This window comes from Peribacillus suis (assembly GCF_059384845.1).
Map to the genome: position 1 here is coordinate 2305709 of NZ_CM182019.1, position 230686 is coordinate 2536394.

The 230686-nt window shown below is 39.8% G+C and carries 233 protein-coding genes, 1 other RNA gene, 1 pseudogene, 4 riboswitches and 1 other annotated feature (2 of these 240 cut by a window edge); of the genes and pseudogenes, 37 read left to right on the top strand and 198 right to left on the bottom strand.

The annotated features are described in order from the left end of the window. Positions 1 to 995, top strand: the 3' portion of a protein-coding gene (gene ligD / locus AC503W_RS11155) for a DNA ligase D (RefSeq protein ID WP_494914185.1). It extends 868 nt beyond the left edge of the window; 995 of the gene's 1863 nt are visible here — the last part of the coding sequence; the start codon falls outside the window, past its left edge; it ends in the stop codon at positions 993 to 995. Between the two features lie 84 nt (positions 996 to 1079). Here ligD and dapF read toward each other — a convergent pair whose 3' ends face one another. The 4 genes from dapF to AC503W_RS11175 form a co-directional block, all read right to left on the bottom strand. Further along, positions 1080 to 2066: a diaminopimelate epimerase gene (gene dapF, locus AC503W_RS11160; RefSeq protein WP_494914187.1), complete on the bottom strand. Its 987-nt coding sequence runs from the start codon at positions 2064 to 2066 to the stop codon at positions 1080 to 1082. A 181-nt stretch (positions 2067 to 2247) separates the two neighbouring features. Beyond that, the gene (locus AC503W_RS11165) at positions 2248 to 3540 is read right to left on the bottom strand and encodes an NCS2 family permease (RefSeq protein ID WP_494914189.1); all 1293 of its coding nucleotides are present in this window, start codon (positions 3538 to 3540) and stop codon (positions 2248 to 2250) included. A gap of 158 nt (positions 3541 to 3698) precedes the next feature. Further along, positions 3699 to 4271, bottom strand: a complete 573-nt coding sequence (locus tag AC503W_RS11170; RefSeq protein ID WP_494914191.1) for a beta-class carbonic anhydrase — start codon at positions 4269 to 4271, stop codon at positions 3699 to 3701. Between the two features lie 526 nt (positions 4272 to 4797). Further along, positions 4798 to 5118, bottom strand: a complete 321-nt coding sequence (locus AC503W_RS11175) for a DUF4870 domain-containing protein (RefSeq protein ID WP_402868896.1) — start codon at positions 5116 to 5118, stop codon at positions 4798 to 4800. Between the two features lie 199 nt (positions 5119 to 5317). On the opposite strand from AC503W_RS11175, the gene AC503W_RS11180 reads away from it, so the two are divergent. The 4 genes from AC503W_RS11180 (at position 5318) to AC503W_RS11195 (ending at position 8317) form a co-directional block, all read left to right on the top strand. Beyond that, the gene (locus AC503W_RS11180) at positions 5318 to 6100 is read left to right on the top strand and encodes an undecaprenyl-diphosphate phosphatase (RefSeq protein WP_427688841.1); all 783 of its coding nucleotides are present in this window, start codon (positions 5318 to 5320) and stop codon (positions 6098 to 6100) included. Positions 6101 to 6456: 356 nt separating this feature from the next. Then, entirely contained in the window at positions 6457 to 7011 is a 555-nt protein-coding gene (locus tag AC503W_RS11185; RefSeq protein WP_427688843.1) for a GNAT family N-acetyltransferase, read from the top strand. A gap of 255 nt (positions 7012 to 7266) precedes the next feature. Beyond that, the gene (locus AC503W_RS11190) at positions 7267 to 7659 is read left to right on the top strand and encodes a CidA/LrgA family protein (protein ID WP_402868903.1); all 393 of its coding nucleotides are present in this window, start codon (positions 7267 to 7269) and stop codon (positions 7657 to 7659) included. Continuing rightward, a complete protein-coding gene (locus AC503W_RS11195; RefSeq protein WP_402868905.1) occupies positions 7634 to 8317 on the top strand; it encodes an LrgB family protein in 684 nt (227 codons plus the stop codon). The genes AC503W_RS11190 and AC503W_RS11195 overlap by 26 nt, the downstream gene beginning before the upstream one ends. A gap of 70 nt (positions 8318 to 8387) precedes the next feature. Here AC503W_RS11195 and AC503W_RS11200 read toward each other — a convergent pair whose 3' ends face one another. The 5 genes from AC503W_RS11200 to murG all read right to left on the bottom strand — a co-directional run bounded on the left by AC503W_RS11200 (position 8388) and on the right by murG (position 13590). Beyond that, on the bottom strand, positions 8388 to 9566 hold the full coding sequence (locus tag AC503W_RS11200; protein ID WP_427688845.1) for a Ger(x)C family spore germination protein: 1179 nt from the start codon (positions 9564 to 9566) through the stop codon (positions 8388 to 8390). A gap of 3 nt (positions 9567 to 9569) precedes the next feature. Further along, entirely contained in the window at positions 9570 to 11042 is a 1473-nt protein-coding gene (locus AC503W_RS11205; protein ID WP_427688847.1) for a spore germination protein, read from the bottom strand. After that, positions 11017 to 12126, bottom strand: a complete 1110-nt coding sequence (locus tag AC503W_RS11210) for an endospore germination permease (protein WP_427688849.1) — start codon at positions 12124 to 12126, stop codon at positions 11017 to 11019. Before AC503W_RS11210 ends, AC503W_RS11205 begins: the two co-directional genes overlap by 26 nt. A 171-nt stretch (positions 12127 to 12297) precedes the next feature. Beyond that, positions 12298 to 12447, bottom strand: a complete 150-nt coding sequence (locus AC503W_RS11215; RefSeq protein WP_402956889.1) for a YflJ family protein — start codon at positions 12445 to 12447, stop codon at positions 12298 to 12300. A 54-nt stretch (positions 12448 to 12501) separates the two neighbouring features. Beyond that, a complete protein-coding gene (gene murG, locus AC503W_RS11220) occupies positions 12502 to 13590 on the bottom strand; it encodes an undecaprenyldiphospho-muramoylpentapeptide beta-N-acetylglucosaminyltransferase (protein WP_427688851.1) in 1089 nt (362 codons plus the stop codon). Positions 13591 to 13779: 189 nt separating this feature from the next. On the opposite strand from murG, the gene AC503W_RS11225 reads away from it, so the two are divergent. Further along, positions 13780 to 14892, top strand: a complete 1113-nt coding sequence (locus AC503W_RS11225) for a mechanosensitive ion channel family protein (protein WP_402956885.1) — start codon at positions 13780 to 13782, stop codon at positions 14890 to 14892. Positions 14893 to 15019: 127 nt separating this feature from the next. Beyond that, positions 15020 to 16375, top strand: a complete 1356-nt coding sequence (locus tag AC503W_RS11230) for an MATE family efflux transporter (RefSeq protein WP_494914195.1) — start codon at positions 15020 to 15022, stop codon at positions 16373 to 16375. A 56-nt stretch (positions 16376 to 16431) separates the two neighbouring features. Here AC503W_RS11230 and AC503W_RS11235 read toward each other — a convergent pair whose 3' ends face one another. Beyond that, positions 16432 to 17205, bottom strand: a complete 774-nt coding sequence (locus tag AC503W_RS11235) for an SDR family oxidoreductase (protein ID WP_427591788.1) — start codon at positions 17203 to 17205, stop codon at positions 16432 to 16434. A 161-nt stretch (positions 17206 to 17366) separates the two neighbouring features. Between AC503W_RS11235 and AC503W_RS11240 the strand changes: the two genes are divergently transcribed. After that, positions 17367 to 17834, top strand: coding sequence for an Hsp20/alpha crystallin family protein (locus AC503W_RS11240; protein WP_402956879.1), 468 nt, complete (start codon positions 17367 to 17369; stop codon positions 17832 to 17834). A gap of 97 nt (positions 17835 to 17931) precedes the next feature. Here AC503W_RS11240 and AC503W_RS11245 read toward each other — a convergent pair whose 3' ends face one another. From AC503W_RS11245 to yoyC, 6 genes are all read right to left on the bottom strand, one after another. Beyond that, the gene (locus tag AC503W_RS11245) at positions 17932 to 18777 is read right to left on the bottom strand and encodes a CAP domain-containing protein (protein ID WP_494914201.1); all 846 of its coding nucleotides are present in this window, start codon (positions 18775 to 18777) and stop codon (positions 17932 to 17934) included. A gap of 464 nt (positions 18778 to 19241) precedes the next feature. Then, complete coding sequence (locus AC503W_RS11250) at positions 19242 to 19685, bottom strand: FixH family protein (protein ID WP_427687022.1); 444 nt, start codon at positions 19683 to 19685, stop codon at positions 19242 to 19244. A gap of 18 nt (positions 19686 to 19703) precedes the next feature. Beyond that, positions 19704 to 21116 (bottom strand): sensor histidine kinase, encoded by a 1413-nt coding sequence (locus AC503W_RS11255; protein ID WP_494914202.1) that lies wholly within the window; start codon positions 21114 to 21116, stop codon positions 19704 to 19706. Further along, entirely contained in the window at positions 21106 to 21798 is a 693-nt protein-coding gene (locus AC503W_RS11260; protein WP_494914203.1) for a response regulator transcription factor, read from the bottom strand. The genes AC503W_RS11255 and AC503W_RS11260 overlap by 11 nt, the downstream gene beginning before the upstream one ends. A 5-nt stretch (positions 21799 to 21803) precedes the next feature. Continuing rightward, complete coding sequence (locus AC503W_RS11265; protein ID WP_407406390.1) at positions 21804 to 22766, bottom strand: YncE family protein; 963 nt, start codon at positions 22764 to 22766, stop codon at positions 21804 to 21806. A gap of 103 nt (positions 22767 to 22869) precedes the next feature. Beyond that, the gene (yoyC, locus tag AC503W_RS11270; RefSeq protein ID WP_403079425.1) at positions 22870 to 23154 is read right to left on the bottom strand and encodes a protein YoyC; all 285 of its coding nucleotides are present in this window, start codon (positions 23152 to 23154) and stop codon (positions 22870 to 22872) included. Positions 23155 to 23256: 102 nt separating this feature from the next. Between yoyC and AC503W_RS11275 the strand changes: the two genes are divergently transcribed. Beyond that, on the top strand, positions 23257 to 23499 hold the full coding sequence (locus AC503W_RS11275) for a DNA alkylation repair protein (protein WP_402868932.1): 243 nt from the start codon (positions 23257 to 23259) through the stop codon (positions 23497 to 23499). A gap of 57 nt (positions 23500 to 23556) precedes the next feature. On the opposite strand, the pseudogene AC503W_RS11280 reads toward AC503W_RS11275, so the two are convergent. From AC503W_RS11280 to AC503W_RS11310, 7 genes and pseudogenes are all read right to left on the bottom strand, one after another. Further along, positions 23557 to 23703, bottom strand: a pseudogene (locus AC503W_RS11280) (DUF2188 domain-containing protein); the annotation flags it as partial. A 62-nt stretch (positions 23704 to 23765) separates the two neighbouring features. Continuing rightward, complete coding sequence (locus tag AC503W_RS11285; protein WP_407406386.1) at positions 23766 to 24692, bottom strand: CobW family GTP-binding protein; 927 nt, start codon at positions 24690 to 24692, stop codon at positions 23766 to 23768. 127 nt (positions 24693 to 24819) lie between these two features. Further along, positions 24820 to 25353, bottom strand: a complete 534-nt coding sequence (locus tag AC503W_RS11290) for a cupin domain-containing protein (protein WP_402868936.1) — start codon at positions 25351 to 25353, stop codon at positions 24820 to 24822. Positions 25354 to 25374: 21 nt separating this feature from the next. Further along, positions 25375 to 26001: a methylthioribulose 1-phosphate dehydratase gene (locus AC503W_RS11295; RefSeq protein WP_402868937.1), complete on the bottom strand. Its 627-nt coding sequence runs from the start codon at positions 25999 to 26001 to the stop codon at positions 25375 to 25377. Between the two features lie 2 nt (positions 26002 to 26003). Further along, the gene (locus AC503W_RS11300; protein WP_494914207.1) at positions 26004 to 26660 is read right to left on the bottom strand and encodes a 2-hydroxy-3-keto-5-methylthiopentenyl-1-phosphate phosphatase; all 657 of its coding nucleotides are present in this window, start codon (positions 26658 to 26660) and stop codon (positions 26004 to 26006) included. A 2-nt stretch (positions 26661 to 26662) separates the two neighbouring features. Then, the gene (mtnW, locus tag AC503W_RS11305; RefSeq protein WP_402868941.1) at positions 26663 to 27895 is read right to left on the bottom strand and encodes a 2,3-diketo-5-methylthiopentyl-1-phosphate enolase; all 1233 of its coding nucleotides are present in this window, start codon (positions 27893 to 27895) and stop codon (positions 26663 to 26665) included. 156 nt (positions 27896 to 28051) lie between these two features. After that, positions 28052 to 28208: riboswitch (SAM riboswitch) on the bottom strand. Positions 28209 to 28323: 115 nt separating this feature from the next. Then, a complete protein-coding gene (locus tag AC503W_RS11310; protein ID WP_402868943.1) occupies positions 28324 to 29508 on the bottom strand; it encodes a pyridoxal phosphate-dependent aminotransferase in 1185 nt (394 codons plus the stop codon). 100 nt (positions 29509 to 29608) lie between these two features. Here AC503W_RS11310 and AC503W_RS11315 point away from each other — a divergent pair, with 100 nt between their 5' ends. The 3 genes from AC503W_RS11315 (at position 29609) to mtnA (ending at position 32953) form a co-directional block, all read left to right on the top strand. Then, positions 29609 to 30391, top strand: coding sequence for a carbon-nitrogen family hydrolase (locus tag AC503W_RS11315; protein WP_494917334.1), 783 nt, complete (start codon positions 29609 to 29611; stop codon positions 30389 to 30391). Positions 30392 to 30464: 73 nt separating this feature from the next. After that, positions 30465 to 30617, top strand: a riboswitch (SAM riboswitch). Positions 30618 to 30688: 71 nt separating this feature from the next. After that, positions 30689 to 31894 (top strand): S-methyl-5-thioribose kinase, encoded by a 1206-nt coding sequence (gene mtnK / locus AC503W_RS11320; RefSeq protein ID WP_402869862.1) that lies wholly within the window; start codon positions 30689 to 30691, stop codon positions 31892 to 31894. Positions 31895 to 31906: 12 nt separating this feature from the next. Next, complete coding sequence (gene mtnA / locus AC503W_RS11325; RefSeq protein ID WP_402868945.1) at positions 31907 to 32953, top strand: S-methyl-5-thioribose-1-phosphate isomerase; 1047 nt, start codon at positions 31907 to 31909, stop codon at positions 32951 to 32953. A 525-nt stretch (positions 32954 to 33478) separates the two neighbouring features. Here mtnA and AC503W_RS11330 read toward each other — a convergent pair. The 6 genes from AC503W_RS11330 to AC503W_RS11355 all read right to left on the bottom strand — a co-directional run bounded on the left by AC503W_RS11330 (position 33479) and on the right by AC503W_RS11355 (position 39375). Next, positions 33479 to 34936, bottom strand: a complete 1458-nt coding sequence (locus tag AC503W_RS11330; protein ID WP_483878329.1) for a lmo1851 family serine protease — start codon at positions 34934 to 34936, stop codon at positions 33479 to 33481. Between the two features lie 269 nt (positions 34937 to 35205). Continuing rightward, entirely contained in the window at positions 35206 to 35910 is a 705-nt protein-coding gene (gene deoD, locus AC503W_RS11335) for a purine-nucleoside phosphorylase (RefSeq protein WP_402868949.1), read from the bottom strand. Positions 35911 to 36131: 221 nt separating this feature from the next. Continuing rightward, a complete protein-coding gene (locus tag AC503W_RS11340) occupies positions 36132 to 36302 on the bottom strand; it encodes a YozD family protein (protein ID WP_402868951.1) in 171 nt (56 codons plus the stop codon). A gap of 170 nt (positions 36303 to 36472) precedes the next feature. Beyond that, positions 36473 to 37180 carry a germination protein YodN gene (gene yodN, locus AC503W_RS11345; RefSeq protein ID WP_402868953.1) on the bottom strand — a complete coding sequence of 236 codons (708 nt, stop codon included), beginning with the start codon at positions 37178 to 37180 and terminating at the stop codon, positions 36473 to 36475. Between the two features lie 172 nt (positions 37181 to 37352). After that, positions 37353 to 39122, bottom strand: coding sequence for an ATP-binding protein (locus AC503W_RS11350; RefSeq protein ID WP_494914216.1), 1770 nt, complete (start codon positions 39120 to 39122; stop codon positions 37353 to 37355). A gap of 25 nt (positions 39123 to 39147) precedes the next feature. Further along, on the bottom strand, positions 39148 to 39375 hold the full coding sequence (locus AC503W_RS11355; RefSeq protein ID WP_402868957.1) for a YozE family protein: 228 nt from the start codon (positions 39373 to 39375) through the stop codon (positions 39148 to 39150). Between the two features lie 340 nt (positions 39376 to 39715). Between AC503W_RS11355 and AC503W_RS11360 the strand changes: the two genes are divergently transcribed. The 3 genes from AC503W_RS11360 to AC503W_RS11370 all read left to right on the top strand — a co-directional run bounded on the left by AC503W_RS11360 (position 39716) and on the right by AC503W_RS11370 (position 44007). Next, positions 39716 to 41818 carry an MMPL family transporter gene (locus AC503W_RS11360; RefSeq protein ID WP_494914221.1) on the top strand — a complete coding sequence of 701 codons (2103 nt, stop codon included), beginning with the start codon at positions 39716 to 39718 and terminating at the stop codon, positions 41816 to 41818. 144 nt (positions 41819 to 41962) lie between these two features. Continuing rightward, complete coding sequence (locus tag AC503W_RS11365; protein ID WP_402868959.1) at positions 41963 to 42637, top strand: response regulator transcription factor; 675 nt, start codon at positions 41963 to 41965, stop codon at positions 42635 to 42637. Continuing rightward, the gene (locus tag AC503W_RS11370) at positions 42634 to 44007 is read left to right on the top strand and encodes a HAMP domain-containing sensor histidine kinase (RefSeq protein ID WP_427687005.1); all 1374 of its coding nucleotides are present in this window, start codon (positions 42634 to 42636) and stop codon (positions 44005 to 44007) included. The genes AC503W_RS11365 and AC503W_RS11370 overlap by 4 nt, the downstream gene beginning before the upstream one ends. A gap of 438 nt (positions 44008 to 44445) precedes the next feature. Here AC503W_RS11370 and AC503W_RS11375 read toward each other — a convergent pair whose 3' ends face one another. From AC503W_RS11375 to AC503W_RS11425, 11 genes are all read right to left on the bottom strand, one after another. Then, complete coding sequence (locus tag AC503W_RS11375; RefSeq protein ID WP_402868964.1) at positions 44446 to 44724, bottom strand: YokU family protein; 279 nt, start codon at positions 44722 to 44724, stop codon at positions 44446 to 44448. 1 nt (position 44725) lies between these two features. Then, positions 44726 to 46144 carry a lysine 2,3-aminomutase gene (kamA, locus tag AC503W_RS11380; RefSeq protein ID WP_402956818.1) on the bottom strand — a complete coding sequence of 473 codons (1419 nt, stop codon included), beginning with the start codon at positions 46142 to 46144 and terminating at the stop codon, positions 44726 to 44728. Positions 46145 to 46265: 121 nt separating this feature from the next. Continuing rightward, positions 46266 to 47648, bottom strand: coding sequence for a sigma-54 interaction domain-containing protein (locus AC503W_RS11385; protein ID WP_402956816.1), 1383 nt, complete (start codon positions 47646 to 47648; stop codon positions 46266 to 46268). An 85-nt stretch (positions 47649 to 47733) separates the two neighbouring features. Continuing rightward, on the bottom strand, positions 47734 to 48576 hold the full coding sequence (ablB, locus tag AC503W_RS11390; RefSeq protein ID WP_494914225.1) for a putative beta-lysine N-acetyltransferase: 843 nt from the start codon (positions 48574 to 48576) through the stop codon (positions 47734 to 47736). A gap of 55 nt (positions 48577 to 48631) precedes the next feature. Next, on the bottom strand, positions 48632 to 49921 hold the full coding sequence (locus AC503W_RS11395) for a peptidase (protein WP_494914227.1): 1290 nt from the start codon (positions 49919 to 49921) through the stop codon (positions 48632 to 48634). 17 nt (positions 49922 to 49938) lie between these two features. After that, positions 49939 to 50604: a 3-oxoacid CoA-transferase subunit B gene (locus AC503W_RS11400; RefSeq protein ID WP_402956810.1), complete on the bottom strand. Its 666-nt coding sequence runs from the start codon at positions 50602 to 50604 to the stop codon at positions 49939 to 49941. Continuing rightward, a complete protein-coding gene (locus AC503W_RS11405; RefSeq protein WP_402988805.1) occupies positions 50571 to 51239 on the bottom strand; it encodes a CoA transferase subunit A in 669 nt (222 codons plus the stop codon). The genes AC503W_RS11400 and AC503W_RS11405 overlap by 34 nt, the downstream gene beginning before the upstream one ends. 63 nt (positions 51240 to 51302) lie before the next feature. Beyond that, a complete protein-coding gene (locus AC503W_RS11410) occupies positions 51303 to 52655 on the bottom strand; it encodes an aspartate aminotransferase family protein (RefSeq protein WP_407406364.1) in 1353 nt (450 codons plus the stop codon). Positions 52656 to 52857: 202 nt separating this feature from the next. After that, positions 52858 to 53187 (bottom strand): hypothetical protein, encoded by a 330-nt coding sequence (locus AC503W_RS11415; RefSeq protein ID WP_427686994.1) that lies wholly within the window; start codon positions 53185 to 53187, stop codon positions 52858 to 52860. Between the two features lie 229 nt (positions 53188 to 53416). Further along, positions 53417 to 54391, bottom strand: coding sequence for a S66 family peptidase (locus tag AC503W_RS11420; protein ID WP_402868979.1), 975 nt, complete (start codon positions 54389 to 54391; stop codon positions 53417 to 53419). A gap of 239 nt (positions 54392 to 54630) precedes the next feature. Continuing rightward, positions 54631 to 54792, bottom strand: a complete 162-nt coding sequence (locus AC503W_RS11425) for a YjcZ family sporulation protein (RefSeq protein WP_402868981.1) — start codon at positions 54790 to 54792, stop codon at positions 54631 to 54633. A gap of 290 nt (positions 54793 to 55082) precedes the next feature. On the opposite strand from AC503W_RS11425, the gene AC503W_RS11430 reads away from it, so the two are divergent. After that, positions 55083 to 56180, top strand: a complete 1098-nt coding sequence (locus AC503W_RS11430; RefSeq protein ID WP_402868982.1) for an SGNH/GDSL hydrolase family protein — start codon at positions 55083 to 55085, stop codon at positions 56178 to 56180. Positions 56181 to 56225: 45 nt separating this feature from the next. Here the strand turns inward: AC503W_RS11430 and msrB are convergent, their stop codons facing one another. Beyond that, entirely contained in the window at positions 56226 to 56654 is a 429-nt protein-coding gene (gene msrB / locus AC503W_RS11435) for a peptide-methionine (R)-S-oxide reductase MsrB (protein WP_402868984.1), read from the bottom strand. Beyond that, entirely contained in the window at positions 56651 to 57136 is a 486-nt protein-coding gene (msrA, locus tag AC503W_RS11440; RefSeq protein WP_402869865.1) for a peptide-methionine (S)-S-oxide reductase MsrA, read from the bottom strand. Before msrA ends, msrB begins: the two co-directional genes overlap by 4 nt. Before the next feature lie 261 nt (positions 57137 to 57397). On the opposite strand from msrA, the gene AC503W_RS11445 reads away from it, so the two are divergent. Beyond that, positions 57398 to 58141: a DUF4397 domain-containing protein gene (locus AC503W_RS11445; RefSeq protein WP_402868987.1), complete on the top strand. Its 744-nt coding sequence runs from the start codon at positions 57398 to 57400 to the stop codon at positions 58139 to 58141. Between the two features lie 60 nt (positions 58142 to 58201). On the opposite strand, the gene AC503W_RS11450 is transcribed toward AC503W_RS11445, so the two are convergent. The 12 genes from AC503W_RS11450 to AC503W_RS11505 form a co-directional block, all read right to left on the bottom strand. Next, complete coding sequence (locus AC503W_RS11450; protein ID WP_402956801.1) at positions 58202 to 58786, bottom strand: YpmS family protein; 585 nt, start codon at positions 58784 to 58786, stop codon at positions 58202 to 58204. Continuing rightward, positions 58783 to 59622, bottom strand: coding sequence for an SGNH/GDSL hydrolase family protein (locus AC503W_RS11455; protein WP_494914231.1), 840 nt, complete (start codon positions 59620 to 59622; stop codon positions 58783 to 58785). Before AC503W_RS11455 ends, AC503W_RS11450 begins: the two co-directional genes overlap by 4 nt. A gap of 253 nt (positions 59623 to 59875) precedes the next feature. Next, positions 59876 to 60466 carry an SCO family protein gene (locus AC503W_RS11460; protein WP_494917337.1) on the bottom strand — a complete coding sequence of 197 codons (591 nt, stop codon included), beginning with the start codon at positions 60464 to 60466 and terminating at the stop codon, positions 59876 to 59878. 155 nt (positions 60467 to 60621) lie between these two features. After that, entirely contained in the window at positions 60622 to 61464 is an 843-nt protein-coding gene (locus AC503W_RS11465) for a DegV family protein (RefSeq protein WP_402868993.1), read from the bottom strand. A 248-nt stretch (positions 61465 to 61712) separates the two neighbouring features. Continuing rightward, positions 61713 to 62465: a twin-arginine translocase subunit TatC gene (tatC, locus tag AC503W_RS11470; RefSeq protein WP_403079419.1), complete on the bottom strand. Its 753-nt coding sequence runs from the start codon at positions 62463 to 62465 to the stop codon at positions 61713 to 61715. 85 nt (positions 62466 to 62550) lie between these two features. Continuing rightward, positions 62551 to 62745 (bottom strand): twin-arginine translocase TatA/TatE family subunit, encoded by a 195-nt coding sequence (gene tatA / locus AC503W_RS11475; RefSeq protein WP_402868997.1) that lies wholly within the window; start codon positions 62743 to 62745, stop codon positions 62551 to 62553. A gap of 194 nt (positions 62746 to 62939) precedes the next feature. Next, positions 62940 to 64208, bottom strand: coding sequence for a threonine ammonia-lyase IlvA (gene ilvA / locus AC503W_RS11480; protein ID WP_402868999.1), 1269 nt, complete (start codon positions 64206 to 64208; stop codon positions 62940 to 62942). Between the two features lie 146 nt (positions 64209 to 64354). Then, complete coding sequence (locus tag AC503W_RS11485; RefSeq protein WP_402988173.1) at positions 64355 to 64840, bottom strand: dihydrofolate reductase; 486 nt, start codon at positions 64838 to 64840, stop codon at positions 64355 to 64357. Further along, a complete protein-coding gene (locus AC503W_RS11490; RefSeq protein WP_402869003.1) occupies positions 64837 to 65631 on the bottom strand; it encodes a thymidylate synthase in 795 nt (264 codons plus the stop codon). Before AC503W_RS11490 ends, AC503W_RS11485 begins: the two co-directional genes overlap by 4 nt. Positions 65632 to 65726: 95 nt before the next feature. After that, on the bottom strand, positions 65727 to 66437 hold the full coding sequence (locus AC503W_RS11495) for an anthrax toxin lethal factor-related metalloendopeptidase (RefSeq protein ID WP_403079415.1): 711 nt from the start codon (positions 66435 to 66437) through the stop codon (positions 65727 to 65729). A gap of 490 nt (positions 66438 to 66927) precedes the next feature. Then, positions 66928 to 67704, bottom strand: a complete 777-nt coding sequence (locus tag AC503W_RS11500; protein WP_402869007.1) for a TerC family protein — start codon at positions 67702 to 67704, stop codon at positions 66928 to 66930. Positions 67705 to 67907: 203 nt separating this feature from the next. Then, positions 67908 to 68522: a YpjP family protein gene (locus AC503W_RS11505; RefSeq protein ID WP_402869008.1), complete on the bottom strand. Its 615-nt coding sequence runs from the start codon at positions 68520 to 68522 to the stop codon at positions 67908 to 67910. Between the two features lie 432 nt (positions 68523 to 68954). Here AC503W_RS11505 and ggt point away from each other — a divergent pair, with 432 nt between their 5' ends. Further along, a complete protein-coding gene (ggt, locus tag AC503W_RS11510; protein ID WP_402869010.1) occupies positions 68955 to 70649 on the top strand; it encodes a gamma-glutamyltransferase in 1695 nt (564 codons plus the stop codon). Positions 70650 to 70651: 2 nt separating this feature from the next. On the opposite strand, the gene AC503W_RS11515 is transcribed toward ggt, so the two are convergent. The 9 genes from AC503W_RS11515 to AC503W_RS11555 all read right to left on the bottom strand — a co-directional run bounded on the left by AC503W_RS11515 (position 70652) and on the right by AC503W_RS11555 (position 80033). Next, positions 70652 to 71431, bottom strand: a complete 780-nt coding sequence (locus AC503W_RS11515) for a class I SAM-dependent methyltransferase (protein WP_402988152.1) — start codon at positions 71429 to 71431, stop codon at positions 70652 to 70654. Between the two features lie 79 nt (positions 71432 to 71510). Beyond that, positions 71511 to 71945: a BrxA/BrxB family bacilliredoxin gene (locus tag AC503W_RS11520; protein WP_402956792.1), complete on the bottom strand. Its 435-nt coding sequence runs from the start codon at positions 71943 to 71945 to the stop codon at positions 71511 to 71513. A gap of 195 nt (positions 71946 to 72140) precedes the next feature. After that, positions 72141 to 73826, bottom strand: coding sequence for a dihydroxy-acid dehydratase (ilvD, locus tag AC503W_RS11525; RefSeq protein ID WP_402869016.1), 1686 nt, complete (start codon positions 73824 to 73826; stop codon positions 72141 to 72143). 290 nt (positions 73827 to 74116) lie between these two features. Next, the gene (locus AC503W_RS11530; RefSeq protein ID WP_427686979.1) at positions 74117 to 75241 is read right to left on the bottom strand and encodes a conserved virulence factor C family protein; all 1125 of its coding nucleotides are present in this window, start codon (positions 75239 to 75241) and stop codon (positions 74117 to 74119) included. Positions 75242 to 75374: 133 nt separating this feature from the next. Further along, positions 75375 to 77252, bottom strand: a complete 1878-nt coding sequence (locus AC503W_RS11535; RefSeq protein WP_403121824.1) for an ABC-F family ATP-binding cassette domain-containing protein — start codon at positions 77250 to 77252, stop codon at positions 75375 to 75377. Then, on the bottom strand, positions 77249 to 77893 hold the full coding sequence (locus AC503W_RS11540) for an HD domain-containing protein (RefSeq protein WP_494914238.1): 645 nt from the start codon (positions 77891 to 77893) through the stop codon (positions 77249 to 77251). Before AC503W_RS11540 ends, AC503W_RS11535 begins: the two co-directional genes overlap by 4 nt. Before the next feature lie 61 nt (positions 77894 to 77954). Beyond that, on the bottom strand, positions 77955 to 78800 hold the full coding sequence (locus AC503W_RS11545) for a DegV family protein (protein WP_402956784.1): 846 nt from the start codon (positions 78798 to 78800) through the stop codon (positions 77955 to 77957). 132 nt (positions 78801 to 78932) lie between these two features. Next, positions 78933 to 79412: a glutathione peroxidase gene (locus AC503W_RS11550; protein ID WP_402869026.1), complete on the bottom strand. Its 480-nt coding sequence runs from the start codon at positions 79410 to 79412 to the stop codon at positions 78933 to 78935. A 78-nt stretch (positions 79413 to 79490) separates the two neighbouring features. Then, the gene (locus AC503W_RS11555) at positions 79491 to 80033 is read right to left on the bottom strand and encodes a hypothetical protein (RefSeq protein WP_402956782.1); all 543 of its coding nucleotides are present in this window, start codon (positions 80031 to 80033) and stop codon (positions 79491 to 79493) included. A gap of 182 nt (positions 80034 to 80215) precedes the next feature. On the opposite strand from AC503W_RS11555, the gene metA reads away from it, so the two are divergent. After that, positions 80216 to 81124 (top strand): homoserine O-acetyltransferase MetA, encoded by a 909-nt coding sequence (gene metA / locus AC503W_RS11560; protein WP_402869030.1) that lies wholly within the window; start codon positions 80216 to 80218, stop codon positions 81122 to 81124. A 241-nt stretch (positions 81125 to 81365) separates the two neighbouring features. Here the strand turns inward: metA and AC503W_RS11565 are convergent, their stop codons facing one another. From AC503W_RS11565 to AC503W_RS11590, 6 genes are all read right to left on the bottom strand, one after another. Beyond that, a complete protein-coding gene (locus AC503W_RS11565; RefSeq protein ID WP_494917339.1) occupies positions 81366 to 82061 on the bottom strand; it encodes an AIM24 family protein in 696 nt (231 codons plus the stop codon). Then, positions 82061 to 82756, bottom strand: a complete 696-nt coding sequence (locus AC503W_RS11570; protein WP_494914241.1) for a class I SAM-dependent methyltransferase — start codon at positions 82754 to 82756, stop codon at positions 82061 to 82063. Before AC503W_RS11570 ends, AC503W_RS11565 begins: the two co-directional genes overlap by 1 nt. Before the next feature lie 237 nt (positions 82757 to 82993). Then, positions 82994 to 83422, bottom strand: a complete 429-nt coding sequence (mntR, locus tag AC503W_RS11575; RefSeq protein WP_402869035.1) for a transcriptional regulator MntR — start codon at positions 83420 to 83422, stop codon at positions 82994 to 82996. A 94-nt stretch (positions 83423 to 83516) separates the two neighbouring features. After that, complete coding sequence (locus AC503W_RS11580; RefSeq protein WP_403079411.1) at positions 83517 to 85688, bottom strand: DNA topoisomerase III; 2172 nt, start codon at positions 85686 to 85688, stop codon at positions 83517 to 83519. A 233-nt stretch (positions 85689 to 85921) separates the two neighbouring features. After that, complete coding sequence (locus AC503W_RS11585) at positions 85922 to 86380, bottom strand: hypothetical protein (RefSeq protein WP_402869038.1); 459 nt, start codon at positions 86378 to 86380, stop codon at positions 85922 to 85924. Further along, positions 86370 to 86750 carry a hypothetical protein gene (locus tag AC503W_RS11590; protein WP_402869039.1) on the bottom strand — a complete coding sequence of 127 codons (381 nt, stop codon included), beginning with the start codon at positions 86748 to 86750 and terminating at the stop codon, positions 86370 to 86372. The genes AC503W_RS11585 and AC503W_RS11590 overlap by 11 nt, the downstream gene beginning before the upstream one ends. A gap of 392 nt (positions 86751 to 87142) precedes the next feature. On the opposite strand from AC503W_RS11590, the gene AC503W_RS11595 reads away from it, so the two are divergent. Continuing rightward, a complete protein-coding gene (locus AC503W_RS11595; RefSeq protein ID WP_402869040.1) occupies positions 87143 to 87586 on the top strand; it encodes a DUF5392 family protein in 444 nt (147 codons plus the stop codon). 60 nt (positions 87587 to 87646) lie between these two features. Here AC503W_RS11595 and AC503W_RS11600 read toward each other — a convergent pair whose 3' ends face one another. Together AC503W_RS11600 and AC503W_RS11605 are read right to left on the bottom strand one after the other, a co-directional pair. Continuing rightward, positions 87647 to 89062: an amino acid permease gene (locus AC503W_RS11600; protein WP_402869042.1), complete on the bottom strand. Its 1416-nt coding sequence runs from the start codon at positions 89060 to 89062 to the stop codon at positions 87647 to 87649. 105 nt (positions 89063 to 89167) lie between these two features. Then, the gene (locus tag AC503W_RS11605; protein ID WP_494914244.1) at positions 89168 to 89800 is read right to left on the bottom strand and encodes a LysE family transporter; all 633 of its coding nucleotides are present in this window, start codon (positions 89798 to 89800) and stop codon (positions 89168 to 89170) included. Positions 89801 to 90010: 210 nt separating this feature from the next. Here AC503W_RS11605 and AC503W_RS11610 point away from each other — a divergent pair, with 210 nt between their 5' ends. After that, positions 90011 to 90643, top strand: a complete 633-nt coding sequence (locus AC503W_RS11610; RefSeq protein ID WP_402869045.1) for a LysE family transporter — start codon at positions 90011 to 90013, stop codon at positions 90641 to 90643. Between the two features lie 211 nt (positions 90644 to 90854). Here the strand turns inward: AC503W_RS11610 and AC503W_RS11615 are convergent, their stop codons facing one another. The 4 genes from AC503W_RS11615 to hmpA form a co-directional block, all read right to left on the bottom strand. After that, the gene (locus AC503W_RS11615) at positions 90855 to 91298 is read right to left on the bottom strand and encodes a general stress protein (RefSeq protein WP_402869047.1); all 444 of its coding nucleotides are present in this window, start codon (positions 91296 to 91298) and stop codon (positions 90855 to 90857) included. A gap of 81 nt (positions 91299 to 91379) precedes the next feature. Beyond that, complete coding sequence (locus tag AC503W_RS11620; RefSeq protein ID WP_402869049.1) at positions 91380 to 92627, bottom strand: glutamate-5-semialdehyde dehydrogenase; 1248 nt, start codon at positions 92625 to 92627, stop codon at positions 91380 to 91382. Between the two features lie 28 nt (positions 92628 to 92655). Beyond that, positions 92656 to 93744, bottom strand: coding sequence for a glutamate 5-kinase (gene proB / locus AC503W_RS11625; RefSeq protein ID WP_402869051.1), 1089 nt, complete (start codon positions 93742 to 93744; stop codon positions 92656 to 92658). Between the two features lie 57 nt (positions 93745 to 93801). Next, positions 93802 to 94016 (bottom strand) — a binding site (T-box leader). 64 nt (positions 94017 to 94080) lie between these two features. Continuing rightward, positions 94081 to 95289 carry an NO-inducible flavohemoprotein gene (gene hmpA, locus AC503W_RS11630; protein ID WP_494914247.1) on the bottom strand — a complete coding sequence of 403 codons (1209 nt, stop codon included), beginning with the start codon at positions 95287 to 95289 and terminating at the stop codon, positions 94081 to 94083. Positions 95290 to 95460: 171 nt separating this feature from the next. On the opposite strand from hmpA, the gene AC503W_RS11635 reads away from it, so the two are divergent. Further along, entirely contained in the window at positions 95461 to 95922 is a 462-nt protein-coding gene (locus AC503W_RS11635; protein WP_402869867.1) for an RrF2 family transcriptional regulator, read from the top strand. Positions 95923 to 95940: 18 nt separating this feature from the next. Here AC503W_RS11635 and AC503W_RS11640 read toward each other — a convergent pair whose 3' ends face one another. The 3 genes from AC503W_RS11640 to AC503W_RS11650 form a co-directional block, all read right to left on the bottom strand. Further along, positions 95941 to 96939 carry an HD-GYP domain-containing protein gene (locus AC503W_RS11640; protein ID WP_402988097.1) on the bottom strand — a complete coding sequence of 333 codons (999 nt, stop codon included), beginning with the start codon at positions 96937 to 96939 and terminating at the stop codon, positions 95941 to 95943. A 77-nt stretch (positions 96940 to 97016) separates the two neighbouring features. After that, positions 97017 to 97208 (bottom strand): zinc-finger domain-containing protein, encoded by a 192-nt coding sequence (locus tag AC503W_RS11645; RefSeq protein ID WP_402869055.1) that lies wholly within the window; start codon positions 97206 to 97208, stop codon positions 97017 to 97019. Further along, positions 97186 to 97884, bottom strand: a complete 699-nt coding sequence (locus AC503W_RS11650) for a ribonuclease H family protein (protein WP_402869057.1) — start codon at positions 97882 to 97884, stop codon at positions 97186 to 97188. The genes AC503W_RS11645 and AC503W_RS11650 overlap by 23 nt, the downstream gene beginning before the upstream one ends. A gap of 255 nt (positions 97885 to 98139) precedes the next feature. On the opposite strand from AC503W_RS11650, the gene AC503W_RS11655 reads away from it, so the two are divergent. Further along, positions 98140 to 98547, top strand: a complete 408-nt coding sequence (locus tag AC503W_RS11655) for a reverse transcriptase-like protein (RefSeq protein ID WP_402869059.1) — start codon at positions 98140 to 98142, stop codon at positions 98545 to 98547. Next, positions 98531 to 99433 carry a DMT family transporter gene (locus AC503W_RS11660; RefSeq protein WP_427686958.1) on the top strand — a complete coding sequence of 301 codons (903 nt, stop codon included), beginning with the start codon at positions 98531 to 98533 and terminating at the stop codon, positions 99431 to 99433. Before AC503W_RS11655 ends, AC503W_RS11660 begins: the two co-directional genes overlap by 17 nt. A 31-nt stretch (positions 99434 to 99464) precedes the next feature. Here AC503W_RS11660 and AC503W_RS11665 read toward each other — a convergent pair whose 3' ends face one another. The 8 genes from AC503W_RS11665 to AC503W_RS11700 all read right to left on the bottom strand — a co-directional run bounded on the left by AC503W_RS11665 (position 99465) and on the right by AC503W_RS11700 (position 108282). After that, a complete protein-coding gene (locus AC503W_RS11665) occupies positions 99465 to 99758 on the bottom strand; it encodes a DUF6123 family protein (RefSeq protein ID WP_402988092.1) in 294 nt (97 codons plus the stop codon). A 112-nt stretch (positions 99759 to 99870) separates the two neighbouring features. Next, on the bottom strand, positions 99871 to 100716 hold the full coding sequence (locus AC503W_RS11670; RefSeq protein WP_402988796.1) for a 5'-3' exonuclease: 846 nt from the start codon (positions 100714 to 100716) through the stop codon (positions 99871 to 99873). Positions 100717 to 100833: 117 nt separating this feature from the next. Next, entirely contained in the window at positions 100834 to 101661 is an 828-nt protein-coding gene (locus AC503W_RS11675; RefSeq protein WP_427686956.1) for a sulfurtransferase, read from the bottom strand. 4 nt (positions 101662 to 101665) lie between these two features. Next, entirely contained in the window at positions 101666 to 102433 is a 768-nt protein-coding gene (locus AC503W_RS11680) for a DNA polymerase beta superfamily protein (protein ID WP_402988089.1), read from the bottom strand. A gap of 26 nt (positions 102434 to 102459) precedes the next feature. Then, positions 102460 to 106170: a dynamin family protein gene (locus tag AC503W_RS11685; protein WP_494914252.1), complete on the bottom strand. Its 3711-nt coding sequence runs from the start codon at positions 106168 to 106170 to the stop codon at positions 102460 to 102462. A 182-nt stretch (positions 106171 to 106352) separates the two neighbouring features. Beyond that, positions 106353 to 106511 (bottom strand): hypothetical protein, encoded by a 159-nt coding sequence (locus AC503W_RS11690; protein ID WP_402988084.1) that lies wholly within the window; start codon positions 106509 to 106511, stop codon positions 106353 to 106355. 152 nt (positions 106512 to 106663) lie between these two features. Beyond that, positions 106664 to 107194: an isoprenylcysteine carboxyl methyltransferase family protein gene (locus AC503W_RS11695; RefSeq protein ID WP_402869069.1), complete on the bottom strand. Its 531-nt coding sequence runs from the start codon at positions 107192 to 107194 to the stop codon at positions 106664 to 106666. Continuing rightward, positions 107194 to 108282: a type III polyketide synthase gene (locus AC503W_RS11700; RefSeq protein WP_402869071.1), complete on the bottom strand. Its 1089-nt coding sequence runs from the start codon at positions 108280 to 108282 to the stop codon at positions 107194 to 107196. The genes AC503W_RS11695 and AC503W_RS11700 overlap by 1 nt, the downstream gene beginning before the upstream one ends. 175 nt (positions 108283 to 108457) lie before the next feature. Between AC503W_RS11700 and AC503W_RS11705 the strand changes: the two genes are divergently transcribed. Further along, positions 108458 to 108910, top strand: a complete 453-nt coding sequence (locus AC503W_RS11705; RefSeq protein WP_402988082.1) for a chemotaxis protein CheX — start codon at positions 108458 to 108460, stop codon at positions 108908 to 108910. A gap of 362 nt (positions 108911 to 109272) precedes the next feature. On the opposite strand, the gene AC503W_RS11710 is transcribed toward AC503W_RS11705, so the two are convergent. Together AC503W_RS11710 and AC503W_RS11715 are read right to left on the bottom strand one after the other, a co-directional pair. After that, positions 109273 to 110589, bottom strand: a complete 1317-nt coding sequence (locus AC503W_RS11710) for a nucleobase:cation symporter-2 family protein (RefSeq protein WP_402869074.1) — start codon at positions 110587 to 110589, stop codon at positions 109273 to 109275. After that, a complete protein-coding gene (locus AC503W_RS11715; protein ID WP_402869076.1) occupies positions 110582 to 111181 on the bottom strand; it encodes a xanthine phosphoribosyltransferase in 600 nt (199 codons plus the stop codon). Before AC503W_RS11715 ends, AC503W_RS11710 begins: the two co-directional genes overlap by 8 nt. A 160-nt stretch (positions 111182 to 111341) precedes the next feature. Next, a riboswitch (purine riboswitch) is annotated at positions 111342 to 111443 on the bottom strand. Positions 111444 to 111974: 531 nt separating this feature from the next. Here AC503W_RS11715 and AC503W_RS11720 point away from each other — a divergent pair. Together AC503W_RS11720 and AC503W_RS11725 are read left to right on the top strand one after the other, a co-directional pair. Next, the gene (locus AC503W_RS11720) at positions 111975 to 112454 is read left to right on the top strand and encodes a cytochrome c oxidase subunit II (RefSeq protein WP_402869078.1); all 480 of its coding nucleotides are present in this window, start codon (positions 111975 to 111977) and stop codon (positions 112452 to 112454) included. After that, positions 112451 to 114103, top strand: a complete 1653-nt coding sequence (locus AC503W_RS11725) for a b(o/a)3-type cytochrome-c oxidase subunit 1 (protein ID WP_494914255.1) — start codon at positions 112451 to 112453, stop codon at positions 114101 to 114103. The genes AC503W_RS11720 and AC503W_RS11725 overlap by 4 nt, the downstream gene beginning before the upstream one ends. Positions 114104 to 114148: 45 nt before the next feature. Here the strand turns inward: AC503W_RS11725 and AC503W_RS11730 are convergent, their stop codons facing one another. From AC503W_RS11730 to AC503W_RS11785, 12 genes are all read right to left on the bottom strand, one after another. After that, the gene (locus tag AC503W_RS11730) at positions 114149 to 115678 is read right to left on the bottom strand and encodes a carboxypeptidase M32 (RefSeq protein ID WP_494914257.1); all 1530 of its coding nucleotides are present in this window, start codon (positions 115676 to 115678) and stop codon (positions 114149 to 114151) included. 111 nt (positions 115679 to 115789) lie between these two features. Further along, positions 115790 to 117703 (bottom strand): ATP-dependent DNA helicase, encoded by a 1914-nt coding sequence (locus AC503W_RS11735; protein ID WP_494914259.1) that lies wholly within the window; start codon positions 117701 to 117703, stop codon positions 115790 to 115792. A 219-nt stretch (positions 117704 to 117922) separates the two neighbouring features. Then, complete coding sequence (locus AC503W_RS11740) at positions 117923 to 118123, bottom strand: cold-shock protein (protein ID WP_034307871.1); 201 nt, start codon at positions 118121 to 118123, stop codon at positions 117923 to 117925. A 193-nt stretch (positions 118124 to 118316) separates the two neighbouring features. Further along, positions 118317 to 119465 (bottom strand): THUMP domain-containing class I SAM-dependent RNA methyltransferase, encoded by a 1149-nt coding sequence (locus AC503W_RS11745; protein ID WP_402869085.1) that lies wholly within the window; start codon positions 119463 to 119465, stop codon positions 118317 to 118319. Further along, positions 119462 to 121546 carry a sensor domain-containing protein gene (locus AC503W_RS11750; RefSeq protein WP_494914263.1) on the bottom strand — a complete coding sequence of 695 codons (2085 nt, stop codon included), beginning with the start codon at positions 121544 to 121546 and terminating at the stop codon, positions 119462 to 119464. Before AC503W_RS11750 ends, AC503W_RS11745 begins: the two co-directional genes overlap by 4 nt. Positions 121547 to 121727: 181 nt before the next feature. Continuing rightward, an RNA gene (rnpB, locus tag AC503W_RS11755) (RNase P RNA component class B) lies at positions 121728 to 122116 on the bottom strand. Between the two features lie 77 nt (positions 122117 to 122193). Next, positions 122194 to 122505 carry a cell division regulator GpsB gene (gene gpsB / locus AC503W_RS11760; protein ID WP_402869090.1) on the bottom strand — a complete coding sequence of 104 codons (312 nt, stop codon included), beginning with the start codon at positions 122503 to 122505 and terminating at the stop codon, positions 122194 to 122196. Between the two features lie 206 nt (positions 122506 to 122711). Continuing rightward, positions 122712 to 123263: an SLOG family protein gene (locus AC503W_RS11765; protein ID WP_402869092.1), complete on the bottom strand. Its 552-nt coding sequence runs from the start codon at positions 123261 to 123263 to the stop codon at positions 122712 to 122714. Between the two features lie 67 nt (positions 123264 to 123330). Further along, the gene (locus AC503W_RS11770) at positions 123331 to 123840 is read right to left on the bottom strand and encodes a CotD family spore coat protein (RefSeq protein WP_427686945.1); all 510 of its coding nucleotides are present in this window, start codon (positions 123838 to 123840) and stop codon (positions 123331 to 123333) included. Positions 123841 to 124277: 437 nt separating this feature from the next. After that, a complete protein-coding gene (locus tag AC503W_RS11775) occupies positions 124278 to 125543 on the bottom strand; it encodes a ribonuclease H-like domain-containing protein (RefSeq protein ID WP_403079395.1) in 1266 nt (421 codons plus the stop codon). 103 nt (positions 125544 to 125646) lie between these two features. Continuing rightward, positions 125647 to 127893, bottom strand: coding sequence for a DEAD/DEAH box helicase (locus AC503W_RS11780; protein ID WP_402869871.1), 2247 nt, complete (start codon positions 127891 to 127893; stop codon positions 125647 to 125649). Between the two features lie 155 nt (positions 127894 to 128048). Next, a complete protein-coding gene (locus tag AC503W_RS11785) occupies positions 128049 to 128816 on the bottom strand; it encodes an alpha/beta fold hydrolase (protein WP_402869098.1) in 768 nt (255 codons plus the stop codon). 140 nt (positions 128817 to 128956) lie between these two features. Here AC503W_RS11785 and AC503W_RS11790 point away from each other — a divergent pair, with 140 nt between their 5' ends. After that, the gene (locus tag AC503W_RS11790; RefSeq protein WP_427686944.1) at positions 128957 to 129421 is read left to right on the top strand and encodes an Hsp20/alpha crystallin family protein; all 465 of its coding nucleotides are present in this window, start codon (positions 128957 to 128959) and stop codon (positions 129419 to 129421) included. Between the two features lie 72 nt (positions 129422 to 129493). Here the strand turns inward: AC503W_RS11790 and AC503W_RS11795 are convergent, their stop codons facing one another. From AC503W_RS11795 to AC503W_RS11810, 4 genes are all read right to left on the bottom strand, one after another. Further along, positions 129494 to 130138 carry a YppG family protein gene (locus AC503W_RS11795; protein WP_427686942.1) on the bottom strand — a complete coding sequence of 215 codons (645 nt, stop codon included), beginning with the start codon at positions 130136 to 130138 and terminating at the stop codon, positions 129494 to 129496. A 76-nt stretch (positions 130139 to 130214) separates the two neighbouring features. After that, positions 130215 to 130583 (bottom strand): YppE family protein, encoded by a 369-nt coding sequence (locus tag AC503W_RS11800; RefSeq protein ID WP_402956741.1) that lies wholly within the window; start codon positions 130581 to 130583, stop codon positions 130215 to 130217. An 83-nt stretch (positions 130584 to 130666) separates the two neighbouring features. Continuing rightward, complete coding sequence (locus AC503W_RS11805; protein ID WP_407406283.1) at positions 130667 to 130936, bottom strand: hypothetical protein; 270 nt, start codon at positions 130934 to 130936, stop codon at positions 130667 to 130669. Positions 130937 to 131285: 349 nt separating this feature from the next. Further along, positions 131286 to 132242, bottom strand: coding sequence for a DUF2515 family protein (locus tag AC503W_RS11810; RefSeq protein ID WP_494914267.1), 957 nt, complete (start codon positions 132240 to 132242; stop codon positions 131286 to 131288). 135 nt (positions 132243 to 132377) lie between these two features. Between AC503W_RS11810 and recU the strand changes: the two genes are divergently transcribed. Then, positions 132378 to 132989 carry a Holliday junction resolvase RecU gene (recU, locus tag AC503W_RS11815; protein WP_402869109.1) on the top strand — a complete coding sequence of 204 codons (612 nt, stop codon included), beginning with the start codon at positions 132378 to 132380 and terminating at the stop codon, positions 132987 to 132989. Between the two features lie 28 nt (positions 132990 to 133017). Next, entirely contained in the window at positions 133018 to 135714 is a 2697-nt protein-coding gene (locus AC503W_RS11820; RefSeq protein WP_494914269.1) for a PBP1A family penicillin-binding protein, read from the top strand. 14 nt (positions 135715 to 135728) lie between these two features. Here the strand turns inward: AC503W_RS11820 and AC503W_RS11825 are convergent, their stop codons facing one another. The 18 genes from AC503W_RS11825 to AC503W_RS11910 form a co-directional block, all read right to left on the bottom strand. Further along, complete coding sequence (locus tag AC503W_RS11825; protein WP_427686934.1) at positions 135729 to 136268, bottom strand: YpoC family protein; 540 nt, start codon at positions 136266 to 136268, stop codon at positions 135729 to 135731. Then, on the bottom strand, positions 136265 to 136921 hold the full coding sequence (gene nth, locus AC503W_RS11830) for an endonuclease III (RefSeq protein ID WP_402869114.1): 657 nt from the start codon (positions 136919 to 136921) through the stop codon (positions 136265 to 136267). The genes AC503W_RS11825 and nth overlap by 4 nt, the downstream gene beginning before the upstream one ends. Positions 136922 to 136943: 22 nt before the next feature. Beyond that, a complete protein-coding gene (locus tag AC503W_RS11835) occupies positions 136944 to 137639 on the bottom strand; it encodes a DnaD domain-containing protein (protein WP_427686932.1) in 696 nt (231 codons plus the stop codon). 127 nt (positions 137640 to 137766) lie between these two features. After that, the gene (asnS, locus tag AC503W_RS11840) at positions 137767 to 139059 is read right to left on the bottom strand and encodes an asparagine--tRNA ligase (protein WP_427686930.1); all 1293 of its coding nucleotides are present in this window, start codon (positions 139057 to 139059) and stop codon (positions 137767 to 137769) included. A 210-nt stretch (positions 139060 to 139269) separates the two neighbouring features. Then, the gene (locus AC503W_RS11845) at positions 139270 to 140454 is read right to left on the bottom strand and encodes a pyridoxal phosphate-dependent aminotransferase (protein WP_427686928.1); all 1185 of its coding nucleotides are present in this window, start codon (positions 140452 to 140454) and stop codon (positions 139270 to 139272) included. A gap of 19 nt (positions 140455 to 140473) precedes the next feature. Further along, positions 140474 to 140950 (bottom strand): cell wall elongation regulator TseB-like domain-containing protein, encoded by a 477-nt coding sequence (locus AC503W_RS11850; RefSeq protein WP_427686926.1) that lies wholly within the window; start codon positions 140948 to 140950, stop codon positions 140474 to 140476. 17 nt (positions 140951 to 140967) lie between these two features. Continuing rightward, positions 140968 to 141138, bottom strand: coding sequence for a YpmA family protein (locus AC503W_RS11855; RefSeq protein ID WP_214772022.1), 171 nt, complete (start codon positions 141136 to 141138; stop codon positions 140968 to 140970). Between the two features lie 158 nt (positions 141139 to 141296). Then, positions 141297 to 144077: an ATP-dependent DNA helicase DinG gene (dinG, locus tag AC503W_RS11860; protein WP_427591751.1), complete on the bottom strand. Its 2781-nt coding sequence runs from the start codon at positions 144075 to 144077 to the stop codon at positions 141297 to 141299. 180 nt (positions 144078 to 144257) lie between these two features. Continuing rightward, the gene (panD, locus tag AC503W_RS11865; RefSeq protein WP_402869126.1) at positions 144258 to 144641 is read right to left on the bottom strand and encodes an aspartate 1-decarboxylase; all 384 of its coding nucleotides are present in this window, start codon (positions 144639 to 144641) and stop codon (positions 144258 to 144260) included. A 29-nt stretch (positions 144642 to 144670) separates the two neighbouring features. Further along, positions 144671 to 145516, bottom strand: coding sequence for a pantoate--beta-alanine ligase (gene panC / locus AC503W_RS11870; protein WP_402869128.1), 846 nt, complete (start codon positions 145514 to 145516; stop codon positions 144671 to 144673). Continuing rightward, positions 145513 to 146343 carry a 3-methyl-2-oxobutanoate hydroxymethyltransferase gene (gene panB, locus AC503W_RS11875; protein WP_427687032.1) on the bottom strand — a complete coding sequence of 277 codons (831 nt, stop codon included), beginning with the start codon at positions 146341 to 146343 and terminating at the stop codon, positions 145513 to 145515. Before panB ends, panC begins: the two co-directional genes overlap by 4 nt. Positions 146344 to 146703: 360 nt before the next feature. Continuing rightward, the gene (locus AC503W_RS11880) at positions 146704 to 147684 is read right to left on the bottom strand and encodes a biotin--[acetyl-CoA-carboxylase] ligase (RefSeq protein WP_427650620.1); all 981 of its coding nucleotides are present in this window, start codon (positions 147682 to 147684) and stop codon (positions 146704 to 146706) included. Beyond that, a complete protein-coding gene (locus tag AC503W_RS11885) occupies positions 147669 to 148862 on the bottom strand; it encodes a CCA tRNA nucleotidyltransferase (protein ID WP_427650622.1) in 1194 nt (397 codons plus the stop codon). The genes AC503W_RS11880 and AC503W_RS11885 overlap by 16 nt, the downstream gene beginning before the upstream one ends. 16 nt (positions 148863 to 148878) lie before the next feature. Then, the gene (gene bshA / locus AC503W_RS11890; protein ID WP_494914274.1) at positions 148879 to 150018 is read right to left on the bottom strand and encodes an N-acetyl-alpha-D-glucosaminyl L-malate synthase BshA; all 1140 of its coding nucleotides are present in this window, start codon (positions 150016 to 150018) and stop codon (positions 148879 to 148881) included. 4 nt (positions 150019 to 150022) lie between these two features. Continuing rightward, positions 150023 to 150736, bottom strand: a complete 714-nt coding sequence (gene bshB1 / locus AC503W_RS11895; protein WP_407407133.1) for a bacillithiol biosynthesis deacetylase BshB1 — start codon at positions 150734 to 150736, stop codon at positions 150023 to 150025. Next, positions 150720 to 151145, bottom strand: coding sequence for a methylglyoxal synthase (locus tag AC503W_RS11900; RefSeq protein WP_402869137.1), 426 nt, complete (start codon positions 151143 to 151145; stop codon positions 150720 to 150722). The genes bshB1 and AC503W_RS11900 overlap by 17 nt, the downstream gene beginning before the upstream one ends. An 18-nt stretch (positions 151146 to 151163) precedes the next feature. Further along, positions 151164 to 151964 (bottom strand): 4-hydroxy-tetrahydrodipicolinate reductase, encoded by an 801-nt coding sequence (dapB, locus tag AC503W_RS11905; RefSeq protein ID WP_402869139.1) that lies wholly within the window; start codon positions 151962 to 151964, stop codon positions 151164 to 151166. Next, positions 151957 to 152310, bottom strand: coding sequence for a nucleotide pyrophosphohydrolase (locus AC503W_RS11910; RefSeq protein ID WP_402956708.1), 354 nt, complete (start codon positions 152308 to 152310; stop codon positions 151957 to 151959). The genes dapB and AC503W_RS11910 overlap by 8 nt, the downstream gene beginning before the upstream one ends. A 170-nt stretch (positions 152311 to 152480) precedes the next feature. On the opposite strand from AC503W_RS11910, the gene AC503W_RS11915 reads away from it, so the two are divergent. Then, entirely contained in the window at positions 152481 to 153353 is an 873-nt protein-coding gene (locus AC503W_RS11915) for a YitT family protein (protein WP_427686922.1), read from the top strand. A gap of 93 nt (positions 153354 to 153446) precedes the next feature. On the opposite strand, the gene AC503W_RS11920 is transcribed toward AC503W_RS11915, so the two are convergent. The 29 genes from AC503W_RS11920 to AC503W_RS12060 all read right to left on the bottom strand — a co-directional run bounded on the left by AC503W_RS11920 (position 153447) and on the right by AC503W_RS12060 (position 180334). Then, positions 153447 to 154121, bottom strand: coding sequence for a zinc metallopeptidase (locus tag AC503W_RS11920; RefSeq protein ID WP_402956706.1), 675 nt, complete (start codon positions 154119 to 154121; stop codon positions 153447 to 153449). A gap of 86 nt (positions 154122 to 154207) precedes the next feature. Continuing rightward, positions 154208 to 154993, bottom strand: a complete 786-nt coding sequence (gene ypjB, locus AC503W_RS11925) for a sporulation protein YpjB (RefSeq protein WP_494914277.1) — start codon at positions 154991 to 154993, stop codon at positions 154208 to 154210. 114 nt (positions 154994 to 155107) lie between these two features. Then, entirely contained in the window at positions 155108 to 155704 is a 597-nt protein-coding gene (gene lhaT / locus AC503W_RS11930; RefSeq protein WP_427686918.1) for a lipoprotein heptaprenylglyceryl N-acetyltransferase LhaT, read from the bottom strand. A 158-nt stretch (positions 155705 to 155862) separates the two neighbouring features. Next, positions 155863 to 156630 carry a c-type cytochrome gene (locus AC503W_RS11935; protein ID WP_494914279.1) on the bottom strand — a complete coding sequence of 256 codons (768 nt, stop codon included), beginning with the start codon at positions 156628 to 156630 and terminating at the stop codon, positions 155863 to 155865. Between the two features lie 54 nt (positions 156631 to 156684). After that, entirely contained in the window at positions 156685 to 157359 is a 675-nt protein-coding gene (qcrB, locus tag AC503W_RS11940) for a menaquinol-cytochrome c reductase cytochrome b subunit (RefSeq protein ID WP_034307974.1), read from the bottom strand. 3 nt (positions 157360 to 157362) lie between these two features. Beyond that, positions 157363 to 157869 (bottom strand): QcrA and Rieske domain-containing protein, encoded by a 507-nt coding sequence (locus AC503W_RS11945; protein WP_402869149.1) that lies wholly within the window; start codon positions 157867 to 157869, stop codon positions 157363 to 157365. Positions 157870 to 158038: 169 nt separating this feature from the next. Then, positions 158039 to 158491 (bottom strand): YpiF family protein, encoded by a 453-nt coding sequence (locus tag AC503W_RS11950; protein WP_402869151.1) that lies wholly within the window; start codon positions 158489 to 158491, stop codon positions 158039 to 158041. Positions 158492 to 158660: 169 nt separating this feature from the next. Next, a complete protein-coding gene (locus AC503W_RS11955) occupies positions 158661 to 159212 on the bottom strand; it encodes a ReoY family proteolytic degradation factor (protein ID WP_402869153.1) in 552 nt (183 codons plus the stop codon). A 29-nt stretch (positions 159213 to 159241) separates the two neighbouring features. After that, positions 159242 to 160510: a tetratricopeptide repeat protein gene (locus AC503W_RS11960; protein WP_402956702.1), complete on the bottom strand. Its 1269-nt coding sequence runs from the start codon at positions 160508 to 160510 to the stop codon at positions 159242 to 159244. A gap of 372 nt (positions 160511 to 160882) precedes the next feature. Beyond that, on the bottom strand, positions 160883 to 162169 hold the full coding sequence (gene aroA, locus AC503W_RS11965; protein WP_427686916.1) for a 3-phosphoshikimate 1-carboxyvinyltransferase: 1287 nt from the start codon (positions 162167 to 162169) through the stop codon (positions 160883 to 160885). 27 nt (positions 162170 to 162196) lie between these two features. Then, entirely contained in the window at positions 162197 to 163300 is a 1104-nt protein-coding gene (locus AC503W_RS11970) for a prephenate dehydrogenase (protein ID WP_402869158.1), read from the bottom strand. Between the two features lie 42 nt (positions 163301 to 163342). Continuing rightward, a complete protein-coding gene (gene hisC, locus AC503W_RS11975; RefSeq protein ID WP_427686912.1) occupies positions 163343 to 164455 on the bottom strand; it encodes a histidinol-phosphate transaminase in 1113 nt (370 codons plus the stop codon). 49 nt (positions 164456 to 164504) lie between these two features. After that, positions 164505 to 164897, bottom strand: coding sequence for a chorismate mutase (aroH, locus tag AC503W_RS11980; RefSeq protein ID WP_402869162.1), 393 nt, complete (start codon positions 164895 to 164897; stop codon positions 164505 to 164507). 22 nt (positions 164898 to 164919) lie between these two features. Then, positions 164920 to 165999, bottom strand: a complete 1080-nt coding sequence (gene aroB, locus AC503W_RS11985; protein ID WP_402956694.1) for a 3-dehydroquinate synthase — start codon at positions 165997 to 165999, stop codon at positions 164920 to 164922. A gap of 2 nt (positions 166000 to 166001) precedes the next feature. Continuing rightward, on the bottom strand, positions 166002 to 167174 hold the full coding sequence (aroC, locus tag AC503W_RS11990; RefSeq protein ID WP_427686910.1) for a chorismate synthase: 1173 nt from the start codon (positions 167172 to 167174) through the stop codon (positions 166002 to 166004). A gap of 287 nt (positions 167175 to 167461) precedes the next feature. Further along, positions 167462 to 168235, bottom strand: coding sequence for a CheR family methyltransferase (locus tag AC503W_RS11995; RefSeq protein ID WP_407406976.1), 774 nt, complete (start codon positions 168233 to 168235; stop codon positions 167462 to 167464). A gap of 183 nt (positions 168236 to 168418) precedes the next feature. Then, on the bottom strand, positions 168419 to 168865 hold the full coding sequence (gene ndk / locus AC503W_RS12000; RefSeq protein WP_402869169.1) for a nucleoside-diphosphate kinase: 447 nt from the start codon (positions 168863 to 168865) through the stop codon (positions 168419 to 168421). 96 nt (positions 168866 to 168961) lie between these two features. Beyond that, on the bottom strand, positions 168962 to 169924 hold the full coding sequence (hepT, locus tag AC503W_RS12005; protein ID WP_402956690.1) for a heptaprenyl diphosphate synthase component II: 963 nt from the start codon (positions 169922 to 169924) through the stop codon (positions 168962 to 168964). A 28-nt stretch (positions 169925 to 169952) separates the two neighbouring features. Next, positions 169953 to 170669 carry a demethylmenaquinone methyltransferase gene (locus AC503W_RS12010; protein ID WP_402869172.1) on the bottom strand — a complete coding sequence of 239 codons (717 nt, stop codon included), beginning with the start codon at positions 170667 to 170669 and terminating at the stop codon, positions 169953 to 169955. 3 nt (positions 170670 to 170672) lie between these two features. Next, the gene (locus AC503W_RS12015; protein ID WP_407406973.1) at positions 170673 to 171497 is read right to left on the bottom strand and encodes a heptaprenyl diphosphate synthase component 1; all 825 of its coding nucleotides are present in this window, start codon (positions 171495 to 171497) and stop codon (positions 170673 to 170675) included. A 240-nt stretch (positions 171498 to 171737) separates the two neighbouring features. Beyond that, the gene (mtrB, locus tag AC503W_RS12020; RefSeq protein ID WP_402869175.1) at positions 171738 to 171983 is read right to left on the bottom strand and encodes a trp RNA-binding attenuation protein MtrB; all 246 of its coding nucleotides are present in this window, start codon (positions 171981 to 171983) and stop codon (positions 171738 to 171740) included. Positions 171984 to 172004: 21 nt separating this feature from the next. Next, positions 172005 to 172571, bottom strand: a complete 567-nt coding sequence (folE, locus tag AC503W_RS12025; protein ID WP_402869176.1) for a GTP cyclohydrolase I FolE — start codon at positions 172569 to 172571, stop codon at positions 172005 to 172007. A gap of 286 nt (positions 172572 to 172857) precedes the next feature. Then, positions 172858 to 173130 (bottom strand): HU family DNA-binding protein, encoded by a 273-nt coding sequence (locus AC503W_RS12030; protein WP_318683240.1) that lies wholly within the window; start codon positions 173128 to 173130, stop codon positions 172858 to 172860. 501 nt (positions 173131 to 173631) lie between these two features. Beyond that, entirely contained in the window at positions 173632 to 175110 is a 1479-nt protein-coding gene (gene spoIVA / locus AC503W_RS12035; RefSeq protein WP_402869179.1) for a stage IV sporulation protein A, read from the bottom strand. Between the two features lie 230 nt (positions 175111 to 175340). Further along, positions 175341 to 176063 (bottom strand): YphF family lipoprotein, encoded by a 723-nt coding sequence (locus AC503W_RS12040; protein WP_427686907.1) that lies wholly within the window; start codon positions 176061 to 176063, stop codon positions 175341 to 175343. A gap of 16 nt (positions 176064 to 176079) precedes the next feature. After that, positions 176080 to 176277, bottom strand: coding sequence for a DUF2768 domain-containing protein (locus AC503W_RS12045; protein ID WP_402869182.1), 198 nt, complete (start codon positions 176275 to 176277; stop codon positions 176080 to 176082). 556 nt (positions 176278 to 176833) lie between these two features. Beyond that, on the bottom strand, positions 176834 to 177886 hold the full coding sequence (locus AC503W_RS12050) for an NAD(P)H-dependent glycerol-3-phosphate dehydrogenase (protein WP_402869184.1): 1053 nt from the start codon (positions 177884 to 177886) through the stop codon (positions 176834 to 176836). 16 nt (positions 177887 to 177902) lie between these two features. Further along, positions 177903 to 179213 (bottom strand): ribosome biogenesis GTPase Der, encoded by a 1311-nt coding sequence (gene der, locus AC503W_RS12055; RefSeq protein WP_402869186.1) that lies wholly within the window; start codon positions 179211 to 179213, stop codon positions 177903 to 177905. 500 nt (positions 179214 to 179713) lie between these two features. Beyond that, positions 179714 to 180334, bottom strand: a complete 621-nt coding sequence (locus tag AC503W_RS12060) for a YphA family membrane protein (protein WP_427650631.1) — start codon at positions 180332 to 180334, stop codon at positions 179714 to 179716. 115 nt (positions 180335 to 180449) lie between these two features. On the opposite strand from AC503W_RS12060, the gene AC503W_RS12065 reads away from it, so the two are divergent. After that, entirely contained in the window at positions 180450 to 180581 is a 132-nt protein-coding gene (locus tag AC503W_RS12065) for a YpzI family protein (RefSeq protein ID WP_402869190.1), read from the top strand. 59 nt (positions 180582 to 180640) lie between these two features. Here the strand turns inward: AC503W_RS12065 and fni are convergent, their stop codons facing one another. The 20 genes from fni to AC503W_RS12165 form a co-directional block, all read right to left on the bottom strand. Beyond that, complete coding sequence (gene fni, locus AC503W_RS12070) at positions 180641 to 181687, bottom strand: type 2 isopentenyl-diphosphate Delta-isomerase (protein ID WP_427686905.1); 1047 nt, start codon at positions 181685 to 181687, stop codon at positions 180641 to 180643. Positions 181688 to 181707: 20 nt separating this feature from the next. After that, positions 181708 to 182844, bottom strand: coding sequence for a 30S ribosomal protein S1 (rpsA, locus tag AC503W_RS12075; protein ID WP_402869194.1), 1137 nt, complete (start codon positions 182842 to 182844; stop codon positions 181708 to 181710). Positions 182845 to 183052: 208 nt separating this feature from the next. Further along, positions 183053 to 183640: a lysophospholipid acyltransferase family protein gene (locus AC503W_RS12080; protein WP_402956676.1), complete on the bottom strand. Its 588-nt coding sequence runs from the start codon at positions 183638 to 183640 to the stop codon at positions 183053 to 183055. Then, on the bottom strand, positions 183637 to 184311 hold the full coding sequence (gene cmk, locus AC503W_RS12085) for a (d)CMP kinase (RefSeq protein WP_402869198.1): 675 nt from the start codon (positions 184309 to 184311) through the stop codon (positions 183637 to 183639). The genes AC503W_RS12080 and cmk overlap by 4 nt, the downstream gene beginning before the upstream one ends. Positions 184312 to 184504: 193 nt before the next feature. Then, complete coding sequence (locus AC503W_RS12090) at positions 184505 to 184690, bottom strand: YpfB family protein (protein ID WP_402869200.1); 186 nt, start codon at positions 184688 to 184690, stop codon at positions 184505 to 184507. Positions 184691 to 184758: 68 nt separating this feature from the next. Next, positions 184759 to 185418, bottom strand: a complete 660-nt coding sequence (locus AC503W_RS12095) for a flagellar brake protein (RefSeq protein ID WP_402869203.1) — start codon at positions 185416 to 185418, stop codon at positions 184759 to 184761. Positions 185419 to 185600: 182 nt separating this feature from the next. Continuing rightward, positions 185601 to 186956: a germination protein YpeB gene (ypeB, locus tag AC503W_RS12100; RefSeq protein WP_402986101.1), complete on the bottom strand. Its 1356-nt coding sequence runs from the start codon at positions 186954 to 186956 to the stop codon at positions 185601 to 185603. Between the two features lie 14 nt (positions 186957 to 186970). Then, positions 186971 to 187825 carry a spore cortex-lytic enzyme gene (gene sleB, locus AC503W_RS12105; protein ID WP_402869207.1) on the bottom strand — a complete coding sequence of 285 codons (855 nt, stop codon included), beginning with the start codon at positions 187823 to 187825 and terminating at the stop codon, positions 186971 to 186973. 121 nt (positions 187826 to 187946) lie between these two features. Next, positions 187947 to 188633, bottom strand: a complete 687-nt coding sequence (prsW, locus tag AC503W_RS12110; protein ID WP_402986105.1) for a glutamic-type intramembrane protease PrsW — start codon at positions 188631 to 188633, stop codon at positions 187947 to 187949. A gap of 86 nt (positions 188634 to 188719) precedes the next feature. Next, positions 188720 to 189685, bottom strand: a complete 966-nt coding sequence (locus AC503W_RS12115) for an asparaginase (RefSeq protein ID WP_403079376.1) — start codon at positions 189683 to 189685, stop codon at positions 188720 to 188722. 18 nt (positions 189686 to 189703) lie between these two features. Beyond that, entirely contained in the window at positions 189704 to 190672 is a 969-nt protein-coding gene (locus tag AC503W_RS12120) for a YpdA family putative bacillithiol disulfide reductase (protein ID WP_402869214.1), read from the bottom strand. Between the two features lie 153 nt (positions 190673 to 190825). Beyond that, positions 190826 to 192103 carry a Glu/Leu/Phe/Val family dehydrogenase gene (locus AC503W_RS12125; RefSeq protein ID WP_402869216.1) on the bottom strand — a complete coding sequence of 426 codons (1278 nt, stop codon included), beginning with the start codon at positions 192101 to 192103 and terminating at the stop codon, positions 190826 to 190828. 265 nt (positions 192104 to 192368) lie between these two features. Then, positions 192369 to 192944: a genetic competence negative regulator gene (locus AC503W_RS12130; RefSeq protein WP_402869218.1), complete on the bottom strand. Its 576-nt coding sequence runs from the start codon at positions 192942 to 192944 to the stop codon at positions 192369 to 192371. 85 nt (positions 192945 to 193029) lie between these two features. Beyond that, positions 193030 to 193923, bottom strand: a complete 894-nt coding sequence (locus AC503W_RS12135) for a MerR family transcriptional regulator (protein WP_494914303.1) — start codon at positions 193921 to 193923, stop codon at positions 193030 to 193032. A 97-nt stretch (positions 193924 to 194020) separates the two neighbouring features. Beyond that, complete coding sequence (locus tag AC503W_RS12140) at positions 194021 to 194773, bottom strand: metallophosphoesterase (RefSeq protein ID WP_494914305.1); 753 nt, start codon at positions 194771 to 194773, stop codon at positions 194021 to 194023. Positions 194774 to 194929: 156 nt separating this feature from the next. Further along, a complete protein-coding gene (locus AC503W_RS12145; RefSeq protein ID WP_402869222.1) occupies positions 194930 to 195388 on the bottom strand; it encodes a DUF2663 family protein in 459 nt (152 codons plus the stop codon). A gap of 147 nt (positions 195389 to 195535) precedes the next feature. Further along, positions 195536 to 196294, bottom strand: coding sequence for a LysM peptidoglycan-binding domain-containing protein (locus AC503W_RS12150; RefSeq protein WP_494914307.1), 759 nt, complete (start codon positions 196292 to 196294; stop codon positions 195536 to 195538). Next, positions 196272 to 196901 (bottom strand): CPBP family intramembrane glutamic endopeptidase, encoded by a 630-nt coding sequence (locus AC503W_RS12155; RefSeq protein ID WP_402869226.1) that lies wholly within the window; start codon positions 196899 to 196901, stop codon positions 196272 to 196274. Before AC503W_RS12155 ends, AC503W_RS12150 begins: the two co-directional genes overlap by 23 nt. Beyond that, positions 196891 to 198399, bottom strand: coding sequence for a RecQ family ATP-dependent DNA helicase (locus tag AC503W_RS12160; RefSeq protein WP_494914310.1), 1509 nt, complete (start codon positions 198397 to 198399; stop codon positions 196891 to 196893). The genes AC503W_RS12155 and AC503W_RS12160 overlap by 11 nt, the downstream gene beginning before the upstream one ends. Beyond that, on the bottom strand, positions 198396 to 199463 hold the full coding sequence (locus tag AC503W_RS12165; RefSeq protein ID WP_427686895.1) for a YpbB family protein: 1068 nt from the start codon (positions 199461 to 199463) through the stop codon (positions 198396 to 198398). The genes AC503W_RS12160 and AC503W_RS12165 overlap by 4 nt, the downstream gene beginning before the upstream one ends. A 286-nt stretch (positions 199464 to 199749) precedes the next feature. On the opposite strand from AC503W_RS12165, the gene AC503W_RS12170 reads away from it, so the two are divergent. Beyond that, positions 199750 to 199998 (top strand): ferredoxin, encoded by a 249-nt coding sequence (locus AC503W_RS12170; protein ID WP_402869232.1) that lies wholly within the window; start codon positions 199750 to 199752, stop codon positions 199996 to 199998. Positions 199999 to 200132: 134 nt separating this feature from the next. On the opposite strand, the gene AC503W_RS12175 is transcribed toward AC503W_RS12170, so the two are convergent. After that, the gene (locus AC503W_RS12175; protein WP_402956660.1) at positions 200133 to 200705 is read right to left on the bottom strand and encodes an ECF transporter S component; all 573 of its coding nucleotides are present in this window, start codon (positions 200703 to 200705) and stop codon (positions 200133 to 200135) included. 170 nt (positions 200706 to 200875) lie between these two features. After that, positions 200876 to 201008: riboswitch (FMN riboswitch) on the bottom strand. A gap of 339 nt (positions 201009 to 201347) precedes the next feature. On the opposite strand from AC503W_RS12175, the gene serA reads away from it, so the two are divergent. Beyond that, complete coding sequence (gene serA / locus AC503W_RS12180; protein WP_402956658.1) at positions 201348 to 202922, top strand: phosphoglycerate dehydrogenase; 1575 nt, start codon at positions 201348 to 201350, stop codon at positions 202920 to 202922. A gap of 90 nt (positions 202923 to 203012) precedes the next feature. On the opposite strand, the gene AC503W_RS12185 is transcribed toward serA, so the two are convergent. From AC503W_RS12185 to AC503W_RS12270, 18 genes are all read right to left on the bottom strand, one after another. After that, positions 203013 to 204227 carry an RsiX family anti-sigma factor gene (locus AC503W_RS12185; RefSeq protein WP_427686893.1) on the bottom strand — a complete coding sequence of 405 codons (1215 nt, stop codon included), beginning with the start codon at positions 204225 to 204227 and terminating at the stop codon, positions 203013 to 203015. Further along, a complete protein-coding gene (gene sigX, locus AC503W_RS12190; protein WP_427687030.1) occupies positions 204193 to 204774 on the bottom strand; it encodes an RNA polymerase sigma factor SigX in 582 nt (193 codons plus the stop codon). The genes AC503W_RS12185 and sigX overlap by 35 nt, the downstream gene beginning before the upstream one ends. Before the next feature lie 174 nt (positions 204775 to 204948). Further along, positions 204949 to 206742 (bottom strand): ATP-binding protein, encoded by a 1794-nt coding sequence (locus AC503W_RS12195; protein ID WP_407406986.1) that lies wholly within the window; start codon positions 206740 to 206742, stop codon positions 204949 to 204951. Beyond that, a complete protein-coding gene (locus tag AC503W_RS12200; protein ID WP_402956654.1) occupies positions 206739 to 207455 on the bottom strand; it encodes a response regulator in 717 nt (238 codons plus the stop codon). Before AC503W_RS12200 ends, AC503W_RS12195 begins: the two co-directional genes overlap by 4 nt. Before the next feature lie 283 nt (positions 207456 to 207738). After that, positions 207739 to 208917 carry a c-type cytochrome biogenesis protein CcsB gene (gene ccsB / locus AC503W_RS12205; RefSeq protein ID WP_427686891.1) on the bottom strand — a complete coding sequence of 393 codons (1179 nt, stop codon included), beginning with the start codon at positions 208915 to 208917 and terminating at the stop codon, positions 207739 to 207741. Beyond that, complete coding sequence (gene resB / locus AC503W_RS12210; protein ID WP_427686889.1) at positions 208910 to 210556, bottom strand: cytochrome c biogenesis protein ResB; 1647 nt, start codon at positions 210554 to 210556, stop codon at positions 208910 to 208912. The genes ccsB and resB overlap by 8 nt, the downstream gene beginning before the upstream one ends. An 18-nt stretch (positions 210557 to 210574) precedes the next feature. Then, positions 210575 to 211105, bottom strand: a complete 531-nt coding sequence (gene resA / locus AC503W_RS12215) for a thiol-disulfide oxidoreductase ResA (protein WP_402956650.1) — start codon at positions 211103 to 211105, stop codon at positions 210575 to 210577. Between the two features lie 198 nt (positions 211106 to 211303). Next, positions 211304 to 212044: a pseudouridine synthase gene (locus tag AC503W_RS12220; RefSeq protein ID WP_402869246.1), complete on the bottom strand. Its 741-nt coding sequence runs from the start codon at positions 212042 to 212044 to the stop codon at positions 211304 to 211306. 277 nt (positions 212045 to 212321) lie between these two features. Further along, the gene (locus tag AC503W_RS12225) at positions 212322 to 212861 is read right to left on the bottom strand and encodes a spore maturation protein (protein ID WP_407406941.1); all 540 of its coding nucleotides are present in this window, start codon (positions 212859 to 212861) and stop codon (positions 212322 to 212324) included. Between the two features lie 2 nt (positions 212862 to 212863). Then, positions 212864 to 213457 (bottom strand): nucleoside recognition domain-containing protein, encoded by a 594-nt coding sequence (locus tag AC503W_RS12230; RefSeq protein ID WP_402869248.1) that lies wholly within the window; start codon positions 213455 to 213457, stop codon positions 212864 to 212866. Further along, a complete protein-coding gene (locus AC503W_RS12235) occupies positions 213450 to 214610 on the bottom strand; it encodes a D-alanyl-D-alanine carboxypeptidase family protein (protein ID WP_402869250.1) in 1161 nt (386 codons plus the stop codon). Before AC503W_RS12235 ends, AC503W_RS12230 begins: the two co-directional genes overlap by 8 nt. Before the next feature lie 191 nt (positions 214611 to 214801). Continuing rightward, entirely contained in the window at positions 214802 to 216451 is a 1650-nt protein-coding gene (locus AC503W_RS12240; RefSeq protein ID WP_427686887.1) for an FAD-dependent oxidoreductase, read from the bottom strand. Positions 216452 to 216585: 134 nt separating this feature from the next. Beyond that, positions 216586 to 217149: an alkyl hydroperoxide reductase subunit C gene (ahpC, locus tag AC503W_RS12245; RefSeq protein ID WP_402869253.1), complete on the bottom strand. Its 564-nt coding sequence runs from the start codon at positions 217147 to 217149 to the stop codon at positions 216586 to 216588. A 429-nt stretch (positions 217150 to 217578) separates the two neighbouring features. Continuing rightward, positions 217579 to 218457, bottom strand: coding sequence for a superoxide dismutase (locus AC503W_RS12250; protein WP_427686885.1), 879 nt, complete (start codon positions 218455 to 218457; stop codon positions 217579 to 217581). A gap of 111 nt (positions 218458 to 218568) precedes the next feature. Beyond that, positions 218569 to 219057: a YpuI family protein gene (locus AC503W_RS12255; protein ID WP_402869256.1), complete on the bottom strand. Its 489-nt coding sequence runs from the start codon at positions 219055 to 219057 to the stop codon at positions 218569 to 218571. A gap of 22 nt (positions 219058 to 219079) precedes the next feature. Continuing rightward, the gene (locus AC503W_RS12260) at positions 219080 to 219493 is read right to left on the bottom strand and encodes a hypothetical protein (protein ID WP_427686883.1); all 414 of its coding nucleotides are present in this window, start codon (positions 219491 to 219493) and stop codon (positions 219080 to 219082) included. Between the two features lie 58 nt (positions 219494 to 219551). Continuing rightward, positions 219552 to 220133 carry an SMC-Scp complex subunit ScpB gene (scpB, locus tag AC503W_RS12265; protein ID WP_402869259.1) on the bottom strand — a complete coding sequence of 194 codons (582 nt, stop codon included), beginning with the start codon at positions 220131 to 220133 and terminating at the stop codon, positions 219552 to 219554. Next, positions 220120 to 220887, bottom strand: a complete 768-nt coding sequence (locus AC503W_RS12270; RefSeq protein ID WP_402869261.1) for a segregation/condensation protein A — start codon at positions 220885 to 220887, stop codon at positions 220120 to 220122. Before AC503W_RS12270 ends, scpB begins: the two co-directional genes overlap by 14 nt. Before the next feature lie 217 nt (positions 220888 to 221104). Between AC503W_RS12270 and AC503W_RS12275 the strand changes: the two genes are divergently transcribed. Together AC503W_RS12275 and AC503W_RS12280 are read left to right on the top strand one after the other, a co-directional pair. Continuing rightward, positions 221105 to 221197, top strand: a complete 93-nt coding sequence (locus AC503W_RS12275) for a YjcZ family sporulation protein (protein ID WP_402869262.1) — start codon at positions 221105 to 221107, stop codon at positions 221195 to 221197. A 159-nt stretch (positions 221198 to 221356) separates the two neighbouring features. Further along, positions 221357 to 221893, top strand: coding sequence for a DUF309 domain-containing protein (locus tag AC503W_RS12280; protein ID WP_427686881.1), 537 nt, complete (start codon positions 221357 to 221359; stop codon positions 221891 to 221893). A 32-nt stretch (positions 221894 to 221925) separates the two neighbouring features. On the opposite strand, the gene AC503W_RS12285 is transcribed toward AC503W_RS12280, so the two are convergent. Beyond that, positions 221926 to 222261: a GNAT family N-acetyltransferase gene (locus AC503W_RS12285; protein WP_402869266.1), complete on the bottom strand. Its 336-nt coding sequence runs from the start codon at positions 222259 to 222261 to the stop codon at positions 221926 to 221928. Between the two features lie 560 nt (positions 222262 to 222821). Between AC503W_RS12285 and AC503W_RS12290 the strand changes: the two genes are divergently transcribed. Then, complete coding sequence (locus AC503W_RS12290; protein ID WP_402869268.1) at positions 222822 to 223691, top strand: DUF1002 domain-containing protein; 870 nt, start codon at positions 222822 to 222824, stop codon at positions 223689 to 223691. Between the two features lie 119 nt (positions 223692 to 223810). Here the strand turns inward: AC503W_RS12290 and lysA are convergent, their stop codons facing one another. The 7 genes from lysA to sigF all read right to left on the bottom strand — a co-directional run. After that, entirely contained in the window at positions 223811 to 225139 is a 1329-nt protein-coding gene (lysA, locus tag AC503W_RS12295) for a diaminopimelate decarboxylase (protein ID WP_402869269.1), read from the bottom strand. Positions 225140 to 225413: 274 nt separating this feature from the next. Further along, positions 225414 to 226898, bottom strand: coding sequence for a spore germination protein (locus tag AC503W_RS12300; RefSeq protein ID WP_427686879.1), 1485 nt, complete (start codon positions 226896 to 226898; stop codon positions 225414 to 225416). After that, positions 226882 to 227460 (bottom strand): stage V sporulation protein SpoVABEA, encoded by a 579-nt coding sequence (gene spoVAEA / locus AC503W_RS12305; protein ID WP_427686877.1) that lies wholly within the window; start codon positions 227458 to 227460, stop codon positions 226882 to 226884. The genes AC503W_RS12300 and spoVAEA overlap by 17 nt, the downstream gene beginning before the upstream one ends. Before the next feature lie 39 nt (positions 227461 to 227499). Further along, positions 227500 to 227922 carry a stage V sporulation protein AB gene (locus tag AC503W_RS12310; protein ID WP_402869275.1) on the bottom strand — a complete coding sequence of 141 codons (423 nt, stop codon included), beginning with the start codon at positions 227920 to 227922 and terminating at the stop codon, positions 227500 to 227502. Next, entirely contained in the window at positions 227912 to 228529 is a 618-nt protein-coding gene (locus AC503W_RS12315; protein ID WP_427686875.1) for a stage V sporulation protein AA, read from the bottom strand. Before AC503W_RS12315 ends, AC503W_RS12310 begins: the two co-directional genes overlap by 11 nt. 166 nt (positions 228530 to 228695) lie before the next feature. Then, complete coding sequence (locus AC503W_RS12320) at positions 228696 to 229991, bottom strand: NCS2 family permease (RefSeq protein ID WP_402869279.1); 1296 nt, start codon at positions 229989 to 229991, stop codon at positions 228696 to 228698. A 325-nt stretch (positions 229992 to 230316) separates the two neighbouring features. Continuing rightward, positions 230317 to 230686, bottom strand: partial view of an RNA polymerase sporulation sigma factor SigF gene (gene sigF / locus AC503W_RS12325; protein WP_402869281.1) — the end only. The gene runs 398 nt beyond the window's last position; the window shows 370 of its 768 coding nt (coding positions 399-768); the start codon falls outside the window, past its right edge; it ends in the stop codon at positions 230317 to 230319.

Below are 230686 nucleotides of genomic sequence, written 5' to 3' on the forward strand. Positions count from 1 at the left end.
TACGGGAGCCTCAGTTTTCCCAGTGGCTGTTGCAAACGATACCAAGTGAATGTACTTGGGAGAGGTTCCTTATCAGTCAATTTACTTTTCCGGAGTCGGTCCATATAACATCCCCAGATAAACCGATTTGGGCATTTAAGGATAGAAAGGTGATAAAAGTTGAATACCTCCAATATTTACGGGAGGTGTCATCTCATTTCTTGCCTTTTCTAGCCGACAAACTTCTGACAACCATTCGTTACCCTCATGGCGCAATGAACCCTGAACGTTTTTTTCAAAAAAATAAGCCAGAGTATGCACCCGCATCGATTCAAACGTTCCTGAATGAAGACATTGAGTACATGCTTTGTAATGAACTGGAAACATTGCTTTGGTTTGGCAACCAACTTGCCTTGGAGTTCCATGCACCATTTCAGAAAGCTGGCTCTACTAAACCAGATGAAATTGTATTGGATCTTGACCCTCCCTCGATTGAGTATTTTAACTTGGCGATTCATGCCGCTCTTGAAATAAAGAAAGTCTTGCTTCCATTACATATAGAAGCATTCGTAAAAACTTCAGGAAATAAGGGATTACAGATTCATATTCCACTACCGGAAGATACTTTTACTTATAAAGAGACACATATTTTCACTGATTTTCTTGGTCAATACTTAATAAGCTCCTTTCCAAATGACTTTACCTTAGAGAGAATGAAGAAAAATCGAAAAAATCGACTTTATCTCGATTTTGTCCAACATAGTGAAGGGAAAACCATTATCGTCCCTTATTCCCCTCGTGGAAATCATTTCGCCGGGGTAGCCACCCCCTTATCATGGGAAGAAGTGAATGAAAACCTTAGACTGGAAGATTATACAGTGGAAACTGTACCTAACAGGATCAAAAGGTTGGGCTGCCCCTTCAAGAATTACAGGCAGATTGATAACGGCCCAGCATTTCTAGAGGTTTTATCCTTCCTTAAACAACAAAAGGGGCCTTATAAGTCCAAAAAATAAAACAGGTGAAGAAAAACGAATCGTTTTTCTTCACCTGTTTTTCTTTTTTTATAATAATTTACTGATTTGACTGCCTTTTGTCCCTTACCATTTCGTTTTCAAAAAGCTTTGTACTTCATCCTGCATCTTTGCATATAATTTTGTTTCCTCTTCATATTCATGTTTTTCAAGCACTGTGAAAACCTCTGGCTGATCGATGTCTATTTCAAGCAACGCTTTGAACTCATAGGTTGCATTTCCAATCAGGTCAATGGAATACGCATTACTCTCTTCATCATGGTGAACGATACATTTCACTTTTCCACCGTTGTTATAAACGGAAATTTCCTGTTCAAGCGAATTAAGTCCAATCGAGCAAGTAACCAGACTTGAAGCCGACATCGCGGTTCCACAAGCATTCGTGAAGCCTACACCTCTTTCGAAGGTACGAACATAAATGCTCCCAGGTGTCAGTTCTTTTACAAAACTGACATTGACCCCATCCGGAAACAGGTCATTCGGTTGGTTCACTTTCGTGGCAAGCTCTTCCTGTAAATTACTTTGCAATACATCGCTATCCACTAAGGTGATCAAGTGTGGATTTGGGACAGCCAATGCCGAAAATAGGAGGGAATCATGCAACTCAGGGAGCAATTCATTTAACAACTGATCCTTTTCTATTGCAAGCGGAAGATCCTTGACCTTAAAGCTGACCGGAGAAATTTCCACTTTGAATGTTGGAATTCCCGCATAAATATCATCCGTTTTTTCGACGAGTAAGTTCACTTTCATCGTCTCAACAGTCATTTTATCAAGCCCTAAAACGTCATTCGTATACCTGGCCACACACCGAAGTCCATTACCACACATGGATGCTTCTGATCCATCTGCATTAAATACCCGCATTCTGGCATCTGCATGCTCACTTTTCATGACAAATAGAATGCCATCCGCTCCCAGCTTTTCTCTATTGCAAAGGACCTTCGCTAATTTTTCGCGTTCTGCCTCTGTAAAGGTCAGAGTTGTTGTTAATTCATCAATAATTAAAAAATCATTGCCCGATCCATGAATTTTAAAACCTTCAATTAACATCCTGTCACATCCTCAATGCTGTTCATTTATTTTAAATATTCTTTATCATAGCATTATAAGTTCGAACATGTCATCGGGAAAATTCCAATTAAGCGAATATTCCATCAAGAAAGCCGAGTTGCCATATAATAAAAAGCCTGTGGAGGCAATTCTACCCACTCCACAGACTCTTCAATTCATATTAACCTATTATAAAATAGATAATAAACAATATAGCGCTAACATACATTGGACCTGAAACTTCTTTCGCCTTACCTGTGACCACTTTCAGGAATGGGTATAGAATAAACCCGAAAGCCATTCCATCTGCAATACTGTAGGTAAATGGAATGAAGGTAATGATTAAAAGTGCGGGGATGCTTTCTGTATAATCGCTAAAGTCCATTTTCTTAATATTTTCAAGCATGAGCATGCCGATAATGATTAAAATTGGCGCAATGGCACTATCCGGAATCACCTTAATTACCGGAATAAATAAAAGTGACAGAAGAAACAAGAACCCCGTGATGACTGATGTTAAACCGGTCCTGCCCCCTGAGGCGATGCCTGCAGCGGTCTCAACAGTGGCTACCGTCGGACTGGAACCGATAGGGCCAGAAAGAAGAACGGAGACACTCGTTGCCTGTAGAGACTTCTTATAAGCCTCCGGACGTTCGATGCTGTTCACATGTCCGTGTACAAGACCAATGTTTTCAAAGATCAGTACCATGGTCATCGCAAAAACACTTATCCAAAATTCAATTCGCCCCACCTCGATAAATGTCAGTGAAAAAAAGAGTTCACTATAAGAGGCTGTATCCAAACCGGAAAAGTGGATATTCAAGATTTCAATCGTGCCAAAAAAGTAAGCTATACAGCTACCTATGATGATCGTGATCATAAAGTTTCCTGGGACATTTTTAATAAATAAAGCAATGGCAAGTAAAAATGTCAAAATCGTTGCTAGAACAGATGGGTCACTCAAATGACCAAGTCCAAGAAGCGATGAAGAACCCCTTGTAATAATCCCACCCTTTTCCAAACCGATTAACAGCAAAAATAAACCAAGACCAACAGAAATGGCGTCCTTTATGGAACCTGGAATGGAATCATTAATCAATTTCGAGAACTTTGTAAAAGCCACGATTACAAAAATGAGGCCCGAAACAAAAACAGCTCCAAGAGCCGATTGGAAGGATAAGCCCATTCCTTGAACCATTGTGTACGCGAACAGGGCATTGACGCCCATACCGGGGACGATGATTATTGGTACATTAGCCCACAACCCAATCAAGATACAACTCACTGCGGAAAGGATAATGGTTGCAATCACCGCTCCATTAATAGGTATACCTGCTTCAGATAAAATCAGGGAATTCACGACGAGAATATATACGATTGTGAAATAACCAACCACACCGGCAAGAATTTCACGTTTTCCATTTGTTCCATATTGGGAAAAATGAAAAAACGTTTCTAAATTTGTTTTCTTCATGTAGTATCCTTACTATGTTGTCCCTCGCCCACCCGCTTGTATAAGTGACAAACTGCACTTCGTGATTTTAACAAATATTCATTTAAAAATAAATAGAAACTCTTAAAAATGAAAAAGCTGATGGGATAATTCCATCAGCTTTTGGTACATTGTTTTTATTATTTTACTATGTGGTCATAACCGTTAACGACCAGTTCCAATTTGCCTTTATCCGGAGAAATGATAAGTCCATGGACAGGAACATTCTTTGGAATCAGAGGATGGCTTTTAATAACCTCTACACTATTTTTTAAACTTTCATAAACATCATCAAATCCACGAAGCCAACTCTTGATATCGATGCCTGAAGCTCCGATTGTATCGATTGTTTCCTTTTGAATGCCACGTTCTACCATTTTTTCTACCGTAACATCAGCATTGACAGAAGCCATGCCGCAATCATGATGAGGGATGACGAACACTTCATCCGCCTTCAATTCATATATAGCAATCAAGATACTACGCATGACGCTACCAAACGGATGAGAAACAATCGCTCCGGCCGTTTTCAATATTTTCACATCACCATTTTTGACATTCATTGATTTTGGTAACAGCTCAACAAGGCGAGTGTCCATACAACTGACGATAACCATTTTCTTTTCAGGGAATTTGTCTGTTTTGTACTTAACATATTCCTCTTTTTCAACAAATTGCTCATTATAATCTAGAATTTCATTAAGTAAACTCATACCTTCACCCTTTTTCTATGTATTCTATTATGTATTACTATTTGATTATATCAAATCTTTAGACTATTAGCCAAAAAAATTGCCTAATGCTAACCTGATGCTAAAAGGAACGATGATGATGTACGGCTACACAATCCCCAGATCGCAAGTTTGCAATCCTCCTCCATACGCAAAGGGAAACTAAGAAGAGGTGTATTGGCCTTGAATATCGTTTCCCAATCCTTCGACAGCACCATACTTGATAGCCACCTTCTTTCCGGTGCCACTCATAATTTCAAAAGAATAAGAACCCTGCTGAAGTTTGTATGGATATCCATTCATTCTTGTCATAATTATAAATCATTCTATTGATCTTCACGAGGGACTTTGTACCGTTTTCTTCATAATAACCAATGAGTTCGCCTCTTCGGTTCATGGCCGATACTTTATTGATAACCCCTCCTTTTTATTATACTCGGCTAGTAAATGACCCTTGTTCCATCATAAAAAAAAGGATCCGCCTAAGCAGAATCCCCCGATGTAAAACTTATAAAATCCTAAATATGAAGGGAATGCGATAGTCGACCCCTTCATAAGCTCTGACTGCAGCTATAATTGTAAATACAACTAAAGCTATACCTATGACCGGTAATAGTACTGCACCAATCAATATGATTACAAGTAGACCAGCGACGATGGAATATACCGTATAAGAGATAAAGAAGTTCAAATATTCCCTTCCGTGATAATCTACAAATTGGGATGAATCCTTCTTAACTAACCATATGACTAAAGGACCGACAAAGGCGGTAAAAAAGCTAATTACATATATTAGGGCAGCAAACACTCTTTCATCTTTAGTGGGCATGTGTTCTGTCCCTCCTTTCTTATATGAAATAATACGATTCAAAAAGCAATTAGTTTCATTTCTTACATGTTTTTTTTAAAAAAGTAAGTCTTTTTTCCCCCATCTTAAAACGTTAACGGATAAAAAACCGAATAAGTTGGCCCTTCCCACGCATACAGATTAAATAGTGGATTGTCCACGTAAGAATGGAGGGATATATTTGCTAAATGAATTCCAGGCCTTCATCCTTGGAATCATCCAGGGCTTAACTGAGTTTTTACCGATTTCAAGTACAGGCCATTTATATCTGGGGAGGCATATTTTCCATCTTGACGAAGCGGGCATCTTTCTAGATACTATGCTACACATTGGAACTTTACTTGCTTTATTGGTCGTTTACAAAGAGGAAATCATATTCTTATTGAAAAATCCATTCTCAAAATTGACGCTTCTTCTGGTAGTAGGAACGCTTCCGGCGGTTATTGCCGGTCTCCTTTTAAGTGACTGGTTTGACAGCCTTTCAAAAACAGGGTTGACGATTGGTTGGGAATTCCTCGTAACCGGAATGATTCTATGGTGGGCCGATGGAGTCAATAAAGGGAATAAGAAACTAGATGATATCTCCATAAAAGATTCCTTTATCATCGGTACCTTTCAGGCGGCTGCAATCATGCCTGCCTTATCACGTTCCGGATTGACCATCGCAGCTGGTCTTTTTTGCAGGCTTGACCGGGCAACAGCCGCCTATTTTTCTTTTTTACTTTCCATCCCTGCCATTGCCGGAGGAATCGTCTTTCAGATGAAACCCATTTTCACGGGAGAGGTTGAAAGGATCCCTTTCATGGCTCTTTTGATAGGTACCCTCGCTGCCGCAATCTTTGGATATATAGCCGTAGTCTGGATGATTGATTTCTTAAAGAAACGATCTTTGAAGATGTTTTCCATGTACGTCTGGGCACTCGGTACGATAATTTTATTCATGCAATTCACTGGACGATTTTAACAAAATAAAAAAGCAACTTTTCTTAGTGAAATGCTGACAATCGGGCTCAAAATCAAGTTGAATACCAACCAAAACCTTCCCAATTTCCACCTTCAAAAAAAAGTTGGAAATTGACGAAAAAAAAAGGCAAAAAACCTATTCCCAAACCGTTTATTTTTTAGTATTATACCTTCGTAAGGTTCTTTAGATTTAAATACTTTCTGAAAATAAAAATAGGGAAGGCAAATGGTGCGCCACCGGTTTCCGGTTCTAGTGGGTTCGATTCCCACCCCGAAATTTTTTGATGAACGACTTAAAAAATTTCGAGGGTGGGCAGCGGCTACGCATAAGGACTGCCCTCAAACGGAGGGACGGAAATGTTAAAAAAGAGAGATTTTGCAGATTGTTTTTCTCTTTATGAACACATGACTCATCCAGATGTCTTCCCTTTCGTGCGCCATAAAGTAGATTCATATGAAGAATATGTATTCATTACTAAGCAAACGATTGAGGCTGAAGAAAAAGGTGAGCTCATTTCACGAACAATCTTAGATGAATGGGAAAATCCCGTTGGTTGTATTTCTTTATACGATATTGAAAACGGAGCTGGGTTCCTAGGTACATGGCTTGGAAAACCTTTTCATGGTAAAGGGTATAATGTCGTTGCCAAAGACGCCTTCTTCAAGGAATTATTTTTTGAGCTCGGCATGGAAACGGTTTTTATGAGGATTCGCAAAATAAATATCCGTTCCATTAAAGCAGCCGAAAAGCTTCCTTATGCGGTCAAGGCAAATGAAACCAGAAAAGCTCTCTATAATCAAATAAATCAAGAGGAAGACATTTATGATTTATTTGAAATTCCCAAGGATTTATACACCTTGCATATCCTTAGACAGGATAATGATGAAGACCAGCAATTACTTGAAGCTTAATCTTAATAAAGGCATGCCAACTCTTTCTTACGAAAGAAAAGGTACCCTATCATTTATATACAGAAAACGGAAGCGTCCCGGATTTGGGACGTTTTTTTATGTTTATTTACATTTCCCCCTCTTTTAGCCATATGGAGTACAACTTTTCTGGGCCGAATAAGCATATACCCTATTAATTTACTCAATCTTTTTCTATAATAAATACAATTGACCAATTACTAAATACATTCAAATAGTCATGGAAAGGATCTAATTATGAAAAAAATCATTCTTTTTATCATCCAGCTTTTCCTGTTGGTTATCATTTGTGAACTAGGGATTTATTTATCCAATTTCTTCAGTTTGCCCATTCCAGGAAGCGTAATTGGCATGCTTATATTATTCATTTTATTACAAACTAAAATTTTAAAAGTGGAGTGGGTTGATATTACATCAACCTTTTTAGTCAAACATCTGGCCTTTTTCTTCATTCCGATTTCTGTAAGCTTAATGACCATGGGGTGGCTCTTTCTAAAATACGGACTTCCCTTAGCCCTAACACTGCTAATCAGTTTGATTATCGGGTTCATCGTATCATCCCTGGTCGTCCAAAAGTTCTCCCGTAGAGAAGAGGTTAAACAGCGTGACAACATTCATCACACTTTATAGTATAATGATTACGATCATAGCCTATGCTATCGGTAGGAAAATATACAGTACACATCCTTCACCTTTTACAACGCCTGTTTTTTTTGGAACAGTCACTATTATTCTCGCGTTGCTAATAAGTGGGTTGGATTTCAATGACTATACCCCAGGCAAAGACATCATCACGTATTTCTTAGGACCGGCTACTGTTGCGTTGGCCGTTCCTCTTTATAAAAATAGAGCCATAATCGCAAAATATGCGATACCAGCAATCAGCGGCATGGTTCTGGGTCTTGCCGTGACATTAACCCTTGCCTTAACCATCGCCAAAGCCTTAACACTTCCGCTTTATATCCTTCAGGGATTGGCGGTTAAGTCCATTACAGTTCCTATTGCCGTGGAAATCACCAAAATTTATGGCGGAAACCCTAATATTTCTGCAGCTTTCGTCATTTTGACCGGTGTTTTAGGCACGATGATCGCACCTAAATTGATGGATAAACTGAACGTCACGATGCCTTTCGCCCGTGGCATTGCTTATGGCACAATTGCACACGGACTTGGGACTGCCCAAGCAACACAGGAAAGTGAATTTACAGGAGCGGTCGCAGGTGCGGCAATGGCCCTTTCCGGCATCATCATTTCATGCTTATTTCCACTAATTAATCATTTTCTCTAGCATGATAAAAAATCCACATCGTCATTTGCCGATGTGGATTTTTTATGAAAAGATTCTGACTGAGGACCTCCTATTGCCCATCATTCCCAGGCAATTTTGAACTTTTAAACGGATGGTAATCAAGTGTACCAGCGTTGGTCAGGTTAACTGTTATGTTAATTTGGTCAATTGAATTTCCCTTCAAATAATCATTTGGTTCCTTAAAGCCTTTAGCTTGCCAAAATTTCAATTCTTTACGGTATAGAGTTCTCCCCAGACCCAGTGGATCTCCATTCCGTTTTAAGCCTATTTTATATGTCTTTTCAATTTCTTTTCTTATATAGTCTTGAACTACATTTTCAAAGTTCTTTAAAGGTTCTGTATTTGACATTTCCAAGATACTCCCATTAATATGTATATCCAGGTTGTATTTAGCTTCATTATCTTTAATGAACGGTTTGATTTTCACTTTAGGGTGGGATAATGAGATGTAATTTGTGCCGTCACCTTTTTTAAATTCAAGTGGTGTTCTATTCGTGTCTTCCGTTACCCAGCGCAATCCTTTTAAATCATCAATGGAATACCAATTTAACGATTTTTTATAATACAGGACAAAAGCTCCGTCAATCATGAAAGTCCTGCGCTTTTTCTTGTCCTCGGTCCAATCCTTTTCACTAAAAGAAATCGTCGGAAGGATCGTAGTTATCGAAACGTCCCTGTAAGTGGAAATAAAGGTTCTCAATGAAATCGGTTTAATATAGGAAATGTTTTCATAAACCGCTTTTGGAAAATGCAGCTCTGAATATAAAGGCGTTAAATTGAAAAAACCTTTAATAGCAAACAATTCCTCCAATGGCTTGTTCGTCGCAAAAATATTACTTGAATACCGAATCAAATTATATCTGAATGCGGCATCAATTATATCATTTATATTGTGCTTTAACGCCCTATCCGTCAACACAAAGGTCGAAACTTGACCAAGGTATAATCGTTGTTGTGCCGACTGATACAAATGGTTTATTGCCTCGGCAATGGATTTCCCTGAATGTTTCCCGACATACACCTTTCCCGGTTCTGTACTCTTGTTTTCTTGCTTGGCTACACCAGATAAGTCAACCAACTGTACATATACCTCATACTTGCCATCAAGATAATCCACTCCTAAAGTAGTCACGTAATGGATATCCTGAATATCCTTATAATCCCAACATCCCGTTAAAAGTGTAAAGGCCGATAAGATGAGAAAAAGCTTCGACAATCGTCGTGTCACTGTTTACTCCCCCTTTTCCGTTTGGTCTAGAGCGCCTTTAGTTCTTTTCTTAACATTCCATGGGATTTTTATAAAAGCATCTGAAACTTTCGAAAGACTTGGAGGTGAAAGTTCATTCATATAAGGTACTCCAAACGACTCGAGAGAGGAAACCCAAAAAGTGACGAATATAAATCCAATAAGTAAACCATAAATACCCAGAATAGAACTAAGTATTAAGATTAATAAACGGATGATTGATACGACCCCTGTCAAAGATTGATTAACCAAGGTGTAGGAAGCCACTGACGTGACTGCAGCGATGACAAGCATTGTTGGAGATGTCAATCCGGCACGAATTGCTGCGTCACCGACGATCAAACCACCAACGACTGCAACAGTCTGGCCAACTGCTTGAGGTAACCGTACTCCCGATTCACGGAACAACTCGAATAACCCTAGCATGAGAAACATTTCAAGCGCAACAGAGACAGGTAGTCCCAATCTGGAGATACTGACTGTTGCAAGTAAAGGAAAAGGCAATTGGTCTATGTTATACGCCGATAATGCCACCCAAAAACCTGGAAGCAATATAGAACACACCAATCCAAAGACTCGTAGAAGCCTTTCTAAAGAAACGAATATGAAAGGAAGGCTTGAATCTTCGGCCGCTTTAATCTGAAGCAATAATGTTGTCGGTGCTATGATGACGGTGGGTGAACCATTCATAAGTACAATGAACCTGCCTTGGTTTAATGATCCCACGCAAAAATCGGGTCTACTCGTATAATGAGTCAGTGGGAACAGCCTGAAATTTGCCTTTGAGATCAACTCCTCAAGCTGTTGATTACTAATCAATACATCAATATCAATTTCATTCAGTCTTTTCCTTACCAGCTTAACAAGTTCAGGATTTATTATGTTCTCTATATACATTAGGGCGACTTTTGTTTGGGTGCTCTTCCCAATGGTAAACTCTTCATAGGATAGCGAAGCTGTTCGCATCCTTTTACGTATGAGAGCCACATTCGTTGCAAGATCTTCCACAAACCCATCCCGTGGGCCCCGAAGAGAAATTTCAAATGAAGATTCCTCCGGACTCCTGTTTGGAATGTCTGGTAAAGGTAATGCAAAAAGCTGCTGTGTTACTTGGAAAAAAATAAGGATTTCCCCGCTGAATACCCGTCTACTTATGTCCTCTTTATCAATCGGACCGCAAGAAAGCTCTGTCAAAGTCAAAGAAGGATGAAATGGAGGCTCGAGCTTTTCATGATCATCCTTTTGCTCCAGCATAACGTGAATGTATTGCAATACATTATTATTCAATTCAATTGTATCTACCATTCCAGGGTAATAAAATAAGAGGATGTTCGCTTTTTTATTCTGTTCACTTTCCATTACCCTAAATAAAATATCCGAACTATTCTTGAAAAGTTCTCGAAAAACTTCTTCCGTATAATAGTATGGTTTATCATGGGCGCTTTTGAATCGTTTCATCAGGAACCACCTTTCGTTTAGGTTTCATCTTGGCTGCCACTGTAAATAAAAGAATAAGAATAATGAGCAAAAAGAAAGTACCCAGAAAATAATAGTTCTTTAAGAATGTATAAAAATGAATATCGCTTAAGGGAATTACATTGATAATAATCATCATTATTGCCAGGACTAACAGGATCCCTTTCTTCATATTCGCTGTTTTTACTCTTAATAAATCCGGAAGTAAAAACATCGCCATTGATACCCGAATAAAGGCGCCAGCAATCCATTGATATATGGAAAAAAAGTCTGTATGGGCAATGTACTTCCCGATAGTCAACAAGCGCCATTGTTCATAAGCCGGATATCGCATTTCGCTAGAAAGAATTGGGCCGAACTCAATAATGGCACCGGTAAGCGGGCCAAGGATTAATACCGTGATGATGGCCATCATCCCCAATACCGTTTTCAGTTTAATGGCCTCTCCATTTGAAAGATGATGCTGAAATAATATAACGATAATCAACTCCAGATATCCATTTGCAATGTAGTACATTGATTTAATCCCAAAAAAATAACCCTGCTCAAATAGTGGAAAGAGAAAATCATAGTTTTTTTCGGGTATATTACCAGTAGCTACAAAGAAACCTAAAACAATCACAATGGGTAATAAAATCGCTGAATTAATGGCAATGGTCTTAAGGTTAGAATACGCAAGCACGGCACATATACACGCAAAAGGTATAATAATGGCGATTGAAGGTGTTTCTGGCAAGGACGTGGTACGGACCCAGTCAACCATATCTTTAGCCGTCGTCAAGATGATCGTGATCAAATATACTGAAAGCACAAAACATATTACCTTTGTAAACCGTTTTCCCATTCGATTTGCCAACCAGGGAAAAAGATGCTCCGTTTTTTTCTTCTTTAAAATCCAATACAGAAGGAACGCCCAACCAATAGATAAAACACCTGTGAGAACAGCAAATATCCAAGCATCTCTTCCTGCCACATCCAATACCAAAGGAATGATCATAACGTGGTTCAGCAATCCTACCGAAAGGATGACTATCGGTAGTGAAGAATTAAAATTAATCTTTGTCATATTTTAAACTCCATAAGGGAAAAGTTTTATCCATAACTATAAAGCATTCATTGTTTTGGAATAATAAATAGCATTTGCAGTGTAAAAGGAATATATCCAAAAAGAAAAGTTATAGGGTCTATTTCCAAGAAAAAACATAAGGGAGCCGCAACGTAATACGTTGCGGCCCCTTTATGTTTTTTCTTTTTTAGTGAGTTCATATAAATGTCTTAACTCATAGGTTTTATACAATTCTAACTTTCTTCGTTCAATAGGATGATAACTGATTCCTGCAGTTTTTAACTGCTGAATGAACCATCCTTTCGAGTATTGGTGAGCCATCCTTCCCCCTCCTCTTTTCGAAAAAAGATATGCTTGAGGAAGGGAAATAATAACCTACTTTTTACTTTTCATTACATTCGTCAACAATTCATACATTTCCGCCGCAGTTTTGAACGGACGCTTTTGACGCATTTTCGTTTGGTATGCGTCGGAATTATTGACTAGATCAAGAAGTGCCTGGTTAAAGACTTGATCTGATAATTCCTCTTCCTGAATCACCTTACAGAAGCCTTGCTTTTCAAAGCTTGCAGCATTTAAAATCTGATCCCCACGGGATGCGGCCGCACTAAGCGGAATAAGTAGCATTGGCTTTTGTAGGCCGAGGAATTCAAAAATTGAATTCGAACCTGCTCTTGATACAACAACATCAGCACACGCTAGCAAATCGAATAGTTCTTCATGTACGTATTCAAATGGGGCATACCCTCTTTGCTTAAGTTCCGACTTGACATTACCTTTTCCGCAAATATGAATAATTTGATAATCCTTTAATAATTGATCCAAGTTATCCGTTATCAAGTTATTTATTTTAACCGCTCCAAGACTGCCGCCCATGACCAATAATACGGGCCTGCTATTCGTGAAATCACAAATGGCCTTGCCTTTTGAAGGTTTACCTGTGAATATCCCATCACGTAGTACCGCCCCAAGGTACATGGCCTTATCTTTTGGCAAGTCCTTTTCCGTCTCTTCAAATGTCGTGAATATTTTAGAAGCAAGCGGCATGGCAATTTTATTGGCTAGCCCTGGTGTATAGTCAGATTCATGAATCGCTATGGGGATTTTCAACATCCTTGCTGCCAATACGACCGGAACCGAAACAAATCCACCTTTTGAGAAAATGAAGTCAGGCTTAGTTCGTTTTAAAATCTTTCTTGCGTCAAAAATCCCCTTTATTACACGGAAAGGATCTTTTGCATTTTCTACAGAAAGGTACCGCCGGAATTTACCAACTGAAATCGTTTCATATCGAATTTCAGGAAATTCCTTTTCAATGATATCTTTTTCAATCCCTTTTTTAGAACCGATATAAGTAACATCCCACTCATGTTTTAAAAATTCCGGGATGATTGCTGCATTAACTGACACATGACCGGCTGAACCTCCACCGGTAAACACTACTTTCTTAGTCAAAATTTCCACCTTCCAAACTTAAAAAATCACTTTCCATCCATAGTACCACATTTCAAGGGTATATTTACTCGAAAATGCAAACAATGATATAGAATAACGTAATAAATGCAATGAGCGATTATTTTTTCATTTTCACTCTGAATATATTATAATCTTAGTATTCTACAATTCTACAGAATACATTGGAGGAACATTACATTGCAAGAAGTTTCTGAATCTCTTAATCAATTTGAAGGAATTGATGCATGGACACAACTAGGAATTTCTATCGTCATTTTCCTTCTGGTCCTTTTGTTAAGGAAAGCATTCACTACTTATATTTTCAAATTTTTCCTTAAAATCGCAAAAAAAAGAAAAATTGAATTTGCCGCCAACCTAATGCTAGCCATTGAGCAACCAGTAAGATGGCTCATCGTTTTGATAGGGATCATCATTTCGATGCACTACTTTCCAATTGACATCCCATCAGAAATTATGAGATCGAAGATATACCGTTCGGTCTTTGTCTTCTTGTTCTTTTGGACGATTTTCAATATCAGCTCGATTTTAACCATCTTGTTCCCTAAGTTAGTTAGTAAATTCGGACTGGAAGTCGATCAAATCGTGATGCCGTTCTTAACGAAAATCATTAAATTGATTATCTTGGCACTGGGAGCATCCATCATTGCGGAAGAATGGGGATTTAACGTCAATGGATTTGTTGCAGGTCTTGGACTAGGAGGTCTAGCCTTTGCCCTTGCTGCAAAGGATACTGTCAGTAACTTCTTCGGTGGAATCGTTATCGTTACCGAAAAACCTTTTACTATCGGCGACTGGATTAAAACACCAAGTGTCGAAGGGACGATTGAGGACATTACGTTTCGTAGTACGAAGGTTCGTACATTTGCGCAGGCTCTCGTTACGGTTCCGAATGCCACCCTTTCGAATGAACCAATCATCAACTGGTCGAAGATGGGCAAAAGGCAGATTGCTTTTCATTTAGGCGTGAATGTCACAACGCCAAAGGACAAGTTGGAAAATGTCATTAAGAGAGTTGAAAAAATGCTTACTGACCATCCGGAAGTCCATCCCGAAACCATACTGGTGAAATTTGATGAGTTCAGCCATACGGGTTTCAACATCTATTTGTATTTCTTCTCAAACGAAACCAACTATGGGGAGTATTTAGCCATCAAAGAAGATATCAACTTTAAGATTTTGGATATCCTCGAAGAAGAAGATGTCCAGATTGCCATCCCTTCTCAGGCATTCATCCTACAAACCGATTCGCATACAGCAGACATGAACGATTTTCAATCCATGCATGACTGACAAAAGGGACTGCCTAAATACCGGCAGTCCCTTTTTATATCTTGCCTTAAATAAAATCAAAATGTTAAAGGGATTTTATGATATAATTCTTTCATTGTGAAAAAATTTCATACACCGAGGTACATCGATGAATCAAACTTATAAAAAGTCAGAAAAGATCCGTTTGTTATTTTATATTTTGATACCTATCCTCATCACCCAAATCAGTCTCTATGCCATGACTTTTTTTGATGTGATGATGTCGGGCCAATACAGTACCGAAGATGTTGCCGGCGTCTCGATAGGAAGTTCGCTCTGGACTCCAGTCTATACGGGATTGAGTGGCATTTTGATTGCCTTGACTCCGGTCGTCTCACAGCTAATCGGATCAAGACGTACAAAATTGGTATCCTTTTCAGTGATGCAGGCCATATACTTGGCCATATCCTTAGCCGTCATAGTTTTAGTCGTCGGCTCATTTGTTTTAAACCCTATTTTGAATGCCATGGATTTGGATTCAACTGTCCACCGGGTCGCGCATGACTATCTGGTTGCCCTATCAATCGGGATTGTTCCATTATTCATATACAATGCCTTAAGATCCTTCATTGATGCACTGGGTCAAACAAGAATTTCGATGGTCATTACGTTGATCGCACTTCCGATAAATGTTGTGTTCAATTACCTTCTCATATACGGAAAATTTGGTTTTCCGAAACTTGGAGGGGTCGGTTCTGGTTATGCCACCGCGATTACCTATTGGTTAATCGCTATCATTGCCATCTTAGTCGTGGTGAAAATGAATCCGTTCTCTTCCTATCTCGTTTTCCATGAATTTTTCAGGGTATCTTGGATTGAATGGCGGTCCCTATTAAAGATAGGCGTCCCTATCGGATTGGCCATCTTTTTCGAAACAAGCATTTTCTCAGCCGTTACCCTCTTCATGAGTAAATATGATACGATCACTATTGCTTCACATCAAATTGCGATGAATTTCGCGTCATTGCTTTATATGATGCCGCTTAGTATATCTATGGCCCTAACCATTGTCATTGGATATGAAATTGGTGCTAAACGATATAATGACGCCCGTGAATACAGCAAGATAGGAATAATCATGGCTCTGTCGATGGCCCTCGTCAGTTCAGCTATCCTATTTTTCTTCCGGGAACCTGTAGCTGCTCTCTACACAAAAGATCACGCTGTAGTTGCACTAACTTCCCATTTTTTGATCTATGCCATCTTCTTTCAGATATCCGATGCCCTGCAGGCACCCATTCAGGGAGTATTACGTGGATACAAAGATGTCAATGTCACTTTCGCTATGTCACTTGTCTCCTATTGGGCACTCGGACTGCCTATAGGCTATCTATTTGCTAAGTTTACGGAAATGGGAGCTTTCGGATATTGGGTCGGTTTAATCTCAGGTTTGACACTAGGAGCAATAGGTCTGGCCGCTCGTTTACGATACATTCAGCATATAAAATTCAATAAAACCGCTTAAAAAGGTGAAAAAAGGATTTATCCTTTCTTCACCTTTTCTTATCTTTATCTATCCTATTACTTCTTATTGATTTTACCTAGAATATCACTTCCGCCTGTGATTGGAATGACGCTTCCGGTAATGAAATCAGATTGATTTTCGCACAAAAAGGTAATGACTCGTGCAACGTCTCCTCCTGTTCCGGGTCTTCCTACCGGGACCAACTCATCCTTCTCCCCCTTGGCCATAAAAATCTCGGCTTCCTTCCATGCACCTACGATATCCCCTGGACAGACCATATTGACCGTGATTCCATTGGTTGCTTCTTCTAATGCCAATGTTCTTGTTAAAGAGGTCAACCCGCTTTTTGCAGCAGCAAACGCCGAGCGGTAAATCCAGCCAGGTGCCGTCTCACAACGGTCAAAACCGAGCGTGATGATCCTACCCCATCTTCGCTTTCGCATATGAGGGATGATTTCCTTTGTCATAAAGAAAAAACCATTTAGATTACCGTTCATCATGTAATTCCATTCTTCACTGCTATACTCGGTCATGGATTTTCGTTCATGCAAATAAGGTCCTGCATTATGGATGAAGAAATCGATTCTTCCAAAAGTATCCATAACCACTTCCACCAGGCTCTTGCAATCTTTCTCAACTGAAGCATCGCCTTCAATTGCCAATGCTTTTACTGAGTAAATTTCCCTCAATTCTTGTACCAATGCTTTTGCTTCCTTTTGACTTTTCCGATAGGTGATGACTATTGACGCCCCCATACTTGCTAGGGAATAGGCAGTCCTTCTACCGATTCCCTTTGCTCCTCCCGTAATAACAGCTACTTTTTCATCCACAGGCATCCCTCTTTACCAAATGATTTTTATTTTATATTATACATAGGCACGAGTTATTTTCCTAAAAATTAACATATCGGAAAATGAACCCATAGGTTTGAGCCTGCATAAAATAACAAAAATAACCCTGTCACCAGAAATGCAGGAGAAAGGAATTCAATATGTTTCCTTGGAATTCACTTTTTTCTTTCCAGAAAAACTCAAATCAAAAAGACTTCTTAAAGAATATGCAGCAAAGTGATGTACAGACCTTTATTGAAAAGGTATTTACACAAGTCATACCAGAAAATATGCAAGGAATGACGAACCAAGCTAATAATCCTTTCCAAAAGGATAATAAGCCTTCAGAACACCCCTTACATTCAGAAGTTTTCGAAACGCATTCATTTGTCTTCATAAGAATACCCATCGAGGATGAAGCCTGGCTCAAACAAATGAAACTGAAACATACTTCTAATCAATCAATCGTTGAAGGTATACCCGAAGCATCGGATCGACATGTGATTACATTGCCTGCTCTCGTTAAGAAAAAAGGTGCTGCTGCACAATATAAAGACGGTACATTAGAAATCCGTCTGCCTAAAAGCTTTAATTCGCAGTATTCCGAAATCGATGTTTCAGAATTTTAATTCCTCTAGAACGATTACATGCAATCATTTCTGAACTAACGCAAAAAAGAGTGTACCTCAAATTTCAAGGTACACTCTTTTTATTCTATTAAACTTATTATTTACCGATGAATTGTTGAGTCCAGTAGTTACCTGATTCTACATATCCAACACCGATATGAGTAAAGCTTGCATTCATGATATTTTCACGGTGGCCTTGGCTGTTCATCCAAGCTTCAACCACTTCTTCTGGTGTTTGTTGACCTTGTGCGATGTTTTCTCCAGCTGATGTATAGCTAATTCCGAATTGTTTCATCATATCGAATGGAGAACCGTACGTGGGGCTATTATGATCAAAATAATTATTGTCTTTCATATCTTGAGACTTCGCACGGGCTACCTTGCTCAATTCTGTATCAATTTCAAGAGCTGCTAGACCTTGTTTTGCTCGCTCAGCATTTGTTAGTGTAACTACTTCTTGTTCAAAAGCACTTAATTCTGAGCTTGTCTCTTTTTGTTCCTCATTTGTTTTCTCTGTCGTTACTTCTTCTGTTGTCTCAGGTTTTGCTTCTGGCGCTGTTACTTCTTCTGTTGCTTCAGGTTGTGCTTCTGGTGCTGTTACTTCTTCTGTTGCTTCAGGTTGTGCTTCTGGTGCTGTTACTTCTTCTGTTGCTTCAGGTTGTGCTTCTGGTGCTGCTACTTCTTCCGGTGTTTCAGCTTTTGCTTCCGGTGTTAATTGTACTTGCTGTACTAATTGTTGGAATGCGAAGTGTGAAGTTGGCATTGCAATATTATACTTAGCTAAGTATTGTTCAAGTACTTTTTGTATATCTTCCTGATTGATAGATTTATATGTTACTTGTTTCACAGTTTCACAGCTTGCCGCTTCAGTTTGGCTAGCACCCGCTCCTGTAAAAATTATAGCTGCAGCTGCTGCTGCTGATATGAATATTTTCTTTTTCATTTGTATTTCCTCCCGTTAATTCATTGATGTGTCTTGGCTCTGGAAATATCATATCATGCATTTTTTGTAATAAAGGCACCATCAATTTCCAATGACACATCCAACAACAATTGATCGGAAGGAATATTATCCTAGTTTCATAGTCATAGAGATAAACCTTATTCTATCAATGTTTTGCTATTTCTTACATATTCATATATTTTCCATGATTTTTTTGTCAATGGAAGATACGTATTACCATTACCATGGAATACTAATAACTTTTAGTTGACAACTTGTATAAACCCTTATTGATATGACTTTTTTTACTTTTATATTACAAATATTTCGTATGAAACACATTTATAATGTTCCTTTTTCTTTCTTTTTTTGAAAAATAATGAAGATTCAATAGAATTGAAAAAAGGTTCGAGTTTTACCGAACCTTTTTTCACTACGAGAAATTGTGACAAAAAAAATTATTTTCAATGATCACTTTCGTCATGATCCATCTCATCCATATTTTTGGAACCACCATTTTCCTCGGGTGAGCTTGGAGTTCCGATTATGAATTCCTTCTTAGGCATATTGTGCATATCCCTAGCGGTTACATGGGCATATACATAATAAGTTCCTTCTTCATTAAACGACTTTTCCAATTCATAGATTCCATTTCCTTTATGGGTGGCGGCTATTTTTTCATGATCCTCACTATTTGCCAGCCATATTTCAAAGCTCACATCATCTGCATCCTTCACTTCTTCTTCACCATAGGTCACTTTTGCCTTGAATGTTACAGGCTCGTCCCTTTCCCCTTTAGTAGGTTCGACCGTTAGATCTACATTCAGCAGTTTTGGAATCTCCTCTTCTTTACCACAACCAGCCAGTAGGGCTAAAGCTACACACATTACAATCATCATTTTTTTCATTGCCATTCCCCTTTTTTATTAATTCCATTCATCTACTATAGTCGGTAGCACTATGCTAACTTTTGTACCTATCTGTTCCTCACTTTCTATAGTAATTTTACCTTTTTGCTGCTCCACCAATTTTTTGACGATGGAAAGCCCCAGCCCCGAGCCCCCATCAAATCGGCTTCGTGCTTTGTTCACTCGATAAAAGCGTTCCATCACATGGTGAATATCTGATGCCGGTATTCCTCTTCCAGTATCTCCGATGATTAGCTCACACTCTTCTTTTTGCTGGGTCAATGTTAAGTAGATGGTGCCCCCATTTTCCGTATATGTAATGGCGTTATCCAGGATATTATGAAGAACTTGTTCTACTCTTCCTTCGTCACCCATAATAATCGGGTCAGGATCTAGTTCAACCTCCAACCGGATTTGCCTTTCTTTCATAATAGGCTCATATTTAACCAACACTTCTTCTATGAATTGGGCAAAGGCAATTGGCGTACTATGAAGACCAATTTGTTCACTGTCCAACTTAGCTAAATTCATTAAATCCCTTAAAAGTTTTTGCAGCCTTTGCGTTTCCCTTGAAATGAGTTGAAGGTATTTTTGTTTTTCTTCTTCATCTTTCACAATGCCATCCTTAATGGCCTGTGTATATCCTAAAACGTAGCTCAATGGTGTTCTAAGCTCATGTGCTACATTTTCGAGGAATTCTTTTTTTCTTTCTTCTTCTAAATAAATGGACTGTGCCATCTCATTGAATGCTTGAGCCAAACTCCCTATTTCGTCTTGGCTCTTGACTTGAAGCTTAATATTATAATCACCATCCGAAACGCGATTGGCAGCGTGTTCCATTTCCTTGATCGGCTTGACCAACTTTTTCAACCATTTTGTCATAAGGAAAATCACAACAATTAAAAATAAAAATACGGCCCCCAACCATTTTGCTGCAAACTCTCTAAGTAAATCGGTAATCGAATCAACGGGAATATATGTATAGATGATGCCTTCAAGGCGATCTCCATCGTTTAAAGGAATAATTGCCGCTACAATATTCTTATCGAACCTTTTCTCATACCCTTCTTTTTCTACGGCTTGTCCGGCCAATAGGAGTTGCCTTTCTTCTTCTGAAATGAGGGTGTCATAATCGATTTCAAAGGGCAGGCAAGCACTTAATTCCCTTGGGTTGCTGACAACAAAGACTTCACTATCATTTTTACTATTGAACCATTCTACCTTTTCCACGAAATCTTCAGTGATTTCCCCTCCGGAATAGTCCACACCAAGCAAGCTGGCTTCATTAACTAAATCTGTTTTAATTTTTTTTACATATAAGTTTTTGTAATAATATTGTGATAGCGAGTATGCGAATAGAACCGATAGAATAATTGCGGCAATAATCGTTACCCATATTTTAATAGATAGGGACGGTCGCTTATTCCACATGTTTTTCCTCGATTTTATAGCCAATGCCCCATACCGTATGAATATAGTCGTCAGTCTTCAATTTCATCCTTAACGTTTTGATATGGGTATCTACCGTACGTAAAGAACCCCCATATTCTCCGCCCCAAATGTTCTCGAGGAGCTGCTCGCGGCTCAGCGCTTGATTTTGGTGACGGATGAGGAATACGAGCAATTCAAACTCCTTCAATGTCAATATCACTTGCTTCCCCTCTAGAGACACAGTTCTGGAATCAAGGTTGACGTTAATTTCACCCAGCTGAATGCTATTTGTATCTTCTCGTTTCAATGACATTTTCCCTGCTCTGCGTAGTACAGCTCCAACCCTGGCCACCAGTTCACCTGGATTAAAAGGTTTCACCAAATAATCATCGGCGCCTATCCCTAATCCTTTTACCATATCCCATTCCTCACCTTTTGCACTGACAAAAATGATAGGGACTTCAGATTGTGAGCGGATTTTTTCACATATGGAAAAACCGTCCATTTCCGGCATCATGATATCCATTAAGATCAAATCTACATCATGAACTTCAAGCAGGGATATAGCCATTCTCCCATTATCCGCTTGAAGACATTTATATCCTGAGTTAAGCAAATACATTTCTACCAAGTTACGCATATCTTCTTCATCATCAACGATTAAAATGGTGTAATGATGCATGTTATCTACTCCCTAACCAACATTTGAAATGGACCTTCACCGACTTTTGCCGTTTTCTTGACCTCCATGGTTTCAGTATCCACTATATACACTTCATCACTGTCATACCCTGCCACTATCAAATCCTCCTTGAAGTTTCCCATTTCAAAAGGATTGACACCTACAACAAGGCTCTTGATCACTTCATATTTGTCATTCAATTTATATAAAGAACTTGAACCATGACTCAGAATAAAAATCCCGTCATCATTTTCAATGAATTTTATTGGCATAGTCGCCGCCTTAATCCTTTTCTTCAACTTTCCCGTCTCTGTCGAATAAATATAGAGATTTTCTTCTACCTTTTTTCCCTCACCATGACCGCCTATCCAAATTTCTTCATTTTCCTCCCTTACTAAAGCGCCTGTGGAGGAACTCTTTATCGTAAACTCCCGATCAACTTTTTTTGTTTCAAGATCAATCACCGAACAGATGGTATCCCCAAAGTTAACGACAAACAAATTATGTGATTGCTTCCCTTGAAGTACGGTTAAGGGGCTTTGACCAACCCTGACCCTGTCTTGCTCCTTGCCTTCTTCATCTAAAAAGGAAATGGAATGATTTAATTGGTTGACAGCCACAATCCCCTTGTCTTCTTCTAGCATAAGCATATTGACGATCCCCTTCCCTGAATTCCAGCTGTTTATGTGTTTACCAGCGGATAGGGAAAAGATTTCAATCGTCGACATCTCCTTTCCATACAGAAGGAGCGTATCTTTATCCGCTAAGAGCAAAGCTCCTGTAAAGGGTTCAGAAATATCCCAACTGGCAAAGCGCTGATAGTTTTCATCCAGGAACGTCAAGCTTGTATCTTTAATGTTGACAGTAGCCAAAAAAGATTTATCCAGGTTTATTTTGGTATACGTTTCATTGCTGTCGCATCCACAAAGCAGGGCAACGGCAAGCAAAAGGGGAATGACCCGCATCATGACTTTGACTCCTCATTCGTTTAAAAGCTATTTTCAAATATTCTAACAATAAAATGTGAAAAAAGTATGAAGCAAAAAAGAAAAATGATGAACAACTCCCGCTTCACTTTGAAGCCAACAGTCGTTCCTGTACCGCATGGTAAGCTGAAATGATTGCTGTCTTTTCTGCATCGGTAAGAGAGGATTCCCTCACCCGATTGACACTTAAATGAAATTTATCATGAATTGGCTTCCTTGCCCGAGGATGGGCATTTTCATCCAAGAGTTCACGTCGGATAAGTTCTGACAGAACTTTTGACGGTTCTTCTTCCCCCTTCAATACCCTCCTGTTATTCCATAGGCTTAGATAAGCCTCCAATATTGTCTCATCATTCATTAACTTTTTCATCCATTTCCCTTCCATCCATTACTAATTTATACATATTAAAAATCATCTTCGTAAAGACTATAAGTATATTTTAACTTTATTACTTCTAAAGGAGTGAGTGAATTGTCTCAAGTATATCGTTGTCCGAATTGCAGGACAAATAAATCCCGTTTCAATCTCATTGAACAGGTTCCCACCCCTGTTAAGAAAGATCCACAATCCGGTGAGATTGTCGAACAGTACTCAAATGATGCCCTTCAGCCGTTTCACCTAGCCTATAATGGTCCTGAAGTTCGAGTACAGTGCGCAGCATGTGGGCTTATTGAAGATGAGAAAACATTTGCAGCTTTTGGACTGCAGTCATAAAAAAATCAGGCCCATGCTTTAAGGGGCCTGATTTTTTTATTCTTTTCCGACTGCCATTTTTGCTCGATCAATGGCGATTGGAATAGCTTTCCCGTCCTCATATCCTTCATCAAGTAAAGCGTTCGCTATCTCAATGGCTTTTTCACGGACATCTGCATCAAGATTTTTCATTGAATTAGGATAATCGCTTTTGTTCCACGGCATCCATAACCGCCTCCTCAATAACTAGTCCTCCTCTTTTCCCGGTTTTGATTGGTGGTAAACGCCTATATCGCCGCTTTCACTTCCAAAGCTTTTAACTCATTGATTATCTTTTCTTTATCCAGTTTTTCGCCGATTATGACGATATTCAAAGGCATTTTAATCATTTCATTCATATACAATGGCATCCCATAAGAATATTGGAATAAGTAAGGATGCTGCGAATGCGTGAAGGAAAGATATCCTTTCATCCTGTATACCGTTTCAGGGAGGGCCCTGAGCCAATCCTCAAAGTCCGTTTGATTAATGGCCCCTGTAAAAGTATGCACGATTGCACTTAAATGAAGATGGCTATGTACTTCGAGCTTTTGATGGTTTTTATGTTGGTTCCTATGCATTTGTTGCAGGGAACCTATAGATACGGCTGCATATTCCGTCAATAAACATACGGCTTCTGGATTCAACCCCTGAATGGAATAGATGAGTTGGGATGCTTCCATTTCACTTACCAAATCCGCTTTATTTAATAAGATGAAATCTGCGTGGTGTATTTGCTCGGACAACAACTGTCTAAGCTGTGGCGAGAGCTGTTCGCGGTCACGCCACCTCAATAAATCGACCACCGTGATAATCCCTTTATACTCTAACTTATTAGCAAAAAATGGTGACATGATTCCATCGAGTACTTCTACTGGATGTGCTGCACCTGTTGTTTCAATATAAACGGCATCTAGATCATTTTCGGTCAACAATTCTTGCAGCTGAATTTCAAGCTTGTCCTGAAGGGTACAACAAATGCAACCATCAAACAATTCCTTTAACGGTACGTCATCGCCAATCAAACCACTATCCACCGATACACTGCCAAGTTCATTTAAAAGCACGGCCACTTTTCTACCCGCTTCACTTTCCTGCTTTAATATATTTCGAAGAAGCGTCGTCTTCCCGCTACCGAGAAAGCCGCCTAATATATATACTTCGGTCGTTTTCATTAGTATCTTCTCCTATAATGTACACGATTTTTATTTCCGTTAAAATTTTATCATACTTTTCCCGCTTAAGCACCCTGCGGGGCCACATAAAAAAACCAGCCCGAAAGCTGGTTTTTTCACACTTTTATTATGCCTGAACTTCATCTTTTTCATATATCGGAACCCAGCCGGCCGCTGTAACGAAAATACGGACCGCGACTGTTCTTCTATCTTCCGCTAGCGTGAAGTAGTGACGAGTCGATTCAGGTACGCTGATCAAATCTCCAGGGTTAAGTCGGACATCGAACCATTTTCCCTCGCTACCCTCGATGGCGAAGATACTCGTTCCCCCAGCGATGAACCGTACCTCGTCATCTTCATGATGGTGTTCCTGCTTGAAGTTCTGCAACAATTGGTCCAAATTCGGATTGGAATCGGATAATGTGATAATATCATGCGCTTTATATCCTCTTCTTTCCGAAATTTCTTTAATCTCTGACTGGAAAGCATCAAGAATCTCTTGTTTATCTTCATCCGTAAGATCATATTTTTCCACCAGATGGGCTGGCAATTTTGAAATATCCCATTGTTCGTAAATTACGCCTTGAGTCTCTAAAAAGCTCTGAACCTCTTCATTTGTTTCAATTACTTCATTTGTTTCTTGGAATCTAATTGTAGCCATTATTTTTCCTCCTTTATATTTTTAGCTGAGCGAACCTGTCAATATCTTTTGCTGGTTAAGTAACAGCTGATATTGAAACAGGAATTCACATGCTTCTAAGATTTTTTTTGCTTCCAACCCGCTTTTTCCCCATACGGTTATACCATGATTTCTGATAAGCACCGCCCCCGAGTCTGCATCGACATGGGGACTGAATGTCTCAGCCAACAACGGAATATCTGCATGGTTATGGATGATGGGTATCTTCAATTCTGCATCTTCCTGCCATCGTCCAGTAGCCTTGATAATTTCATGATGACAAAAAGTCACTTCCCCAACTTCACTATATAACTCGGAAATCACGTTATTTTCTACTGTATGGACATGGAGGACGCAATTGGCATCCGTTTTCCGATAAATCTCTGTATGAAGAAGAGTTTCAGCGGAAGGTCTGAGCTCGGTCATTTCGACTGGTTTTCCTGACAAATCCACCAAAATAAAATCGGAATCTGTCTGCTTGCGTTTATCCTTGCCACTTGCGGTTATATAAAAAGAAGGGCTATTAGCCTCACGGATCGATAAATTTCCACTCGTCCCCATGAACCAATCTCTCTCGGCTAGCTCTCCCTTTATTTGCGCTAGTTCCTGCCACTCTTTTGAAGCTGTCACCCTTACACCTCCTGCATTTTTTTTAGAATATCAATCACATCATGGAAAGTTTCAAACTCTTTATGGGGAATGGCTTCTGTGCGGCACTTTTCAAGGAGCCTGTCACGGGCAATAACAAAATCTGCCTGTTTAGCCGCTTCAAAGTCGGTAACGGAATCTCCAATCACCAATTTATACTGATCCTTTGTAGAAAGCTTTCTCATAATCGTAGGTTTACAGCAACCACACCCATGATTACATTGGTCATCACAAGTATGCGGCCACTCAATCATAATTTCTTCCTGACTGAAGTCGGCATGATTACAGTAGACATTCTCTACAGGTAAGAGGTCATTCAAAAGAGGTTCAACGAAAAAGTCCATTCCACCACTGACAATATAGAGAGGAATATCTGTTTTTTTTGTAAATTCCACAAAATCACTGAACCCTTGGCGAATACCCGCTGTCTCCTTCACATATTGAATGATGTCCTCTTTTAAATCGCTATCCAGCAGGGAAAACATTTCCCCTACACCGTGGGAAATGCTGATTTTTTGCTGAAGAACACCATCTTTTAATGCCTCCCAGCCGGGCGGGGCAAACTTCTTCATGATTGAGATGATATTATCCGAGTTGGTGATCGTTCCATCAAAATCACAGAAAATGATCGGTTTGACCATGATTATAGCCCTCCCCATAGGGCCAGTGCTTTTTGAAGTGCCTCATCTTCCTCAGCCGCGATTGACAATGATTTTCCGGAAAGGACAGCTTCTACTGCGGAACGGAAGGCCTTAGCTCCGCCTTTTGCACCATCCGGATGACCATGGACGCCCCCACCAGCATTGATCACACTTTCTATCCCAAAATCCTTGATGAGATCTGGAACCATGCCAGGATGGATACCTGCCGATGGAACCGGGAAAGTCCTTTTCCAAGATGCTTCATTTCTCGTCAATCCTTCAGCAATCGCCAATGTCTCTGCTTTATCGAGTGCCACATTTCCGTATGGAGAGGGAAAGAGGGATAAATCTGCACCTGATATCCTCACCAGTTTTCCAAGGAGAAGCGGATAGCTGAGTCCATAAAATGAAGATGAAGCTAATGCTCCGCTATATGCCGGATGAGCCATGATCGGTAAGTTGATCCGGTCATTTTCGCGTAAAGCCTGTAGAACATCCAATCCATATGTATGAACATTAAATAACAAGGCATCTGCGCCGGCTTCGGCTGCCAGTTCAGCTTTATCCAATAGTTCTAGTGTTTTTCCTGACAGGTTCACAGCATATAAGGTTCGATGTCCCGTTGTCTCATAGATACCTTTCAAAATGGCCTTTCCGGTTTTGACTCTATCGATGAAAGGCGTCTGATCTTGGTCAAAAAGAATCTCATCGTCCTTGACAAGATCGACTCCTCCCAATGCCTGTTGCTCCAATTGTTCATTATGAAAGGCAAGGTCTCGACCTAACACACCTTTAAAAATACTCATCACTAGAGGGCGGTCAAACACATCAATTTTTTCCCTGATCCCACTAATTCCGAATCGAGGACCTGGAAAGGCTTTTTGAATATCGCCGACAAAGTCCAAATCCATCAATTTGATTTCCCCATCCAATGACAATTTACCGAATACTGTCGTCAAGATAGCCGGTAGATCATTAGAAAAATTACCTGCCGGGTAGGCAATCCTGATTGTTGAACGGTACACTTTTTGACCGAAATAGAGATTAACTCGCTCTTCTTCGGGAAGGGGTGTTACGGAAACTACCCTACCTTTATGTTTTTCCAGTTGCTGTTGCACCAAGTGAGGAAGTTCAGTCCATGTCCCTACAGTCAATCCTAACGCAATGCCTTCTGCTTTTTTCTCATGCTCTCCTTTGAAGTCATGAAGTAAATACGTAGCGATTATTTCGCTCATCTGATCACTCCCAATACGTAAAAGTCATTCTTAAAGTTGTCATTGTTGGTCTTTCCTTTAACAAGCTTCTAACCATCTGCGAACAAAGTTGCACTCCAATTCTCTGTTAAACATGTAAAAGCCCCTTCCTAAAGAAGAGGCTTTGAAAAAGCCATCTTCTTATCTCCCAGCTCTATAGCTGCAAGAATTAGCACCGTGCCTTACGGAATCAATAAATGATCCGGCGGTATTATCTCCGCCCCATTTCACAATGGTATTACAGTCGGTTGCTGGGCTTCATCGGGCTAGTCCCTCCACCTGCTCAAAATAAGAAAATGCTATTATATTTTCGTTTATGTATCTTAACTAAAAATTTAGAATTCTTTTTTATATTCTTTCACGCAATTCATACTTTGTCAATAGGTATAATGTTCAAACTATTCAATATCTCACTGATTTTCTTTGAATATATTCAATGTACGAATTCTTTCTACCGCTTCTTGGAGTCTGTCTTCTGAAGTGAGAAGTCCCACCCTGACGTATCCTTCACCAAATTCACCGAAACCATTTCCTGGTGCAACTGCTACATGGGCATGTGCCAGTAAATGATCTGCAAAGCTCGCTGAAGTATATCCTTCAGGGACCTTTAGCCAAGCAAAGAAGGAAGCATCTGGAGCCTGGACATCCCATCCAATGGATCGTAACCCTTCGATAAATACATTTCGTCGTCCTTCGTACATGTTCACGAGTTCCTTCACACACTCTTGTGAATCCAGTAAAGCGCATGCCGTGGCTTCTTGTATTGCGGGAAAAAGGCTGACGTAAAGATGATCCTGCAATAATTCAAGCGATTCGATGACACTCTGGTTGCCAACCGCAAAGCCAACCCTCCACCCCGCCATGTTATATGTTTTAGAAAGGGTGTAAATTTCTATCCCCACTTCTTTTGATCCTTCTGCTTGAAGGAAGCTTACCGGTTTTTTCCCATCGAACCCAATTGCACCATATGCGAAATCATGGACCACACATATTGAGTGTTCTTTTGCCATGGAAACCGTTTCTTCGAAGAATTCTGCTGACGCCGATGCTCCTGTGGGATTATTGGGATAATTCAAGAACATCATCTTCGCTTTGTCAAAAACCTCTTTATCTATTTCCTTATAATCGGGAAGAAAATCATTTTCTTCGGTCAAGGGCATAATTTCCGTTTTAGCTTGGGCTAACGCTACACCTGACAGGTAATCTGGATAGCCCGGATCAGGCACTAAAATTGTATCGCCTGGATTCAACAAGCATTGCGGTAATTCGACTAGACCAGCCTTTCCACCGAAAAGAATCGCCACTTCCGTTTTAGGATCTAGCTTGACGCCATATTCACGTTCATAAAAGAGGGCCGCAGCTTCTTTTAAATAGGGAAGCCCCCTAAAAGGAGAATATTTATGATTCATGGAATTTCCTGCTGCTGTCTGCAGGCTCTTCACGATATGTTCAGGAGTCGGTTGGTCTGGATTTCCCTGCCCAAGATTAATGACATCCTTGCCTTCTGATGTTATGTTATTAACTTTTTCGACTAAAGAAGCAAAAAACTGCTTTGGAAGCTCTTGAAGAAGTCTGGATTTTTCGAATTGCACCATCTTTGCACCTTCTCTGAAATTTCTTGAAATTATAGTCACAAATGATATATGTTTATCTTAATCTTGTAAAGTACTTTTTTACATATGGAGGTTTTAAATGATGAAATGGAAAATCGCCTGTTTACAAATAGACATTGCCTTTGGACAGCCAGATATAAATTTCCAGGTGGCAAAACAATGGATTGAAAAAGCTGTACAGTCTAAACCGGACATCGTCATGCTGCCGGAACTATGGACAACCGGCTATGACTTAACGAGATTACATGAAATTGCAGACGAAGAAGCAGAACAAACCATTACCTTTCTAAAAGCCCTTGCAAAAAAACACCACATTAACATAATCGGTGGCTCGATTGCAAAGAAAACTAAGGAAGGCATCTATAACACAATGCTCATCATCGATAAAGAAGGCAAACTGGTTAAAGAATATGATAAACTCCATCTGTTTCAATTGATGGATGAACACCATTACTTACAACCTGGCAAAAAAGATGGCTTATTCTCCCTCGATGAAAAGATTTGCGCCGGATTCATTTGCTATGATATCCGTTTTCCGGAATGGCAACGGGCCCATACGGTACGAGGTGCGGAGGTTATCTTCGTGACCGCCGAGTGGCCAAAGCCTAGGCTCCACCATTGGAGGGCACTGTTAATCAGCCGGGCAATCGAAAATCAAGCCTTCGTTGTGGCTGTGAATCGTTCCGGTTCTGACCAAAATAATCATTTTGCCGGACATTCCATCATCATCGACCCGTGGGGAGAAATCATTTGTGAGGCTGGTGAAGAAAAAGAACTTCTACTCGGCACCCTTGACTTAGAAAAAGTAGGAGAAGCAAGAAATAAAATACCCGTTTTCGAAGATCGGCGGCCCGAGTTTTATTAATTTACCATTGACAAACTATTTGAAATATTGATATCATTCATTCGAGATTAATTTTCTGAAAATAAATACAATACTCTTATCAAGAGCAGGCTGAGGGATAAAGGCCCTATGAAGCCCAGCAACCGACTGTAATACCATTGTGAAATGGGGCGGGAATTCCGCCGGATTATATCCACAGAGCACGGTGCCAAATCCACCAGAAAGAATTCTTTCTGGGAGATAAGAGGTTCGAAGTGAAGCTTCTGCCTCTTTCTATGGGAAAGGGGCTTTTTCATATTTTTTAATGTACTTGGAGGGATAACAATGACTCAACCATCAAATTTCAAGCTATTGACAAACGAAACGGCAATTGACCTAACGAAGAAACTTGGGTTACTGCATTCAGATGACTCATTACTATGTAATGAAATCGGTGACGGAAATTTAAATTATGTTTTTCACGTTACAAATCCCGTAACAAATAAAGGAGTCATCATCAAACAAGCAGTTCCTTACGCAAAGGTTCTTGGTGAAAGCTGGCCATTGACTTTAAAAAGATCGGCTATCGAAGCGAATGCATTAATTCAATTCAGAAGCTATTGTCCCGAACTTGTCCCACAAGTCTATTATTCTGATGAACAGCTTGCAATCACCGTCATGGAAGATTTATCACACTTGAAAATCGCCCGGACCGGATTAATTGAAGGAGATCATTTCCCTCTATTATCCAAACACATTGGTGAATTTGTTGCAAAGACCGCTTTTTATACGTCTGATTTTCATTTGGAACCGGCAGCGAAAAAAGAGGTTGCCCGGAACTTCACGAATCCAGAACTCTGCAAGATTACTGAGGTTTTCATTTTCACGGATCCTTTTTTGGAGGAACATCCAGGCGAGTTTGAGCTTGAGTTGCTGGAGGCTGCCAAGTCTATATGGAAAGATGCTGATTTAATACTGGAAGTGGCTAAGTTAAAACAAAGCTTCGAATCCGAGCAGGAGGCCCTTCTTCATGGCGATTTACATACGGGAAGTATATTTGCAAGTGATACAGAAACAAAGGTAATTGACCCTGAATTCGCTTTTTATGGTCCTGTTGGATTTGACCTTGGACAATACATGGCGAATCTCCTATTCCAGGCAGTAACACGCGAGGCCACTGGGAAGGAAGAAATCTTTACTCATCTTCAGGAATTTTGGAATACATTTGAAGAAACATATACGAACCTGTGGAATTCTGAAAATAAAAGTCCTTACAGTAAGATCGAAGGTTATCTTCCATATGTACTCAACAAGTTTAAAGGTGATGCATATGGCTTTGCAGGATGTGAACTAATTCGAAGAACCATTGGCCTATCTCATGTTGCTGATTTAAATGGCATTGAGAATAAAGAAACTAGAATTACAGCTAAAACGGCTACCTTGAAAATCGGGGCCCATATAATCAAAAATCGGAAAGAACTGAATATTCCAGCAGTGATAGAAGCCGTAAAGCAATATACATTGCCTTCCTATTCAGCCCTATAAGGAGATATACATATGACAACTACAACGCCACTACCCTATTCCGTCCAATGGAATGATACCCATATTACCTTATTGAATCAACAGGCCTTGCCATCAAAAATAGAATTCATTGAACTTTTTACGGTTAAAGATGTATATGACAGCATCTTGACCTTGAAGGTCCGTGGTGCCCCCGCTATCGGGCTAACTGCAGCATTTGGCGTTGCTCTTGGTGCAATCCAGGAAAATACCACGGATTTATGGCAATTTAAACACAATGTCACGAAACATGTTACTACACTCGCTTCTTCAAGACCAACAGCGGTCAACCTTTTTTGGGCACTGAAAAGAATGGAGAATACTCTACAAGCAGCCAATAGCATCGCTTCAGCCAAAAGCGCTCTTGTTGCTGAAGCAAAAAAGCTATTTTCAGAGGATGTGGAGATGTGCCGAAAAATTGGTGAATACGGATTGTCTTTATTCAACGAGGGTGATTCTATTTTAACCCATTGTAATGCTGGGGGGATAGCCACTGCACGGTACGGAACAGCCCTCGCACCTTTCCACCTGGCCCAGGAAAGAACCTTTCCTATAAAGGTCTATGCCTGTGAAACGAGACCTGTCTTGCAAGGGGCACGACTCACCGCATGGGAACTTATGCAAGCTGGAGTGGACGTTACATTAATCTCGGATAATATGGCAGCCCACACCATTCATCATAAAAAAATCGAAGCCATTATAGTCGGAGCAGACCGTATTGCGGCAAACGGTGATACAGCCAATAAAATTGGTACATTGGGTTTGGCGATATTAGCTAAGCATTACGATATTCCTTTCTATGTAGCAGCACCATCAAGTACATTCGATTTATCTCTCGAGTCGGGTATCTCCATCCCAATCGAAGAAAGGAATGGGGATGAAATCACTTCTATACAAGGAGTCAGGATAGCACCAGAAAACGTGAAGACATTCAATCCTGCTTTTGACGTTACGCCCCATTCTCTTATTACAAGCATCATTACCGAAAATGGCATCATTTCACCTGATTACAGGAGTAATATCCCGCTTTTTGTAAAATGAAATTATTTATAAAGGATTAATCAAGGGGCTGTCCCAAAAGGTGTAATTACACACCGAAATTGAATAAATAGTAAAAGGCAGAAACGTTGATTTAACAACATTTCTGCCTCTTTGTTTTTGCGAAATTCACTGGAATAAGGACTTATTAGACAGCCCCTTCATTCTTTTCACGATTAACCTTGGAAACCCATTCAGTTGCTCCTGTTATATTTATTCTGACGAGGTTCTTTTTGATAGATATAATCGCAGAATTTAGTCAGAGTGGCATCTAGCCTTCTTTGATTTTTCTGCCGCTTTTCGGTAGTAATCATTCTTAGCCTTGTATGAAAGTTCATGTTCCTCAAGCAGGGTTTACCGCTCGTTTTCTTCAAATTCTACTTCATCATGGATACCCTTCCATTCCCCACCCATTGGTACTTCTTCCATGGTCACCTTATGGATTACACACACACCTAAGTCAAGCATACGAAAAACGGCCCATCAGCAATAAATGCTTGCTGATGGGCCGCTTGTTTTTATAAAAGATTATTTGATTTTCTTTTTCAATACTTCCACCGCTTTTTTCACTTGAGTATCATTTTTAAGGATTTTATCCCTAATGACTTCCATCAATTTAACGGTTGTATCGTCTTTAATGACACCTGTTTCTTTGATCTTATGATCCTTTTGGAATTCCTTGACCGCTACCTTTGTTTCTTCATCGAAATACTTATCCACTTTTCCTGGATTATACCCGGCTTCTTTCAGCATTTTCTCCGCTGCTTCTACTTCACTCGAGGAATCCGATACTTTCAATCCTTTATCAGGAGAGATATATGGAAGATTGGCATACTCGGGAAGCTTGACTTTTATATCCGGTTCAATCCCTTTTTTATGGATCCAATTGCCTTTCGGAGTCAGCCATTTTTGTGCTGTATACTTAAAGTTGGAACCATCATCAAAGTCTGCGGCTTTTTGCACGGTCCCTTTCCCGAATGATTTTACCCCTACAAGCTGAATACCCGCAGATTCACTAACAGCGGCGGCAACGATTTCAGATGCACTTGCACTTCCATCATCAATTAATACGACCACTGGTAGCTTCAACTCACCATTATTCTGGGATTTATAGACTTCTCTTTTTCCTTTTCGATCCTCGACCTGAAGGATGACTTCCCCATTCGGGATAAATAAGTTTGCCATCGCGATCGCTTGGTCAAGCAATCCACCCGGATTTCCACGTAAGTCCAATATTAGGCCTTTCATCTTTTCTTTATCCATGTCTTCAAGTGCCGTATTCAGCTCTTCCACCGTATGCTCAGAAAAACTTGTAACCTGCACTTTGGCAATCCCATCATCAAGCATCTCTGAATAAACCGTTTCAATCGGAATGGTATCACGCTTAATGGACAAAGTAATCGGTTCCTTTTCACCCGCCCTTGAAATGGCAAGTTCCACTTTTGTTCCCTTTTTCCCCCTGATTTTCAAGACAGCTTCCGAAGAACTTAAGCCATCAAGGCTTTTGCCATTGACACTTAGTATAATATCATTAGGCCGGACTCCGGCTTTTTCAGCTGGTGATCCTTTAATAGGGGAAACCACCATGATCTGTCCATCCTTCTCTTGGATTTCAGCACCTATTCCTTCAAAGGAAGAAGAGATGCTCTCATGGAAACTGGAGGCTTCTTTCTTATCCATATAAGAGGAATAAGGATCATCCAACGATTCTATCATTCCATTTATAGCTCCATCCACGAGCGTGTTCTCATCGATTTCTTCATAATAATTATCTTTAATCGTATCATATGTAGAATATAACTTTTCAAATTCAGGATGATTACTCGGTGCAAGTGACTCTACTTTTTCATCGCCAAAGGTCAACGCGATTGTAGTTATCCCTGCTGTCAAAAATATGAGTAAGAAAATCCCCATAATAAACGTAAACTTTTTTATTTTCACAATTTTGCCTTCATCTTTGGGCTGTTGTTGATTTTCTTCTTCCACTGAAGCCTCACCACTTTCATTCTTCATGACAATATTAACTAATACATCCTATTTTATCAGCTTTCTAGCAAATCGGAAAACTTTAGTTATCAAATTTTTTGAATGATATGTAAGTGCCTACCATCTTGCTCCAATCCAGCTTTCTTATAGAGACCAATTCTTTATCCACATTCTATTTACGTGCAAAAATACGGACTCCGTGGAATAGAAGAAACTAAATATCTTAGTTTCTTCTATTCCTGGCTACCCGTAAATGATAACGTTTATAGTCAGTCTTGAATCGCTGCCTCTAAAGAAACCTCAATCATCTCATTGAATGTTGTTTGGCGCTCTTCGGAGGTTGTTTCCTCACCTGTTAAAAGATGGTCGGAAATCGTTAAAACGGATAATGCTTTACGACCAAACTTAGCAGCAAGTGTATATAATGCAGCCGATTCCATTTCTATAGCAAGGATTTGGTACTTGGCCCACTTTTCCAATTCACTATTATCATTATAGAATTGATCTGCGGTAAATACGTTTCCGACTTTCAATTGCAACCCTTTGTCCACCCCTGCATCATAAGCTTTTTTCAATAAATCAAAATCAGCAGTAGGAGCAAAATCAACGCCACCGAATGTCATGCGGTTCATTTGTGAATCTGTAGAGGCACTCATAGCCAGGATTACATCTCTGACCTTCACATCTTTTTGAATGGCACCAGCTGTCCCAACCCGGATAAGTTTTTGGACATTATAGCTATTCATCAATTCATTTACATAAATCGAAATCGAAGGGACACCCATTCCTGTACCTTGAACGGAAATGCGTTTTCCTTTATAAGTTCCTGTATACCCAAACATATTACGAACTTCATTGTATAATTTAGCATCCTCTAAAAACGTCTCAGCAATATATTTTGCACGTAACGGATCCCCAGGAAGCAAAACCGTTTCCGCAATTTCATTTTCTTTAGCACCAATATGTACGCTCATTCTTAAAATTCCCTCCTTGAAGTGGTTGAAATGACATTCCCAATTACTATAACATACCAACCCCATATTAGGAAAATAGAACTTCTTTATCTACTGCAGGAAGTAGGATATAACACTCTTTAAGTGATCGGTGGAACGCAGCAAAACGGCGGAAACCCGCCGTCTTTTTGGTTGATTTTAAGGAGTAATGGCAAGAAAACTGCCCATTGATTGATGATACATCATTCATCGACTTCCTCATCAATAATGCATTTTTCAAGAAGGTATTCGAATGTGATGTCAGCAAGATCTTCAACTTCAGATTCTTTTGGAAGATAGCCCCGCTTTAATAATTCTTGGTAAAAGAATTCCGCTATCTCTTCAGTATCAATAAAAACCTCAATTTCTCGCAAATCATCGCCCCCTTAATTAAAGATGTATGAATGTATAGGTATAAATATGCCAGTAGGGCATTTTCTCTCAAAACTTACGCATATCCTACACTTTATTCGTTGATTAAATTTCTTAGAGATGAGTCTTCATCGGCTCGTGCTAAAGTGTATACATCCCTTTTCGAGACCTTTTATTTCGTATGCTCTTTTTTGTGACCTGGGTAAATTTCTTCCGCCGCCTTCTCAATTTTAGCAAGAGCTATTTTCATGATATGTTGATATTCATCATCGCCAAATTGATGAAAAAGCTTACAATAATCATTATATAAATCCAACAGTCCATCAATCATTTCCATTTTTTCATTTTTTGTCATAGTCATATCTCGCTCACCTTTACCAGGGTTGTTTTGTTTAGCAATTATAGTAAGCTCGTTATTCTTATTAGAAAGGAGCAGCCCCAATTTTTGAATGATTGCATCTGCACGTTTGGCATCGGCTACTAAAGTCAATTCTTCTTCATGCGCTTCCAGCCATTCCCCATCGGAGATACGTGATAATTCATATATCACATCTTCCCAGGCATTCTCTTTATAGCGCCAAATCTCCGTTCGATAGCCAATTATCTTAAAATAATCATATTCATATCCATCGACCTGGACTAAATCACCGATAATATATTTATATTCGATATCGATTTGTTCCTGTTGATAAAGGATTTCTCCTTCGTATTCAGTTATAGACTGTAATGTCTTTTCAATATATAGGCCTTCGCTGTAATTTACTTCATACACATAAGAACCATCGAGATATTTTATATCGGTTATATTCCCGACTGTCCCATACATTATAATTACGACTGTATCGCCTAATTTGAATTTTGGCTGATTTTTCTTGCCCATAAGAGACATCCCCCAATATGGTCCTTATCGTTTGATAGTAAATTATATGCATGAACAAACAAGGTGGTTAATGGAAAAGAGGGGGCATTTGACTCATTTAGATAGGTTATGCGAGAAACTTTAATTATGGTAACCTATCAAAAAAATAGGACAAGACAGGAAAACCGCCTCTTTAAATGAGACGGTTTGTTGTCGGAATCGTCAAGATCACTTCTGTACCTTGTCCATATTTACTTTCGATTTGAAATTTCCCTTTGAGTTCATCCATGATTTGGATGCAAGTTGCCACTCCCAAACCATTTCCTTTTAACTTTGTCGTATAAAAGGGCATCCCGATATTTTTTAAATTCTCAGGTTTAATCCCTTTTCCATCGTCTCGGATCTTCAATTGTACATAATGAGGTGAAGTATCGACGGTCATTTCAATCTGCCCTTTTGACTCAAACGATTCGCAGGAATTATTCAGGACATTAAGGATAACCTGACGCAACCGGTTTTTATCGGAATAGGTATGTACGGGTTCTGTCAATGTATTAACGAGTGTGACATCTTTATATAGAGTAGAAGCCGAATAGACAACAACCAGTTCATCAAGGAATTCCTTCAGATCCAATTTCTCCATTTCAAGCTGGTGGGGTTTAGCTAAATCAAGGAGTTGTGTAACAAAAACGTTCACTCGATCTACTTCCCCAAGCATGACATCACTGTACTTTTCAATTAACTCTTTTTCATAATCCTGCTTCTTCAACAGTTGGAGAAAACCCCTGATGGTCGTCAATGGGTTCCTGATTTCATGCGCTACCCCTGCGGCCAGTTGTCCGACATATTTTAACTTTTCGGTACGGACGATTTCTCTTTCCCTATCCTTAATCGTATCCATCATCCTTAGAAACGCATGATTCAACTTCTCCATTTCTACAAAACTTCTTTTATCAGAGACCACGAACTCTTTTCCCTGGATAAAATCTTCCGTCACTTCCACTAGATTATGTACTGGTTTCACCAGAGATTTCGTAAGTAAATAGACGCCTAGAATGATGGACATAAATACAATGGTGTATATAGAAAGATAGCGGGATAAAAGATCATTTAACGGCTGATATACTTGTTTTTTGTCAGCTCCCACAACCACAAACCATTTATTTTCCGTTTGAGCTATCGGTTGAACGTATTGAATGGAATATATCTTTTCTCCATTTTCTGCACTATATAAATTATTGGAATTAGCGGATTCCAATAACTTTTCTTTTGTAAGGCCCATATCTTCCAATGTCGTATTAGAACTCTCATGAATGCCATTCGGGTCTTTTTTTGAAATCATAATGCCATCCTGATTGATCATATAAAAATTCACAGGGTACTTTTCACTAATGTCATTGGCCTTTTTCTCCATCATATCCCAAAGGCCTGATATCCGAAAGGCCGGGGACACAACACCGATCATTTTCCCTTTATTATCATTTACCGGTGCACTTAAGGCTATAATAGGTTCAGCAAATGCTTTCGTTTTATATACATCCGATAGGAATTCATGCCCCTTTAGCCCTTCTTGAAACCATATTCTATTAGCTAAGCTTGTTCCGACCATTTTATTTGAGGTATCAGCCATGACCGTACCTTCCAAATCTAAATATACGGCACCAAAGTATTCACCTTTTGCTTCTGTGAATCTTTTCAATTCATCGGTCTTCTCCTCTTTAGAAGAATCAGGATTGATCAATATCGTATTCGTACTCATTAAGTTAACATCACTAATCCGTTCATTTAAATAACTGTACATTTCATTTACCATATTAAGTGAACCTGAATTCAATGTACTCTTCGCTTCTTTAGCTAGCAAGGAGCGTTGTGATTCATAAGAAATGATTCCCAATATCAAAACGGGTAAGCTCGATATAATTAAAGAATAAAACAAAATTCGGGCTTGAAGGCTTCTAAACATCCTTCGGCTCCCCCTATTCCTGTATCTATAGCAGTCCTTCTTCTATTTGGACATATTGATCCCATAATCGATCGAATATAGTCATACTATCTAAATAGTCTCCATTTAACTCCAAGTAACTGCTCACTTCATGATAATCATCCGATTGCTTTGGAAAACTGTGATCTTCGTATGCATGGTTTGCGAATTTTGTAAATTCATCAATTTCCTTCGGCTGTCGATATTTCATTAAAAATAAGTAAAACGGTCTCATGTCGAGCCCCCTTATCAAAATACTATGATTTAAATCTTAATATATCGGAAACTAACGCTTACGTCTACACCTATACAAGTCTTGATTGTTAATTACCTTTTCAACTATAAATTCCATCTAGATACTTTACCACGAATTTTGTGTATATAGAGTAAATCTTCAGGCGCTGATAAATGTTTTATTATCCAGCTGGTTACCCCTCCAATTTTTCATAATTTAACTAAAAGTTCATTTTCAGTTCATTTAGTTACATTACAATGAAATAGAAAGTGATGACGAGCTTAAATGTGATGTCCGCATTTCACATTGCAGCTCTAAACTATAAGGGGGAAATAATTAAATGAATTCTTTTTTACGCCCAATAACTGATTGGGTTTCAACTAAGAAAGGTATGTGGATTACAATTGTCACATGGCTGGTCTTAATGATTGGGTTAAGTGCCGGTCCGGCAGTAAGTGATTACAAAGTGACAAACTTTCAATCCTTACCCGACGATGCACAATCCATTATTGCAAATGAAAAATTAGAAAAATACTTCCCTAATGATCAAGGGACGCCTGGTATTCTTACCTTTCATAACGAAAATGGTAAGGTGAACTTAGAAGAAGTTACAAGCATTATGAATAAAATCATCGGTGCTAAAATTGAGGGTGTCGATGAAATCGTCAATATCTCTCAATTACCGCCAGAAGCAATCGAAGGGTTCAAGTCAGATGACCAGTCTACGATCATCATTCCAATGACTTTAGACCCTGGTCTTGATAGCCGCCAAATTGGCGAAACCGTAGATGCTATGGCTGAGGTTGGAAATGGCGTTACAGAGGGTATGTCTGAAACTTCCTTCCGTATTACTGGTCCTGCAGGAATTGCTGGAGATACGCTTAAGTTGTTCGAACAAGCAGATTTCGTGTTACTATTTACCACAATAGTGATTATTTTAATCCTGCTCATCGTTATTTACCGTTCTCCATTATTGGCTTTTATCCCACTATTAGCAACAGTAATCGTATACCAAGTAGTGAATCAAACACTCGGATTAATGGGTGCTGGTGGACTTGAAATCAACAATTCAACTACATCGATAATGAGTATTTTGCTGTTCGCGGCCGTGATTGACTATTCATTATTCATATTCTCTCGCTTCCGAGAAGAACTGAACCACCATGAGACCAAATATGAGGCAATGAAACATGCGATGCGTGCTACAGGATTGCCAGTATTCTTAGCAGGCGGAACAGTACTCGCCGCAATGCTAGTATTATTCTTTGCAAACTTCCGTGATTATCAAAACTTTGCGCCAATTTTTGGAACGACAATGTTTGTCATCATGTTAGCATCCATTACACTTGTCCCAGCGCTGTTCACCCTATTCGGGCGTAAAGCCTTCTGGCCGAAAGTACCGAAGTTTGGTGAAACGCAAGAAGTGAAACATCGCTTCTGGGGACCCGTTGCAAAATTTGTTGTAAATAAACCAGGCCTTTCTGGCGGAATTATCGCCATTTTAATGGTTGTGTCAGCGTTAAATGTATTTAACCTTGATTTTGAATTTGATACAGTGAAATCTTTCCCAAAAGATTTACCTTCACGTGAAGGCTACGAAATCGTCGAAGCGAAATACGACAAAGGTGAATTGGCTCCAACATCCATTTTATTCGAAGGAAAAGAAACGTTATCAGAAAAACAGATCGAAGCATTACGGACAACGCTCGAATCTGAAAAAGATGTTACATCAGTTCGACTAACAAATGTATCTGACGACGCGAAAGTAGTAAAATATAGTATGACGCTTGACCTTAACCCTTATTCTGTCGAAGCAATCGATATGATGAAGGAGTTAATTGAAAACGATGATGAAATCCTAAGTAAAGCAGATATATCCGGTGAAGTGTATTTTGGTGGAATTACTCCGAAACTTGTTGACGAGCGTGATGTCAATAATCGTGATATTTGGGTGATCGTCCTACTAGAAACATTATTAATTTTAATCCTCCTATTCGTGTTAACGAAGTCAGTAAAAATGTCGGTTTATATGATGGCCACCATTTTACTTTCATTCTTGGCGGCATTAGGATTAGGTCTGTTCCTCATTGATGTTCTGTTCGGTTATGAAGCGGTAAGTACACGTGTACCTGTTTATGCGTTTATCTTCTTAGTCGCTCTCGGGATAGACTATAACATTATTTTAATATCCCGTTTCTTAGAAGAACGCAAAACAAAAAAAGTGAAACAGGCTTTGGAAATCGCTATTCGGAATACAGGTGGGGTCATTTCATCTGCTGGTTTAATTTTGGCAGCCACCTTTGCGGCATTGACTACGATGCCAATAGCCGATTTATTCGTCTTTGGATTCATCGTTGCCATCGGTATTTTAATGGATACATTCTTAGTGCGTGGAATGCTATTGCCCGCATTAATATTATTCTTTGAGAAAGATAAGAAATAAAAGAAAAAAAAACAAATATACAAGCCATACGCAGAGACTTCCACATGTCTCTGCGTTATTACCTGTTTACATGCATGTAAGTATAGATTTCATGAAAGCGAACCCAGGTACATATAAAGCAAAAAATGGTTTGAGGTGATTGTATTGAAAATAATGGTTTGTGATGACGACAAACATATATTACAGCTGGTAAGTATTCATTTAATGCGGGAAGGATATGATGTCATAAAAGCTAATGATGCGAAAGAGGCGCTTTACTTATTAGAAGAAGTAGTTCCTGACTTAGCCGTAGTTGATGTGATGATGCCCGGGATGGATGGCATTGAGTTGACAAAAATACTCAACCAAGATTATAAAATTCCTGTTCTACTGTTAACGGCAAAAGATCAATTAGAAGATAAAACGAGAGGGTTTCTAGCAGGTTCCGAAGATTATGTAGTAAAGCCCTTTGAACCTAAAGAGTTACTATTTCGGATTGCCGTCATCCTTAGAAGATTTGATAAGGACAGCCAAAATATCATTCGGATCGGTAATGTGACGATTAATCGTAAAATTTTTGAAGTGTCAACCGAATCAGAAACACTGATCATGCCCTTAAAAGAATTTGAATTGCTATCATTACTTGCAAATCGGCCCAATTATGTCATCGAGCGATTTACCATCATGGAACAAATATGGGGACATGATTATGAAGGTGACGGCCTGACCCTTAATACACATATCAAACGCCTGAGAAACCGATTGGATCGTCTAGGGGCTAATATCGAAATAAACACAATCCGTGGTTTAGGATATAAATTAGAGGTTCAACATTCATGAAAACCTTGTATCAACAGTTCATTATCACTACGTTAAGCCTTATGCTATTCAGTACAATTGTCGGCTTTTTTTTAACAAACACGTATTACCATGTGGTTACTAAGGAACAAAATGATGAAAAGAATGTCGCCATAGCACAAAATATTACACGATATATCGAGAGTACGCCTGATTTGGATTTAGAACATTATTTATCGACACTTGGCGATATAGGGTATCAATTTTATGTTGTCGGGGAATCTGGTTATTCTCAGTTCTTTGGAGGGGCATTTAAAACGTCAGAATTACCCCCTTCCGCCAAAGAAACGGTATTTAAAGGAAATATCTTTCATGGTATGGAGAACTATCCAAATCAGTCATTCATGACAGGTTTTTTTACGAATAAAATTATCAATACTGTCGGTGTCCCCTTTATATATAATGGCGAACAGTATGGGGTCTTCCTTCGGCCCAATATTGGCTTATTATTTTCTGAAGTGCATACAATATTGGCTTGTTTGATCATATCCATGGCGATAATCAGCCTGATTGGAATGCTATTTGTTGCGAAACAATTAATACGACCCATTACACAATTAACGGAAGCCACTAAACAAATATCAAAAGAAAATTATGATCTTCTACTGAAGGTTAAACGACGCGATGAAATTGGACAGCTTGCATCAAGTTTCAATCAAATGACGAAGCAATTACAGGAAACAGATCGATCAAGAAAAGAATTCATAAGCAATGTTTCTCATGATTTCCAATCGCCGCTATTAAATATCCAAGGATATTCTGAACTATTGAAGTCACCCAGCATTACAGAAGAAGATCGCCTAACATACACATCGATTATCGAGACAGAGACTAAGCGATTATCTCTCTTAACTAAGCAATTACTACTGCTAACCTTTTTAGACCAGCCTACACGTGCATTAAAACGCTCCTCATTTGCATTGGATGAACAACTTAAGACGCTGATTCAAAAATATTTGTGGCTCATTGAAGATTCGGGCATCGAACTATATTATAAAATTGCACCAATCCGTTTCAATGGTGATGAAGGTCTATTGGAGACTGTCTGGGATAATTTACTTACAAATGCTTTAAAGTACAATAAACCGAACGGTTCCATTAAAATTATCGTTGAAGAAACAAACGATGATGTTTTCATTCAATTTCGAGATACCGGTATGGGGATTAAAGAAGAAGAACTTTCTCATTTGTTCGAACGTTTTTACCGAGCGGACGCTTCTAGGACAAAAGAAGGCACTGGTCTGGGACTGGCAATTGTCAAAGAGGTAGTGGATTTCCATCGTGGCAGCATACGTGTTTCAAGTCAATTCGGAAAAGGAACATGTTTTTTCATCACTTTGCCTAAACTATAAATAGGCTAACTACGCACCTAGATCAACATATACCTAAAGCCACCAGGATTAAGATATGGTGGCTTTAACTATAATAATCCATCCTTTTGAACATTCGTACACCCTCCCTTCCGCGTTACTCAACCAACTAAAAACGAACATGGAAAAGTTTTTCTAAACTTATAAAATAAGGAAAGTAGCTTATTCTAGTCTAAGCCTATTAATTATTACATGGAACTTGCTGCAGAAGAGATCGTCGGACATTAGTGTGAAAGAGTTATAGTGGACAATATTAGGGGCTTTTTCTGCAGAAAACCTCAGCTATCCTTGCACTTATAATCAGTCCGTTTAGCCGATTTTATCTAGGTTCAATTCAAAAAAACATCTATCCAATCCCGAGGATCAGATAAATGTTTTATCAAAAATCATAGTTTGTATTTTTTATAGAATTCGCTCCTCCTAAGAAAAGTCAAAATAATTCCGTTTCAGCATTCGCTTCATCTTTAATAGTTCCTCATACGTAGTCTGCTTATCTAGCTGTTTCGTATCAATTAAAAACAGCTGGTCTTCAATTTCTTTCACGATTTCATCACGTTGAAATAGGGCGTTACAATTTTCACAATAGGATGATGGCGTTTCGGTAATCTCAACAGCCCTCGTTCCATCCGGTAATTCCCAATAAACTGTACCTTTTATGGAAGAGAGTTTTCCTGTTTCACACCACGGACATACTTCCATTTTACTCCCCTTCTTCCTTTTCACTTTGTGGAGCTATATTTTTTATCTGCTGTGCCTGAAATTTTTTTTCTTTTAGCTGGTCACGTTTTTCGCGTTGGTTTTTTAAAGAGGCATGTTCTGGGTTGGTATGGTACTTTTCACGACGGTTCATCCGTTTCAGACCTTCAGGTACTAAATTAAATTGTTTGTCGTTCATAAGACCCGCTATCCCTGAATCTGACTGTTTTGCTTCAACATCGGGATAAATCCCCTTGAAATAATCATCGGCAAGTCCCGGTGTGTACTGCTCCGGTTCCGGATAGGTCGTGATTACACCTTCGAAATTCCGTAGGACTGTCTTCGTCGGGGATTGAGACAGGATGTAATTTGGCTGTAAAGTGATTTTCCCTCCGCCTCCAGGTGCATCAACAACGAATGTAGGTACTGCATAACCGGATGTATGACCCCGTAAGCCTTCGATGATCTCGATTCCTTTAGATATCGGGGCCCGGAAATGACCAATTCCTTCTGACAAATCGCATTGATAAATATAGTAAGGGCGTACACGGATCTTGACAAGGTCATGCATTAGCTTCTTCATGATAGGGACACTATCGTTAATGCCCGCTAAGATTACAGCTTGGTTTCCGACTGGCACACCCGCATCCGCGAGCATCTCACACGCTTTCTTCGACTCTTCCGTAATTTCTATCGACGTATTGAAATGCGTATTTAACCAAACCGGGTGATATTTTTTTAGAATATTACACAGGTTTTCAGTGATACGCTGAGGAAAAACCACTGGAGCCCGTGTACCGATTCTAATTATTTCAACATGGGGAATGTCTCGCAAATTCTTCAAGATATATTCGAGGATGGTATCGTTGATCAATAATCCATCACCACCGGAAATTAGCACATCCCTGACCGCTGGTGTATCCCGAATATAGCCGATTGCTGCATCTAATTGTTTCTTTGGAACGCCCATGCCAATTTGACCTGAAAAACGCCTTCTCGTACAATATCGACAATACATCGAGCACTGGTTCGTCACCAGGAAAAGCACACGGTCGGGATACCGGTGAGTCAATCCCGGTACGGGTGAATCCTCATCTTCATGTAGTGGATCCTCCATATCATACTTAGTTTTATGCATTTCTTCCGATATGGGCACGGATTGCATCCTTATTGGACACCTAGGGTCCTCTTTATTCATAAGTGACGCATAATAGGGGGTAATGTTTAAGGGAATCGTTTTGGTGGAGATTCGCACCCCTTCCTCTTCGTCTGGAGTAAGGTCGATTACTTTCTTCAAATCATCCACAGTTCTTATTGTATTTGTCAATTGCCACAACCAATTGTTCCATTGTTCATCAGTTACATCTTTCCATAACTCTATATCTTTCCAATGACGATCTGGTTTATATAAATCAAATAACATAGCCATACCTCCTAAGTCTTGATAGTAGTATTTAATGCAAGAAGGGTGCCAAAATTGCCCAAAAACTAAATATGAACGCTAAAAAATCCGGTTATATACGATATACCGGATTTTTTAGCGTTCAAGTATGTTTCTTAATTTTATATTGGAGGGTCTGCCTCGGGATGTCCAATAGCTTTGAAGCTTGAAAGACATTTCCTTCGGTTTGCAAAAGTGCCTCTGATATAAGTTTTGTTTCCATTTCCTTCATGGCTTCCCGCAGCGGCAATACCTTCTCTTTAGGAACTGTGCTCTTTTTTAAAAATGGGGGCAAGTCACCCGCTGTCAAGACTTCACTTTCGGCATGTATCATCATGAACTCAATCGTATGCTTGAGTTCCCTTACGTTACCTGGCCAATGATAGGCATGTAGGATTCCCTTGGTCTCTTCATCGATTCCTTTTACGGAGCGATTCATCTTCTCGTTAAAGTTTATAATAAAATGCTCCGTAAGCAATAAAATATCCTCTGGACGATCTCTTAGCGGCGGTAGCTCATAGCTCAAAACATGTAAGCGATAAAATAAATCCTCACGGAGCTTTTTCTCCGTGACAGCCGTCTTCGGGTTTACATTCATCGCAGTCATGATCCTGACATCTACCTGAATGCTTTTTGCCGCCCCTATCCTCCTAACGGCCCCATCCTCAAGTACACGAAGCAGCTTCGCCTGTAAATCAATGGGCATCGATTGCAGTTCATCAAGAAATAGAGTCCCTCCATTCGCCAGCTCAAATAATCCCTGGCGTTCGACAGCTCCCGTGTAACTACCTTTCGAAGTCCCAAATAAAAGCGAGTCCAATAAATTTTCAGGGAGTGCCGCACAATTTTGTGCAATGAAGGGCTTTTTTCGCCTATTGGAGTTGTGATGTATACTTTGGATGAAAAGTTCCTTTCCGACACCACTTTCACCATAAACTAAAACCGAAGACGATGACCGGGCAGCCTTTTTCCCTTGTGCAATCAACTTTTCAAATGGTGGATCTTGGGTTAGAATATCAGCAAAAGTGTATAACGTACCATTCGTGGCTACTTTTTTTTCTTTACTTGTCGTCGTTTTAAGAGAGCTTTCCAAGTCTGCTAAGCGTTCCGATAATTGTTTCAGGCTAGAATAATCTTTCGCAATTTCGATTGCCCCCATTATGAAACCGTCTACATATATAGGCAGGGTTGTATTGAAGGTCTCAATGATTCGACCATGCGCATTTACATAAGATTGTCTATGATGGTAGATGGGCTTTTCGGATTGGATGACACGCAGCAAGGTCGAAGATTTATGATTTAAAGACGGAAACGCTTCAAGCAGTGGTTTTCCAAGCACTTCCTCTACCTTCATTCCATCATGGTTGGCCGCCACTTCATTATAAAAGATCGTTTGACCTTTTAGATCGATTACATGAATTCCCTCATCAATGCTTGCCAGAATCGCTTCTAAGACCTGATTTGTATTAAAACATTCACTGATCAATGTCTTCCCCCTCTCTCACATTCCTTCCATCATATATATGAAGTAGTGCCGAAAACTTGTCATATGCATGCCCGAAAATGGGCATTCATGTATAGTTCTTCACCCATAAGTTCATATCCTCCAATTTATCGAAAATGAAGCAGTTATTGGCTAATCTACCCCTGTAATAATAGCCTTGCTGATGCAATGCTGCATTCATTCCGAATGATAGCGCCCTTGCGATAGAATAGATACAATAAATGTCATGTGAGACGAGGTGACTTTCAAGCTTCTCAATCAAGTGCTTCATTAATCCATACTGCCGATGATCGGGCAGTGTTGCACAATCCGTTATTTCCGCATTACGGTAGAAGTCATTTATTTCAGCGGATGCCGCACTGACGATTACTCCATCATGTTCGTATATGTAAAAGACCGTCCCGCTGTTCATGCATTTCCTCACATATTCTGGTTCATTCATTGGGGTTGGGTAAATTTCAAATACTTTTCCGTACAATTCAGCAAGCTTCACGGCATCTATTTCCTCCGCCTTCCTTCCTATATAGGTTGATGGGGGGGCCTCTAGCTCTACTTTTGTTGGAAGTTTCTGTACATTTTCTAGAATTTCATCCTCCTTGATCCAATGAGAACTGGCCCTTCGCTGATCTTGGGTATATTTAACAAGGAAGTGGCAATCACTTCCTAAAAAGAACTTATCAATACTTCCCTCATATAAAAAACCTTTGCTCAGCAGCTCCAGTACATTTTCCGTTCGTGCCTTGAATATGATTTTCTCCGCTGATATATTATCAGCTGCTTTCAAAGATTCTTCGACGCAATCTTGAAAATGGCCCAAATAGTCTTCGACCCGTACGCGCTTATTAAAACGATCCATCATTATGTGTAGTGTAGAATGGGACAATTGAATTCTTTTTTCAACAATATCCATTCGGCTCTCTCCTTCCTTCTCTATCTAATAGTGTAACAGAAGGCCTGACCCTATTTTAGGAATCAGACCCGGTACCCCTTATATGTCCCTCCACTCCACACCATTCCAAAATTGTTCGTGCAATGATTTCGGCCGATTCCAACATTTTATCCACTTCTATATATTCATTGGCATCATGGGCCAATTTTGTTTCGCCTGGTCCGAAAACCACTACCGGTATGGATCCGACCGAAGATAAATACCCTCCATCCGTTCCCCAAGGGGAAGCTTCCACAGTCGGCTGTTCACCCATGACTTTTTCATAGTGGGTGGACAATGCCTGAATCAACGGATGATCCAATTCCAGGATTCCCGGTATCCATCTAGCTCCGAACCATTGCAATTCAATTGGTTTTTCCTTGAACCAATTATCCTTACGATTCAAATCGTCAATCTTGTTTTTCAAGGAGAGTTGTGCCGCTTCCATGGTTTCCTTAGGGGCAACTCCAAATCTACCTTCTAGAATCGCTGTATCAGGCACAGAAGAAGGCCAATTCCCACTTTGGATGCTCCCGATATTAATGGGAATGGGGATGGGGATATTATGATAAAGTGGATGATCCATCTTTTGGTTACGTTCCTTTTCAAGGTTCTTGATTTCCTCGATTACAAGATAAGCTTTATCTATCGCGCTTTGTCCTTCATACCGGGTTCCCCCGTGTGCTGATTTGCCTTTTATTTTCAGTCGAAACCACATCGATCCTTGTTGAAGGGGGAAAAATTTCATGTTCGTTGGTTCTGGAATGATCGCTCCATCAGCTTTATATCCTCTCAATACAGCTGCGAGTGAACCCGCCCCACCGCTTTCCTCTTCGATTACACTCTGAAATATCACGTCGCCCTTCAATCTTATGCCTGTTTCAACGATGGATTCGAGCGCTAATAATAATGAAACATTCCCGCCTTTCATATCCGTCGTCCCCCGCCCATACACTTTCCCATTCTCTATTTTTCCACTGAATGGATCATCCTTCCATGCTGATCTATCACCTTCAGGAACGACATCGATATGACCGTTCAATATAAGCGACCTGCCGCCGCCACTTCCCTTCCTAACCGCGACAAGGTTTGGATTCCCTTTAAAGTCTTTTCGGTCACAATAAAAATGAGGATGATTTCTTAGTGCGCCATCCCCAATCTCCCATAGGTCGATGTCAAGACCGATCTGCCGGCACTTTTCGACGACGATGGCTTGTGCACTCCCTTCCTGCCCGCGTTTGCTGGGTTCCTGCACTAATTTTTGAAGTAATTTAATGCCATCATTTCGATGCTCTTTCAACCATGCACTGATTTGCTCTTCATACATGCCCTCATACTCCTCTCTCATTCTTTTACTATACAAAGCTTGCTAGACACTTTAACATCGGCTTCCGTTCTTTTCTTGACTTCTTCTATTGTAGTGGAAGCGAATAAATCAGTTAATAGGAGACCTTTTGGAGTAACAGAAAAAACGCCCAGTTCCGTGATAACCTTATGTACACATCGTTTCGCCGTTAATGGCAATGTACAGTTCTTCATTATTTTGGAGATACCGTCTTTGTCGGTGTGCTCCATTAGGACAATGACCTTTTTCGCCTTTGCCGCAAGTTCCATTGCCCCACCCATTCCAGGTACTCGCTTACCGGGAACAATCCAATTTGCCAGATCCCCATATTCACTTACTTGAAGAGCGCCTAAGATCGTAACATCAACACGGCCACGGCGAATCATCCCAAAGGCGAGTGTACTATCGCAATAGGATGCTCCTTCCCGGATGGTTATGGGGAGGCCTCCTGCATTACAAAGATGTGCGTCTTCATGGCCCATGGCTGGAGAGCTTCCCATACCAACAATCCCATTTTCTGCTTGAAACATCACTTGATGATCGGCTCGTAGATGATTCGGCACTAAAGATGGAATGCCGATACCTAAATTGACCAGCATGCCATCCCTAATTTCAGCTGCCGCTCTTTTGGCTAATCGATTTCTCGCCTCGGCTCCCAAACCCATTTCCAATCGACTCCTTTTGAAGGAATGATATAATCTACAAAAGCACCAGGTACAATGATTTTCTCTGGATCCATGCTGCCCAGAGGAACGATTTCCTCGACTTCCACAATCGTGATTTGACCTGCCGTTGCCACGAGTGGGTTTGTATTTCGAGCACTTTTGTCGAAAATGAGATTGCCATAGGGATCTGCTTTTGCTGCATAAACGATAGCGATATCGGCAGTCAATGCAGGTTCCACTAGGTAATTTTTCTCCCCGATTTTGACGGTTTGTTTCCCTTTCCTGACGATATCATTATCCAGACCAATATCGGTTAATATTCCGCCAAGACCCATCCCCCCTGCACGGATTCGTTCAACCAGTGTACCTTGCGGAGAGAACTCCACTTCCAACTCTCCATTATTCATGGATAGTCCGGCATTCGGATTGGAACCGATATGAGAAACAATGATTTTTTTTGCCCTCCTTTGAGTAACCAGCCTACCTATTCCGATATCAGGGAAGCCAGTATCATTTCCGATTAAAGTTAAGTGTTGTATACCCGTCTCCAAGATTAGATTGATGAGGCCCGGAGGAGTGCCAATTCCACCGAACCCGCCAAAAAGAATGGACTGACCGTCTTCAAAGAGGTGCAGGACATCCTCAAAACGGCAAACTTTATGGAATGCATTATCATTCAATTCTGTTCACTTCCTTATTTAAGACGGCAGATATCCAGGGAGGATCTTATCTTTAAATTCACGGAGGGTTGAGTCCAGTCTCCTTAGCAATTCAGCACTTTCTTCCTTTGTAATGATTAAGGGCGGAGAAATGATGATGGCTGCCCCGTTAATGCCATCAAGCCCCGCTGATGCAGGGTATAAAATAATCCCATTGTTCATCCCCGCCTTTATAATTTCAGCAGTCACATCTAAAGTTTTTGGAAAAGGTTCCTTCGTTTCTTTATCCTGGACAAATTCCATCCCGATCAATAAACCCCTACCGCGGAGGTCCCCGATAAACGAGTATTTCTTTGCAAGCTTTTTTAAACCGTTGAATAACTCCTTCCCTCTTTTAGCAGAGTGTTCTACGAGATCGTTATCCTCCATATATTCCAAAACGGCAAGCGCTATGGCACACGACAATGGATTGGCACTAAGTGTATGTCCGCCCATGATTGAACGGGAACCATTCATGATGGGTTCCAACACTTTTTCTGTCATGGCAGCGGCAGCGATAGGCGTGTACCCCCCGCTTATCCCTTTCCCAAACGTAATAATATCCGGTTCTACTCCCCAATGTTCAGAGGCTAGCATCTTACCTGTCCGACCGAATCCAGTCATAACCTCATCAGCAATGAATAGAATGTCATGTTCCTCACAAATTTTCTTTAGTTTCTGAAAATAACCATTAGGCGGAACGATTGCCCCACCTGCTGCACCGATAACTGGCTCACATATAAATGCTGCGATGTTATCTGCGCCAATGCGCCGGATGGATGATTCCAACTCCAAAGCACAGGCCATCCCACATGTTCGGTGATCTAATTGATATGGACAACGGTAACAATAAGGAGGAGCAACAGAAGGGTATGATTCAAGTAGAGCGGTAAATCGCTCTCTGCGTATAGGGTGACCAGACATTGAAAGAGCGCCGATCGTAATGCCATGGTAGCTCATCCATCTGGATATTATCTTTTGTTTCCTGGGTTTCCCTTTTTCCTGCCAATGCTGGATGGCAATCTTTAGTGCAGTTTCGGTCGCTTCTGAACCACTATTAACAAAAAAACTATAGGGGAGCTTCCCATTGGTTAAATCCGCAATTTTTTGGGCAAGCTTCTCTGCTGCCTCGCTCGTGAACTGGGAACGATACACAAATGACACTTGGCTTGCCTGTTGAACCATGGCATCTGCAATTTCTTGCACCCCATGACCAATATTGGAGGTTACAGCACCGGAAGATGCATCCAGATAGTCCTTCCCTTCTTTATCGTATAAATAGACGCCCTTCCCATGACTAATTGTCGGATAGGCGACGCCAAGGAACGGCTTGATCAATGAAGACTGCTCCATGCCCACACTCTCCTTCTACCACCAATTATGGCTTATGCTAAAGTGTATGTCCCTACTAGGGAAATCTTGCTAAGGAATTGTTGCAACTCTTTCAAACTATTTTTATAGGAAGGTTTTAGAAGGATGGGGAATCTATTCACCGTGGGGAAAGTAAGGAAATACGACAAAAAAAAGTGTATCCACGAGAGATACACTTTTTTTCTTATAATGAGCTATTTAGTTTGTCTTGACGAATGGAATCTATGAAGCTTTCATCCTTTAAAATGGCCAGCACACTTTTATAAAAAGCCGCTTTGTCAATGACTGAGGTATGTACGTATTCATACTCTTTTAATGTTGGATGACGCAAGACATGTTTCATGCAAGAAAGACAGACTTTTTTAGTACCTAACTTATAGTAATTCAAGTTGCTTGCATCCCCATTAGAAGTGTCTTCGTTACAAACGAAACAGGTATGGCTTACCCGGCCTTTTTTATTATACTCGGATAAAGCGCCTTCTAAACGAATGGATGCGGGAATTGTTAATAACACATAATCACCTTTTCTATTTTAAATCTCTTAGTATTATATCAGAAAAATAAAGAATTTGAACTATTAGCCTCATATTCCCTAATAATGCTTGTAAAATAGGAAAATGAACAGGGATAAAACCCTATTTTACCCAAAAACAGGGACCGATACAGACAATGACCGATAATCTCGGTTCATCCTCTTAAGTTGCCCTATATATAGGTAGTCTGACGATAAGTCCATCTATTTTTCAAGAGAGGATGGTCACTTTCGCGTTACCGTTCCTCACGGTCATCTTAACACTTTCGCCCATCGGTATAGTAGCAAAAGGATGGACATGACCAAAGTTTGCATTCGCTATGACAGGGATACCATTCAGTTCCCTCTTAGTTGCAATGATTTGCTGAAGGGCGTAAGGTGTCATCCCTGAATCCTTTTGAAATCGACCTATGATAACTCCCTTGATACCATCTGCATCAGGCAACTGTAGCAAGGATTGTAAATCCCGATCGAAACTAAAAGGATGGCTTTCTTCATCATCCTCAATAAAAAGAATGCGGTCCCGTAACGATGGCATATACTCCGTCCCCTGCAAAAGATTTATCGTACAAAGGTTGCCACCTAAGATGGTACCAGCTGCTTCGCCCTCCTGTATGACCATATATCCCGAATTTGGATGGAAGGAACGGTCCTCCTGCTCCAGATGCCATGAATCATCGCTCCAGGTTTCACTTTGTTCTAAATCAAAGCCATCATCCATAAGAACCGCTTTCTTAAAGTAGTCCATTGTATAGTCCAGCCCAGTCTTCATCCCAAAAGTAGAGAAATCAGGACCAGAATATGTAGTCAAACCAGTTTTTTGATAAATGGCCAAACCGATGGCCGTAATATCACTATAGCCCATCAAAACTTTAGGATTCTTTTTTATTAAATCGTAGTCGATATATTGTAGCAATTGATTGGCATTATATCCACCTACGCCAGCAAGGATTGCCTTTACAGACGGATTTCTAAACGCATCATGCAAATCTTCAACCCTGTCCTCAATCGAATTCGAGAAAAAGTCATCATGTACCAAAGCTGTTTTACCGTATGTAACTTTAAAACCGAGGTCCACCAATCTTTCCTCTGCCAGTCTGCGTTGCTCACCTTTTACAATCGCAAGACTTCTCGATGGTGCAATAACCCGGATTTCATCCCCGCGTTTTAAACGAGAAGGTTTCATATCTCTTTCCCCCTAAATATATTACATCTTAAATTATTTTAGCAGATATACAGAACAAAAGAAAATCATGGCTCATTATTGATTATAACACAAAAGAAACATATGTTCTTAATCGAATCCCTTTTAAAACTCCACCCTTGAGCCAGTCCCTAGCCAAGGCTTAATCTTGGGTAATTCTGTTATAAAGAATGGCCTCCATAAGAAAAGACCAGCTGATAGCTGGTCTTTTAGTGTTATATTTAGCAGCAGAATGATGCGCCGATGATAACCAACAGAATGAATAAGACAACGATTAATGCGAAGCCTGAACCAAAACCGCCACCGCATCCGCCACCGTATCCTCCGCCGTAACCATAACCGCCGCCGCAGCCGCCACCATATCCTCCACCATATCCGTACATAAAGTTTCACTCCTTCTTGATTTCTGTTTTCTCTTTACACCCTTACCATATGTCGATATGCCCGCCTTGGTCTGTGTATTTGCCCATTTTTTTTTATTTAAGCAAAAACTCCTCCATTCTTCTATATAAATCCCCCTCAATAAAACGTGTAATCAATTGGTTTTAAAAACGGGAAATGAAACCAAACCTTATTGTATTACCTTAAATTTGCGATATAATAAGGTTAAAATATGCTTTTCGGCCTATACTTACCACACCAACCTACAATAATGTTAATCGGAGGAAATGAATTGAAAAAAGTCTCGAAATCCCTCATTCCATTCGCAGGAATTGTCCTCACACTCCTTCTCATTTACATCCTTCAAAAAGTTCCAAAAACATACGGTTCCGATGAGAACTTAAATGTATACCAAAAATACCAGGATGGTCAGCCGATTGACTATCTGATTATTGGCGATAGCATAGGCAGGGGGTCCGGGGCTGAAAATCCGAGTCAAACTTGGTTTAAACAACTGGAAAATAAAATGAGCAAGCACCATTCAGTTCCCTTTAAAGGGGATTACGTTGTTCAAAGCGGCTCCACTGCTTTTGAAGGTCTTTATAAGCTCTCTCAAATAAAAAGAATGGGCCATAAGGATTTGATTTTCATTGTATTCGGTGAAAATGATCGTAAATACATGAATGTGGACGATTTCAAAATGACGTACGAGGCTCTGATTAGAAAAGCAAAGCACCTATATCCTCATGCTGAATTGTTCACGATTACGGAAAGTTGTTTGGAAAACGAGGAATTTGCGAATGCTATCGGTCTGTTATCTGACTATTATGGGGCCACCAATATTGACATGCGTCCAGTTTTCAATTCTTCAGGGTTCACTGACAAGGAATTGACGAAAGATTTGATTCATCCAAATGGCCTTGGCTATCAATTCTATGCAAATGCGATTTACCAAAAGTTTATTGAAAATGCACAAAAAGAAAAACCTGTCGCTAGTCTTCCTCCTAAATTTCATCAAGGCTCCGAAATAAATTTAAGAGATAATGACAACTATGATTCAATGGTGGGGTTTAGACCAAGAGGCGGTTATTACACAAGTGATGAGACAGGGAGTTATATTGAATACCGATTCGAAGGAAATATACTTGGAGTTAAATTACTCAGAAGCCCAGATGGCGGAGAAGTTGATGTATTCATTGACGGCAAACTGAATACATCCCTTCATACGTGGTGGCCCTTTGCCCGCGAAAGGTATTTATTCATCGCCAATGGCCTTTCTCCCGGTCCTCACACCGTGCGTTTTGTAGTTTCAGGGAGAGAAACCTCCAAGGACCTCCCTACCACACATGTGCGGCTTTCTTCCATCATCACCAATGATTCAAACCACTAAAACAAGTAAGCCCCTATCACAGGATGATAGGGGCTTACTTGTTTATTAAAGAAACAGTTTCTTATATTCACCGTATCCTTCTTTTTCAAGATCTTCGAGTGGGATGAATCTTAACGAAGCAGAATTGATGCAATATCGTAACTTGGTTGGTCCTGGTCCATCATCAAACACATGTCCAAGATGGGAATCGGCCGTTTTTGAACGCACTTCGATCCTTCTCATGCCATAGCTTGTATCCAAATTTTCCACAACTTCACCATCATCCAGTGGCTTGGTAAAGCTTGGCCAGCCACAGGCGGAGTCAAATTTATCTTTGGAAGTGAATAGCGGTGTACCGGAAACAATGTCCACATACAGTCCATCTTCATTCAAATTCCAATATTCATTATGAAAAGCAGGCTCTGTCCCGCTATTTTGTGTGACTTCATATTGAATGGGTGTTAATTTTTTCTTCAAATCATCTTTACTGCTCATTTCTTTTCCCCCCAATGATGTTTTTGAAAAGCCTTGCGCCCGGAGCCAACTGAATATCTCTCGTAGTGCTCTGGTTGCTTTTTATAATAATGCTGGTGATACGTTTCTGCCGGATAAAAGGTTTTGGCCGGTAGAATGGGTGTCGCAATGGGCTTAGAAAAAATGCCGCTCTCCTGTAGGTTTGCCCTGGAAGCTTCCGCTATTTCCCGTTGCTTTTCGTCGTGATAGAAAATGGCCGTTTGATAGGAACTACCACGATCAAAGAACTGGCCTCCAGCGTCTGTTGGATCAATCTGTTGCCAAAATAATTCAACTAAATCTTTATAAGGGTAGATGGAAGGGTCAAAGGTAATCTGAACAGCTTCATAATGTCCCGTCGTTTCCGAGCAAACCTCTTTGTATGTGGGATTCTCCGTTGTCCCCCCTGTATAACCGGAAATGACAGATTCAATACCAGGCTGTTCATCGAAGGGTTTTACCATACACCAAAAACATCCTCCAGCAAATGTTGCTTTGTCTAAATGGTTGGTCAACTGTAATATCCTCCTTTTTTGGAAAAGTTCTATTGAATGCATTTTAAACCTTTTATAAGGTCATGTAAAATCATCTGCTGTCTAAACTTCTTTTGTTGATGAAACTGGACTGATTAAAAAAATCAATCAAATTTGAGTATACGAAAGACACATGCCCAAGCATGCTACCATATGATGTCTTCATAATGATTCAAATGAGAGGTGATAGACATGAACCATAAAGACAAACATTTACAAAAGGCCATGAATTATGATGCATTATCCTGCTACTATAAATATACTAACCCACATTTACATGATTATTATTATCATAAACACTTAAAGAGCATGGAAAAAGCCATGCAACCAATGAGAAGTGAACAAATCAATACGGTAAAACCGGCACAGGTCCGTATTTTACATGCAGCTCCAAAAGCACCTGCGGTCGATGTATATGTAAACGAAATGCGCATCCTTCAGAATTTCGCTTACAAAGACAATAGCAACTATTTATCTTTACCCCCGGGTAAATACCAAATTGATATATATCCTGCCGGACAAACCACGTCCACCTTCCTTAGCCGTAAAGTCGATCTGGAAAGTGAAAAACTGTATACTGTCGTTGCTACAGGATCCAATGAAATGCCAAAACTACTTACTTTCGAAGACAATCCTTATGTCCCCCAAGATGAATCCAAGGTTCGATTTGTCCACTTGTCTTTTGATACGTCACCGGTGGATATCGCTGTAAAGGATGGCGATGTCGTATTTTCAAGACTTCCGTATCGCAAAGCAAGTGAATACCTGAATCTCTACCCCATGCAAGTCGATTTTGAAGTAAGGAAAGCCGATTCGAAAGAAGTAGCCCTCTCCTTACCCAATACAGATATTCAGGCAAATACCCCATTATCCATTTATATAATCGGCACCAGTCAGGGTCAACCTGGCTTAGAAACACTTATCTTAACACCTTAATACAAAAAAAGATGAAAAGCCAGGATGCATTTGACCTGGCTTTTCATCTTTCATTTTCACTTATTGTAAAGAAGAGGGGACAGTTAATAAAAATGAAATATCATCATTCTTTAAATCAAATTCATTAGCCTTGACCCTGACGTCACTTTTTAATTTCATGTCCTGTAAAGACACATATATGTTTTCCTCATTGGGATTTATGGTGACCCAATCCGGCATTTTATACCGTTCATTAATTAAGTTCATCACATATGAAACAGGAAGGTTCATCTGGCCAATCGCAATCGATTTTTGTTTTAAAACCAAATCCCCGTTCTTTTGCGCAATGGGTTCGAATGTTAATTTCATTTCCACTTCACGGTTGAAAAAAGGCATTTTCCCGTATAACTCCACTTCATCTCTTAAATACACTTCATAATGTATCAATCCAGTCAAGCCTTCTTTATCAAGATACTGGTTGATTAATCGGGTCAAATCTTCCCGGTTTGTATGAATCTGAAACTGGATATCTTCTTCCTTAGTTACAACTGGCTTCATATCTGAATCTTTTGCCGGTAAATTAATTAAAACCAGGATTGAAAGGATGACCAGGATGTTAACGGCTAATAAAGTAATAAACAAAGTCTTCCATTTGACTTTTGTCATTCTTGGTCATCATCTCCTTTGGCGCTAGCTTCCATTGTATCCTTTCCGATTGTTAAAACTTCCATGTTATTATAGATTCTTTCTGCAATCAATTCATATCCCCGATCATTGGGATGGAAGTAATCTTCCGTATATAGCAAGTCTTCTTTGGAATTTTGGAAAATATCATCTATTTCGATAAAATATGCAGAATCATATTCGGTGATAATCTTTTTTCCGCTATCATTCCAATCATTCATGATTTCATCTAGTTCATAAAAATCAGCAAACCACTTTGAAAATGGGTTATACACGCCCACTAAATAAATCTGTGCCTGTTGATTTTCAGAGCGCACCTTATCCAATATCTGTCTTAATCTTTTTTCATACCCTATTTTAGCTGAATCGAATTGGTTCAGTTCCAAGTTGGAGAAATTCTGTTTAAATACTCTAATGATATCATTTCCACCAATTGTGACGACAATGGAATCGGCTTGTTCAATATCTTCTTGAACACGGGATTTATCCAACCTTTTTAATAATTGGTCGGTCCGGTTTCCCCGAACTCCGTGATTGATCATCTCAACTGAAGTAATAGATGGCTCTTTCTCAAGATTTTTCTGCAAGTAAGGGAGATATCCCCCATTATCTTTACTATCGCCGACACCTTGAGTTAGGGAATCACCTATTGACACGATTTGAACAGGATCCGGAAAAAAGCTGGCTGGAATGGTTTCCTTTTTGCTTAATTCAACAACATTATGCTGCTGAACGAGTGGCTGTTCTGAAGTAGTCCTCTGAGAGCAACCTGAAATCCAAACTAGGCATATAAAAAGACAGGTGATTTTGTGTCTCATAACCTCACCTTCCCTACCTAAATATTATATCATGGGGAAAATATAAAATTGAATCAATTTGACCTTTACTTGTCGGTTTTATTTGTATTTATCACTGTATAGTATGAAAAAAAGCTGGGAATTAAAGCTTATCCCATGAATTTTAGCATGTACCTGATGAGTAAATTCATTCTTCGTAACAGCTATTTGTTCCATACGTCATTCCGTGATTACTATAGAAACTAAAAAACTATTGAACAGGTCATTCTCCTGTTCAATAGTTCAGTAGTATTTTTATATGCTTAATCATCTCATCAAAAGGAATATCCTGAAGTCCCGTGTAATCCCGGATGACTTTTCCCTCTTGATCCATTAGATAAAACCTTGTCTGGTGAATCACCTGATCTTCATTGTCAGGCTTCAATACAATCGTTTTAAAGTTATCCTTGGCAAATGCCTCGATTTCATCTTGACCATAACCAGTCAAAAAGTGCCAATTTTTGTAATCGACGTTGAACTGGTCGCCAAATGCTGTCAAGACATCAGGCTTGTCCACTTCAGGATCCACGGAAAATGACACGAACTCAACATCTGAAATTCCCTCATCCTTCAGTTTTTGTTGCAACTTCACCATATTGGCAGTCATGGGGAGACAAACATCCTCACAATTTGTGAAAATGAAATCGGCTACCCAGACTTTTCCTTTTAAATCAGTTTTGGAAAAGGGTTCCCCATCCTGGTCCACATAACTAAAATCTTCGATATCCCAATTCTTCGCATCAGGCACCCCAGTTGAACCACATGCTGCCAGCATCAACAATACCCCAATGCCCATAGCTGCCTTCAACAAATGCAGCTTCCTCATCCATACCCCGCCTTTTATGTATAAATATTCTGTCACTTCTTTCATTCTACCAGACCACCAGTAGGAAAACAGCACTATTTTTATCATAAAATGAACATTTGACTACATTACTTAGCTATCATCTCCTGCTCTTTAGGAGGTACTAAAAGCGAACATCAATCCCAGTAATACATGATGGCCATGGCACCTTCGCCAGTATGTGTGCTGACCACAGCCGTTGTAGCTTCTAACTTAATATCCTGGACCCCTGAAATTTCAGTAATCGCTTTGCGAACTTTATCGGCCATTTCATAGCCATTTGCATGGACGAAACCAATGCCTTTGACTTGTTTTCCTTGTGTATCTTCTTTGAATTTTTTTGAAATGAATTTTACAACCTGTGATTGGCTCCTTGCTTTTGAAACGGGATTCAGCACGCCTCCGTCCAGAAGTGCAATCGGTTTAATATGTAAAAGAGATCCGATGAATGCTGATACTTTGCCAATCCTTCCGCCTTTCACAAGATTGTCCAGCGTTTCAATGACAATGATTAGACTCGACTGTTTTCTAATGGTCTCAAGCCTTTGCATTATTTCTTCGGTGGTTTTGCCTTCATTCGCCATCTTGGCAGCCTCTATCACTTGGAATGACATGGCTTTTGAGATGAATTCCGAATCATAAACGGTAACTTTAGCATCGGACATCCCTGCTGCACTTTCAGCCGAACGTACTGTACCACTCATGCCACCAGTCATATGGATTGAAATAATCTCACTGCCATCCTTTCCAAGTTCATTATATACTTCTAAAAAAGTCCCTACTGCCGGTTGGGAGCTTTTAGGGAGTTCTTTTGACTGATTCATTCTTCTTAAAAATTCATCCTGTTCAATTTCCACTTTATCCAAAAAGGTCTCTCCATCAATATAGATCGACAAGGGGACCATTGTAATGCCATAATACTCAAATTCTTCTGGGGTCATATCCACTGTTGAATCCGTTACAATCTTCACTTTATTCATCTTTACACATCCCTAAATTAACGTATCTATTGTATTATACCTATTCAAAGTACGCTTTCAAACTAAAGCTTATATTTTTTTCAGAATAATGATTCTCTTGGACACATATACGTTGAAAATCAGAAGAAAACTTTGTAAAAAGGCATATATCTTATTTGGATCTAATCAACTTTATGGCTGAATGATGCCGATTCAATAACTTCAGCCATAAAAAATGACCCGAAGGAATAAATCCTTTGGGCCATTTTTTATATGCCATCTTCATTATTAAGAGTTTCTTCCAGCAAGCTCTCCCGTTTTACCCTTCGTCGATAGACAATTTTAGAAAGCGAAATACTAACTTCGTAAAGTAACAGTAAGGGAACCGTGACCAAAAAATCAGACATGAAATCTGGCGGTGTGATGGAAACAGCAATGACCACGAGAACAAAGTAAGCATACTTCCTTAATTTTTGAAGCACGTAAGGGTTGATAAGACCGATGGAGGTCAGGAACATCGTAACGACTGGTAGCTCGAATAAAAAGGCAAAAGGAATCGTCATATTGAAGACAAATGAAAAATACTTATCTGCGGTGAAATTGGTTATGAACATGCCTTCACCCAGTTCAATTAAAAATTGAAGGATGGTCGGAAAAATGACAAAATAACCAAAAGCAAGGCCTCCAATAAACAAGATGAAAAGAGCTGGAATATAGGCAAGGGTGGCCCTCACTTCATTGGGCATTAAAGCTGGCTTAACGAACAACCAAATTTGAAGTGCTATAATCGGAATCGTTGCAGCAATGGCAACTACTCCTGAAAGCATGAAGTAAATCCAGATGATATCACTTGGACCTAAGACCATTAATTCGAATTCAAGATCCTTAACAAACCAATAGTAGATTTTTTCCACATAAATAAAACTGACAATAAAAAAGACGAAAAAAGCTACAGTCGTAATGATTAGCCGTTTTCTCAATTCATCGAGATGATCGATGATATTTAATTCTTTATCTTCCAAAATAAATCACGCCTTCATTTGAAAATCCGTTTCTTTGCTACAGAACAAAAGACGTAAGAAGGTCCATCTTACGCCCTGCATTTAATCATTCATGATTTTTTGGTTGTTGTATTTTCTTATCCTCTTCATAGTCGCCTTTTGTCAGTTCACTCGTGGATTTCTTGAATTCTCGAAGCGTTTGTCCAAAAGCACGTCCGATTTCGGGAAGCTTCTTCGGACCAAAAATGATTAAGGCCAATACCAAGATGATAATTAGACCAGGTATTCCAATATTCGACATGAATACATCCCCCTCGATGTTATAATTCAACCTATTCTGCTTTTAATTATAATACCATTTTCAGCCAAATGAAAGGAACCTGGCAAATCGTCATACAACGGTAACAATTATCGACAAAACACGACTGCTGGATAAGTTGAATAATATGTAAAAATATATATATTATTCTAACCTAATTTAAAATTTTGTCTAGTTTAAATTAATAAGTGGAATAAATTGCTGTCTTTATTGACTTCCACGCTTGAGAAACCCTTCTTATTCATTCTCTGAATAAGTCCTGTATAATCAAATTTGTTTTTTAACTCAATACCAACAAGGGCCGGGCCACTCTCTTTATTATTTTTCTTCGTATATTCAAATCGACTAATATCATCATTGGGTCCCAACACTTCATCAAGAAATTCCCTTAATGCTCCAGCACGTTGTGGGAAATTCACGATAAAGTAATATAGCAGGCCTTCATATAATAAGGACTTTTCCTTGATTTCCTGCATACGGCCTATATCATTATTACCCCCACTTACAAGGCACACGACCGTTTTCCCCTTTATTTGGTCTTTGTAAAAATCAAGAGCTGATACGGAAATAGCACCCGCTGGTTCAGCAATAATGGCATGCTGATTATATAAATCGAGAATCGTCGTACAGATATGGCCTTCAGGCACTGCAACGATATCCTCAAGATTCTCTTTACATGTTTGGTAAGTCATTTGCCCTACACACTTCACGGCTGCACCATCTACAAACGTATCGATATTCTCAAGTTCAACGACTTTTCCTTCTTGGAAGGAAGTTTTCATGGACGCGGCTCCGAGCGGTTCTACTCCAATACACTTCGTATCAGGGGACACTGATTTGAAGTAACTTGAAACCCCAGCCATTAATCCGCCGCCACCGATTGCTGCGAACACATAATCAATCTTATCTTCACAATCATTCAGGATTTCAACCGCCGTAGTGCCTTGACCGGCAATCACCTTTTCATCATCAAAAGGATGGATGAAAGAACGCCCTTCCTTCTCGCAACATTCCATTGCACTTGCGAATGCGTCATCAAATGTATCACCAATTAAGACAATTTCAATATTATCCCTACCGAATAACCGGACTTGATCGACCTTCTGCCTTGGCGTCGTAGCAGGCATGTAAATTTTCCCATTGATTCCTAACTCACTGCAGGAAAAAGCCACTCCCTGTGCATGGTTCCCGGCACTTGCACACACGACACCATTCTTTGTTTCTTCCTGAGTCAAACTTTTCATTTTATAGTAAGCTCCCCTTAACTTAAAGGAACGAACATGTTGAAGGTCCTCACGTTTCAAATAGACATTGCATTCATACTTACTGGATAAACGCTGATTCTTTTGTAAAGGTGTATGTAAGACAATATCCTTCAATTCTCTATAGGCAATTAGAATATCCTCCAACTGAATCCCCCTATTCACTGATGCTGTCTGGTTCATAGTTATCCCTCATTTCCTTCCTAATCAATTCTATAATTATAGCACTTTATCATAAGTATGTAACTGATTTTTCTAAAAATTCTATCTCTTTGGTTTTGTACAAAAAAACCGACTATGGCTTATTCACCATAAATCGGTTACTAATATCATTTTTTTCGTAAAACAATAAAATCATGGGCATATAGATTTTTATCATCTGTTACCCCAGGGGTCGTCTCCACGGTTTCCCACTCCGTCTCATTAATGATTGGAAAGAACGTGTCCCCTTCAAAGACTTCATGTATTTCAGTTATATATAACCGATCGGTTACTGGCAGGATTTCTTTGAAGATTTCCGCTCCCCCTATAACGAATACCTCTTGTTTACTATTGTCGGCATACGTCTTAATCTGATCAACATCATGCAAAATGGTGCAGCCTTCCGCTTTAAATTCATGATTCCTGGTCACGATGACGTTTTCCCTTCCAGGCAGAATCCGCCCGATGGATTCAAATGTTTTGCGCCCCATGACGATTGGGTGACCCATCGTTACCTTTTTAAAGTACTGAAGGTCCGCTGGCAAATGCCAAGGCAGCTTGTTATCTTTTCCAATCACACGTTTTTCATCCATGGCTACAATTAAGGAAATCATATACTCACCTTCCCTTTAATGTGGGGATGAGCTTCGTAATTTTCAAGTTCGAAATCTTCAAACCGAAACTCAAAGATATCTTTCACTGCAGGATTGATTTTCATCGTAGGCAGTGGTTTAGGGTCTCGTGTCAACTGTAATTTCACTTGATCCATATGGTTCGAATAGATATGGACATCCCCAAAAGAGTGAACGAATTCACCAGGCTCCAGGTCACATACTTGGGCTATCATCATCGTTAAGAGTGCATAAGAAGCGATATTGAACGGCACACCTAAAAATACGTCCGCAGAACGCTGGTAAAGTTGGCAGGAAAGCTTACCGTCCGCCACATAAAATTGAAAGAATGCATGACAGGGAGGTAAGGCCATCTCTTCAAGCTCTCCGACATTCCAGGCACTTACGATCAATCTCCTTGAATTTGGGTTCGTTTTGATTTGCTCGATCACTTCACTGATTTGATCGATTTGCCTTCCATCCGCTGCACCCCATGAGCGCCATTGATGCCCATAGACGGGACCTAGATTTCCTGCTTCATCAGCCCACTCATTCCAAATGCGCACATTATTTTCCTGAAGGTATTGTACGTTTGTATCGCCTTTTAGAAACCATAAGAGTTCATGGATGATTGCTTTTAAACTGACTTTTTTCGTAGTCAAAACAGGGAATCCCTCACGCAGATTGAACCTCATTTGATATCCGAAGGTGCTGATTGTTCCTGTTCCGGTACGATCGCCTTTTTGAGTTCCATTTTCAAGTACATGCTTACATAAATCCAAATATTGCTTCATGGTAAACCACCTTTTCAACATTCATTCTTCTTATTTTAACTTTTTACTGTTACCAGTTCAATGTGTCAATGTGAATTACGATTGAATTAAATCATTCAATCTAGTTGTTTAATAAAATGGTAGGTCTCTGGAGCTTTCCATCTTAGCAATTGATTTTGTTCCGGATTTACATAAAACATCGCAAACGCTTCCGCAAAGTATTCTTCGGGATATGTAGAAAAATAAGGTTGACCAGGAAACAGTGCATCTACTTCTTTTCCCCATACGCTTAAATACTTTATATCCTCACGAATGCCGCCATACACGATTTTATCGAGGGAATGGGCAATTTCATGGAGTTCGAGATTTATAGAACTATGGCCGTTACCTTTATCGCTCGCGCCGATTTTAACCAAGACCATATGCGAGCCCCCCATACCCGGAACATCATCCCATGTAGTGCTGGGATTAACATACCCTCTTGGTGTCTGCCCCTTTAAATGAGCTGCAGAACGATTGTCTGTCAGGCTCCCACTGAAAAGCTTTATTTTCACACCCCGATCAATAATTTTCACTTGAAGGGAATGCGGGAGTTTATTGATTGTTTCAACTATGTTTAAGGCTTCCTCTTCATCAAATTCATCTACAGGATATATAAACAAGTTCTGTAATGTCTCTTGATCCTGAAAAATGGCTGCCTGCCTTAGTAGGCTATCTTTTTTCAAGTCCCTCCACTTTAAACCATCTTCCTTAGCAAAAGAGATGGAAAGCATGGAAAGGAAACAGCCTGCCAAAATGAATAATCCAATCCACTTTTTATTTGTCACCTTCTACATCCTTTCCATGGTTTAATAGGATTTTTCAAAGAAATATGTATACTTCAATCCCAATTTATTATTCTAGTATAACATGAAACTCCTCTATAATTGATTGATGTATTTTTGGTAAAAATAAGTGGAATATTCTTTTCTCACGAGGCACGGATCACCCAGTATTTTCATATAAAATAATATAATCAAAAAAGGTTCAAGGTGATACCATGAAACCAGTTAACAGAAGTCTCATCCTGCCAGAACCACATGAACTAGCCGAGGAAGTACTGGAAATTTACAGTTTAAAAGTGTTCATCATTCTAGACTTATTGCTATTTTCGATTTTCTTTGGCATCTTGCTGCATCCATTCCTCACATCACTATGGCTAAACCTGTTATACCCTTTGCTCTTTTTTACATTTTTCACTCTCCTTTTTCATCTATTTGAGTTTTATTTCCAAAGAAAGAGCTGACACCATTTTGGTGTCAGCTCTTTTCCGTAAGATTATTTACTGTGTTCTTTAAGCTTTTTTTCCCTCTGAAAATGAAGCAAGATGGTCGTTCCAAAAATAACAAGAATGGTCAAAAAGAAGATGACATGTGGAACTTCGATTTTCGCCACCGAAAGAAGCATTTTAATCGATATGAACCCTATCAAGACATAGGCAGCCGTTTCCAATTCGGGAATCTTATCAATCAGTTTCAAAAAGACTCCGGCAACGCCCCGCATCATCAGGACACCGATCATTCCGCCCAACAGGAGGACCCAAATCTTTTCACTCACCCCAAAGGCAGCCAAGACACTGTCAACGGAAAAAGCAATATCCATCATCTCAACAGCGACAACCGTTCCCCATAAATTACCGAACATACGGATTAATAAACTATTTTTACTCATTCCCTGTAACTCTTCATCCTGGTTAGCCTGTTTATTTCTCTTATCTCGGAAATACTTGAATGAAAGCCAGGCAAGATAAACAGCTCCGAGGATTTTTACCCAAGAAATCTTGATGAGATAGACACCTATTCCAATGGCTAAGAAACGGAATGCATATGCACCCAATAATCCATAGAAAAGGGCCTTTTTCCTTTGTTTTTCCGGAAGATGCCGAACCATAACGGCCAATACCAAAGCGTTATCAGCCGATAAAAGGCCTTCCATTAAGACAAGGGTCCCAATTAATCCCCAGCTAACAGGGTCTGTTAGTACTTCCCCCCACATGTCCCAATCAAAAAACTGGGAATAGGTATGGAAGATTTTATTTAGCAATTCTACTGACATGATTAAAGCACCTCTGCAAAACTATAAAATTCACTGCAAGTGCTCTCTAGAGGCACAGCGCAGTTTTCTTGCTATGTATTATTTCACACAAAATAAATACGTTGCAGAACAACGTATCCAAAAAGAACATTATGAACTTACCTTTATGTATGTTCATTATCATCATACTCTTCCCTTTAGATAAAATCAATGAACGAAGAGATTTAGGATATTCTATCTTGATTCGTCCATTTGGGAGGAGTGTTTTTATCCCAATATATTTTCCCGATGTCATAATGCGTGGCAAAAGAATCGTGGTACGTGTGATAATGAAAATTAAACCAATATCCTTCTAACGGTGGATTTTCCTGCCTAACATGGAATCGGATGACATCATTTCCACTTATCGAGTCATAAATATGAAAAATTTTTTCGGATCTACCTGCACTTGGCCGCTCCGTGATAGTTAGCTGTTGCAGTTTTTCATCAGGAAATTGGTTCGCCATATCGTTTACCGTCTCTTCTATTTTCGGCAAAATGATCATTTTGAACTCATCACCTATTTTAGGGTTTATTTTTTCACCAAATTTCACATAAGCGCTTTCTTCTGCTTTATCAAGAATATCCGATAAAAAGTTATCACGGTCGAAATGATTGAAGCCACTAGATTCCTGTGCAGAAGGAAATGGTGTATGGTCTTCTTGCACTACCCCTTTTTTCGAATCTTTTAAAGAGTCAGCATCAGCTAACCATGCCAAATCTGTAGGTGTGACAAGGCCAAACGTTAAAACGGAAACTAAAATGACAAGACTTTTCCTAAACCATGTTGCCGTTTTCAAACCATTATCCCCCCCTCCTGTTGTTCCTTTTTTTTAGTATACTGCGATTTTCCAGGTAATACGAATATATAATACCCCATGTTTCAAAAATCGCCAAAAAGGATAAATACCTATATGCAACATACGTGTTGCATCTTTTATACCATTTTTCACTATAAATATATAAATTAAAGGATTATTAGGTAATTTGTAGAACTTAAATAGATTCAGGTATCTTTTTAAGGAGGGCTTATAAATGGCTTTGACTACAACCGCCATGGTGGCTTTATGTCTTGTTACATTAGCATTTTTCGTATATTTATCATTTGCTGATTAAGACTAAAATACTTATGAAAGAGTCCTTGTCATTCTATTAATGGCAAGGTTTTCTTTTCAATGAAGTTCGTCTCTAGCTCAAGAAAGAACTTAAGACGATATACTGGAGGAATTTTGATGGAAAACATCGATGAAAAAACCAAAGAAGAAAACTATAAAAGAGAAACGGCAACAGGAAAAGCTGGTATGGTCGTCACGGCTCATCCAGTTGCGACTAAAATCGGGGAAAAGATCTTACGCGATGGCGGAAATGCCGTTGATGCAGCAGTAGCCATCCAATTTGCATTAAATATCGTGGAACCTATGATGACAGGAATAGGCGGCAGTGGATTCCTTATGGTTTATAATGAAAAAAGTAAAAAAACGAAGATATTCGATGGACATGTCAGGGCACCTAAAGCGGCATATCCTGAATTGTTCCTGGATGAAAATGGGGAGGTTATTCCCTTTAAAGAGCGTTCGACAAAAGGGACGGCAGTTGGCATTCCAGGAATTCTAAAGGCGATGGATGAAGCGCTCAATGAATATGGCAGCAAGCCATTAGCCGAACTCATTGAACCCTCTATAGAATTTGCTGAAAATGGGGTCCCGGTCAACTGGGTACTTTGTGATGCCCTTAAAAACTTTGAATATCGATTGGGTGATGAAGCGCGAAACTTCTTCATGCCCGAAGGAAAACCATACCAGGTGGGAGATATATTAGTTAAGGAAAAGCTGGCAAACACTTATAGGATTTTACAACGCGAAGGGGTATCTGCTTTTTATGAGGGCGAGATCGGCGAAGGAATCATTTCCTGTATCAAGGAACAAGGCGGATTCATGGAAATGGCCGATTTAAGAGATTACAAAGCAACCGTTGATGAACCCATGGTCGGCACCTATAAAGATTATAAAATTGTCTCTTCGATGGCTCCTAGCGCGGGAGGGTTTACCGTCATTCAAATATTAAAGATATTAGAATCATTCCATCTAGAGCAATATGATGTACGTTCCTGGGAGAAATATTATCTGATAGCGGAAGCGATGCGTCTGGCCTTTACAGATAAAAAGGCATTTCTGGCTGATCCCGAATTTGCCGAATTACCGCTTACGGGTCTTATGCATGACGAATATATAGCTGAACGACGGAAGTTCATTAATTTCAAGTCACGGAACAATGCCATTGATTTCGGAAATCCATGGAAGTATGATTCCGTGAAGCAAAGGGAAGTGATTCAACAGCCAAATGATGAAGAACGCAGTGAAACCACCCACTTCACGGTGCGCGACAGATGGGGCAACATCGCGGCTTGCACCTCGACTGTTGAGCACCCTTTCGGTTCTGGCATCATGGTTTCCGACTATGGTTTCATGTTGAATAATGAATTGACCGACTTTGATTCCGTTCCAGGCGGCATGAATGAAGTACAGCCTAATAAACGACCAGTAAGCTGTAAGAGTCCGACCATCATTTTTAAAGACAATCAACCCATTTTAACACTTGGTTCCCCTGGGGGACCGACAATCATTAGCTCAGTTGTCCAAACCATCATTAATGTGCTCGATTTCAAAATGGACTTAAAGGCGGCAATCGAAGAACCAAGAATTTTCACGCCGATGGGCCCACATATTGAATGGGAAGCCGGGATTGATATGAACAGCAAGGGACACCTCGAAGGAATGGGATTTGCCTTCAATGAAGTCCCCCACTCAATCGGTAATGTCCAGGCCATACAAATCAACCCATTGGACGGTTCGAATTATGGCGCTGCTGATTCCAGCCGTGAAGGCTGTGCAATGGGTCTTGATGAAGGGGATTATCAGACCGAATGAATTCATAAAATGGAAATGAAGCCATAATGGAATTTTGAGGTTTTTCGTTCCAACACGTCAAATCCAAATCTCTGGAAGCGGGTACTGCGAAAATGATCTTTCAACACAACTCTTTTTCGTGCGACCCGCTTGGCTTCATTTATTATTTCCATGGTGAAATCATGATTTGCAGCAAAATGGGTCAGGCCTTTAATGCCATTAGATTCTTCAATGGTCTCCTCAAACATCGGATCAAAATAGACGACATCGAAATGATTATCCGGTAAAGTTTTCAATAACTCATTATGATTAGCCTCCATAACTTCTATCCTCCTCATTACCGATAACATCCACTCTTCTGCATCACTCCAAGTCTTTAAACCATGGTCCACAAGTAATGCCAAGTATTTATTTTCCTCCAGCGCTAACACACGCCCTTTACTACCGACTGCAAAACTAGCGACAATGGAGTCAGCACCTAATCCCAATGTACAATCAAGCACGGAGTCCCCTTCTTTAATATCCCCTGCAATAAGAAAGGGATCAGCCTCCCCATTCAGTAATCGCTTCAATCGAATCATCGCTAAGTTAGGATGGAAAAAGAAAGGCTCCCTCTCTCCGTACCGGTATATTTCCATTCTATTTCTCCCGAAAACGAGACAATCATCCTTGTCGTTTTCCCTTTGGATATCCTGAATCGAACGTTTTCTCCTCGATACAAAAGGAATCTTTTGATCCATCGCGAACTCTTTTGCCAACTCTATAACATCTTGGTCAGCTCGTCCAGCTGTAGTCACAAACATGTACCTGCTCCTTTAATAATCTGAATTTGAAAAAGAATGCCCTTTTACAGGACATTCTTTTTTTTTTACTTATTTTATTTTACTTTACATTATCGAATGCTACCAAGAGATTTTCCATGATAGCTTCCATAGGCTGGCCTTCAATATCATGGCGAGGAATGAAATGAACGACCTCTTTCCCTTTTAATAGAGCCATGGATGGAGAAGAAGGTTCAATCCCATTAAAGTACTCACGCATTTTAGCTGTCGCTTCTTTATCTTGCCCTGCAAATACAGTGACTAGATTATTTGGCTTCTTCTCTGCTTGGAGTACAGCTTGAGTCGCTGCTGGACGAGCTAAACCTGCAGCACAGCCACAAACTGAATTGACGACAACAAGTGTAGTCCCTTCGGCTGCCTCCATGAATTCCTCAACCTTTTCAGCTGTTTCCAATTCCTTAAAACCCGCTTGCACCAATTCAGCACGCATTGGCTTCACCATTTGTTTCATGTATTCATCATAAGCCATAGACATAATAATTCCCCCTTGAAATAACTAGATGACTATAAGGATACTATAATTTATGTTCATAATGCAAAGTTGACGCTTAAACCTTCTACGAAAGGCGAACCTTAACCTTGAATCCACACAATTTAGGTTTACCAACATCCAAGCCCTGCATAGAAAATAGGCAGCAGAATTATCTGCTGCCACCCTTTCATTTGTGAATTAAATCTTCATGACGCCGCCAGTGCTTGCATTGGTGACAAGCTTGGAATAACGACCCAGATACCCTCTTGTTACCTTTGGTTCGAAGCCTTTCCAATTCGCTTTGCGTTTTTCAAATTCTTCGTCAGAAATTTCCAATTGGATGATACGGTTATTCAAATCCAGCTCAATGATATCTCCATTTTCTACAAAGGCTATTGGTCCTCCTTCGGCTGCTTCAGGAGATATATGACCGATACTGATCCCTCTAGAAGCACCTGAGAAACGCCCATCGGTAATTAAACCTACCTTGGCCCCAAGACCCCTGCCGACGATTTGCGAAGTTGGTGCCAGCATTTCCGGCATACCCGGTCCGCCTTTAGGTCCTTCATATCGAATGACCACGACATCCCCTTCTTTTACTTTACCAGTAATAATTCCTGACAACGCATCTTCTTGGGAATCAAAGCAGATTGCGGGACCTCGGTGATACCCGCCGACAGACTCGTCTACGGCACCAACTTTAATGATCGATCCTAGAGGAGCCAGATTCCCGAATAATACCGCAAGTCCTCCACGTTCGGAATGTGGGTTATCTAGGGTATGGATGACATCCGTATTCAAGATTTCGCAGCCTTCCACATTTTCACGTAGCGTTTTACCGGATACAGACAAACAATCACCATTGAAAGCTCCTGGCTTTTTCAGTAACTCATGAATAATAGCACTGACCCCACCCGCATTATGGACATCTTCAATATGATAATCCGATGCCGGTGCAATCTTTGCAAGATGTGGTACCCTTCCGGCTATTTCATTGATTCTCTCCATTGGATACTCAAAACCTGCTTCATGGGCCAAAGCAAGGGTATGAAGTACGGTATTGGTCGATCCACCCATGGCCATATCCAAAGCAAATGCATTATCAATCGCTTCCATCGTAACGATATCGCGCGGTTTACGATCCATTTTGATTAGTTCCATCAGTTGTTTAGCTGATTTCTTTACGAATTCCTTTCGTTCTTCAGCTACGGCTAAAATAGTACCATTACCTGGAAGGGCAAGACCTAATCCTTCAGCTAAACAGTTCATCGAATTGGCAGTAAACATCCCTGAACAAGAACCGCACGTAGGACATGCCACTTGTTCGATTTCTTCTAAGTCTTCTGCTTCAATATTACCTGCTTGATAGGCTCCAACACCCTCAAAGACCGATGTTAAGGATAGAGACTTACCATTCTTATCTTTTCCAGCCTTCATAGGTCCTCCGCTGACGAACATCGTCGGGATATTGACACGAAGTGCCCCCATCATCATACCTGGTGTAATCTTGTCACAGTTTGGAATGCAAACCATCCCATCAAACCAATGTGCAGAAACAACCGTTTCTACGGAGTCAGCAATGATTTCACGACTTGGTAAAGAATAACGCATACCAATATGTCCCATGGCGATTCCATCGTCTACTCCGATTGTATTAAATTCAAATGGAACCCCGCCAGCTTCCCTGATTGCTTCCTTCACGATCTTACCGAACTCCTGAAGATGGACGTGCCCAGGAACGATATCAATATATGAATTACAAACCGCAATGAACGGTTTGCCGAAATCTTCTTCTTTAACACCCGCTGCACGCAATAGACTTCTATGTGGAGCACGGTCAACCCCTTTTGTAATCATGTCGCTTCTCATTTTTGCTGTAGACATTTATGTAGCCCCCTCATTTTAGCAAATTAACATTGAATATATTAACTTTTTATAATACTCTAAAAATTCTAACATAAATGTGGTCAAATGTAACCATTCTAGCTCAAAGTTTTCTACATAAACATTTTTCTAAAATAGTAGAAAAGGGATTTATTCATATAAATGGATGATTTTATCCATTTTTCACCTAATCTTTCATCCCTTTTTTATAAAAAAAAGAGGATGACCAACAAACACGTCCTTACACGGTCTGTGATTATCCTCTTTCGGTCTTTAAACTTACTTATTTTTTACTTTCTTGATTCCGTCATTTGTTTCCATACAGAACCTTTCGCTTCTTCCCCATTCTCGATTCTATCAAGGGCCATTTTCACTTGGAGTGCGACTTCAAATTCGGGGTCTTGTTCAGCTTTCTTTAAAAAAGGTAGGATGGATTCATCACCTACTTCGTATAAAAACATGGCTGCCCTCCATCTCACTAGTTTATTTTTATCCGATAGAGATAATGCCATTTCACCCATTGCTTCCTCAAACCCAAGATCAGATAAACAGTCCCCGGCCGTCCTTCTTACAGCGGCACTTGAATCCCTCAATGCTTTATATAAGCTAGGAAGGACTTTTGGGTCTTCAATCATCCCTAAATATACAGCAGCAAGTCGACGAATGGAAACTTTGCTATCGGCAAGGGCTTTTTCCAGTACCGGAATATCTTCAACCGTCGGATCGCTCATCTGATCCAATAATTGATATCTCTTTTCCCAACTTTCATCGTCTAACATGTCAACGGTCAATTTTATTTTGGGGCGATTGATGACCGGTTCTTTTTTATCCACGGTTTCTTGGGCGGCATCAACTAATTTATTAATTCTTTCCTCCGGATAAGCTGCAACCAATTCTGCCGCTACTTCCTTGACGATGTCTTCCATTTCTCCGTAGCGAATGCCGTAATCCTTCCATTTACGAAGTAGGACGACATTATCATCTTCTTTTTGCGCAGCTGATATGCCCTTAATGAAATACTCCGGTAACGCAAAACGTTTTTCGTGTGTGCTATCATTTGCTTTAATCTGCATGGGAATACCTTTAAATTGTTGGATGGAAACGGAAACTTCTCCATAATGCTCATTTATTTGCGCTTGTTGATTTTGTTTTCCAGTATCCTCACCGAAAACTTGGCGAACTTGGACCAAAATATCTTTCCAATCAAATTTCGCATTACGTTCGACTGCTAAAAAGTCAGCCACATGGTATACACCCTTGACACCGTCAATTTGTAACATGTCTTTTATCATTTTCGGCGCAAGTTCCGCTTGATCTTTTTTATAATTATTGCTCTTTCCTGCTGGCAATTCTTCCGTAAGATTAATTTTCATTGTATTTGGACTTGGCGTAGGTTCTATCGATTTAATATTCAATGCTTTTCTCTCCTTTATCAATACGTTTCCTCGTGTCCTAGATTTTATCACACTGGCAAGAGATTCTCATGCAATTGAGATTCACCGAAAAAAAGACCGGGCCAAGCTAACGCATCCTGGCCCAGTCTTCAGCTTATTCCCCTTCAAGTTTTTCAGCAAGATATGTCCATCTTTCCATTGTATACTCTAACTTTTCGTTAAGCTCTTTTTCTTCTTCTAGAAGCAGGCGGACCTTTTCAAAATCACTGCCGGCTGCTGACATTTCGGCTGTGATATCCTTCAGGCGACCTTCGACTTGCTCCATTTTCCCTTCGATTTCTTCCCATTCCTTACTTTCCGCATAAGTAAGCTTTTTCTTCTTCTTTTCCGTCCGATTAGGCTGTGGCTCGATAGTTTTTTGAGGAACCGTTTCTTCTGTCTTTTCCTCTAAAAACTCAGAGTAGTTTCCGTAATAAAAATCTATTTTACCTTTATCTTTGAAGACGAGTAGTTGGTGACAAGTTTTATCAAGAAAGTACCGATCATGCGAAACGGTGATGACGACTCCCGAAAACGTTTCTAAATAGTCTTCAAGGACTGTCAAGGTTTGTGTATCCAGGTCATTTGTCGGTTCATCCAATAAAAGGACATTGGGTGAACCCATCAAGATGTTCAATAAATAAAGTCGTCTTTTTTCTCCTCCTGAAAGTTTCCGTATCGGAGTGCCATGCGAACCCATGGGGAACAAGAACCTCTCAAGCATTTGTGCAGCGGATATGAAGCTACCATCTTTAAGAGCAATTGAATCAGCCGTTTGCCGGATATATTCGATCATTCGGAGATTTTCATCCATATCGATGCTTTCTTGTGTATAGTAGCCGATTTTGACGGTTTGCCCGATTTCAAGATTTCCACCATCCAACGGTTCGCGTCCGGCCAAGATATTCAATAGTGTGGATTTTCCACTTCCGTTATTACCGACAATCCCAATACGATCGCCTGGCTTGAAAAGGAAAGATAAATCTTTGATAATTGTCTGATTACCGAATGATTTGGAGACGCCTTGCAGTTCCAACACTTTTTTCCCTAGACGGGCGCCGCTTAATTCCATTTCAAGGCTTTCGTTTTTCTGCTTATCCTTAACACCGGTTTCTAACGTTTCAAAACGTTGAATCCTAGCCTTTTGCTTCGTTGAGCGCGCCTTGGCCCCTTTGCGGATCCAGGCCAATTCTTTTTTGAAGAGACTCTCTTTTTTTGAACGTTCAGTTGATTCATTTTCTTCCCTTATGGCTTTTGATTCAAGGTAGTCTGCATAATTCCCCTTGTATTCAAAAAGCTGAGCTTGAGCTATTTCCCATATTTTATTGGACACACGATCAAGAAAATATCGATCATGGGTCACAAATAAGACGGATTTCTGATACTTTGATAAGTATTCTTCCAACCAGGTGATACTTTCAAAATCCAGATGGTTGGTTGGCTCATCCAAAATGAGCAAATCAGGAGTTTCTATCAATGTCTTTGCCAATGCTGCCCGTTTCTTTTGTCCACCTGAAAGCTCACCCAATTTCCGAGAATGATCAGGAAGGCCTAGCTTAGTCAAGATTGTCCGGGCATTGGCGCTAGTATCCCAGGCATTAAGAGCATCCATAGATTGCTGTTGCTTCAATAATCGATTTTGCACTTCACTATTTTGGGGATCGATTTGCAATTGCACCAATGTTTTTTCATATTCTTTTATCAAGGAGAATACGGGTGTCGAACTTTCATACATATACTCCATAATGGTCAATTGTTCATCAAAGTCAGGATCTTGTGATAAATAAGAAATTGTATAGTCATTCGGATGATCCTTCGTACCCAGGTCACTTTCTTCCAATCCAGCTATAATATTCAACAGCGTGGATTTACCGGTCCCATTTATACCGACGATCCCGATCTTTTCACCTTCACTGATGGATAAAGAAACATCTTTAAAAAGAAGCTTCTCTCCTTGGGTTTTCATTACATGTTCCATGCTAAAAACTTTCATAAACGTACATCCCATTCTTTATAGAATTCTTCTAGAAAACGAACCATGTATTCATGGCGTTCACTCGCGATATTCTTCGCTGTATCTGTGTTAAGCAAGTCTTGTAAACGTAATAATTTTTCATAAAAATGGTGGACGGAAGAGCTTTTACCCATTCGATATTCCTGCTTGGTCATCTCTTCACGGACCGAGAGAGATGGATCATACATAGGTTGTCCCTTTTTACCCCCATACGCAAATGTTCTTGCAATTCCAATCGCCCCGAGAGCATCCAAACGATCGGCATCCTGAACAATTTCAGCTTCGACGGACGTCAGATTCACTTCTCCAGCACTGTAGGAAATGGTAGAAATAATCTCCTTTATCTCCCTAACCGTATTCAGGTCCACCCCGGTCATCTTCAACCAATCATCGAGCTTATTCCAACCTGCTTCCATATCATCATTCAATTTATCATCTGGAATATCATGAAGGAGGGCTGCCATCTCGATTATGAATTCATTACCCTTTTTTTCTTCACGTGCAATATGTAAGGCCAGCTTCCGAACCCGATTGATATGATACCAATCATGACCACTGACATCAGATTTTAATTGTTCGTAGACAAATGATTCCGTTTGTTCAATTATTGTTTTTTGCATTTCACCACTCCATGTCCTTTCTATTTTACCATGGTTCTAATTTTTAGAAAGGGAAATTGCCCTAAACTTCCTTGAACCAACTGATGCCGATTGTCTGTTCACCTGTATGCACCCCTATTGCACTACCTAGTGGTGATATATGTATTTTCACTTCTGGAAACTCTTCTGTAATCCTCTTTTCCCATGGTTCGGCCTGAACAGGTGAACCTCCGTACAAGATACTGCATTCTTTTACCTTGCCCAATGAAATGGATTTGCGTAATTCATGGAATATTTGATTTTCCGCTTTCTTAAGATTTCGAGTTTTCGTTTTGGTTTGCAGCAACCCATTCTCTATGGTTATGATCGGTTTTAAGCTCAATAGACTTCCAAGGTAATACTGAGTCCCCGTTAACCGCCCACTCCGGTGTAGTTGATCTAATGAGCCAATCAAGACATATGTCTCATGGCTATCTGCATACTTCCTTGTAAGGGTGAAAGCTTCTTCCATTGAGAACCCGCTGTTTATATAGTGCATGAGCCTTTTTAATAACAGAATCATCGGATACGATATAAGCAAGGTGTCAAAAACATCCACAGGTATCGTGACAAGTTGTGCTGCCTGACGGCTTGAGGAGACCGTCCCACTCAATTTACTTGAGAGATGGATGGAAACCACCCGATCATAGTCTTTTTCAAGTTTTCTATACAACTCGTAAAAGGTGCCCACGGATGGCTGGGAGGTGGTCGGGACCTTATTTTCCTCCTTCATTTTGCGATACAGTTCTTCAGGTAGTAGGTCGACACCATCTTCGTATTCCTCACCATCCATGATGACAATCATAGGAACGACATATACATGTTCATTTTGAGATAGTTCCTCGTCCAATAAAGCCGTACTGTCCGTAACCCATGCAATCCGTTCCATTGTTTCCCTCCTGGGTAAAATAGTTGTTACCTATTATATTCCACTTCATCCCCATTTTTCCCCCTTTAAATTACGGACCCTTTTATTCCTTAAATAAAAAGCCCACCGATAAGAACACGGTGGGCCATTGAATCATGATAGCAATTTTTTTATATCTTCTTCCATTTCAAGCGGTTTTGTTTTGGGAGCATAGCGGTTCACAATATTCCCTTCACGGTCGATCAAGAATTTGGTGAAGTTCCATTTTATTGACTTCGATCCCATCATTCCTGGTGCATTCTCCGTTATATAGCTAAATAGCGGGTGAGCGTCCTTTCCATTCACATTCACTTTCGCAAACATTGGAAAGGTTACACCGTGATTGAGCTTACAATAGGAATCGATTTCAAGCTCGTCGCCAGGCTCTTGGTTGAGGAACTGATTGCAAGGAAACCCTAGAACTTCCAGACCGTCCTCTTTGTATTGCACATATAGGCTCTGCAGGTCATCATACTGTGGTGAAAATCCACATTTACTAGCCGTGTTAACTATAATCAATACTTTTCCCTTGTATTCCTCAAGCGAAATGACATCACCATTGATCTTTTTCACTTCAAATTCATAAATGGACATATATGATCTCTCCCTTTAGCCCTGATGAGGTCATTTTACCTTAAGTGAAGGAAACTTTTCCAGTTTGAGTGTTCTTGATTAGTTATTTAAAGAACCTTCAACAATTTGTATGGATTGTATCAGATACTCTACCATATCTTCTAAATCTTCCATTTGCTCTTCCTTTATAAGTCTTCCGAAAGAAATACCAAATGTTGAATGGCATGATGAGGATGGTTCTTTTTCACTAACCGTTTCAGAAGTAGTCAATTTAATGATTCTCTCACTCCCCCAAAGGGTCTCGAGTTCAATTAATATATTTCTAACTTCCAAGCTGTTGAGCTTTCTCGGTATGGAAATGAATAAATTCACGGCACAACCGGAATGCGTTTCATTCAGGTTCGACTGCAGCAGCTCGGAACTTAAATTCTCCAGTGAAGCGTATACCTCAAAGCCGCCGGTCACAGAATCAGTATGCTCTGATTCTTTCATTTCTAACTCAATTTTATATTTCCTTGCAAGTGTTGAGAGATTGACGATATCATCACGACCAATAACCAATATATCCCCAATGAGGTCGCGATCATATACCGCTCCTTCCAATACCACTTTCATATTCTCATATGCTGTAGGATCAAACAATATCCATATACCCCTCTTCTAGATTCTTAACTGTCATAAACAAGTTTTATATAACTCATCATCATTTTACCATTCTCCAAAATTCTTATGAGGATCTAAAAAAATAAAAAAATTGCTTTTCTATTTTTAAATTTTCTATATAATTGAAATATTATGATTTCACAAAGGAGGCAAAGCTAACTATGCCAATCAAAATACCAAGACACCTGCCAGCTAAAGAGATTTTAGAAGAAGAGAACATCTTTGTAATGGATGAGGAACGGGCAATCAGCCAGGAAATCCGGCCATTAAATATATTGATTTTAAACCTTATGCCTGAAAAAGAAAAAACAGAGGCACAGTTACTGCGTTTTCTTGGCAACACGCCTATTCAAGTAAATATATCATTTCTGGGTTTGAGTACCCATGAATCCAAAAACACAAGTAAATTTCATTTAAATCAATTTTATAATTCTTTTGAAGACATTCGTTCAAAAAAATACGATGGGATGATCATCACGGGAGCACCTGTCGAAAAAATGGACTTTCAAGAAGTTAATTATTGGGAAGAATTAAAAGATATCATGAACTGGTCGAGCAAAAATGTCACATCCACCCTACATATTTGTTGGGGGGCTCAAGCAGCCCTATACCACCATTATGGTATAGGTAAATATGAGCTTCCGGAAAAATGCTTTGGCATCTATAAACATGAGGTTCTCGAACCGAATGAAGACCTCGTCCGTGGCTTCGACGATTATTTCTTGGCTCCACATTCACGCTATACTGATATAGATTATCAAAAGTTAGTGAATCATCCTGAACTGAAAATCTTAGCACAATCAGATCAAGCCGGTGTGTTAATAGCCGCTTCCACCGACTCGAAGAGAATAATGGTGACTGGTCATTTCGAGTATGATGCAGGAACGCTCGGTGACGAATATAAACGCGATATTGAACGCGGAATCGAAACCCAGCTCCCCGAAAACTACTTTCCAGATAATGATCCATCTAAGACTCCGCTGCATCGTTGGAAAAGTCACTGTAGCCTCATGTTTTCCAACTGGCTCAATTATTACGTCTATCAATCCACACCATATGATTGGGATTGAAAGCGAAAGAAAAAAAGGGTCTTTGTCCGTTGATTACCCTTTTTGGGGGAACCTGCCACACATGTGTCTAATGAAAAATCCTGATGAGATACTCAGGATTTTTTTATTTCGTACTAGAACGAAATTATATTGAATACCTAAGCTTGTTAAATGCAAACGTTACTCATCCTTTTTCTTCATTCTCAAATAATTCATTTAATACTCTTCTATTATCATAAAAAAAGGAATCTAGTTTTCCTTTTTACGACTCTTTATCGCCAAAATATACTTCTTCATAGGGCTGGACAACAATAAACCCCTGTCCTTCGAATTTCATCTGAACTGATTCTCCGCTTCCTCTCCCAAAAAATGATTTCAAGGATACATCTGTTACGAAGTCTGGCTGTAGGTTCCCAGACCAGGCGACGGTCGCATTTGGATCTGTATAGACTGGCTTCCCCTCTTCAACAAGTAAAGTGAGCGGTTCGTAGTGTGATGTGAACGCAACCATCCCATTTCCTTCAAGCCTGACATTGAACAATCCACCAGCCAACAATCCGGCAATGCGTCTCATCATTTTAATGTCCCATTTCACACTTGATTCAAAGGCAAGTAAATCATTACCGTTTATACAAATGGACTCCCCGTTCAATTGTATAATCGAAATCTTCTTTCCTTGGTCGGCCACATATAGCTTCCCTTTTCCTGTCGCTTTCATTAAAGAGGTACCTTCACCAGTAAAGGCTTTCTTAAATAATTTTCCAATCCCGTGCTCCAACATGCCTTCTCGTTCGAACTTAATACTGCCCCGGTATGAAATCATCGTCCCCATTTTGGCCCAGATTTGTTGTTCGAGATTGATTTCAAGAATTCGTTCCGTCTCCAGTTCAAATAATCCCTGGCCCTTATCCTGCTGTTTCGTTTTTTCGACAAATTGATTGATATGGTATTTTTCCATCATTGAACACCTTCTTTTTGAAAGAGGAACAGCCACATAAATGAAATGGACTGTTTCAATTCTTTTGAAAAGTGACCTAGCTTGGAGTAGTCCACCCCTCTTTTTTCAACCCCAGTCTCAGCGACTAGCTTCCAACCAGTAGATAGTGCAAGCTTTTCAAACTCCCAGGCCTGCATCGTATTCATGATGACATCTTCACCTAATAACCGTTGGTAACTAAATTTTTTACGTGGCTCCGCCGTAGGTCCAAGTATCCCAAAACATACATATCCCCCGGGCTTTATAATTCGATGTATTTCCTTCATCACCGTCAGTGGCTCACCAGTATATTCAAGTGAATTGATCACCAAAGCGGCATCCATTTCAACATCCTTAAATGGGAGACTGTAAAAATCCCCTTGTGTAAAAGAAAGGCCGGGTTGTTGGTCGGCATTTTCCTTAGCCAATTCAACCATGACGTTTGAAAGGTCCACACCTGTAACAGTGTAACCGGCTTGGGCAAGTTTTGAAGAACCGACTCCGTCTCCGCAACCTATATCCACAACCTTCGATCCCGCCTCCACATACTCAGAAAAGAAAGGGATGATCTTTTTACGACTACCGGTATCCCACATTTCCTGTGAATTCTTCGCCCATGTAGGGGCAAAAACATCCCATTTCTTTTCTGCTTCTTTATGCCAAGTTTTTAAATTCAAATGTCATTCCCCCATTTCACATAGTTTTTCACCAATGAACCTCGAAAAAGGTAATGAAAAGATTTACTGATCGCACCTTTTTCATGATTTAAATGGATATATTTTATTGTCTTTGAAAATATTCCCCTTATAAGCTATTCTGTTTTAAGACTAAAAATCCTCTTTTCCCCGTCATGTGGTTGCTTATTTAAGAAACGAATGATGGTTTTAGAGCAAAAAAAAACTGCCCATGGCAGCTTATTTTGCATTCTCTTCATTTTTCTTTTGTATATTTCTTAAATCCTCAACCCGGCTAGGTGATTCCTCAAAGAATTCTACAAGGTCACCAATTCGGTCTATCGCATTCCAGCTCAGGTGATGCTCGATTCCTTCAACATCATGGTAGATATTTTCTTCCTTGACCCCTATCAATCGTAGCATCTGCTCCAATAATTCATGACGGTAAACAAGTCGTTTACCCACTTTTTTACCATTTGCTGTCAAAACCAAACCACGATACTTCTCATAGATTAAATACTTTTCGTGGTCTAACTTTTGTACCATCTTCGTCACTGAAGAAGGATGTACAGATAGGTTTTCAGCAATATCCGAAACCCTTGCATATCCTTTTTCTTCTATAAGTAAATATATCTGTTCTATGTAATCCTCCATGCTCGGTGTAGGCATCAGGAATCCTCCCATTCAAACGCATATCTAAAAATCTTACTATAAAAACGACCCTGAAACAAGATTATATCGTCTCAGGGCATGGTAGAAACGCTTAATTTTGCTTAACTGGTTGATCCGATATAAATTTAAAAATTACCTTCTTCTCGGTATCAGACCAAATTAAAGCAGCATCAAACGTCTTGTCCCCTTTTTTGAAACCACTGATCACATCGGTTTCTCCATGGGATAAAAGCTTTTTAACATTGACCTGACTGATTTTTTTATTAAGGATTTTTTTTGAGACGGTAAAGTTACATTTGGTTTTCTGATAACTTGCACATCCATAGAATTCCCCTTTATCGACAACTTTAGCACCACATTTCTTGCAACTTCCTACTGATGTCACACTTTTTTTCTTAAAACCCGGTCTTTGAATCGAATCGATATCTAAACCTTGAAAGTCCCAGGTTTCACAAGACTCAACGGCATCGCTAATAATCTTTGTGGACATCTTTTTAACGGCTTCCATGAAAGCACCCGCGGAAGCCTTACCTTCCCCGATTTCCCTTAGGCGCTGCTCCCATTTAGCCGTCATTTCTGGAGAAGCAAGGATTTTCTCGCCAATTGCTGTAATGAGAACCTTCCCTTTATCGGTTGCAAATACCTGGTTTTTCTTAACATCAATATATTTTCGATCTTTCAGCATGGTAATGATCCCCGCACGTGTCGCTTCGGTTCCTAAGCCTTCTGTTTTCATCAGGACCTTTTCAAGCTCTTCATTTTCCAGATGCTTTCCCGCCGTTTTCATCAAGGTTATTAGCTGACCCTCTGTATAACGCTTCGGTGGCTGGGTTTTTCCTTCTTTCACTTTTACCTTGGACACTAGCCCAGAATCGCCTTGTTTAAGGAGGGGTAAAAGAACATCATCATCTTTCTCATCTTGAAAAATGACCTTACGCCACCCTTCTTGAATCTGTTGTTTACCCTTTGAAATGAACTCGGCCCTCTTCTCGACCTTTGTCTTGATCGTCGTGTAATCAAAAATGGCTTTTTCATAATGTGCCGCAATCAGTCTTCGTACCACTAAATCATATATATTACGTTCCTCACCGGAAAGTCGTTTTGGATCTACAACCTGTTCTGTCGGAATGATGGCATAGTGATCCGTAACTTTTTTTTCGTTAACAAATCGTTTATTGTCGCTGATACTGGAGATAGGTAACGGGAAAAAGGGTTGATATTCTGAAAATCCACTTAATTTTTGCATAATGTCCGGAAATGTTTCAGCTTCGCCTTTAGTGACATAGTTGGAATCCGACCGTGGATAGGATACAATTCCTTTTTGGTATAAACTTTGAACGATATCCAGGGTTTTTTTAGGTGAGTACTTATAGAGCTTATTCACAGTTGCTTGCAATGACGACAGATTAAATAAGAGCGGAGGCTGAAACTCTTTTCTTTCCGTTGTCATATCGGCAATTTCAGCTTCTTTTCCCTTACAAAATGCAGCTATTTTCTCTGCCATCTCTTTAGTCTGGATTCTCGAATCATTATTTTGTTGCCATTTTCCCTGATACTTCTTTCCATCCATCTTGAAGTCTGCAAATACTTCCCAAAACGGTTCTGATTTGAACCGTTCGATTTCCAATTCCCTTTTGACTATCAAAGCAAGGGTTGGGGTCTGAACGCGACCTGCTGAAAATACATCCGATACACCCTTTTTTTTCAAGAGAATGCTATATACCCTTGATGCATTCATGCCTACTACCCAATCCGCACAAGCACGCGTATACGCTTCATGATAAAGTGGCCTGGTTTTCTCTTCACTGATTAGATTTTGAAACCCTTCATATATGGCCTTTGGAGTCAGTGAGGAAATCCACAAACGTTTCATCGGCTTTTTGACATGACATAGTGAAATGATATTACGTACAATCAATTCCCCTTCGCGACCAGCATCCCCAGCATGAATGATTTCATCAACATTCGGTTTACTCAGCAAAGTCTTGACCACATTGAACTGTTTGGCCTTTTGGCGGGTCACTTCGTATTGAAATTTTTCCGGTATCATCGGCAGGGTATCAATCGACCATTTTTTCCAGTTAGAATGATAGGTTTCCGGTGATACTAGTTGACATAAATGACCGACTGCCCACGTTACATAAGCGCCATCGGGGAAAAGCTCGTTTGGCATGATTTCTATATATCCTTGCTGTTTCTTCGATTTAAATTGAGCTGCCAATGTTGAACCTTGATCAGGTTTCTCGGCAATGATCAGCTTCATATTCTCTTCACCTAATCCGTTACAAAATACTTTCACACTTATATTATACCTTAATTATGAAAATCGGAAAGATAGGGGGTCGCTTTTGTCCCAGGTCCCCATTTGAAAACATTGAACTATCCTGCTGCAGTCAGGTAGTCAGTTCGAAAATGATATGGCGTTTGTAGACGACATAAAAGGCCGACTATCCATTTGATAGTCGGCTTTTCATATGAGTTGCTACATTAATATGCTTACTTAAAGATAATAGAGATTATTTCCTCAGTCTCCATTTCACTATCTATCACATAAGAACCCGGACGTAAATTGTTCGCCTTGCCCTTCTTTTCGACTTCATTAAAGAAATCTTGGGCATTCAGGATGATTTTCGACCGTTTAAGATGTTTACCAACATCAATGCTGGTCATGCCTTTGGTAACTTTCAGGACCGTCCGATAAATAATCTTTTCGCTCGTCCCTTTTTCAGCTACCTCCTGGTTGGCTTTCAATTCATCAAGTTGCTCTTGATATTCTTTTTCGGTATGAATGACATACCCTTCAGAAGTTAACTTGTTTTTCATCTCATCATCAGATAATTTTTCTACTGTTTTTGTGCTAGCCGTTTCTTCAGAATCGAAGAAATATACTGCTCCGCATATACCTGCTGCAACAAGAATGCCACCGGCAAAGCTGCGCATCGATTTAGATGTCATTGACAACTTTTCTCCTTTCGTTCTTTGCTTTTATGTAAGGAGCAAGTAGGTTTTCTATGTCTTCAATAGATCGTTCTTTTTTTGCTGCTATGCTATCGATTGAATATCCACGTTTATATAAATCTAGTACATCGTGCAACAAAATCCACTTCTCAGGGGGTCCAGACAGTAAACCTGCTTCTTGTGCCATTATTTCAGCATCTATCTCAAGACTTCTTATTTGCATTTGTAATTGGCTTACTTCGTCTCCAAAGGTACTTGTAACCTGTTCAATTTGCTGTTCTACTTTCATCGAATCCGTCTTTATAAACGAAAAAATGAAGAGTAAAACTGCCACACCAAACAAAATGGCTAACGTCCATGACATCATTCTATTTCCTCCTTAACCTTATAAATCCTTCTAGCTTACTCATTATAGCTGGATTTAGTCGAAAACTCGATTTTAATTAGCCGAACCTTGATAAAACAGAACAAAAGTCATGTATTTATGACAAAAAAATACGTGATTACTAAATTATTAAAGATTTTCATGTATAATCCCCCATTTTCCAATCCCTAAGATTCTTCTACTCTTTCTCACTCTTACTAGCCATTTCTCGTGTCCCCCCTTTAACGTATAATAAATGACAAATAATTTTTTACACGTTAGAATGTATGTAATCACGAATTACTATGAAAGATTTTTTAAAATGATTATATTAATGGATGATCTTTTTATATAGAAGGAAAAACTAGCAGCAGCGATTACTAAAGGAGGATACGATGAATATAAAGGTCAAGAATATTCCACACTCTATGCAAAGTGAATTGAAGAAAATCCAAATGAAATTAAATCCCTTATTGAAGAAAAATATGAAGTATGGTTTCTTCTCCACCGTAATGATAGGATTTTCCGTTATAAACCTTTTTTTCCTCTTGTTTATGAATGATTCTTATCCTATTTCTAAAATAGCACTATGTATTTATGCACTAATAGGTGCAATAGGATTTGCTTTAATGAAAGAAAATAAACACAACCAAAAAGAAATAGTGAAAATGAGCCAAAAGTTTGTCCTTGAGAGAATGAAAAAAAGTACCTATCTAACGGATGCAAGGAAAAATAATTATTATCAAAAAGTGAATGAGCACCCTTTTTTAGCGATGAATGTTTTCATTGAGTTTCTGGCCGAAGAAGAACAAAGAAAGAACAACTCCTCCCATAGTTAAATCCGTTAACAAAATCTAAACAAAAAATGGAACCCGACACGATAAGTCGGGTTCCATTTTTTAATCTAGTTCCGATCTTTTGGCCCTCGCCGTCATCGCCTTGTCCTTATTCCAAACCTTTAACTTCATATAAATGGTAGCAAGCCCGATGATTATGATGAATAATAAACTGATGAAGAATCCAGGACGTATCTCCTTTTCAAGAAGGGTTCCACTAACTGTTATAAGTATTAAAACAATCCCGAAAATAGCAATGACTTTACTCCACAATTTATGTTCGAGAATTTTAAGCGAAGAAAGTATGATGAAACCCCAATTATACAAAAGTAAGATACCAGCTGATGTTGTAATGTATTCATAAATCTTTCCTGGCAGTAGTAAAGCTGTAATAATGGACCCCAGGAGCCCTATGGCTGCCAGAACGAGAGAAGGTAACGGAAGGTCTTTAAACTTCTTTATCTTCTTCATGAAAAATGAAGGGGCATTTCCATCATCCGCAAGTGTCACCAACAAATTGGTTACCCCAAATAATGAAGCGGTCATCGTTGAAAAGCCCGCTATGATGATGGCTCCATTAAAAACATGTGGAAAGAATGTAAGATGATAACTATCAATGGCTGTTACAAAGGGACTTTCCTTTTCACTGAATGCTTCCATCGAAACCATTGTCACGGCTAATCCTAAAGATATTACATAGATGATGGTCAGAACTAAAAGCATGATGGTTCCTGCCTTTTGCGCATCTTCTTTCTTTTTCAATTGCATTGCCATCAGCCCTATCACTTCAATGCCGCCAAATGCATAAAAAGCATAAATGAGCGATGTCCAAAAACCTTTCATCCTTTTTGGAAATAATTCATGGTACGTATTCGGAAATGAAGGCGGCTTTCCACCATCTAATCCAAACCAACCAACTACCGCACATATGGCAATGATGATAAACATGAAGATAGCCGCTGTCTTGATAACTGCAAGGATGTTTTCAACTCTGTCAAAACCCTTTGTTCCCAGCAAAACGACCACTATTGAAACAAGCGCGAATCCAGAGGCAAATAGCCATAATGGCACCTTTGGAAACCAAAATTGAGAGAGGAGAGAAAGTGCTGTTAGCTGGCTACCCATTATCAAAATATTAGAGGACCAATAATTCCAGCCACTGCTAAAGCCAGCCCATCTTCCGAATGCTTTATTAGCATAATAACAAAATGAACCCTTTTGAGGGTCTGCAGCTGTCATTTTAGCAAGTAGATTATATACGATATATGTACCTAACGCAGCCAATACAAAGGAAAACACAATGGATGGCCCAGTTGTTTTAATTCCTATTGTCGAACCTAGAAAATACCCTGTCCCAATCGTGCATCCGACACCGACTAAGGATAGCTGCCACCATTTCATGTCACCTTGTTGTTCACTTGAAACAGAGTTTTTAGCGGCATTCCCTTTTGCTGAGCTGCAATTGGCTTCTGTTTTCATAAGAATTTCCCCTTCCATCATCCATAGTATGAATAAACCTACAATGAATTATGTTAGAAAGAAGTTCCATAATGAAATAGAAACGCGGTAAAGAGATTTAGAACCTTATGAAACGATGGCTTTAATGCCTTGATAAGCAAAATAACCACCAAAGCCTAAAAGTGATGCACCCGAAGTGATGGATATGACCCTTAAGCTTCTTTCTGTTAAAAATCTCCTAAACCCATTCGTCAATAAGGCTACAAAAAAACCCCAGCAAGTGAGGCCCAGAAATATCATCCCGCTATAAATGAATACCTGCGACGTACCATAACTGGATGCGGTTTTAGCTAAAATCGACCCGTATATCCCTAACCAAAACAAAATAGATAATGGACTGGTCACCGACATAATGAACCCGGTTAAAAAACAGGAAAATAAGGAATCCCTATTTCTATATTGATTTAAGGTTATTTTGTTGGACTGTACAACGCTTTCGACCCCCGTATAAATGAGAATGAATCCACCAAAGAGCCAAAGGAAAATTTGAACGACTGGTATCTCTAAGAACCTTACCATGCCAATATAAACTAAAATCATGAAAATGGCATCTGCTATCATGGATCCTGCCCCAACAATCCACGCATGCCAAAATCCATTCTTGATTCCTTTATCTATTCGAGCGGAATTTACCGGGCCAATTGGGGCAGCAAGGGTTATTCCTAAAAAGAAGTAACTTAAAAGTAAATGTACACTCAAAAGCATCCCTCCATTCGTTTAGGTAATAACTTGTACATTCTATGAGAAAATCCCCAACCTATTACCTTTACCTGGAATATATTGCTCACATGGATCCAAAGGTTTTCCATCCCTTCTGACCAAGCTTTTTAGGATTATAAAAAAGTTGGTTTGAGAGTCCGCTCGTTTGAATACATTCAAATTAAGAGATATCAATGAAGGGGTGATACTTTGGATTTAGTTGTTTTTTTAAGCTACGTATTCTTAGGCTTGTCAATAGCGGTTCCTATCGGTCCTATTAATGCTGCTCAATTGGACATTGGAATTAAGAAAGGGTTTTTCCATGCCTGGATTTTCGGCTGGGGCGCCATTTTAGCGGATACTGTCTTTATAGCCCTTGTCTTTTTTGGTTTTATCCATTTTATGGACAACTCCTTCCTGAAGACGTTTTTATGGATTTTTGGATTTTTCGTTCTGACTTATACAGGGATTGAAAGCCTCCTAAGCGCTGGAAAGATTGAAGTGAATAATCAAAAGTCCAATGACCGACTTGCTTCTTCATTCTTATCTGGGTTCATTATGTCGCTTTCGAACCCTTTATCCATTTTGTTTTGGTTAGGTATTTATGGTTCGGTACTTGCAAACTCCGTTTTAAAATATGATATGTCTCATTTACTCATTTATAGCTTGGGAATTCTTCTTGGACTTTTATTATGGGATTTCACGATGGCTATCGTCTCCAGTTCCCTTAGACGATTTTTATCGAAACCTATACTCACAGGCATTTCGATAATATCGGGAGTTTCTTTAATAGGAATCGGTATATACTTTTCCATTCAAGCAGCAAAGCTTTTATTTACATAAGAGTCATTACCTTTCGTAAACAATGATAATAAGAGTGCCTCTTCTTCCATGTCAGGTGTAGGTATAGCCTGACATTTTGTTTCACTCAAGTGCCCGAAACAACCTGTACGCACAAAAAAAAGAGAATGCCTAAGCATCCTCTAAGTACTAACATTCCTAACATAGAAACAGAAACGTTCTGGTATGTATTTCTCAATAGTTAATCTATCTGTCATTTATCTAAATGAGTATCTGCAACGACCAAGATTTTCCCAGCCTTGATATCCTCTACATACTGTTTTGCTTCAGCCTTATCCAATCCAAAATCCATTAATGGTTTTTCCAATCCACCTGCACCTGATGCTGCACCTGCAGCAGCTCCACCAAATGTGGCAAATAACGGGCCTGCGGCCAAAATTGGTCCGATGCCAGGTACTGCAAGTGCACTCATTCCAATAAGTAGACCAGTTAAACCAACTGCCCCTCCCGCCGTTGCACCCGCTATAAATCCATCCGTTTTAGTAGGACTCACTTCTTCAATTTCATTAGACAAATTCTTACTATCTTTTGCCACAACTGAAATCTGATCGGATGTATATCCTTCTTTCTTTAACTGTTCAACTGCTACCATTGCTTCATTTTCATTATTAAAAATTTCTATAAATCTCTTGTCCATGGTATCTGCTCCTTTAAAAAGTAATGTACTATACCATTACCCGTTAAAATGCTTTACTAATCATCATGAACTAGAATGCTTCTACTCTCTTATTTGACCTTGACCATATATAAAATACTTGCTTGAGGTCAAGGCAGGTAACCCCATAGGTCCACGAGCATGAAGTTTTTGCGTGGAAATGCCAATTTCGGCACCGTATCCGAATTCGAAACCGTCTGTAAAGCGTGTCGAAGCATTATGATAAACAGCGGCTGCATCTACCTTTTTCAAGAAGGTCGCCGCATTTGAATCGTCGTTGGTAAGGATCGCTTCGGAATGCTTCGTACCATAACGATTAATATGTTCGATGGCATCAGATACATCCTTGATAATTTTCACACTGATTTTCAGTGCTAAATATTCAGCGGACCAATCTTCTTCCGTCGCCATTTTGGCTGGTGAAAAAGCGGCACAGACCGTATCATCCCCAAATATCTCTATACCTCTTTCATCCAAGGCTTCTAATAAACGATGTCCATGGCTTTCAAACCAATTTTCATGAACTAGCAAACTTTCAATGGCATTGCACACGGAAGGGCGCTGAGTTTTTCCGTTCAAGACTACCTTCTCCGCCATAGCCGGATCAGCCGTTTCATCAATGAAAATATGACAATTGCCTGCCCCGGTTTCAAGAACCGGAACACTTGACTCTTTCATGACGGTTTCAATTAAATTCTTTCCTCCCCGAGGAATCAAGACATCTAAATAATCGTTAAGATGGAATAGCTCTTTAGCCGTTTCACGACTGGTGTCTTCAATTAGTTGAACGGCATCCACGGGGATGGCTGTACCCTCTAATGCCTTGTGGATAGACGAAACCAAGGCCTTATTAGAAGATTTGGCAGATGAACTACCACGTAAGATGACTGCATTACCCGTTTTCAAAGATAAAGTCGCAGCATCTATGGTCACATTCGGCCTTGCTTCATAAATCATGCCAATGACCCCAATCGGAACTCGTAGCTTTTTAATCAATAAGCCATTATCCTTTTCAATCGTTTCTAGTTCTTCGCCAACTGGATCTTTTAAGTCAACTAAAAGGCGAATGGCCGCCGCCATATCTTCAATCCGTTTTCCATTCAGCATGATGCGGTCCAATACCGATTCATTCATTCCTTTTTGGCGGCCCATATCTAGATCCTTTTTGTTTTCGGCCAAAATGTATTCCTTATCTAAGACCAGGCGTTGAGCTACTTTTTCAAGTGCCTCATTTTTCACTTCAGTAGACAGGCCGATCAGCTGATAACTTGCGCTCTTGGCCGCTTTTCCTTTTGCTAACACTTCACTCATATCCATAAACCCCCTTGAATTTTTTTGATTAAGCTTTCACCCATTTATCACGATGGATGACTTCTATCGAAGAAAGGACAAGCTCAGTCGTGCGCTTTCCCATCGCCTGCTTCAATTCGGAGGATGAGTATAGAACCTCTCCACGTCCCAAAACACCGCTGGCACCGAACACTTCGACGACATCCCCCTTAGTGAAGTTCCCTTTGATCTCATATATCCCTGCAGGTAATAAGCTGCACCCTTTCGAAACTAAAGCCTTTTCAGCACCTTCATCGATGTAAATCGCCCCTGACACTTTTGAATGAAGGGAAATCCACTGCTTATTTTTGGTAACAGTCGTTAGGACCTCATTGCCGATATATGTGCCATCACCGTTTCCTTCTAGGATGGTAAGGAGTTTCTCTCTCCCCTCTCCGGATCCAATAAACACCTTAACTCCCAGGGAAAGGGCTGTCTGAGCTGCAATCAGCTTAGATTTCATACCACCCGTACCCACACTTGACCCCGCACCTTCAGCCATTTGCAGCAATTCTTCGGTAATTTCAGAAAGCTGGCCGAATCTGCTAGCCATGGGATTAGTCTGCGGATTAGAATCATAAAGCCCGTTTATATCGGTTAGGATGATTAACTGGTTCGCATGGACAAGGCCGCTAACAAGGGCAGATAACATATCATTATCCCCGAATGTCAGTTCCGCAATGGATACGGTATCATTTTCATTAATTATCGGAAGAATCCCCCGCTCAAGCAATTCCATCAATGTAGCATAGGCATTTTGATAGCGTTCTTTATTCGAAAAATCATTTCTTGTTAACAAAATTTGCGCCGGGACGATCCCGAATTGGCCCAGTTGCTCCATATAGGACTGAATCAATAGACTTTGACCGACCGCGGCTGCCGCTTGTTTTCCTTTTAATGTAACAGGCCTTGTCGGATAACCTAATTTACGAAAGCCAGTTGCTACCGCTCCGGATGAAACTAAAACCACTTCATGCCCAGCTGAACGTAAGGCCGCTACTGCGTGAATATGATCGGAAAATTTCTTTTGGTCGATTTCACCTTGGTTGTTTGTTAAAGAACTACTTCCTATCTTTACAACGATGCGCTTCTTTTCCATCGATTTTTTCCTCCAATAAATATCTTAAAAATGAAAAAAAGCCCTTTTCATCCTCGAAATAAGGACGAAAAGAGCTCTCTCCGTGGTACCACCTTCATTGGATGCACATGTATACATCCCACTTTACCTAATAACGCCAGGGTTCGCGCCTATGTTTTGCATAGGACTCAAGAAGCAGGTTCTGCGCTTTTCTGTCGCGGGTCTTCCAGCTATAAACTCCGCTCTCTGTCACAGTAATATTTCGCATACTAATCTTCTCTCAACGTTCATTGTTTTAATATAGTATGCAAAATTATCGTCGTGATGTCAACAACATTCCAGGTGCCTTACTAAATCTTAAAGGGGCATTGCCGGACCGAAAAACTCATAATGAATTTTTTCGGAATCGACCCCTAGCTCCTTCAAGTGAGTGATGATCGTTTTCATAAATGGTACAGGACCACATACATAATAATCTGCATCCGCTTTAATATGATTGCTTAAAAGCTCAACATCCATGTATCCTTGTTTTTCATAGTAAAGAAGATCTTGATCTTCTTTACTAGGGTTCTTGAAAACATACGATAATTGATAGTTTACTAGCTTTTGTGAAAGTCCTGCCAATTCTTCTCTAAACGGCTGAACTGCCCCATTCTCACAAGCATGGACCAATTGTACATCACGTTCAGACTGTAGGTCAGCAAGGGAATGCATCATACTCATGAAAGGCGTGATTCCAACACCTCCGCTAAGAAAGACAATTGGTGATTGTTTTTTTAAGTCCAGGGTAAAGTCTCCTGCAGGAACCGTCGCCTCAATACTATCCCCAACTTGAATGGCATCGTGCAGGTGGTTCGAGACCCTTCCATCAGGAGAGACTTGTGTTTTTTCTTTTTTGACGGAGATACGGAAATATTCTTTTCCTGGTGCATCCGATAAACTATATTGACGGTTGAATAAATACTGTTCACCCTGGATTTCGATGCGTACTGTTAAATATTGCCCAGGTAAATATGATGGGACAGCTTCTCCATCGGCAGATTTTAAATAGAAAGAAGTTATGACTTCACTTTCCCGTACCTTCTTAATAACAGTAAACGGTTTGAAATCAGTCCATCCCCCATTCTGGTTAGATGCCTGGTCATACATTTCCTTCTCCATGTTAATGAAAACATCAGCTATGACACCGTATGCATCTCCCCATGCTTGAAGGATCTCCTCGGTAGCTGCATCACCCAACACTTCCTTGATAGCAGCCAATAAGTATTCTCCGACAATAGGATAATGCTCAGGTTTCACAATAAGGCTCCTATGTTTTTGAGCAATTTGTTTAACTGCCGGTAAAATCGTTTCAAGCTGGTCGATATATTTAGCGGCAGCTAGCACCGTGTTCGCTAATGCGTTTTGTTGACGCCCCTTTTTCTGGTTAGTGTGATTAAAAATATTCAATAGCTCTGGATGGGCTTCAAAAAGATTTTTATAAAAAACAGTTGTAATGGTAGTACCATGCACTTCTAATACAGGCACGGTGGATTTTATGATATCAATGGTTTTTTGAGATAACATGTTTAGGCTCCTCTTTTTAAAAAAACAAGTATTTTAAATACATGTTTATCTTAAAACCAAATATCGATAAAAGCAATATCTAGAATACTTCTTTTTAGCACTTTAGCATTGATGTTAAAAAATGTTCACATTTATGATATAGTCAAAGGGATAGAATGTGAGGCGAAAAACATGAGGCTAACGAGTTATTCAGATTATTCACTAAGAGTTTTGATTTACCTAGCTTCCCAGGAACAAAGCACGTTGACAAATATAAAAGAGATTTCTGAAGTCTATCATATATCGAAAAACCACCTGATGAAAATTGTCTATAACCTTGGTAAATTGGGTTATATTGAGACAGTACGCGGACGAAATGGTGGGTTACGGCTGGCAAAAAAACCTGATGAGATAAATGTTGGAGAATTGGTCCGTAAAACGGAGGAAGATTTTTACTTAGTAGAATGCTTCAAAGATGATGATAACTGTGTGATTTCTCCCGTATGTTCTTTAAAATTTGTACTTAATAATGCCTTAGACGCTTTTCTTAAGGTTCTTGATCAATATACAATTGCCGATTTCGTTGAAAATAGAGTAATGTTAAAAGCCTATTTCGATTCGGTAAAGCCAAAGGACAAAGAGCCCGATATTTAAATCCGGCTCTTTTTCTCATTAACTCATGATCCGCTCAATTTGTAATTCCTTTTCCATTCTTAAATCCACGAAACCTGCATCGGTTTTCATCAGTACTTTAAGAGGGTCATATGGGTTTATCATGATAATCGTCCCAATCTGCTGATTCGTCAGCATGACTTCTTTTCCCACTAGCGTTTCCATCAAGGAATTAATGAATACCAACAAAATTTCAGGATTGAATTTTCCGAATACATCTCGGTTCATTTGTTCGATGACCATATAAAATGGCATGGCCTGATGATAAACCCGATTTGAGGACATGGCATGAAACACATCAGCTATTGCTACGATTTTGGAAAGATAGTAAATATTATTCCCGTTCAGGTTTAATGGATATCCATGCCCATCCTCACGCTCATGGTGCTGAAGTGCCGTCAATGCTATAGAAGGATGGAGCCCTGGTATGTTCTTAAGTAGCTCGTATCCATAAATCGTATGCCGTTTCATTTCTTCATATTCTGCTAAGGTTAGTTTCCCCGGCTTGTCTAATAAACTCTCAGGTATCCTAGTTTTACCAACATCATGAAGGGTTGCCGCTAATGTAAGATTGGAGAGACTTTCACTCGACAATCCGAGCTTCTTCCCTAAATAGGTCGCTATGATCCCGACCCCTATATTATGCTTATACGTATATTCGTTTTTGGACTGCATTTCTTCGAATAAGTAGTAAATATCCGGAATCCTGGCTGCCTCTTGAATGACTGGGACAATTTCCGCTTGAATTCCGTCAATTGTCCTGCGTTGAATTTTCTCTTCTTTGCGTATGTCATCAAATATATTCTTTATTTGTACCGTAATATCGTTTATTTGGTGGTGTAGGTGATCCCCCATTTTTTGTTTATCATAAAGGTCACTAACTGACGACTCTTGGTTTTCTTTTGTCTTTTTATTCAGTTCTTCCAACAAAGAATCGATTTCGGGAATGGTAAGCGGTACTTTCCACTCTTTATTTAACTTTCCTTTTCTTTTATTCATAGCTCCACACTTTTCCTTCTTTTTCCCCATAATACCATATTATTCTATGTTATTGTGAAAAAAGTAGGATCCACTTCTTATACCTGTGTATCATCAACCAGTTTGTTTCCCAGCTCTCTTAATTTTTCTCCCACAGTACACTGTGATATACAGAACTTATGAGCATATGAACGACCTTTATCTTTTCGGAATTGTTTTTGCAGAAAGCAATCCTGGCAGTAAGATACAATCACCTCTTCTACTTCTTCATATATTTTTTTCCGATTCATCGCTATTACGACTCCTTTGATCAATAATTTCCAAATTACTAAAAATGGATTCACCTTGAAGAGCGAGTGTTGCCAAACGATCCGCTTCCTGATTCTCCTTCCGCGAAATTGGCTTATAGACCGGAATGATTTTCATCTTTTCCAGTTTCGCTTCTATGCGATCCAACCATTTATTTAGGGTCTCTTCCATGCATGGCCAATCTCCCGACAATTGATTCAATACAACAAGGGAATCTCCTTTAAAGGAACAGCTTTGATGATGCACACCCAAGTCTTCCATCCGATTCAACGCCTCATAAAATGCAGCATACTCCGCTTCATTGTTGGATTCCAATTGTTCAAGCTTTACATTCGAGCGATTGCGGAAGTGTTTTTTTCCCTGCCGATAATAAATGGCTACGCCTATTCCAGCAGTTTTTTGATCTTTTTGGTAGCCCCCATCAAAAAAGACCGTCACATCCTGCGGCTCCTCTTCAACCACTGTCAAAAGTTTCTTTAATTCTTTCTTCGTCCATGTTGTATCGAAATCATCCTTGAATTCTACGTCCTTCAGTCGGCCCGTTTTTTCAAGGTCGTCAGCTATGATTAAAGCACTTCCGGCATCAAGCCAATCTGAAGTGAAATCCGCTGAAGGTTTCCTGGAGGTTTTATATTTCCAATGCATGATTACTTTCAATGATTTTCAGCTCCTTAAAATCGCTCTATTTCATACGATTAAGTTCGACAATTTTCATACCTATTTTCCGTAATACCATCTATAATATAAAATATACTAATAAATATTCTTATAATATTCCTTTATAGTAGTTCCCTAAACAACACGAATTTCTCACTTTGGAAATGAAATATTTTTCGTTTCCAAAGTGAGAATGATATAGGAAACAAGTTTTAATCATATCATATTAATATTGTGTACTCGAGGAGGAACATCATGATTGAAGTGTATATAGATGGTGCAAGTGCCGGAAACCCTGGACCAAGTGGCGCAGGCATTTTCATAAATAATAACGGTGTGGTAGAGCGTCATTCAATTCCACTTGGCTGTATGGAAAACCACGAGGCGGAATACCATGCATTAATTAAGGCTTTAGAGATTTGTGTTGCCAGTAATTATCAAGTCGTCTCATTCCGTACGGATTCCCAGGCAATTAACCAGGCTATTGAAAAGAAATTTGCTAAAAAGAAATACGGGCCCTTACTTTATGAAGCACTTAAACTAACCGACCAACTAGAGTTGTTTTTCGTGAAATGGATACCAAGTATAGAGAATAAATCGGCGGATGAGTTAGCTCGACGGGCCATACGTCTGAATAAGGATCAACATGAAAAAGACTGCTGATGCAACTTTACTATTCGTGGTATTTATTTGGGGTGTCACATTCGTAATGGTTCAAAATGCGATCTCTTTTCTTGAACCCTTTAGCTTTAATGCTATCCGCTTTTTCATTGCCTTTCTGTTTTTGCTTGTACCATATTTTTTGACTTTACATAAAAAAGGGAATAGATACCATAATGAAACAATGTTGGCAGGACTTCATATCGGGGTTTGGCTTTTCTTGGGTTATGCCTTTCAAACAAAAGGGCTAGAGTTAACGACTCCTGCAAAGACAGGCTTCATTACGGGATTAAGTGTGGTGATGGTCCCCGTTTTTTCGTTGGTGCTCCTAAAATTGAAGCTGTCACGCAATATGGTTCTAGGAGTCGTTGCTGCAACTTTTGGCCTTTACTTAATGGCATTCGTTGACCATTCATCTGTGAATGTCGGGGATTTCTTAGTGTTTCTGTGTGCCATCAGCTTTGCCATGCAAATCATCACGACCGCAAAATATGCAAAAACCCTTCCGGCGCTTCCATTGACGCTAATACAAATAGGGACGGTATCCCTTTTATCCTTTCTCTCCGCCTTGATTTTTGGTGAGAATTATTCAGTAGTCTTCAAGGCTGAGGTCATGCTACAGACAGAGGTTTGGACGGCCTTATTAGTAACTTCAGTCATGGCCACCTCATTTGCTTTTTTTGTACAAACCTATTTTCAGGCCTATACGACGCCCACTAGGGTTGCCTTGATTTTTTCCATGGAACCTGTATTTGCAGCATTGACCTCATACATATGGATTGATGAAAAATTGACAGTTGCTTCTTTAACCGGTTGTGGATTCATTTTTGCCGGCATGATTCTTGCTGAACTTCCACAAAGAAAATCTATACCAAGGGAAGTCACGTAAATAGGCTGGACTTCTACTTACGAAGTCCAGCCTATTTAAGTAAACCTTGTTCTTTAGCGAACGCTACCGCTGCAAAGCGCGTTTCAATGTCATTTTGCTTTAGGTTTTCAAGGAAGGAGATATAAAAACTGCCATCGAACTTTTTTTGGATTTTCAAGGTCAATTCGATTGCCGTATTGACTAAAGTATCACTCGCTTCCGTATACCGTTTGCCAAAATAAATAAAGCCTATGGCATCATCTCCGAAAGAGAAACCTTTTCCTTCAAGAAATCTCACATATTCTTCAGTTGATTGCCCCACTACTGCATCCACTCCAACATTCATACTTTTTTACATCTTACCGTAAATTAGGGATTTTGCCTATCCATTTTTCGACAAAAACCCCTATTTAAATAAAAAGCGAATTCCCTATCATAAGGAATTCGCTCATTTCATTTTATATCATCCGCAATAGTGTTTTATATTCATGATCCCTGGCAAGATTTTGGACTTTCTCGCGGTCGAATCGATAGATTGCCTGATCTAAGGTACATGATATCGGAACATCACATTTGATTTCCGCCAGCTGCCTTGATAAATGAAGCATATCAAGAGCTGATTCAATCTTTGTCCGCTGTCCCTTCGTCAATGAAGCAACATTTTCCAAGATACCCTCAATACTTTGATATTGTATCAATAACTTCAACGCTGTTTTTTCCCCGATCCCTTTTACACCTGGATAATTGTCTGCAGTATCACCCATCAATGCTTTAAGGTCGATCATTTGTCTAGGGGTAATCCCTTTCCATTCAAAGAAACTAGTGGGGTTATGCACTTCATAATTGCCGTAACCCTTTTTTAGTAAGAGAACGGAAATGTTATCTTCAATCAGCTGAAGCATGTCTTGGTCACCCGTTAGGATTCCGACGCGACTATGATTGGCTGAAGCTTTTGCAATGGTACCGATACAGTCATCGGCCTCATACCCTGGAAGCCCTATATTAGGAATATCAAAAGCCTCGACCGCTTGTTTCGCTAATTCGAATTGTGGAATCATTTCCACTGGGGCAGACGTTCTGTTCGCCTTATACCCATCAAATAATTCATTACGGAATGTTTTACTACCCATATCCCAGCAAACTGCAATATGACTAGGGGAGAAATGATTTACCGCTGTGAGCATATGCTTTAAGAAACCCTGTACAGCATTTGTGGGGGCCCCTTTAGAATTAATCATAAACTGGCCTGTGACAGCCGTTGCATAAAAGGCTCTAAATAAAAGTGCCATTCCATCGACAAGCATAAAGGAAGGCTGCTGTTCTTTTTCATTCGTTAACACTTTATCACCTCTATCATGATGTATATCTATTTTACCATAGCTGTACACCTTTTTGAGGATTGTTAATTGGAAATAACTTAATCATCCTATAGGATTATCCGGGTAGGAAATCCAGTCACTGAAGCTTCCTACATATACCTTGACATTAGTGAAACCGGCTTCCTTCAGTGCAATATAATTGGGAGAAGCCGTCACACCTGAACCACAATAAACGATGATTTCCTTATCACCGCTAATACCCTCGAATGTTTTCTTCAGTTCATCCCTTTTCAAGAAATATCCCCCATCAAGAACATTCGTCCATACCTTATTGATTGCCCCCGGTATGTGCCCTGCCTTTTTATCGATAAGCTCTACAATTCCTAAGAACCGTTTAGTTTCCCTTGAGTCTATCAACACCACGTCATCCGGTCTCTTTTCGCTAAACTCCTTCACCTTTTCGTAAGAAGCCAAAATGGGTTCATGTATGTGTAGTCGATATTCTGCCTGTTTATATTCTGGTATATTGGAATCCGAAGGGTACCATCCATCCTTCCATGCCTGATATCCACCATTCAGGATGTAGACATTCTGGTGCCCAATATAGGAAAGCAGCCAAACGAATCTTGAAGCGAAGCTACCCTCCCCACCATCATAGGCAACTAAAATTGTATCGTTGGTTATTCCATATGATTCTAGCTTATTTTTAAACTGAACCAAATTCGGAAGCGGATGTCTCCCTCCATGTTCTTCAACCTGTCCAGATAAGTCTTTTTCTAAATCAAAATATACGGCACCTGTAATATGTTCTTTTTCGTATTCTTTACCGCCCACTTCTGGTGACCCAAGCTTATATCGGCAATCACAAATTCTGACATCCTCTAATTTGCTCATGGATATTAACTCTTCTACCTCTATTATATATCCCATTTTACTATCTCTCCCCCTTTAGAATGGACCAATTTATATGATTGAGTTCCTTCTCCATGTCCCTTCCCACCGGAAGCTTTGTTACATTCTCTTCCAAGAAGGGGAATGTTCCTTTCAAGACCTTAAGATTTTCTTCACTTGCAAGTTTCGGAAAATCTTCGTTTTTTTTAGCCATGAATATTGTAGTCATCCTCTTTTTCATATCTTCTTCAAGCACCACGGACTCCAGCAATTCCCACACATCTATGGGTGGTAGCGATTTTTTTTGGATTAGATAGTGTAACGTCAAATACGATCGATAAACTTGTACCCAAGTTTTAAACGTTTTAATTTCCGTATCCTTTTCTTCAGCCAATCGTTGAATATTGCTCATAATCATGCGGAGGTAATGATGCCCTAAAACCTTTTTGGAATAAGCTACATTCATTAAACTTAGCATATTTCTGCGATAGGTTGGCTCGTCGATAAGTTGAATGGGAGACGTAACTAACTCATAAACAGAAGGGTTACTCTTTAACATGAGCCGGGAGGCCTTGAACAAATCCCATCCTACGAGGTCTAAAGAGCCCTCAACCAACTGGATGGAGTCGACAGGCTTGCTTATCGATAAATAGGTTTTGACTTCATTTTGGACATAAATAAATCTGACATCGAAATCCGAACTTGATGATGATAGACCAAAAGAATGGCTGCCTGTTACAGCAGCCATCATGATTTTAATATGTTCACGCTTTTCAAGTTCGGACAAAAGTGAAATAAGGTTTTCTTTCATAAAGTAACCTCGTTTTCATTATTATTCTAAGAATTCATTTTTACCAATTTTTCTACAGCAGCCTCATAGTAAGGTAAATCTACCTTTTCCTCTAAAGCAGCACGTAACCCAGCAAACACATCGGCTATTTCCGCTTGGAATTTCTTTTGAATCGATAGCAATTCCTGATCCAGAATCGTTGTATATAATTCAAAAAGACGGGCACCCTGTTCTTTCACGTAAATTAAGGCAGGCTCATCCAAGCGCAATTGGATATCCTCACTCATTTTTACCTTTTCATTTTTTTCGAAGAAGCTTTTTGGATTCTTGAACTGAGCTAACTCTTTTTTGAATTCACCCGCATCCATTTGGTTAAAAGCACTTGTGAACTCAAGGGACTCTTTCTCACTTGGTTCATATGGTTGTAACGAAATTGTTTTTCGGACATTCTGGATCTGTTGGAGCAAACCGACTTGTTTTTCATTCAACAATTTATTGACAAACATCTCAGTCCTCAATGCTGTGGCACGCATTTCCTGTGATAGGTCGAATCCTAATGATTCGAGTAGGTCCTTTAAGGCTAACTTAAGGACCTGTTTCAAGTCCTGTCCGTCGTCCTTTATGACAGCAGGGTTGAATGATTCCTTGAAAAAGTCATTGAACCGGAAAAACACCCGTTGTTTACTATAGAAAGTCAATTCATCAATCTCTTTTTTCAACCGTAGTTTTTCGGCATCCCCTTTAATGACTTCCAAAATGCCTGTTATGGTCTGAGCCTCTTGCGCCAATGTCTCAAGGGCCTTTTGCTTGGCTTTCTCATCTTGCTTAGAGGCCGTAATAACATCACGCATTAATTCTTCGGTCCTTCGTACAGCCGCCTGCGCCGATTCGATTGCAAGCCCCGTTAAGTCATGTTCGATGAACGAATCGAATTGCAATTGAAATTCCGTTATTCCACTATCCTGAAGGAAAGAGTGCTTGAATGAACCAGGAAGTTTCTTTTCTGCCAAAGCACCTTTACTAGTAAGCGGGAATAGCTTTGGAAAACGGATACCGAAGCCATTCAATTGATCCGTAACATACTCCATCACTTCTTCCAACTCGTCAGTATTCTGGGCAAGATCGACTGCATTGACGATAAAGAACATTTTATCCATTGCAAAAGAATCCTTAACGCGACCAAGTTGGATCAGGAATTCTCGGTCAGCCTTTGAAAAGGGATGGTTGTAATAGGTCACGAAGAGAATCGCATCCGAGTTTTTAATATACTCGAAGGCAGCTCCAGTATGCCTGGCATTAATGGAATCCGCTCCAGGGGTATCGACAAGCACCATGCCCTGCTTTGTCATTTCACAGTCGTAACGTAATTCAATCAAATCCACGAGACATGACTTCGATTCCTCTGCTGCAAAACTCTTGAATCCTTCCAAATCCACCGTTATGACTGACCCTAAATCTTTTTGGTATGGCGGCATTCCTTGATGGAACGCACGAAGGAAGGATAGATGAGTTTTCCCTTTATCCACTTCACCCGCTTTTTCGATAATCTCCAAAGCTAGTTGATGTGCCTCACTCAGTGACTTGGCAGTTTGGCCAAACGCACTTAAAGCCAATTTCACATCCTCTAGGAGCATTTCTTCGGTTTTTAATTTAACAGTCGCTGTACCATGTGGATGTTCACTGTCCGAAGCCAAGATTTTATTGATTGCGGCAGTGGTAGGGTTCGGTGATACCGGTAAAACGGTTTCCCCCATCAATGCATTGGCGAAAGATGACTTGCCGGCACTGAAAGCACCGAATAATGCAACAGTGAATGTCTGCTTTTCGAGTCTACTCGCCTTCTCTGTTAATTCTTTATAGAGCGATTGGAAACCTTTCAAAGGTTGAATCAGTTTGGCTGCACTTTGTAAGTTTCTTGCCGTATCCATCAATTTTTCCTTACCACGTAAGTCCCCTTTACTCATAGAAGGGGTGACCGATTCGATTTGCACCTTTTTTTCTTCCATGGACGTTTGGGATGGCTTCTGTTTCTTTTCCTGATTTACCGCTTCGGTTTCACTCGTATTCATTATTTTAACCTTGATATTTTTATCTTCTTCATCCCATTGAGTCAGAAGTGCCTCAATATCACTTTCCTTGGCTGACTGTACAGTCTGATTAGCAATGGCATCCAACTGTTCCTTATGAGCGGCTATTTCACCGTGCATTGCTGCTGTAACCTTAAGGGCTTCTGCAAAATCAGCAAAACCTTCCAGCTCTTTATCAATGGATTCTGATTGTAAACCAATTCTTTCTTCCAGGGCGACAATCACTTTATTGAAAAATACATCCGCTTCATCACGGGACTTCTTTTTAATCGTGGAAGCTAGGTCATTGGTATAGTTCAATACATATTCCCCTGTAACATTGACCTGTGGTTTCAGAGATTTCCGGATATACTCTTCTGTAATCTCGATATGTAATGTCTGGGCATCACTTTCTAGCGTTGCATCATGTACTTCTGCCTCAGTAAGAGTCTTTACCGCCAACTCTTTAAGGTGCCATTCAAGTTGAGTCTTAACCTTTTCTTGCAAATCAGCTAAGAAGGATTGAAGGCGCTCCGCACGTTCAGCTTCCGTTTTTTTCTTTGCAAATAATAATCCCATTTTAAAATCGGGCTGGACGGATTCCAAGAATGATTTTCCCAAATCGCGAGTAGTTGCCGGCATGATATACGCGCTTTTCAAAATGACTTCCAAATCCTCGGCAAACTGGGCTTTTATCTTCTCCAAGCGATCCGTTAAAGATCCCTTTTCCTTGATTAGTTTATCCACTTGGCCTGTCAACTTTATCCGCTCTTCATTAGGAAGCTCCGACAGGACTTCAAATTCACTGGCGTGTTCTTCTTCATACTGCTCTTTTAACCAGATAAGATGTCTTTCAACAAGAGCATTCGCAGATTGCATAATGGCGTCCTTGCCATTCGACAAACCATTTTCCGCCATTTCATACAGAAAATTCCGCACAGTTTCAATTTCATTCTCGCTATTGTCCAAATCTCTAACAGACGTAAAAAAGATTCCATCAGGATATACATTCCAATTCGCAAAAGCTTCTGAAACCGATAATTTAAAATTCTGGAAGCTCAGCTCATTTTCATCATGCTTATCAATCATATTGATAATTAAGTACGTCGGTTTTTCCGCTTCTACTAATTCTTTCGTGAAAAGGAAATTCACTTCAGATTGGACATGGTTATAATCCATAACATAAAAAACGACATCTGCTAGATGCAAGGCTGATTCAGTCGATACCCTGTGAGCATCATCGGTCGAGTCAATTCCCGGCGTATCCATGATTGCACAAGAATCTGGCAATTGAAACTGATTGGAGCTAATGGTAATGGCCGATACGGAATCGCCGTCCTTGGCGAATTTCTTTACCTCTTTAAAATCATATGGTGCAGGAAATACTACCGGTGGCTGATGATGATAAAAGACCTTGGCATAGTCATCTCCTTTTTGAACTTTAACTGTATTGGCACTCGTAGGAATCGGACTCGAAGGCAATACTTGATCACCCAAAAAGTAATTGATCATGCTTGATTTCCCTGCGGAAAAATGACCACAAAAAGCAATGATAAATTCTTCTTTATTCACTTTCATGATTAACTGTTTCAGTTTATCGGCATTACCCGTATCGCCTGCCAATTGGAATTTTTCATACATGGCAGTCAAAATCCCCAATTTAGACTGTTGCTTGGTTACTTCAGAAATCATCTTTCCATACCCCTTATTCTATCGTCATTTTGATACTCCTATTGTAAACGATTTCGTTTGTTATTCATACCGTTTGCTTGATGTTTTACTAGTAAAAGACGCCGTAATGCATTGGAAAACTCAAAAAAGCCCACAATTTTGTGGGCTTTCATAAGGCTTATTGCTTTACTGAATGCAGATTCTTACCGAGGTGAGGGTGTTGGGTGGTAACTAGCTTGATTTTCGTTATTTGACTGGGTTAAAGAACGATTCACCTTAGCCGGTTTTTGGATATTATTCAACACATGTTTCATCACAAATGTATATGTAGCGACTGTCAATAAAATGAATAACCAAATCATTACAAAACACCATCCTCTTTTATATTCGTACATTTTTAGTTTTAAATGTCATAGTTTTTCTTTTCAATACAACCATTGAGAATAATTTTCATCTTCATTTAGAATCTTATCACGAACGATAATCATTTTCAATAAGAAAACCAAACTTTTTATTATTTTTGCTTAAAAGCTGTAGAATATTCCGTATGTTCTTTTAAAGCCCTTTCTTCTAGTGGTATCCTCACTGACATCATCCAGACATTTAAAAGGCTGAATATCATTGCTGTATAATAAGCATTGAATAACAGTGAAATAACGATTATTTCAGTGGCCACGATGAGGTAATTCGGATGTTTAACATACCTATAGGGGCCTTTGATGATTACTTCCGCGTCAGGAACGACTATGATTTTTGTATTCCAATGCTTACCAAGAGACATGATCACCCAAACCCGGCCTACTTGGGCCAATAAAAACAACGATAACCAAATCGGCCAAAGGGGAGAAAAAGCTCTAGTAAATCCAACTACCTCAAATATGAGTGCTAAAAAGAAACTCAAGTGCAAGAGGACCATCCACCGATAATGGTCCACTCCATACTCGACTCCCCCAATTCTCTTCATCTGCTTTTCATTTTGCTTGGCGATGTATAATTCAGCAAGGCGCTGTAAGGCAATCAAGCCTATAAAAATCCCAAATAGCATCAGTTCCACCTCATTAATACTAATTCAGATGAAAATCCTGGCCCCAATGCAGCGGCAAGACCATATTGACCAGTTTGACCACTACGCTTCATGAATCTCTCCAGTACATACAAAATCGTAGCCGATGACATATTACCAAACTCTCTTAAAACCGCCATTGATTCCGCCGTCATCCCTTCGTTGAAACCTAACGATTCATGATAGGCATCAATAACCTTCTTTCCGCCAGGGTGGGCTATAAAATCCTTAATATCCCCAAGTCTAAGTCCTTCCTCCTTTAAAAAGTCTTCCACGTTCGGTTTAAGCCATTCCTTGATGATAGTAGGTATGTCTTTTGAGAAGATGACATGGAGGCCCTGGTCTTTCAAATCCCACCCCATCACATCCAATGAATTGGGCATAAGGGTGGATTGTGAATTCAAGAAATGCAGATGGTGGTCTTTATTTGATTTTCCTTCAACCTTAGCATCATCACCGCAGATCAAGACACAGCTAATTCCATCGGAAAATAAAGAGGTCCCAATTAAATTACTTTTGGAAATATCATTTTTCTGAAAGGTTAAGCTACACAGTTCTACACACAATACGATAACCTTTGCTTTCGGAAACGCTTTACAATATTCAAATGCGCGTGATAGGCCACTTGCCCCCCCGGCACAACCCAGCCCCCATATCGGTATCCTTTTCATATGAGAATTAAAAGGAAGTTCATTCATGATCCTCGCATCTATGGTTGGGGTGGCTATTCCAGTACTTGAAATATAAAAAAAGGCGTCAATTTCATTAGGATGAATCCCATTTTTCAAGAAATCAGTATTAGCCAAACACTTTTCTACGGCCTCTTTTCCGAATTCGACAGCCTGTTTAACATATACTTCATTTTTTTCTTGAAAAGTATGATCTTCCCTAAACCAATCCAGGTCATTGGAAAAATACCTATTTTCAACTTGGCCGTTTTTGAACGCCTGCAATAATCGTTCTATATTCTTAAAAGATGCACCGAAAATTTCGCGGGAAAACTCCATGATTTTTTCCTGTGAAAGTTGATAAGGGAGTTTTATGTGGGAAGCAGATAAAAGATATGACATGAATTCACTCCTTATTAAGCAATATATGGTTAAGCTTCCCATTCCCTTTGAATTTGATTCTAAAAAACCACGTAGTCTTAAATACGTATTTTTTCATTATTTTTTTCAATAAAATAGGTATTTCACCCTATAAATTTGATATTATAGGATTAACCATACAATCGGAGGAATTTAAATGGAAATCAGCGCTAGCATTACGAAAGTTTTAAACGGTACGATTTCAGCAGTGAAGTCCGTCCTTCCTTTTTCTTCGGATGTCCAGAAGCCTTCCCTCATTATGCAACCTTTTGAACAGGAATCCATCTCTGTACTTATTGGAATGACGGGTGCCGTTCGGGGTAGATTAATTATCGAAGGAACAAGTGACTGTGTAAGTAAAATAGGTGAAGTCATGTTTGGAATGCCTCTAGAAGGCGAAATGCTAGAGTCATTCGCCGCAGAGCTTGGTAATATGCTTGCAGGTAATCTCGCATCTTCCTTAGCAAATGATGATACCTTAATGGATATAACACCACCAACCGTCCTTGTCGGTCAAACGAAAATGTATGGCTTCAATCAAGCCATCAATTTGCCTGTCGTCCTCGAAGGGGCTGGAACCCTTCATATTATTCTGATGATTGAAAGCTAGTTTCAACATGAAAGAACCCCCTTACCTTCATATCTGGTAAGGGGGTTCTTTCATTCTTCTTTCTCCACGGAAGATTGATTTTGTACTTGTATGATGATGTTCTGAAATTCCTCTTTCCCACAGACAAAACATCTACATTCCTGATTCAAAATGGTCCGACAATGCATACAATATTTTTTTTCCATTCCTATCACTTTCTTTCTTAAACAGATACTAATAATATATTCAGAAAGTGAAGAGAGTTTCCTTTTTATTTTTTAAACCAACCATTTTAATTCAGTTATCTAGGGGACAAATAAAAACTGCCTCCCCACCGAACCGGATAAGGAAGACAGTCTCATTTTTTGATCATGTGAAAATAATCAGGCTACTTTTTGTCCTTCGATACGCACTTTCTTTACTCTCCCTTTTGTCGGGATAACATTGAAAATGATATTCAAGAAGATCGCAGTTAAACTTCCAGCAACGATACCATTTTCGGTTAGAATCTGGATGCCGCCAGGAATATTTGCGAACACCTCGGGAACAACCGTCACCCCTATTCCCATACCTACTGAACAGGCAATGATCAATAAATTTTCCTGGGAGGAAAAATCCACCCTGCTCAGCATTTTAATTCCCGCTGCAATCACCATCCCGAACATGGCTACCATCGCGCCTCCTAAAACGGATGGAGGAATGATCGTTGTGAACGCACCTATTTTAGGTACGAAACCAATTAATATGAGCATGCTCGCAGCTACATAAATGACATTTCTTGTTTTGATGCCCGATAATTGAATCAGGCCCACATTTTGCGAAAAAGCCGTATATGGAAATGCATTAAACAGACCACCGATTATACTGGCCAATCCTTCCGAACGATACCCCCGCGCCAAGTCATCTTCAGAAATTTCTTTATCTGTGATTTCCCCCAAAGCATAGTAAACACCTGTTGATTCCACTAAACTTACTACAGCAACCAGGGTCATGGTTATGATGGCCGTGATATTAAACTCAGGAAAACCGAAATAGAAAAAATGTGGCATATGAAGCCATGAAGCGCCCTCTACGGCACTGAATTCTACTTTACCCATGAAGAAAGCCACAAATGTCCCAAAGAATAATCCAAGTAAAATAGCAATGGACCTGGCAAAGCCCGTTGAGAACTTATACATCAAAATGATGAATAGCAACGTTCCAAAACCAAGGGCTACATTATTCAAGGAACCAAAATCAACCGCTCCTTGTCCGCCCCCCAGATTATTAATGGCCACTGGAATGAGCGTAATTCCAATGATTGTAACTACCGATCCTGTTACAACAGGCGGGAAGAACCTCGATAGCTTCCCAAAAAACTTACTGATCAAAACCACAATCAAACCTGAAACCAGAATGGCCCCATAAATGCTATTCATCCCATACTGAGTACCAATTGCAATCATCGGACTTACTGCGGTGAAAGTACAACCAAGTACTACAGGAAGGCCAATCCCAAAATATTTCATTTTTACGACTTGCAATAAAGTCGCAATACCACACATTAAAATGTCGATTGAAACTAAATAGGTCAGCTGTGTCGAGTTCAATCCCATAGCACCACCAACAATAAGGGGGATAACAATGGCACCAGCATACATTGCAAGAACGTGTTGTAACCCTAACGATGCAACTTTCAATGGGGATTGATTTTCAGACATGAACGATAGCTCCTTCCCGCTCCTCAATGAATGTTATTTGGCCTACGTTCAACTCCTTGATCCTTGCTAAGGATTCAACTTGGAAACCTTGATCCCTAAGATCTTTGCCACCACTTTGGAAAGCTTTCTCTATAACGATTCCTATACCGACCACTTCAGCGCCTACCTGTTTACAAATATCCGCCAACCCCCGGGCAGCCTGTCCAACAGCTAAAAAGTCATCGATTATTAAGACTTTATCACCGGCTTTAATATACTTATCCGATACGGAAATAGTATTGGTTTCTTTTTTAGTAAAGGAATGAACCGATGCCGTCACTAGCCCCTCAGTCAATGTAAGGGATTTACGTTTACGAGCAAAAATTAATGGAACATCCAATTCCAAAGCTGCCATAAGACCTGGTCCAATCCCCGAAGATTCAATCGTAAGCACCTTTGTTATCTCTTTATGTGCAAATCGTTTTACAAATTCTTTACCGATTTCTTTCATTAGCACAGGATCCATTTGGTGGTTCAAGAATGAATCCACTTTTAAAATGTCTTTAGATAACGCTTGCCCCTCTGACAATATTTTTTCTTTTAATAGTTGCATGAAGATTCCTCCCAATCTAAGATGATTGATTATTTTAAGTCATGTCATTGTTTCCTGGTAAATGAAAAATGCCCAAGAAACATTGCATCACATAGTAGAGTGAAGCAATATTTCTTGGGCATTCATGAAAAAGGATATATAAAGTCCCTTCAAGTCGCGACAAGATCTATTACTCACTCATAGTCAGATTATTTACGGTAATCCGGTAGAAACTTGCAGGCCATATTCCTGCGATTATACGAGTGAAAAAAATTTATTTTTAATAATACAAGAATTATAACAATGCCTTCACAATTTGAAAAGAAAAACTTGATAAAAAAACGAACTTTAAATTAAAATGATAGTTTATCATTCGTGTTATTTGAAAATTCAAAAATATATATCTTGGAGATATCCTTTCGTATGGAATATAAATGGAAAGTTCATAAACTTCACAATACTTTCACAATACACCTTCCTTTCAAACCAACACTTTCCTTAACGTTTCAATATTCCCCTATTTCCAACTTGTTAAGACAATGATTGAACAATTTGTGAAATGAGAAAAAACAGCTACTATTCATCTGGTACTTTTGTATGATTAAGTAGCTTAGTTACTCTATTTTTTTCTAATGGGAAAGGTGTGAAAAAATGTCCGAACCTACTGGCAAGAACAAAACACAAATAAAACAAGATTCTGATTTGAAAGGCACACTCGCTTCGGTTTTACTACTTGGAATTTTTCTAATAGTGATTTGGGTCAGCATTTATTTTTTATTTACGGGTCGTTTAGGTTAAGTGAGGAGGATAAATGATGCATATGCATAAGTTTGAAAAGATTTGGCTCATTTTAGGAACGGTCGCCCTACTCATTTTCTTAACAGTTCTAGGGGTAAGTGCTTTCTATTTAGGGAACCAGCCACCAAGCTGTTTAGTAACCATCGACCCTGAAAAGGTTGATACCACTGCCCCCTTCAATGACCCCGGATTACATAAAGTAGACGGAAAGGATTGGGATTATGAATTAGTATTTGTGGCTTCGGCTTTTTCGTACAGCCCAGCAAAGGTGGAGATTCCAAAGGGGGCGACTGTCAAAATCATTGCGACAACCAAGGATGTCATCCACGGATTTGAAGTAGCCGGGACAAATGTCAATATGATGCTTGAACCTGGTTATGTCAGTGAATATACCGCTACTTTCAATAAAGTGGGGGAAAACCTAATTATATGCAATGAATACTGCGGAGTTGGTCACCATATGATGAGCTCTCAAATTGAGGTGGTTTCAAAATGACAAAAGCTATTGATAACGAAAAAATTCACCCACTTGATGCGAAGCTTTCCATGGCACATTTCTATGTTGCCATCATTGCCTTGGGACTAGGGGGCTTTGCGGGACTCCTTCAAACACTTGTACGTTCAGGCAAAGTCGAATTGCCTGCAGGAATAACCTATTATCAACTACTTACTGTCCATGGCGTTTTACTCGCACTAATTCTTACGACCTTCTTCATTTTGGGGTTTCATCTTTCAGCAGTCAGTATAACCATAGGACCTTTAACCAAATGGGCAAGATTCTCAGGCTGGGTTGGTTTTTGGACAATGACAGTTGGAACGGCAATGGCGGCTCTTATGGTGTTATTAAACGAAGCTTCCGTCCTTTATACTTTTTATGCCCCTCTTCAAGCCCATCCTATTTTCTATGGGGGATTGACACTTGTCATCGTTGGCAGTTGGTTTAGCGGTGGCTCCCTATTGGTGACATACCATAAATGGCGGAAAAATAACAAGGGAAAATCCAGCCCCTTATTATGTTTCATGGCTGTGGTCAATACTTTATTATGGTTCGTAGCCACGTTAGGGGTCGCTATCACCGTCTTGTTCCAGCTTCTTCCTTGGTCTTTAGGATGGGTTGATTCGATTAACATTTTAGCAAGCAGGACTTTGTTCTGGTATTTTGGTCATCCACTTGTTTATTTCTGGTTGCTACCAGCCTATATGTGCTGGTATGTAGTGATTCCTAAGATCATTGGCGGTAAAATATTTTCGGATTCATTAGCGAGGATGTCTTTTATTTTATTTCTGTTGTTCTCCATTCCTGTCGGGCTTCATCATCAATTGCTTGAGCCAGGAATAGACCCTGTTTGGAAATATATACAAGTTGTATTAACTTTCTTGGTCGTAATCCCTTCTTTAATGACTGCTTTTTCTTTATTCGGCACTTTTGAAAAATACGGACGTTCACAAAATGCTACAGGTTTATTCGGATGGTTCCTAAAACTCCCTTGGGGCGATGCCCGTTTTACCGTTCCTTTTATCGGGATGGTGGCTTTTGTCCCAGCTGGAGCCGGGGGACTTGTCAATGCATCGAACCAATTGAACCAGGTTGTTCATAATACCATATGGGTAACGGGACATTTTCATTTAACATTGGCCACTTCAGTAATTCTAACTTTTTTCGGCATTTCTTATTGGCTGGTTCCTCATTTGACTGGACGGATATTGACTAAAAAACTTAATAAATTAGCCATCATTCAAGGTATCTTTTGGGCAATCGGAATGTCCATCATGTCTGGGGCTATGCATATTGCCGGACTACTGGGTGCACCTCGTCGCTCATCTTTTTCTACTTATGGGGAGTCAACACAGGCACTTGAGTGGATTCCTTATCAAATCGCCCAGGCAATCGGTGGAACCATACTATTTATTGGAATCGTTTTATATATTATTATTTTCATCCAATTGGCCTTCTTTGCTCCAAAGGGAAATGAAGAATTCCCAGTAGGTGAATCAAATGAGGATGCAACGATTTCTCTCGTTTTTGAAAACTGGAAATTATGGCTTGGAATAACCGCAGCACTTATTCTTTTCGCCTATACCATTCCATTTATTGATATCATTCAAAATGCCCCACCAGGTTCAAAGGGTTTTAAATTATGGTGATTAAAGAAAGCCTTGGCAAGTTGCCAAGGCTTCACTTTATCCATGTTATTTAACTTTATAAACCGCTTTATACTTTTCTTCTAGATACTCGATTAAATATTGCACATTCAAACCTTCCCCCGTTGTTTCTTTCAAAATCTCTAAGGGTTTTTTCAACTTACCGAATTTATGGACCTTTTCGTTAAGCCAATTCCTGATAGGTTCAATGTTACCTGCTTCCAAAAGTTCATTAAATTGTGGTAAATCCTGCAGCATCGCATGTTTAAATTGAGCGGCATACATATAGCCAAGTGCATAGGATGGAAAATACCCAAAACTTCCGTCAGACCAATGGACGTCTTGCAAAACACCCACTGCATCATCTTCAGGTATGATACCCAGATACTCCTCGTATTTTTTGTTCCATGCACTTGGTAAGTCCTTCACTTCAAGCTCACCATTAAAGAGAGCCTTTTCCAATTCATAGCGAATCATGATATGTAGTGGGTATGTTAACTCATCGGCTTCAATACGGATAAAAGAAGGCTTCGATTCATTAATTCCACGATAGAAATCTTCAAGTGCAACATCCGCGAACTGCTCGGGAGCAAACTCCTTTAAAAGCGAATATTGGTTTTTCCAGAAACTTAAGCTTCGGCCAATGAAGTTTTCAAAAAATAAAGATTGAGATTCATGGATTCCCATCGAAGTCCCACTATCGAGAAGTGTACCCGTTAACTCCTCAGCAATATTCTGCTCGTAAATAGCGTGGCCACACTCATGGATGGTGCCAAAAATTGCGCCTCTAAAATCACGTTCGTCATACCGGGTCGTAACACGAACGTCGCCTCTATTGATTCCAGTTGCAAATGGATGGACGGTTTCATCAAGCCTACCAGTCTTAAAATCGTACCCGATTTGTTTTAAAACTTCGTGGTTGAATTGCTGTTGTTTTTCCTTAGGAAATTCCTTATAAAGGAAATCTGTCCCAGGTTGATGCTTACTATCGGCAATTTGCTTGACCAAGGGAACGATGCTCGCCTGAAGCTCACCAAATACTCGATCTAGGATCTCAACGGTCATACCCGGTTCATACATATCTAACAAAGTATCGTATGGCTGGTCCTTGTATCCCCAATATTCAACAAATTTACGAGTATAGGCGACAACTCTCTCAAGGTAAGGTTCAAATATAGAAAAGTCCGCTTTTTCCCTTGCTTCTTCCCACGCACTTTCCGAACGGGATTGTAATATCACGAATTCCTTATATTCATCTGCTGGAATCTTATTATTTCTCTCAAAGGTTTTCTTACATTCCTGTACCATTTTCATCGTTACTTCACTAAGTTTTCGTTCTGCTTTCTCTGTTGTGAGCTCATCAATAAACCGCTTCATTTCGGAACTTGTGGTCATATTGAAAACTTCAGAGGAGAGCACCCCAATCACTTCAGATCGTTGCTCCACACCCTTTTTGGGAGCTCCCGTACGCAAGTCCCAGAATATGAGTGCAAGCGCCTCGTTATATGCCGATATTTTCTTGACGTATTCTTTAAATTCTCTTTCTACTTGCTCCACGCTACCTGTCAAATAAAACATCCCCTTTCACATTACACTTTACCATATTATACAAGGGAAAATCACATCAGAACGAATTGAATTCATAAAAGGTCCAAGGGGATTTCCCTTGGACCTTAACATGTTTTTTTATTAAAGAGATACCGGAAGGACAGAAATGATTTTTTCTTTAACTTGATTTGATAAATCATTGTCAATCAGTATTTGTACAGTTCCAGAGTCGTTGCTGGTCCGGATTAAACGTCCAATACCCTGACGTAAACGAAGAAGCATATACGGGAGGTCAACGGCTTCAAATGGATCGGTGACCGAGTTCCTCTTAGCTTCGAATACAGGATCATGTGGCGGGAATGGGAGGGAGTGTATAACTACATTCTGCAATGAATCTCCCGGTACATCCAGGCCTTCCCATAAATGATAGGAGAACAGAACGGAATGCTCTTCTTCCTGAAACTTTTTAACAAGGTCGCTAATCTCCGATTCACCTTCAAAATAGAAAGGATAATCACCCTTCCTGCAGTTCTCCTTGAACCAAAGCAACTCTTCTTTTGATTGAAACAATACGAGTGTCCGTCCTTTGTTCTCCTCAATTGTTCCCATTGTATAATTGAGTTTAGCTAACCGATCTCCTTTTTCAAAGGTCGGCATGTTCATCTTCATCACTTCTTCATAATCAAATGGAGATTCAACCGAGAAGCTATCGAACTTTTTAATCCCCAAGCTATCCGCAATATATTGGAATGATTTATTATCGGATAAGGTCGCTGATGAAAAAATGTATGGAATTTTTTTCGAGAATACTTGTTCAGATAAAATATCCTGGACAAGTCTAGGCATGATGACCAACGTTTTAGTCATTTCATTTTCTTCAAACCACGAAACGGCTTGTTCATCTTTCACGAAGAGAGAAAGTGAGTATCCCAACTGTTCTAAATACTCTTCAGTGACTTTCAAATCATAGTCGTTAATCGTATACATTTCCGATTCAAAAACAAGGCTTTCTTCTAGTTCTTCCACCTTTTCATGAAGTCTTTTAGCAAAATTGGTGATTTCTTTCGACATCGGTATTTCATATCGGTTTGAACCACTTACATGAATTGCCTTTTCGTTGAGCAAATCAAAAAACTCTTCGTTTATATCAATTAAATCTTCTATGATGTACAGCGTTTCCTCACGCACTTGATTAGCTGTTAACAACTCCAAAACTGAAGCGAGGGTTTGTTCACCCACTTTATATGTTAGAGCCTTTTGTGCAGAGAATTCGAGTAAATGACCTTCGTCGAAGATTACACAACTATGTTCTGGCAATAACGGTAGTTGTCCTTCACGCTTGCGCTTATCTTTCGTCCAAACATGTTCCATGAAGAAATCATGTGAACAAATGATTAAGTCACTTGATTTCCGGTAATGATCACGGGAAAGTGTTTGTCCACAACGCTGACGTTTATCACAGGTAAAGCAATTTTGTAACTGGTCCCAGCCTACTTTAGACCAATCTTCATCATTAAGGTATGGATATTGTTTACGATCCCCATAAGGCGTATAAGCATTCATGGATGAATTGTTATGCACAAATTTAGGGAGTTCATCAAATAGCTGATCGATGCCCTCAGAATCCTCATGATTCACAGCATGATCCAGCTTCTTTAGGCATACATATTGATCGTGGTATTTCGCAAGCCTAACATCCACTTCAATACCTAAGGCGCTCTTTATTTTTTGTATGTCGCCTTCTTCTTTAACGAGTTGTTCAATCAAAGTCTCATCAGCGCAGGAAATGATTGCCGGTTTATTGGTGTATCTGGCATAACAGATTGCATATAACAGATAAACCAATGTTTTACCCGTCCCTACACCAGCTTCTGCGAAACTTATATTTTTTTCCTTAAAGGCCTTTTCTAGTTGAAAAGCCATGAATATTTGTTCGTCGCGTAGCTCGAATCCTTTTTCGGGAAGAATATCGTAAAAAACATCACCCATCCATTCTGAAAGCTTATCATAAAAAGAATCTTCCTTTGTTACCGAAAAAGGCAGTGTTTTTAGCATCCTGGTCTCCCCTTTTATCTATCTTAAGTATATGAATTCAGGTTTTAAAATATATCTAGGCAAAAGTATATTATCCTTCAATTCCTTCACATAGTCAAGGTATTTTGTCATGGCTATTAAAAAGTTTTATGTACTATGGTGTTTATATTGCTAGGGATTGCCAAAAAACAAAAAGACAGACTCCCTAGAGAGCCTGTCTGTAAATACTATAAGGTTGAATTAAGCTTTGTTTACGTTTGATGCTTGCGGTCCGCGTTGACCTTGTTCTACATCAAATGTAACATCTTGGCCTTCTTCAAGTGTTTTGAAACCTTCTCCTTGGATAGCTGAGAAATGTACGAATACATCGTCTCCACCTTCGCGTTCGATGAATCCAAAACCTTTTTCTGCGTTAAACCATTTTACTTTACCTTGTTCCATTTTTGTTGCCTCCTAGTGTGTTTGCCACACATTATATTACTATCCTTGCTCACTGATTAATAAGGTATTCCTTAAATCTGAACAAAAATAATTCACTATCAGAATAACAGAAATGGAAGGGATAATCAAGAATAGAACCCACTTTAGATAAAATGTCCTGACTTTTCAAAATCTTATATTATATTATACCTACTTATTCGCCTCTAGGTTGTCTTGCCGGCCTTTTTCCCCAATATTGATAAAAGTCCGTCCTAATGAATCCATTGAACAGCTTCCTTTTTTTCGTAGCTGGTTTCCCATAAAACTGTTCAAAGTCCGGGTTTGAGGTAATCATGTAAATAGACCATGTATCAAGCTTTTTAAATGCCTCTCCCATCTCTTTATACATCTGCTCAACGGCTTTCTTTTCACCAAGACGTTCCCCATATGGTGGGTTCCCCACAATGACGCCATATTCCTTCCTCGTCGAGATATCCCTCACCTGCATTTGTTTGAAATCAATCAAATCTCCAAGACCTGCTTCGAAACTATTGGCTTTTGAGATTTCGACCATGCGGTGATCAATATCACATCCTGAAATATCCAAATACTGATCGTAATCAGCCAAATCCTCAGCTTCGGTTCTCGCTTCATCCCAAACCTTGCTATCCATCCAAGACCAGGTTTCGGAAATGAAGTCACGGTTAAATCCAGGAGCAATATTCTGTCCAATCAATGCCGCTTCAATAGGAATCGTCCCGGAACCACAGAATGGGTCGATGAATGGTTTATCTGGTTTCCAGTTCGTGAGCATTACCAACGCTGCCGCTAAGGTTTCTTTAAGAGGTGCTTCACCTTGCCCAGTGCGGTAGCCACGTTTATGTAATCCAGCTCCTGATGTATCTATCGTAAGTGTTACTAAATCTTTTAAAATCGATACTTCAATTTTAAATAATGGGCCTGTCTCTTCAAACCAGGAAACTTGCTTATACTTACTTTTCAATCGATCGACAATCGCTTTTTTCACGATGGCCTGACAATCAGGAACACTATACAACTGGGATTTAACTGATTTACCGCTGACTGGAAACTCAACATCTACAGATAGGTAATCTTCCCAATTCAAGGCTTTGGTTTTTTCAAACAGCTCATCAAAGGAATACGCCTTGAATTCAGCGACCTTAATTTTCACACGATCGGCACTGCGTAACCATAAATTAGAGCGGGCTATGGCCATTTGGTCCCCTTTGTACATAATTTTTCCGTTTTCAACTTCACAGTCGTAACCCAAGTCACGGACTTCCTTTGCAACAATAGATTCCAATCCCATTGCTGATGTTGCAATAATATCGAATTGTTTCATTCGTCATGCACCTTCTTTCCTATAATCAAAATCGGTTTCCACATTTCCAAAAAGTCATGCAATTCAGTAACGGGTAACGGTTTTGACAAGTAAAACCCTTGAATGATATCACACTTTTGCGTTTTCAAAAAGTCTACTTGCTTTTTAAGTTCCACGCCTTCTGCTATGATTTCCAGATTAAGCGTCTTAGCCATAGTAATAATCGCTATCACTATTGCCGAGTCATCTTTGTCATTATCTACGTTTTTAATAAAACTTTGATCGATTTTAAGAGTATCAATAGGGAATTTTCGCAAGTAACTCAATGATGAATAACCAGTCCCAAAATCATCAATGGACAATTTAAATCCCTGTTGCTTGAGTGCGACTAATTTTTTTATCGAATTCTGGGCATTAGGCATGATTATGCTTTCGGTCAATTCCAACTCCACACGATGGGGATTGATGTTAGTGTCTTGTATGAGGCCAATGACTTCTTTCGCAAAGTTTTCCTGGGTGAAATGCAATCCTGATATATTGATACTTACCTTTAAATCAGGATACCCAGAAATATGGAATTTTCTAATTTCCTCACATGCCTGTTTAATGACCCAATGGCTGATTGGGATGATCAGTCCCGTTTCTTCCGCAATAGGAATGAACTCGGCAGGAGAAACCTGTCCTAATTCAGGAACACTCCAACGCAGGAGTGCTTCCACACCCACCACTTTCCCTGTTTCAAGATGGACCTGCGGATGATAGTGAACCTGAAGCTCGTTGTTTTCGATTGCTGTATGTAGCCTATTTTCTATTGTTCTTCTCCGGGTATCATTCCCCGTTTGTAAATCTTCATGATATAATTCAAAGCTATTAACCCCATTGGCCTTCGCTTTTTGTAACGATTTTTCAGCATTTATTAATAATGTTTCAACCTGTGAGCCATCAAAGGGATATAAACTAATTCCTACACTAACTGATGTATATACCTCTTCGTCATATAAATAAAAAGGCTGTTTGAGTGTTGAAATGACATCCTCAGAGACGTGGACAGCTTCTTTTACATGCTTTAAATGGGGCAAGACAATGATAAACTCGTCGCCGCCAATTCGTGCAAGCACATTTTCGTTTTTCAACATTCTCTTTATTCTTGCTGCAACTTTTTTCAGCAATAAATCCCCATATCCATGACCTAGTGTTTCATTAATCGCTTTAAATCGTGCAAGGTCTAAGTGTAACACAGCGAGTGTTTGATTGTATTTTTCAGACGTTTCGATTAAGCGGCACAGCTCTTCATTCAATAAAGAACGGTTAGCCATTCCCGTCAAAGCATCATACCGAATCAATTTTTGCAGTTGATTTTCCTGATGCTTCCTATCGGTGATATCAGAAAACAACGCAACATAGTGTGTGACTTCTCCAGATTCATTCGTAATGGCAAGAATCGTTAACCACTCAAGGAAAACCTCACCATTTTTTCGTCTATTCCAGATTTCTCCGCTCCATCTTCCACATTCCCCTATCTCTTTCCACATGGCATCATAAAAATCTTTTTTATGATATCCGGATTGAAGAATATTTGGCTTTTTTCCAATTGCCTCTTCTTCTGTATATCCTGTCACGATTTGAAAGGCTGGGTTCACGGATAGAATGACACCATGCTTGTCCGTATATAAGACACTCTCTTCAATATTCATGTAAATTTTTTCAGCAAGGATCCTTTCTGTTTCTTCCCTTACCTGAAAATCATGATGATCAAAAATAACAGAGTAAAACATTTGTCCCTTTAATGAGATTCCACTAATTTTCATTTTACTTTTAAATCGCTCTCCATTTTTACGGATCATAATTGGAGAGCCAGTATAGGATTGACTACTTCGTAATTCCTTACTCATCATTTCAACCTCATGCTCACTGGCAAATAAAGAAGGAAATAAATGGCCAAATTGATTAAAATCAGAGTATCCGATAATTTTCTCCGCCGCCTTATTCCATTGGATAATTAATCCTTCTTCAGTATATACCAAAGCCCCCTCCTGCATTTGCTGCAGCATGGTATCAGCCAATGAAAACACTTCCGGAAAACCAACCTGCATATCCCTCATGTTGAAAACCTCCGATAGTACACTAGTTTATACTTCCATGATAAAGTATTTTACACACGTAGTGTTAAGAAGGGGAAATCCGACATTGTATTGACATATTTAGATTAGATAAAATTTCATAAACAAAACAAAAACTCTCCTTTCACAAGGAGAGTTGTTCTTTAATTGTTATATGGTAACGTTCTGTAAGCCATGTTTTGTTCCTCAGTACTGCAAGCGACTTGCGTCTCGTACTTCGGCGGTAATCATCTATCTACAGAAGCGATGCTTCTGTCCTTCTCCTCGTTCAATTCCAAGGAAGAAAGCGCCCCTACCATTAATTTGGGTTTCTCGCTCGTGGGGTTTACCTCGTTCCACCCTTTGCATTTCTGCAAAGGCTCCGTCACTGTGGCACTTTTATAGGTATTCATGCCATATCCAAAAGGACTTAGGCATTTTCCCGGCCGTCAACAGTCAAAGACTGCTGCCCAAGCTTATTTTTTCGCCAGGCACGAACACTACGGGCATCTCAGCCCGTGCGAGCATGGACTTTCCTCAACTGCATAAATGCAGCAGCAATTACCCAAACGTTAACATAACATTAATGATTATAACCCATAAACAAATAAAACACAATACAATTTCAAAAAAGAAATAAAACCAAGCAATTAATCGAACAGTTTATTTCCAAAGACATGCTTTTCTAAGTTGGATAACCGTTTTAAAATATCAAAGTTTGTAGTTCCAGGAGTTGCTCCTGGAGCAGGTTGACTCGGACGTTTCGGATTCTCTTCGGTTTGTTTTTTCAATTTAAGATTTTCTTGTTTAAGATCTTCAATTTCCTGATGAAACACTTCATAATCCTTGATGATAAGATCTAGAAACTGGTCTACATCTTCAGGTTTATAACCTCGCATAGCCGTTTTAAAATCTTTTTCAAGAATATCTTTAGCCGTTAATTTTATCTTATCGGATAGCATAAGACTTCACCTCAATACTTTCGCCAATACAATCGACTTTTTATTATTTTTTCAAATCTGCTTGGATTTGTCAAACAAACACATTTTTATTTAAAATAAGGACAAATTTTTTTCGACTTGCAGGACTACCTTTTGTTTCTAATTTTCATCATAATATGATTATGCTCTGGAAACAACATTTAGTCCATGATTTATTGCTTTATGGTTTAATCGTTAGCCCAGTTATCCTCTTCCGCTACTTGCTGCAAATCGTCAAAGCTAATCTGGTAAATGGGATAGGCTAGGGATTCCGCTTTTTTCATGGCTTCATAATATGGATATTTTGCAGATCCTTCCTTTTCAGGATCGAAAACAATCAACATGGCATCACTTTTCTTGACCATGTAACGATTTTTAACTTTCAACTGCTGTGGTCCTTCATAAGGCTTCTTGAAAATTGATTCGACAAAGTCGGCACGTGTCAAAATGGAACGGTAGAAATCCTGATTCGTCTCATTCCATGACTCTTCCTGATTCAAAAAAGGAGTAAGTACACCCAATTTTAAGGAAGGGTACTCCTCTTTCACCTCGAATACCACCTCAGCCCCCCATAGCTCCGATCCTAACTGACCGGAAATGATCACCCATTCAAGTCCATCCTCGACTAAGGGAATGAGCCGTTGCCTAATCGCTTTTTTTATGTATTGTACGCCTTCATGATCATTTTTAAATATCCCTAATTCGAATGCTTTATAACCAGTTAGATACAAAACCTTCATCTAAAGACCACTCCCCCTTTCAGACATTATGTAAGAAAAATAAGGGCTTATTAGGCCCTTAATTTTTTCAGTATCCAAATTGCCTAGGTGGGCAGCAAGGATTGACTGGCGGCATACCACAAATCAAGTTTTGAGTGTAACACTCGTTCACTACAGATTGAGTATGCGGGAAATAGTGTTTATATGTGTTGCAATGTTTATTAACCGTTGTTGTATGAGATGGGTGAATAACAGGAATCACTGTATTAGATACATTTGTGTTTACGTATTGCTGAGTAGGAGATACTTGTGCCGGTGCCGTTTGCGTAGGAAGAGCCTGGGTTTGACCATGTACTGGAGAAACAGCAGTCGGATAGTGTTGCGCTCCCATCACATTGGATTGTGCCCCCATTACATTGGATTTTGCTCCCATCACATTGGATTGTGCCCCCATTACATTGGAGTGTGCTCCCATTACATTGGATTGTGCCCCCATTACATTGGAGTGTGCTCCCATTACATTGGATTGTGCCCCCATTACATTGGAGTGTGCTCCCATTACATTTGAGTGATATCCCCCACAATTACGAAAATACATATATAATTCGTCCCCTTTCATCAAGATAAGTTTTGCCTTACCATTACAGACTATGAAAAAAAGGGTAGACGTGTACTGATGAAATAACCTATTTATATCAATTAATCCAATAATCAAGGAAAATTCAAACTACCTTTCATCTTATGTGGGCAGCTTTACCTCGTGCTTTTTATAAAAAAGAATAAAAACTATCTTTTAATGATGTAAATAAAACAATCGTCAAACATAGGACAACAAAAAATAGAAATAATGTGGTTTTATACATTTCTTCGCTCCGCTTTCACTATTAAATTTATTGAACGGATGGATGTTTCTACATTCATCCTCGACGACTATCATTTTACACATTATGACTTGAGGCTACAATACTTGTTTACTACATTTTTATCACAAGAAGAATTTGGCAATTGGTAGTTACTTATTAATCATTAGAGCTTTTATTGTAGGAGTCTATTTTTTCTTTCAAGCCGCAACATCCTTTTTTCTAATTCCAAAAGTTTTTTCTCCAAGTTCAGCCTATTCCCATTGCCCATTTCCAGCATTTCTTGATATGCCTTCTTGGTGCAAGTAAGGGCAGCAGCGGGATTCTTGGATTGGTGCTCCAAAATTTTTGCGCATTCAATCTGAGCCTGAATCCTCAACCGAGGTATCCCATTTAACGCTACTTCCTTCCAGATTGTAAGTGCCTCGTCAAATTTCCCTTGTTTCTTTTTCTGAAAAGCTATTGCATGACCTGCCGAGATCCGGTCTTCCTCATTTCCGACTTCCCTTATTTTTTCATACGCCTCCACAGAGTCTTCCTTTTTCCCTAAGTAGGCGAACCAACGGGCAATCTCCAATGATTCTTCCGTATATCCGTCCATTTGTAGGATTTTTCGGGACAAGTGAATATACAAGGTGATTAGCGATAAAATATCCAATTCATTATGTTTCATGATCCCAAAAAGAATGTCCGGATTCTTCCGTTCAACAAAATCGAAATAAATCATTGGTGCCAAGTACCCTGGGATATCATCTTCGCGTTCAAACCCTAAAATGTCCGTTTCCACTGCAGATAATTTCACTCGTTCTAATTTATCTTTCCAGAGCCGTCTTGAAGCATGATATAAATCAAAGTGACCGAATTCCGGAAGCTTCGGGACATGTTCCTTTATCAAGGTATGCCTTGTTTTTAACTGTGGCCAGTCAAATGCCTTTCCATTATACGTAACAAGTGTTTCATAATTGATGTTCTCAAGAAAGCTTTGGTAAAGCGGGACCTCACTACCAGGCTGGGGCAGGATATGCTGTTTGACGACGACTTCATCCCCTTCAAAATAAGCGTAACCCAGTAAAAAGATGGTGTTGCCTGCCCCACCACCTAGTCCTGTCGTTTCCGTATCAAAGAAAAAGAGATCTTCGCCCTTAATCCCTTTAGCAGACAAGGGGTGCTCTACAGAAGATTGATTCCATGCCTTTACTATCCCCTTCAACTCCAGGAACGAATACAAACCATGTTTATGTTCCAAGGGATAACGAACTTCACGGACGAAGCAATAATCTCCATCAAAATGGTAGGCACTCGTGTCATTTCCAAGCCACTTTTCAAGAAATGGAATGTCAGTTTTCACCATGTCGTCGCATTCCTTTATCAGTGGTTGTCTATCTTGTGTTTCATGGTTCATATGGGTCTTCAGGCGATTCAGTTTATTTTTCAATGACAAAAAGCTACACCTCTATTCATGTAATCCGGCCATTGAATGGTTTTACCGAAAATACAGGTTCAACATCCGGAGAGCTTTAAAATTAACTCGTTCTTTCTTTCAACTAAAATTGGTCTAGCAACTCCACACTTCTCTTTTTGGCACGTACCCCTTCTATTTCAGTCCCTATACATGAAGGGCACCCATCTTTGCATGGGCATTTTCTTATAAGATTCTTCGCTGCCTCTTTCACCTGGTCAAAACGCTTATAAACATCTTCAGCTAGCCCTATTCCACCTGGATAATGATCGTACATAAATATAGTGGGTAGCTGGGTATGTGCTGCTTTTATTTGGGCAACGACATGGATATCATTCCTATCGCACATAACAAGAATGGGAACTACGTGTCCCAAAACATTAGCAACCCCTTGTAGGAGCTGCTCCAGTGTTTTTTCGCCAAGTGTGGAATCAACTTCTTTTATTTCCAACCAAGTTGCGCTAGTATGCAGTTCTTCCTCTGGTAAGTAAATGGGACCTGACCCTATGTTTTCAAATGTCGTTAGTTTTATCTTTTTAAAGATGCTTGGTAAGATATTGATGGTAACATCGCCATAATTGATGGACGATTCCCTCGTATTGACCGTTTTATCTATTTCCAGTACTTTTAGCTGTACGGCTAAGTTTGCATCTGTGTAATATTCCACGTCCACTTCCCGCACATATGCCTTTTTATGTTCCCAATCTAGTTTTTCAACTTGATATTGGACTCCTTCATGTAAATAAATTGCCTCATCATGTAGGAGTGTCATAGCGCTAAACCTATCCATTTCCCCGATTATTTTTACATTTGCCGTTTCTGATTGATCGACTATAACGACATTTTCTTGGGACGCAGACCGTAAACTGATATTTCCAGCCGGGAAAGATTGATTGGCCCAGTAGAATGTATCACCATTTTGGTGAATAACCCTTTCTTCCACTAGATACTCCAAAATTTCTTTCACATCCAAGGGACCAAATTCTTCATTTTCCTTAAAAGGGAGTTCGTAAGCGGCACACTTTAAATGGTCAACCAGAATAATTAAGTTTTCCGGATTAATCCGGGCCGACTCAGGAGAACGGTCAAAAAAGTATTCTGGATTTTGTACAATGTACTGATCTATGGGGGTAGAACTTGCCACCATCAGTATCAAAGCTTCCCCATGCCTTCTCCCTGCTCTCCCAGCCTGTTGCCATGTACTCGCCACACTTCCCGGGTATCCTGTCATGACACATACCTGTAACTGCCCTATATCCACTCCCAATTCTAAAGCGTTCGTACTGACAACACCTAGAATATCGCCTTCCCTTAAGCCCCGCTCTATTTCCCTTCTTTGTTTTGGGAGATATCCTCCGCGATAGCCCCTAATGGATTTCGACCCGATTTGACCTTTCACGAGGTCCTGCAAATGACTTAATATGATTTCCACTCTAACTCGGCTACGAGCAAAAACGATGGTCTGGATTTTATTCTTCAAGAATTCCTTTGCTAGGTTGTTAACCTCTACAGTTGCACTTTTCCTGATGTTCAAGGGCTTATTAACAATTGGCGGATTATAAAAAACGAAGTGTTTTCTACCGCTAGGCGCTCCGTTATCATCTATTAAGCGCATGGGATTACCAGTTAGCTGCTCCGCCAATTCCTTCGGGTTGGCGATTGTAGCGGATGTACATATAAAGATCGGATTACTTCCATAAAATTTACAGATTCGTTTCAACCTTCTAATGACATTGGCAACATGGCTTCCAAACACGCCCCTATATGTATGGAGTTCATCAATGACGACATACTTGAGATTTTCAAAGAGACTCACCCACTTTGTATGATGCGGTAAAATGGCCGAATGCAACATATCCGGGTTTGTAATCACGATATGACCAGCCTTTCTCACCACCTGGCGAATGGCAGGCGAAGTATCCCCATCGTAGGTGTAGCTTTTGATGTCTATCCCCATTTCACTGATTATCTCGTTCAGTTCGCTTTTCTGATCTTGGGCTAGAGCTTTAGTCGGGAAAATATACAACGCACGGTTTTCCCCATTTTCTGCAATGGATTGTAACACTGGAAGGTTATAACATAGTGTTTTTCCCGAAGCCGTAGGGGTTACGGCTACAATATTTTCTCCTTTCCTCAATGTTTCATATGCTGTGTATTGATGGCTATACAGGTCACCAATCCCTCTTTTTTGCAAAGCATTTTTAATTCTATCGTCAACGCTGGAAGGCAACGGTCTCGTCTTCGCTTCCCGCGGTTCAATTTCATGCCAATTAATGATATTTTCATTTTCCCTTAATTCTTTTATTAATTCCGAAAGTGATTTCTTTCCAATCATACTAGTCACCTCTTTGTACATAATAGTTTACCGAATAAACGTTTGGTTGACCAGTTGGGATATACTGCCAAACAAAAAAAGACCTAAAACTGCTTAGGTCCATAGTTAGTGTAATTTTAGCTTTCACCAATTGATAAAATTTTCACCTTCTACTATTTGACTTCTTCAATGAAATGTTCAATTTCACTCGCAAGCCTTTCAGGGTCTTCAAGCATTCCCATATGGCCGCATCCTTCTAGGACTACCTCTTTTATATTCTTACCCTTTATGGAAAAGGTCTTTTCCGGGGCGATGACTTTATCCTTTTCACCTGCGACCAAAAGGACTGGTAGCTTGGTATCCTGTAAGACGTAATTTTTATCTTTTCTATTTCTCATAGCATGTAACGATCCAATTGCCGCTGTTTCCCTCGTTTGATATCCAATCCTCTTAACCTGCTCGATTTGAGGGTCATTGGAATCCGCAAATAACTTAGGGATGAGTCCATCAATGAAAGGCGGCATACCATCAGCCTCAATTTTTTCAACTGCCTTCATGCGCCCTTCCTTCCCTCCCTCATCATCCGGAAAAGCAGTAGAATGAATAAGTGAGAATCCGTTCAATTTTTCCGGGAACTTCTCAGCAAAGGCCAAAGTTATATAGCCTCCTAGAGAATGCCCGAATAAATATACCTGCTCGATATCCTGGTCTTCTAAAAAGAGTGCAATATCCTCAGCCATATCTTCAATAGAAAAAGATGTTACATTCGATTCGCTTGCTCCATGGCCACGCAGGTCGACCGCAATGACTCTATACTTTTTCTGCAAGTTTGGAATTAGCTTCTGCCAATATTCATGGCTCCCGCAAAATCCATGAATAAACAATAGTGTATCTTTTCCTTCGCCTCGATCTATGTATGATAAATTACTGCTTCCAGTCATCTTCAATCCCCCATCCCCAAGATTATGTTTAATATTGTTATTCCCCGTGGGTCTATATCTAAACCACTTATGTCCATTCACACATCTTTAGCCTCTACATAGCCTATAGGCAAAGGAGTTTTTTAGATAGGAGGACCGTGATGACCCCTTTTGAAAAGAATGATCAACCCCAAGAAAGAAAAGAACCTTTTACCCACTTCATTAACAAAATGGATCGTTTGTTCTCTGAAAGGCCCGCCAGAGGCATGCTACAGTCCCTGGACGGATTCTTTGGCTCAGCTAAAGAACAAACTTTCCCCATCTACCTTGATGAAACAAATTCGGAATATATCCTTACCGCAAGCTTGCCCGGTATTCCCAGGAGCCAAATTTCCATCGATTTATTGCCACAATCCGTGACCATCTCCACGAAGTCCAAAGTAGGGGAAAAGTTTCGCCAACCCCCAGGCTTCATTCAAAATTCGCAATCATCTAGTCAGTTAACAAAAACCATTTCCTTTTTAAAACCAATCGATGAACAAAATGTAAGGGCTAGGCATCGCGATGGCATCCTAACGCTTAATCTGCCTAAAGTGAAAGGGAATCGAATTGAGATCAACGGTTGAATTAGGGGCAAACTTAAGTAGACGTAAAAAGTGGCTGGGTCACTTTTACGTCTACTTTTTTATTTTACCCATCTAAACTTTGAAGAACCCCCCTACTCCCTTGACCATCGAAGAAACTTGAGAGACCGTATTCATCATTTGTCCAGCCGTATTCATCATTTTTGTAATATCCATCGATCCGTCCTGTGTTTTAAATTGGTTCATGACAGACTTAATTCCCGAAGGCTGCTGCTTTTGCATGAATTGTTGTTTTGGATATGGGTTATAAACTTGTTGTTGCATTTGCGGAGGTCGTTTCGTCGGCTGTAGCGGGTTATCAAAAGGGTTGATGCCTTGAGTTTGTTTTGGCATGTATTGATTGACAGGCATTTGTTGATTGGGGTACATAGGTTGAATAGGTGGCATTGGTGACATGGGTGGCATTGTCTGATTCGGTGGCATCGGCTGCATTACACTACTGCCCGGGGCCGCCCCTGTATTCATGGCCTGTTGTGGCACCGGTTGGTAGGATGGAAAGGCAGGTTGCTGGTATGGGTCTTGATAGGGTGGCACCAAGCCTCCATTATACTGGGGAGAGTAATGGTGCATATTCGGGTCCTGAATGGGTGACTGCTGAGGGTACGGCATTGGTTGCTGATATCCCCCCCAGTATTCAGGCATGGATTGCGGGTACTGCTCTTGATTAGGGAAGACAGGATTATAATCCGATCTCATCATGTTCTATGCGTCTCCTCTTTTTTCCTGACATGGTTCCATTATTATATGAAAAAAGAGGATTTTAGTGTTTGGAAGATCATGATAGTAATCTATCCACTTCTGATTTCACATTGTGAAGGATATACTCAATGGATTGAACATGGCTTTTAAACCGTTTATAGCTGGTCTTCGGAAAGAATGCCTGAACCGCGACATCCGAAAGATTATTGGCCGTTTGTTCGATTTGCTCAGGAAATAGATGTTTGAATGGCGTTTCTTTCATCCACTCTTTTATACCATGCTCCCATTCCGCACAATTTGCTTGGACTTGATCGGCAAACGGCTTGACCTCCGTAAAGAAGTCTTTTTCTATTCCTTCCTTTCGAACACTTTCATAAATTTCATTCGCTTGACTTACGTAATGTATTAATTGTTCGGTTAATTTTTGAAGTTTCTCTTTTTGCACGATGAATTCCTCCGTAGCATGTTTCCAACAGTATAATCGAATTGACGAAAAAATGAAATTCTAGCGACTCATACTTATACACTTTATACTTCCGCTAAAATTTTGGGTACCACCATTGATTTTATTGATTTAACGGGATAAGGTCGGCTTATTTCTTCTGTCTCAACCAAGAAATCCCCGGCTTTCTCCATCGCTTCCTGTGCGTCATCCACTAAATTGTGCTGCTCCGCCCATAGCTTACAACGAGCCGTATTCATGGTCTCACCATAAGCATTTTCCAATTGATCCAGACTGGTACTGATTTCAGCTATCATACTTAAAATTTCTTCTGTTGCTACACTTTTATTGATCATGCTGACCCCTCCCATTCTATACCTGTTACTATTCTTTTTTTAAATAAAAAGCCCTTCTAGGTTGACAAAACTAGAAGGGAATCGGCAAAGAAAGTGTAATTTTCTTAATTTATAGGGGCCTTCGACAATATGGAGCGAATGAAGCTGGCCATTTTAAACAAGAATACAAGCAGGAGGTGATTTATTTGCAGTCGAATGAAAGCAGACAGCAAAAAAACGAAAAACGACAAAAGCCGCCGGCAGAAAAGGCAGGAAAAGGTAATCCAAAACTTAGTGGTGAAAACAAACCCTCTACCTAAACGAATAGGGGTATGACCACACATCAGGGAAGGCGGAAACATCGCCTTCCCTACTTCTTTTTCAAGACCAGCTTTTTGAGCAAGATGACCGTATGCAATTGTTTTTGTTTACGATCGAACCAATCGGTCAAAAGAGGATTTTCTTTCCACTGCGGTTCGAAAAACCATTCTTTTTTTAATCTTTTCTTTATACACCATTTCTCCGGGAGAATGGGATGATGATCGATGATTGGATAAACCATACGCAGCATCGGCGTTTCATGTAGCCTGGGTATTTTTCTGTACTGTTCATAATCAAACCTCGATCCGGTCGGCTCCGTTCGACTGGCGAATTCCAAAAATAATGGAAAAAGCTCTTTCCTAAAAAGAAGATCAGCCAATCTTTTCCCCAATTCGATTCTTTCATCTAGATTCCGAAAATGAGAAACGGATGCGCCATATAACACCCCTTTACATGTGGGAAATAATACGGTGCTAAAATGCATACAATCCTGTAGAAAAAATAAGATGGAATGAAATACGAGAGATCGCTTTTTTATGATGGGTTCAATGATATTCTGTTCATTTATAATAAGGGCGGTGATTAATCTTTCCCGATTTCCATCCTCCCAAAAAGAGTACCACTCATTTATGATGAAATCAGTAATAAAAAAATATGGACATAAGTGAAACAAAGGGCGCTTAAATTTCGTCGAATAATGATAGATGAGTAACTGCGGATAGGCATCCTCAAAAATCCGCCAATTCGCTTCTTCGTAAGCAAGGAATAACTGACGTTTATATTTAGAACCTAATAATTGCGAATACCAGACCCCTTTAAGATCACACATATTCCAACCTGCATTACGGGAAACCATCCCTGCTAGAAAGGACCATTTTATTTCAGGATGAAGCAGGAAGAATTTTTCATAAGCTTGGGTTCTGGATATATTATCTTTGTTCCATTTAGCAGTTTGACCTTTTATAATAGATAACAATTGCTTTTCCATGCTTGTAATCTGATACATAAGAACCACCATTTCCAGGAATTATGACATTTTTCAATTGTTAAATCCTATCGTTCTAAGAAACAATTCTTTTTATTCACATTTCGGATTCTTTTTTTGCTAATATAGATAGGTGAAAAAAAAGGAGGGGTAAAAGTGGCATTCAATTATCCCAACGGACGAAAGTTCGTACCGCAGCCCATGAAAGAAAGGAAAAGTCCACTAAAGAAGTTCAGTTACAGTAATCGTGGAAAAACATTAGAGGATGATTTGAATGAAACCAATCAGTATTATTTAGCGCACGGGATTGCTGTCATACATAAAAAGCCGACACCCGTACAAATTGTGGATGTCCACTATCCTAAAAGAAGTGCTGCCGTTATTAAAGAAGCTTACTTCAAGCAAGCATCGACCACGGATTACAATGGGGTCTATAAAGGTAGATATATTGATTTTGAGGCCAAGGAAACAAAAAATAGGAACTCTTTCCCTCTCAAGAATTTTCACGAACACCAAGTTGAACATATGAAGCAAATCGTTCAGCATGATGGAATTGCATTTGTTATTATCCGCTTTTCTGCGACGGATAGTATATACTTAATGAGCTCCGAACAACTGGTGTTGTATTGGAATCGGATGAAAGACGGTGGACGCAAATCCATTACCCTTGAAGAGGTCAAGACCAGTTCAAAGAAGATTGCGCTTGGCTTTCAACCGAGAATTGACTATATTAAAGTAGTAGATTTACTTATCGCAGAAAATTTTTAGTTTTTTCTAGAAAGGCAGGTTAGCTGTAATGGCTGAAAAATATAATACAAGAGAAGAACGTAGAAAGCAGGGTCAGGCACAGAAGAAGGCACCAAAAAAAGGGCCGAAAAAACCCACGAACATGCTTAAGCGAGTTTTTCTCATTCTCGTTACAATCGGAATTATTTGTTTAGTTGCTGGAGGAGCTACATTAGCTTACTTTATCAGTGATGCTCCCAAGCTCGACGAAAGCCTTTTAAAAGACCCCGTTACCTCGAAGATCCTTGATGAAGAAGGTAAATTACTTGGAGAGGTCGGCACTGAGAATCGTGACTTTGTCAATTATGAAGATATACCTGAACTAGTCGAAGACGCATTCCTGGCAACAGAAGATTCCCGTTTTTATTCCCACCATGGGGTTGACTTCCTTCGTTTAGGCAGCGCAGTCCTCGCCAATGTCAAAAATGGCTTTGGTTCAGAAGGTGCTAGTACTTTAACCCAACAGGTTATCAAACGCTCTTATTTAACACCTGATAAAACGATTAAAAGGAAAGTCCAAGAAATGTGGCTGGCCATACAGCTAGAAAGAAAATACACAAAACAAGAAATACTGGAAATGTATGTGAACAAAATTTTCTTTGCCAATCGTGCAAACGGGATTCTGACGGCTTCGCAAACATATTACGGGAAAGACTTGGATAAATTGGACCTTAACGAAGTGGCCATGCTTGTCGGGTTACCGCAAAGCCCAAGTCGCTATGATCCATATAAATATCCAGAACGGGCAAAAGAACGTCGCGATATTGTACTTCATCTCATGAATAAACATGGATACATTAGCGAACAGGAAATGAAAAAGGCACAAAACGTTAAAATAACAGCCGGACTTCAAGAGGTCGATAAAAACCAAATCGATACGACTGCTTATGATGCCTTCATAGATTTGGTAATAGAAGAAGTCGGAAATATGGGTGACTATAATGTGTTTACAGATGGTCTGGAAATCCAAACGACCATTGATAAAGACGCCCAAGAATACGTTTATAAAATGTTGAATAGTAATGATATCGTTAGTTATCCAAGTGAAGATCTACAAGCCGGTGTTACTTTGCTTGATACGCAAACAGGCGAAATTAAAGCCGTTGGCGGTGGCAGGAACACGAACGTCAAACGCGGGTGGAACTATGCAACAGATGCTAAGCGTTCACCAGGGTCGACAATCAAACCTATCTTAGATTATGGTCCAGCTGTCGAATATTTAAACTGGTCAACCTATCAACCTATTAAAGATGAGGAGTATACATACTTTGATGGAACTCCCCTCAAAAATGCATCAGGCACTCATTATGGAACGGTTCCTATTCGAGAAGCTCTCGCGAGATCATTGAACATACCAGCCTTGAAAGCGTTCCAAGAAGTCGGGAAAGAACGTGCACGTGATTTTGCAATTGACCTTGGCGTTCCTTTTGATAAAGATAAGGAAATCAACGAATCCGCTTCAATTGGCGGTGGCACAGATGTTTCCACTCTAGAACTTGCCGGTGCATATGGGGCCTTTGGTAATGGTGGGATTTATAACGAACCACATACCGTCAAGAAAATTGTATTACGTGATAAAACAACCATCAAGAACAAAACAGAAACAAAACCTGTCATGAAAGATTCCACGGCTTTCATCGTCACGGATATGCTGAAAAGCGTCATGACAGAAAGTTACGGAACAGGGAGATTGGCCAACATACCTGGGCTTCCAGTCGCTGGTAAGACTGGATCCACTAACTTCACTCCCGAGCAACGTGCAGCAAACAACATACCTGCTTCAGGGGTAAAGGACAGCTGGATGGCTGGTTACACGACTAACTATACCGTTGCCATATGGGCGGGTTATGATAATAGTGCAGGCAAAAAGATGGAATACCTAGGTGATTCTTCTCAAAGAATACCAAAATTCATCTTTAAGAATTTGATGGAACACATGGCCCAATCAAAAACAACGAAAGACTTTGAACAGCCGAGCAGTGTTGCAAAAGTTGGTGTCATTAAAGGGTCGAATCCTGTAGTGAAAGCCAATCAATACACTCCAAGTGATAGAATCAGTTATGAATACTATGTTAAAGGCCACGAGCCAACACAAGTTACCACAGAATATGAGAAAATAGATACACCTAGCGTCAGTGCGTCTTATAATCAGGAAAGCAATGAAATTCAGCTTTCATGGTCTCATAGTGATGGAAATCCACAATTTGAAGTCCAAATGTCTGTTGACGGCGGCTCAAAAAGTGTTCTCAAAAAATCGAAGGATACTAGTTTAACCATTCCAAACCCTACACCGGGAAGTAAATATACTTTTTCTGTCGTAGCCATCGTTGATAATCAACGAAGCGACCCTGCTGGTGCTACAGTAGAGATTCCTAGCGTTATTGAAGAAGAGCCTGAGGAAGAGGAAGATATTGAAGAGCCAGCCGAAGATGAGGATCTGGAACAAGATACTCCTACTGAAGACGAGGGTAATGAAGACGAAGAGAAAGATAAAAACCCAGACCAGGGCAACACAGATAACAACGGGAACAATGGAAACGGTAATGGTAATGGCAATGATGATGCCACCAAAGACGATGAGGATGTCGAAGATGAGGATCCAGGAAAAGTTGATGAGGATAAACCCGCGGATACTCCTGAGCCCGCTCCCGCTCCTGACCCAGAAAAAGACAAAAATAAAAACAAAGATAAAGAAAATGGCAATTAAAAAAAGGTCTAAGCTTAACCGCTTAGACCTTTTTTCGCTTTTCTTAGCTTGCTTCTTACAAAGAGCTTTTCCAATTCGATGAATAATTCGCTGAGCTGTCTGAATGAATGGTAAAACGCCGGTCTTTCCATGATGAAAGATAATCTTTCAACCAAGTTTATCGGTTTAACCGGACAGGCTTCCATCTGTTTCTTCCATGCACTTAGCTGCACAGGTTTTTCATTCATCCAATAGACTGCCGAAAGGAATAATCCAATTCCTTCTTTCATAGGCTCCAAAGCCAGTCCCGCTTTTCTATTTGAAAATAACAATTCGCAATCCTTTTTAATGAGCCTCCATTTTTCAAACAGTTCAGGTATATGCATTTCCCCACTCTTCCAAGGTGAATAAACTTCTTCCCCCCTGTAAAAAAGCAGCTCATATGAAAACACTTCAACTTCATTGGGATTTCTCCACTCTTGATAGTCTTCCTTTTTTAAAGCTTTTATTTCTTTAGGGAAGAAGAATGGATCGTCTAATTCGACCGGCACATTTATTGAATTTAAATCGTTCATTTGGCTTCTATCCTTTTTAGCCGCTTTTTCCCTTCACGACACAAATCAAGAAGCGGACAGGTTTCACATTTTGGAGACTGGGCTTTACAATGATAGCGACCAAAGAAAATGAGTCTATGATGTGTAACGGACCATTCATCCATTGGCACTTTGGTCATTAAGGTTTTTTCCACCTCAAGGACATTGTCTTTCCAACGGCATATACCCAGCCGCTTGGACACACGCTCTACATGGGTATCCACTGCTATCGCCGGCACGCCAAAAGCCACTGAGACGACCACATTGGCCGTTTTCCGACCGACACCCGGTAACTTGGTAAGCTCATCACGGTCCCTAGGAACTCTTCTATCATATTCGTCTATCAGCATTCTAGACAACTTTTGAATGTTCTTTGCTTTATTACGGTACAGACCGATTGAACGAATATCATTTTCCAATTCTTCAATCGGTACACTAAGATAATCTTCAGGCGTTTTATATTTTTGAAATAAATTTTGAGTAACTTTATTAACCAATACATCTGTACATTGAGCCGAAAGAGCAACAGCAATCACCAATTCAAATGGATTGGAGTGATTCAGCTCACAATGGGCATCAGGAAACATCTCGCCCATCGTATCCAGACAATAACGAATTTGAGCCTTATTCAGCATGTTTGTTCTCCTTTAATTCACATTACTGTTCGAGCCAATTATAAAAGGGTACATCTTTCAGTGGTTGTGTCGGTTCTATTTTACGGTCCCTTTTTTGATGGACTCTAAATTTTTGTCCTTGCTCCCTTGCTTGTTCCAAGGTTTTAATCCCATTCTTTTTCCAATCGAATAAAATTCGGTCTATATAACGGAAATTCAATTTCCCTGAAATGACAGCCTCCCTTAAAGCCGCCTTGATGATATCTGGTTGATGGTCATCCTCCATCCACATTGCCAGGGTTTCACATTCAAAAGGAGATAATGGACGCCCGAACTCCTGTTCAAATATTGTATACAGGCTCTCCCCTGCCTTCTGTACCTCGGCAGATTCAGCCTGTTTCAAAGACTTCAAGAAACAGTCCATCATTTTCTCATATAGTGGATCGAGCGAATACTTTTCCTGACCAATTTCCTGATTATTTTCAACGACCATCTGGACGAATCCTCTTTGAACCAAACGTTGTATTAAAAATAGGCATTCGGATTCCTGTAATGTCATTCGGTCGGAAAGTTGAGACGGTGCTGGAAATGGATTATCTCCATCGATAAAATTCTGCAATTGGAGTAGTAGAACCATCTCTTGCTCATTCAACCCCATTGTCTTATAGTGAGTCAACAAAAAGGATGGAATCGTTATCGTTCCTTCCTTAAACCAAGCATATAAATGTTCTTTATTCATGTTTTGGACACCTCTAAATTAGTATAACATGAAAAATGTGATACGAATAAGCTTATAATTTTAACAGAATTAATAGAAAAAAACGGTTATTCGCCCAGTATGGCTAAATAACCGTTTTTTTTACAAATCAAGGATATAAGCGATTTAAAAGACGTGGGAAAGGAATAGTTTCACGGACATGTTCAACACCGCTAATCCATGCCACTGTCCGTTCTAAGCCAAGGCCAAATCCAGAATGTGGGACAGATCCATATTTCCTTAATTCCATATACCATTTATAAGCATCTTCACTCAAACCATGTTCAGCAATGCGCTGTTCAAGAAGCTCCTGATCATGGATTCTTTCCGATCCACCGATAATCTCACCATAACCCTCTGGTGCGATCAAGTCGGCACATAAGACGACTTCTTCCCGGTTTGGATCTGGTTGCATATAGAACGGTTTAATTTTAGTAGGATAGTGTGTAATGAAGACCGGCTTATCATAGCTTTCAGCAATTGCCGTTTCATGTGGTGAGCCGAAATCGTCTCCCCATTGAATATCTTCAAACCCTTGTTCATGAAGGAACTTGATAGCTTCATCGTAAGTGATCCGCGGGAACGGAGCCTTGATTTGTTCAAGCTTTGTCGTGTCACGGCCAAGTATATTCAATTCTAGCTGACAATTCTTCAGAACAGACTGAATGACGGCTGTGACAAATTGTTCCTGGACTTCTAGGTTTTCTTTGAATTCCACGAAAGCCATTTCCGGTTCAATCATCCAGAATTCGATTAAATGCCTTCTTGTCTTAGATTTCTCTGCCCGGAAAGTCGGACCGAAAGAAAATACTTTTCCTAACGCCATGGCTGCAGCTTCCATATAAAGCTGACCGCTTTGTGATAGATAGGCATCCTCATCAAAATATTTTGTCGCAAACAACTCACTCGTTCCCTCTGGTGCGCTACCAGTTAAAATCGGCGGGTCCACTTTGACAAAACCTTCATCATTGAAGAATTCATATGTAGCACGAATGATTTCGTTACGGATTTTCATAACCGCATGTTGACGCTTCGAACGAAGCCATAGATGACGATTATCCATTAAGAATTCTGGTCCATGAGCTTTCGGAGTGATTGGGTAATCAACTGAATCATGAATGATTTCAATATTGTTCACCTGTAGCTCATAACCAAAAGGTGAACGCTCATCCTTCTGAATGACTCCCGTAACATACATGGAAGATTCTTGTGATACCGACTTTGCAGTAGAGAAAAGGTCTTCTCCTACATCAGCCTTCACGACTACCCCTTGGATGAAACCAGAGCCATCGCGGATTTGAAGGAAAGCAATTTTACCACTAGAACGCTTATTAGCAAGCCAGCCTCCAATTGTCACTTCTTGATCGACAAATTTGCTAGCATCTTTTATTGTAATTTTCACCGAATTTCCCTCCAAATATAACTTAACTACTAAGAAATTTACTCTATTTATTATACCTATAGGGCTCATTACAAGCAAATTATTCAGCTAATCTACTATAAATGTCTACTTTACTGCTCATAATCTTTTATCCATATAAAAAATAGGGAAGATATAAAAAAGCCTACAAACCCCCTAAACGAAATAGGGGACCTGTAGGCTTTTCAAATACTACGCCATTTTCGCTTTAACGAATGTATGAATTCTTTCAACGGCTGCTTCAAGTAGGTCCAAAGATGTTGCGTAGGATAATCTGATGTTATCCGGAGCCCCGAATCCTGAACCTGGGATGACCGCCACTTGAGCTTCTTCTAATAAAGCGGTAGTAAACTCTTCGACATTACTGAACCCTGTTAATTCAATTGCACGTTTCACATTCGGGAACAAATAAAATGCCCCCTGCGGTTTAATGCAGCTTACTCCCGGTATATCTACTAATTTTGCATAAATCGTATCCAATCTACTTTCAAATGCTTGACGCATTTCCTCTACCGGTTCCTGTGGGCCATCATATGCTGCAATTGCACCATATTGAGCCGTGGTAGTAGGATTGGATGTACTATGGCTAGCTAGGTTTGTCATGGCCTTGATGATGGCCTCATCACCTGCTGCATAACCAATTCTCCATCCTGTCATGGAATGTGATTTAGAAACCCCGTTGATGATGATCGTTTGCTTTTTCAATTCAAGAGAAATTTCTGCAATCGATATATGTTTTGCAGTTCCATATACCAATTTTTCATAGATTTCGTCCGAGATGATTAAAATATCATGATCTATGCAAACTTTACCGATGGCTTCTAACTCATCTTTAGAATAGAGCATGCCAGTCGGGTTGCTTGGAGAGTTGATGATGACCGCTTTCGTTTTATCAGTGATGGATTCTTCGAGTTGTTCCTTTGTGATCTTATACTGGTTTTCTTCAGAGCCAACAACATACACGGGTTTTCCGCCAGCAAGCTTAATCTGCTCTGGGTAACTTACCCAATATGGTATAGGAACAATTACTTCATCTTCTTCGTCCAAAATTGCTTGGAACAATGTATAAAGCGCATGTTTTGCACCGGATCCGACAATAATTTCAGAAGGCTTATACTCTAGGCCTTGATCACGTTTTAACTTTGCTGCAATCGCGGCTTTCAGTTTTGGAAGCCCAGCAGAAGGCGTGTATTTGGTTTGTCCTTCATTCATGGATTGCATGGCTGCATCGATAATATGTTGAGGAGTATTATAGTCAGGTTCGCCGGCCCCTAAGCCAATAATATCAAGACCTTGTGCTTTGAGTTCTTTTGCTTTTGCTGTGATTGCCAGTGTTGTTGAGGGTGTTAATGACTGAACCCGATTAGCTAATTTCATAGTAGTAAAATCCTCCATTCTATATACTTCGATAATACTTAAGCCATTCCCCTGTTTTGAAATCGTAATAATCATAATTATACCGTTCAGAATCGTCGAGATATGTTACCTCCCAAAGAGGAACATCCTTTTCCATACCAAGCTTAACAGATATGATTTCTTCAGGTTTTAGCTTATCATTCACTATGTTTAAAATTTCTTTTTTTGTCTTACCGTCTTTAAAATTCCTCACAACTATTTTTTTCTTCTCGTCCTCAGGAATCCAGACGATTTTTTTACTTCCATTTTTCGTCTTGCCAATGATAACAGAATATAAGGTTTGACCATTATAAAGGTAAAACTCATCCTTGGTATCAATTCCGCCTGCTTTCTTTGCCTTTTCAAAAGCCTCATTACCAGCTTCTTTTTTATGCTGTAATGCTTTAATGTATGCTCCGCTGACAAAACCGATAAAACAAAGGACTAGGATAGAAGCAATAACCAACCATTTTTTCAAAGCCGCTTTCCCTCTTTCTATGTACGATAAATAGTAAATATCGCTTTTTCTTGATCTTGTGAATCCAATGCCAGCCCGAACATCAAATCGTCCTTTTTCAACGTTCGATTCAAAGAATCCACAATCTTATACAAATCAGGTGAATTTTGCAGCCTGACTGTCGAGATCACTTCAATTTTGCTCTCCATGAAAATGCTCCTCCATTTTAACTAAAAATTGTCAACAACCACTGGTATGTATGGAATTTGAAGGCATAACTACCTTTCACATTATACCAGTTCATAGGTTATTTTTCTTCATTATTTCGCAAAATTCCACCTATAATAGGAAAAGAATAGAAGAGTCATTAAATCCACTCTTCTATCAAATCCGCCATTTCTCTGATGGAGACATTTTTCCAATCGATAGGGGGAATCGATTTTTTAAACTCATGCCCATATTTAGCCGTGATAACACGTCGATCCAATACGATCAGCAAACCCCGATCCTCTGGCGTACGGATTAACCTACCGAATCCCTGACGGAACCTTAACAGTGCTTCAGGTAAGGAATATGCCGAAAAGGCGTTCTTCCCCTGTTTTTCGAGTAGCTGACATTTTGCAGCCGTAACCGGCTCATCGGGAGGTGAAAAAGGAAGCCTGACAATGACCAGACATGATAGATCTTCTCCTGGTATATCGACACCTTCCCATAGGCTCGTCGTCCCGAAGAGCACTGCTTTCTCGAAATTTTGGAAATTCCTTAACAACCTCATCCTGCTTCCACCAGAAATCCCCTGTGCAAACAAAGTGAAATCATCCAAGACCTCGGAATCTTTTATGGCATAATATGTGGCACGCAACATCTCATGTGAAGTAAATAAAACCATCATCCTGCCCTTGGCAGCCTGGGCAGCAACAATTATATGGTTAGCTGCATTCTCGGAAAACTCATCCACTGTTAAACAGTTTATATCGGGGATATCATTCGGCACCAACACTTTTACCAAGTCCTTATAAGGGAATGGTGAAGGGTAGATGGCCGTCTGTATCAATTCTTTTTCCAAACCAAGCTGTGCCTTGAAATACTGGAAGGAATGTTTCACGGCTAACGTAGCAGATGTCATGACTACACTCTTCTGACGTCCAAAGTAAGAGTCCCACAACCATTTGCTTCCTGATATCGGTTGAACCGTCAACGTAACACCGTGCTGTGGCGCCGCTTTTGTATAATCAAGCCAATAAATATTTTCTTCATGAGGCTTAATGAAACATTCATGTAAGGAATCTCTTGTATCCTGAAGATGTCCAAGCAACACTTCGATATCATTCAGGTAAAACAAGGCATTTTTCCCTAAAGATGATTCATTATCCATTAAACGATGCAATCGCCTCTCAAGTTCCATGATCATTGAACCTGATAGATCCACTAACCGTTCCGCTATAAGTATCGCCTGTTTCCAGGAAGGGTCTTCTATTTTAAAAGCAATTCGCTTCGGACCTATAGACCGTGAGAGTTTTTCTGCTTGATTGGACAAGAAATAAAAAAGTTGATCGAATTCATATGAAAAGTCACTTAGCTTTTGATCAAATGTATAGGTTGGACTGCCATCCGACCATCCATTGTTCGAAAGCAATTTTTCAAGTCTATAAAATAACTGCTTTTGATCGAAGGTCCCTAGCCTGTTTAGCATGGTCTTTACTGAAATATAATGGAGCCTCCTACCAAGTTGTGTGGAAGCCGCCTGTTCCAAGTGATGGGCCTCATCCAAGACTAAATACCCTTCTTTGGGAATAAGGGCGTCTTCTGTAAGGAGGTCACTCATTAAAAAGGAATGGTTTGTAATGATAATATCTGCTTTTGCGGCTGTTTTCTTGGCCCGTTCAAAGAAGTCCAGTTCAATCCAGGGTTTTTTCAAACCTACATATGTAAGACCATCACTTTGAAGCCTGTTCCAAAACAATTGTCCACCACTAGTAAGATTCAATTCATCTTTATCCCCTGTTGCCGTTTCCGTCAACCAGACCAATATCTGCATTTTTGTTAAAGCAGTTTCATAATTATCTTCCTTTTCTCGCAATGCCCGCTCAAACTTTGCCAGGCTCAGGTAATTGCTTCTTCCTTTTAGCAAAACGGCTTGAAAGGAAAAAGGAAGGATCTTCTTCAGTTTAGGTACTTCATTTTGAAGGAGCTGATCCTGCAACTGAAGAGTATATGTCGAAACGACGACAGGTTCATGATGTTTCTTGGCAAAATATACGGCCGGCAGTAAATAACCCAATGATTTTCCAATTCCCGTGCCAGCTTCAATTATCGCATGCTGTCGGGATTCGAAGGAATCATGAATTAAGTTCATCATGCTAAGCTGTCCATCTCTTGCTTCAAAAGCGGGGTATGCATTTTGAAGCATGGCTATTTTCCCCTCGTCATCGAGTGGGAATTCTGTTTCTTGTTCAATATGCTCACTATCATCGGTTACTTTTTTAAATGCCAGTCCTCTAAATGTCGTAATACCTGGTAAACGGACCTCGGCTTTTGTAAGTTTGCTCGCAATGCAAGCATCTATTAATTCGGAAACCTCGCTCTGTAAGGAAAAAGATAGCCGGTATAATTGCTTAAGTGTCATCAATGGTAGGTCCAACAGCTTTTTTTTCAATTCTAACAATAATAAAGCGGTAGCATATGCATCGCTATCCGCTTGATGTGGCCTCGAATGGTCTAAATTTTCCTCTTTGGCCAGCTGATGCAATTTATATCCATCGGAAGTCGGTTTCATGATTTTCGCCAATTCTACCGTATCAAGCGTAGAACCATAAAAGGGCTCAAATCCGCACCTTACCAATTCTTCCTGTAGAAAAGATAAATCAAATAATACATTATGGGCAACAAAGCAAGCCCCTTCTATAAGATGGGCAATTTTTTCCGCGACATCTTCAAAATCTGGCGCATCCTTTACTGTCTCATTACTTATCCCTGTCAATTCTTCAATGAAAAGGGATATTTCCTGCCCAGGATGGATGAATGTTGAATAGGTATCAACAATCTGATCATTTTCAATGACCACACCAGCAAACTGAATGATCCTATCCCCTTTTTTGGGTGAATTCCCTGTTGTTTCTAAGTCAACCACTACATATCGTTGTGTCATGAATTGTACACCTCAAACTTCACTTTCTCCACTAGCTGATGGAATTCTTTATACCTTTTTTATACCATACTACACAGAATAAAGGAAACACTCCGATTGCCAGATGGACATAGGTTCAGGAGTCTGGTTGCATAAAAAAGGGGCATGCTCAACATATAGATGTTGAGCCGCCCTCTTTGCTTACAAGATTGTCGCTGCAGGTTCGTGTGAAATCAATTCAATGATTTGGTTCCTTTCATTCATGATTGCCACTTTAGGTTGGTGATCACTCACCCTTTCTTCAGCCACCATCACATAAGAAATGATAATGACAATATCATCAGGCTGGACTAATCTTGCTGCTGCTCCATTTAAGCAGACAACCCCACTTCCACGTTCTCCCGCTATCACATATGTTTCCAGTCGAGCACCATTATTATTGTTGACAATCGCCACTTTCTCATTGGGCACGATGCCCACTGCATCAATAATATCTTCATCTATCGTGATGCTTCCCACATAATTCAAATTGGCTTCAGTCACCCTTGCCCGATGGATTTTCCCATTCATCATTGTCCGAAACATGATCGTTCCCCCTACTATTCGAATTCGTTTTATAGCGTTACTATAATATTATCAATGAGTCTTGCATGTCTGAACTTAACGGCCACAGCAATGATAATATTTCCATTCAGGACATCAAGTAGCTTCAGTTCCGGATATTGATAAATTTCAACATAGTCAATTTTGCCTTTTGTCCGGGCTTTGATATGCTCCTCGACGAGAGCTATCACCTTTTGAGGGTTTCTTTCCCCAGAAATAATAGCATCTTTCGCCTTCAATAAACTTTGGTACAGTTCTTTTGCTTCATGACGCTCATCCTCAAGCAGGAAGACATTCCGTGAGCTCCTTGCCAAACCATCTTCCTCACGTACTATATCAACGGCCACTAGCTCAATGGGGAAATTGAGGTCCTGTATCAACCCGTCGATTATTGCGACCTGCTGGGCATCCTTCATCCCGAAATACGCCCTATCAGGGAGGATGATATTAAAAAACTTCGTCACGACAGTTGCTACGCCATCAAAATGGCCGGGTCGCTTTCTACCACATAAACAATCGGTGCGGTTTTGAACAACTACTTTGACTGATGGATTTTCACCATACATTTCATCCACGGTCGGATAGAAAAGATAATCGACGCCCGCATTGACTGCCAGATTTTCATCCCGGTCCAAATCACGGGGATAAGACGCAAAATCCTCATTGGGTCCAAACTGCAACGGGTTGACGAAAATACTTAAAACTACGATATCATTCTCTCTACGGGCATTTTCTATAAGGGAGGCATGCCCTTCGTGTAAGTACCCCATCGTTGCAACATAGCCTACACTTTTTTTATTGGTTCTGTCATGACGGAGTACTTTCTGCAATTCTATTGCTGATGTAAAAGTTTTCATTTTTCTCCTCCGTAAAGCGCATGAAGTTGTTCTTCCTTCATCGTAAATGAATGATCTCTCGTCGGAAAATCGCTTGATTTTACTTCTTTCACATAACTTTCAATTGAGTTTCCAATTAATTCATTGGCATTTCCATATACCTTGACAAATTTTGCAACCCGTTCAACCCCATACGTAATGAGATCATGGAAAACCAATACTTGTCCATCCGTTTCGGCTCCAGCTCCAATTCCAATCGTCGGGATTGTAAGGTCTTTAGTAATACGCTCTCCCACTTGATAAGGTACACACTCAAAAACAATGGCCAGAGCCCCAGCCGCTTCGCATTTCCTTGCATCTTCCATTAGCTTTTGGGCAGCTTCGGCATCTTTTCCTTGAACCTTATATCCTCCGAGCACGCCTACAGATTGGGGTGTCAATCCTAGGTGTGCGACTACCGGAATTCCTGCCTTCGTCAAAGCCGAAATCTTTTCGACCACATCGTCCGCCCCTTCAACCTTCACAGCATCGGCATGGCCTTCCTGCATAATGAGAGCTGCATTCTTGAGCGTTTCATCCAAAGATAGATGATAGCTCATGAAAGGCATATCCGTTACGACAAATGTATCAGGAGCCCCTCGTTTCACCGCTTTTGTATGGTGAATCATGTCTTCAACAGTCACAGGAATGGTGGAGTCGTAACCTAGAACCACCATTCCTAACGAATCCCCGACCAAAATCATATCAACCCCTGATTGCTCGGCTAACTTTGCCGATGGATAATCATAGGCGGTCAGCATGACAATTTTTTCACCTTTTTGTTTCATTTTCAAAAAATCACCGGACATCAACTTCATTACGTTTCCTCCTTTATTAGAGGAGATGAAAACATCAGTGTTTTAAAAAACTGGTGTCTAAACATTCGCTGCACAAAAAAGACCGACTAAATAGAGTCCCTAGTTCGTGAAGATAAAAATGGCCAAACAAATGGCCTTTATCATCAACGTTCAAAGTACTTTCCTTTTAGTCGATCTCTTTGGTATCTTTAGAAGTTTCATCCCTCCGTCCCCGTCCAATCATTTGGATCAAGGCAGATTTTCAAATATTTTTGTGTTATTGGGGTGCAGTTCTTTCACGATACTGCCCACTTGAATTATATCAAGCCACATTCGATTATTCTATTTATTTTTCTTATATTCTACAAAAATCTACTGAATTTCTATATCTGCAGAATAAATAGAATGGATGGTCCCTTGATCATCTTCGAGAAGAAGAACGCCAGCATCCGTGATTCCAAGTGCCTTGCCGACAATGGTATCATTAACGGTACTTGCTTTAAGAATTTGCCCTAAACTGATTGCATAACTCTCCCACAGGAGCTTAATTGGCATGAAACCTTCTTGTAAATAAAGTGTATACAGATCTTCTAGACGAAGCAGGACTCTTTGGATGACCTTGGCCCTTGAAATCTTCACTCCACTTTCTATTGAAAGAGAAGAAGCTTTCTCCTGAAGGTCCTCTGGAAAGTCTTCTTTTTGTTGGTTGATATTCATTCCGATCCCGATGATGACGGAATGTATTCTATCCGACTCAGCCTGCATTTCCGTTAAGATTCCCGTAACTTTTTTACGATTAATAAGTAGGTCATTTGGCCATTTGATCTGAGGTTGAAGTTCTGTAACATCCTCGATTGCCTGTGCTACAGCAACTGCAGCCAACAAGGTTAACTGCGGCGCCTGATGAAGAGGGATTTTTGGACGTAAGATCAGACTCATCCAAATTCCGCTGAATTTTGGAGAATGCCAAGATCTCATGAGCCTTCCTTTTCCTGAAACTTGTTCCTCGGCTATCACAAGGGTGCCTTCCTCCGCCCCTTCGTTAGCCAGCTGGTGGGCAATTTTTTGTGTCGATTCAACGGATTCCTGATATTGGATCATCTTTCCAAGGGCTTTCGTCTCCAGCCCGAATTGAATTTCACTTTTCGATACTTTTTCTGGAGCCGATACAATGCGGTACCCTTTCTTCCGGACTGCTTCAACCATATATCCTTCACCGCGCAAATCCTCTATATGTTTCCAAACGGCGGTACGGGAACAGCCAATATACTCAGCAATTTCCTGTCCTGAAATAAATGTTCCATTCGCTTTAGAGAGGGCTTGCATCAGTTTAGTCCTTAAATCAGATTGCATGTCATAAGCCACTCCTTAATTTCAGCTTTTTCATTTGTTATTTCCGAATTCAATACAGCTGCCAAAATCAGTTCCAAGTATTTTCTAACCCAAGGACCCGGTTTTTCTATATGCCATGACAATAAGTCCTCTCCAGTTACATCAAGATCTGACATACTCTTTAGAAGAAGGTTTTCGTACTTGATAGACATGGACTTTTCCGCTTCTAATACGTTTCTGCCTTCGAGAATTGCCTTAACTTTGGCTGCCTGAACCGCTTCGATATGACCTGCCTGGAATACATCAAAAGTGGAATCTTCAAATCCAGGTTCCTTTTCGACCAATTGTATAATACGTTGGACATTCCTGATTGATTTTAAAGGAAGCTTCCATGCTCTCAATACTTCCTCAATATCCTCCATATCTGCCTGGATGAGGACGACCGCCCATAACTCAGGCACTGTCAATTGATGAAGGGGGAGAAGCAATACCCTTTCCAACTTTTCCTTTTGACCAGCAAATTGGGGAAGAAACTGATATAATCCACTATCCAGTAAAAGACTTAGTGCCTTTATCCGATTGTCGCCGGCTAATAGCTTTTCAAATTCTACAAGAATTCTTTCAACGGCAATCTCCCGTAAAATAGGCCCGTTCTCCTTTAAGGATTGGAATGTTTCTTCATCAAGTTGAAAATTCAGCTGACTGACGAACCTTAATGCTCGCATCATCCTAAGACCATCTTCAGCAAAACGATCATGTGGGTTACCAACAGTCGTTATCTTTTTTTGAAAAAGGTCAAGTTGGCCCTTGTATGGGTCGAAGATGACCCCCGATTTGTCCATAGCGATTGCATTTATCGTAAAATCTCTTCTTTGTAGATCCTCAGTCAAAGAACGGACGAATTTTACTGAATCAGGCCTACGATAATCCGTGTATCCACTCTCTGTTCGAAAAGTAGTAATTTCATATGTCCCTGACTCCAGTATCACTAATACAGTTCCATGTTCGATTCCCACATCCGCCGTTTTTGGGAATATCCCTTTAACTTCCAAAGGTGTAGCGGAGGTTGCGATATCCACGTCATTAATGGGCCTGCCGAGAATATAGTCCCTGACCGATCCACCAACAAAATAAGCTTCGAACCCCGCTTCTTCAATTCTTTCAAGAATGGGTACCGCTTCTATAAATAACCGATCCAACTATGTCTCCTCCTCACTACTCCAATGAATTGGTCCCAAGCACCTGCATATAGATTTCTTCATATTCTTTCATGATCGTATCTGAGTGGAACTCAGTATTGGCACGATCCAAAGCAGCTTTTGAGAACTGTTCATGTAAGGTGGGATCACTTAATAGTTTGATCGCTTTTTGAGAGATCATTTCGACGTTTCCTAATTCACATATGTAACCCGTTTCTCCGTCAACAATGACTTCAGGTATCCCGCCGACATTCGTTCCGATGCAAGGAACTCCACAGGCCATCGCTTCTAACAGTACAAGCCCAAAGCTTTCTTTTTGGGACAACAATAAAATTAAATCACTGATTGAATATAATTCTGCCAGGTTATCCTGCTTGCCCAAGAATAGAACCTTATCGCTGATGCCCAGATCTTCCGCCAACTTCAATACAGTAGTCACTTCAGGTCCATCCCCGACAAGTAAAAGCTTGGCTGGCACCTTTTTTTGCGTTAAATAGAAGGCACGGACCACATCTTGTACTCGTTTAACTGTCCGGAAATTAGAAACGTGGATGATGACTTTTTCATTCTTCTCAAATCCGTATTCGTCCCGTAAATATCCTGAGTCGGTTTTATGATAATCGCGTTCATCAATAAAGTTATAAATGGTTTGAATTTCCTTATCCGGAGCAATCAACTCATGTGTTTGCTTGACGAGTGAATGAGAGACGCCTGTGACGACATCCGAATTTTCTATACCGAATTTGATTAAATTAGATAATGATGGGTCATGACCCAATACCGTGATGTCCGTTCCATGAAGCGTTGTGACGATTTTCACTTTATTACCTGACATCTGCTTAGCCAGAATTGCACAAACCGCGTGAGGTATCGCATAATGAACATGTAAAATATCAAGTTCTTCCCGTTTAACAACCTCGGCTATCTTGCTTGCAAGTGCCAAATCATAAGGAGGATATTGAAAAACGGAATACGAATTCACTTCCACTTGATGATAATAAATATTATGGTACATCTTATTTAACCGAAACGGGAGACTTGAAGAAATAAAATGAATCTCATGCCCCTTTTCAGCAAACATTTTGCCCAACTCGGTAGCCACGACACCTGACCCACCTACAGTCGGGTAGCAGGTAATTCCGATTTTTAATTTCATATGATTAATTTTCCCCTAACAAATCGATTTCGACCAAAAATGGTTTTTTTGACATGAACCCTTCCGCATAATCGACACCGACTTCTTTACCGAACATCCGCTCACGTGCTTCGACTGTTTCGATATAACCATTAACAAGCGGAGTATCCACTGTGGTATCCTTCTGTTCAAACTGACTTTCGTAAGCTCTAAGGCTGTCAAGTTTCTTTGATATCGTAGAGGAAATGTCAATGACAAAATCAGGCTTATGAAAACCATTTATCATGTAATAATACATATTTTTGACACGGTGGGCTTCCAATCCAGCATTCTCCATATATTTTCTCACACCAGCAGAAAAAACTGCTTCTTCAACTAACTTTGCACAGTTTCCATGGTCAGGATGGCGATCTTCAAGAAAAGGTGCAAAGACAAGTTTGGGCTTATACTGACGGATGACCGCTATTACTTTCTGTATGTATTCTTCTTTCATATAAAGCCCACGGTCAGGAAGGTCTAGGGAGATTCTATCGACCCCGAGGATTTCCGCCGCCTTTGATGCTTCCTTAATCCTTAATGGGACAGTCCCATTGGATGACATTTCAGCCTTGGTCAAATCACAAATAACAATTTTTTTACCTTGCTGTGCATATTTAGCTATCGTGCCCCCCATCCCGATTTCTACATCGTCTGCGTGGGCCCCGAATGCGAGGATATCTATATTATTTTTGTTTGTCATTTATCTCACCTTGTTTTTCTCTAAGTTTGAGCCAGTCCATATATCCATGTTTAAGTCCTTGAATAAGGACCTCCGCTGTTCCCATATTCGTTGCCAGCGGGATTTCATAGACATCAGATAGGCGGATAAGTGCTGATACATCCGGTTCATGGGGTTGGGAAGTTAAAGGATCACGAAAGAATAGCACCATATCCATTTCCCCTCTAGCTATCATCGCCCCGATTTCTTGGTCTCCTCCAAGTGGTCCAGAATGGAAACGATGGATTGGCAAAGATACTTCATCTATAATCCTTTGCCCCGTTGTACCAGTCGCAAATAGTTCATGTTGTTGAAACACATCTTTATAGGCCATTACGAATTGAATGATATCTTCCTTTTTCTTATCATGAGCAATTAAAGCAATCTTCATCATACGCCTCCTTAATCCCTACTCGATAATATTTTCCAAGCCATAAACAAGTACATCGAGTTTCATGACTGTTTCCACAGCAAGCTTTACTCCTGTCATGAATGATGCACGGTTAAATGAATCATGGCGTACCGTCAAGAGTTCCCCATCGCTCCCGAATAGTACCTGTTGATGGGCAACAAGTCCTGGAAGGCGTACACTGTGGATATGCATGCCATCGATCTTGGCTCCTCGAGCCCCTTGAATCGTCTCTTTCTCGTTTGGATGCCCTTGTTCTTTTGTTTCGCGGACTGCCGCTATCATATCTGCCGTTTTTGAGGCAGTTCCGGAAGGTGCATCCAATTTTTGATCATGATGCATTTCAATAATTTCAACATCCGGAAAGTATTTGGCTGCCATTTGTGAAAACTTCATCATCAAGATTGCGCCAATCGCAAAATTGGGTGCGATGATACAACCAATGCCTTTTTCCTTAGTCAAAGAATCCAGTTTCTCTAAATCCGATTTAGAAAAACCTGTCGTACCTACAACAGGGCGAATACCATGGTTCAAGGCTGTTTCTGTATGGTACATCCCAACTTCCGGTGTTGTTAAATCAATCAATACATCTGCTTCCACCTTGGAAAAGCATTCATTAATATCTGAATACACTGGTGCCTCAATGCCATTGAACCCCTCGATAGTAGATAAGTTCTCTCCATTAAACTTACGATCTATTACAGCGGCTAATTGAAATCCATCTGTGCGATGTACCAATTTCACCGCTTCATTTCCCATTCTGCCACGCGGCCCCGCAACAATCACTCTCACTTCACTCATCCTTCATTCCCCCTACGTTCTCATCTTTTTTTGTCCATCTGTCTTTATCCCGGGTTGTAAATTTATGCATGACCATATCATGCGATTTTTGTAGATCAATGCCAAGGGAATTAGCAAAACAGATCATCACGAACAACATATCCCCCAATTCCTCTTCAACTGTATTTTCTTTTTCAGTCAATTTTTTAGGTTTTTCGCCATAGTAATGATTGACTTCTCTTGCAAGTTCCCCGAGCTCCTCTGACATGCGTGCAAGCATGGCCAATGGGCTAAAATATCCTTCTTTAAATTGTCCTATGTATTGATCGACCTCTGCTTGCATTTGTTGAATCGTTTTCTGTTCCATTTTGTCACCCATTCTTGATATTCGATTACAAATATTTATTTCTACTCCATGTTAGCTAAAAGTGCAAGAGATGACAACCGATACGCCCACCGTAATTAATTGCTCACAAATGGTTAATTGGTTATAATAAGTAAATTACTTGAATACATACGTTTTGGGGGTCTCTAGACATGCTAAACGGTTTAAAAGTGAAAAACATCCTGTTCATCCTAATTGGAGCTGGAATTTTTGCATTCGGCCTTGTCCATTTCAATATGCAAAATAACTTGGCAGAAGGCGGGTTCACTGGTCTTACCTTGATTATATATCAACTCATTGGTTTAAATCCGTCATATTCCAATTTGATATTAAATATTCCCCTTTTCTTCGTTGGTTGGAAATACTTGGGCCGAACTTCTTTTTTTTATACAATCGTTGGTACTGTCGGTTTATCGGCTTGGCTTTGGATTTTTGAAAGGTATCAGTTTGAAATAAATCTTGGCCAAGATTTAATGCTGGTTGCCTTGTTTGCAGGGGTCTTTGTCGGTGTTGGCCTGGGCATCATATTCCGGTATGGCGGAACGACGGGCGGAGTTGATATTATTGCCCAATTTGCTCATCGTTATTTAGGGATGGGGATGGGGCGAACCATGTTTATATTCGATGCGGTCGTCATTGGTCTTTCCATTTTAACTTATTTGGATTATCGAGAAGCGATGTATACCCTCGTAGCCGTATTCATAGGGGCGCGCGTCATCGACTTTATGCAAGAAGGTGCCTACGCTGCAAGAGGAGCCATGATTATCAGTGAGAAAAATGAAGAAATTGCACAAAGGATCATGCATGACATGGATCGGGGGGTAACCGTCTTGAAAGGCTATGGTTCATTCACAAAAAACAATCGTGAAATTCTATATTGCGTCGTTGCAAAAAATGAACTTGTCCGATTAAAAAGTGCTATAACGTCAGTCGACCCCCATGCTTTTGTGTCTGTCAGTGAAGTACATGACGTTCTAGGAGAAGGTTTTACGTTAGATGAAAACAAAAATCCGATAATCCGATAACGCTTTCGGATGATCCTTGAAATATCCCTGTAGCTCATACGTGAATGTAGAGATTGAAAAAGGCATGATTTCAAAATGAAATCATGCCTTTTCTTAATCTTCTTCCCTCATACCGGTGTACATAAGGAGAAGGCGAACTAATTCGAGTACAGCTACAAGAGCAGCAGCTACATAGGTCATCGCGGCAGCACTTAACACTTTTTTCGTTTCTCTCTCTTCATCATTTCGGATGACTCCAACGGAAACAAGTTGATCCATTGCCCGTGAGGAAGCATTAAACTCAACTGGCAGAGTGACTACCTGAAATAATACAGCTGCAGCCATGAATACGATACCCGCTAATAATAAAGCTGGTATGTTCGCAAACATACCGACTAAAATTAAAATCCAGGAAATATTCGAACCAAAGTTTGCGACTGGGACTAACGCATGACGAATCCGCAAGAATGCATAAGCTTCCTTATCTTGTATCGCATGTCCAACTTCATGGGCTGCAACAGCTACACCAGCAACTGAATGTCCATGATAGTTATCTGTGGATAAGCGTACTGTCTTATCTCTTGGATCGTAATGATCGGATAGCATGCCTGGTGTTTCTTCGACTCTTACATTGTAGAGACCATTTTGGTCGAGAATGGCCCTAGCAGTCTCTGCACCATTCATACCTGATGAAGCAGGCACTTGAGAGTACTTTTTATACGTACTCTTCACTTTCATTTGTGCGTAAATCGGGATTAAGATGATAATCGCCAAATAAATGAAATACATGGTTTCCTCCTAAGAACTATAATTACTTTTATTCTATGGATACGGGACGGTCATGTCAAATATAGTGTTCTTCAGGGTAGCGCCTTTCAATCATTACGTTCCTTGGTTGGCTTTTCACGATCTCCCTTATATTTTCTCCAACCTACATAGGATAGCGTCATAATTATTATACTGCCCGTTGAAATGATCACCCACCATAAGGAGGGGTCTGAATCGTCTTCTCCCATTTCCTCAAAGACAGCCGTCAATTCATCCTGCAGGTCTTCCATTTCTTTTTGATTTCCACCTTTCCTAATCACTTCAGGACGATATTGATCCATATACTGAATTCGGGTATCCAACTGTTGAATTGTTTCCCTGGAAAGGTCCACTTTTAAACTGGGATAAATCATTTCATATTGCGAGAGGAATAAGTTCAATTGATCATTAAAAGTGATGGCATCTTGATTGGTTGCCGCGTCTTTCGTTTGTCTAAAAGAATTCATCATTTGATCTTCCATTTCAGTCCAGAGGGGTTGATGCGTAGACTGAACTGCATCCATTACAAGTCTAAACTTAGTGACGGAATTAATCTTTTCGGAATCTCCCTTACTACTATCCTTTATCGTCATCAATGCTTCATTATGAGCAACGGTAATGATTCGAAGTTCGTCCATATCAAGAATTTGCTCTATTGCAGTCTTTTTTATAAACTGATCAGAAAAAAATGTCAGCATCTTTTCTGAATCATCATATCGCTTCAACTTGGCCATTTCAAGAGCTTTATCCGAAATGTTGTCCAACTTCTCCAAATTTGAAGAGGATTGTGCATAAACAGGGAAATTCAAGACGGAAAATAAAAGGGCAGTGGTTAAGATGAATTTTTTCAACATGATACTCGTCCCTCCTCATATCTCTACTAAAACGATATGAGCAAAAAAACATGAGTAGACCATGTTCATGATAAAAAAATAACCTTGCCCATTTAATTATGAACAAGGTCATTTTTACTTTATGAAAGAAAGCGTAAATCTCCCTTTTCTGTATCCGAAATACCAAGCAACGAAAATGGACAATATACTGAGCCAAAACGTGAAATAACCGATCATATCCATATACTCAAATAAATCACGATAGCTGGGCATCATCTTAAAAACGTAATCGATTATATCATTATGTATGGTCCAGATTCCGGCCAAAATTAAATGCCAAGGTTTTATTCTGTAAAATGGTGCGTATAATATCCCCTGAATTGCCATCCCTAAATGGGATGCCATTAACATATAGCCTTCTATTGGCAATGTGCCGGTCGTCAATAAAGTAAGTACGTTCATCACAACGGCCCAAATACCATATTTGAATAAAGTCATGATTGCCAAGGCTTCCATGAAACCAAAGTTTTTCTTGAGTAGAAATCCTACTAATACAAGTGAAAAAAACAAAGAAGCCGTTGGGCTATCAGGTACAAATGGTAAAAAGATAGCAGGTGTTTCAGCTAATTGATAACCATACCAATAATATCCATATGCCGTTCCGAATACATTCACTATTAACAATAAAACAAGTACTTGCCGATGCGCAAACCAACTATAAATCACATTCATCCACTTTTCCCTCGCATTCTCTATATATTCATATTACAGATTCTATCCTCCAAATCCAAGTTTTTCTTTTAAATTGCCATTCAATAAAAATGACTGACAACGGAGTTGTCAGCCATTTTATTCAACAGTAGCGAAAAACAAATGCTACCTGAATTCATTTATTTTGCTGATAAACCAGAAACGAATTCAGCTAATGTCTTCAATTCTTCATCAGAACCTTTGAACATACCAGCTGGCATTGCCCCTTGACCTTTGACAGCAATTTTAGAAACTTCTTCTGGAGTTAAACCGGTGTCAATCAAGCTTGGTGCTCCTGCACCACCTGTCAACTCTGCTCCATGACAGCTTATACATCCGCTTGAATCCATAAGCTTATAACCATCGCTCTCTTTATCGATGTCAGCACCTTCTACGATGGCTCCTTGCTTTTTAGAAGCTTCCCAATCGTGATGGGCCGCCGATTCCCATGTTAAATAAAACACTCCAGCAATGGCTAATAACATAAACCCAACAGCAAATGGGCGTTTAGCTGGACTACGCTCAGGACCACGGTCTAAAAACGGTGCCAGAAGCAATGCTCCAAAAGCTAAACCTGGTATAACCATGGCTCCAATTGCATTGTACGGACCTGAAGCATAGGTATACTTAAGTAATTGGTAAAGGAATAGAAAATACCAGTCAGGCAGCGGAATGTACGCTGTATCTGTCGGATCGGCTATCCTTTCCAATGGGGACGGATGTGCAACTGTCAAGCATAAATAGCCAACTAAAAATACTGCTCCGACCATCCATTCCTTTAAAAGGAAATTCGGCCAAAATGCTTCAGTTTTCCCAGGATATTCAGAATAATCTTTCGGAATATTCGGTTTACGGTTCGCAGAAATACGCGAGTCGCCTACGAATTTCATACCTTTCCCACGATGCATTGAATGATCCCCTCCTTTATGAAAAGGTTTTTATGATTCTTGTTCCATATTCTTTTATAGTGGACCTGAAATACCTTGCTTACGAATCATTAAGAAATGAGCCGCCAATAATGCAAATAATGCCGCAGGAAGGAAGAATACATGAATCGCGAAGAATCGAGTCAATGTCTGTGCACCAACGATTGTTGGGTCTCCTGCTATCAATGTCTTAAGTGCCGGTCCCATTAAAGGTACCGATTCGACAATGGTCAGTGTAACTTTTGTTGCAAATAGCGCTTTCATATCCCATGGTAATAAGTATCCTGTTAAACCCAATGCCAGCATAATAAAGAAGATTAATACGCCAACCATCCAGTTCAATTCGCGCGGTTTTTTGTAAGCTCCCTGGAAGAAGACACGAAGAGTATGTAAGAACATCATAACGATAACTAGACTTGCTCCCCAGTGATGCATGCCACGGACAATTTGACCGAAGGCCACTTCGTTTTGTAAATAATAAACCGATTCCCAAGCATTCTTGATATCGGGTACATAATACATCGTCAAGAACATACCTGACAAAATTTGAATGACCGTGATAAAGAAAGTTAACCCACCAAAACAATATACGAATGCAGAAAAATGATGCGCAGGGTTAACATGTTCCGGAACCTCATGGTCAGCAATATCCCGCCATAACGGCGTAATGTCTAAACGCTCGTCCACCCAGTCATATAACTTTGTTAGCAATGTTTACGCCTCCCCGTGCGGTTTTAGTTGACCTAAATAAAGAATTCCGTCTTTTTCTTTCGTGTCAAAGACATCCAAAGGTGAAATCGGTGGTGTCCCTTTCACGTTCATGCCATCTTTCGTGTACCTGCCATAATGACAAGGACAGAAGAACTGGTTTGGATTAGATTTATCCGTATTCCACGCTACCGTACAACCTAAATGCTTACAAATTGGAGATAGTGCAACTAACTTCCCATCATCCGTTTTATAAACCCAAGCTGTGTTTGTTTCTTCAGACTCATACCACCCGTCGACCTGCTTAAAGCTAAAATCAACTCGGACTGGTTCTGTAGTCAGTTCGCTTACCTTCTGCTTAGTTGCAATGTAATCCCCGCCTTTATCAGCTGATAGTACTGGATCAATTGCAAACCTAACCATAGGCATCAACATACCGGCCGCCATAAATCCACCAACGCCAGTAAGTGTGTAATTAAGGAATTGACGTCGTGAAACATTATGTTTGCTCATGCGTTTTCCCCCCCTCTATTACTATATTGAGAGCCCATTGGACCACTAAATAGCAACACTATAAAACTAGGACATTTCCATGATATATCAATAATTTCCCAAGGTCAATATTTGTAAAACCCAAAAGGTGGCAACTATGTGTCAAAAAATGAAAAAAACCCTTATTTTATTAGCTTTTCCAGTAATGAGTAAATATGTCTAGAATTTGATTTACTTGTTGGCTAATCATAGCCCTAGCTTGGGCATTTTCTAAATTTTCAAGCGGGATGGCAGGAATCCAAACCAAATGATGCTCCAATTCCAATTCATTCTTTTTCCACTCGATATCCGATGTAAGGAAAAATACATGCTTAAAGTTGTTTGCTTCCAGTTTTTCAGACCAACGCTTTAGAATGGAAAGCTTGTCCTCCTCATCACTTAGGTAGTGAAATGTTGGCATTAAAAGCATTCTGCCCTTCATTTGCTTTTCGATTTCCATACTCAAAATAGTAATGAATTCGTTATTCGAACCGGACTGTTTCATTTGTTCTCCAAAAGAGAGGGGAACCAATGGTATTAGTGCCGTATCCACAAACTCTTTTGCATGGATATACATATCCAATTCTTTTGCTGACCACTTCATATTCTTTACTCCACTCCCACTTTATCGAATCAACTCCTTTTCATTGTACCATTTATCGTAATATCTTTACCATATACCCCTAGTATTCATAAAAATGTAGTTTTTAACCATATTTTTTAAAAAAATAAAAATAAAAAACCTTTCCTGCTTCAGGAAAGGTCTTTGCAATTTATCCCAGTACTTTTAGTTGATTGAGTTGTTCCGTTAAATCCTTAAAAGCTTGTTCATCATGTTTATCCAACGCTTCATCGATTGCCTTGAGTATTCGGTCTCTCTCGAAATGAAGCATACTCTTCTCTAAAAACTGCTCAGCAAGTAGCTGATCTTTTTCATTAGCGGCTGTTGATTTTGGCATGAACGGGTTATTTTCCAATACTGCGGCGTATTGATAAGACGAATAAGCTGATTTAAAATTTAGCTGGATATAGATATCCTCATCCCGATTCAATCGAATATCATGAAAAGATTTCTCTGCATCGGTTGTCATGATATTGGATTTATAAAATCTGAAAGGCACTTCCTCCACACAATGGGTAGACATGATAAGACCACGGGGACAATATTGTGCATTCTCTACAAAATGGACCTTTTTCATTAATTGGTCGTGACTCATTAGATAATTTAAAATCCAAACACATTCTCTTCTTTTAAGTTGATAATGATTTAAAAACCACCGAATAAAATCCTTTTTCTCATTTACAGAAACAGGGGTAGCCACCATGAATTCCCTCCTCTGTCTTACTATTTTTTTTACAACCCTGAACTTTCACCTAAACGTTCCAAAATCATCGCATATTCATCATTTGCCGGATTTATTACGAGCAGCTTGTTAAATACTTCTCTAGCAGTAGCGCTGTCTCCTTCTTCAATTAAAAAGAAACCGTAATCCTCCAGAAAATCCGGATTGTCTCTGAAAGAATTATATGCTTTACCATAGCTGGTTAATGACTCTTTATATTGCTCTGTTTTTTGATAACAGACAGCAGCTATCCATTCAAACTGTGGATCATCCTCGCCATATCTCCTTACCTCACCAATGCATTCTAAAATATCTTCATACCTTTCATTATGCATATAGAGCTTCAGTAGGGTAAGGGCAGCTTCTAAGTAGCCGGGATCGATTGCCAAAGCCTCTTTGAATAGGTTTTCCGCTTCATCCTCCAAACCGCTTTTCAAGGCGATTTTACCACCGAAGAAATATAGTTCCTTATTGAACTCATCTGCCTTGATGCCTTCCTTAACCGTATTCAAAGCCTTATCAAGATCCTCTAGATGTTCATAGCTTTTTGCTAAGTATAAGTAGAGGGAATGGTACTCATGGTCTATTTCCTTCAGTTCGATAAACTTGCGCACGGCAGTTTCATATAGACCAGCTTGGAAGGCAGTAAAGGCGTATTCAAATAGCGTATTGATTTCGACGCTACCATCTAAGGCCTTCTCGAAGTAAGGAAGGGCCTCCTCGAATTTCCCCGAACTACTCAACGCTTCCGCAAGACGCTGATTGACGTTCACCCCTGCAATTTCATGTTCCCGTTCTAATACCTTTATGTAATTTGCAATGGCATCCTGGTCTCTTCCTTGATGATAAAATAGTTCAGCTAGTGCAAAATCAATGATGATCTCATCCGGCAATAATTCCTTAGCCTGCAACAATTTCCTTTCACTGACCTCGCTCATCCCCTGTAATTGATAAAGGTCTGCTTCTAGTAATAGGGCACTTGGATAGACCTCATCTTCCGGGCTGACTTTTTCAAGCATCAGCATGGCTTCATCTTCTTGATCCATATCGATAAGGATTTCTGCTAAAGAAACAATCAACTCGCCCTCGTCTGGATACAGTGCCAGTAGATGCTCAAAAAGATCCTTAGCTTCCTCGACAAACCCAAGTTGGAACATTTCCTCAGCCAACAATAAGATGTCCTCTGCCGACTCTGATGATTTAATTCGATTTATATGTTTAAGAGCTTCTGTTAATTCCCCTTTTTTTAAATACTGAATAACTTGTTCTACTATATTCATAGCTGCTTCCTTCCTTTTGCATAAACTTAGTCTCTAGACAAACAACATCACGCAAAACGTCAACTTTCCTATCATAAAAAGGATGAAACGAATCGTGAAGATGTTTAGTAAAAACAGTAATATTTAGTTTACCATACTGCAGCCCGGTAATTCCATTGATGTAGTTCCCCCCATTCTTCATAAAAAAAGGTTACTATCTAATTCTCCATGGAAAGGAGAATCTCCTTTTTGATTAATCGGACCTTTATCATCAGTCCCCACCGTTATATTTCATAAAACGTTATTTTGACAACGCTTACAAAGGGATAGGAGCAAAAAACAAAAAAATAAAAAAAGTTTGCAGCACCAAAATATCTGCAAACTTTTTTCAATTCACTTAATCAAGTATGTTAAATGGTCAAAAAATTCCGGATACGAAACATCAATGGCTCCTGGGTCTTCCAGTTGAACATCCCCATTAGTAATTAATGCCGCTATCGCAAGCATCATTCCAATGCGGTGATCTCCATGGCTCGTGACCGTCCCTCCCTGAAGGGATTTACGCCCACTAATAATCAATCCATCTGCAGTCGGCGTTATATCCGCTCCCAGGATTTTAAGCTCATTGGCCACCGTGTCTATCCGGTTCGTCTCTTTTACCTTTAACTCACTAGCATCCTTGATTGTGGTAATACCTTCCGCTTGAGTGGCTAGGAGAGCAATGACCGGAATCTCGTCAATTAAACGAGGAATCAAATCACCACTGATCGTCGTCCCTTTTAATTGGGAACTCCGTACAGTAACGTCTCCTGCGGGTTCACCTTTTCCAGAATGTAAATCGACCGTTATATCTGCTCCCATTGCCTTCATCACTTCAATAATGCCTGTTCTTGTGGGATTAAGGCCTACGTTTTTCAAAACAACTTCACTATTTTTTGTAATCGCTGCAGCTACCATAAAGAATGCAGCCGAAGAAATATCGCCAGGCACATGTATAGTAGTTCCTTTGAACAACTGATTGCCACTTACTTTAATCGTTTGACCGTCTTTTTCAATTTTTCCACCAAATTGTTGGATCATCCGTTCAGTATGGTCTCGTGTCGCTTCCGGCTCCACGATGATCGTTTCTCCTTCAGCTTGTAGCCCCGCAAGGATAATAGCAGATTTGACCTGGGCACTAGCTACAGGCAATTGATAGCGAACCCCTTGTAATTGCCCTCCCCTTATGGAAAGGGGCGTGTATTCGCCGTCTTTACGTCCGTCTATGAGCGCTCCCATCTCACGGAGGGGATTCACCACTCTTGTCATCGGCCGTTTAGCAATGGAGGAATCACCAGCGAGGACTGCAGAAAAGTCTTGTCCAGCCAAGATACCTAGCATCAATCGAATCGTAGTTCCAGAATTTCCGACATCCAGGACTTCACGAGGCTCAGTCAACCCATTGAATCCTTTCCCCTCTATACGGACTAGCTGACCCTCTTGTTCTATGCTCACGCCAAGCTGCTTGAAACAGGAGATTGTACTTAAGCAATCCGCACCAGGTAAAAAATTAGTAACCTCCGTAACCCCTTCAGCTAGCGCTCCAAACATAATAGATCGATGGGAGATAGACTTATCCCCCGGTACAGCGATCGTTCCACGCAAAGATTGAATGTTCGTTGGCAACCTTTTTGTCTTCATACAACCATCCTTCATCCATGTATTATTTTATGCCAGAATCGTTTCATAATCAGTATGCCTCGCCACACAATCAGCAGCTTTAATACGGTCTTCCTCTGTCTGGAAGCTGATTACTAGTACGCCATATATTTCTTCCCTTGTTTCGATGATTCGTATATTCGTTATACTGATTCCTTCCTGTGCCAAATAACCAGTAATCTCTGAAATGACCCCTGAGTAATCTGGTATATCAACATATAAATCATAAAACGCCGGAATGGCACCTTTCATATTGCTCGGTAAGTCATCCCTATATACCTTGGCATCAGTAAAGAAACGAAAAATTTCTTCGCTATCTTCATTGGCTACAAGTTCTTTGATATATTCCATTTCCCTTAACCAATCATTCATCAACACTAATAGCACTTCACGGTTATGTAATAAAATATCACGCCACATTTCGGGATTACTGGAAGCTATTCTAGTAATATCACGAAAGCCTCCTGCAGCAAGCCTTGAAATCAGCTCATTCTCCTGACTGTATGCTTCCGCCTGTTTGACAAGGCCTGAGGCGATGATATGTGGAAAATGACTGATCACTCCTGTAATTCTATCGTGGGTATCAGGTGAGACTACCAAAAAATTAGCTCTTGTGCCACTTAACCATTGTTTTAACTGCTCTATTCTTTCTTCCTCGACATGTTCCTCTGGAGTAAGTAAATAGAACGCGTGCTCAAATAAGTGCAATTTGGCTGCCCCCGCTCCACTCTTGTGGGAACCAGCCATTGGATGGCCCCCTATGAAGGTGTAACCTCTATTGATCAAGCTGCTGGCCGCATTCACAACGGTTGTTTTCGTACTTGCAGCATCCGATATGATGACATCCCTTTTTAAGTCCAGATGAGCTAATTCCGCTAAAGTCCGGACCGTTTCATTGACGGGGACCGCCATTAAGATTAAATCGGCATCACAGGCGCCAGCTTCAAGAGAAGATACGGAATCATCAATGATTCCTAATAAGGTGGCTAGTTGTAAATTCTTTTCGTTTAAATCATAACCAACAATTACAGCGTCAGGATGAGCATGGCGGATAGCCATGGCCAACGATCCACCAATTAGTCCGAGGCCAATTACGAAAACCTTTCCTTTCACTCTTCTCTCCCCCGCTCCTTTAGTCCTCTAACCTAGATGAAATTAATGTATTGAATTAGAAGGCAAACTTACTTCAGTCAAGAATGATTTAATAGCACGGATCATTCCTTCATTTTCCTCCGTCGACCCAATCGTCACACGGACGCTATTTGGGAAACCGAATGACTTACCTGATCTTGCGATATATCCCCGCTCCAATAAAAACTGAAATACTGCATCAGCGTCATGATTGAAATGAATGAAAATAAAATTACCCTGAGATGGATAATATGAGAGATTTTCCGATTCACAAAACTCATAATACTGTTGTAGACCTTTTTGGTTTTCCGTCCTACATTTTTCTATGAAGGCCTGGTCCTCTAATGCCACGACGGCAATCTTTTGTCCGAATGTATTCACATTGAATGGTTCACGCGATGGATCAAGCTTCTGGATAATGTCTTCATCAGCCAATCCGTATCCAACTCTAAAGCTGGCAAGACCGTATATTTTTGAAAATGTTCGAAGTATAATCAGATTCTTATATTTATTGATCCATTGATTGGTTCTCGGATAATCCTCAGCCACTGCATATTCACTATAGGCTTCATCTAAAACAACAAGTACATCTTCCGGAACTTTTTCAAGGAATGCAATTAAATCAGGTTCGGGAATGTATTTTCCTGTCGGATTATTAGGTGTACAGATCCAAATAACAGATGTGTTTTCATCAATAGCATTAAGCATACCTTCTAGGTCATGACCTCCGTCAATGTGCGGCACTTCTCTAATTTCCGCCCCTTCAAGGGTGGCATTATGTCGATACTGTGAAAAAGTCCCCGTAGCCATAACAGTGTTTTTTCCCGCTCCAAGCAAACTCCTTGATATTATTTGAATATTCTCATCTGATCCATTCCCAAAAATAAGTTGTGTCTCTTTAACACCTGTATGTATAGCAACGGCCTCTCTAAGCGAGGTTGCATATCCGTCAGGGTAAATAGCGAAAGAATGGCTTGCATTTTTTATGCTATCTTTAACTTTTTCGGAACACCCAAACGGATTTTCATTTGAAGCAAGTTTCACTATTTTTTCAAGACCATACATTTTCTTCACTTCATCGGTTGATTTTCCCGGTTGATAAGATTTCAAGGAAAGGACCGCTTCATTCCATTTCATATCATTCACCCCTATTTTTACTACTTTAAAGCAACAAAGTATACAAATATTATACCATATCTTTTTTCTTGAATTCTAATTTTTTAGTTAAATCCGGCCTCAAAACAGTGGCACCCGCTTGATATACATGCTCAATATCTCTCTGCGATTTCGTCGTCTCTACATGAAGCATCACTCTTATACAGGAAGGCAAAGAATTTATCACAGGAATTTCTTGCATACAAGTGACCGGTACATATGTCCACCCTTCAAATTTCCTGAGGGCTTTGGCAGGGAAGACGGAGCGTATATCATCCGTTGCAGAAAAAAATACGGAGGCAACCATTTCAGGTTCAATATCGTTTTTTCGAATAATTTCTTCCAACAGTAGTTCAACAGCAGAAATCACTTCTGATTCTGTGTCATTTTCTACGGTTGTTGCGCCCCTTATTCCTCTAATCACACACGATTCCCCCATTCTTCAATCACATTAAATCAGTCATTTCTTCTAACAGTAGCGAATCTTCCATATCCATTAACACAGGAGAACCCAATTGTTTTAGCAAGACAAATGTAGCACCGCCATGGACGGACTTTTTATCAGTTTTCATCAAATGGAGCAATACTTCTTTTTCAAGCTGCTGAGGTATAGTTGTTTGATAACCTAAAGAGGAAACCCATTGTATGAACTCGTTAAGGTTAAAATCCAGATCCTGTTTCTTCTGACTTAATTTCAGGGCGTAGACCATTCCTATTAAAATGGATTCGCCATGAGTAAAGTTACCATATCCCATAGAGCCTTCAATAGCATGACCAAGTGTATGACCAAAATTTAAATAGGCACGGATACCCGTTTCTTTTTCGTCCTTTTCTACGATGGATGCTTTTATGCTTATCCCTTTTGTAATCATGATTAGAAATTGCTCATCCGTTACATTGGTGAGATCCACAATATTCAACCTTAACCATCGGTAAAAGTCTTCATCAGCAATCAAGGAATGCTTAATTACTTCGGCAAAACCCGAACGTAACTCTTGTAATGGAAGCGTATGTAAAAATTCAAGGTCATAAAAGACCGCTTCAGGCTGGTGAAAGGCACCAACCATATTTTTTCCTAGTGGATGGTTGATGGCAACCTTGCCACCAACAGCACTATCATGCGCAAGTAAAGTCGTCGGGATCTGGATAAACGGGATTCCCCTCATAAAAGTGGCCGCAACAAATCCAGCTAGGTCGCCGACTGCACCACCGCCAAGAGCAATAATCATTGACTTCCGATTAAGTCGTTGGGATAAGGCGTAGCTTTGGCACTCATAAAATACGTCAAATGTCTTAGCATGCTCCCCTTCCGGAACAACATGGTGCAACACCGGTTTTCCCGTCTTAATTAAAGCGCTTTTGACTGTCTGTAAATGCAATTCTGCTACTTTTTCATCCGTAATGATTAAAATCTTGCTTACATGACTATATTCATTGGAAATGAAATCGGATAATTCATGAATCGCATTCTTCCCTATTACAACCGGGTATTGCTTGGAAGCCGTTTTAATTTGTATGGATTCCATCGTTAAAACTCCTTTACTTCTTCCCGATAAGAATTTATGTATTCTTCCAATCGATCAAAGCGGTCTGAAGGAAATTGTTCCACGATTGCCGTCGCAAGTTCCCAGGCCACTACTGCCTCGGCAACCACGGCTGCAGCTGGCACAGCACAGCTATCAGAGCGCTCCACACTTGCTTCAAATACTTCCTTAGTATCGATATCAACGCTTTTCAACGGTTTATATAATGTCGGAATTGGCTTCATGACACCACGTACAACAATCGGCATACCAGTCGTCATCCCGCCTTCAAAACCACCCAGGTGATTCGTTTTCCGATAGTAGCCCTTATCCTTGTCCCAAGCTATCTCATCATGAACATCACTACCGAATCGATGAGCCGCTTCGAATCCTATACCTATCTCGACACCTTTAAAAGCGTTAATGCTCATAATTGCCGCTGCAAGCTTAGCATCGAGTTTGCGGTCATAATGAACATAGCTTCCAACGCCCACTGGCATTCCTTCAACAATGACTTCCACAACGCCGCCGATTGAATCTCCCTTTTGTTTAGCATCATCAATGGCATCCTTCATTTGTTGCTCGACATTCTTATCAAAACATCTGACTGAAGATTCTTCCGTCACATGCTGTAACTGCTGAATCGACTCATATTGAGGAGGATCAGCCTTTATACCACCGATTTCAAGTACATGTGATGCCACTTCAATTCCTAACAAAGCCAGTAATTTTTTAGCTACTGCACCTGCTGCCACACGCACGGTCGTTTCGCGGGCCGATGAGCGCTCCAAAACGTTCCGTAAATCACGATGACCGTATTTAATGCCACCATTCAAGTCTGCATGACCTGGACGTGGACGCGTAATTTTGCGTTTGATCTCTTCAGCTTCTTCCTCTGATAGACCTTCACTTCCCATGATCTTGGTCCAATGCTTCCAATCGTCATTCTCGACTACCAATGCGATCGGTGATCCCAACGTGTAACCATGTCTGATTCCAGAAGATATGAAGGCTTGATCCTTTTCAATCTGCATTCTTCTTCCTCGGCCATGCCCTTTTTGCCGGCGACCCAAATCTTTGTTAATATCCTCATTTGTAATTGGCATACCCGCTGGTAAACCTTCAATAATAGTAGTTAGCTGCGGACCATGTGATTCTCCCGCTGTTAAATATCTCATTTTCCTGCCCCCTTTTAGCACTTTAAAGGATTTATGTATCAATATAACACAATTTTATGAAAAGTGGGAATACAGTTAAAGCAAAATCAATATTTCTTTATATTTCAACACTTTTCTTTTATTATTTTACATGTTCTCAAACAATTTCGATATAGTTTAATCTTTCCCAAGCTAACATTTCACCCCCATCTTCTCTCTCAGCTTACCAAAAATGGCCCTTTAGTCCAATAACGTATATAGAAAAGAGAACTGAATGTTCCATTCAGCCCTCTATACCGTAAATCTATTTACTTTTTCTTATAAAAGAATGTGTCTATGGTTTCAAATTCATATTTTCCCGGATTAAAAATCTGTTCTGTACTCCCCACAAAAAAGACACCACCACTTTTCAAAGATGCACTGAATTTATCATATAAAAGACACTTTGCGTCTTCAGTAAAATAAATCAAGACATTTCGACAGACGACTAAGTCAAAACCCTGTTCAAATCGATCTGCAAGTAGATTATGTTTCTTAAAGGTGACTGTTCGCTTAATTTCATCTTCAACACGATAAAAATCATCTTCTTTTTTAAAGTGCTTGTTCTTTATATCATCTGGCACTTCATTCAAAGAACGCTCAGGATACACCCCCATTTTGGCCCGGGCAATTACGTTTTCATCTAAATCCGTTGCCAATATTTCAATTTGGCTTAATGGAACAAGCTTCGATAAAATCATCGCAATTGTATATGGCTCTTCACCGGTTGAACAGGCAGCACTCCATATTTTTAATTTTTTTTTGCTGGCTAAGAGGGAAGGCAGGACTTTTTTCTCTAAAACTTCCCATCTCTTCGCATTCCGATAAAATTCCGAAACATTAATCGTCATTCTGTCTAAAAACTCATTTAATACTTTAGAATTGGACTGAATGTCTTTAAAATATTCCCGGAATGATCGATACCCTCTTTTCTCATACAGAGAGGTGAGACGACGTTTCATTTGCCCTTCCTTGTACAATGACAAATCAATGCCTGTCAACACTTTAATATTGCGAATAAACTCTTCATATTCTTGAGGCATTGCTGTGACTCCCCCGAACTTATTGATTTATGTCGTTCTTCTCTTTATATCGGAGTGGGCTTGGGATTCTTTAAATAATAATGCCGCTTTACGCCTTTAATTTCAATAACTGCAAAGATACAAAAAAAGCGGGTTCTGTCGAATCATTCGACAAAACCCGCTTTTATATTCTTACCTACCTAATTAGTAAACCCATTCGTTAGCGATTTTTGAATACTCAACTAGTTCTTCTTCTTTGAAGAATAAACCAATTTCACGTGCAGCGCTTTCAGCTGAGTCTGATCCGTGAATGATGTTTTTGCCTACAGTAACTGCGAAGTCGCCACGAATTGTAGCTGCTGCAGCATCTTTAGGATTAGTAGCACCCATCATTTGACGAGCAGTTGCAATTACGTTTTCACCTTCCCAAACCATTGCGAAAACAGGGCCTGAAGTGATGAAGTCCACTAATTCGCCGAAGAAAGGACGTTCTTTATGCTCTCCGTAATGTTGCTCAGCTAATTCCTGAGAGATAACCATTAATTTTGCTCCAGCTAATAGGAAGCCTTTCTTTTCGAAACGAGAAACGATTTCACCGATTAAATTACGTTGAACGCCGTCAGGCTTTACCATTAAAAATGTTTTTTCCATAATTGTCACTCCTAATATGTATCATAGTTATTTGCCTTTATAAGGCAATCCTTTTAGAATACTACCATGGTTTGTCCAGTTTCGCAACTGCAAGCTTTAAAACTTCCTTTTTCCGATGTTTTTTGCTATGTCAGATAATGTCTTCCTCGCCTTTATGGCGGGAAGTCCTTTCAATTCCGAGAAAGCCTTTTCTAAATAAAGGTCACTTATCTTAGCCGCTTGTTCAATGGCACCTGAAGACTTGATAGCTGTAATGATTTTCGATAAATCTTCTTTGGACATATCTTCCCTAACCGTTTCGATTAGCTTTTTAAGCATTGGGTCTTCCATTGCAATCAAAACGGGTAAGGTGATGTTTCCCTGTATCAAATCACTGCCTGCCGGCTTACCCAATTCTTCTTCAGATGCAGTGAAGTCCAGGATATCATCTGTTATTTGATAAGACATGCCAACATAATAACCAAATCTAAATAACTTTTGATGGATTTTTTCATCAACACCGGCAGCAATCGCCCCGAGCTGGCAGCTTGAAGCTATGAGTAACGCTGTTTTTCTCTTTATCCTTCGAAGATAAATTCGCCAGTTTTGATTGAAATTGTATTTATCCTTAATTTGCTCTATTTCCCCGAGGCACAATTCGACCATGGTATCCGCGAGAATCTTATGTGCAAGCGGGGTCTCAATCACTGCCATCATTTCCAGTGCTCTTGCAAAAATGAAGTCGCCGGTATACATGGCAACACGATTGTCCCATTTCGATTTAATAGTGGCAGACCCTCTGCGTAAATCCGCATCATCTACAACATCATCATGTACGAGTGAAGCCGTGTGTATCAGTTCCAATGTCGCTGCAACATGCTTGACTACATGGATATCATAATCGCCAAACTTCGCCCCTAAAAGGACGAATACCGGGCGAATACGTTTTCCACCTGATTGCAGTAAATGTAGTGAAGCTTCCCGCAAAACCGTGGAATCCGCTATAATTGCCGCTTCTAATTCTTTTTCAATTAATTGCAAATCTGTATTCAAGAAGGAATACATCATTCTATATTTCATAAATTCCACCCAGCTTTGTCCATTGCTTTTATGCTTTATTTAAAGGCTTATATCCGAAATGTGTTGCAGCAACGCCACCAAAATGCGCTTTATAACTCACTTTTTCCATGCCTGCCTGCTTAAACATACTTTCAAGTTTTTTCATACCCGGGAAATCGCGTGCAGATTCCTGAAGCCAAGAATATTCGTTATAGCTTTTAGCGAACAACTTGCCGAAAACCGGCATGATAAAACGAAAATAAAAGTAATAGCCCTGTTTAAAACCTAGCATCGTTGGCTGCGAGGTATCGAGACAAACGACCATTCCCCCAGGCTTTACCACTCGGTTTAATTCTTTAAGGACTTGCATGTAATCTGGCACATTCCGAAGGCCAAAGCCAATCGTTACGTAATCAAAGCTATTATCATCAAAAGGGAGTTCCATTGCATTACCATGCATAAGAGAAACATGATCCAATTTAAGATCTTTCACTTTTTGTTCGCCAATTTTCAGCATGTTCTTACTGAAATCCAACCCTATTACTTTTCCTTCCGGTCCGACTTCATTAGCGAGCGCAATGGTCCAATCCGCCGTTCCACAGCATACATCGAGTGCATGGGCGCCCTTTGGGACTTTCATGATATCCATGGTCGCCTTTCGCCATTTTAGATGCTGCTTAAAGCTGATGAGGGAATTCATCTTGTCATAATTTCCGTATATCTTTTCAAAAACATGATGAACTTTTTGCTCTTTAGACTGTTCCATGGCTCAACCTTCTTTCACACATGAATTCGCTTGATTCTTTGTTTGCTTAAGTATCTCGCTCACTCTTTGTAAGATTTCTTCATTTTTTTTTGTTACATTCCGAGAGGAAAGTTCTACAGCTTTACTTACATCTCTTAGACATCTATCTATTTCAATCTTTACTCGTTCTTCTTTTTCTGATGAATGGACGTCATTACGCTTACCTTCATCGATGATATTTCTCATGTTATCAAAGACAATCGATTGGCCAGTAAGCAAATAGTTTGTCTTTTCAGTCTGCAGTCGATTTAAAAGAAGCAGGTCTTCCGAAATCTCCATCCAATCAGGTCGTTTATAATATTCGGCCATTTTATAAACAAGTGAGGATTCGATTGCCTTTAACGTTTTTAGAAGTGTAGGAAGATCGCTTATGCATTTTTGATAAAGAATAATTTTATTATCGTTGATTTTCTTTATCGCACTTGAAAGTACGCGGATCATCTCAATGTTTCCGATACTCGCGAGCCCCTGATAATACAGGCCGCTATAGTAATCACCTGCAAGGACTTGTAATTGCCGATTTTTCAAAACCTGAGGCGTTTCCGGCCCATCGAATGAATTAGAGACGATTTCATGGGTATCAAGAGCAATTTGAACGAGCATGGTTGATTCAATGTATTGATCCCGTTCTTCGTTTAAAACGTCCAGATCATTAAACAAGCCCCAAAGCAATGTTAGTTTATTTTCATCAACTAATGGCTTTTGGATATATTTAAGTAAATAAGGATGTTGAGCCTTTTTTTCTATCGTTTGTTTTAATTGTCTTAAGTCATTCGTTATGTTTAACAATTGAGATCACCTTTGCATCCCCGAAAGATAATTTTTTCATACATATTCGTTTCTTTTCTGTGTAAAATACACATTATTATACCATAAAAACAATCAGTTGAAATGAACAACGTTTATAAAATGATACATCCCTGAATGGGAAGGAGCCCATCTTTTATTCTTTCTAACCAACTGGATGCAGAAGTTTTCTTAATTAAATGTGTGAACCAGGTGAGGAATAACCTTTTAGGTGAGAATCATTTACTTCACGGTTGGATTCTTTTTTGACTCACTTTCCATTTCACCGTAGGGAGTGTAAATCTTTGCATGTCCTCTTATTTTTATGGCCGATGTATGCTCCGTGAATTGAGCTATCATCACTTCCCCTGAGTCAAGCTTCTCAGAATGATGAAACTTGGTATCGGTCCCTCTTGTCAACCCAATCACGTTTACGCTATCTTCAATGGCTTTAATGACTACAAAATCACTTGAGAATTTTTCGTCCATTTCTATTCTCCCCCTATATCCTTAGTCTTTAATGAATGCCAATACTTCGGCCCGAGTACGATGGTCCTTTGCAAAAGACCCTCTCACCGCTGAGGTCACTGTTTTAGACCCTGGTTTTTTCACGCCCCGCATGGTCATACACATATGTTCAGCCTCCACTACAACCATCACACCATGTGGCTCCAGCTTCTCCATAATCGCATTTGCGACGGTCGATGTTATGCGTTCTTGCAATTGTGGTCGTTTTGAAACCGCCTCGACAGCTCTGGCTAACTTACTCAAGCCTGTCACTTTTCCGTTTTTAGGGATGTAAGCGACATGGGCTTTCCCGTAAAAAGGCACTAAATGATGCTCACAAACCGAGTAAAAAGGAATATCCTTCACAAGAACAAGCTCTTCATGATCTTCACCAAAAACCGTATCGAAATATTCTTTTGGATCCTGATTCAGCCCTGAAAATATTTCTTCATACATTCTAGCCACGCGCGCTGGAGTATCTAGTAACCCTTCTCTCCCAGGATCTTCCCCAACTGCCTCAAGAAGCATCTTCACCGCTTCTTCTATTTTTGCATGGTCGACATTTGCCATTCCCTTACCCCCTATTTAAATTGAACTAATATGTATTAGAAAAAAACACAAGACAAAACGCCTGGCATTTAATGTTCTTTCACCAAAAAGCTTTTTAACCCAGTATAAAGATCAATAAATAATTCATGTACCATTCATTGCATTCATTGATACTTATTATTATATTATCTTTTCTTCAGTATTCACTGCCTTTTATAATAGCATAGATAGAAATTAAGAAGCAAAAAAAGACCGCGTATGCACGCGGCCCTTTTTGTCGGTTAAGCACCCGTATGTAATGGTAAAATTACTTCACTGCATCTTTCAGTGCTTTACCAGGTTTGAAAGCTGGCACTTTGCTAGCTGCAATTTCGATTTCGTCACCAGTTTGTGGGTTACGACCTTTACGAGCCGCACGTTCACGAACTTCAAAGTTACCAAAACCGATCAATTGTACTTTATCTCCAGATTTTAGAGCTTCTAAGATTGTATCAAAAACAGCATCAACAGCTTTTGTAGCGTCTTTCTTAGAAATTTCAGTTGCTGTAACAACTTCATTAATTAATTCTGTTTTGTTCATGCCATTCACCTCCTCCCAAAAGGATCTTTATAAAAAATCATTATTACAACACGATAATAGTGATTTGATATTTAATTCAATGGGAACTTTTCCTACTGCTAACCATGTGTAACCTATCTTGAATAATTTTTCAAAAGGACACATCAGCTAAGTTAAAAATAGGTTGAAACCGCTGTTATAACGCGTTTTCTGTATGTAGATTATCACAAATCCTATTCGCTTAGCAAGGGAATTCAAAAAATAATGGGAATCTTTTCATAAAAAATTGTATAATTTATAAATTTTGTCTCCCGCTAATCATCATTTCCCTTTTTTATAGAAAGTAAACTCCTAATCCCACTGAAAATCGCATAACACTAGGGTTTTTAGAGATTCCATTAAAAACTTACTAAAAAATCGTATCGGTCAGATTCTTTTTACCCTTATAAGGACTGATGGAATCCTAACAATAAAAAGACCAATCCGACGAACGGAATTGGTCCCATTTAATAATACGGTTCCTTATAAAATGATCGCTATTAAACCACCACTACCTTCATTGATGATTCTTTCAAGCGTCTCCTTCAACTTATACCGAGCATTATCTGGCATCATGGCTAGTTTCACCTGAATTCCTTCTCTAACATATGAGCTTAGGCTTCGGCCAAAGATATCGGAATTCCAAATGGAGAGTGGATTATCTTCGAAATCCTGCATTAAATACCTGACTAATTCTTCACTTTGCTTCTCCGTACCAATGATCGGTGAAAACTCTGATTCGACATCTACCTTTATCATATGAATAGATGGGGCAACCGCCTTTAACCTGACCCCGAACCTGGCTCCCTGACGAATGATTTCCGGCTCATCCAAGCTCATATCGTTCAAAGATGGAGCCGCTACACCATATCCGGTTTGCTTAACCATCCTTAAAGCATCTGCTACTTGATCATATTCGGCCTTGGCATATGCAAAGTCCTGCATAAGGGATAGGAGGTGATCCTTGCCACGTATCTCGACACCGACAATTTCCTTCAGGATATCGTCGTAGAGTTCATCTGGGGCATATAAGTCGATTTCAGCCACACCCTGCCCCATTTCTATCCCCGCGAGTGCAGCATGGTCAATAAATTCAAACTCATTGAAATGCCCGACTACCCGGTCAACATCCCGTAGACGTTTGATGTCTTTTACAGTCTCTTTGACCGCTTCCTGATAGCTTTCCCTTAACCAATGGTCTTCTCGGAGGACCATTACCCAACTCGGAAGGTTGACGTTGACTTCAAGAACCGGAAACTCATAGAGAGCTTCACGAAGCACACTGTATACATCCGATTCGCGCATCCCTTCCACACTCATCGCCAATACAGGGATATCGTACTTTTCCTGTAAAGAATCCCTCAGTGCCACCGTATTTGGATGATGGGGTTGCACTGAATTAATGACGATAATAAACGGCTTTCCAACCTCTTTCAATTCTTCGATGACCCTTTCCTCGGCCTCTAAATAATCACTGCGGGGAATTTCACCAATTGTCCCGTCTGTTGTAACCACAATCCCTAAAGTCGAGTGATCCTGGATTACCTTCCGTGTACCAATTTCTGCTGCTTCATTGAAAGGGATCGGTTCTTCGTACCATGGAGTATGAATCATACGGGGCCCATTTTCATCTTCATACCCTTTGGCCCCAGGTATTGTATACCCTACACAATCGACTAATCGAATGTTCACTTCTAGACCTTCCGCTACCTGAATGGAGGCTGCCTGGTTAGGCACGAACTTAGGTTCAGTCGTCATGATTGTTCTTCCCGCTGCACTTTGCGGCAGTTCATCTTGAGCTCTTGCTCGGTCTGCTTCTGACGGTATATTCGGAATAACAACAAGCTCCATGAATTTTTTTATAAATGTGGATTTCCCTGTCCTGACAGCTCCAACTACACCTAAATATATGTCTCCACCGGTTCTTTCAGCAATATCTTTAAAAATATCTACCTTTTCCAAGGTATCCCCTCCCGAATTAGCGTTTTGGGATCACGATTATCCATTTACTCATGTTTAGGACACTATATGTCTATGATGTTGTCCGAAAAATTTATTCCGATTATTCCCGTACCCATACCTTCCTCCACCAACAGATTTTATATAAGGGTTTTTATTTTAAAAGTAAGATAAAATGAAGATAAAGAAATAACCCTTCCCCTACAATATATTTTGTAGAAGAAGGGTTATGACTATTTTGTGAGAAATATTGGGCTTTTACTTTTTTCATCGATGGTATATGGCAGTGAATAAGCTGGAACGAATTCCGAACTATCCACAAGAAGTTCCCGAATATCTTCTCCCGTCTTGATTCTTCCATCATGCTGCTGCAGTACATCATATAAATCCGGTGTGTAATCAACATAAAGATTTCCATCCCCATCCACCACTAAATAAAGATCCTTTTGTGAATAGGGGCTCGTAACAGTTGGTGCTTCCTTTAGACCCATCTTTTTATAATCAAGCGTAAAGACATTTTCCGATATCCTCTCTTTATAAGGGGGATACCCGTTACTTTGCTGATATGCCTGCAACCGTAAAGAAATATCTTGAATTTTCTGGGCCATCCGGACATCCAAAAGTTTCACCGTCGGATCGTTCTCTACGTTCACTAGGACATATTGAAAAACCCCTCCCGATTCATAAGCATTATCAGGCGGTTCCGCCATATACCTTGGTGAGATTTTCGTGAACTTGATTACATACTTTTGATAAATCGGAGTGTCCGCTTCTTTCGTCACAATGGGAAGAATCCCGCCTTCGTCTTCCTTAAATTGATCAACAGCGCTTTGAACGGATTGAATTTGTTCTTTATATGGTAATTGATTTTGAACTTTTTGCTTCTGAGGATACAAACAGCCTGTCAATAATCCAGAGATGCATAATAAACATAATATTTTGAAAGAATTTCTCATCATATCTCCTCACCTATTAAGTGGTTGGGCCGCTCAGAACAACGATAAGGATGATCAAGCCGGCTAGAAGCATAAGTATGTATGCAATAATTGCTGTTAAGCCTTTCCAGATTCCTTTTAGTTTATAACGACTTCCATAAATAAGTAGGATAGAGATAACCATAAAGCCCATCGCTATAAAGGATATCCACATTTTTTGCAGAGCTGGTGTCATATCATCTTCACTCCTTTTTCCAGAAATTATTATAACATACCAAATTACGTTAAAGGTATTAAATCGTTGTCCAAACTGTTTAAATTATTGCTCAATTAGCTTTTTCGTTTAAAAATAATGTTTAAAAAGTTAAGAAAAGAATAACCAGTTTGACAAAATAACAGCCCAGCAAAAACTTTTTTCATGAAGGATGCTATAGTCATTCACTTAGCCGAAAAGAAGCCAACACATGGTTTTGAATTGTTTCATAGCCCAATAGAAACAATGGCACTTCCACGCGTCCAAAACCCTCTTGTGGAGTCACGATTCGAGTGATGATGAGTTCCCTTGGTTAACATTTACTGCTGACAGGGGAAAAACTTGAACATATGAAGGATATTTCTCCATAAAAAAAAGCAGAAGATAATAAGATATCTTCTGCCATTTGACTAAATCCCCCGTGCCGAGGTCAAATTACTAGTTTACTTTCGTTGCATTGTATGCTGATACCTTGTAACTCGCATCCTCAAATGCCCATTTTAATGAAATTCTTTTAACAGATTTACAGTCCATGGAATTATTTTTCCTGTCTATTATCCAATATGTTAAAAAGTTCTTCCATTTCATTGGTTTTTGAACGGTTCATCAAGAGATCAACAGCCTTCTTCACTTCTTCCCCATTAAATAACACACGATATAGGGCTTCAGTGATTGGCATGTTCACATCATACTTATGAGCTAGCTGATAGGCTGCTTTAGTCGTTCTGACACCTTCAACGACCATACCCATATTTTCTAATACTTCTTCTAGGTTTTGCCCTTTACCAAGCAAATTTCCGGCTCTCCAGTTCCGAGAGTGCACGCTTGTACATGTCACAATCAAATCGCCGATGCCAGCTAAACCTGAAAATGTAAGGGGATTGGCACCCATTGCAACTCCTAGTCGAGAAATTTCCGCCAGTCCACGCGTAATCAAGGCAGCCTTTGCATTATCCCCATAACCCAAACCATCCGTTATTCCGGCAGCCAAAGCTATGATGTTCTTCAAGGCTCCTCCGATTTCAACACCAACCAAATCCGGGTTCGTATAGACACGGAAAGAATGATTGATAAAAAGGTCTTGAACCTTTTCTGCGGCTTTCATATTTTTAGATGATACGGCAACCGTTGTTGGATGGCGCTTACTTACCTCTTCAGCATGGCTTGGCCCAGAAAGGACCACTATATCTTTAAGCCATTCCGGCGAAGAGACTTCTTCAATCATCTCGGAAATACGAAGTAGAGAATCTGGCTCGATACCTTTACTCACATGTACAATCGTTAACGGAATATCGTGAACCGCTTCAATTTGCCCAAGCACTTCACGATAGGCTTTAGTCGGAACAGCCAAAATAACGATTTCAATGCCACTTAAAGCCTTCTCCATGGAGGAATAGCCCTTAATCCCCAATGGCAGCTCAATGCCTGGCAAATATTTATTATTGGTATGTTCTACATTTATTTCATCAATCTGCTTCGGGTTATGTCCCCATAATCTCACTTCATGCTGGTTATCGGCTAACACCATGGCTAGAGCGGTTCCCCAGCTACCGGCACCAATAACAGCGATGCTTTCTTTTTCATTCACCATTGTACATACCGCCTTTCTATTTTCTTTGGCGTCCAAAAATCCGTATCGGCGTTCCTTCGAATCCAAAGGCATCCCGAATACGATTTTCTAAAAATCTCTCATATGAGAAATGCATTAACTCTGGATCATTAACGAATACAACGAAAGTAGGCGGCTTGATTGCCACTTGTGTCGCATAGTAAATTTTCAAACGGTTACCATTATGTGTAGGTGTTGGATTCATGGCCACTGCATCCATAACCACTTCATTCAGGATATTTGTTTGAACGCGTATAGCATGGTTTTCGCTAGCTCGATCAATGACCGGCAACAATGTATGCGTGCGTTTCTTAGTTAGGGCAGATAGATAAATAATCGGAGCGTAATCAAGGAATTGGAAATTATCCCGGATTTTTTCTTCAAATTCCTTCATCGTCTTTTCGTCTTTCTCGATGGCATCCCATTTATTGACCACGATGATAACCGCTCTACCCGCTTCATCAGCATATCCAGCAATTTTCTTGTCCTGTTCGCGGATGCCTTCCTCCGCATTCAGAACGACAAGAACAACATCAGAGCGTTCAATTGCTCTTAAAGCACGAAGAACACTATATTTCTCTGTGCTTTCATACACTTTCCCTTTTTTCCTCATACCTGCCGTATCAATGATGACATACTCTTTGCCATTGAATTTGTACGGTGAATCAATTGCATCACGTGTCGTACCTTCGATATCACTTACGATAACACGTTCTTCCCCCAATAAAGCATTCACTAGGGATGATTTACCGACATTTGGGCGTCCGATCAGACTGAATTTGATTACGTCGTCAGCATAATCCTGGCCACCGTATTTAGGGAAATGTTTAGCGGCTTCATCCAACAGATCACCAAGCCCCAGTCCATGTGAACCTGAAATTGGGAATGGATCGCCAAAACCTAGAGCATAGAAATCATAAATTTGATCTCTCATTTCTGGGTTGTCCACTTTATTGACAGCAAGAACGACTGGCTTTTTCGATCTATAGAGGATTTTAGCAACCTCTTCATCTGCTGGAGTTACACCTTCACGTCCATTCGTCATGAAGATGATAACATCTGCTTCATCAATGGCGATTTCAGCCTGCGAACGAATTTGTTCCAGGAATGGCTCATCACCGATGTCGATTCCACCTGTATCAATGATATTAAAGTCATGAGTTAACCATTCACCTGAACTATAAATCCTGTCTCTTGTTACTCCTGGAACGTCCTCAACGATTGAAACACGTTCTCCCACTATTCTATTAAAGATTGTTGATTTACCAACGTTTGGCCGACCAACTATCGCAATTACCGGTTTTGGCATTGCTATTCACCCTTTCTGCTACTATATCTCTGTCAAAGTCACGAAATTCATGAATGCATTCTTTTAATATTTCATCTGCACTGTGATTTTCATTAATTCCTTTTTAAGGAAAAGGCTGTATGGATCATCATATAAAGGAAACTTCCATCAGTACAAGAAAATACCTATACTGTTGGCAAGTTAAACGTATCAAGTATATACAGGCATGAGTCCGCCTATCCCCTTGTTCCTAAGAGAACATATGGCAAATCCGCTGCTTGCTAAACATGATTAAAAACAGCCAAGAAAAAATGAAGACAGCCAAAAAACACCTTCGGCAACAGCTTCCATTTAATATAATTAGAGCACTTTACGATTTATCTACAGACCTCTAACTATCCTATAGTACCAAATTTCTCACTAATCAACAATGATTGTATGCATAAAAGCCCATTCTCCTACAATATTCCCCGCAAAAACTCCTTATGAAAAGTATTATATTAAACAAATTTTCATCCTATCTATTGGGTAAAGTTCTCCTTCCTTTCCTCCGACAATACCCTTGCTTGTGATGATGCAAAAATATATCCACATAAGACCTCGAGCAATCGCCAAAGAGCATTGGTCGTCAATACCATGACTACATTATCATGCCATGCATAAGATAGCGCCACGTAAGTCATCGAATGGAAATGAAGGAGGCCTGAATACACAAGATCGCCCAGCGTCATTCCTAACAACAGTACCGACATGCGCGATTTCCAGTCTTTAAACAGTAAGAGAATCAAATAATTCAGGAAAATGCAAAGAAGATAGGGCGCCTTGATAAATAGCCAAATGGGATCTAGTAAAGAGAACAACTGAAAACTTGCATAGGCCAGAGTGACAATCAAACTTCCTATAACAAGCTCTATTGTTTTCAAGGGAGATCGCTTTCTTATGTATACACACAGAATAAGAAAAAGATATAGCCCACTAATATGCATAGTAAAGGAGGATACCTCAAGGGTATATCCCACAAGGACCATGATAGCTAACAGATGGAAAAGGAAATCGAATCGATAGGCAACGGTTTTAGGAATAAAAAACATGACACATACCCACACTATCCATGAAACCCAATAAAAAAATATTCCATCCATAATAGCTTCTCCCCTTTTTAAGAAACATTATGGGTTATTTATGGTAAGAATAAACATGGCGATTTTTTTGATAAGTTACTAAATGCATGCCTGACAATAAAGGAGGTGTAATCTCGTGGGCAAAGACCGCCAAGAAAAGAAATTAAGGGAAAGCAAACGTTTGGAATCGGATCGGGACCAGTCCCTCGATAAAAAAGGGGCAACCAAGCTGGAAAGTCCTGAAGATGCAAGAAATAGAAACCATTGACCACTAAAAAAAGAGCACCTCTATTGTCATGATAACAATAGATGGTGCTTCTTTTATTGTCATTTTGCATAGGAAGTGCAGTCTATCCCTCTTTGAGTCAACCAGTGATAGGTATCACCGGAGATCACGACCTTTGCCTTTCTAAGCTCGGAAATATTAATAGCACCAAGTGCCGTCATAATAATCTTAAAATCGTCATGTATGTAATTTATTTCCCTAATTAGCTGCTCTAAACCGCTTTCTTTGTGCACCTTCAAGAAATGGCCAGCTATCCCTATTCCTCTTGCTCCTAAAGCTAAGCTTTTGGCAATCTCTAAAGGATTCTGAATACCGCCTGAACCCACGACTGACAATGCGGGTGAAACATTTACCGCTTCTACTATGGAAGCAGCAGTGGGAATACCCCATTCATTAAAATATCCGAGTATTTTGGAGCGTCTTTCATTTTCAATCCTAGCAAAATTCGTTCCACCGAAACCGCCCACATCTATTATGGAAACTCCAACAGAATGCAATTGCTCTACGGTTTCCTTACTCATGCCAAACCCTACTTCTTTTATTATGAGTGGAACTCCTAAATTTTTATTGATTTCTTCTATCCTAGACAGTATACCTGCAAAATCCCTATCTCCTTCAGGCATGGTCAACTCTTGAATGGCATTGATATGAATCTGGAATGCATCAGCCTCAATCATATCGCTCGCTCGCTTTGCTTGTTCAACAGTGGCTTCACCACCAAGATTTCCAATGAGGATTCCATTAGGATTCTCTTGTCTTACCACTTTATATGAAGCTTCCTGACTTGGATCTTTAATGGCTCCCATTTGTGAACCGACTGCCATTGCCATTCCAGTTTCCCTGGCAGCAATGGCCAGTTCCCTATTGATTTTTTCAGTTTCCAGTCCACCGCCGCCGGTCATGGCATTTATGGAAATTGGCGAACTTAATGTAAGTCCGCCAATTTCCACCGTAATATCCACATTATCCAATGAAATCCCAGGTAAGCTTTGGTGAACAAACGAAACATCTTCAAACCCGGATTTACGTTGCTGGCCTGTTTTCAATGCAATGTTTATATGGTCTAATTTTCGTTGTGCTCTCTCCAAGGCTCTCTCCAATTATTATCTTATTTTAGTTTTTTTAATTGATCGCCAATCATTTCACCAAGCTGGAACCCTTTTGTTTCAGCTGGAATTTCATAATCCGACGAGTAATTAGATTGTGGATCTTCCAGTTCTTTAATGCTTAATGATAACCGTTGATCCGCTTCATTGACGTCCAAAATCTTCACTTTGACCGACTGACCCTCTTGCAGGACTTCCTGCGGTGTTGCTATATGTTTGTGAGATATTTGTGAAATATGGACCAATCCTTCCACTCCGGGAAAGATTTCAACAAAGGCACCGAAGGAAACAAGACGTTTAACTACACCTTCTTGTATCGATCCTTTTGCTGCTTTATCAGCGATATCCACCCATGGTCCAGGAAGGGTATCCTTTATGGATAAAGAAATTCTCTCGTTATCACGGTCAATCGAAAGAACTTTCACCTGTACTTTATCGCCTTCAGTCACGACATCTGACGCTTTATCGACATGTTGGTGAGACAGTTGAGAAATATGAACAAGTCCGTCTACGCCACCAATATCAACAAAAGCTCCGAAATCGGTTATTCTTTGTACAGTTCCCTCAATCACTTGGCCACTTTCAATTCCATCAAGAACACTAGCTTTCTGCTTTTCCTTTTGCTCCTGTACAACTGCCCGATGGGAAAGAATCAAACGGTTCTTATCCTTCTCTAGTTCGACAATCTTGAATGTTAAAGTTCGGTTTTTGTAATCAGAAAAGTCCTCAACAAAGTAGTCTTCTACTAAAGAAGCTGGAACAAAACCACGTACGCCTAGATCTACAACAAGTCCGCCTTTGACAACATCTTTGATTTCTGCTTCAAATACGACTCCATTTTCAAATTTTTCTTCTAGGTCATCCCACGCTTTAAGAGCATCAATTTTACGTTTTGATAGAATAAGAGCTTCTTCTTCCACTTTGATAACTTCAAGCTCTAAGATGTCTCCTTCTGAAACGGCATCAGATGCTTTTTCGACATGCAGGCTTGACAACTCACTGATAGGAATGATTCCACCGGACTTGCTGTTTTCCACATCGACAATGACCTGTTTTTCTTCTACCTTTGAAACGGTTGCTTTAACTTGATCCCCAACATTGTAATTGTTCACTTCTACTTGATTCATATCTTCTGTCATTACTAACTCCTCCTTAACCCATGACTGATCAGCAAATTCATCGGCCATATATTTTATTTAAAGTGATTGGATAAATACACTTTTTATAAAGATAAACCAGCCTCTTTTTAGAGTAAAAAGGTCAAATTACCTTTTTTATTCCTATAAAGGAATATTACCCCTAATTTATAAATTCTAACAAAATCAGTGAATTGTCAAGCGGAAAGGATTATTTATGTTCAGAAATCAATTTTCCGATATGCGCCATAACGATCTTGGTCGCTTCATCAGCTGAAATCCTTTTCTCCCGATATTCTGTAAAGTCAATTGGTGGGCCGTAAACGACCTTTAGAGGGCGCAATAATTTATATGGTCCAATTATCGCACAAGGAATTATCACAGCTTCGGATCGCAATGCGAAAAAACCGGCTCCTGCCAATCCTTCTTGCAATTCACCCGTTTTGCTTCTGGTACCTTCGGGAAATAGCCCAAGTACTTTGCCTTCTTTTAAAAGCTTCAGCCCTTTTCTAAGTGATTCCCGATCGCTATTTCCCCGCTTTACGGGAAAAGCGTTTACCCTAGGTAATATACCCTTTAATATAGGTGCATGAAACAACTCTTCCTTCGCCATGAAGTGAATATCCCTAGGAGACGTCATTCCGACGACGGGCGGGTCCAAATTATCAATGTGATTGGCACAAATCAGCACCCCTCCCTCTTCAGGTATATTTTCCTTCCCTAACGTTTTAACCCTATAAGCAGGCATTAAAACGCCTTTTACGACGTTTTTACCAAAAGTATAAAAATCCAAGGTCATCTTTTCCTTTCTTCTATCAATGACATGATACTTTCTGCCACTTCTTGGATGGATAGCGAAGTCGTGTCAATCTCGACAGCATCCTCTGCCTTTTTCAAAGGGGAAACTTCTCTCTCGGAGTCGAGCTTGTCCCTAGTTGCAATTTCTTCTTTTAAGATCTCAATATCAGAAGGGAATCCTTTTAGTAGATTTTCCTGATGTCTTCGCTGAGCCCTTTCATCCACAGAAGCAATTAGGAATACCTTAACCTCGGCATTCGGCAGTACATGGGTACCTATATCTCTGCCGTCCATGACCACTCCGCCATTTTCACCAAACATTTGCTGCCTTCTAACCATTTCTTCCCGAATGCTTCTGTGCTTTGCCACTTCTGAGACAGACCCAGTCACTTCATTGTTTCTAATTTGAGCGGTAACATCCTCATTATCCACAAACACCAATTGTCCCGCTTCACTCGGTCTTAAAGATATATCGGTATCAATCAACATATTGAATAAAGCGTTCTCATCATTCAGGGCAACCCCGTGATTCAACGCTTTATAAGTTAATGACCGGTACATCGCACCTGTATCTACATATATGTAATTGAACTTTTCTGCAACAATTTTTGCAACCGTACTTTTTCCAGCAGCAGCTGGTCCATCGATTGCAACTGATAATTTTTTTGTCATAAATCCTCCCAAGAATCCTACGATCATGATGATAGTTTACTACCCCTTCATTTTATCACAATTAGCGAGAAAAAGATTAATAAAAGGGCGTGTCAATTGAAAATCACGTCTGTTTAAAACACCTTATCGGTATTTATCCGAGATTCCTTGCTAAAGGCGTGTTCATCTAGAAAAAGGCGGGAATCCCGCGCTTTTATTTTGATGTCCCATTAAAGGTTTCAATAATTTTAGTATAGTTATTTGTATTGACCCCTTCATACTTTGAAAGCTTTGTCAGCTCAAAGATGCGATCTTCCTTACTTAGAAGAAGTTGAAAAAAAAGCAAACAGATTAGTTGGATGATTATCACTTTAATTAAAAGCCTTTCAATTGTTTTCATGAACTGTCCCTTCCAAACTAGGTAATACAATCAGTATGGAAAGAAATCCGACTTCTCATTCACCTCAATTACATATACAGACCTTTTTTCTTCAAGTCCACTTGCTTTTCAAAAATGAACCTCATCAATGTTTGAACCTCATTTCTTGGAGGGTCTATAAATTGAATATGAAGTAACCTATTGCCATGGTCCTTCTCCGTCACCCTTATCACTTTACTTTTCAACCGCAAGTATTGAATTTCCCCTGACTTTAATGTAAGGGCCATCCATAGATATAGTTCTGAGACAGATCCGATATCCACCCCTTTTAAAAGCCTGATTGAAGCCCCACCCGCACTGATGTCCTCGGTCAGGGCTCGGAATGGGGAAAACTCATACTGTATGGGATGCAATGCGATATCCACCGTTACATCAAGACGGACATACTGTCTCCTCTGAATTTTCACAAACGTCTCTACTTCGGGTACCATTAGTTGAATCATCGGGATTTGCCCTTTCACTTTGCCCAATACCTCGGAATCAAAAATATAAACGGCTTGTTCCTCATCCGTAAAGGAAATGTTCAGTTGAGTTCCATCCACTAGAAATACAACTTTTCCCGTCTCGATATTTATGGGGTAGTCTACGTAAACGCAACCAGATTCCATTTCTACGACCATACATTTAAACTTTTCCTTTTGGGAAGAGTATTTTTGCTCTAGCGTCAGCATATCGCCTATTTTAAACATTGTGTCTACACGTCCTTCGTTATTCTTAAAAAGGATCACCACTGAAGGAATTAATGAAATTAAACCCTTAATTTATTCCACATAATCCATAAAAAGTTTATTTGTATTATGTCATGGAAATGGAAAAAGGAAAAGTACCTAGGCACTTTTCCCTATATTTATTTTAGATATTAGTGTGGATGTTAGATTAACTTTTCATAAACAGGTTCTGCATTTTTCAATTTTTCTACCTTTTCTTCCCTGCCGTTGTCAGCATTAATGAAAATTCGGTAGGTATCTTCCTTAATCGTTCCAAGAAACTCGTAACAAAGTACCTCTTCACCTATGTCATTTATAATTAAAGCCTTTCCCTGCTCCATGATTTTGACGTTCGGATTAATTTTTTCTTTCGCTTCTTTTTCTGTAATTGTGGCATCACCAATATCCCTAATCTTATTTGCTTTTAAATATTCTTCTGCAGAAAATCCGATGATGGATCCATCGTCCAAAGCCACTTTTACCTTGACCGAGTCTGGGTAAACCCTTATTCCATTGACAGTAGAAACAAAATTAAACAGACCTATGTGACCATATTGCACACTTTCAAACAACTCAAGCGATCTAAAGTCATGTTTCTTAAGAAAAGCGGATGCTTTACCGTAAGCTTGATTTAAATCAATATTCGTTTTTTGCACCTCCCGATTATTGATATACCAGATGGGATAACCACCCTTTTTGGTCATATCCATATTCACCTCGGTATCCTTTTCCTTATCCAGGATACTTATGCTATAAAATCCATAATCAGAGCCTTTTCCGTTTTCTTCAACATTTACTTTTACATTTTCACTTTGATTATTTGAATACGCTCGCGCGGCCGTGACAGCCTCTTTTTTCGTCAATGCTTTCCCGTTTAAATTTTGATAATTTTTGTCCTTCTGCTCTGCAGAGATATATGTTGGATTCATTTCATTCGTTTCACCATATCCTGCGACTTTTTTCTCTACCGTTTTAAACCCATCAATGATTGTATTATCATTATTCTCTTTTCCCGTCGCTAGTGCTAACTCGACATCCATCCATCTTAAATTATTTTTAAGTACAAGATATTGCACTTTTCTTAACTCACCTTGAATATCTCCAGCTTGAGTATACAAAGAATTTAAATTCGCGTATTCTTTATCGCTCAGCGGCTGCTTTTCCAAATCACGAACCGCAGTTCGGTAACTGAAGTCTGCGATTTTCGATAAAAATTCTTCTGTCTTATTAAAAGGAAGTAAGGTCAGTGGCAGCTGCCCAACATCACTCTGTGCCTCAGAAGTGATTCGCCAAACGTCGGTAAGGGCTGGACTTAAAGAATGTTGTGAATTCATGGCGAGCGTACTCCCAATTTTGTCATGTAATAGGTCCACCTGATAGCTTAAATCATGAAAGGCCCGCTGATACGTGTTTTCGGCATTAATTAATACAGCATTTTTTTCTTTATGTTCTTGGTATCCCCAAAAGGCAGTTCCTCCAACGACTAAAACAAGCAGGACAATTACTATATTCCTAACCATAATTCATCACCTCTTTACTTACAGAAAATATGCTTTCCGATTTTTTTAATTTGTGGTCTGGACCAAATCCACTTGCTTGTTGCTGTTTCAGGATTGAAATAATATTCCGCATTACCGCTTGGGTCCCAACCGTTAATCGCATCCAAGACCGCTTCTTTCGCCCTTTCGTTCGGAGTCAACCAAATTTGCCCATCCGCAACTGCCGTGAACGCACGAGGCTCAAAAATCACGCCTGAAACGGTATTTGGGAACGAAGCGCTCTCCACCCTATTGAGGATCACTGCTGCCACTGCAACCTGCCCTGTATATGGTTCGCCTCTGGATTCCCCATATACGGCATTTGCCATCAGTTGGATATCATTCTGTGAATATCCTCCTGGAAGGTTCGCAGATGTAGCGGTACCTGTAGACTTATTATCCGATGTAGAGTCATTCGCCTTACTTGTTGAGGCATTCTCTTTATCTTTAACTTTTACTTGCTTATCAATGTCGACTCCCCCGTAATAGGTAAACTCATTTCCTTTATTGATCTGGTCATGGACAAATTCCTTATTGAAATTAGATGCATCTGAAAGTTTCTTTTTTGTCGTTGACCCTGCAAGACCGTCGATTGGCAGGCCGAAGTCTTCTTGGAAATTACGTAGTGCCCAATAAGTTCCCCAGCCATATGCCCCATCGATTTTCCCTTGATAATAACCAATGTTTTGTAAGCGTGCCTGTAATTCAATTACATCATCGCCAACAGCGCCCCTTTGAATAACTTGACTCGAAAAGGCATTTGTTCTTGTTTCCGGGAAAATTCCGAAACAAATCGTTATGCATGAAAGTAGCAAGAGCCATTTCCACGTTGACGAAATTCCTTTCATCAAAAACACTCCTCTTTACTTGAATTAACGTTATTCTATTTTCTTCTTAACCCGCGCTTTTATTCCAAGGCAATAAAAAACGGAGTGGGCAAATTATGCCAACACTCCGAAATAAGAAATAATATTATTTACTTAGATAATGATTTTGAGAAATCTTTTCTGCATGAAACTTTGACAATAAGCGGGCTTTTTTCACTTTTTTCATTCCCAGCCACCATAGGTAAACCATAAAGGGCATGATTAAATGTATCCAGAACTTCTGGGAAATTAAAATATAATCATAGATGCCATGTAACAAAATCGGGATAATCAATGCCAGGAATACGTACAACCTATTATTATCAGCGGAAAATTTTGCTTTACCCAAATAATACCCCATGATTACGCCGAACAAGGCATGGCTCGATACCGGCAGGATCGCTCTACTGAAAGCATGTTCCACACCATTCGCTAGCAGGTACAAAATGTTTTCCATTGTTGCGAAGCCAAGGGAAACCCCTGCCCCATAAACGATCCCATCATATGGTTCATCGAAGGCAATATGCTGATAAATGACGTAGATAAGTATGAACCACTTAAAAAATTCTTCAAGCAAGGCTGCCCATAAAAATGCATTGGCGAGATTAGTATCTAAAATGTGTTCCGTTTCGAGCACATATTGTATAAACATAATTGGTAGAACAAGGAATACACCGAATAGAAAAGTTTTGATGACCACCGAAATGGGTTCGGTATCATATTGATCTTTCAAATAAAAGTAGCTGAGTAACGCCAACCCTGGCGCAATAGCCGCTGACAAAATGACCAGCATGGCCGACCTCTTTTCTTTTCCTTAATCGTACCATGGAATGGAGAAAAATAAAATCCTGTAATTAGTCTTCCTGTTTTTTTACTTGGTCAATATTTAAAGTGCTTTCCGTCTATAGCTGCTTCACTCGCCAGAAGGATTGCTAATTTAATACGCGCTTTTTTACTGTCATAATCCGCGCCTAGAATCACTCCTCTATGCTTTAAGTCTGCAGCACTACCTACATAGTCATATGCGGGGTATACCTTCCCCTCCTCGGCAGCTGTAGTCATGACGATGGTAACCCCTTTATCGATTGCATCTTGGATGGCAGGCACCATGTGCGGGGTTACTTGACCTCTACCAACCCCCTCGAGTACGATTCCTTTGGCATCATGTTCGACAGAAGCCTTAATATAAATACCATCGACGCCGGTGTGGCATTTGATGATATCAACTCTCGGTAAATTACGTTGAATCTCAAAGCTCTCCCTGTATAATGGTTTTTGATAGATGCTAACGACTTCGTTATCAATAATCCCCAAGTACCCATACCCATAGGATTCGAATCCTTGTAAATTGGAAGCATGTACTTTCTTAACATACTTTGCCGAATATATCCTTTCGTTAAAAACTACGACTACCCCTACATTTTCAAGAAGAGGGCTCGCAGCAGTTAAGATAGAGTTTCTTAAATTGGAATACACATCTGTTCCAACTTCTTGCGGAGACCGTTGCGAACCCGTCACCACAATCGGGCGATTGTCATTAATTGTGAGATCCAAGAAGAAAGCCGTTTCCTCTAATGTATCCGTACCATGGGTCACAACTATTCCAGCCACATCCGGATCTTTCAATTCTTCTTGAATTGCTTGTTTAAGTTCATCCATTCTATCTAAATCCATGGACATGCTCGGTATTTGAAAAAGATCAACCAGTTTAACTTCAATTTCCTTTGGTAGCTCGCAAAGGGATGCCAACTCTTTTCCACTCAAAGCGCCTGATGATAACATGCCGCCCGTGGTTTCTTTACTTGCAATCGTTCCACCTGTCGTGATTAATGATATTTTCTGCATTGTTACCCAGCTCCTTATTTACATATCCTTTGAAGCTAAATGTTGAGCAATTAATCCGCCGTGGAACCTGCCATTTTCAATGAAAATTTCATTGGCATTATTTCCTGCTGCCAGGACACCCGCGATATAAAGGCCTTCAACATTTGTCTCCATCGTCTTCTCATCATAAGTAGGTCTTCCTGTTTCTTGATCGATCGAAATGCCCATTGCTGCTAAAAATGAATGATCGGGGTGGTAACCCGTCATGGCAAATACAAAATCGTTTTTAATTACCTTTTGCACGTCACCAACATGATAAGCCACACTATCTTCAGTAATCTTATCTACAGTGGCGTTAAATTCCATCACGACTTTACCATTACGGACCAATGACTCGAACTCAGGAAGAATCCATGGTTTAATACTTGTAGAAAATTCGGATCCTCTATAAAGGACTGTAACCCTTGCCCCGGCCTTGACCAATTCCAGTGCTGCATCCACACTTGAGTTTTTACCACCAATGACAGTAACGTCACAGTTAAAGTAAGGATGTCCCTCCTTGAAATAATGGAACACTTTAGGAAGCTCTTCGCCCGGAATGCACATATAATTAGGATGATCATAATAACCTGTAGCTACGATGACACGTGACGCCGTATAATTACCTTTAGATGTTTTAACGAAAAAGCGTCCGTCATCCTGTTTTCTCACTTCTTCAACCTTCTCGAACTTATGTACCCGTAATTCTTTTCTCCTGACAACTTCCCTATAGTAGGCCAGTGCCTGATTTCGCACGGGTTTCCGATTTTCGGTAATGAATGCCGTATCCCCTATTTCTAACTTTTCACTGGAACTGAAAAAGGTCTGATGGGTAGGATATCGATAAATGGAATCGACTACGTTTCCTTTTTCTATAACAAGGGCCTGAATTCCCTCTTCTTTTAGAGCAATAGCAGCTGACAGTCCACATGGGCCCCCACCGATTATAATTACTTCTTCTTCATTCATTTTACACGCACTGCCTTTCCAACAATAATATTAAGTTATATTCTTCTCCTATTAAAAAATCCTATCATTAAATGATAGGATTTTTTACATATCTTTTCAATGATAATGCTCGTACGCTCTAGCAATACAAGTTAATCATACATCATTAAATTATTAAATCCATCCACGGAAGCGAGATGCTTCTGCCATTTTCCTAACACCGACCATATATGCTGCCAATCGCATGTCAACACGTCTGGATTGGGAAAGATCATAAATGTTATTGAATGATTTCACTAGTATTTTTTCGAGCTTTTCGTCAACTTCTTCTTCAGACCAATAATATCCCTGATTGTTTTGGACCCATTCGAAGTAAGATACGGTAACGCCCCCAGCCGAAGCCAAGACATCAGGAACCAATAAGATTCCACGATCCGTTAGAATTTGCGTAGCTTCTATAGTAGTCGGGCCATTGGCTGCTTCAACCACGATGGAAGCTTTAATGTTTGAAGCATTCTCTTCCGTGATTTGGTTTTCAATGGCGGCTGGAACCAAAATATCGCAATCCAATTCTAGAAGTTCTTGATTAGTGATTGTCGTTTTGAACAGTTTTGTAACCGTACCGAAACTGTCTCGACGGTCAAGTAAATAATCAATATCCAAACCATCTGGGTCATGAAGTGCACCATAGGCATCGGATATACCGATCACTTTAGCACCGGCATCATGCATGAATTTCGCTAAGAAACTACCTGCATTCCCAAATCCTTGTATGACGACTCGTGCCCCTTTAATATCAATGCCGCGTTTCTTAGCCGCTTCATTAATGCAGATGGTCACACCTTTAGCTGTTGCAGATTCACGTCCATGAGATCCACCTAGTACAAGAGGTTTACCAGTAATGAAACCAGGCGAGTTGTATTCATCTATACGGCTATATTCGTCCATCATCCACGCCATGATTTGTGAATTAGTAAATACATCTGGTGCAGGAATATCCTTTGTGGGTCCTACGATTTGGCTGATTGCACGGACATAACCCCGGCTAAGTCTCTCCAATTCCCGGAAGGACATATTACGTGGATCACATACAATTCCACCCTTCCCACCACCATAAGGAAGATCAACAATGCCACATTTCAAGCTCATCCAAATGGACAGTGCTTTTACTTCACGTTCCGTCACATTCGGATGAAAACGAATGCCACCTTTTGTAGGACCAACAGAATCATTATGCTGTGCCCTATATCCTGTGAAAATTTTGACGGAACCATCATCCATACGAATTGGCATTTTCACCGTCAATAATCGTAAAGGCTCTTTTAAAAGCTCAAATACTTCTTCAGGATACCCCAGTTTGTCCAGTGCTTTATGTATTACTGTCTGGGTAGACTTTAGCACGTCATGTTTTTCTTCCTCATTCACATGGCTATTCCCTTTTGCCGATTCCATTATAGTACCCCCTATATAATCTAGATCCATTATTATTAGTGATAAGTGCTCTTCAGTGCTAGTATACACCTTCGCAATATTAAAGCAAAGAGTAAAAATGGGAATTTAAAAGTTAGAAATATTCAAAAAATGAAAACGGTAACATTTACGTTTATATACTTGATACTTCCCCTAATCTTAGAGGTTAAACCGAAAAGGAACGAGGTTATCCAGGCAAACCGTTTTCGGCTATATTTGAAGTGTCTGCCCTGTCTCCTCTTTTCTACTAAATGAAATGCGTGATTAAAACATGTATGGCTTCCTTTTCAATTAGGCGGGTTCCGTATTCATTTATGCGGGATAATGTCAGCGTCGAAGCATGGCCATATTCGGCTGCAAGGGAGATGACCGTTTCATAAGTTGCATCCCTAACACCCTCAATCAATAAATAGTATTTTCCTTCATAAAAATAAAGGGCACTATTGAGCATCCCTTGGAGGGTCAGACGATGACACAACTGAATTACATCTTCAAAATCGTGGAAAACATAAAGAATATGGGGAGATTCATCAACTTTAACCTGCAAATCCAGAAATTCTTCTTCCTCAGTAAATAATTCTTCTTCATCCTTCGTTACTATAATGATCAACCCTTGAGCAGGTAGGGAAAATATTTCAATGGCAATCGAACCACTCATTTTAAAACTGAGCTCTTCACACGCTTCTTCCACCATATCTTGAAACAATTTGTGCACTTTCAAGGAATTCCCTAAGATATCTTCTTTTGTGATGCCTCTATCAATTAAATCATCGAGGGTCAAAAAAATCTTAATCTTATTGTTCGTTAATCGTTCCAGTTTCATAAAAAAATGCCCCCTGGTTTCCATCTTCATACATCATATGAAGACTTGGTCTCAAGGTGCATATCCATTATTTATGAGGAAAACATTAAAATTTCAACCACTTATCCCAATCCGATTGGAGACCGCCAATGAATACATGCTTGAATTTATTACGGTCATCGTCAGAAAGATGATTCAGCGCTTCTCCCCCAAGACCTATTTTCAGGTCAGGGAACTCCTGCCATAGCTCATCTATCAACTTTAAAGTTCCCGGGAGATTCTCAGAAAGCGAACATGACATAAAGAGGTAAGATGGTTTGATTATATTCAATACAGTAAAGAGGTCTTCATTAGCTATCGATTCACCTAAATAAACCGTTTCATACCCTTTTCTTTTTAAGAAGATTGTGAAAATCAGCAAACCGAATTCATGCTTTTCCCCTGGCGCACAAACGGTTAGTGCTTTTGGCAATAAACCACTTGTCGGGATAGTATGCATAATCGAACTGATTCTAGCTTTGATAATGGATGAAGCAAAATGTTCATGGGCTGAAGTAATTTCACCTTTTTCCCATTTATTTCCTATTTGAACCAAGATACCTCCAAGTACTTCAACTACCGTTTGCTCGATACTGTACATACTGAATGCCTGACTAATAATCAGCTGGGCCTTATTTTCATTGAAGCTTAACAGTGCATCAAGGAGTTCATTCGCTAATTTGAGCGTTTGTTCATTATTTTGCTTGGTTTCGTGGACATCTTCCGCTATCCTTTCAGATCCTTCAAGCAACGAAACGGCTTGACTAATCGTGAACCCTTGGTCTGTTTTATTGATTAACCACTTTAGGATTTGCAGATGCTTTTCCGTATACAATCTGTGACCTGAATCATTCCTGATAGGTTCAATAAAGTGATAACGTCTTTCCCACGCCCGTAAAGTACCTGGCTGGATACCTAGCAGTTTAGAAACTGCCTTAATATTATATTTACCTTCTTGCATAAGTTTACAAGGCCTCCAATAACAGAACATCATTGATGAAATTATAGTGGATTAATTCCACTCTGTAAAATTCAAATATGCTCATTGAGTTAACGGCCTAATAGATTTTCTCCAAAACCTCTCCATATTCTGTAGATTTCCCTTTTTTCAATGTGAACAGATGGGTTTCCGGCTTTGCCTCAAGCCTTAATGGCACAGTACTTGTCCCATATCCATTACTAGTTATGTACATGCATTCCGTTTCGTTCCTTATGCCTCCCAAACGATATGGGCCAAATCCAAATATGCGTATCTGCCCACCATGGGTATGCCCCGAAAGAACGAGACTGATACGATTTTCTGACTTTAGTTGTTCTTTAACAAGTGGATTGTGACTGATCAAAATCCGAAAATGCTCATCCCCGCAGTCCGAAAGAGCAAGGTCGAGTCTGTCTCTTTCAACGGAAATATCATCTATGCCTAAGAGAGCAACCTTTTCTCCTGACTCCGACTCAAAAGAAACGGAAGTGTTATCCAATATCTTGACCCCGAGATTCAGAAGTGAGGCATCCAATTCATGAAAGTCCCCTTCGTAATCATTATTCCCCCATACAAAATATATAGGACCAATCTCTTTCAGTTTCAAGATATTTTTTTCTACCCGCTCTAAAGGGACTCCACTTTCCCTGATATCCCCTCCAATAATGACTAAATCCGCTTTACCAACGACATCTTCGATTAAACGATCCGATATGATTCTCCGATGTAGATCGGAAATAAAAAAAATCCGAATTTCCCCAAATCCTTCCGGAAAGTTGCTGAAATATAAATCCTGGATAAGTAGCCTATCTTGTTTAGCTGTACGCCACATGTAAAAAACCATCACACATATAAGCAGTAGCAAACCCAAAAACACATAAACCAAAAACATCTTTCATTAAACCTTCTTTCTTTTCATTACCGAAATCCTTCCGAAACTTACTCATAAAACCATAATACCCGCTATTCAATATTCCTAACTAGGAGTTTATTTATTTTCATGAAATAAGTTAATATCATAGTTCTTCTTCATCATGTCAAATACCTTGTGCCGATTTTTCCATTCATCCTCTTTTTCCCACAACTGTTTGCTTTTGTTGATAATTTCACATCGAAGCAATTGAAATTCCTTTTCTGCTTTATCCATTTTCTTTTTGATCATCATCATATAACCATAGATTCCGGTCGTCGCAGCCAAAAATAAAAAATGGCTAAAATGGTCAACAAAGACACTGAACATCTTAAAGAACGAATAGGAATAAGGAACAACTATATATAAATAAAGATATATCAAGAAAAGAGCAGCGATAATCATTGTTGCCCATAAACTATGAAGATGCTTCTTTTTGAGCGTCTCGAATTTTTTTTTGCGGACCACAACATTCTGTAACATTTGTTTTGCCGCCTGATCGGTTTTATCATCCAATAAAATGATTGCCGGTTCCATTTATCTTCCCCCTCTTTCCTAATCCTTCAAATCATGATATGAGGTTGTCTTGGAAAAAATGATAATGGGGCGGATCTTTACTATAAATAACCCAACCTTAGGAAAAAAAGCACCCTGTCGTTCTTAAGAGACAGAGTGCTTTTGCTTTTACTTTTTCAGTGGTATCTTCAAGACTTGTCCCTTCGAAATCTCATTGCCATTCAGCCCGTTCCATTTCTGAATTAGCGCAATGCCTTCCTGCGATTTGTAGTAGTTCATCGCAATCCTGAACAATGTCTCTTCTGCCTGAACCGTATGGTAAACAACTTTATATCCGTCAGCCTCCGATTTGGTAGCTGCGGCATCCCCAGAAGCTACTTTATTATCTGCTTCTTGTTTGGCTTTCGCTTCCGCTTCTGCTTTAGCCTTTGCTTCTGCCTCTTGTTTGGCTTCCGCTTCTTGTTTGGCTTTTACTTCCGCCTCTGCTTTAGCCTTTGCTTCCGCTTCTTGTTTGGCTTTTTTCTTTGCTCTTTCTTCTGCAGCCTTATCTTCCTCTTGCTTTTTTTCTTTAAGCTTAGCAGTATCTTTTTCTTCTTTTTCCTTAATATCCCCGGCCGTTGCCGTTGTCGGCACAGCCTCTTCTATAGTTTCTTCGTCATCACTAAAATTCACCACTTCACTACTTTTGGTATCCTTTTCAGGCCTATCCTGAAGGTATGTATAAAGACTATAAAATCCTATAGGAAGCAAAATGAAAAATAGCGATAATAATTTAATCATTGGGAACTTTATCTTCACTTTGCTTTTTTTCTTTTTACTCTGATGAACCTCACTTCTTTTTGGTAAAGATGACTTCACCTTATGACGATCGGATCGCGTACGAAGTTCTCCAGCTTGATCGTTTTCATTCTCTTTTACACGACTCATCTAAGTCACCACCCTCTTCACATACTGCCAGCTTTACATACTTATGTCTTATTAATATACCGAGGATAAAATCTATTAAAAAATGGGCTGTGATCGTCACTAAAATATTTTGGGTCCATTCAAACAAAAATCCGATGAGAAAGCTTAAAAGCGTCACATTCAAAAATAAAAACCAATTAAATAAGTAACGATAATGAACCGCCGCAAAGATAATGCTCGTCCACAATAAGCCTATATGTGTCTGCATAACACCACGAAATAATAATTCCTCGCTAACCGCTACTAACAAAGAGACGATAAAGATCATGGGATATGGTAGGCTACTGAAAATGCGTTCATTGACTCCACCATCATCCTGATAGGAAACAGGGGTCACTTTCATCATAACCACATCAAAAATGACCACTAAGATTCCAGCAGGGACACCTATCAACAAAATATCCATATCTTTAATGTCAAATAAAGAACGAAAGGTAGAAAAATCTTCAAATAAGATAATACCTAAAAAAAAGCCAATCGTTAAGAGAATAATTTGGGTCAGGAACAAATTATATAGTAACTGTTTGTCTGTCAGCTGTTTAATTAATTGCGCCTGCTTATTTTTCATGCCCATTATCCTTATCCAATAAGATAAAAGCTAATTCCTGTTTCCATGTAGAATATGAATTACCCTGCTGTTCCTTTACTGCCGGCCATACATCCAAGATATTTTTTGCATCTATTCCACAACGATCGCAACATACGTCATTCCCTTTTTGCTGCTCTTCTTCAAAATAATGCAAAATGCCCAAACGCCTACATATTTTAGTATGAATCCAATTCAAAAAAACGTTCAGCTTTGCCTGATTTTGCATCTTTCTTGTATGACAATAGTCTTTCATCCTTGTTCTATGCAATGGTGAGTCATCATCCGTCAGAAATTGTGTAAAAAAACGGAATTGAATATCATTCAAGGAAAAGCTCTGAAGAAGATGCTCTTTTTCAGAAAGACTTAAATCAGCCATACTTCTATTCGCTTCATTTAAATACGAACAAACGGCCTCAATTTGATGGTCAGTTGGTAGCTGTTGTTCCATCAAATGCAACGGAAGTCCTTCATCTCCTTCGCTATATAGTAAAATGGCTACACTTTGTTTTTGGTCACGGCCTGCCCTCCCTATTTCTTGAAGGTATGATTCCATTGTGGATGGCATATGAAAATGGATGACAAATCTAACATCAGCTTTATTGACTCCCATTCCAAACGCACTCGTTGCACAAATGATTTTTAACTGGCCCAAGATGAATTGCTGCTGAATGAGCATTCTTTGCTCCTGTTCCATACCTCCATGATAATAATTGACACTACCGACTCCATTTTCCTGTAAAAAACCCGAGACCGCTTCAGCCACTTTTTTCGAAGAAAAATAAATAATTCCACTACCTGGAAATTCCCTGACAAGCGAGAGGACACGGGCAAGCTTTTCTTCGTAGCTATATATATTTTCCACAAGTATCGCGATATTTTCCCGATCAACGGATGAAACGATTTCCTTGGGTTGGGAGATATTCAAGTTCCTGATTATATCTTGCCGTACTTCTTTTGTTGCTGTTGCCGTCAAGGCAAGCGTTAATGGGTTACTTAACTTACGCCTCACTTCTCCCAAGTTCAAGTAATCCGGCCTGAAATCATATCCCCATTGAGAAATGCAATGCGCCTCGTCAATGACAAATAAGCCTATGTCAATTTTCCTTAAAGACTGGATTACACTTTCTAGCCCAAGCATTTCGGGAGACAGAAAAATAAACCGATACGTTTGCAATCGTTCAAATGCCTGTTTTTTTTGATACGCGGTCAAAAAAGAATTGAGGGTCAGAACACTTTTTTCCCCTCTCATCTTAAGCTGATCCGCCTGATCCTGCATCAAGGATAATAACGGTGAAACAATTATAGCCGTCTTATTGATAAGGTAAGCAGGGAGCTGATAACATAATGATTTACCAGACCCTGTGGGAAGCATTGCCAATGTGTCGGTCCCTTCTAGCAAGGATTCGATTACCTCATGCTGTCCAGGACGAAAATTGTCAAATCCAAATTTATCTTTCAGGACTGTATTCAAGTTCATCCTCTATCACCTATTTTCGCAAGTACAAGCCTTATTTGAAAAAAACTAATTTGCTCATTATCGACAGCTTCCTTGATTGCCTTGAGTTTTCTCGTATTCAACCGTTTAATGACCGTAATGATTTTGTCTTCATCCTCTATTGGAACATAGTCATTTATCGAAAAACTTTTGTCCGATAGCACGATTTCTACGAGATGATCCTCAATCGTATTTCCTTTTAAGCGACGAATCTCTGCAATTTCCTGTATCGTTTTCCCTGCCTGAATATATTGCAGAGTCGTATGTGTCGATTGTGTTAGATGAGGATGCCCACCATTTTTCCAATCATGGATTAAAGAAGCCAACAGAGGGTAATCGCGTACTGTTGATATCTCTGCGAGCATTTGATGCAATGAATCGAGAAAAACGTAGTGCACAAACCACTCATCAATTTCTTTCCTTTTTCCAATCTGCTCAAACGTAAGTCCGATTCGATTGACTCCCGTAATTTTCAAAACAAAAATGTCACGGTTCAACTCACTTTGCATCTCTAAGAGGGTGACCAATTCATCAAAAAGATGCTGAGCAAGTAACTCTCGATTTTGTTGGTTGGCATATAAAAAACCCTTTACGAATTCCTGTACTCGTTGATTCTGTTGTATCGGATAAAAAGGCCTTTCATTGTGGACAATATGGGATATAGTTTGGATAAGAAGATTGAGTCTTCTCCAAAAATCCGGGGTGATGTTTTGGTATTTCCACCCATTTAGTGATAAAGGAAGAGGCCACTTTTTGAAATAAGAGGCCAACGCCCCTCCTCCTTGTTCACTAATCAAATACACATCATTTTTTTCCGTTGGTTCGATTAGTTTCAGTTCAAGAAACAATTTTATGTTTTGAGATAACTCCTCCCGGGTAAAACGAGGCATAGTCCCAAATATGTTCGTCAGACCAAATAAATGCGCATCCTGAATAGTCTGGGACGATTTTTTACCCTGAAGCATATGATAAATTGCGTAGATGGAACGCTCACCTTGGAACTTTTGTATCGCATATAAAATGATTGCTTGAAGATAATTGTTCATGAAACTCACATCCTTGTTCCATTTATCCAATTATATTGTAACAAAAATCTGCAAATACCGCCTTTTTTTATGTCATATATGCAACGATATTTGTGAATAAACAACTAAATACGTACTCGTTATAAAGAAATTTTCCCAATAATTTGTGTTGACTTTTCATATACTGCCGTATTATCGTTACATTTTCTATTGATAAGTTCGGCATTCGGTCTTACAATAAGAAAGAGATGTTAATCTATAATAAAAAGGTTTTGAGTTGTAAATCAACTTAGGAGGGGTTTTATTCATGGCTAAATTTACTATTGTTGATAAAGAAACATGTATCGCTTGTGGAGCTTGTGGAGCTGCAGCACCAGATATCTATGATTATGATGATGAAGGAATTGCTTTTGTTACGCTAGATGATAACGAAGGAATCGTTGAAATCCCCGATGTTCTTATAGATGACATGATGGATGCATTTGAAGGATGCCCCACAGACTCTATCAAAGTCGCAGACGAATCATTCGAGGGCGACGCTTTAAAATTCGAATAAGAATAAAAGCCATTTTCATTTTGAGAATGGCTTTTTTTATGTATTTTTTAAAACTTCTCCCCATACATTAAAGAGGCAGAAACAACCCAGTTATCATCTGGTTGTTTCTGCCTCTTTTTATATATTAAGCATGTTTATATAACACTTGTTTTATTGATCCATGTTTGGAGTTTAACAAATAATAGCATGAAAACGGAAGTAATGAGCACTCCTTTAATGATGTTAAAAGGGAGTATTGCCGCAGTTACGAATTGTCTTGACTCTGGTGCGGTCATGGCATCCCATCCCATAAAGAAAGTATATGCCGGTAAAAAGACATAATAGTTCAAGACACTCATAATTAGCGCCATGGAAACTGTTCCGGCTAGCAAGGCAAATGTCATTCCTTTTTTCGAACTTATTTTTTTATATACATAATATGTTGGCAGTATGAATAATACCCCCGCTATAAAGTTAGAGATATGTCCAACCGGTACACCCGTATCGCTTCCAGTCATGACCATATCCAATAAGTTTTTCAGGAATTCAACTAAAACTCCTGCAAGCGGTCCGAAAATCAATGCCGCCATCAGTGCTGGGATGTCACTAAAATCAATGTTCAGAAAAGGCGGAAATCCCGGAAATGGAAAATTCAAAAGCATTAGTAGGTAGGAAAGACTTCCTAGCATTGCAAGTGTGACCATCTTTTTAACTTTGTTCGATTTCATAGTTCTCTCTCCTTCTTTTTCTTGATCTACCTTGAAAAAGAGGTTAGGGATCCTTCATGAATGTTGATGTTCAATAAAAAACCCCTTAATTCCGACAGAATTAAAGGGATAAATTAAAGGTTTCATCAAACAAACGTTCAGCACTTGACTGTTTGAACGCATTCAGGAACCTCCATCTTCTCCCATCCAGACTATACTGTCGGCTTTGGAATCTCACCAAATCCTGCCCTAAGGCTCGCGGGCTTAGAAGAATTTTTCTTCATCACCGCCGGTGGGGAGTTACACCCCGCCCCGAAGATAGACCTATAAAATTAATTTACAATTTTCATTATAAATGATTTTTCTTTTTTTGAATAGTATTTTCATCGCAACTATGAATTTACGACAATCGAATATTACACTTTTATTCATTTTAAACAAAATATGTATTTATAATCACGACATTTTACTCGGTCTAAAATAATTTTTATTTTTAGAAAATTACGACTCAAACCCTTTGCCCTTGCGGTTTTGGACGAGTGAATTTCAAAGCAACTTTAATTAAAGCGCTTACATATAGGTATGCCAAATTGACAGTTTTCCCATTTCAATTGTAAAATTAACTGAAATTTAAGAGAATTTTACCTAGGAAGGTGTTTACACGTGTATCAGATTTTAGTAGCAGATGCCATCAAACCAGAAGGACTCGGACCGCTTTCAGAGGCATCCAATATTCTTCTTATTCAGAAGACTGTAGAAGAAGCAGCAAACGAACTTGATCAGATCGATGCAATACTGGTTAGAAGTGCAACAAAAGTTACAGAAGATTTAATGAACCGCATGCCAAAACTAAAGATCATTGCTCGCGCAGGTGTCGGCGTTGATAACATTGACATTCCTGCTGCAACAAAACGAGGAATCGTTGTTGTGAATGCTCCTGACGGAAATACAATTTCAACAGCTGAACATACATTTGCCATGATGGCTTCCTTGATGCGCCATATTCCGCAAGCTTATGCTTCCCTGAAAAATGGAGAATGGAAACGATCTTCTTATACAGGAACGGAACTTCGCGGAAAAACTTTAGGCATTGTTGGTTTCGGACGAATTGGTGGAGAGATTGCCAAACGCGCAAAAGTTTTCGGCATGGAAGTCATAGTTTATGACCCATTCTTAACAGCCGATCGTGCAAAAAAAATGTCCGTAACTTCCCTGACTTTAGATGAATTGCTCCCTAAAGCAGATATAATCACTGTACATACACCTCTAACGGACGAAACTAGAGGGTTAATCAATAAAGAAAAGTTACTCACCTGTAAAAAAGGCGTGTACGTATTAAACTGTGCGCGTGGCGGAATCCTTGATGAAGATGATTTATATGAAATGATTGTCGAGGGACATGTAGCTGGAGCCGCATTGGATGTTTTTGTTGAAGAACCACCGCTTGGCCATAAATTACTTGAACTTGATAACGTCATCGCTACTCCTCATTTAGGAGCTTCCACTAAAGAAGCCCAATTGAATGTTGCCGTTCAAGTCGCCCAAGAAGTATTAACCTATTTTGAAGGTAATCCTGTATCAAGTTCAATTAACCTTCCAGCCATTTCTAAAGAGGTGTTTGAAAAGGTTCAGCCATTCTATCAACTAGTCCAACAAATGGGCTCCATTGCCTCACAATGCATGAAAGAAGGCATTCAGGAGATTTCCGTAACTTATGCAGGTGAATCATTGGACTTCGACACCGCTATTCTAACAAAAAGCCTAATAGCAGGCTTCTTCAAATCAAGAGTAGATGCTTCAGTTAATGAAGTGAATGCGCTATTGGTTGCTAAAGAGCGTGGCATTACCATTGGCGAAAAGGTTTCTACTGACTCTCTAGGTTATTCTAACCTGATCAGTCTAAAAGTAAAAGGCGACACTCGCGAATTAACCATTAGTGGTACTCATATCGAGAACTATGGTTCCCGGATTGTCAATCTGAATGGTTTCAAAATTGATTTCCATCCAGAAGCTAATTTACTTTATATCCAACACACTGATAAACCTGGAGTAATCGGTAACGTCGGTAAAATTCTTGGTGATCATGCCGTAAATATCGCGACTATGCAAGTTGGTCGTAAAGAAGCTGGCGGGGAAGCTATCATGGTATTGAGTTTCGATAAACCATTAGAAGATAATATGAAGCAATTCTTAGAGGAAACACAAGAAATTACTTTCATGGCCCGAATAGCTTTATAATTTCCACTTAAGGATGCCCCACTAGCGGGCATCCTTTTTTTGTTGAACGACCCTCATCTGCCTCTCACATCGCAAGCATGCACTTGACCTTTAATTAACTAAGTTAGGAGCAACGGGTACTGTAATCTCTTCCGATAAATTCAGAGAACCTACCATTTCTACAGGGGAGTTTTCAAACTTCACCTTTGCATAGCCAAAGTCTTTAGCTGTAAATAGAATGACTTCCAAACCTTGAAGCGACTCTGAATCATTCTTCAAGCGGCCTTCTTGTGCCAGTTCTACAGTTACTAAACCCCCATCATATGTTAGGTTCTCCCACTTCAAACTCTCCGGTAGAGCAGAAGAAATCCCTTCTATGCCAGGTTCCTCCTTTGCCGCTTGTAGGGCCTCTTCCATGTTCTGATAATCGATATTGCTAGGCACAAGGAAACTTGAAGATGATTTATCCGTGTGATAAAGAAAGAATGTGCGATTCTTGTGCTGGGGAATTTCTTCTTCTATTACTGTTCCGGCATGAGCAAAACTGGCACCAGATTTTCCGTCCGTTGTAAATGTCACTTTATCAATATTTAGATAGGATAAGGTTTCTTCCATGGTTCTAAGAAACACGATATCCTCATCCAACAGATTACTGCCTGCCCGTAATTCGATATTTGCTGTGTTGTTGGTGGGAACATGGGATACCTTAATATCTAGAGGGAAATAATCGGACAGGCCATATTTTTTCTCATTAATGGTCGACATCTTTTTTACCACCTGATCCAAGGCTTCCGTTTCTTCGATAGTATCGACTACAAAAGATAGAGGTACGATAAAATTCTGTTGGTGATCAGGCACGCCTAGAGTTATTGTCGACTTCCCCCGCAAATCTTCTGAGTAGATCGCACGAATGGGTGTTTTTTCTTTTTCCACTTGTTGAGATTTACTTTTCAATTCATTTTTTTCTATTGGTTCGCCCTCAATATCTTCCTTTACATCCTGCTTTTCATGTGATTCAATATCATGCTTTTCTTGCTTATCCAAAATGATCTTACTTTCTGAAATGGCCAATTTTCCATTGCCGTGGCTATTAACCTCCTGCTCTTGAGATTCATCTTTTCCAATCATCAGTGAAGATCCAATGATCATCATTAAGAATAAGGAGGCAATGCCCACAATACGAGGAATCCAAAGTTTTTTACGGTTTCTTCTTTGCTTACCTTCTATCCTCGAAAACACTTCTTTCTTCGAGCGTTTATCTTTTACCTCCGGAAGTTGGCGAAGCAAGTCCTCAATTTCTCTTTCTTTCCAACGGGATTTCTTCAAAGGAATTCCTCCCCTCTTCTGATGAATCATCCATCATTTTTTTAATCGCTTTTAAAGCGCGGTGTTGCGTTGTTTTTACCTTACTTTCACTCCAATTCAGTACACCCGCGGTTTCTGAAATGGACATGCCTTGTATGTACCGTAAAATAATGACTGCTTTTTGATTAACAGTACATCGATTCAAGCAACGATATATCTCTCTGACATTATCATTCATAATGGCCACTTCTTCGGGAATCGGCTGATTATCTTTAATCATCTGACCATCCCAATCAATATTGGGAATGATTTTATTCTTCCATCCTTTTTGTTTCCGAAAATAATCAATGGTCACATTTCTCGCAATGGAATACATCCAGGTTTTTTCACTACTATTGCCTTCAAAACGATTATAGGCCTTCATTATCCTTATATAAACTTCTTGAACCAGGTCCTCTGCCGTTTCACGGTCTTTGGTCATATAATAAATGAATTGATAAATTTCCTGGTGATATTTTTCATAAAGATCGTGGAAAATGGAATTCATTATTTCTCCACATCCGTTCATAATTATAGTCGATATTTTCATATGAAAGTTACATACTTATTTTATACTAATTACCCAATTCACTCCATATACTGCCCGCAAATAAAATATGGGCAAAGGCAATTAGGAGAATCCAATTGCCTTTGCCCACTCTGTTTCTCATGTATCAAGATTATTTGCCAAGCAATCTGACATTTATTCAGCATTTTCCAATATTCGAGGTAGAATAAAGCTGAATGTTGTTCCCTTTTCTGGTAAACTGTTCACCGAAATATATCCATCATGTGCATCAATGATATTTTTAACAATGGCCAGACCTAGGCCCGTACCAGACCGTCCACGGGTACGTGCTTTATCCGCTTTATAAAATCTCTCGAATACGAATGGTAAGTCTTCTTCCGGAATACCTGAACCAGAGTCCTTCACATCTATAATCAAGCCTCTGCGATCACTCATTTTTTGAATGACATCGATTTTTCCGCCTGCAGGAGTATGACGGATTGCATTATCAATTAAATTCGTCAATACCTGCTCAATTCTATCAGGGTCAAAACTCCAGTTGATCCCATCGTCTTGAAGATGCGTCGTAATCGTGATCCCTTTATCTCTAGCCAGTCCATAGAACTTACTTGTAATCCTCTTTAAATAGGGGGAGACGGAAACCAGGTCATAAGTAAGGTTCATTTTCCCTGATTCCAATCTGGCTAGATCCAATAAATCATTAACTAAACGTCCCATCCTCAACGATTCATCATAAATGATCTGAGCCATTTCCATTTTTTCAGCTTCACTGCCTGCTATATCATCTACAATGGCTTCACTATACCCTTGTAGCATCGATATCGGGGTCCTTAACTCATGGGACACATTGGCAATGAAGTCCGTCCTTAGTTTATCCATGCGACGTTCATCACTCATATCACGGATGATGGCGACAGCACCGCGGATATTATCTGCAGTTGAATATAAAGGACTGACAATCAGTCCCCAATTTCTACCCTGTAAAGTAATTTCTCCAACTTGTTCCTTATCATAGGACTCTGATTCGTCAAATAGATTCATGAGTACTGATGGTACATTCATATTGTCTTCCCGATTGTATCCTTTTTCAAAGTACCATGCTTGCAAGAACCGGTCAGCTGGAGGATTCGTCTCAAGGATAGTACCATCTTTATTAAAGGTAATAACCCCGTCTGCCATACTGCTGAGAATGCTTGCAAGGTGTTCCTTTTCTTGACTGAGGGCATTCATGTTGAATTTCAGCTGTTTTCTCATCTGATTAAATGCAATGGCCAACTCACCTATTTCATCCTGGGTGAGGATGGGAACCTTGGTATCAAATTTACCACGAGCTATGGCCAAGGCAGCTTCCCTCATTTTTACTAGTGGAGCATTGATTCTCGTAGATAAAAAGAAAGCGAAAATCGTTGTCAATATTATAGCGATCCCTGCAGCTAAGAGGATGAACTGCGTTGTGGATTTCGTTGTTTCTTCCATCGATTCCAATGACTGAATCAAGAAAACCTCATCCTGCTGACCATTTAATTCAAGAGGAACCCCCACTACAATTGCTGACAATGTATCTTCATCTGTCCCCTCAGTCGAAAGCATCATCTCTTTTTTTACAGTTTTTCTCTCTGTAAATACCTTTAATAATTCGGGATCATCTTTAATGAATTCAGGCGTTATCTTAAACCCATTCTCATCAACAGATGAAAAGACCATTTTATTGTCATTCAAGATGATCACTTTCGTTTCATCACCTATCAATTCAGAAGCTATTTGGAGAACTTCGTCTCCAGTGCCCCCATGTTCATTCGTGACCGTAATGATTTGCTGTGCCATTTTGGTTAAATCATTTTCGACATTCTCTATCTGAAAATTATCAAAGAATTCAACCAGAAGTACAGTCAAAACGATCAGAACAAAGGATACCAGCAAAAGAATCGTTGCCCAAAGCTTACCAACAACACTGCCCCATAGCATCAGTCGTTAATAACTTCGAACTTGTAACCTACGCCCCAAACAGTGACAATCATTTTGGCAGCATTTTCGGATATACGGTTTAACTTTTCACGCAAGCGTTTGACATGCGTGTCCACAGTTCGAAGGTCTCCAAAGAATTCATAATGCCACACTTCTTTTAGCAACTGCTCACGATCAAAAACTTTATCGGGGGATTTCGCCAAGAAATATAATAATTCATATTCTTTTGGCGTGAGAGATACTTCCTTGCCATCCGCGAGCACACGATGGGCATCATTATCAATCGTTAGGTGGGAAAATACGATTACATCTTTTGCTGATGCTTCGGTTTGCATGTAATTTGCATTGGAAGAACGGCGCAATAACGCCTTGACCCTTAATACAACCTCACGTGGACTGAAGGGTTTGACAATATAATCATCTGTCCCCACTTCGAATCCTTGGACTCTATTCACTTCTTCACCTTTAGCGGTAAGCATGATGATAGGTGTCGTTTTTTTCTCTCTCAACTCCCGACAGACTTCAATACCATCTTTGCCAGGCATCATAATATCCAATAAAATTAAATCATAATCATTTTCTAGAGCTTTCACTAAAGCCTCATCACCATTTTCAGCTTCATCAATTATGTATTCTTCTCTTTCTAAATACATTTTTAGCAAGCGGCGGATTCTTTCTTCATCATCCACCACAAGAATTTTAATAGCATTATACATTTCGTAACCAGCCTCCTATCATTTATTTTACAAAATGAAAGCTTTAATGCCTAATATTATTTCTTAACAAATCCAGATAAACAGCCAATTCTATAGGCTCTTCCTTAACTTTTCACTATATTGTCACAATAATTACCACAAGCTTTCTAAAAGCCCTCTAGGATTTATTTCCCTAGCAATAACGCTTTAATCATAAAAAAGGGATCGTTTGGTAGGAATATCGATAAAATTAACGACATTACTATCAAAAGACCCCCTTCATCTAATGATAAGGTTCCCTTAATTAGGCATATGAATGCAAACCAGCGATAACCAAATTCACAAATATCAAATTGAATATCATGATGGCAAAACCAATGACCGCAAGCCAGGCTGATTTTTCTCCCTGCCATCCCTTAGACATACGCAGATGTAAAAAGGCTGCATAAAACAACCAGGTGATAAGGGCCCATACTTCCTTCGGGTCCCATCCCCAGAATCGTGTCCAAGCAATCTGGGCCCAAATCATGGCAAAAATAAGTGCCCCGAGTGTGAAGACCGGAAATCCAATTAGAACGGAACGGTAACTGATTTCATCCAGCAAGTTCAAATTAACATTTTTAACAAGCGGTTTTATTAGAGCAGCGACTCTTTTCCGAGAAATCAACCTTATCAAGCCATACAGGACGAGTCCTGCACCAATCGACCATATGACTGTGTTCAGTTTTTTCGCATTGATTATTGCAGGCATCTCCACCAATGGTTGAAATTGTCCCTTTTCAATCATAACCCCTTCATGAGGACCAACCAAGGCAGGAAGTGTATATTCCTGTTTGGCTGCCATATCTTTTTTATCAACCCAATCAAAACTAGCTTTATAATCCATCATGGAGAAAGTGGAGGATACTATTACAAGTGCAAGTGTACTGACTAACGTATACATGATGATTTCAAGAAAAAATGTCCGTTTACTTGCTTTTGTCTGTTCCACCGATTTAACCAGATAAATGATAGCGGCGATAAAGCTAATGGCAAGAATGGACTGCCCTGCCGCTGCAGTTGTTACATGGATATGTAGCCAATCACTCTGCAAGGCTGGTATGAGCGGCGATATTTCCGTCGGAAACAGACTTGCATACGCAATGATCAATAATGCAATGGGGAGGGCAAACAACCCAAGGACGGGCGTTTTATAAAGAAAGTAAATCAAGATGAATGCCCCTACCATCATCATGCCGAAAAATGTTGTAAATTCAAACAGGTTACTAACAGGTGCATGGCCCGCAGCAATCCATCTTGTAATAAAATAACCCACCTGCGCTGCAAATCCTAAAATGGTCAAGGTGATTCCTAATTTTGCCCAGTTATTTTGTTTTTTCTCCTCTGCTCCTTTTTTATCCTTTATCGAGCCTCCAAAAATAAAGGTCGCAATTAGATATAAAAAGAAGGCCGCATATAATAAATTACCGCTCAAATCAGCCATTTAAAACTTCCCCCTTATTAGAAGATTTCTCCTCTTCTAGTAAATCTGTTGGTTCACAAAGTGGTGTTGATTCAATCGCATTTTTTATATCTTTCTTAATGCCATGCCAGTTTTTATTGGTATGGCCGGCTATCAAAATCTCACTCTCATTTCTTTTAATCCATATACGGCGATGATTCCAATACGAACCTTGGATAACACCTATCATGAAGATAATTCCCCCGGTGAAAAGAATCCACAATGTAAGATCTTTCCTGACAGTCAAAGCTGTAACGTCTTTCGTTTCAACTCCAGCAAAAGCCAGTTTATATGTATTTTCTCCTAATGGTTCCACCGTCTCTTTTATAGCTACGAAACTCACTTCTCCATCTGGTTTATCTGGGGTCTTCATATTAAAGATAAATGCCGGATTATTCGGAACCTTTGATATCGTCGTCGGTTCTCCTTTTTCATCAAATTCGAAATCGGGGAAATAACTCATTAACTCGACAGAATACCCTTTATTCAATTCATACATCTTCTGCGGATTATTCAAATCCACCGTGATATTTCCAAATTTCTCTTCTGTCTCTTTATTGATGAGATTAAAAGACATGGTACTAAGCTCGTCCAATTTATAATCCACCTGATAATAAGCAAAGTGATCGTGTTTCAAGGGTTCATTCACTTTTATTTTAAAATCCTTAACTTTATCAAGTTCTGCTTTTTCACCTGGCAACGCTTCATTTTGACGCTCGAACAATGTCACATCTGCTTCATAAGTCTTAGCTATCGTACCAGTTTTATCAATGGCGGCACTGAATTGCTCGTCTTCTTCATTCTCTTTATCATAGACTTCCAGTGTGAATTCATTATTCTTAAGATAATACTCACCATTTGTACCAGGAATCTCTTTTGTCTCGCCTTCCCTTAGCCAAAGCACTTTATCAATATACATTCCAGGTACTGAGCGTAGTAAAGCCCCAATTAAAAAAATGATAAGTCCGATATGGTTGACGTAAGGGCCCCAACGTGAAAAACGGCTTTTTTCTGCAAGAATGTTCCCATTTTCCTCACGTATATGATAGCGCTGCTTTTTCAACCGCTCTTTTACTTCTTCCAAATCTACTCCCTGGCCATCAAGCTTCGTCACTCCCGATACCCTTTGTCGCTTCATGAAACCATCATGGCGAGTAATTCCTTGTTTCTTTAAAGACCGATATAATGGGAAAAAGCGGTCGATACTTGCAATCAGAAGGGATATGCCCAACATCGCTATAATGATTAGATACCACCATGAACTGTATAAATTATGAAATCCGAATTCATAATACAACTTCCCTAACGTTCCATACTCCGATTGGTAATGTTCGGCGGGTGTTACAGAAGAAGGGATATACATTTCCTGTGGAAATATTGTTCCGATTGCAGAAGCAACCAAGGCCAGGACTATAAGGGTAACCCCAACCTTAACGGAAGAGAAGAAATTCCAGACTTTATCAATGATCGTTTTGTTATAAGTCTGTGAACGTCTGGCACTTCCCTCATAGCGCATATCAATTAATTTTTTATCTTCTTTATCCAGGATACTCCCGCAAACTTCACAAATTTTTGTACCATATGGATTTACATGGCCACAATCGCATTTTACTTCTTTCATGTCAAAAACTCCCCAGTATTATGGTTTAATTCTCTCCATATGCTTTTGGATGCTCTCTTCTGTCAAGGCTCCGGTAATGATATCTATTACCTTTCCTTCTTTATCTATCAAGAAGGTGACCGGTAAAATATCAACGCGATACGCATTCTCCACTTCCCTGCCTTTATCAATCATGATTGGGAAGGTAAGATTATGTTTTGCAGCATAATTATTGACCGAATATTCAGACTCCCCTACATTGACTGCTAATATCTCAACACCCTGGTCCTTGTATGTTTGATATTGACTTTCCATATAAGGCATTTCGTATTCACAAGGCTTACAATATGTACCCCAAAAGTTCAGGAAAACACCCTGTCCTTTATAATCCGACAACTTATGTTCTTTGCCTGCCATGTCAGTCAAAACAAAATTAGGAGCTTCCTTTCCTTTTTGAAGACTGTCATTCTTATCTTTAGTGAAGTTCGTATAAAGGGCAAACACTAAAGCTGCACCTAATAACAGTAGAATGATGGTCCTGCTCACTAGGCGTCGCTTTTTTCTATCCATAGAAATCCTCCTAAGGCAGCTCTATATTTCACCATACCAATATAACATGTTACACGATGACCATATTTTGAAGATTCGTCGACACCTTTTTCGTATCATGAAAGAAAAGGAATTTACAGGCTGTTTTCCACCACCCCATTCAACCGCTTGGATGAATGGGGTAACGGTTTCAACCTGTTAATAAAGAGAAAAAACGTATTACATTCTCCGCTGTTTAGGGTCAGTCGATGCCATCGTCCGCATTAATTTAACTTCATGGGGAGTTAACTCTCTTGAATCTCCCGCAGTCAGTCCATCTAATGTTAAGAAACCATATTGCTCCCGTTTTAATTTAATTACAGGATGGCCTATCGCTTCAAACATCCGACGGACCTGGCGGTTTCTCCCTTCATGGATAGTGATTTCTATAATGGCCGTTTCCTTTTTCTTATCAGTCGTCAGTACTCTGGTCTTAGCTGGAGCTGTTTTTCCATCTTCAAGCATGATTCCTTTTTCTAATTTCCTTAGGCTCTCACGTAAAGGAATGCCCTTCACTTTAGCTACATACACTTTGTCGACTTCATGTTTTGGATGCATGAGTGTATTCGCAAAATCCCCGTCATTCGTTAAAACCAATAAACCGGAAGTATCATAATCGAGACGACCTACAGGATAAATCCGTTCTTGGACGAATGGGAAGTAATCCGTTACGACTTTTCTATTTTTATCATCCGAAACAGCTGAAATGACTCCGCGTGGTTTGTAGAATACGAAATATACAGGTGGTTCTTTCTCGAGTGGGATTTCATTGACCTGTACTTTGTCATTAGGACCTACCTTCACACCTAATTCTTTCACTACTTTACCGTTCACTTTTACCTTGCCTTCTAATATTAGCTCTTCGGCCTTACGACGCGATGCTAATCCTGCATGTGCTATTACCTTTTGTAATCTTTCCATCTATCTTCACCTCATAGTATAATCATTCGTTTGTTATTGTCTGTACATACACAATCATACAATTATTACATATAGCGAGGCAAAAACAAAAGGTTTTTCGTGAATATGGCCGTTTCTTTTATTATTTCATCCATTTAAGATCTGTTATATAGGCTGGTTTCCATAATGAGTGTAACATAGCTTAATTTTCCATGGCAAAAAAATGTATCCTTTTCTTAAAATCGTAAAATATAGGATATCAATAAAAAAAGGAAATGGATACATCCATTTCCTCGGCTTACTTTGTACCAAAAACAAGCGTGACCACAACCACTGCTGCTATAACCCCGACTAAATCCGCCAATAAGCCAACCTTGAGTGCATCACCCATTTTTTTAATTCCCACTGCTCCGAAATATACAGTCAACACATACAGGGTCGTATCTGTACTTCCCTGGATTGTAGCCGCCAAGCGACCAACAAAGGAATCCGGACCATATACGGAAATCAAGTCACTCGTCATCCCTAATGCAGCCGTTCCCGATATAGGACGGATGATCGCCAGGGGGAAAACCTCAGCCGGGAAGTGAAGAAAGGCCAGAATCGGTTTTAATGCCTGTACGAAGGAATCAAGAGCCCCTGAGGCTCTAAACACCGAAATGGCGACGAGCATTCCCACCAAGAAAGGGATAAGGGAGAAAGACATACTGATTCCTTCCTTCCCCCCCTCTACGAAGGTCTCATAGGTGGGAACCTTCTTATACGTACCGTATAATAAAATCGAGAGAATCAAAAGTGGTATCAACCAAATCGAAATGGCGGTCATCCATTGTAGCATTCCTATTCCCTCCCATTCCGCTTTCTCCTGTAATAAAAGTATCGATCTATCGCTATTCCCCCTACCGCCGAAATGGCTGTAGCCACGATAGTTGGAAACACTATGTCAGTCGGGGAGACGGCATCGTAATTCATCCTTATAGCAATGACGGTCGTTGGGATCAATGTCACACTTGAAGTATTCACCGCTAAAAAGGTAACCATCGAACGGCTTACGGTCGCTTTATTACCATTTAATTTCTTTAACTGCTCCATGGCTTTAATCCCTAATGGTGTCGCTGCATTTCCCAATCCAAACGTATTCGCCATCATATTGGATAAAATATAGCCCATTGCAGGATGATTGGGAGGGACTTCAGGGAATAACCATTTCATTAAAGGCTTGAACAAAACGGATAGTTTTTCGAGCAGCCCCGATTCTTCCGCGATTTTCATTAACCCCAGCCAAAAAACCAGAATGCTCATCAAGCCTATCGAAAGGGTGACAGCTTCCTTGGCGCTAACAAAAAGTGCTTCATTCACCTGATTCATGGTCCCATTAATCATGGCGAATACTATACCGATTACCGTCATTCCAACCCAGATATAATTAACCATTTCTATCTATTCCCAATACTGCTTCGAATAGAGCAGCCCACGAGGACTGAAAAGATTGCTGGTTGAAACTTTCTACAGTTTCACCATAAAAGATGGAACGCGAACCGACCTGTTTTCCATCCAGATAGATATAAGCCTTGCCCACTACTTCCGGAATATTTCGTTTGTCTTCCCAACTCTTCTTCGGCTTCAGGAATTTCATTTTAACCTTTATTGAATTCCTTTCGTCCTTAGTAAGAGGATAGGAAAAATCATTTTTGAAATAAACATGCCCTCTATACGTTTTATTCTTTATGTCCTTTATGGCGCCTTCAGGAAGAATTTCAGTCAAACTGTAATTCTTGAAAGCAGATTCATACATATTGATGTGGTCATTCCAATCATCCGGCCCATTCAACGTGACAGCGATAAGATTATGATTATTTTTAGTCGCTGTAGTGACCAATGTCCGCTTTGCAAGTTTAGTATAGCCCGTTTTCCCGCCGGTACAATACTCATATAATTGCGTGAGTAGCCGATTCTTATTTTTCCATACATAATCCCAATTCTCGGTCGAGTTAGGGGCCCGATGTACTTTAGTGCCGGCTATCTTGGCATATGTCTTGTTTTGCATAGCATAACGGGTGAGTAAAGCCATATCATATGCCGTTGAATAATGATTCTTGGTATTATCCAATCCATGAGGGTTCGTAAAGTGGGAGTTCTTCATACCGATTTCTTCCGCTTTTTGATTCATCATCCAAATGAAACCATCAAGGCTCCCTCCCACCTTTTCGCTGATCGCAACAGCCGCGTCATTCCCCGAACGTAACATCAAGCCATAAACCAAATCTTCAAGCTTGATCTTTTCACCTTCTTTCAAATAAAGGGAAGACCCTTCAGTACCAAAAGCATTACTACTGATTGTTACGGTCTCATCCATTTCTCCCGATTCGATAGCTAAGATAGCAGTCATGATTTTCGTGATACTTGCAATTCGGTTCTTTTCGTGAGCATTCACTTCATAAATGACCCTTCCACTTTCTTCGTCCATTAAAATGGCACTATGGGCACTGACGGCTACGTTGGCTTGAACGCTCTGTAATGGTGCTAGAAAAGAAAACATGAGAATGACCATACACAATTTGGGTATTTCTTTATATAGAAAACGCATGAGTGCCCTCCCGTTTCTTTACTTGTTTTTGTACAAGTTTATGCAAATGGACAAGGGTTATGATTAAATAATCGAAGGTCTTTAAAGATAATAGGAAGGTTACAAGCATAATTCAATTAGGTTAAGGTACAAAAAAACGAAAAAAAACCGATGAACAGACATGTTATGTCCATCCATCGGTTTTTCATCTATTAAACTAATAAAGCAGCAATTTCATCGATCTTCTTCGCTCCGAACACTACTTCCTCATCATTGATGATCATAGCCGGAACACTCATAACTTTATACTTTTTCTTAATGTCTTGGAAATTACTGATGTCGACCATCTCAGCTTCAACATTAGGATTTTCAATGGCGATTCTTTGTGCTCCAACTACAACGTCAGGGCAGAAGTGGCACGCTAAAGATACCATGACTTTAATATTTGTCTTCTTGCTAATTGATTTGATTGAATCCCGAACAGCAGCATCCATCGCTTGACCCGGACCAGCAAGATTGTAGATAGCTAAAATGAAGGAGTTCAGTTCATGTCCGCCTGGTACACCGTGATATTTGACCCCACTGTATTCCCCATTCGAATTTAACAGGGAGACTACAGGGAATTTATCGGCATTCACTTTTTCTTCCATATCTTTATTTTCACCTTTATTATATAGCTCAAGATGAAGCTTGTCCCCTAATTCTGCAACATCTAATAAGAAATCACGTAATTCTACCGATTTGGGTAGGCTTTCATCCACGATTGATACTAAGGTCACGTCATTCTCCATCTTATCGAAGATTCCTTTTAGTTGGCCTCTTAACGTATCGCTCAGTAAGGAGCTCTTACCTGCTGGTGCAGCAGCTTTTTTCTTTTCCTCTTTCTTTTCTTCCACTACCGGCTCATCTTTAATGCCTAAGCGGTCTTTTTCTTCTGCAACATATTTACCCGCATCCGTAGCGGCTATCGCTCCATCAGATACTGCTGTAATGATCTGACGCAAGGACTTCGGTCTCAAGTCACCTGCTGCGTAAACACCCTTTACATTTGTGTTCATATCATCGTCAGTTAGGATATAGCCAGCACGGTCCATTTCAATATGGCCTTGGAAAATGGCCGTTTGAGGTTGATAACCAATGAACACGAAAATGCCAAATGTACTATCTTCTTCCTTCGCTTCATATTCCCACTCTTCTTTTGTTACGTTATTGATGAAGCGGGCACGTTGAATCATGCCGTCGCCATAAGCACCAAGAATCTCTGTATTGAATTTGACCTCGATTTTCTCATTGGCCATTACTTTATCGACAATGGAAGGGGCACATGAGAAGGCTGATTCGCGGGCGATAATGGTTACTTTTGTTGCAAAGCGAGTAAGGAAAATGGCTTCTTCAGCCGCTGCATATCCTGCTCCAATGACGAAAACTTCCAAGCCTTCAAAGAACTCTCCATCACAGGTTGAACAATACGCTACGCCTCGGCCAGTGAATTCTTCTTCTCCTGGAAACCCAAGTTTTCTTGGGGTGGCGCCCGTTGCAATGATTACAGCGCGTGCATGATAGTCCCCACTAAGCGTTTTTACGGTTTTTACTTCCCCAGAGAAATCTACGCCGGTTACATCTGATTTAGCGAACTCCACACCAAAATCTTCGTTTTGAAGTTTCATTTCCTCCACTAGCTTTGGACCTGAGATGTTGTGAATACCAGGATAGTTAGCTATTTCTGAAGTGGTGGCTGCTTGCCCACCGCCAGTTCCTTTTTCAAGGATGATCGTTTTTAATTTTGCTCGACCTGCATAAACTCCCGCAGAAAGACCTGCTGGCCCTCCCCCGATAATCAATAAATCATATATTTTTTCCATAGTTGATCTCCTTGCTGTTTAAAAAATTTTATTTTTAAAGGACAAAAGGCACTTATTGAAGTAAGTGCCTTTTGTCAATCATAGCTGTTTTATATATCAACTAGTTGATATATGTATAGGGAAATATCCTAAAATTAAAGTTTTCCTACTAGGTCAAAGCTTGGCTCTAATGTATCTTCACCTGGAGTCCATTTAGCAGGGCAAACTTTATCTCCATGTTCTGCTACGAATTGTGCAGCTTGAACTTTTCTAATAAGTTCTTCAGCATTACGGCCGATTCCCATGTCATTCACTTCATATGATTTGATTTGGCCTTCTGGATTTACGATGAAAGTACCACGTAAAGCTACGCCATCTTCTTCGACTAATACTCCAAATTGACGAGATAGAGCTAGTGCTGGATCTGCTAGCATTGGGTATTCGATTTTACCGATTGTATCAGTAGCATCTGCCCATCCTTTATGGCTGAAATGAGAATCAGTTGAAACCGAGTAAACTTCACAACCGATTTCTTTGAATGTTTCATAGTTATCTTGAAGATCAGCTAATTCTGTTGGACATACGAATGAAAAGTCAGCTGGATAGAAGAAGAATACAGCCCATTTTCCTTTTACATCTTCTAGTGTCACTTCTTTGAACTCTCCTGATTGGTATGCTTGAACTTTAAAATCTTCAACTTGTTTATTAATTAATGACATATTATTATTCCTCCAGAAAAAATATTTTTTGCTTCCTGTTTATAATAATTATTATTTAGTAACTAGTCAATAAATATAACTTAATAATTGTCATGTTCACATTTTCGACACAACTTTATACTAATATACATAAAAACAAGTTATAATCCCTATGAATGGTCTATTTAACATACCCACATTACTATATCAAGAACTAATATGAAAAATATAAAATTATTTTAGAAGAAATATCACGCCCTAATTCTAATAACAATAATTTACAATTGAGAATATTCACCTGAAGTATTCACTCCCTTTCGGTCCCTGATTTCCTCTTCCTGTCATTTTTCCATACTTTTCATACCCCCGAAAATGATCTAAACGAAAAAGATGGAACCACTATGGCCCCATCCATCCCTTCCTATCTTTTCGCGAGAACTCATTTACTATTCATTGTTGTTTCCAAATCAGTTTTTTTGCTTTATTGAACCGTAATGTGGTTTGCGGCCAATTTATGACATTCCACCATTTTTTTACATAGGCTGCCCTATTGTTCTTATATTGAAGATAATAAGCATGTTCCCAGACATCCAGAACAAGGACAGGGATGGTATCCCATTGTGTCAAAATCATATGTCGCTCAGATTGAAGGATCTCTAACCTACGTGATCGGGGAACCCAGACCAAAATGGCCCAGCCAACGCCTTCCACCTGTTTGGCCGCTTCGCTAAAGTGACTTTTAAAAGCCTCGAAACTTCCAAAGTCTCTCTCAATCTGTTTAAGGAGATCTCCCTTCGGCTGACCTCCACCTCCTGGCATCATGCCTTCCCAAAATAATGTATGCAGATAATGTCCGGAACCATGGAATGCTGCCTCTCTTTCCCAATGTTTCAAAAGTGAAAAGTCATTGGATTCTCTTGCCTTTTTCATCATTAACTCCGCTTTATTCAAACCATCCACATATGTTTGGTGATGCTTATCATGATGCAAGCGCATAATTTCTGCCGAGATGATTGGTTCTAGTGCATCGTATGAATATGGCAAGGGGGGCAGCGTATGTTTCCCGATAGCTACAGATCCCTCTGTTTCGTTCTGAGATTGGAAACCAGTTGCCCTTTCTTTGATTTCTCTATAAATCCTGTTTATTTCTTCTTCAATCTTTTGTAGTTCTTCATTATCTATATCTCCGGTTTCCAATGTCTTTGTCCATCGTGAAAGCTGTTCCATATTTGCTATCATTCGTCGATCCTTAATATCAATACTCTCCATGTACCCCATCATTTGTTCGATCCATTCACTGACATCCATCACATACTGTCTTATATCCAATAAGCACACCCTCCAAAAATCTCAAATAAGACATCAACCCATTTTATGCTCCAAATAAAAGAAAAGACCCTTAACAAAAAAACAGCAAGGCTATTAGGCCCTGCTGTTTCCTTATCGAGATTGCAACATCTTAGTTCGATAATCGGTTTCGTAAAACTCCAATTCTTCACGCATGTTTTGGAATCCACTCTCTACGGTCTTAAGAATGGTGATGATACTATCCGGTACCGTTTGATGGAACTTGATGGAGTTTTTCCCTGTATAAGCTGAACGACTGTCTTCAAACCATCGGTCCGATTTTGGTGAAAAGTACTCTTCGATACATTGATGATACACTCTATATAGCGTCTTTTCCGCAGCAGCTTTATTAAAAACCTCATTTTTAAGAACGATTTGACATGCTTCCAAACCCTCTTCACAACTTACAAGCATTCTTCTTAAACTAGAGAGAATCCCTTTATAATAGCTTTCTTCACCATTTTTTTCCTGTTGCAACTTAGAATAAGTCGTTTCATTCAGAAACTCCTCTAGCTGAGCCACTGTCGTTTCTAAAAAGCTTTTTACATCCTCAAGCTGTGATTTTACCAATGTATTCCCCAACCGTGAACCCTCCTCATAATGATTATGATTGATAAAAGTCTAAATATGTTTTAATATCATATGGTTTAGCTTGTTCAATAGATCTAAACACTTCCTCTAGTTTTGGAAAGTTTATATTTAGAAGGTAACTTGCTAACTCTTTTTCTGAATTTATATATATTCGCTTTCGGCTGGACAAACTTGGTTCTTTGATGAGACAAATCAAAGCGATAATATCAGCCATATAGATATCTCTATTCAGGCTTTTGAAAACGGGATTTTGGGGATATGGAGTCCAACGGGCGATCATCTCATCGAAGTAACGAAGATACAATACGTTCAATACCTTTTCTTCACCGGCCTGTATGTATTTGACAGTGGATCGGTTAAAGAATTCCTCGGGAGAATTTGATTTTTCTTTTTCAAGTGCATACCCATTGCACGCTACAATGCGCACCTGCAACCCCTCCAAACATCCATTTTTTTCTATATTATCACAAAATCATGAAGATTTGTTATTCGATTGTTTTTTGGAAGTTCTCGAAAAACAGATCAGCTTCTCCGTTTTCGAAGCTTTCTTCCGTATTATCGGCAAGTGGCGGCAACTCGTTTATGGATTTTAGTCCGAAGTAATCTAAAAACTCTTTCGTTGTGCCGTATAAATAAGCGCGACCAGACCCTTCAGCTCTACCTACCTCTTTAATTAAAACTTTCGTAACAAGCGTATGAATCGGACGGTCTGTTTTCACTCCGCGTATCTCATCTATTTCCGCTCTCGTAATCGGCTGTTTATAGGCGATTATGGCCAACGTTTCCAAAGCTGCCTGTGTCAACCCTTGTGAACTGGATGTTTCCACAAGTTTCTTTAAATAATCGGAGTGTTCTTTCTTAGTTGCCAGCTGGAACACACCGGCTATTTCAATAATTTGAATCCCCCGTGTATCCGTGAGATAGTCTTCCTTTAAACTTTCAATGATGTCCGTTGCTTGATATTCTGTGATTTCAAGGACTGAGGCAATTTGCTTGATGGAAAGACCTTCATCTCCGGATGCAAACAAAAGGGCCTCGAGTATCCCTTTCCAATTAATAACTTCCAACTGGTTCTACACCTTCCTTAGCTACAATCATGATTTCCGAAAAATTATCTTCTTGTTCAACTTTAATTTCATTTAATTTCATCAGTTCCAATACCGCTAAAAATGTAATCACTATATGCTCCTTGACTGGCTCTGGAAACAAATCAAAAAAGCTCTTCTTACCTTTAAACGTTTGGAGGTCTGCCATGATTTCTTCCATGCGTTTTTCAATGGAAATCTCTTGTTTCGTCACTTTTGTATAAAGGGGCTTTTGAATCTTTTGCCGGCGAAGCAACTTTTGCAAGGCACCCAACATATCGTAAAGGCTAACATTTAACTCCTGCAATTCACTTTCCGTTTCTTTTACATATTCAGAAAGATCACTTGGCGGTTTAGTGAATATCAAGTTCCGTTCTTCTTCCAGTTCTTTGAATTCTTCTGCTGCAGATTTATACTTTTTATATTCCAATAGTTTCTCTACAAGTTCGTCACGAGGATCTTCTTCGAATAATTCCCCATCTTCATCCATCAATAGCTCATCTTCATGCTTAGGCAGCAACATTTTACTTTTGATGGCGAGTAAAGTAGCGGCCATGACTAAATATTCGCTCGCAATATCTAATTCAAGATGCTGCATCGTATGGATATAGCCTAAATATTGCTCTGTGATATCAGCCATAGGGATATCATAAATATCTATTTCTAGACGGTTTATCAAATGAAGGAGTAAATCCATCGGTCCTTCGAATGCATCAATTTTAATATTATAACCCATCAAAATACCCCATTTAAATCTAATTGGCCTTTAATTGGCCTATTTCTTCATTAATCAAGTATAGAGGATTACCGGCCCTTTATCCATTACAAATAAAGCTCTGCTTGATTTAAAGTTTTTTCATGCGGATTTTTTAAATTGGGTCGTTGCCCAATCATATTTATAAAATGAACATAGTCTAAGAATGTAAGATAAGCAGAATAAAGGAGGTACTTATATGGGTGGCAATGCAGGAGGTTTTGGTGGCGGATTTGCGTTTATCGTAGTATTATTCATTTTATTAGTTATCGTCGGTGCTTCTTGGTTATAATTGAAAACTGACGACACAAGCTGATTGCATAGCAATCAGCTTTCCTTATTTTTCTGGACATTTTTTTATGGTACTATGGTATTTATACTTAAAAAGCGGTAATCGTCTAAAAAAGCTTTCTTAACCTAAGGGAAAATAAGGCACAAGGAGGGGTTATTATTGCATTTACCTGAAGACTATCTCTCTTTCCTCATCCATTTTCACGGAACTCGAGATTACTTTGAGTGTCACGAAATACTTGAAGAGTATTGGAAAGAAACAGCTCCTAAAGAACGTGATTCACATTGGGTCGGCCTGATTCAAATCGCCGTTGCCCTATACCATGATCGCAGGGGCAATAATGCAGGGGCTACAAGAACTCTTGCAAAGGCCATATCCAACCTTCATTTAAAAAAAGCCGAGCTGCGACAATTGGGTCTTGATCCCGAAGCCCTGCTCGATTTGCTTCAACTGACACATGAACGAATGTTGCTTAAAAAACCCTATAGAAGCATTAACCTTCCCATTAATGACCCGGAATTACTTGCACATTGCCAAACCTTATGCAAACAGAACGGATACACGTGGTGCATGGACAGTGATTGTACGAATGTAGGGTTGGTCGATAAACATTTAACACGCGATCGTTCTGACGTTATCTTGGAAAGGGCCAAACAACTTTCCTTAAGGAAATTAAAAATAGAGGACCGCTCATGAGAGCATCCTCTATTTTTGATTAGATAAGTTTTTCAACACTTTTCAATAAAACTTTCCGTATGCTCGTTTGCCTTTAATTCTTTGTCAGGGTATTGTTCCTTCACTGACCTAACCATTTCTTTGCCTATCCCTTGCTTACGGAAAGAAGGATTTACAGATATATGTTGAATCTCGATGAAATTGGAACTTGTCTCTATTCCAATCAAGCCGACGATTTCTTCATCTTTCCATAAGAATAACTGCAAATTTTCATCTGTTTCATAATTCTTCATGGTATTCCGAAGCACTTTTATCTCTTTTTCATTTGGCATGAAAGATAATAACCCCATGGCAAACTTTTCATAACTTTTCTTATACTTAATCAACATAATATCCCTCGTTACTAAATAACGTTTTTTATTATTTACCTGTTTATCTAGTTTATACACTTTGATGATTACTCTCACTTATGACATTTACATCATACATAAAAACTTTATTCGTTTCAACATCACTTTCAGCACTTGAATTATAGATTCCCTAGTGCTACGCGATAAATGTCCAGTAGATAATTCCCCATATCAAAGCCACAACAAGCATCATAAGTAAAAGTGTTTTATTACTCCTTCTCATCCCATACTCCCTTTATTTTTATGAATAACTATTTAAATATCGAATTCATTCTACTATAACTTAGCACATTTTGACAAATCCCCTTGCAATCTCGCTCTGTTTTTACTACATTGATAAAGGATATAATGGTTTCATGGCCTGTATCTTCATTACGAATGATGGAAGATCGTTCAGCTACTTTAATAGGGACTAATTTTTGGTGAAAAAAATTAATAAAAACTGTATCTTTTTTTCGCTTCGATTCGTCCAATCTAATGTAACCCTATCAGTAGGTTATAATCTATTAAGAACAGAGGAAAAGTTAAGGAGGAAAATCATGAAAAGTCCAAAAAAATGGGTCATTGTGACCATTTTATTATGTCTGTTATTGCCTTATAAGGCCTTTGCGGATGCCGCAGTTGGCGATATGATCGTTACACTAGGAGAAAATTTGTCTAAAGAACAAAAAAGCATGCTCCTTTCAGAAATGAAAGCACCTGACGATGTGGAGGTCCTGACAGTCACCAATGCGGAAGAACATGAATATTTGGGAGATTATATAGCTAGCAGATTAATAGGTACAAAAGCTATATCCTCTTCTGCCATTACGCTTGAGGAAAAAGGCACAGGCCTAAAATTGGAATCCAAGAACATTAATTGGGTAACTGATGAAATGTATATCAATGCCCTTGCGACTGCTGGGGTTAAAGATGCTACCGTTTATGTCACAGCACCTATTCCAGTTTCCGGTACAGCTGCCTTAACAGGTGTCATTAAAGCCTATGAATTATCTTCTGATAAAGCAATCTCCGAAGATGTAAAACAGGCTGCCAATGAAGAAATGGTCACCACTGCTGAATTGGGAGATGAAATCGGTACGGAAGAGGCTTCTGCACTCGTAACGAAAATCAAAGAGAAAATGGCAGACAACCCTCCTGCCACTACAGAGGATGTTCGTAAGATCGTAGAATCCGCTGCAAATGATCTTGGCCTAGTCTTAAATGAAGGGCAAATTCAAAGCCTGATCGATCTATTCAATAAATTAAAAGAATTGAATATTGATTGGAACGCCGTTGGTGACCAATTGACAGAAGCTAAAGATAAATTGTCCAACTTCCTTGAATCTGAAGAAGGACAATCATTTCTAGATAAATTAAAGGATGTCTTCAATAGTCTTATAGATGCTATCAAATCTTTTTTTAGCTGATTCACAATAAAATGGCGGTACCTAGAAGTACGACCGGTAAATAAATAGCAAAAGGCAGATACGTTCATCACGTTTCTGCCTTTTACTATTTTAAAAAAGGAGTTACATCCTCTTTTTGATTATTCTTTATTCAAACCAACCGCTTCGTGAAAAGCTAAATCATGACGGATAAGATCATCGAAGGTTTCACGCCTGATGACTAAACGCGCTTCCCCGTTTTCAACGAAAACCACCGCAGGTCTCGGAATCCGGTTATAATTGTTAGACATGGAATACCCATAAGCCCCTGTACAGAAAACAGCTAAAATATCTCCTCGTCCAGCTTTTGGCAAGGGTAAATCCCAAATCAGCATATCTCCGCTTTCACAACATTTCCCGGCAATAGCAACCGTCTCCTCCACTGGATCAAGTGGGCGATTGGCTAGTACCGCATCGTACTTCGCTTCGTATAAGGCTGGACGAATATTATCGCTCATGCCCCCATCGACAGCTAGGTATTTGCGGACGTCCGGCACTTCCTTTTCTGAACCCACTTTATATAAGGTGATACCTGCATCTCCGACCAAGGAGCGACCAGGTTCAATCCAAATCTCCGGCATTTCTAAATCAGATTGGGCAATCTGTATTTGCACTTCCCTCACGATTTCTTCTACATATTGAGATGCTGGAAGCGGATCGTCTTCTTCTGTATAACGGATTCCGAAGCCTCCGCCTAAATTTAGCACCTTTGGCTGAAAACCAATTGCTTTATGCCACTCTCTTAGCTTGCCAATGATTTTTTGGGCGGCCAAAAGAAAGCCAGTGGTTTGAAAGATTTGGGAACCTATATGGCAGTGCAACCCGAGCACTTCAAGCCACTTGCTTTTTAACGCCTGTTTAAGGGCGCCTTCCGCCTGACCATTAATTAGATCGAAACCAAATTTCGAATCTTCCTGCCCTGTTAAAATATAATCATGTGTATGCGCTTCAATGCCAGGTGTCACACGTAAAAGAATTCTGACCTTTTCTTCTCGGTTTGAACAGATTTCTTCAAGTAGTGTCAATTCAGAAAAGTTGTCCACCACAATACACCCTATTTGGTAATCTAGTGCCATATGTAACTCTTCGACACTTTTATTATTCCCATGGAAATGGATACGTTCGGTTGGGAAATTAGCCTTGATGGCTGTATATAATTCCCCCGCTGAGACCACGTCGAGTGACAAGCCCTCCTGTTCGGCCAATTGAATCATGGCAATGGATGAAAATGCTTTACTTGCGTACGCCACCTGAGCCGGTATTCCCAATTCTTCAAATGTCCGCTTAAATCCTCTTGCCCGTTCGCGTATTAACTCTACATCATAGACATATAACGGCGTACCATATTTTTCTGTTAACTTAACAGTGTCCACTCCGCCAATTTGTAGATGTCCACGGTCATTTACATGACTAGTCCCAAACAAATGCATAATAGTCTCACCTTCCTGATCCAAACTTACGGTTAAATGAAGTGAGGGGATCGTAAGAGGTTCCTCGAAAAGGATGATATCCCATTAAATCTCCTCATCCAAATTCCTCGTTTACTATTCTTATTTACCTGTTTCTACACGTTCCCATTAAATATAATTGCGTAGTTCGAAATCAGATTGGTTTAACTCCAAAGAGCCCAAACTCTTTGTGAAGCCACTTTACTGCTTTATTCGAATAAAATTAAATTAACACAACTTTTCGACAACATCAACCTTAAGATTTCCTTGGCTGCCTGTATTTGTCCTGTGGATGGACGATACTCGGCCGTTCTCTGGAACCTGGAAAAGGTCTTCTTAATATAATATGTGACAAGGCTCTTGGTTGAAACGGGATTAACGGCCATAAATAGGGTGTATTCAATGCTTTTATGCTCGTTAATAAAATGATATATAGCGTTATTCCTATGATTAACCCAGGCAGCTTGAACAAGGCAACCAAAACGATCAAAGCTAATCGAGACAGTTTATTGGCAACCCCTAATTCCAAACTTGGGGTGACAAATGTCCCAATGGTCGCAACCGATGCATAAAGAACGACTTCCGGCACAAATAACCCTACATCAATAGCAATCTGTCCGATCAAGACCGCAGCAATTAATCCCATTGCAGTTGAAAGTGGGGTCGGGGTATGGATGGCGGCCATACGTAAAAATTCGATCCCGATATCCGAAATGAAAATTTGGACAACAATCGGAATATGCGTTTTTTCATTTGGCCCGATAAATTCTAGTTTATCTGGAAGGAAGTCAGGCTCTAAACAAAACAGCAACCACAATGGAAGCAAAAATAACGAAGCGGCTATCCCGAGAAATCTCGTCCACCGTACCATTGTTCCAACAGCTGGGGATTGTCTGTACTCTTCTGCATGCTGCATATGATGGAAGAGGGGAGCAGGGGTGATGATGACACTAGGTGAGGTATCCACATAGACTAGTACATGGCCTTCCAGTAAGTGTGTTGCGGCTACATCAGCACGCTCTGTATATCGGACAAGAGGGTATGGATTATATCCTTGCTTAACGATAAATTCTTCTACCGTTTTATCCGCCATCGTTAGCCCATCTATTTTTATATCTTCCAATTTTGTACGAACGATTTCAATTAAACCCGGGTCCGCTATATCTTTAATATACCCTATCGCAATATCCGTTTTAGAGCGTTCGCCGACCTTCATGATTTCGAAACGTAATCTCTCATCCCTGATTCTCCGTCTAGTGATGGCTGTATTTACAATGATATTTTCTACAAATCCATCCCTAGAACCACGGACAACTTTTTCTGTATCGGGTTCTTCAGGCTGTCGTCCAGGGTAACTCCTGACATCGACAACCAACCCTATATCGTATCCATCCATCACAATGACGATTAAACCGGAAAGGACTTGGTCAACCAACTCATCCATCGTACGTATTTCTTCCACAGATTGGTGAACGAGTAAATTTTTCATGAAATCAAATACTTTTGTCGTTTTTATTTCCGTATTTTGAGAATGGACCATCGAGTTAAGAAGTTCAATGATGAATTCCGTATCCGTAAGTCCATTCACATAATAAAGGTGAACTTCTTTTCTTAAAACTTTTATTTTCCTTACGCCTAAATCAAAACTGACACCCAGACCGACCCTCTTTTCCATGAAAGTATCGACTTCCACCACGTTAGTCGGAATGGGCTTCATATTTTGTTTATCCTCTGATGCCATCAAAACCGCTCCTTTCCAATATAATTTGCACAGCAAGTTTTGTGATTGGTGCTCCTTTTTTAAAGTCGTCCTGGTGTGACATTTTTCCAATGTCTCCAATGCCTACAACGATCGGAGCTTTTAACTCATCAATGCAATACACCGTATCCCCGGTTATCTTCCCTATCTCAAATTCCTGGGCTCCGAATTTGTCCACCCCATTTTCCGTCAACTGCCCATCCCTATCGATACAGACATCCACCTTAGTCCACTCTTCCCTTCTACTTTTCGAAGCAACGGCTATGATGCCCAGGACATGGATGTCAGGATGGCTTGCAACCACCTTCATCGCCGTTTCACCGAATCCCTCACCCATGAAGCCACTATCATCGAACATGACCAACACGGGGTCATTCTTCGCTTTCTTTATAAGGTCTACCAGCTCCAAACCTGTATAACGGGACGGATTCCCTTGTGACATTGAAATGCAGCGCCCTCCGATTTCTCTTGCAACTAGCTCAACAGCACGATTTGCATATACATCTCCATCTGTTATCAATATCACTTTTCGTTTGGTCACCATCAGGAGCCTTCCTTTCATCAGGTATGCGTATGGTCGTTCTTATAAATCGACAAAATAAATCCATTGAAATAAGGATCCAACTATTTTACCTAACACTAGTGCCATTAACAGATAAATGATTTTATCTTGTATGCCTACTCGTTTGGACAAGATCGGGAAAACATTCAACACCTCAGTCAGTGCAGCTGCAAGCATTCCATTAAAAATACCGTCCGCAAGTCCGATTGGAATTAATAAGAAAGAAGGAAGAGCAAAGGTCGTCCCCTGTAGGCCAAACCATGTTCCTCCGACCACTCCTGAAATTATGGCCACTTCATAATACCGAACCATTTTTAACGTTTTTGTCAGCTGTGTCAGCCTTGGTATGACACCAAGTACAGTCAGAAAAGCTACAAAACCAGCACCTGTAGCGACACCGCCGGCTAGCCCAACAAAAATCCCGAAAATGATATTACCTGTCATCGAGATGACGCACGCTCTCATTATTCTCATTCATAATGACGTACCGATCTAAATCCTGCTGGTAATTGAACATTTCAACCTCGAGTGGGCTAGGTTCTTCATTAAAGCGTTTTTTAAAGAAGTGATTAAAAAACAAAATCATTCCAATCCCAATACCGAAACTATAGGGTATTTGGATCAACAAAGGCTTTTCATCAACCCTTCCTGTTATTAGCGTAAAGAGTTTTTGATGAACTTCTCCCATACTTACATCCACATGGAAATTCATGATGGTAATTCCCCCTCCAATGAACATAAGCAACCAGATAACGGAGAAAGTAACGAAAGACATTTTCTTTTTGGGATAAATGACTTCGATGATTGTCTGGGAGGGACCAAATGTCTCCACTTCGATATGTGGATCGATTGCCTGTATGGCCATGATGAGTTGGGCCAAATCGATGATAATGATATTCTTATCTTCACTATTCACCGTTAATAAAAGGGCCCCTTCAATGCTAGAAACCAATTCTTCAGGACCAATAATTTTTGCAATATCTTTTATTCTTACCTTTTGGTTTACATTTACATGCACCCGGTTCCTCATTCTGGTGTAAATGACTGCCATCACTTTTCACATCCCGACCTTTTATTTCCTTATAATAGTAGTATGGATTGGAAACAGAGTGAAAATGCAGAAAGAAAATGATGTCCAAATATTACTAATTCAAAGAAATGAAATAAAAAAAAGACATGCCGGATATCAGCATGTCTTTTTGTAAAATATTTATAAATTAATGAGTTGGGAAGAAGATCATTTGAATCAAGAAAACCACGCCAAAAATATAAATGAGCGGGTGAACGGATTTACCTTTTCCACTGAAGAATTTCATCAAAGGATAGGTAATGAACCCCATTGCAATCCCTGTCGATATGCTTGAAGTAAGCGGCATCGTTAATATGATTGCAAATGCCGGAAAAGCTTCATCAAATGTTTTCCAATCCACTTTCGCAAGACCTTCCATCATCAAGCAACCTACAATTATCAATACAGGTGCCGTGATGGCAGAAACGGAGGAAATGGCCGCTATTAATGGAGAAAAGAAAATGGAAAGAGCGAATAAGATGGCAACGACCGTGGCAGTTAAGCCCGTACGTCCTCCAGCTGCTACTCCAGTACTCGATTCAACATAAGCGGTTGATGGGCTTGTTCCAAACAACGAGCCAACCGTCGTGGCAATAGCGTCTCCCAAGAAGGCCTTTTTAGCACGAGGGATCTTTCCATCCTTCGTTAATCCCGCTTGTTCCGTCACTCCAATTAATGTACCTGTCGTGTCAAATATCGTTACAAGTAAAAAGGCAAATACGACTGTATATAAAGAATTGCTAAATACTCCAGCAATATCAATATCGAAAAAGACCGGTGAAGGTGGTGTTGATAGAATTCCATCAAATTTCAGCATCCCCATAAAGTAACCAATGATTGCTGTAACAATCATGCCAATGAAGATAGCTCCTTTAACATTCCGAGACATCAAGATTAGAGTGAATAATAAACCTATAAGGGCCAAAACGGTGCCTGGTTGGTGTAAATCCCCGAGTGAAACCATGGTTCCTTCATTCGGTACGACAATCCCCGCATTTTTCAAACCCATAAATGCGATGAATAGACCAATACCAGATGTGATTCCAAATTTCAACGAATTTGGGATGGCATCAATAATCATTTTGCGCAAGCTCGTAACACTTACCAGAATAAATAATAGACCTGCTATGAAAACTGTACCAAAAACTGTTTGATAAGAAAGACCGTGTGCACCTACCACACTGGCAAAATAAGCATTCAGCCCCATACCTGGTGCAACGGCAATCGGATACTTCGCTAATAATCCCATAATTAAGGTACCTAGGACTGCAGAAATGACGGTCGCCATAAAGACCTGTTCAAATGGTATTCCTATTGAAGATAATAAAGCAGGATTGACAATAATAATATAAACCATGGTGAAGAATGTCGTAACACCTGCCATAATTTCAGTGCGAACATTCGTCCCATTTGCTTTTAAGGAAAAAAACTTTTCTAAAAACATATTTTTCTGACCTCCATATATTAAGGAAACACCATTCAATCGCTTGCACAAAGGTGACCTTGCATTAATACTTCATCTTTCAAATTTCAACGAGATAAAAACCTTATGAAAATAGTTTTAAATCCGAATGAAACCAGCGACCTTTACTATAATATTCGTTTTTAACTTCAAATTCAACTAAAAAATTCGTTTTTTCTTCTTTTTTCACAAATATATATTTCCTTTTCAACATTCCTACCAAATGTTGTGTGGCACACTTCCCCTTCACTTCCTTACTATTTCCAAAATCCCACTTTTTCTCCCAGCAAATGAAAGACCACATGAATCAACGATTCATGTGGTCTTTCATTTGCTGAAGGATTTTTTTCTCCAACCGTGATACTTGAACTTGTGATATTCCTAGCCTAACGGCGACCTCCGACTGAGTCTGGTCTTTATAATATCTCAAAAAAACAATTAACCTTTCCCGTTCATTCAATTCTTGGATGGCTTCTTTTAAAGCGATTTGGTCGAACCACGATGAATCATTATGGTCGGCAATCTGGTCGAGAAGAGTAATTGGGTCTCCATCATTTTCATAAACCGTTTCATGAATGGAAGAAGGGCTACGGCTAGCTTCTTGGGCCATGATAATTTCTTCAGGTGATAATTCAAGATGTTCTGCCAATTCATTGACAGTCGGAACACGACCGTGC

Excerpts from the sequence above, each read along its gene's own strand:
- AC503W_RS11410 (WP_407406364.1), bottom strand. The coding sequence starts at position 52,655 with ATGGAGCAGTCTTCATTGATCAAGCCGTTCCTTGGCGTCGCCTATCCG.
- AC503W_RS11580 (WP_403079411.1), bottom strand. The coding sequence starts at position 85,688 with ATGAAGCTGATCATTGCCGAGAAACCTGATCAAGGTTCAACATTGGCA.
- AC503W_RS11210 (WP_427688849.1), bottom strand. The coding sequence starts at position 12,126 with ATGACAAAGATTAATTTTAATTCTTCACTACCGATAGTCATCCTTTCG.
- AC503W_RS12160 (WP_494914310.1), bottom strand. The coding sequence starts at position 198,399 with ATGAACTTGAATACAGTCCTGAAAGATAAATTTGGATTTGACAATTTT.
- der (WP_402869186.1), bottom strand. The coding sequence starts at position 179,213 with ATGCCAAAACCGGTAATTGCGATAGTTGGTCGGCCAAACGTTGGTAAA.
- prsW (WP_402986105.1), bottom strand. The coding sequence starts at position 188,633 with ATGCTGGTCATTTTGTCAGCGGCTATTGCGCCAGGGTTGGCGTTACTC.
- AC503W_RS11805 (WP_407406283.1), bottom strand. The coding sequence starts at position 130,936 with ATGATCAATAAAAGTGTAGCAACAGAAGAAATTTTAAGTATGATAGCT.
- AC503W_RS12115 (WP_403079376.1), bottom strand. The coding sequence starts at position 189,685 with ATGCAGAAAATATCATTAATCACGACAGGTGGAACGATTGCAAGTAAA.
- AC503W_RS11745 (WP_402869085.1), bottom strand. The coding sequence starts at position 119,465 with ATGAAACAATTCGATATTATTGCAACATCAGCAATGGGATTGGAATCT.
- AC503W_RS11695 (WP_402869069.1), bottom strand. The coding sequence starts at position 107,194 with ATGCTATTTGGGATTTTTATAGGCTTGATTGCCTTACAGCGCCTTGCT.
- ccsB (WP_427686891.1), bottom strand. The coding sequence starts at position 208,917 with ATGGCTGATTTGAGCGGTAATTTATTATATGCGGCCTTCTTTTTATAT.
- AC503W_RS11640 (WP_402988097.1), bottom strand. The coding sequence starts at position 96,939 with ATGAATAAAAGAAAAGGAAAGTTAAATAAAGAGTGGAAAGTACCGCTT.
- AC503W_RS11565 (WP_494917339.1), bottom strand. The coding sequence starts at position 82,061 with ATGGAAAAATACCATATCAATCAATTTGTCGAAAAAACGAAACAGCAG.
- AC503W_RS11670 (WP_402988796.1), bottom strand. The coding sequence starts at position 100,716 with ATGCTTGTCGATGGAATGGCACTTTTATTTAGAGCCTTTTATGCAACG.
- AC503W_RS12120 (WP_402869214.1), bottom strand. The coding sequence starts at position 190,672 with ATGAATGAAGAAGAAGTAATTATAATCGGTGGGGGCCCATGTGGACTG.
- ndk (WP_402869169.1), bottom strand. The coding sequence starts at position 168,865 with ATGGAAAAAACATTTTTAATGGTAAAGCCTGACGGCGTTCAACGTAAT.
- AC503W_RS12285 (WP_402869266.1), bottom strand. The coding sequence starts at position 222,261 with ATGTTGATTAAGTATAAGAAAAGTTATGAAAAGTTTGCCATGGGGTTA.
- rpsA (WP_402869194.1), bottom strand. The coding sequence starts at position 182,844 with ATGACAGAAGATATGAATCAAGTAGAAGTGAACAATTACAATGTTGGG.
- AC503W_RS12275 (WP_402869262.1), top strand. The coding sequence starts at position 221,105 with ATGGGTGGCAATGCAGGAGGTTTTGGTGGCGGATTTGCGTTTATCGTA.
- AC503W_RS11290 (WP_402868936.1), bottom strand. The coding sequence starts at position 25,353 with ATGGCTACAATTAGATTCCAAGAAACAAATGAAGTAATTGAAACAAAT.
- AC503W_RS11250 (WP_427687022.1), bottom strand. The coding sequence starts at position 19,685 with ATGAAAAAAATGATGATTGTAATGTGTGTAGCTTTAGCCCTACTGGCT.
- mtrB (WP_402869175.1), bottom strand. The coding sequence starts at position 171,983 with ATGGACGAAAAATTCTCAAGTGATTTTGTAGTCATTAAAGCCATTGAA.
- mtnA (WP_402868945.1), top strand. The coding sequence starts at position 31,907 with ATGACAACTACAACGCCACTACCCTATTCCGTCCAATGGAATGATACC.
- dapB (WP_402869139.1), bottom strand. The coding sequence starts at position 151,964 with ATGAGTGAAGTGAGAGTGATTGTTGCGGGGCCGCGTGGCAGAATGGGA.
- proB (WP_402869051.1), bottom strand. The coding sequence starts at position 93,744 with ATGGAAAAGAAGCGCATCGTTGTAAAGATAGGAAGTAGTTCTTTAACA.
- yoyC (WP_403079425.1), bottom strand. The coding sequence starts at position 23,154 with ATGAAAAAGTTAATGAATGATGAGACAATATTGGAGGCTTATCTAAGC.
- AC503W_RS12165 (WP_427686895.1), bottom strand. The coding sequence starts at position 199,463 with ATGAACAATTATCTTCAAGCAATCATTTTATATGCGATACAAAAGTTC.
- AC503W_RS11460 (WP_494917337.1), bottom strand. The coding sequence starts at position 60,466 with ATGAGGAAGCTGCATTTGTTGAAGGCAGCTATGGGCATTGGGGTATTG.
- spoVAEA (WP_427686877.1), bottom strand. The coding sequence starts at position 227,460 with ATGGTGACCAAACGAAAAGTGATATTGATAACAGATGGAGATGTATAT.
- AC503W_RS12045 (WP_402869182.1), bottom strand. The coding sequence starts at position 176,277 with ATGACACCAGCTCTGCAAAAAATGTGGATATCCTTTATAGCGATGGGC.
- lysA (WP_402869269.1), bottom strand. The coding sequence starts at position 225,139 with ATGCATTTGTTTGGGACTAGTCATGTAAATGACCGTGGACATCTACAA.
- AC503W_RS11655 (WP_402869059.1), top strand. The coding sequence starts at position 98,140 with ATGATTGAAGTGTATATAGATGGTGCAAGTGCCGGAAACCCTGGACCA.
- kamA (WP_402956818.1), bottom strand. The coding sequence starts at position 46,144 with ATGTTATTTGATTTATATAAACCAGATCGTCATTGGAAAGATATAGAG.
- AC503W_RS11300 (WP_494914207.1), bottom strand. The coding sequence starts at position 26,660 with ATGGTCAAACCGATCATTTTCTGTGATTTTGATGGAACGATCACCAAC.
- AC503W_RS12315 (WP_427686875.1), bottom strand. The coding sequence starts at position 228,529 with ATGGCAGTCATTTACACCAGAATGAGGAACCGGGTGCATGTAAATGTA.
- AC503W_RS11660 (WP_427686958.1), top strand. The coding sequence starts at position 98,531 with ATGAAAAAGACTGCTGATGCAACTTTACTATTCGTGGTATTTATTTGG.
- AC503W_RS11170 (WP_494914191.1), bottom strand. The coding sequence starts at position 4,271 with ATGAGTTTACTTAATGAAATTCTAGATTATAATGAGCAATTTGTTGAA.
- AC503W_RS12135 (WP_494914303.1), bottom strand. The coding sequence starts at position 193,923 with ATGCAAGAAGGTAAATATAATATTAAGGCAGTTTCTAAACTGCTAGGT.
- AC503W_RS11700 (WP_402869071.1), bottom strand. The coding sequence starts at position 108,282 with ATGTCATATCTTTTATCTGCTTCCCACATAAAACTCCCTTATCAACTT.
- AC503W_RS11620 (WP_402869049.1), bottom strand. The coding sequence starts at position 92,627 with ATGAGTGAAGTGTTAGCAAAAGGAAAAGCGGCCAAGAGCGCAAGTTAT.
- nth (WP_402869114.1), bottom strand. The coding sequence starts at position 136,921 with ATGCTGAATAAGGCTCAAATTCGTTATTGTCTGGATACGATGGGCGAG.
- AC503W_RS12125 (WP_402869216.1), bottom strand. The coding sequence starts at position 192,103 with ATGGAATCGGCAAAAGGGAATAGCCATGTGAATGAGGAAGAAAAACAT.
- aroC (WP_427686910.1), bottom strand. The coding sequence starts at position 167,174 with ATGAGATATTTAACAGCGGGAGAATCACATGGTCCGCAGCTAACTACT.
- AC503W_RS11950 (WP_402869151.1), bottom strand. The coding sequence starts at position 158,491 with ATGAAGTGGTCAGCAAAAGAATTGGATATGTATATCCATGCAAAAGAG.
- AC503W_RS11260 (WP_494914203.1), bottom strand. The coding sequence starts at position 21,798 with ATGCATCATTACACCATTTTAATCGTTGATGATGAAGAAGATATGCGT.
- AC503W_RS12320 (WP_402869279.1), bottom strand. The coding sequence starts at position 229,991 with ATGTTTTTAGAAAAGTTTTTTTCCTTAAAAGCAAATGGGACGAATGTT.
- AC503W_RS11795 (WP_427686942.1), bottom strand. The coding sequence starts at position 130,138 with ATGATGAGATCGGATTATAATCCTGTCTTCCCTAATCAAGAGCAGTAC.
- AC503W_RS11355 (WP_402868957.1), bottom strand. The coding sequence starts at position 39,375 with ATGAGACCGTTTTACTTATTTTTAATGAAATATCGACAGCCGAAGGAA.
- AC503W_RS11485 (WP_402988173.1), bottom strand. The coding sequence starts at position 64,840 with ATGATTTCCTTAATTGTAGCCATGGATGAAAAACGTGTGATTGGAAAA.
- AC503W_RS11750 (WP_494914263.1), bottom strand. The coding sequence starts at position 121,546 with ATGAGGGATATGCAGGTTGGTTTTCCGGAAGTGTTTTCATTGGCTGAT.
- AC503W_RS12095 (WP_402869203.1), bottom strand. The coding sequence starts at position 185,418 with ATGTTTAAAATAGGCGATATGCTGACGCTAGAGCAAAAATACTCTTCC.
- AC503W_RS11445 (WP_402868987.1), top strand. The coding sequence starts at position 57,398 with ATGAACCATAAAGACAAACATTTACAAAAGGCCATGAATTATGATGCA.
- AC503W_RS11360 (WP_494914221.1), top strand. The coding sequence starts at position 39,716 with ATGAATTCTTTTTTACGCCCAATAACTGATTGGGTTTCAACTAAGAAA.
- AC503W_RS11680 (WP_402988089.1), bottom strand. The coding sequence starts at position 102,433 with ATGAAAGAAAACCTTATTTCACTTTTGTCCGAACTTGAAAAGCGTGAA.
- AC503W_RS11710 (WP_402869074.1), bottom strand. The coding sequence starts at position 110,589 with ATGTCTGAAAATCAATCCCCATTGAAAGTTGCATCGTTAGGGTTACAA.
- AC503W_RS11205 (WP_427688847.1), bottom strand. The coding sequence starts at position 11,042 with ATGAAACGATTCAAAAGCGCCCATGATAAACCATACTATTATACGGAA.
- AC503W_RS12040 (WP_427686907.1), bottom strand. The coding sequence starts at position 176,063 with ATGAGAAATTCTTTCAAAATATTATGTTTATTATGCATCTCTGGATTA.
- AC503W_RS11845 (WP_427686928.1), bottom strand. The coding sequence starts at position 140,454 with ATGAAATTAGCTAATCGGGTTCAGTCATTAACACCCTCAACAACACTG.
- panB (WP_427687032.1), bottom strand. The coding sequence starts at position 146,343 with ATGTCCGGTGATTTTTTGAAAATGAAACAAAAAGGTGAAAAAATTGTC.
- ypjB (WP_494914277.1), bottom strand. The coding sequence starts at position 154,993 with ATGTTGAAAAAATTCATCTTAACCACTGCCCTTTTATTTTCCGTCTTG.
- AC503W_RS11915 (WP_427686922.1), top strand. The coding sequence starts at position 152,481 with ATGCTAAACGGTTTAAAAGTGAAAAACATCCTGTTCATCCTAATTGGA.
- AC503W_RS11595 (WP_402869040.1), top strand. The coding sequence starts at position 87,143 with ATGAATATAAAGGTCAAGAATATTCCACACTCTATGCAAAGTGAATTG.
- folE (WP_402869176.1), bottom strand. The coding sequence starts at position 172,571 with ATGGCAAATGTCGACCATGCAAAAATAGAAGAAGCGGTGAAGATGCTT.
- AC503W_RS11920 (WP_402956706.1), bottom strand. The coding sequence starts at position 154,121 with ATGTATTTCATTTATTTGGCGATTATCATCTTAATCCCGATTTACGCA.
- AC503W_RS11820 (WP_494914269.1), top strand. The coding sequence starts at position 133,018 with ATGGCTGAAAAATATAATACAAGAGAAGAACGTAGAAAGCAGGGTCAG.
- ggt (WP_402869010.1), top strand. The coding sequence starts at position 68,955 with ATGGAAAACATCGATGAAAAAACCAAAGAAGAAAACTATAAAAGAGAA.
- AC503W_RS12150 (WP_494914307.1), bottom strand. The coding sequence starts at position 196,294 with ATGAGTCGTGTAAAAGAGAATGAAAACGATCAAGCTGGAGAACTTCGT.
- ahpC (WP_402869253.1), bottom strand. The coding sequence starts at position 217,149 with ATGTCATTAATTAATAAACAAGTTGAAGATTTTAAAGTTCAAGCATAC.
- AC503W_RS11835 (WP_427686932.1), bottom strand. The coding sequence starts at position 137,639 with ATGAATAAAGAACATTTATATGCTTGGTTTAAGGAAGGAACGATAACG.
- AC503W_RS11600 (WP_402869042.1), bottom strand. The coding sequence starts at position 89,062 with ATGAAAACAGAAGCCAATTGCAGCTCAGCAAAAGGGAATGCCGCTAAA.
- AC503W_RS11900 (WP_402869137.1), bottom strand. The coding sequence starts at position 151,145 with ATGAAGATTGCTTTAATTGCTCATGATAAGAAAAAGGAAGATATCATT.
- AC503W_RS11550 (WP_402869026.1), bottom strand. The coding sequence starts at position 79,412 with ATGTCCATTTATGAATTTGAAGTGAAAAAGATCAATGGTGATGTCATT.
- AC503W_RS11955 (WP_402869153.1), bottom strand. The coding sequence starts at position 159,212 with ATGGTGGCTACCCCTGTTTCTGTAAATGAGAAAAAGGATTTTATTCGG.
- AC503W_RS11350 (WP_494914216.1), bottom strand. The coding sequence starts at position 39,122 with ATGTTTAGAAGCCTTCAAGCCCGAATTTTGTTTTATTCTTTAATTATA.
- panD (WP_402869126.1), bottom strand. The coding sequence starts at position 144,641 with ATGTTTCGGACAATGATGAATGGGAAAATCCATCGGGCAAGGGTGACT.
- AC503W_RS11515 (WP_402988152.1), bottom strand. The coding sequence starts at position 71,431 with ATGTTTGTGACTACAGCTGGACGAGCTGACCAAGATGTTATAGAGTTG.
- AC503W_RS12030 (WP_318683240.1), bottom strand. The coding sequence starts at position 173,130 with ATGAACAAAACAGAATTAATTAATGAAGTTGTTACAGCAACTGAAATT.
- AC503W_RS11675 (WP_427686956.1), bottom strand. The coding sequence starts at position 101,661 with ATGGGATATATAATAGAGGTAGAAGAGTTAATATCCATGAGCAAATTA.
- gpsB (WP_402869090.1), bottom strand. The coding sequence starts at position 122,505 with ATGCTATCCGATAAGATAAAATTAACGGCTAAAGATATTCTTGAAAAA.
- AC503W_RS11665 (WP_402988092.1), bottom strand. The coding sequence starts at position 99,758 with ATGAATGTTGGAGTGGATGCAGTAGTGGGGCAATCAACTGAAGAATAT.
- AC503W_RS12145 (WP_402869222.1), bottom strand. The coding sequence starts at position 195,388 with ATGGAACCGGCAATCATTTTATTGGATGATAAAACCGATCAGGCGGCA.
- AC503W_RS11935 (WP_494914279.1), bottom strand. The coding sequence starts at position 156,630 with ATGCATCGTGGGAAAGGTATGAAATTCGTAGGCGACTCGCGTATTTCT.
- msrB (WP_402868984.1), bottom strand. The coding sequence starts at position 56,654 with ATGAGCAGTAAAGATGATTTGAAGAAAAAATTAACACCCATTCAATAT.
- lhaT (WP_427686918.1), bottom strand. The coding sequence starts at position 155,704 with ATGAATGTGATTTATAGTTGGTTTGCGCATCGGCAAGTACTTGTTTTA.
- ypeB (WP_402986101.1), bottom strand. The coding sequence starts at position 186,956 with ATGGTTAGGAATATAGTAATTGTCCTGCTTGTTTTAGTCGTTGGAGGA.
- AC503W_RS12080 (WP_402956676.1), bottom strand. The coding sequence starts at position 183,640 with ATGACCTTGGATTTTTATACTTTTGGTAAAAACGTCGTAAAAGGCGTT.
- AC503W_RS11245 (WP_494914201.1), bottom strand. The coding sequence starts at position 18,777 with ATGAAAAAGAAAATATTCATATCAGCAGCAGCAGCTGCAGCTATAATT.
- AC503W_RS11645 (WP_402869055.1), bottom strand. The coding sequence starts at position 97,208 with ATGAATCGGAAAAAAATATATGAAGAAGTAGAAGAGGTGATTGTATCT.
- mntR (WP_402869035.1), bottom strand. The coding sequence starts at position 83,422 with ATGCCTACACCGAGCATGGAGGATTACATAGAACAGATATATTTACTT.
- AC503W_RS11315 (WP_494917334.1), top strand. The coding sequence starts at position 29,609 with ATGAAATGGAAAATCGCCTGTTTACAAATAGACATTGCCTTTGGACAG.
- AC503W_RS11635 (WP_402869867.1), top strand. The coding sequence starts at position 95,461 with ATGAGGCTAACGAGTTATTCAGATTATTCACTAAGAGTTTTGATTTAC.
- AC503W_RS11185 (WP_427688843.1), top strand. The coding sequence starts at position 6,457 with ATGTTAAAAAAGAGAGATTTTGCAGATTGTTTTTCTCTTTATGAACAC.
- AC503W_RS12270 (WP_402869261.1), bottom strand. The coding sequence starts at position 220,887 with ATGGGTTATAATATTAAAATTGATGCATTCGAAGGACCGATGGATTTA.
- ilvD (WP_402869016.1), bottom strand. The coding sequence starts at position 73,826 with ATGTCTACAGCAAAAATGAGAAGCGACATGATTACAAAAGGGGTTGAC.
- cmk (WP_402869198.1), bottom strand. The coding sequence starts at position 184,311 with ATGACAAAAAAATTATCAGTTGCAATCGATGGACCAGCTGCTGCTGGA.
- AC503W_RS11735 (WP_494914259.1), bottom strand. The coding sequence starts at position 117,703 with ATGCTAAAAACACTGCCTTTTTCGGTAACAAAGGAAGATTCTTTTTAT.
- AC503W_RS11370 (WP_427687005.1), top strand. The coding sequence starts at position 42,634 with ATGAAAACCTTGTATCAACAGTTCATTATCACTACGTTAAGCCTTATG.
- AC503W_RS11190 (WP_402868903.1), top strand. The coding sequence starts at position 7,267 with ATGAAAAAAATCATTCTTTTTATCATCCAGCTTTTCCTGTTGGTTATC.
- AC503W_RS12235 (WP_402869250.1), bottom strand. The coding sequence starts at position 214,610 with ATGCGTTTTCTATATAAAGAAATACCCAAATTGTGTATGGTCATTCTC.
- bshA (WP_494914274.1), bottom strand. The coding sequence starts at position 150,018 with ATGAAATTAAAAATCGGAATTACCTGCTACCCGACTGTAGGTGGGTCA.
- metA (WP_402869030.1), top strand. The coding sequence starts at position 80,216 with ATGCCAATCAAAATACCAAGACACCTGCCAGCTAAAGAGATTTTAGAA.
- AC503W_RS11420 (WP_402868979.1), bottom strand. The coding sequence starts at position 54,391 with ATGAAACCTTCTCGTTTAAAACGCGGGGATGAAATCCGGGTTATTGCA.
- AC503W_RS11690 (WP_402988084.1), bottom strand. The coding sequence starts at position 106,511 with ATGATTTGGTTATTCATTTTATTGACAGTCGCTACATATACATTTGTG.
- AC503W_RS11770 (WP_427686945.1), bottom strand. The coding sequence starts at position 123,840 with ATGTATTTTCGTAATTGTGGGGGATATCACTCAAATGTAATGGGAGCA.
- AC503W_RS11730 (WP_494914257.1), bottom strand. The coding sequence starts at position 115,678 with ATGTTTTATTTGACAGGTAGCGTGGAGCAAGTAGAAAGAGAATTTAAA.
- AC503W_RS11265 (WP_407406390.1), bottom strand. The coding sequence starts at position 22,766 with ATGATGCGGGTCATTCCCCTTTTGCTTGCCGTTGCCCTGCTTTGTGGA.
- AC503W_RS11165 (WP_494914189.1), bottom strand. The coding sequence starts at position 3,540 with ATGAAGAAAACAAATTTAGAAACGTTTTTTCATTTTTCCCAATATGGA.
- AC503W_RS11995 (WP_407406976.1), bottom strand. The coding sequence starts at position 168,235 with ATGCCTCAAGAATATGAAGAGTTTATTCGCAATATTAAAGTGTTGACA.
- tatA (WP_402868997.1), bottom strand. The coding sequence starts at position 62,745 with ATGTCGAATATTGGAATACCTGGTCTAATTATCATCTTGGTATTGGCC.
- AC503W_RS11715 (WP_402869076.1), bottom strand. The coding sequence starts at position 111,181 with ATGCAACTATTAAAAGAAAAAATATTGTCAGAGGGGCAAGCGTTATCT.
- AC503W_RS11590 (WP_402869039.1), bottom strand. The coding sequence starts at position 86,750 with ATGATGTCATGGACGTTAGCCATTTTGTTTGGTGTGGCAGTTTTACTC.
- AC503W_RS11880 (WP_427650620.1), bottom strand. The coding sequence starts at position 147,684 with ATGCAATCTGATTTAAGGACTAAACTGATGCAAGCCCTCTCTAAAGCG.
- AC503W_RS11790 (WP_427686944.1), top strand. The coding sequence starts at position 128,957 with ATGACCCCTTTTGAAAAGAATGATCAACCCCAAGAAAGAAAAGAACCT.
- AC503W_RS11540 (WP_494914238.1), bottom strand. The coding sequence starts at position 77,893 with ATGCAAAAAACAATAATTGAACAAACGGAATCATTTGTCTACGAACAA.
- AC503W_RS12170 (WP_402869232.1), top strand. The coding sequence starts at position 199,750 with ATGGCTAAATTTACTATTGTTGATAAAGAAACATGTATCGCTTGTGGA.
- msrA (WP_402869865.1), bottom strand. The coding sequence starts at position 57,136 with ATGGTAAAACCCTTCGATGAACAGCCTGGTATTGAATCTGTCATTTCC.
- AC503W_RS11450 (WP_402956801.1), bottom strand. The coding sequence starts at position 58,786 with ATGACAAAAGTCAAATGGAAGACTTTGTTTATTACTTTATTAGCCGTT.
- resA (WP_402956650.1), bottom strand. The coding sequence starts at position 211,105 with ATGGATAGAAAAAAGCGACGCCTAGTGAGCAGGACCATCATTCTACTG.
- AC503W_RS11230 (WP_494914195.1), top strand. The coding sequence starts at position 15,020 with ATGAATCAAACTTATAAAAAGTCAGAAAAGATCCGTTTGTTATTTTAT.
- AC503W_RS11765 (WP_402869092.1), bottom strand. The coding sequence starts at position 123,263 with ATGAAGGTTTTGTATCTAACTGGTTATAAAGCATTCGAATTAGGGATA.
- hisC (WP_427686912.1), bottom strand. The coding sequence starts at position 164,455 with ATGAAATGGAATGAAGCGGTCCTTTCCTTGAAATCTTATCAACCGGGA.
- AC503W_RS11960 (WP_402956702.1), bottom strand. The coding sequence starts at position 160,510 with ATGAATATAGTAGAACAAGTTATTCAGTATTTAAAAAAAGGGGAATTA.
- AC503W_RS11490 (WP_402869003.1), bottom strand. The coding sequence starts at position 65,631 with ATGAAGCAATATTTGGATTTATGTAAGCATGTACTTGAAAATGGAACT.
- AC503W_RS11785 (WP_402869098.1), bottom strand. The coding sequence starts at position 128,816 with ATGACTGGAAGCAGTAATTTATCATACATAGATCGAGGCGAAGGAAAA.
- AC503W_RS11705 (WP_402988082.1), top strand. The coding sequence starts at position 108,458 with ATGGAAATCAGCGCTAGCATTACGAAAGTTTTAAACGGTACGATTTCA.
- AC503W_RS11285 (WP_407406386.1), bottom strand. The coding sequence starts at position 24,692 with ATGAAAACGACCGAAGTATATATATTAGGCGGCTTTCTCGGTAGCGGG.
- aroB (WP_402956694.1), bottom strand. The coding sequence starts at position 165,999 with ATGGAATCCATACAAATTAAAACGGCTTCCAAGCAATACCCGGTTGTA.
- AC503W_RS12230 (WP_402869248.1), bottom strand. The coding sequence starts at position 213,457 with ATGGTTAATTATATCTGGGTTGGAATGACGGTAATCGGTATAGTATTC.
- bshB1 (WP_407407133.1), bottom strand. The coding sequence starts at position 150,736 with ATGACAAACAAAAATAATATAGATATCCTCGCATTCGGGGCCCACGCA.
- AC503W_RS11615 (WP_402869047.1), bottom strand. The coding sequence starts at position 91,298 with ATGGACAAGAGATTTATAGAAATTTTTAATAATGAAAATGAAGCAATG.
- AC503W_RS11825 (WP_427686934.1), bottom strand. The coding sequence starts at position 136,268 with ATGAACGATTTAAATTCAATAAATGTGCCGGTCGAATTAGACGATCCA.
- AC503W_RS12090 (WP_402869200.1), bottom strand. The coding sequence starts at position 184,690 with ATGAAAACAATTGAAAGGCTTTTAATTAAAGTGATAATCATCCAACTA.
- AC503W_RS11425 (WP_402868981.1), bottom strand. The coding sequence starts at position 54,792 with ATGTACGGATATGGTGGAGGATATGGTGGCGGCTGCGGCGGCGGTTAT.
- AC503W_RS11395 (WP_494914227.1), bottom strand. The coding sequence starts at position 49,921 with ATGTATGAAGAGCAAATCAGTGCATGGTTGAAAGAGCATCGAAATGAT.
- AC503W_RS12130 (WP_402869218.1), bottom strand. The coding sequence starts at position 192,944 with ATGAAACTGGAACGATTAACGAACAATAAGATTAAGATTTTTTTGACC.
- AC503W_RS11455 (WP_494914231.1), bottom strand. The coding sequence starts at position 59,622 with ATGAGACACAAAATCACCTGTCTTTTTATATGCCTAGTTTGGATTTCA.
- AC503W_RS11810 (WP_494914267.1), bottom strand. The coding sequence starts at position 132,242 with ATGTATCAGATTACAAGCATGGAAAAGCAATTGTTATCTATTATAAAA.
- aroA (WP_427686916.1), bottom strand. The coding sequence starts at position 162,169 with ATGAAGACAAAAAGGTTGCCAACGAACATTCAATCTTTGCGTGGAACG.
- AC503W_RS11375 (WP_402868964.1), bottom strand. The coding sequence starts at position 44,724 with ATGGAAGTATGTCCGTGGTGTGAAACAGGAAAACTCTCTTCCATAAAA.
- AC503W_RS11255 (WP_494914202.1), bottom strand. The coding sequence starts at position 21,116 with ATGTGGAATAAGCGACCGTCCCTATCTATTAAAATATGGGTAACGATT.
- AC503W_RS12225 (WP_407406941.1), bottom strand. The coding sequence starts at position 212,861 with ATGCTACAATGGATGACCGCCATTTCGATTTGGTTGATACCACTTTTG.
- AC503W_RS12060 (WP_427650631.1), bottom strand. The coding sequence starts at position 180,334 with ATGGATGGAATATTTTTTTATTGGGTTTCATGGATAGTGTGGGTATGT.
- ablB (WP_494914225.1), bottom strand. The coding sequence starts at position 48,576 with ATGGATATTGTTGAAAAAAGAATTCAATTGTCCCATTCTACACTACAC.
- AC503W_RS11585 (WP_402869038.1), bottom strand. The coding sequence starts at position 86,380 with ATGACATCTAAATCGATGCGCAGCTTTGCCGGTGGCATTCTTGTTGCA.
- AC503W_RS11910 (WP_402956708.1), bottom strand. The coding sequence starts at position 152,310 with ATGGAACAGAAAACGATTCAACAAATGCAAGCAGAGGTCGATCAATAC.
- yodN (WP_402868953.1), bottom strand. The coding sequence starts at position 37,180 with ATGGGCAAGAAAAATCAGCCAAAATTCAAATTAGGCGATACAGTCGTA.
- deoD (WP_402868949.1), bottom strand. The coding sequence starts at position 35,910 with ATGAGCGTACATATTGGTGCTAAAGAAAATGAAATTGCGGAAACGGTT.
- resB (WP_427686889.1), bottom strand. The coding sequence starts at position 210,556 with ATGAAAGAAGTAAAATGCGATTGTGGCCATGTAAATCCATATGGTACA.
- panC (WP_402869128.1), bottom strand. The coding sequence starts at position 145,516 with ATGAAAACTTTTACATCAGCAATAGAATTGCAGAAAGTACTCCGTCAT.
- AC503W_RS11465 (WP_402868993.1), bottom strand. The coding sequence starts at position 61,464 with ATGAATAAAGTGAAGATTGTAACGGATTCAACAGTGGATATGACCCCA.
- AC503W_RS12310 (WP_402869275.1), bottom strand. The coding sequence starts at position 227,922 with ATGACAGGTAATATCATTTTCGGGATTTTTGTTGGGCTAGCCGGCGGT.
- ilvA (WP_402868999.1), bottom strand. The coding sequence starts at position 64,208 with ATGAACCAGACAGCATCAGTGAATAGGGGGATTCAGTTGGAGGATATT.
- AC503W_RS11725 (WP_494914255.1), top strand. The coding sequence starts at position 112,451 with ATGACAAAAGCTATTGATAACGAAAAAATTCACCCACTTGATGCGAAG.
- AC503W_RS11545 (WP_402956784.1), bottom strand. The coding sequence starts at position 78,800 with ATGGAACGGATTGCATGGGTTACGGACAGTACGGCTTTATTGGACGAG.
- AC503W_RS12200 (WP_402956654.1), bottom strand. The coding sequence starts at position 207,455 with ATGTATAATGCTATTAAAATTCTTGTGGTGGATGATGAAGAAAGAATC.
- AC503W_RS11310 (WP_402868943.1), bottom strand. The coding sequence starts at position 29,508 with ATGGTGCAATTCGAAAAATCCAGACTTCTTCAAGAGCTTCCAAAGCAG.
- AC503W_RS11685 (WP_494914252.1), bottom strand. The coding sequence starts at position 106,170 with ATGATTTCTGAAGTAACCAAGCAACAGTCTAAATTGGGGATTTTGACT.
- hmpA (WP_494914247.1), bottom strand. The coding sequence starts at position 95,289 with ATGTTATCTCAAAAAACCATTGATATCATAAAATCCACCGTGCCTGTA.
- AC503W_RS12240 (WP_427686887.1), bottom strand. The coding sequence starts at position 216,451 with ATGGAAAAAATATATGATTTATTGATTATCGGGGGAGGGCCAGCAGGT.
- AC503W_RS11175 (WP_402868896.1), bottom strand. The coding sequence starts at position 5,118 with ATGCCCACTAAAGATGAAAGAGTGTTTGCTGCCCTAATATATGTAATT.
- AC503W_RS11855 (WP_214772022.1), bottom strand. The coding sequence starts at position 141,138 with ATGGAGAGCAAAATTGAAGTGATCTCGACAGTCAGGCTGCAAAATTCA.
- AC503W_RS12155 (WP_402869226.1), bottom strand. The coding sequence starts at position 196,901 with ATGAAAAATAAGCAGGCGCAATTAATTAAACAGCTGACAGACAAACAG.
- AC503W_RS11400 (WP_402956810.1), bottom strand. The coding sequence starts at position 50,604 with ATGGGTTTGGGAGCCGAGGCGAGAAATCGATTAGCCAAAAGAGCGGCA.
- hepT (WP_402956690.1), bottom strand. The coding sequence starts at position 169,924 with ATGAAATATAGAATGATGTATTCCTTCTTGAATACAGATTTGCAATTA.
- AC503W_RS12220 (WP_402869246.1), bottom strand. The coding sequence starts at position 212,044 with ATGGAAAGATTACAAAAGGTAATAGCACATGCAGGATTAGCATCGCGT.
- AC503W_RS12050 (WP_402869184.1), bottom strand. The coding sequence starts at position 177,886 with ATGGTGAATGAAAAAGAAAGCATCGCTGTTATTGGTGCCGGTAGCTGG.
- AC503W_RS11535 (WP_403121824.1), bottom strand. The coding sequence starts at position 77,252 with ATGAAAGTTTTTAGCATGGAACATGTAATGAAAACCCAAGGAGAGAAG.
- AC503W_RS11215 (WP_402956889.1), bottom strand. The coding sequence starts at position 12,447 with ATGGCTCACCAATACTCGAAAGGATGGTTCATTCAGCAGTTAAAAACT.
- AC503W_RS11945 (WP_402869149.1), bottom strand. The coding sequence starts at position 157,869 with ATGAGCAAACATAATGTTTCACGACGTCAATTCCTTAATTACACACTT.
- sigX (WP_427687030.1), bottom strand. The coding sequence starts at position 204,774 with ATGAACGGATGTGGAGAAATAATGAATTCCATTTTCCACGATCTTTAT.
- AC503W_RS12290 (WP_402869268.1), top strand. The coding sequence starts at position 222,822 with ATGAAAAGTCCAAAAAAATGGGTCATTGTGACCATTTTATTATGTCTG.
- AC503W_RS12175 (WP_402956660.1), bottom strand. The coding sequence starts at position 200,705 with ATGAAATCGAACAAAGTTAAAAAGATGGTCACACTTGCAATGCTAGGA.
- AC503W_RS12300 (WP_427686879.1), bottom strand. The coding sequence starts at position 226,898 with ATGGCATCAGAGGATAAACAAAATATGAAGCCCATTCCGACTAACGTG.
- AC503W_RS11240 (WP_402956879.1), top strand. The coding sequence starts at position 17,367 with ATGTTTCCTTGGAATTCACTTTTTTCTTTCCAGAAAAACTCAAATCAA.
- AC503W_RS11520 (WP_402956792.1), bottom strand. The coding sequence starts at position 71,945 with ATGTCTATGGCTTATGATGAATACATGAAACAAATGGTGAAGCCAATG.
- AC503W_RS11740 (WP_034307871.1), bottom strand. The coding sequence starts at position 118,123 with ATGGAACAAGGTAAAGTAAAATGGTTTAACGCAGAAAAAGGTTTTGGA.
- dapF (WP_494914187.1), bottom strand. The coding sequence starts at position 2,066 with ATGTTAATTGAAGGTTTTAAAATTCATGGATCGGGCAATGATTTTTTA.
- dinG (WP_427591751.1), bottom strand. The coding sequence starts at position 144,077 with ATGACACAACGATATGTAGTGGTTGACTTAGAAACAACAGGGAATTCA.
- AC503W_RS11500 (WP_402869007.1), bottom strand. The coding sequence starts at position 67,704 with ATGTCAGTAGAATTGCTAAATAAAATCTTCCATACCTATTCCCAGTTT.
- AC503W_RS11720 (WP_402869078.1), top strand. The coding sequence starts at position 111,975 with ATGCATATGCATAAGTTTGAAAAGATTTGGCTCATTTTAGGAACGGTC.
- mtnW (WP_402868941.1), bottom strand. The coding sequence starts at position 27,895 with ATGAGCGAAATAATCGCTACGTATTTACTTCATGACTTCAAAGGAGAG.
- AC503W_RS12140 (WP_494914305.1), bottom strand. The coding sequence starts at position 194,773 with ATGTGGCGTACAGCTAAACAAGATAGGCTACTTATCCAGGATTTATAT.
- AC503W_RS12010 (WP_402869172.1), bottom strand. The coding sequence starts at position 170,669 with ATGGAACAGTCTAAAGAGCAAAAAGTTCATCATGTTTTTGAAAAGATA.